Raw genomic sequence first — 230,686 nt, 5'->3', positions numbered from 1 at the left:
GCCATAAAAGCATTAAATGCAAGCACTGAGCCTGCTGGTACTTTTTGCATCACCACAGAGCCAATGAAACGTCCCACCATAGCGCCGCCCCAATAATAAGCGATGTAATGGGCGGCTTCTGCTTCTGGCATACCCGCTATATGGCTTTCACCTAAGAAGCTAACTAAAAAGCTACCGATAGACACTTCTGCGCCGACATACACGAAAATACCCACAGCACCGAGCACTAAGTGCTTGCTTTGTAAGGCACTGGTTTTACCTAGATGGGTCTGAACTTCACCTTGAACACTTTCATCATGCTCACGGATCACAGGTAAATCTAACTTCGCAAAAATCAGCGCTAAAATTGCCAAGGCGCCAGAAAGTAACAGGTATGGCAGTTTAACTACTTCTGCTTCAGCGCTCGCTTGGGCTAAATCGCCAGATACTGAACTGGCAACAGAAAGAATTAACATAGCACCAAAAAACGGCGCGACCGTTGTGCCTAAAGCGTTGAACGCTTGCGTTAAATTCAAACGACTCGACGCAGTTTCGCGACTGCCTAAGGCATTGACATAAGGATTGGCTGCCACTTGCAGGATTGTGATGCCTGATGCCAAAACAAATAATGCACCGAGGAACAAGTTGTAAGTAGCGAGGGCCGCCGCAGGATAAAACAGCGCACAACCAATACTTGCAATCACGAGACCAGAAACAATTCCCTTTTGATAACCCAGCTTTTTCACTAAGTTACCCGCAGGGATTGAGACTAGAAAATAAGCACCGAAGAAACAAAACTGGATCAACATGGCTTGAGTATAATTCAGTGAAAACACCGCTTTAAGATGCGGGATCAGAATATCGTTCAAGCAAGTGATGAAACCCCACATAAAAAACAGTGAAGTCAATGAGATCAAGGCAAAACGATAACTGCCCGACCCATTTTCGCCAGTGCTGCTCGTGTAGCTACCGGTATTAATTGATGACGCCATAGTTATTCTCTCTGTATGTTTTTATTATCAGGAACTAATTAAGGTTACATTCCCCATGGTGCCCGTGGGCGGGTTTATATCAAACTGTGGGCTTGGGATCCCGTATCTATAACACTTCAACCGAATAAAAATGAATCATTTTCACTTTAACACTGCATAAAAGCTGGTAAATGCCGAAAACTTCAGCTGATTGTGTTCTATTTGTGCGGTTTTAAGGCCGTGTCCCGTCAGCGACTCACTGATTTCAAATGCAGAGAAATCAAACTCGACCTCGGTATCACCTAAATTAAATCCCACGAGCACTTTTATATCGCCTAAGGTGCGAACAAAGGCCAAAATGGGCTCCTTTGTATCAACAAATTTAATATCACCTTCAACTAACACTGGGTGTAACTTACGCCAAGCCAGAAAACGTCGATAACCATTGAGCATAGAATCAGCATCAGATTCTTGTACATCCACAGCTAACGCTTGGTGCGCAGGTGGAATTGGCAGCCAAGGAGAAACATCACTAAAGCCACTAAAGTCAGCGCCTTGCTGCCACGGCATTGGCGTACGGCAACCATCACGCCCCTTAAACATAGGCCAAAATGTTTTGCCAAAAGGATCTTGCAGCTCATGGTATTCAATTGGCGCCTCAGTTAGACCGAGTTCTTCACCGTGATAACTACATATACTGCCGCGCAGCGAACTTAGCATGGCATTGAGCATTTTGACCATATCTGAATTCTGCTTACCTTGCCCCCAACGACTTGCTACGCGCTGCACATCATGATTGCCGATAGCCCAACATGGCCAGCCATCACCTATGCTCGCTTCCAAAGCCTCTACGGTTTGGCGAATATAAGCGGCGCTGTAATCATCAGTCAGCAGCTCAAAACTGTATGCCATATGCAGGCGATCTTCGCCCTTAGTGTAGGCAGCCATTACAGCCAAAGAATCTTCGGCAGAGACTTCGCCTAAGGTCACCGCTCCTGGATATCGATTGATGAGCTTTCGTAAATCTTCAATAAAAGCGATGGTTTGCGGACGGTCATTATTGTAGTAATGGTATTGATAAGCGTAAGGGTTATCTTCACTGAAACCACGGCCCTGACGTTTATCCTTAGGCTTTGCCGGATTATCCCTGAGCAGTTCATCGTGATAACAGAAGGTAATGGCATCTAAGCGGAAGCCATCTACCCCCTTTTTAAGCCAAAATTCAACGTTATCCAGCACAGCTTGGCGCACTTCGGGATGATGGAAATTAATATCGGGCTGACTACGCAGGAAGTTATGTAAATAGTATTGCTGTCTGCGTGGTTCCCACTCCCAAGCACAACCGCCAAAAATCGCGAGCCAGTTGTTAGGCGCTGTACCGTCTTCCTTAGGATCGGCCCACACATACCAATCCGCCTTGGGATTCGTACGGTTTTCGCGGCTCTCAATAAACCACGCATGTTGGTCCGAAGTATGACTTAATACTTGATCAATAATGACCTTAATACCTAAGCCGTGGGCTTTTTCAATCAATTCATCGAAATCATGCATAGTGCCAAAAAGAGGGTCAACTTCGCGGTAATCACTAATGTCATAGCCAAAATCTGCCATAGGAGATTTAAAGAAAGGTGAAATCCAGATGGCATCGACATTAAGACTCGCAATGTAATCCAGCTTTATGATAATGCCGCGTAAATCCCCGACGCCGTCACCATTGGTATCTAAAAGGCTACGCGGATAAATTTGGTAAATCACTGCACCACGCCACCACGTTAACTCACTCATTGTTGCCCCTTTATCATTATTCTACAGCGAACTTTCCCTAACACACTCAAGCAAACAGTTATCGTTTTGTTACTGCAGAGTAAAGTCATCGCGGCTTATTTTGTGTTACCGAGCATACGTGAAGAGGGAAATAAGGTTCAATACACCTGCATACGTATGCAGAAGATGCTGCCAATAGTCACATGGCATCACAATGAAATTTACTTTTTAGTAACAGTCACTTGATTACAAAATAAAATCATTTTATTCCCTGAGTTCACCCTCTATCACAGTCTATTCTTAACTCTGCTAGGTATTGAATACGTATGCACTCTGTTGTTCAGCTAAGAAACTCGGGAGTAGTATCTTCACCGTTGCATAACAATTTGGTCATAAACGCAGCACTTATGCAGTCAATTAAGCGCCCATATACCAAAAAAAGGCCGCAAAAATAACGCGGTGATAACGATAAAACGCTCTACAAAGCGATAAAGCGACTCCAAGGGGAAGAGAGATATGATGCGATTTAAACCCAGTTTGCTAACCTTAGCGCTCATCGCCGCAGGTGCCAGTATGCACTCCTATGCGGCAGATGAAGTGACCACAGATAAGGAAGCAAAAGCAAAAGAAGCTGCGATTGAGGTTATTGAAGTTAAAGGCTTTAGAACCAGTGTCATCAAATCACTAAATGATAAACGCTTTGGAGATACCGTCTCTGAATCGATTTCAGCAGATGATCTTGGCGCCCTTCCCGATCAGTCAATCGCTGATGCACTGACTCGCTTACCAGGCGTGACCGCAGTGCGCACTGGTGGACAAGCAAGCGGCCTCAATATTCGAGGTCTTGATGGTGATTTCGTCTTTGCAACGCTTAATGGACACGAACAAGTGACAACGGGCGGTAAACGCGCGATTGAGTTTGACCAATATCCATCCGAATTAATTAGTCAAGCCGCCGTCTATAAAACACCAAAAGCCTCGCTGATTGAAGGTGGCGTCGCCGGTACGGTAGAATTAAAAACCGCAGATCCCTTAAAAAGCGACAAAGACCAATCATTTAATATCAATGCTCGCGGCAGTTTTAATGACAGAGCGGATGAGATTTCCGATGCCGATCAATATGGCAACCGTCTTAGCTTTGCCTATCAAGGCAAATTCCTTGAAGATACACTCGGTGTGGCGCTAGGCTATGCCCATTTGTACCAACCTTATGTTGCCAGTCAATTCATTGGTTTACGTTTCAACGACGATAAAAAAGATGTCAATGGCGACGGTGTTGCCGAATCAATCAGTGAAGGTTTTGAGTTACAGCAAAAAGGCGGTGATGATACACGTGATGGTTATATGGCTGCTATCCACTGGCAACCAACAGACAATCTCAGTGTAAAAAGCGATTTATTCCATTCAAAATTCACTTCCGAAAACTTTGCCCGAGGCTTTCGCGTTAAGTCATTAAAAAACGGTACTATTAGTGATGCGGTTGTCGAAAATGGTTCTATGACAGGCGGAACGGTATCAACTGATGGTACTGATAACTTTGCCGTTTTTGTTATCAATGATAACGACTCAAAATATTCAGAACTGACATCAGGCTCAGTCAATATTGAGTGGAACAATGGCGGCGCATTAACTGTCGCAGGTGATGTGAGCTATTCAAAAGCCGATGGTGAGTTCGTCAACGGCGGCACTCGTGCCGTTTTATATGATGATATAGGTAATGAAGTACGCTCAGCCGAATCAATTAATTATCAACTACATGGTTTAAGCCCAGCCGATGTCAGCTTTTCAAACGACTATACCAATACCGCGACCTTGGGTTTAAAAGAAGTGGGTATGTGGCCATACGATCAACAAAATGATCTTGTCGCCTACAAGTTAGACTTTAACTATGTGCTGGACTCATCCTTCCTGAGTTCTGTCGATTTCGGCGCACGCTACTCAAAACGTGAATTCAACGCCCAGCGCTCTCAAGCAGGCTACGGCTTCGAATTTGACACTAACCCCGCCAACCAACCAGTGTTGGTGTTAAATGATGACATGACAAATGTAGTCAATTTCGGTGGTGAACTTTCAGGCTACCCCAGCTTCCTATCGATCGATTTCGACAAGGCTGTGGAGCTGGTCAACAATCAATTGGCAGCGACGGGTCAAGGCCCATTTAATCCGACGGCTAACTGGTCGGATAACTGGACCATGATCCAAAGCGGTGCCGTTAATGAAGATATACTGGCAGGATATGTACAGGGCAATCTAGAATTTGATCTGGGTGATGTCAAAGTAACAGGTAACCTAGGGCTGCGAGTGGTTCACACGGATCAGAACAGCACAGGTCTGCAACAAATCGGCTTCGGTTTGGGCGAGCCTATCGCGGACGAAAAGGGTGTTATCAGCACTGACTATATCCGCAATGAAATCGGTCAGACCTACACAGACTACTTACCATCACTCAACCTCAACTTCCACTTGACGTCAAATGATCAACTGCGTTTCGCCGCAGCCTCTGTGATGGCTCGTCCTCCGATCAATAAGCTGAAGTCAGGACGAGGTAACTGGTATTCCGACGAAAACAAAGGCTATAAGACATACAATGCCTGGGGTAACACCAGCCCTTTGCTTGATCCTTTCTATGCCGATCAATTCGATCTGTCTTACGAGCATTATTTCGAAGACAGTGAAGGCGCCGTGGTGATAGCTCTGTTCTATAAAGACATCAAGTCTTTCATCAACGATTTCACTATCACTGAATTTGATTTTGAATCTGAAGGTTTTATTGTCCCAGATACAGTAGTTGATAATGGCGTCACTTATCCTGTTAATAAAAATTTGGGTCAATATCAAACTGCAATCAACAACGACAATGGCGGCTACATTCGTGGTGTTGAGTTAGGTTATACCCAAATATTTGATTTCTTGCCCTCGCCACTCAGCGGTCTTGGCTTCACTGGCAGCTACTCGTATTCAGACAGTGAAGTGGAATTTACCACAGATTTAAGTGGTTCAAACTTAACCATTCCATTACCAGGTTTATCAGAAAGCGTACTCAACACCACCTTGTTCTATACTCTGGATGGTTTCGATACTCGCGTCAGCATGAGATATCGTAGCAGTTATGTTTCAGAACAAGTGGCAGTTGAATCACAACTTGCTTTCTTCGATGCCGAAACAATTGTGGATTATCAAGCTTCATACGCATTGGAAAATGGACTTAAGTTCTTATTCCAAATTAATAACTTAACTGATGAGCCGAACAAAACCTATTTTGGTGAAGAACATCAAACAGGAACAATTCAATACTTCGGTAGACAATACTTCCTAGGGTTAAGTTACTCTTTATAAGCTACCCAGAATAAAGCCTGCTTCAATTAAGAAGCAGGCTTTTGCTTATGCAGATTTCAGCATTTCTAACATTCATCATGCCAGCACGTTTTACTTATTTCTCTTTAAAAGGCTTACATTATGAACCGTCAAAAATGGCTAATAGCGTTTTATTTATCAGTAGTTTACTGTTCATTTAATCCTGTCCATGCGAACACTCTAAAGCCGAATATATCGACGGACGTTAAGCTTGAACCTGAGTTTTGGTGGGCGGAGATGCAAAATCCTGAGTTACAGCTGATGCTGTATAGCCGCGAACTTCCAAGCTTACCGCAGCAGATTAAGGTTGATATACAAGGAAAAGGCATCACACTTAAAAGCCTTGAGCACACTGATAACCCTCACTATTTGTTTATCAATTTAGATCTGAGCCAAGCTGCGCCGCAAACCTTTGAGCTAATAATTTCCAACACTGACTCGGCTTCAAAAGCCAATAAACCTCTTTATCGCCTGCCCTATACGTTGCAAGGGCGCGCTAAAGGTAGCCGTGAGCGCCAAGGATTTAGCAATAAAGATGTGATTTACCTTATCACGCCGGACCGATTCGCCAATGGAGACACAAGTAATGACAATCAAGCCGATATGTTAGAGCAAGTCGCGGCTAACTCTCCTAGCAATTCCAGCAACCCTTATTATCCCGATGATCGCCATGGCGGCGATATAGCAGGGATCAGCCAGCACTTAGATTATCTGGCAAAACTTGGCGTGACTCAGTTATGGATCAATCCACTGCTTGAGAATAATCAAGCCCAGTATTCATACCACGGTTACTCAATTACCAATTTATACCGCGTCGATCCCCGCTTTGGCAGCAACGAGGATTATAAAGCCTTAGTCGCTAAGGCTAACAAGCTTGGCCTAGGGGTGATTAAAGATGTTGTGGTGAATCATATCGGCTCTAACCATTGGTGGCTCAACGATTTACCTAGCCAAGACTGGCTGAACGATGCTACAAAAATGCAGCTACATAATCGCAAATCCAAGCCTAATTGGACTCAGTCTGCCGATACTAAATCCAGCGCTATCACATCCAGCGTTACCAGCCCCCGTTTCACCAGCCATAGGCGCACGACAGTGCAAGATCCCTACGCGGCAGCGCAAGATCATATTGATTTTGTCGACGGCTGGTTTACCGACACTATGCCAGATCTAAATCAAAGCAATCCAAAACTGGCAACCTATCTTATCCAAAACAGTATTTGGTGGGTCGAGTACGCCGGACTTTCGGGGATACGTGAAGATACTTACTCCTACGCCGACAAAGGGTTTCTCGCTAAATGGTCTAAGGCCGTAATGGCTGAGTACCCAAATTTTAATATTGTTGGCGAAGAATGGACCGCAAACCCCATCACAGTGTCCTATTGGCAAAAGGGCAAAATCAATGCCGATGGCTATACCTCAGATTTACCCAGTTTGATGGACTTCCCGCTATATGAAAAATTGATTGCCAGCCTTAATGAGCCAGAGGCGTGGGACACAGGCTTTATCACACTTTACGAGATGTTAGCCAACGATGTTGTGTATGCCTCACCCAGTCAGCTAGTGTTATTTGAAGGCAATCACGACACCAATCGGATTTTCAGTTTAGTGAAAGAAAATATAGACTTATACAAGATGGCCCTCACCTATGTGCTGACCGCCAAACGTATTCCGCAGCTGTTTTACGGCACTGAAGTCTTGATGACCAGCCCAACCGAAGGTCGTCACGATGGTGTTGTGCGCAGTGATTTCCCCGGCGGCTTTGCCAACAGTGCCATTAACGCCTTTACCGGCCAAGGACTGAGTGAACCTCAACAACAAGCGCAGCAATTTGTCAGTACGCTACTGAATTACCGTAAACAATCCCTTGCGCTGCAATCGGGCGATCTACAGCACTTTGTGCCGCAGGATGGCATCTATGTGCAATTTCGCTGCTTATTAAATGACCCATTATCAGCTGAACTAAATGCTAAAGAGCTTAAGTCACTAACTCAACACAATTCTCCAATCCAACACAATGCCTGCACTCAGCCCTCGGCCGATAAAGTCATGGTGATTTACAATAAAAATGACAAAGCAGTCACGCTAGATGTAAACCGCTTTGCCAGTGTACTTGGCGATAACCGCGCCGCTACAGATATCATCAGTGGCAACACAGTTTCACTCAATCAAGCGCTAGCATTGCCCCACGCAGGTGTCACTATCCTTGAGCTTAAAGCCAGACCGCAGCTAAATACTGGCTTACCTAGCCGTCAAACCTCTAATTACATGAGTTACTCAGCTAGCGATTTAACTCAGGCTCAAACAACTCACCCAATCAAAAACTCAACCCTAAAAGGAATTCAGTCTTGAGCTTTTTATCGCCTATCTATTCCCGAGTGACTCAGTGCCCTGAAGAGGCTAAATTTCCCATAGTGGCTTTACTTATAACCAAAGCGGCAAAAACCCAGCAGCGCCGACAGTCATCACTCAGCTTATGTTTAAACGCTCTATTCAGTGCCTCTTTATTAACTGCCTCGCTTTTTAGCGTCTCGACCAATGCAAATACATCGATGCAGGCGCTTGATAATGAGTTACTGCCAAAGTCTGAGAGTGAGGTTATGACGCTTAAACCTGTGGTGTATCAAATCTTTACTCGCCTTTATGGCAATAAAAATCCAACCAACAAACCTTGGGGCACGATTGCCGATAATGGCGTCGGCAAGTTTAATGATATCAATGATATTGCACTCAATAGCATCAAGGACCTAGGCGTTACCCATGTGTGGTACACAGGCGTACCCCACCATGCATTGATTGGTGATTACAGCGCGATTGGCGTAAGTACTGATGATCCCGATGTGGTAAAAGGCCGCGCAGGCTCGCCCTATGCAGTCAAAGATTACTATAACGTCAACCCAGATCTGGCGGTCAATCCCGCCAACCGTTTAGCCGAGTTCGAAGCGCTCATTGCTCGTACCCATCACCACGGCTTAAAGGTGATTATCGATATAGTGCCAAACCATGTGGCGCGCCATTACCAATCCGTCAGTAAACCCCAAGGCGTGCGCGATTTTGGCGAAGATGATGATACCAGTCTGGAATACGCCAAAAACAACAACTTCTATTACGTCGTTGATAAAGTTGATGTTAATAATGGCTCGGAGGGGGCAAAGGGAAAAGCGCATGCCTTTGAAGTGCCAAGCTTACCCGCAGGGCTTAAACCATTGGGCGGAGAAGCTCACCCCTTAAGTGACGGCAAATTCAACGAATTTCCCGCAAAATGGACTGGTAATGGCTCACGCTTAGCCAAGCCCGATGCCAATGATTGGTACGAGACCGTTAAAATCAATTACGGCGTACGCCCCGATGGCACCTATGACTTCCCTCGCCTGCCAGCCAATTTCGCCACTTTAACGCAGGCGCAGCATTACGCTTTTTGGCAACAACACTTAGCCGAGCTCCCAAGCTCTTGGATTAAATTCAATCAGATTACGCAGTACTGGCTAGCAAAAGGGGTCGATGGCTTTCGCTATGATATGGCCGAAATGGTACCAGTGGAGTTTTGGAGCTATCTCAACAGCCAGATAAAACACACAAATCCCGATGCCTTTATCTTGGCCGAGGTCTATAACCCCAAGCTGTATCGAGATTATATCCAACTTGGCAAAATGGATTATCTGTACGATAAGGTCGATCTTTACGACACCCTAAAAGCCGTGATGGCGGGTAAAACCAGCACAGCTAATATCGCGGCAGATCAGGAAAAAGTGCAGGATATTGAATCTCACATGCTGCACTTTTTAGAAAACCACGACGAGCAACGTATTGGTAATGCGGCATTTTTAGCATCGCTACACACAAATAAGCCCACTGCAACCCAAGCCGTGAATCCACACTATGCCCTACCCGCTATGGTGGTGTCGGCAACGATAGGTACTTCACCGACGTTAGTGTATTTTGGCCAAGAAGTGGGAGAAGCCGCCATCGACAACCCAGGATTTGGTCATGCATTACGCACTAGTATTTTTGACTATGTTGGCGTCCCTGCCCATCAGCGCTGGATGAACAATGGCAAGTTTGATGGTGGACAATCAACCGTAAAGGAAGCCACTTTGCGGGCTTATTATCAAAAATTACTGAACCTAAGCACAGGTAAAAATGTACCTGCGCTCTTAGGAGAATATTACTCGCTCGATGCCGCCAACCGCAGCGCACAAACCGCCACAATGGATACTCATAGCAATGCAACGGGTTATGATGACAGCACTTTTGCCTTTGTGCGCTTTGAGGAAAATACGACCAATAAAACGGGCCAAAAACTGATTATTGTGAATAACTTTAATCAAACTCAAGCAAAGCCATTATCCCTTAAGCTACCAAAGCCACTTATCGACCAATGGCAGTTAACGGATGGGACCTATCCACTTAAGGATTTGCTGGAAGACAACAAAGCGCAGTTGGTTGTCAAACAAGGTGAAGGACAAGTTCAGATGCAACTTGCACCGCTGTCTTCAGCCATATTCGAGCTGGAAGATTAAACGAGCAAAAAGCCTAGGTGAGCTAAAAAGTGAAATCGACCGATAGCGTCACGCTAAACTGTGACGCTATCTTTTTTTAACCGTTATACTCTCAAACCTTTCTATCTTATTTGATCACCCTTTAAAAATCACAAAGGAAAGCGATGTTACTCGGCATTCACCATGCAGCGATTATTTGCAGCGACTATCAAAAGTCCAAACACTTTTATGTAACCATTCTTGGCCTTACCGTGCTTGCAGAGCATTTCCGGGAAGCACGTAATTCCTATAAACTTGATTTGCAACTGGCCGATAAGAGTCAAATTGAGTTGTTTTCATTCGATAATCCACCCAAACGACCAAGCTATCCCGAAGCCTGTGGACTTAGGCATCTCGCCTTTCGCGTAGCATCGATTGAAACCGTCATCGAACATCTTCATAGCCATCACATTACCGTTGAACCCGTCCGCATTGACGAATACACAGGCAGAAAATTCACCTTCTTTAGCGATCCCGACGGCTTACCCTTAGAGTTATATGAGCTATAGCACGAGTAAAATAAGGCAACATCGCAGCAATAAGATGAATAAAGCTTAATTACGCTACGGGATAGTCAGCATTAGACTCAATAAAACGACGCAGCCGTTTAACCAATAGTTTAAGTAATCGATTGACCAGTTTGACGCTGTGATAAGGTCAAAGCCTACCTAGGCTAACCATTTAGGAACTCAAGATGTTTGATAATCCAGCATTATTACTATGGAGTTTAGTCTTTAGCCTCTTTGGTCTTGGCTTTTTCACCTATGGCAAACGCCAAGCGGCCCCCATCCCTTTAGCCGTTGGCCTCACCCTGATGATTTATCCCTATTTTGTCACCAATCTCGCGTTACTTATCGCCATCGGCATCGCCCTGATCGCACTGCCGTATTTTGTAAGGATATGATTTGGGGTTTATAGAAATGTGTACGGACAGAAGCTACAAAATAAATGGTGAGGCTAATACAACTTGTATACCTCTACACTCATACCACAATAGGTTGATACAAAATCTCAGGCACTCCACGCTTCTTAAGAAAATATTGCGCCGTCTTTGTTATTTTTTCAGTATGAGAGACTGTTTTCACCTGATAATAACCGCTTAAAATTCGCTTAGTCAGCATGACCGCGAAATCATAATGTTCCTGTTGATAAGGTTCTATTACCTCATTTGTTGGAATTAATTCATTTAACTCATTCATTTCTAACCAATCCATCGCTTCAGCAAGCCAAAATAGCTTTATGACAATGGCTAACTCGCATAATGGATGATCCGCAATTGCAATAGGAATCTCATTACCATCATCCCAATTATAATGGTCCAATAAGGCATACAATTCATGTGCTGACGAGATAGTTTTTACAAGGTTTACCGCCTCTTCAACATCCTCGATGTCATAAACAATTCTATCAATAATTTCTGTCATTATATTTAAGTCCTTAATGTTTCAACCAGCCCATTTAACATAGGATAAAGGAGTGATGAGAACTTAATACAAAGCCCGAAATAGAAATATCCAAAACATTGAAACTCCTTTTCATTCACCTCACCACTGATAAATGGGTTCAACTATTCTCGGCAGATGGTAAAACGGCGCACCGCAAAAATCCCCAATAGTGAAAGTATTAATAAAGATAAACTGCCACCGCCGCTGTAACCTTGTTTATGTTCAATGGTGGCGACGTGCTCTTCCTTAACCCGAGTTTTAAAACGGGCAAGCTCGTCATCTAAATTGACTATCATGTCGTTTACCGCAAGATCAAAGCCCTCGTAGGATTTTTCTCTTAAGGTTGTCGTCACGCCAACAGCGGTTGAACTTTCAGTTAACTGATTAATACCTGGCGCCCTAAATAACATCTTCTGGCTACGCATATCGAAAACGGCGGTATCAACAAAGGTTTGAATCGCATTTTCATTACCGGGGATTAAATACATGCCCACAATCGTCCAATAAAGAATGGCGGATTTGTTCTCGTGGCTTTGCATCAATTGATCGTAAGAAACCAATGCCATGACATCGACATCATGCAGGCGAGCAACCTGCTGCAGGGTTTCAAAACCTTTACCATTTTTAAGATAGGTACTTGGGATCACTTCGATACGATCGATATAGTCATATTTAACAAAGGATTTTTTAACCTTATCAAGTAATGCCACTTGAGTACGACTATCGATGGCATTGGCTTGCCAATGGGATGACGGCAAAAAAGCAATGCCAACAGTGATAGGTAAACGCAGCACAGGTAAAGCAGGCTGCTGAGCCTGACGACTCTTTTCATCGGGGTACAGATATTCCACTAAACTGCTGGATACTGCATTTTTCTCCGTAGTATTACCGTTAAAAAATGCACTACAACCACCCAGTGAAAGCATTGCGAATGAGGCTATACCACAGGCTATTACCTTAAGTTTCATTTGTTTCCCTACCGTATCCATACACTTGCTGTTAATGATGAAAACTGAACCCACAACTAATGCAGATTTTGGATTACCTTATCCACTCATCAGAGTAAAAACAAGCTGTTATGTTCACATATCACAGCATTAATCTTCTTTGATTAGATTTTAAATACAAAAAAGCCGCACTATAAATGCGGCTAGTCAATAGGTACAACCACCTTCTAAAATACAACTTAAGTCAAAAGTTAAGCGTATTTACGCACTTTTTTAAGGGCAATTTGTTGTTTTAGCATGGATAAATGTTCGATAAATACTTTGCCATGCAAATGGTCGATTTCGTGCTGCAACACTATGGCTAAAAACTCATCGGTCTCGATTTCGATAGCCTTGCCCGTTCTGTCTAAGGCGGTCACTTTGACCTTTTCAAAACGTGACACTTTAGCGCGATAACCTGGGATAGACAGACAACCTTCTTCACCGACGAACTCACCTGACTTTTCAACAATCTCAGGATTAATCAGCACTAAAGGCTGGTCGCGACCGTCAGATAAATCGATCACGATAATGGCATCTGTACTGCCGACTTGAGTTGCCGCTAAACCTATACCATCGTCCGTGTGATACATGGTTTCGATTAAATCATCGATAAATCCCTGAACAGCTTCAATATCTTTTACAGGTTGCGCTTTACGTTTAAGACGCTCATCGGGAATAGTTAGAATATCGAGTACAGCCATGCCAGTTATCTTCTCTCATCGAGTCAAAAAAATTGGCGCTATTATGGACTATTTGACCATTTACACAATATTTAAGCTAAAAACAGTTTAAATATTTTGTTAGTAATCGAGCTAGCCGATAAAAATATCGAGAAGTGCTTAATCCTTTAAATACCAAATACCCTCTCATCTTCCGCTAAGCCACGCTTTACCGTTACACTAGCGTGAACTCATCAAGCAAAAGTTTTTGAGCGTGATTCTTTGTGAGTGAATACCATTAAGCTGAGGGTTAACAATTCAATGGCATCGTTCCCTAAAGACAAATCACCACTTTATCAATACCTTGAACAAGATAAACAGAGTGTAGCGAGAAAACAGCCCCAAACGGTGGACTTGTCTCCTATGGCGAAAATCTGGCATATCGTCGCCATGATCCCGCAGGGTAAAGTCAGCAGTTATGGCAAAATTGCCGATTATGCAGGATTACCGGGACGAGCGCGTTATGTGTCAAAAGCGCTGAAAGCAGCTCCCGAACATTTGTCACTCCCTTGGCATAGGGTACTCAATAGTCAAGGCAAAATATCCTTCGAGAAAAATTCAACCTTCTTTCAAGAACAGATGGAATTATTAAGAATTGAAGGGATAACAGTGAACTGCGGCAAAATTAGTTTGTCTGAATACGAGTGGCGCCCGGATCTGGTGACTTTAGTCATGGCAATGCCATTTTAGTTTAATATATTGATCCATAAACTATTTACATCTCTATTTACAGAAACGTCGTCCTCGGCTATAACCTGCTTACAGTCGATCCGATAATTGATTTATGCTCAACTGATTAACCCAGAACAGTGTAAGTAAGCATGCTACTCGACACTTTTTTATCAACCACTACCGACCATTCTGTAGTGATACAAGGTGAAAACCTGCGACCCAAGGAGCATTCTTTGCGTACCATTCCCACATTATTAGTGAGTTTTACCGTCCTCACTCAAAGTATGTTTGCCATGGCAGCGCCAACGCCGCTAACACCGCAGACGGCCGAATACCAAGTCAACTATGGAGACATTGAATTAGGAAAAGCCAAATACACGCTACCCAATCCCGAAGATGGCGTGTTTAAGTATCGTTTTGATAGCGATCTCAGCCTGTTATTGTTAACCGATGTGCGTCACATCTTGAGTGAATTTACTCAAAATGATACGCAGCTCAGTCCTTTGCGTTACTTACAACAACGCCAAGGTGTCGGGCCTAATTACACGGAGCAAACCGCATTCGCCAAAGCTCAAGGCTTTATTCATACCCGTTACAAAGATGAAAAAGGCAAGTTTCCCTATGATGATAAAATCTTTGATCCTCTTATGGTGCAGTTGCAATTTAGGCTAGATATGATGGCGGGCAAAGAAGTGCTCGACTATAAGATGGTCAAGGACAACGAAGTCGATGAATACAAGTTTCATGTGATCGGTAAAGAACGAATGAACATCGACAGCGGCAGTTACGACACAGTCAAAATCGAAGTCGTGCGTGACAATAAAAAACGTCAAACCTTCTTCTGGATGGCGCCTGACTTAGCGTATTTGCCCGTGCGGTTAACTCACTTTGAAAAAGGCAGTAAGCAGCTCGATATTAAGTTACTTAAATATCACTTCGATGAAGTGCCGCACCAAGAAACCATACCTGCAGACATTGCAGAGAAACCGCTAGTGCCTAAACTGCTCGGCACGACTGAAGGTTAATCGGTAAGGCATTGAGTTAAGATGTATAAACTTAACCCAATGATACAAAGCCTTAGCTTCACAATACTGAACTAAAGCCAAACTCATATCGAATAAAGCCCAACCGAACTAATATCTAACCGAACTATATTTAACTGAACTATATCTAACTGAACTTAGGGCCTACCTCTAAGTTCAGTTAATGTTCATGGCTAATGGTTCATCACTGATTGCTAGAAGGTATGTTAGATACTGACTCGAACTTTTTAATAAAGTGACCTGAACAAAACAAAGTCAACCGTAAATCCGCTTGCCCTCATTATTTAGCTCAGTGGTATCACATCAGAGATCGATTAACAGCTCACCCAATCTGAACAGCTTCCAGTTACCCGGCTGCATAACGCGCCACTGTTCATTCTCGGTCAATGGGCGAGTCGCAATCACAGTCACCACATCATGGGCGGTAGTTTCCTTATCAAAATCAATCACCACATCGGTATCAATAAGTTTCGCTTTACCAAACGGCGCGCGGCGAGTGATGTAACATAAGTTATTACTGCAATAGCTCATCAAATACTCGCCATCGCTCAATATCATGTTGAACACACCTAAGGCACGGATTTGCTCGGCCAACGTTGCGACGTAATGGAAAACTGCCAACATATCTTCAGGTTTAGTACCGCCAAACTTCTGGGCGACTTGTTCCAAAATCCAGCAGAAAGCAAGTTCGCTATCGGTATCGCCTACGGGTTGATAGCGCGAGACATGAAACTTGGGCAGATAGTCCGTCAATTGACCATTATGGGCATAGGTCCAATAACGTCCCCATAATTCGCGGGTAAAAGGATGAGTATTCTCTAAAGACACACAGCCGCGATTCGCTTGGCGAATATGGCTTATCACCACTTCACTTTTAATCGGGTAGGATTTGATCAATTTTGCAATATGCGATTCGCTACTCGGGCAAGCATCTTTAAAAGTACGGCTACCTTTCCCCTCGTAAAAAGTAATACCCCAGCCGTCCACGTGGGGACCGGTTACACCACCACGTTGTGCTAATCCCGTAAAACTAAACACAATATCGGTCGGCACATTGGCGCTCATCGCCAGTAACTCGCACATATTTCTCGCCTATCATCAATCAAAAAACTACTTATTGGCATTGTAACTAGTTGATGACATTTGTGGAATGATCAAAGCTGACAAATAATTTAAACAATTGTTTGAAAAATACTTGTATTAAAATTCTCTTAGGTTTAACTTTTATGCGACACAGGTCTGACCACAAACTATAATTGTGATCGCAATCAATAAAACACTCTATGACCTGTGGTTGGCACTCGGTCATATTTAAGGAGAATTACAGTGACTACCCTACTTTGGATCATCGCCATGATCTTAGTGCTAGGAGCCCTAGCTTACCTTCGGGTATCTTTGCTCACTGCCACTATTACAGCCGCTGTTGTGATGACAGCTGGATGGACACTCGATGTTGTCGGCCCTATCTCTTGGATCGTTTTCCTCGTGATCGCGCTGCCGTTAAATATCAGTGCATTTAGACAAAATGTGATCAGTCGTCCACTGATGAAGGTATATCGCGGCATAATGCCCGAAATGTCTTCAACAGAGAAAGAAGCGATTGAAGCCGGCACCACTTGGTGGGAAGCGGATCTGTTTGCGGGTAACCCGAACTGGAAAAAACTCCATAACTACCCAGTTGCGCGTTTAAGTGCAGACGAACAGGCCTTCCTCGATGGCCCTGTTGAAGAAGTGTGCCGCATGGTGAATCAACACCAAGTGTCACATCAACTTGCCGATCTGCCTGCCGACGTATGGCAATATCTGAAAGATCACGGTTTCTTCGCCATGATCATTAAGAAAAAATACGGCGGTTTAGAATATTCAGCTTATGCCCAATCTCGCGTGTTACAAAAACTGGCGGGGTTAAGCAGTGAGTTGGCTTCAACTGTTGGCGTACCTAACTCTTTAGGCCCTGGAGAGCTGCTGCAACATTACGGCACGCCAGAGCAACAAAACCATTATTTACCGCGTTTAGCCAAAGGCTTAGAAGTCCCCTGTTTTGCACTAACCAGCCCAGAAGCCGGTAGCGATGCAGGCTCGATTCCTGACTTTGGTATTGTGTGTAAAGGCCAATGGGAAGGCGAAGAAGTTCTGGGGATGAAGCTGACCTGGAACAAACGTTACATCACTTTAGCCCCTGTCGCGACAGTATTAGGCTTAGCCTTTAAACTGCGCGATCCAGAGCATCTACTTGGCGATAAAGAAGAACTCGGCATCACCTGTGCTTTGATCCCTACCGATGTGGAAGGAGTAGAAACAGGTCGTCGTCACTTCCCGCTCAACTGCATGTTCCAAAACGGTCCGACTCGCGGCAACGAAGTATTCGTGCCATTAAGCTTCATTATTGGCGGCCCGAAAATGGCTGGTCAAGGTTGGCGCATGCTGGTGGAATGTTTATCAGTGGGTCGTGGTATCACTCTGCCATCAAACTCAGCTGGCGGCGTGAAAACCGCGGCACTAGCAACAGGGGCTTATGCTCGCATTCGTCGTCAGTTCAAATTGCCTATCGGCAAGCTTGAAGGTATCGAAGAGCCAATGGCACGCATCGGCGGTAACGCTTATCTGATGGATGCGGTCACTACTTTGACCACTACAGGTATCGACTTAGGTGAAAAACCGTCGGTTATCTCTGCGATTGTGAAATATCACCTGACAGACAGAATGCAGAAATGCGTTATCGATGCCATGGATATTCACGGCGGTAAAGGCGTGTGTCTTGGCCCCAATAACTATTTAGGCCGTGGCTACCAAGCTGCGCCTATCGCAATTACTGTTGAAGGTGCAAACATCCTTACCCGTTCTATGATCATCTACGGCCAAGGCGCGATTCGTTGCCATCCGTATGTACTCGCAGAAATGGAGTCAGCGTTTGATACTGAATCGGGTCAAGGTTTAGCTAACTTTGATGCGGCTATCTTTGGTCACATTGGTTTTGCGACCAGTAACTTCATCCGTAGCTTCTGGTTAGGTCTGACATCAAGCCGTTTCTCTAACGCGCCTTATTCAGATAAAACCAAACGTTATTATCAACAGATGAACCGTTTCAGTGCCAACCTTGCCCTGCTTTCTGACTTAGCCATGGCAACCTTGGGCGGCAACCTTAAACGTAAAGAACGTATCTCTGCCCGTTTAGGTGACTTACTGAGCCAACTGTATCTGGCATCCGCCACACTGAAACGCTATGAAGATGAAGGCCGTCAAACCGACGACTTACCATTAGTACAATGGGCAGTTGAAGATGCGCTGTACAAGCTGCAAGCTTCTTTAGACGATTTACTGGATAACTTCCCTATGGGCCTTGGCGGCGCATTACGTGTGGTGATGTTCCCATTCGGTCGTCCACTGAAACGCCCAAGCGATGTGTTAGATCATAAAGTCGCTAAGATCATGCAAACACCGTGTGAAAGCCGTAACCGTTTAGGTAAAGGCCAGTTCTGGACTAACTCTGAGCACAATGCTGTGGGTATCCAAGAACAAACACTACTCGACATCATCGCGTCTGAACCGCTGCACGACAAAGTCTGTAAAGCGAGCGGTAAACGTCTACCATTTATGTGGTTAGATAAAGTTGCCGCAGAAGGTAAAGCCTTAGGTGTGTTAAGCGATGCCGAAGTGCAATTACTGGAAAGAGCCGAAATTGGTCGTATGAAATCAATCAACGTTGATGACTTTGATCCAGCAGAACTGCGCCCAGAAGTGGTTTCAACCACTTCACAGGAACGTGCTGCGTAATCCACTCAGTAAGATTTAAACCACAAAAAGGAGGCTAATAAGCCTCCTTTTTTAATGCCTATAACCAATCCACGACTCAAGTCATTAAGCAGCTTTAAATGAGCAGCCTAGGTTAATTCTTTACTAAGGTCTCATCTACAGCTTGTAGTGGATCAGCGGTATTATCTTCAGTAGCCACCTCAGCTTGAGCCTTTTCAAGCTTTAATCGCTCGGCCTCCTCTTCCGCTTTTGCCTTTGCTAAAGCAGATTCTGCTGCTTTTTCTTGGGCTTCCCGCTCTGCAATCGCTTGCTGCACTTTGGCTTCTTCTAAAGCTTCAATTGGCAATAGACTGATAAGCTCAATGCCATTCGGAAATACGGTATCATTACCCGAAACAACGACGACCTTACCTTCTTTTGTCAGGTAAACCAGTGGTATTGCCGTCTCACCGTAACGCTTACGAAAATGTTCAAAGCTGAAGTTTTCGGTTAAATTCGTTACTTTCAGTTGAGCGCCTTTCGCCATTAGGCTGGCTATCTTGGCATAAGACACTGCATCACCAAACAAACATAAACGTTGCTTATAACTTTCAGAGAGCTGGTGGCGCGCACTGCCAACTTCGGTATTATTAAGACCAAAAACTTTTTTAGCACCAAAAAAGTCTTGGAAATGAAAGCTCACTAACGGGTTTAACTGTCGGTAAGGTGAAATAATCAACACGCGGCCAATTCCAGTTAAATCCATATAAGTTTCAGCATGTTCCGAAACAGGATTACCAAAATACACTGGAATATTATCCATACGCGCGAGCCTAATGTTGTCCCAGTTATTATCAGCCAGTAGCACTTTGACATCTTTGGCTTTTAAAATTTTCGCTAACTCTCTGGAAAATTTTGAGGCACCAAAGATCAATAAACCTTGGGCAGAATCGGCTTTAACTCCAAGAAATCGTGCCCAACGTCCCGCCGTTAAACTTTGGACCACCACAGTGCCGATAATAATTAAGAACACTAAGGGTACAATTGCATCGGCGCCCTGCACATTGTTGGCTTCTAACTTGATTGCAAATAACGAAGATACCGCCGCGGCCACAATACCTCGAGGGGCAATCCAGCATAAAAACCACTTATCCGCTTTCGACAGAGATGTGCCGATACCAGAAGCCCAAATACTCAGCGGTCGTGCCAATAACATGGTCACCGCTAAAACACCCAGTCCACCCCAACCTAAGCCGAGCATGGCATTAGAATCTAATCGCGCCGCCAGTAAAATAAACAGTGCAGAAATTAACAGTACGGTTAATGTTTCTTTAAATTCAAGGATTTCAGCAATATCCACACCACGCATATTCGCAAGCCAAATGCCCATAACCGTCACAGTCAATAAACCCGATTCTTCTTGTAATAGGTTCGAGCCGACAAAGATACCCAGCATTAAGGTCAAAACGGCGGTATTACGCAGATAGTGTGGCAATAGGTTGTGTCTTAAGATTTGTCCCGTTAGATAACCCGCCACTGCGCCAAGTCCTAATCCGAGGGACAACATAGAGCCTAAGGCATAGAGCACATGCGTCGTTTGATCGCTAGCAACGGTTATGTATTCAAAGACTAACACTGCGAGCAGCGCGCCTATTGGATCAATCACTATGCCTTCCCAACGCAAAATACTCGCCAGCTGGGATTTAGGACGCACACTTCTGAGCATTGGCACAATAACCGTAGGCCCAGTCACCACCACTAGCGCCCCAAAGAGCAATGCAATTTCCCAACTAAAATCCAGTAAATAAAAGGTGGCCGTACTGATACAGGCCCAAGTGATCACGGTACCGATAGTCACAAGATGCGTCACCATACGACCATGATCTTTGATTTCTTTGAAGTTAAGAGTCAAAGCCCCTTCAAATAAAATCACGGCGACCCCGAGGGAAATAATAGGAAAAAGCAAATCACCAAAAATCGCATCAGGATTGAGGAGTCCAAGCCCAGGGCCTAAAGTGAGCCCACATAGCAACAAGGGTAAAATCGCTGGTAACCGCAGTTTCCAGCCAAGCCATTGACAAAATAACGATAGCACTCCAATTAGCGCTAGCATGCCAGTAATGTGTTCAACCATATAAATCCTTTAGATAACTGAGCTAAATACTAATGAGCTTAGCTTTAATGACGCAGATGACAACAGCATGAACAGTAAGCTGAAATTATCTATTCGATATATCCACTGTTAAATATGACTCTTCCCTCATCACCTATGGAGAAAAAATCAAGAAAACGGAGCAATCTAGCGACATTAAGTAAAATAAGCTGTAGTACAAATCCGAAAACATCAGATTTACCTTAAATAAGGATTTAAACTTAAAATAGAAAAACAAAAAAGCCTTATCTTTCGACAAGGCTTTAATCATTTGATGAAGCGAAGACATTGATCAGCAATACACGCTGGTGACTTTCGATAATACGCTAGCTCAAACTTTTATCGTTATTAGGTGTCAACTATAACGATGAGCTAATGCCTAACAACTAAAATGCGTGTGGGCCCTACTCACTTGATAGACACAACCACATTTATACATATTTACCGAATCCAAATAATAACGCAGGGGATAAATCCCCTGCTTAACACCATTAATCCCTACGGCTACCGTAGTAATCGTGCAGTTCGTTTTCCCATTCAACATCTTTCATATTGGGCCAATGGCCTTTGTCAAAACCCGGCGCCGTTTTGAGTCGCTCTAATGATATGTCCATGACAAAACATTTTTGCTCATGATTAAGTGTCAGCATCTTCCAAGGCACTGCAAACAGCTTTTCTCCAAAACCGAAATAAGTACTGAACGACAGTACCGCATACCCGACGTGGCCCGTTTCCACTTCAAGCATAATTTCTTTGATATCCCCTAAGGTTTCACCAGAATTATTAACAACATTATTGCCGATCAGTGTTTCAGCGCCCATCAGATATGGGCCGGGTCCTTGTGCCAATGATGGAGAAGCGAACTGTGGATTGTTGTAAATGCCGTAAACATCGCGATCATGATAATTCATTTTGTTGACCTCTTTATTAGCGCAGCCCATGAAACTGGACAACGGAATAAGTGAAATACCAAACGTTGGTTTCGAATTGAACATGTCCGTCATTGGACATAAGTTAGAGTATGCATCTCTACAATCACTCGCTCTGTTCGGCATACCGCTTATCAGGTAATGGAATATAAACACATCGACTCGTCAGATCCCTGTAAGTGCGCCAGCGTACCGACATCCCATTTGCTACGGCACAGACTCATGTTACCCAGTGCAAAATTGCCCTGGTATCAGGAAGATTAGCCATGTCAATTGCGACTATTTTATTGATTATTTTAATTTTGTTATTTCTCGGCATGCTCCCCACTTGGCCCCATAGCCGAAACTGGGGTTATCGTCCTGGTGGACTTATAGGCATAGTGCTACTGGTGCTGATTATATTGCTGTTAACGGGACGCGTTAGCTAATGCGCCCCATTTTTACTCTTTATCAAAAAGGATAATCTGATGAGAACAATTAAAATGTTAAGTATCTTCCTGCTGGCTCTAGGCTTAGTCGCCGTGGCCAGTTGCAGTTCTGCATACAACAAAGAAGGTACTGGCGAGTATTTAGACGACAGTGTGGTCACCACCAAAGTGAAAGCTGCCATTTTAGGTGATAAAAACTTAAGTGTGGCCGAGATTAATGTTGAAACCTTTAAAGGCGTGGTCCAGCTCAGCGGGTTTGTTAAATCGCGTGAAGATATCAATACTGCGGTAAAACTAACAAGCAAAGTCCCCGGCGTCATTTCAGTCAAAAACGATATGCAACTAAAATCTGGCGCACCTTCACCGCAACTAAAAAACTAGTCATTTAATCTCCATCATTCCGCAGCCCCGTTCTGATGCTGCGGCCCTTCTTTTTTGCAGCAGATTTTCTGGTGCCAAGTCAATGCCACCACAGGTTGAACCGCTATGCCCACTCAACACCAAGACACATTAGCCCCACAAATTCAGAACCGATTAATCCGTCATCTGCCAGTGGTGGAACAAGCAGATTTATTATCGCAAGCTGAGTTAGTCCAACTTAACTTTGCCGACTTACTGTGCAAGCCAGGCGAGTCATATCAATATGTCTATTTTCCCTTAACGGCTTTTATTTCTTTGATTGCTAAACTTCCCAAACATCCTGCATTGGAAATGGGTTTGATTGGTTACGAAGGTATGCTTGGGGCGACAACCTTGTTGGGCACTCGGCAAGTGCCTTCAGAGGCGATCATCCAAGGTTCTGGTCAAGCTTGGCGGCTCCCCATTGAAACCTTTGAAGGCTTACTCGCTCAAAATACCAATCTGAAGCAAATAGTAGAGACTTATCTATACACTTTGTTATGCCAATTATCACAAAATGCAGTCTGTGCCCATTTTCACTCCATTGAGTCTCGGCTAGCACGTTGGTTGCTAATGAGTCACGACCGAATTCAGACTGATGAGCTATATCTAACCCATCAATTTTTAGCCGACATGCTGGGTGTTAGGCGAAGCAGTATTACCGAGGCCGCAGGCAATTTACAGACCCGAGGCAGCATTTCATATAATCGTGGACGATTACATATTCTTGATCGACAAGCTCTACTTGCCCGTTGCTGCAGTTGTTATCACTCAATGCGCACTTAAGTGCATATTTTCCACTCGACGATTCAAAAAACCTGCCATTATGTTCGCTACCGTACATAGCATAGGTGTTTCTCGCTGTAACCTGAGTTAGCGACATCACCAAACAAGGACACGCTATCATAATGGACACACTAAAACTGAAATCTGTATCAGAGCGACCGCCACCGGAAACTCACTTCCCGCCAGAATCCAATCGGTTGTTATGTGAATTGCCAGAGGAAGTCAAACAACGTATTTTCCCGCATCTGGAACTGGTTCCATTAGAACTCGGACAAGTAGTCTGTGAAGCAGGCTCAAAGCAGCGTTATGTGTATTTCCCGCTGGACTCGATTATTTCGCTGCTATATGTGATGGAAAATGGGGCATCCGCTGAAATTGCTGTCGTTGGCAATGATGGTATGGTCGGCGTTGCACTGTTTATGGGAGGAGAAAGCACCACGAGTCGCGCTGTGGTGCAAAGTGCTGGCGTTGCCTATCGCTTGTTTGGTCAGCGGCTTAAAGACGAATTTAACCGTCATGGCGCCCTGCTCCATCTGTTACTACGTTACAGTCAGGTGCTACTGACCCAAATGGCCCAGACCGCGGTTTGCAATCGACACCATAGTATTGAACAGCAACTGTGTCGTTGGTTACTGCTTTCGATAGATAGACTGCCCGATGATCGCGTGTTAATGACACAAGAATTGATTGCCAATATGCTCGGCGTACGCCGTGAAGGTGTCACCGATGCGGCAGGAAAACTGCAACGCATGGGGGTAATCAATTACAGTCGTGGGAATATTGAAGTGGTCGATCGCGCGTTACTAGAACAAACCTGTTGTGAATGTTACGCAGTCGTTAAGCAGGAATCAGAACGGCTGATGCCACCTCAACAAGCGCAGCAAACATAAACGTACTGTGGATAAAAATACACATAACGGATGGCTAGACCACTCGTACAACAGCCATTCTATCGTTATCCCATATGCCACTTCAGTACTACAACCACACTGGTACTGCAGAGCATAAACAAAACAGGCAGTCATCAACCCTACACGCCAACATGGCGCAAACTGATGCTGCCTAATATCCGACACATTACCTTTGTAATCAATGCATTATTATTGATTATATCGGCCCGCTCAGCAAACAAAAAACGTGCCGCGTGGCCAATATTGCCACTACAGATCCCATGCGCGCTAACGCACAGACGTTCAATAGTTAACAGGTCATGCTGAATGTACGGTTCATGCACTCTTGCACTACACCGGGTTACTTGAGGTTTATATGAAAAAAATCAAAGAACAACATAAATCCATCGATAACGATGCACAGAATTCCGACACCAACAAAGCCAATCCTCCCGTCGTAGCCCGCAACCGGCAGATGATCAAAACCACAGTTGCAGATAAAGCTAAACAAGACGTGGATACCAGTAAAAGCACACATAATAAGCGAGGTTGAAGAACTTAAATCAAACGACAAGGAAGGTAACTGGACTGAAAAAGAGCCAAATCATCACTCGTTAGCCTAGAACGTGACGAACAAACAGGGAAAAGTTTCATTGATTAAGTGCAAAAACTAAACCTTGCAGTAACACACTGCGTTTAGCTCAAGCCGATGCAACCCTTACTGTGTCGGCCCTCTTTAACCCAGAGGAGTAGATCATGAATTTCCGTGGCGTCAAATCACTCACTCATACTAACTGACTCAAAAATGGGGCTATTCACCAGTATATTTAACTGTGCATGGTGGAATAACAAACCTAAAGACCACACTCGGGGCACTGTTTCCGAGAAAGGAATTTCAAATGAACATCAATAAAAATCAACAACAGCAATATTCAATCGGCCTGCAGCGAGCCAAGCACTTCTTATTAGCAGGCTGTATTGCAACAGCGCTCGTGGGCTGCAGTTCAACGCCATTGACTAAGACCGCAGAAATGGAACGGGCTGAACACACCATTGCCCGCGCAGAGCAAGCAAGAGTCGGCCAATATGCCTCAAATGAACTGGCACAGGCCAGACTTAAACTTCAATCTGCAAGCAGCGCATTACTCAATATGGACACTGTCAGCGCCGATCGTTACGCCATAGAGGCGAGCCTTGAGGCCGAATTGGCACAAGCTCGCGCTGAGCTGGCACAAGCCAATAGCGTCAATAATGAAATGAAAAACAATATCAGCATACTGCAGCAAGAAATGTTGCGCCGTTCAGGAGGAATTCAGTAATGAAAAAACTTATCGCTTCGTCGGGTCTGCCTTTACGTTTTAGCCAAATACTGGCATATAGCCTACTCCTAACCACTGTAGCAGCTTGTAGCAGTACGCCCAAAATAGCTGAAGGCATCGGTGATATCCGTACAGAACTTAATAAACTGCAAGCGAATAATGAACTGGCAATTTTAGCCCCTGCTGCCATTAAACAAGCTGAAGAAGCCGTTCGCGCTGCTGAACAACCGGTAAAAGATGAGCAACAATCACAGCACCTAGTGTTTGTTGCTGATAAGAAAGTCAATATTGCCTTAGCTCAAGCGCAGAGCCGCTTTGCCGAAGATCAACACAAAGTCCTCGCCAAAAAACGCGATGACGCCAGATTGGATGCTCGCACCACAGAGGCCAATCAAGCCCATCAAGATGCGCGCCTAGCCCGTGCTGATGCTGCTGATGCGCGTCAGGAAACGACCGAACTGCAAGCCCAGCTCACATTGCTGAATGCCCGTCAGTCAGAACGTGGTTGGGTCGTAACCTTAGGTGATGTTTTATTTGACACTGCCAAAGCGGATCTTAAGTCATCGACCAGTCAACATCTAACCAACCTAGCGAACTTTCTGAACAAGTATCCCGCGCGTGGTGCCATGATTGAAGGGTATACAGATAGCGTAGGCAGTGAACAATACAATCTGGGTTTATCGCAGCAAAGAGCTGATAGTGTTAGCCATTTTTTACAAGGAAAAGGGATCCAATCCAATCGGCTCAGTAGCCTAGGTAAAGGTGAAAGCTCACCTGTTGCCAATAATGAGTCCGCCAGTGGCCGCCAGCAAAACCGTCGGGTTGAAGTCATCCTCACCGACACCGCACAGGCTCCACAGTAGCTATCACTTAATCATATTAAGATTTCAGCGTGATCCTTGCTGACATTTGAATCGAGTCTCATCGCTAATAAGATGAACAGCGCAGAAATTAAGGAGATCAGTAAAAAGCAAAAAGCCCCATCTTTCGATGGGGCTTTTTGCAATTTGGCGGAGCGGACGGGACTCGAACCCGCGACCCCCGGCGTGACAGGCCGTGCAGATATGGATTTTAACGCGTTACCTATTTTACCTAAATTGCTGTCAATTGATTTAATTAGCATTATTCACATGACCATCAGACTGTTAATTAATGACAATTAACGACAACTTGGTGGTCACGGTCACGAAAAACCGTCTTTTTACGGATCAATACTTGATCAATTTTGACAACTAAAAATAGTGTTAACTTCATGTTTAATGCAAATATGTACTCACACGAAATTACACTCTGTAGCCAAAATATTTTAAAGCAGCAAAAAAGATGAGTTTTCCATATCCTGCAGTGAAGAGTGTATTCGTGACCTTGTCTCCGAAATCGATAGAAATATAGAAATAAAGCTGTAGGAGTAGAACACCTCGATATAACCCATCAACTGCGCAAACAACCACTTCAGCGTCTGTGACACCTGATAAACTGAGTTCTGCAGCAATAATTTCATGGCTATGTGTATCTACGGCAATATACAGTTTACGCCACACTCGGCGCTTCCCATCTGTGCCATGTTTCTTCACTTTCCACTCACCTTCGCCATAGACCTTCAAGCCTGTCGAGTCGATAGCTAAGTGCTCAATGGCGCCGCGAGTCTTGGTTTTAAAAGCAATATTGACCGTTTTCGCGCGTTTACTGATGTAGGTGTAATGCGGGCAAGATAATGGGATGTCACCCAGTTTAAACACCGAATTGATAAAGCCTTGTAAGGCTCGCGGTGGCATAGAGAAAATACGCTTAACCATCAACACAGTGGTAATGGCTAAGTCGCTAAACACTTGAGGGCGACCTTTCTTGGGCTGCTCGACCTTGGCTTTCCACTTAGCAATTGCATCCTCATCAATCCAGAAGGTAAGTGAACCGCGGTTGATTAAGGCTTGGTTGTATTGCTTCCAGTTGGTTATTTTATAGCGAGGTTTTGACACGGTTGATGGGTAAATTGATAAGCGATGCCGATCAGATCAGCGGCTACGGTTTTAGTTCAACCTATTTAGGAAACAAAGCCCTTAAAGAAATGACACAGAAATTTGAACACTACCCCTGGCCCGGACGCTTACCTAATATTTAATTTCCACCTTGCTATCTCCGACAATGCGTTCGCCTTTGGCAACCATAGTCGTGAATTTATATTCACCTGATTTTTCCTGGTATGACATTATACTTGGAGGATGTTCTTGTTTCTGAAAATGCATGTCCCACACTGAAGTCTCATGATTGTAGGCCATAAAGGCAAAACCCGTAACATTTTCTATTGTTTTCCCATCTTTCTCGTTATATCCGTAATCTTTGTAGCTCATATAACCAAGCAGACCTAAACCATGGTCATCATTATCATTATATTGGACATTCTCCTTATTGCCCTCCACGTGGTAAATCCTAAGTTTTTCTCCTGCAAGCTCATCAGCCACAAACGAACAGCCACTAAAGCTTGGAGTAAGGATTATCTCAGGATCTATCCCTTGTCTTGGATGTTTCGGCACATCAATTGATTTTCCCTGTGGTACCCAATAAGCGGAAATCGAAGTCTCTTGTTTTGGCATGATGCCTGCGTAAGTATCAACAATACGTAAAGCACCAAAACTACCGAATTTGTGCTTCACTTCTAATCCAGTGAAGATTAGGTTACCGCCATTTATAACTTCATCTTGGGTCCTTGGAGACAAACTACGCAGCTGACTAGTAATCAAATCCCCCACAACAGCTTTCTTCTTAAAATATTCGCTAGAAAGCAAAGCCAAAGGTGAAACAGATTTTCCTGTACCAGATACTTTTTCTTTGCTTTCAAAAGCTAACTCAGATCCTTTAATATCCCTTTCTTGACCCGCTATAATTCTGTTGTTTTTTTTCGGCTCAATATCCACATAGCTTATCACTAATGCCGCAGAAATCGGTTGTATAGCCGGCGATAACGATTTAGTTTCAACTGAAGAACCTGATCCCACCAGATGACCAGGCCTACCATGAACGTCGTTTAAACTAAGAATATTTCGTATGCTTTTTATATTGGCAGCAAAATTATTCCCGTTTGCCCCTACTCCATCAGAAACTCGTTGAACAGGAGGTACAGTAGAAAATGTTATAGCAGATGGTAATATCATAAATCTCTAAAAATAATTGAATAACGTAATTCAGAACGACCTCCCCCCAACAAGGTTCTGTCGCAAATTGAGATCTTGCCGCTCCAAATAGCGGGGACAGTATCCCTCAGATACAACTAGGCAGTTAAAGAATAAATTTGTTCCCATGGAGTCATCATTTAAGCCTTGTCCATTTGCCTCAACTTAATCATGGACCAAAGCTCAACGCTAGCCAATGTCGACTCCGCCCCTTCCCAGGACTTCCAACCTAGGCATTGATGCATTTTCCCCTTCACTTTTCGGTGGCTTTACTCGACTATATTATTCAAATATTTAACGGTAAGCACCTCAATCATAAAGAGTAGATAGCCACAGAGTATCTAACGCTGCTGCATTAGCGCCACTTTTATCAATGACTACCTTCTCAGGTAAGCCATGTTGATTGATAGCTTTAGTGAAAAAAGCGTGCGCGGCAGGCTCATCACGGGTTTCACTTAAGTAAAAATCAATCACAGCACCGAATTTATCCACTTATCCACTGCACGATAATAGTAAACCCACTGACCCTTAATTATTATGTAGGTTTCATCCATTCGCCATGAGCCAAATACTCAACGCTTGCTCATTCTGAATTTAGCTTCAAGCTGTGGTGCATATTTGATAACCCAACGATTCAGTGTTGAGTGCGCTGTTGATTAAATCATTTCATAACTTAGATCTCAAGAATAACCGACACACTTTGGTATATCTGTTGCATATATGCTTCAGGTTCTCACACAATCCACCAAGGTACCCTATGGGTAACCAGTATAAGCAACTGACAATCAAAGAAAGATACCAGTGTCAACGCCAGTTTAGAATTGACCCACTTTTCGACATTATCGCCGAAATAAAATAGACTCTCCCATGTAATTATTTCTTACCGACAGTCAGCGTTTCTAATACCGTCGGGATAGTCCCTGCGGCCTTTTTCCTCTGAGTCGATAGCTCTCACCGCTAATCTGCACGATGTGCGAGTGATGCAGTAACCTATCCAGTAACGCCGCTGTTAATGTCGTATAGTCGGCGAACGCCCTTGACCACTGCGAGAACGGCAAATTACTGGTAACAATGATGCTACCTTGTTCGTAGCGCTTGGCGATGACGTTGAAGAACAGATTAGCCTCTTCTCTGCCGAACGGTAGGTATCCGGTTCTGTCGTAAAATCAGATCTAGCCGCGGCTTTGTTACCTAAATCGAGTCAGCGAACAAAACTCTCATCATTGTTCAAATATCAAGCTACACTGTGGGTTTCAGGCATACCTAGGGCCTTGTTTCCTAATAGTGAAATCCAATATTTTTCGGGTTGAAATCAAAATAATATTCTGATTACAGATAAACGGCTGACGATGAAACAAGGGTTTTAAGCGCCATGCTGGCGCTCAGGAAGCACTCTGTAGTTATTGGTGCTTTTAGGAAACAAAGCCCATACCTAGCCCAGTAAGCTTGTTCAAAGCCCTAATCATCGCGTAAGTTTCTCCCACCTGAGCGTTATAATTCCGCATGCTCAACGTGCCTCCTAGCAGTTGTTTTATCCTGTACATAGCGGCTTCTGAGATTGAACGGCGATGATAACCATACCGTTTTTTCCACTGCTTATTTGAGCCATGAAGCTATTGCCTACTGACGGCTAAGTTTCGTGGATGCCCTTATTCCCATAGCGCAGCACCTTCCCTAGGTGGAATGAGCACTAAAGCGCGTTTTCGACGAACGGCTTCATGACAGGCTTTCGTGTCGTAAGCACCATCACCCGAGATATTGCGGATTTTTCGATGGGTTTGCTTAAGTAAATTGGGCATCACTTCAGCGTCTGTGACACCTGATAAACTGAGTTCTGCGGCAATAATTTCATGGCTATGCGTATCTACGGCAATATGCCGTTTACTCCACACTCGGCGCTTTACATCTGTGCCATGTTTCTTCACTTTCCACTCACCTTCGCGATAGACCTTCAAGCCTGTTGAGTCGATAGCTAAGTGCTCAATGGCGCCGCGAGTCTTGGTTTTAAAAGCAATATTGACCGTTTTCGCGCGTTTACTGATGCAGGTGTAATGCGGGCAAGATAATGGGATGTCACCCAGTTTAAACACCGAATTGATAAAGCCCTGTAAGGCTTGCAGTGGCATAGAGAAAATACGCTTAACCATCAACACAGTGGTAATGGCTAAGTCGCTAAACACTCGAGGGCGACCTTTCTTTGGCTGCTCGACCTTGGCTTTCCACTTAGCAATTGCATCCTCATCAATCCAGAAGGTAAGTGAACCGCGGTTGATTAAGGCTTGGTTGTATTGCTTCCAGTTGGTTGTTTTATAGCGAGGTTTTGACACGGTTAATGGGTAAGTTGATAGGCTATGCCGATCAGATCTGCGGCTACAGTTTTAGTTCAACCTATTTAGGAAACAAAGCCCATCGGAGTGTGAGATACACCTTTTAACTCTATCAACTTGAGTGTGCCACTACACAAAGCAGAAGCCACCAACGAAAACACAATCAAATTAAACAAATAAAAATCAAAAAAACAATAGCCGCAACCAAAGAAAAACAAAACAGAAACAATGTAAACATAATAAAAAACAATATGGCCGCGAAATATATTTATTTATTATTGGATAGCAATAAATTTAAGTCATAAAAAGAATTAGCACTAAAGTATTATTTCAATTTGATACATTTGAAACTAATGTGCTTCGGATAACCAACAGGTAACACCATTGCAACTGCTAATTATTCAAGCCAAAATGATCCAATGTTAAAGGAAACTTATGTCAAATTTATTTCGTCAGCAGGTTGTAGACGAACAAAAGCAACGGCTTTATGGAGATATATCTTTAGCTCAACCTCTTTCTATATATACCGTATCCCTATCTATATTATTAATAGTTACTGCGATAATTTTATTTTTATATTTTTCACATTACGCTCGCAAGGAAACGGTTCACGGATATCTAGTCCCCGATAAAGGTGTGATAAAAACCCATGCTAATCGCAATGGTAATGTGGATATATTGCACGTAAAGGAAGGTAGTGATGTCAATGCTGGTGACCCATTAGTCACTGTCATAATAAGAAGCAGCATGATATCTGGTTTTGAGTTAAGCGAAACACTGATAAGTGAGTTAAAACAACAGCAAAGTATTTTAAATCAAGAATTAGATAACAACACAAAGCTGAATACAGCTGAGACTCTTAGACTCAAAAAAAGGTTATCTGACTTATCGGAGTCGATGAAAGTATTATCTAGACAAAAACAGTTGTTAGCAGAAAAATTGAACATACAAGTTGCACAGAAAAAACAACACGACAAGTTCTACAAAGATGGTTATTTATCAGAGCTTGATTATCAGCTTCAATTATCTAAATTAATTGAAGTAAAGCAAGAAATGGAAAACTTAGAGTCGAACAAGATATCGATTGACCGCGAGTTAAATCAAACTCACTCTGAATTAGCGAGCTTACCGTTCCAATTTAATTTAAAACAGTCAAATGTTCATAAGCGCCAATCTGATATTCAAAGACAATTAAATGAAGCGGAGAATAGTTACATATTTGTTATACGCGCTCAAGAATCAGGTACTGTGGCGGCAGTTAGTGTTGTTGAGGGTGAGTTAATTGACAGCAATCGTCCATTGATGAGCATTATCCCAAAAGGCTCTTCATTGGTTGCTGAGTTATTACTACCAACAAGAAATGCGGGGTTTGTTAAACAGGCTGATGAGGCTAGATTGCGCTTTGATGCATTTCCTTATCAACGGTTTGGTTTTCTGCGCAGTGAGGTATTGCGCATAGATAAAGCGCTACTTCTCGATGGTGAAGCCGATTTACCCGTTAAGTTATCAGAGCCTGTTTACCGCATAAGAACAATGCTCTAGTGCGGCCCACAAAGGTTTTTTGGCAGATTTAGCCAAGATTTTACCTTGTCATGTTACCCCAGTAATCGTGACTGACGAGGGTTCAAATTGCCTTGGTATAAGGAGGTTGAGGCCCATGGTTGGTTTTGGCTAATCCGTATTAGCGGTACGGTTCAATTTGCAGAGATTGGCGCAGAAAATTGGCGTTCAGTTCGCAGCATACATCACTTGGCAAGTGGTCGAGCGAAGAACCTTGGCTGTAAGACGTTGACCAAAACCAACCCTATTAATTGCCATCTCGCGTTTTATCGTGGCAAGCCTAAGGGGCGAAAAAATCAGCGTTCAATGAGGACTAACTGCCACCATCCATCCGCAAAAATGTACTCAACATCGGCTAGAGAAAATTGGGTGTTAGCCACCAACTTGCCACCAGAGTCTCGGACGCCAAAACAGCTTGTAAACCTGTATGCCAAGCGCATGCAAATTGGGGCAAAATTTCGAGATCTCAAAAGCCCTGCATACGGCCTTGGTTTACGCCAAAGTCGTACAAACAGTCCTGAGCGATTAGACATAATCCTGCTGATATCATTAATGGTTCAATGCCTGTTGTGGCTAGTTGGGTTACATGCACTGCAACTGGGCTGGGATAGGCATTTCCAGGCTAATACCGTTCGGCATCGTACGGTACTGTTAACGATTCGCTTGGGTTTGGAGGTACTGAGGCGGCCTAATTATGACGTGACGGAAAAAGAGTTACTTGCATCCTGGGTATCGTTCGCAAATCAGCTGCTCAAACATGGTTATGCCATGGCTGATTTATGAGGGGATCCCTGAGCATTATGCATTTAAATACACAATGAAAAGGAAAAGGAAAGCTATGCCTATTATTATACTAATATTATTGTCGGCCGTATTTTCGGTACAGGCTGCCAATTTAATTGACTATTCACAAATCGATCTATCAAAGGTGATCAACGCAAATAATACAAAAGGATTCTCGGCTTCTTCGCAACCACTGAGCTATCGTGATGCAAACTTAGTTAAAGTAGGGAAGGAAACACTCGTCCGTAAACAACAGCTCCATTATGGACTTCCTGTCTACGGTCATTTTGTGGTTACGGATGTTTCTAATCGTGGTTTTGCAAAGGCAATAGATGGCCAAGTCTTAACGGGGATTGAATCAGATATTGGTTCAACTTTACCGATGATTAATGTTGACCAAGCAATCGATGCAGCCAAAGGAAAGCTGCAAGGTATTGCTGCTACAAGTGTGCAGGATGCACAGACTGAATTGATGATTTGGTTAGATGATCAACAAACCGCTTATTTAGTCTATAAAGTTGACCTTCTCTCTCGAACAGGAATGACACCATCTCGCCCAATAACCTTAGTCGATGCTAAATCAGGCCAAATACTTGATGAGTGGGAAGGCCTGACTTTTATTGAAGCCGAGGGGCCAGGCGGTAATCAAAAAAGTGGCCGCTACTACTTTGGTGCTAATACAAAATACGGTGGTTTCCAAGTTAGCAAAGACTGTCGCATGGATAGTGCTAATGTTGTTACGCTCAATATGAATAATCAACAGTATGGTGGATTGGCCCATCAATTTGATTGTCACGTCAACAACCATCGGGCTATTAACGGAGCTTATGCTCCAATGAATGACGCTCACTACTTTGGCCAACGTGTTTTTGACATGTATATGGAATGGCTCAATACTCGACCTATTCAGCAGAAACTCACAATGCGTGTTCATTACGGTTATAACTACGCTAATGCATTCTGGGATGGCCGTCAGATGACCTTTGGTGATGGTAATCAATCAATGTATCCACTTGCGACACGGGATGTGATTGCACATGAAGTGAGTCATGGGTTTACTGAGCAAAATTCAGGTCTAGAGTATCGTGGAATGTCTGGCGGGATGAATGAATCCTTTTCTGATGTTGCAGCCGCAGCATTAAGTGAATATGTTCATGGTAGCTTTAGCTGGAAGATGGGTGAGCACGTGATGAAATATTCAGACGCGATGCGTTATTTCATTCGCCCAAGTCGAGACGGCAAGTCGATTGACCATATTAACCAGTATTATCAAGGTATAGACGTCCACCATAGCTCAGGGATTTTCAACAAAGCGTTTTACCATCTTGCAACCAGCCATGGCTGGAATATTAAGCAAGCCTTCATTACTTATGCAACGGCTAATCAACTGTATTGGCGACCAAATTCGAGCTTTCAGCAAGGTGCAGATGGCGTTTGCAAAGCAGCACATAAACTCGGTTATGAAACCTCTGCCGTAAGCAGTGCCTTTGCTCAAGTTGGGATCCAAGTACAAAACTGTGGTTCAGGCCAACCAGAACCTACTCCACAGCCAAAACCTAACATTGTTACATTATCGAGTAATAAACCAGTAATCATCGATGCTAATTATGGTAATGAACAACATTATGTTCTGAAAAATATTTCAACGGATGAAGCCTCAGTTTATACATACCTTGGTAATGGCAACGTTGATCTTTATGTAGCAATTAATAGACCTGCATCGATGAATGACTTTGATTGCGTTTCTCGTAACCAGACTAATGACGAATATTGTGGTTTTAGTGGTATAAAAGGAGCTGATATTTATATATTAATTACTAGCGCTGACCGTTCTGTAGATACTCACCTTGTTGTGATTGCAGAAGGTTCATTACCCGCTCCACCCGAACCTCAAGATTTATGTACTACTCTGAGCGAGTGGTCCCCTTCTTATTACTACCCTACGGGTATGCAAGTTCAATACAACGGACATCGTTTTACTGCAATTCAAGATAATTGGGGAGCAGATCCATTCGATAATTATTGGTATTGGAATTATCAAGGCAGTTGTAAGTAATTCAGTGGCTGTAAAGCTTATCTGAGCATATTTTTGGTATAAAAACAGTACCGAAAGGAAGCTAAGAAACATAAACTGGCCAAACTAAACTCGGTTTGGCCAGCGGTGATGGGCTTTGTTTCCGAAATCGAGTCAGCGAACAAAACTCTCATCATTGTTCAAATATCAAGCTACATAGTGGGTTTCAGGCATACCTAGTCCAGTAAGCTTGTTCAAAGCCCTAATCATCGCGTAAGTTTCTCCCACTTGAGCGTTATAATTCCGCATGCTCAACGTGCCTCCTAGCAGTTGTTTTATCCTGTACATGGCAGTTTCTGAGATTGAACGGCGATGATAACCATACCGTTTTTTCCACTGCTTATTTGAGCATGAAGCTATTGCCAACTGACGGCTAAGTTTAGTGGATGCCCTTGTTCCCATAGCGCAGCACCTTCCCTAGGGGAATGAGCACTAAAGCGCGTTTTCGACGAACGGCTTCGTGACAGGCTTTCGTGTCGTAAGCACCATCACCCGAGATATTGCGGATTTTTCGATGGGTTTGCTTAAGTAAATTGGGCATCACTTCAGCGTCTGTGACACCTGATAAACTGAGTTCTGCAGCAATAATTTCATGGCTATGTGTATCTACGGCAATATGCAGTTTACGCCACACTCGGCGCTTTCCATCTGTGCCATGTTTCTTCACTTTCCACTCACCTTCGCCATAGACCTTCAAGCCTGTCGAGTCGATAGCTAAGTGCTCAATGGCGCCGCGAGTCTTGGTTTTAAAAGCAATATTGACCGTTTCCGCGCGTTTACTGATACAGGTGTAATGCGGGCAAGATAATGGGATGTCACCCAGTTTAAACACCGAATAGATAAAGCCCTGTAAGGCTCGCAGTAGCATAGAGAAAATACGCTTAACCATCAACGCAGTGGTAATGGCTAAGCCACTAAACACTCGAGGGCGACCTTTCTTTTGACTGCTCGACCTTGGCTTTCCACTTAGCAATTGCATCCTCATCAATCCAGAAGGTAAGTGAACCTCGGTTGATTAAGGCTTGGTTGTATTGCTTCCAGTGGGTTGTTTTATAGCGAGGTTTTGACACGGTTGATGGGTAAGTTGATAGGCGATGACGATCAGATCTGCGGCTACGGTTTTAGTTCAACCTATTTAGGAAACAAAGCCCGGCAAGATCTCAATTTGCGACAGAACCCAAAAAGAAGTAGGTAAAGGTAGGTTTTTACCTGATATTTCATAATTAATCTCGTGAAATTAGTCATTTTTTGTGACGACAATACTACTTGTATGATTAAATTATTTTGGAGTTTTATTTAATGTTTAGTTCCGCACTTTCCAATAGAGCCTTGTTGAGTTTAAATGTATCAACTTGCGAATTACAAAAATTAGAAAAGCTGGATGTAAAGAAAATAAAGGCAGTTGATATAAGTCGACTACAGCAAACGATTTTAAGCACTAACAATATAGTTAAAAAACAACGGATACTAAAAACCTTAAATAAAATTGGTCAGCATAATGAAAGTGGAGTACATATTTTAAGTAAATATTCTCCAGAAAAAGTTCTCGATCTTACGCTGTGTAGTGGCCAACAGTATTTGACCACGGCTTTAAAAACTAAAAATACATAACATTGTAGATTTTAGCGTGTGAATCAATCTCACCTAGAGTGATTCACACGCTCACTTTTGCCTGATAGACGGCACCTGATGAACAGCTTGGAGTGCTCACTATACTCAGTAATTGCTTCTAGAGGAAGGTGACGTGAAAACTTGTCTATTCATATTAGTTTTTATAGGGCAATCACAGATAAATAAAGATCGAGGGAGTAATTACTCTAAGTATTTTTGGGGCAAAAGTTAGCCAATTCACAGCAACGCTCGCGTATACGGAAACAGCATACAACGTACACCATGATTAAGGCTTTAAACAAGCTTACAGGACTAGGAATGCCTGAAACTCATTGTGCAGTTTAATATTTAAACAATTTTAGGGGTTTGTTCATAAATTCGATTAAGGAAAAACCGATCACCATCACAAAAATCGATCTTTTTCGTGATCAATATTTGATCTGAATTGGGAGATGAAAAAGTGAGCGCTATATTAAAGGAAGGACGTAATCACACGAAATGGAATTCTGATGGCCCAAATGATTTTGAAGTTCCAAGATAAGCATGAGTTAATTTTACATCCCGCAGCGAGAAATGCATTCGATGTAATGCAATCATTCCCGGCACTCTGTAATAATCATGCCCTACCTGCAAGTATTAGGTCTGAATTTGCCTCCCAAACAATATATTGTTTGGGGCACATAGATTCGAGAGTAAAAAGCAATAAGGCAAAACATCGCGGCAGAACATTTCAGTTTTATAGTCCTATTTGGGCAGCAAGTTTTTGGGATAACGGACGCCCACCAGAAGGAACTTTGCTGATTTACGAAGCAAACATTCAAGACCAACTGACACCTGAAATGATTGAGAAAAAGGCGTGGTTGTCACTATTGCAACTGCTCTGTTTATCCATCAATTCTAAAAATGTTGCGTTTTTTATTGATGCCTGGCGCCATGGCCTGCCAGAGCAGTTTTCACGCGAACTCTTTGAGAGAAATACACTACCTGACCAGCTATTTTGTGATTTGTTATCTATCTCGAGAGGCACTCTGGTTCAGCAGCGGCAACGCCAGTCTCCTAAATGTCCAACATCTGATTCTGTCGATATTGTCTCCGAATTAACAATGCCATGGGAGCCCAAATAATGACTCCTCCGGCACGCAACATCAGCAAAAAATTAAAGGAATTATTAAACAAATGGCTTGTGCCAGAGCATTTAAATCCAGAGCTCAAGCAAACTCTGTTAATGCAACTCGCCTACAGTATTCAAGCATTTCCAGCAGGCTATTGGGAACAATTTGAACTGATGCATAGGTTAGTAAAGGTTCTGATAACAAAAACATCTTCAGGCTCAGTGAGCAACACTGAAATATTTGGAATTTTAAAGAAAAATAAGCATCTTACATCATATCCATTTGCTGCCACCATTTGTGCAGTGTTACCACCCAATGTAACACCACAATGGATAACAAAATACACGGCATACCAATCTATCGTTCTAATCGCTTGCTTCATTCGCTATACCCACAATCAACAAATCGCAGCCTCCGGAAATGAAAATGCATTACGAGAGTTACGTCTGGTCGCGATGGACCCTAGGCATCGAAAGCTATTGGATATATTGCCAGAATTGGATGAAACATCATCAATAGAACTACTGGTATCTGCACTTAAAGAACTACGTAAGCATAAGTATCCTGCCCTGCAAGAATACGGTATTGGTTACCTGGATTTAGTGCTTAGAGACGCACTATCTTGGACCGAAAGACGACGAAGAAGAATTAGAATTCCTCCTACTTCGGACTCTGACACCTTCATCGAACTCAATCCCATTGATGCATTTGAAGACACAGGTCTAGAGGTTAAAGAACTGTGTGTCATCTCCCCAAAAGCGACGACTGCACAAGAACGAGATGAGGCTATATCGATAAAAGCAGGCCGAACATTTCGTATTGAAGAGAGTACCTTGACACATAATCAAAAAACAAACCGTTCCCCATTATCAAGAGCAGTCCGTGCTATACAGCATCAATGTCTGACCGAAAAATTGAGCATTATGCAGTTATCGTTAAGCTGCAGTTACAATCAACTTACCGAATGGGATATACACCAGCTCATTCGCTTCACGACCGATGGAATTATGAATGGAGCAGACCCCGAAAGCTGTTCAGCCCTGCTTTTGAGTCTTCTATGTGGTCGAGATCCTATTTCACTAGCACAATCTTCAAATGCATTTTTTCTAAAACACTACAAAAATCACCCTTGCCTGTATCTAAGCTACTCTGTGCCAGCAAGTAAACAAGATGGAAGACTAGAAAAGTGCTTGAAAAATACAACAAATCGTTTGGTACTACCTCTCCCTAAAATATTACAAGGTCAGCTTACTCAAAACGTGGGCACGGAATACTTAAAGTCAGTCATTCATAACATTAACGAGCGACATCGATGCCGTTTAAGTCTTGGAAGAATTACCCGATTTATGGAGCACTGGTATCTCAATAATGGGCTAGATAGAGCCGAAGTTGGACTGATAAAAGGGCGAGCCCCCGAAACCAGCCTGCGCTGAGTTATTCAAATTTCGATGCAGATAAACTGATTGAAAACTACGGCGCTTACGTGATTTCAATATTCAACATGGCTGAGATCGACCCGCAACTCCCCATAGCTAAGCCCATCAAAAAGCAACTGGGCAGTGCATTACATCTCCCTCCCCAGACTTTGCACAATTTTTTCCGCATACTGAGAAGTCAAATTCCTCGCCCGCGAAAGCATTCTTTGGAAGAACTCACGACACTACATAATCACTATGTCTGCTACGTATGGGCTCTTCTGACTTTTGCAACCGGTCACCGCGATGTTAACGCACCAATGGGACAGCGTACCGATTTCAACAACCATAACAACTCTTGGTGGATAAGCGATAAAGAAAACCGTCATGGGATATCTGCTAGAACATTGATACTCCCAAAGACTGCAGTGAAGCAACTTGAACACTATCTACAACATCTTCAAGAGTTGAAAAAACGCAGTCAGCTCATCGCAGAAGATATTTTCAATCGTGCGGACGCGGCGATTACTGGCAGCGGAAATCTTCTATTTTTTATAAAACATCACGAACAGGACAACATCCCCAAAATTGCGCAAGAACTCACGCCTGCTAGAGTAAAAGCATTTCTTGGCGACCAGTTACCTTGGCCTGGCAACTGGGGGCGACATCACATGCGCAGCGAATTAAAGCGTCTCGGTGTTACTCCGGAAGAAATTGATGGTTGGATGGGACACGAAGATATCGGAGAAGAGTCAATGGGTCGTCATAGCATGCTATCAACTCAATACCTCAACCGCATCGCTCAGCATATCGAATCGCTACTGAACACTCATGAAATTACGGTGGTTGATGCATGGAAAACCCACTGATTCTCCCAACTGAAAAAAAATCCCTAGTATGGCTATTGGGGCATCAATCGAGAACCGCTGCTCGGCAAAAAAGTCATATAAAAATAATAAAACAAGCTCTGGCGGTGCTTGAACAACATCTACCTGAACTGTTTGAAACACAACCGAAATACGATCGATTTTCGGCAGTTTGGCCACAGGTTGACTCGGATCTGCGAAAGGTCCTCAAATCGGAAACAGCATACCGCCGAGGATATTCTTTTATCTGCAGACAATTAGAAACGGGTAACCGACAAGGACTTTGGCAGATCAATCCACCTTCAGACTATCTCACCCTTCGTAGGGTTCGACCGCTGAGAAGTTTGACCTGGTAGCAGAATACTTCTGATTTCGCTTCAAAAATTCACGGTTTGCTGAACAATCTTGATAAAACATCCGATCCCCAGCAATGTTTTGCCAGATTGCTGATGAGTTGTATTTGCTATGGAGGCCTGAACCGACCTGCGCTATGGCCTGCTCTGGCTAAAGCATTAACCGATGATAAACCATTAAATGGCAACAAGGACCTTTGCTGGCTAACCTTGAGGCCAAATCATGGGAAGGACTTTGCCAGTAACTTCTATACCGATCACGACGGTATGGGGCCCAATGAAGCTCAGGTGGAGGTTCAGTTCTTCCCCGACCCGATAAGCCTTGGTCTGATGAAGCTATTCCTAAGTTTCAGACCCAAAAATTGGCGTTACCCCAAATCAATTACAAAATGTTTAGAGATAATCAAGTCTGAACTCAAGCTTGATCTTCCAATAACACAACTTCGACAAGGCGGGGTTTGTTTTGCAGAGACTCAACTAAATGTCGATCTACCACAAGTGTTGGTAGAGTATTCGTTGGGACGTCAAAAAAGCGCATCTCTACCAAGTGGTTACTGGTTCAGATTGTTGAAAGGAACAACGGGATCCTGCAATGTAAGAAGCTTTGCTCAATTCAAGCAATGGTATGATCTAACGCAAACAAACAGTTCAGCAACACCGTCATCACGCAGTTCTATGCTAGGTAACCGATACCTACCGAATCAAATAAGAGAAATACTTAAGCAAAATAACGCAAAATCCCAAGGAAAGATTCATGTTGTCAGTAAGTTGCGGGATCTAACACAACCAAGCCTCCGCCTAAACGAAGAGATCCTTCTTCAATGGCTAATTCACCACCTGAATACTGAGAAAAATGCAGTATCAACAGCTAATAGGTACTTTGGAGCAATTGGAGGCCACTGGTTGGCTGCGACCGCAGGCGTTGACCTACACTGCTTGAGTAGTGACGACTTTATCTATATTTATCAAGAAATTATGAATCGCACATACAGTCAGCGGGAACAGCACTATAAGGCCGGTAGATTTGAGAACCTACACTCATTCGCACAACAGAAATTTGATCTCCCTCCTCTTAATCAGCCGCTAAGCGAAGGGAGCTATATTACTCCCCATGTGAGTGCCGCCATTGTTGATGAGGCACTGTTTTCAGCCCTGCTGCGTCAAATTGATTATTTAGAAGACTTAGACCATGCTGCCAAACGGATATTAAAGTGCTTTCTCATCATTGCTTATCGAACTGGTCTCAGACCAGGAGAAGTCGCCAAACTGCGTCTAAAAGACATCGAGCCCTCTTCTGTCGGCTGGCTATTTGTTCGTGAAAGTCGCCACGGACATAACAAAACCGACTCAGCCCTTCGAAAAGTGCCTTTATTGCCTTTACTGACTGACAATGAAAAGCTTTTGGTGGAAAGCCATCTTAGTGAACGTCTTTTGGCTTGCCATAACCACTATGCCGAATTGCTCATTCACGCAGATGGAAATCCCTTTGAAGTGTTAAACACTCGTCAAATATCCTTGATGATGAAAGAGATATTGTCTCAATTAACCGGCGGTATTTATTATCGACTGTATCATCTACGCCATACGGCATTGTCCAGACTTCAGCTTCTTGCCCATGATGACCTGATCGGCTTGCCAGAAGTATTGAAGGCTATGCTGCCGTACACCCCCTCGCAACGGAAGATAATACGTAAATTGATATTTGGTGAAGGACGGTTACGTGACAGATATTCTGCGCTGGCTGTGTTTGCAGGCCATAGCAGCCCAGACACAACATTCAGAAGCTACTTACATTTTACCGACATACTGCTGGGCAGCCATTTGGCGGTAAATGCCCAAGAAATACCTGCTGGCGCAGCGAAAGTGGTACTTGGAGTACGCCCTCATCGTTATAGAGTGATGCAAAAATCAGGAAACGTAACCCCTGTACGTTTACTGCCATTCTTTAGAAAACGGCTCTCACCTTTTATGAGACCAGTGAACAGCATTCGTCAGAGTACAGTCCTTCAGAACAACGAGGTTGAAAAAAGCAGTCACTACATTCAGGCCTTGGCTGTACTCAGGAGGATCGAGCTTGGTCATGACTATCAAGAAGTCGCACTTCATTATCGCCTCCCCCTAGAACAGGTCAAACGCTGGCTTGATGCTGCAACTGCACTTCGGATGTTAAAAACACCACAAGGCATTGACCGATTATTTTCAAAAAAACGTTGCTATGCACTGCTACCCGCAGAACCTACTGACATTGCAGATCGAAAGGATATTTATTCAGCGTTACAAGCATGTAGTAAGCTCAAGTCGAGCAAAGAAGGAAAAGTCGAATTACGATGGGCTATTCAGTATTGTCTAACGCATACAACCAGCAGCCACACGTGGTTATACTTTGATAAAGCGACAGAGTTTCAGCGATTCATGGCGTTGGTAAGCCAACTTTTTACCTGGAAGCGCTGGCATCTTAAACTGCGTTATCAATATGGCAAAACATATAATCAGTGGCGATGTCACCCCGATATCGAAATAACTCGCGACACGTTACAGAAAATAAACGAATATCCAGAAGGAGCTGGAAGATTATTTTTACGTCATACCAATGAACAAAAACACATCAAAAGCAGCGGTGGCAAAGCAATAAGCCAATATTCTTCCCCGGCATTGCAAACCGTATTCCACCGGCTGGCGATCATCCTATTCAAAGCGGAACAAATAAGGCAATGGGAGCAGAAATAATGCCCCCACGCCTCACCCAAGCCGCTTATACCATTGATCGTTCATGGCGGAATGTGCGTACCAATGATGGGGAGGCACGTCTGCAAAAGCGGTGCGCCAATGACATACTTCCATGGATAGATTGTCACATAGTCTCACCATAGAGGCTGGAAGATAAGCCTCTGAGCGGCGCCCTACCTTGACCGAAAAGCAACTACTCAACGCCTCAAAAACCTTGGGGGAACTACGATGCAATGCCTCCAATGGTCCAGCCAACACCATAAAATTGTAAGACTCGTGAGAACCCGCAATGCCATCCCGAGTATCTGCATTGTAAAAAAGGTGAATTTTACCTATGTCATGCAAAAGACCCCCAATGAAAGCCACACATACACTCAAGGGCCCTACATTATAACGCCAACAAAGCATAGCCGCTGTCACCGCCACCTCATGACTATGCTCCAGTAATCCACAAGAATGATTATGATGGTGACTACGACTCGCTCTGGCGGTAAAAAACTGCCCCATCAACTCATTGTTGAGTAACACTGCTAAGTAAAAACGTCTCAATGCCTCATCATGGATAAGCCCCAAAATCCCCCAGATATCGATAATGATCGACTCACAACCTGCTGGTACGAGTTTAAAATGATGATGCACAACAGCTTTATCAGTGACCTCAGGAATACTCAAAGTTATTTTTACCCGTTGCAAATCATCACAATGATTCCATTGAACCATCACTAGTTGCCCGTCAGGTTCTACACCTTCCATAACATTAGGGGATAGTTCAAGAGTATAACACTCTCTTAAGCAGCTAAATTGCCACAACTCTACCTGTTCTCTGCGCTCAATCAGATGAACCCAGGCCAAGTCATCTGCATTATTTGTTCGGGATCTGATATTCATTTTGACGACTCCCCTTTGGGTCCATTGCCAATCAACCGTTCAAATGCTGCACCGTCTTGCCCCAATAAATTAGGTACATAGCGCGAGTAAACCCTAAATAACATACCAGTATTGGCGTGCCCTAACTGTCGAGCAATCCATTCCGGACTCTCTCCAGCAGCGAGCCAAAGGGTTGCTGCTGTATGTCTTGTCTGATAAGGATTTCGCTTTTCGAGCCCCAAACTTTCCAGCAGTGGATACCAAACGCGTTTGGTGACATTGTGATGACTCAGTGCGTCACCACGCCGGTTACAAAAAACGAAGTTGCTCTGAGTCTCGGTTTGCTCACGTTGGGTCTGAAGTGCTTCATATACAGGCTGGTTCATTGCAATAGCTCGGCATGAACCAGACGTTTTAGTTGGGCCAAGGCTGCCACGAACCAGTGACTGGCGGATGTGGATCAGTCTGTTTGTAAAATCAATATGCTCCCAGGTCAGGCCATCGATTTCTCCTGTTCTCATCCCCGTGAAGAACCTAACGAGGTAGTAAGTACGGAAATCTGTTCTTACATTCTCTACAATTCTGTATACCTCGTTGAGAGAAAATGGCTGAATTTCACTTCTCGGCATAGGTAACGCCTTGATATTTCGCCACGGGCTCTGAAATTCAAAACGTTCAGCAGCCTCATTCAGGATCAATCGCAAATATGTCATGATATGGTTGATCCGAGAGGTTGATAAAATTTTTAAGGTGACCAGATCCGGTTCGCACAGCCTAGTGCGAAAGCCAAGAATGTCAGTCTTACTAATAGTGGCAATCATACTATCCCCCATTGCAGGTAACAGATGACACCTCAAGATACCTTCAACGGTCTCAATTTGACTGACTCGCCACTCAACTCTCTTTTCAACTAACCAAAGGTTGGCGAAAGTGCCAAACAGCATCCGTCCTCCCGAAGCTTTAAGTAGGCTAACTTTGGCGAGTTGTCTGAAATACTCAGCTTTAGGACTATCAGGGAAATGATGCCCATAATCAAAGCTACCCGCCTTCATTTGCTGTTCGAGTAGCGTTAGCAACCTATTTAGCTTCTGCCGATTAGTTGAATTATCAACAAGACTCGTCTGCTCTCGGCAGCGCACACCCTTATAGCGAAAATCCAAATAAAGTTTCCCATCACGGCTATTTACTGTTCCCATGGTAACCTCCTAGTTCATCTGATTAATCAGATCATGGGCAGAGGCTCCAAGCAGCATAGACTCCTCAACTCGTTCCCAGATGTAGAGAATTTTTCGTCCGCCAAAGGGCCGGATGTAATGTACACCTTCAAACAGCACAGCATCTTTTAGACACTGACGGATAGTCCGAACGTCGTACTTAATCCTTATAGATAACTCTTCTGTCGTAAGATAAGTATTCATACTTGCCACCATATAGACCCGAAATTGACTCATTCGTGATTCATTTGCATCTTTTGGGATTACAATACTGCACACAAGATTAAAGTCAAGCTTTATTTGCGTCATGTATGAGTCATTTGATATGATGGATGGTAAATAAGACTTACGGATAGAACATGATCAGGATCCTCCTCATCAAGCAGCTTGATGAAAAAGCGTTCAAGGAAAAGCGCCGCATAACGTTGTCAGAAGTGAGTGAGAAAACAGGGATTAGCCGAGCAACTTTGACTCGTATTGCCAACGTGCCGGGTAATATCACCAACACTGATACTATCAATTCTCTGTGCAAATATTTTGAATGTCAGCCTGGAGAACTATTGATGTATATCGAAGACGATACCAGTACAAATTAGTTTTTAGACATTTAAAGTAATAATAAGTAACTCTTCGGGTTTTGGTGTTGAAGGGAATATCGACAGTTTTAGCTCACTTACTCATGTAAGTGTAATGCGGGCAAGATAATGGGATGTGACCTATTTTTAAACACCGAATTGATAAAGCCCTGTAGGACTCGCAGTGGCATAGAGAAAATACGCTTAACCATCACTGTGATAATAGCTAAGTCGCTAAACAAACGTGGACGGCCTTTCTTGCAATACTCAGTTTTCTCTTTCCACATTGCGATAACCTCTTCATAAATCCAGAAGGTAAGCGAACCTCGGTTTATCAAGGCTTAGTTATAGTGTTTCCTGTGAGTGGTTTTGGCACGTTGATAGAGAAGAAAATGGATTATGCTGCTCAGATCAGCCACCTGTGTTTTAGTTCAATCAATTTAGAAAACAAAGCTGATTCTCACGAGTAACGATAATTTCAATGTTAATAAAGCGTTTACGTAAGATGTTAAGTATCAGGTACAAATTTATATACACTGATGAATAAACGGTCAACAGTATTTATTTTAAAGCCTGACTTGCTCAAGGCATTAAGTGTCGATGTAGTGATAAGGTAATAGATTTCGGATTTACATCATGGCACGGGTAAAAAAGCATATTTTAGACGCCAAATATATGGTACCTACTGAATGCTGCAAATATTAAAACGACTGCGACTGCCTGAACCTAACATTTTCACATTCTGTTTTTCTTTTAAACTCAGCCAAGCTGCACTATCTTCAGGCGTCAGACTGGCGGGTTGATAGTCCAAGTTTGAATGACGTGAAATGAGCACTTGCCTATTTATATCCTCCGATAAGGTATCCACGACGTTCGTTGTCATTTGACCATCTGAATACGCCATAACGAGTACAGTGTCTTGTCCCTCAAGCTCTTGTAAGAGCAAGGATTGGTTCTCAACACTAAACTGGACGTCTTTGTATCCATTTGAACTTTCAGCTTGCCCTGAAATTGCGCGATAGAGTCGACTTCGTTTTCTCTTCTTTAGGGTACCTATTGGTGTTTCGTTTTCCGAGCTATACGCATTTACCACTTTAATGTTGTTCTTTGCTGCGTAGTTTAAAATCGCACTTTGGTTGCCTAAACCACGTCTTGTCAGCGCAGGTGAATTCTGTAAACTCTGAGATAAATGTTGTTCTGTCGCATCAACAATCACAATCGCAGTCTTTTTACCCTCGCTCAAAGACTGGTTTAATGCCCTTCGTACTTCAACATGGGCTTGTTTTCCCTCAAGCGTGTCCCACTTTGGCGCTATTGAACCAGCAGCAGGTCTCACCTTTACCGTATAAGAATGATATCGATACTGTCCTGCAGGCCAATATGTATTTCTCTTATAGGCACCAAGATCATCTGCCAAGTGAAATTCACTCACTACCTTTTCGTTTTTCAGATATGCCTTTGGTTTATTCTGTCCGCGCGCCTTCCAACGGAAATACATTTCTTCACGCCTCGCAATGGCGTCGCTACGAAGCACACTTATCGATGTCTCAGCATCTCTTCCATTTTCCACATTTTTGTAATGTGATATCCCTGTTGTTTGATATTCTGCATTTTCAATTGAGTATTCCGTTATTTGCCCGGTCTGAGGATGACGATGCTTCAATAACACACTACCAGAAGGCATCGCTCCTGAAGCGTAGTCCCGGGCATGGATTAACTCGTGCCCCAAAGCGACAGCCTGATCAAAAGGCTGGTTAGTTCCAGGTATATTGACCACTTCCTTCGTAGAAAAGAAAATGGTATTCGACACTCCTTTGCCATCAAATTGTCTTTGCAAGACTAATGATGCTTTTTTTTCATCAGGAAAAGTAGAAGGTACAGTCTCAAATAAGCACCCTGCACTTTCTGGCTCTCTTATCACGGTAACAATATTCACCTTTGTAATATCCACACCTTGAATATGCTCAATAAGAGGCTCAACTGCGTCTTCCGGTCCGTTTACTGGTGTATATGTGGCGATTTGGCGTAATACCTCTCGTCCAGTTGTTGACAGGTTAAGCTTTTGAATCAGTGACTTAATATCTTCGAGATAGGCATCATCTTTTGTTTGAACATAAAGATTCGTTGAAACTCGATACAAATTGCCGAGCTGCTGAGAGTTGTAGCCATGAATGATTTTTACACCATCTGGAACGGAATAAAACTGCCCCATCTCAGCACTACCACTGGCAAAAGCGATCCCAATCAATGTCGAGAACACAAGGATAACGAGCAACACTTTTCTTAGTATTTTCATCTCATTAGCCCTCAATCATAATGTGGAGTTCGATAAGCTCTTCTAGTTCTTGGATTAGAGCCTCCTTAATGTGCGGAAGCATAGCCATGTCGTTTGCTTTAATGACATAACCAAGCTGCGCAATAGCTGAATCTAAGTTGCCTTGAGAGAGAGCTCTCCCGACAACGGATAAGTCTCGCCACATGGTATGTTGCTCTAGGACTGCAATTTGTTGAAAAAGAGACTGCCGATGCGTGGCGTTTAGATAATGCCTATGCATAGGCGATAAAGTACTATTAAATAATTGAGGTGCGCTGCCACTTGCAGGTAGTACATTCACTTCTGATTGTTGGTGCTGAGCAATTTGAGCGAACAATGCCAGATCACCAAGCAAATAATGCAGTTCGTTGGCGGTATTGACCTCTTGCACTTTTTTCATGATTTGGTCCACTGCAAGTTCTAAGTTTGCTTGCATAGTGCTCGCGGTTGATGTCTCGATGACCAGCTCAAAAGTATCCGCCATGATTGGTGAGTAAAAACGAAGATTCTTCGCCGAATAAACACTTGGATAAGGAATTGAGTAAGTAATATCACGAAGATAAGCTGTGGCAATAGCTTGCTCAAAAACAGGCTGTATAAATGCACTGAAGATTTCACTCTGCTTAATATTACTAAGAAAGTCTCCAGAAGGTTTCTGTGTTTTAAGCAACTCATACCAACGACTTAACTGATACCAGTTTGTCCTTTGTTCTGAATCGGAAGCATCAACCCCCTTACTATTTAAATACTGTGTTAAGGTTATTTGGTACGGAAGTACTGATATCGTTGATAACTGTGACATCAACATTTCAAACTTTTTATTTGCTATTTGACCAAATACATACGCGTGAGCAACATTACGTAACCTCGAACGAAGTAACCCTGGCTCCCACCCTTGGTTAATTCTCTGAGCGACATAGGAATCTACGTCGAAGCTTAAGTCTTTGTTAATGACCGCCACAAGCTCTTTATCCTTAGAGACATGATAGATGTCATAAAGTGGCCCAGAGTCTTTACAAGCATCTATAGAAGCTTGGATTCCGCCAGAATAAACCGATGGAACCCCCCAACATTGCCGAGTAGGTTTAACCTCAAATGTAACCGTATCCAACTGCTCTTCAGACAAATAGTCAACATTCCAATTCGCTTTTGCATACTCCCGTAATCCACTCATGCGCGCTTTTTCTTCCAATAAACGACGATTCATACTTGTATATTTATATATGAGAGGAATGTGGTGTTTGGCACGTTCCATTACCGCATTGACAAACAAACTCCGATGCCTTTGCAAATTATTCGTTGCAGTTTGAACTAATGATTCTTTAGCTTCATGTATCTTTAGACTCAACTGGCTTAGCTCTACAGAGGAAAGTTGCTGTATGATCGACTGAATTCGCTCTTGCCCCTGTGATTTTACACAGTTCAGCAAATTTGCAGACTCTTGAAGCTCGTCAAAGCAAAGTGGTAGATTTAGATTTGATTGCTCAGAGATATGACCATAAACTTTGAGATACTCAAGGTCTATCCTTGCCATTTGCCTAGCAAGCTGACGATCGTAAGCCGATGCAATACGACGATATTCAGTATCCGCTGCAAGCAATAGATGGTCGATGTACATAGATATAGCCAACCTCACATACTTATCGTATTTATTAATCAGCGTAATCGCATCCTCTTTTTTATGATGAAATCGGTCGAAGTCTGCATAGTGATTATTGAAGACGTAATGGGTTTGAGATTCAAACTCAGCTATTTTCTCTTTCGCGGCGAAATATTTTATATCATTAGACAGCATATTAAGTTCGTCGCCGATCAATGGAACAATCGAAAAGACAGAAGCGGCCTTGTCTAATGTTGAGGAAGATTCTTGAGAGAAAGTGGACGCCATGTTTTCAGCCCACGCACCCACAGCAAAAGCATCACCAACAGGGCCAATCACCTCTAATGTTGAACTACCGGCTTGACCCAAACGATTTAATAAAGCCGGACCACTTAAAGTACTTTCAGCCGTCACAGGGACTGCTTTTAGCGCCTCTTCTGTAGATGGCCATGCCTCAGAAAATAACCGTTGATGAAATGAATGTTCTAATTCTCCAAGTGTGGAGCCAAACTGGGGTTCTGAAAAAAATTGTTGATGATACTGTGCCTCTAGACGCACATCATTCAAGTCGTTCAAACTTTGAGTATCTGACGTTCCGTCGATAAAACATAATGATGACGCAACGGGACTGAATATAAACAGGCACATAAAGCTTGGTATTAATTTAACATTCATTAGGTTAAATACTCCCTAAGTTAGTGAGAAATTGAACAACATGGTCAGACACATAAGCAAATTCTTTAAGTGATTAATCCAGCTTATGCAGCGTATCTCTACTTGCCAAAGTCAACTTCATCAGGCGTGAGGTCATTGAGTCCTTGATGGCCACGCTCAACATTATAAAACACCATGTAGTTGTTATAATCGCGGAATACTCGTCCCCCCTGAGAAAGAACAATACATTACGTTAGATGGAACCCATGAATAACTAAATGCTTAAAACTCACTATGATACATCAATGGAAATCAAAACTTTGACACTGATAGTTAGAGGGAAAGTACACTCATAGTACTAAACAGGGCTTTATGGATCTCAATGCAACTCAAACCGTTGCGCTTGTTGCTAGCAGACCCCAGTATAAAAATGATTATAATGGGGCACAAAAACGGACGCTAAATTTGGTTGTGTCTTTTTGTGGAGATAGCCTACTCATACTTATAATGCTAAAAGCTTTTAAACGGTTACATTACCCAGTCGATATCATTGCGCAATGTGTCCGCTTATACCTTGAGCCTGCGTAATCTCGAACAGATAAGGCGAGCGCGAGGTTATCGTTGACCATTGACACTTCCCCGCAGGGTTATCCGCCTCGAATAAGGCTTTCATCAGCATAAGACACTGTTGGATGTCGGTGGCATATAGACGAAACGTACATAAAAATCAAAGAATAGCGAAAATATCTGTATCGAACTGTAGATACGGCAGGACAAAACAATCGATATTTTTTGCTAACTGCCAAACAGCACACAACAGCCGCATTACTCTTTTTTCACTAGGCCATTCGTTATCACGGGGAGCCTGAGACGGTACTATCGATAAAAGTGCCACCAAAACAGCTGCCTTGACCACACTCAATGCCAACAAACCAGAATGAAGAAAGTATGACGGTCAAGCAGAGCAAATACCTGAACAATTATCAAACGACAAATATCGCCGATGCTGGGATTCAGCTTATTGAGGCGAGCGCAGAAATTATTATAAGGAGTTGAGTCAGTGAGCATGATATGCAAAGGCCAACTTGACCATCTCGCTGGTGACGTATTGACACCTGCAAGAAAATTTTATTTTTTGCCCGAACAAAAAACAGTCAGACTACATTTTTTCGTTCTATTTCCGTTAATACGACAGAGCAGATTTTAACGTGCAATGCTATTCTCTTATAAAATATAAAAACTTGACATATTAACACACCAATAATAGCGAAGAACTATCCTACACAATTATATAAGTTTCCAATGAATGTTTCAACGTATTGAGGCGTCCAACACAACAGTACAAAGCCAATCCCTGCGTTCAAATTATCTAGAAACCTTGTTAATAGAAAACCAAACCGATTAAGCTCCAACTCAATTCACATCAGAAAATTTCATTATTTTCATGGTGCTTATTTACCTGAAAAGCATGATAGTTAAACAGACAATAAAATAACCCATAGGAAATATCCAGATGCCATTTCGTATAGTTCAGGGCACAATACTCGTACCATTCAACGCTAACATCCAAAAACTCAACCCAACAATAGAAATAAAACAGGTTCAACAGTTATCAACATTATCTCGTCACCTAAACCAGTTACAAAATTATAATCTCCAACCTAATAGTACCCCGCTTGCTTCTATATCGGTACAGGATGTAACCGATGGGCAAATGCAACCGGTAACATTACTCAAGCTCCCCTTGTTTGAGGTTGCATCACATCACCACAAAGAACGCCGTCAAATGTTAGAAACTAAAGCAACGAGGCATACACAAGCATCACTGGCTCATATTAAACGTCTTGTCGTAATCGGAGATAGTCTATCAGATTCAGAAGGTCGAATGAAATCGAAAACATTCGGCATAATGCTTTCCTCCAAACAATATCACAATGGCCGCTTTACCAATGGTTTTGTATGGCCAGACTTTATCTCTTCATCGGCTTATTTAAATAAAGATCTAGTGAACTATGCAGAAGGTGGCGCCGTTGCGGCTAAATATTCAAAGTTAAACCCGATCTTTTGGTTTATTTCTAATATGGAACGTCAAATTAAAAAACATGATTTTAAATCCGATGATTTAGTGATACTCGCACTGGGTTGCAATGACTACATGACATTCGATAAAAAAGATACTCAAAAAGTGGTCCACTGTTACGAGAAACAAATTACTAAATTAGTAGAAGATAAAAAAATTAAAAACATCCTTGTGACTGGCATACCGGACTTGTCAAAAACAGCCTATGCCAAAAAACAAGACAAAGCCTATCGTACAATTAAAAGTGAACTCACTAATGAGCATAACACTAGCCTAAGTCATAAAATATTGGAACTAGCAAAAAAATATAAGGACGGAGGAGTGAACATACAATTTTTCGATTTCAATAAACAATTCATCGAAACTCTGGGTAAAGCTCATGAGATAGGCTATGACACTAGTGCAGCAAATAATGTGGGTTATGTGGATATATTCGGTTCAAGTAAACCCTTTGACCCCGCACATCGGCATGTGTTCCACGATGATGTACACCCGAGCCAAGAGGTGCATCAAATATTAGCATCTAGAATGAGTGACTATATTACCGATAAATACTCTAGAGTTCCCAACACCAAAATTGTTGTCAATGAATAAAGTTGAGCGGATTATTTATAGCATCACTAGGCATTAAAAATTAAAATGCACCAGTAATTTTAAAATTACTGGTGCCATTTACAATCACAGAATCACTCCCATATAATTAATTAAAATTATTCACATGTTCGATAGAAACGTAAAACTGTTCATCCACTTTAATCAAGGTTCCGGTCGCTATCAGTTCGTTGCCACTTTTTAATAGCACTTCGGATTGGATAAAGTCATTTATTGGTTTAATCTGACTCGTTTTCAAACGATTAAGCTCATCCAACGTCATAGTGCAATTGGCAATAACAACATCAATTGATATAAGCATCGTTTAACGGACCTGAGACATCGAAGTAATAGTACGACGAACATCTCGAATTTCTTCTTGAGCCGAAGTCACTTCTGTCATAATATTCTTAAATTTCTGCTGTTCGGTATCTAAATCAACTTGTATGCTATCACAATACGCCGTCATAGTTGCGTTCATCGATTGCAATCGTTCATATGTAGCGTTTCTAGAATCACCGATTATTTCTTTAACACCGTTAGGATTACCAAGTGTTTCCTTAATAATTTTGTCAATTTTATCTATGTTCTCTATATCTAATGAGGTCCACACATCTTGGCCAGGCTTAGTGTTTGGCAGCAATTCTGACATAACTAACCCCCAAAGGCGGTTAATTTCAGCAATAGCCTCTGCCTTTAACGAAATGTCATTAGCCTTGGCCTCTGCCAGTTTAGTTTGCTCAGTGATATATTTTGTCAACAGCTGATCAATTAAGCTAAGAGGATCACGAGAATTTTTTGAAAACAAACCGCCTGAAAACAAACGATCTGAATACGTACCAGTGTCAGGTGACTTAAAAATATTAGCCGCGATGGGATACTGACTCAAAGTCAATTCGAGCGCCTTAGCCTCAGATTCTGGTGCAGAAAAGGCACTAGTCGTAGATTTAGCTTGGATATCTAGCATTTGAGTTTTCCTATTATTGTTGAATAAAATAAACGCGTGTTTGTTCACTGTCTTTAAAAACAACCCTGTCAGCTGAAATAGATTGAATGACTCCTAAATGTGGCACATTGCTGCCCACCCAATAGCGATACTTATCGTCATATAAATAGCCTCTCGATGTTGACGAATAGAAGATCGAATAAGGGAAATTAGCATTGTCTATCAATTGAGTTCTTTCGTTTTGTGCTGCTATAAATGGAACCATATCCTGCAAACCGTTAGCCCGTAGCACTATAATCGCTTTAGCACTGTCACTGACAAACCAAGTCCCCTTAACATTATTAAATGCCAATCCATACTCACCTAACACAGCCATGACCCGATTATCCGCCTCAAAGGTTTCAACTTGTATTTGATCACGATCTGTATTTTCTATGATCTTATTAGTGACAGTCTTTTTCGAATAACTCGACACCACCTCCACCACTGGCTGAGAAAGCTGCTGAAAATCAGTCCCCTTCACTATCTCCGCATTGGCTTGCCAAGCCAGAGGCAAAGCGGCAAACGCAGAAGCATTGGGTACCTTAAGCTTACCATTCTTGATATAGCTACCATTAAGTTGGGTAAACTGTTCCGCCATATAAGTCTCTTGATTAGCTTGATATGCCATCAAGCTCCCCGCAGCTAATGCAATATTCAATAGCAAGATCAATATAATAACTGCGCGGTATTTTCGGGCACAATAGCTCATCCATTGTGGTTCACGCTCGCCCTGTCGATAGACAAAAAAGGCAACTCCCTTCATGCGATAGACATACCCAGCCCGCAGCTTTTTCGACTCGTCGCCTTTTTTTAAGCCTCTAATGAATACACTTTTGCCATCATTTGAAAATACCCAACGAATGCCAGCGGATAGAACTTCTGGGACATAAAGTGTGTCTGAATCAAGATCTTCATTCGATCCAGTTATGACCAGCTTAGGATCAATGGGCAGAGTGACGCCATGTAAGTGCCCTTCAACAAATTCAAATAACCACATGCAAGTTCAACTCTTGTCTCAATGTATTAGCGATGATCACAGTATCACTCAAGATTTTTAACAAGCCTTGTGGGTGATCCGGCAAAGGCATACCCCGCACGTAGAAATAGTCATCCGACTTAAATTTGGCTATGTAACCACCCGCTGTCAGTGACAAATTGGCATTTATCCTCAGAGCGGCCTCAGAGGGGAAACACTCAATATCGAGCGCAATCATGATCAAAATAGTATTTGTGAGGCCGACACGAACGCCATCCTCAATGCGGCATTTCAGCTCACCAAAACGGCACAATAACGCTTGATGTTCATCTAGTGATAGGGACGAACCTTTCACTAAGTGAGTAAACTCCATCATCAATAAGGTAAATTTCTTATTTTTCATCGTAATTAAACTTCATCTCAATCATAAAACGCCGCTGGCTAATACGCTGTTCGGCTGTAGGCAGGCCATTTTCAACACTGCCTCGTAATAAAATGGGCGTATCTCCCAAACCTTCAGTTTGTAAAAAGTATTTTACGCTATTAGCTCGAGCATCTGCCAAACGTCGATTAGCCACATAGGATCCCGATGAATCGGCAATACCATAAACCAATATACTTTCCACTGGCTTTCCACGCAGATTTTCAATCATGCGTAGTAACATATTCTTTCCCTGTGGCGTGAGCACAGACTCATTTACTAGAAATAGCTCCTGAAACACTAAACGCAAATGTTTCGACTGGGTAACACAAAGATCGAATCTATTATCTAATGCACTAGATACACTATTGCCTAATATCCACGACTCTCCATCTTCCGATATCCAAGACTCCCCATAACCAGAATTAAAATTGTCTACTACGTTAGATTGTCGACTATCTTCTATAATAGCCCCCCCCTGTCCCACCAAGGTAGGTCCTACTGCTACTCCAACAAGATTTGAATAGCGCCAATAATCCGCTTCACAGTTCTTTACCTGGCTTAAAAAATAAGTATGCAGATTGACTAAATAATGTCGACTCAGTTGAGAAGGTAAAGATACTTCAATGCACGCAGTCTGATGCGGTGAACCATCAATATACTCAGGTGCTCTCTTGACCCAATAACGCATGTGGTTAACATCATCAATCTCAGCAAACAATAAGTTATAAATATCTTGCTTCCATTCGTGATCCCATATTATTGAATCATCTCGGACATTATGAACACATGCAACGAGTCCTGTGATTATAAAAATAAAAATCGAACATCTAAATATTTTTTTCATTACTTTCTTCTGCCTGCTTATTTAACTCTAAAAGAATTAAAGCTATATGACGGTAAAATAGTTTTGGAATATAGTCATTACCCGTACGCATTTTTCTATAAAATGCCCTCGCCAGCCCTCTATGCTCTATTATCGGAATGTTAAGCGCCTCTAAGCGTCGACGTTCCTCCAATGCAAATGATTCAGTGGTTATACTCAGCACCACAGGAACTTTATCTATTCCCCTTTCATAGCAAATAGGCACTAAAATATGCGTCGGATTTGCGATTGCAAAGGTCGGTGTACGACCTTTAGTCATGGGCGCATCCATGACTTCTCGCATTCGTTGTCTACGCTCAGACTTTATTTCAGGCGACCCTTCAGTTTCTTTCATCTCATTTTTCATTTCGGTAAAAGTCATACGGTTTTTTTTATTAAAATGATAACACTCGACCATAAAATCCACACAACCTAAACTCACACCGTACACAATAAAAAATAATGATACCAAACCCACATATAACATTAAGTTATAAATAAAGTAAGTGATGTTATTCGTTTGCGCCAGTGCAGTTAACTCGCCACCACCGACATCTACGACATATTTCAATAAAAACAATAAAAAAACCAATTCGAAAATCTTACGCAATGAACGAGATAAAGCCTCAATACCAAATATATTCTTAGCACCTGTCACCGGGCTAATCTTTTCCATTTTAAGTCCCAATGACTCTGTACTAATAACATTCTTATTAAGAAGAACCCAACTTATAGTCGCCATGACAAGTTTAATCATTAATAAAAACAATACACCCCAAGTAATAACAATATAGACAATATCTAAACCCGTCGATATATCGGCGTACAGCATCACCTCGAACCATTCATTAGCTGACTCAAATATAAAATAAATGCTACTAATAAATATCACAGCAAATACCACTAGTTCCATAGTTGGTTCTGCTAGTTCTGTTTTGGGGAATTGGCCTTTCTGCCTTAAATCCCTGAGCTTCTTCTCCGTAGGTGGATATTTTTTGGGTTCTGTAGATTCGTCTGACATCAGATTACATCACAACTTGCAGCGGCTCGGAACTCACTACACAACTTGGGTCCGCAATATCACCATGACTACACACTGAAATAGTAGACACTACCTGTTGAAAAAAAGATTTTACCGAATTAATTTCACTATCATTTACGACTAAAGTTGGCTTACTGCCATAGAGTGAAGTCATGCGTAGAATTTCCTGGCGTAATGCCGACTGGAGTTCTATTAAGCTATCCAGATCTTCATTCTCTCCCATGACAAATGTTTCAATACACTCAGTCAGTTCCGAGCTCAACAGAGCAACATAAACTTTCCCCTCTGCATTCATTAAACGCGAGGTGATCTCGTACCTAGCTTGATTTCGGATCCGATTTAACCAATTCTTTGGCTCATTATCGATACGCGACCAATAGATTAACGCCTCAAAAAAGGTCACCCTATCGAGATAAAACTCCTGTGCACGGATCATCTCTTTAATCACATCGTGAACACGGTTCAAGCCAAGTGCCGAATCAATTTCATTTTTGATGACTTCACTCTGGCTAGCAAGCCCTTGGATAATATTGCTGGTATATTGGAGGTTGTATTTTTCAACCAAACACTTATGTAAAAAATATTTCACTATAATGGAGACATTTTGGCTGACGGTATCGTTCACAAACACTTCGTCGCCCAGCACTTCTATTAAGCCGACAGACTCGTCATGTGAGAAAGAATATATGCGAATACCAGAAATATGGACCTCAATGTCTGCTGTCAGTTGCTCGTCTACTGTGACAATAGGCGCCCCGAGATTTTGGCCCCACAGTGTTTTCTCAAGCCGCTCTAGGCTCATGTCCACCAGCACGCTATGCTGGGGTTCACGTAACACAAAAGTGAGCGACTCATATAATCCACTGCCTGCGATAGCTGTGCTTGTTACGGTTCTTGGCATACCTTGCACTCGCCACAATAAAAAGGCAGTAAAAGAACAGAACACAAATAGCGTCATGCATACATAAAATAAACTTGGGCTCAGTAAACCTAGCACTAAGATCAAAGCGCCAATAACCAATAGGCTTTTCCAAAAACGACTCACCTGCTTTGCCATCTGCCCCATAAATGAGCTAGAGTCTTCGTCTCCCTTAATACGAGTGAGATAAACACCACATGCAATAGAAAGCAATAAACTGGGGATCTGCGATACTAGACCGTCACCAATAGTTAATACCGAAAATCGACTCACACTGTCAGATAATGAGAGGTCAAATTGATTTACCCCCACATAGATACCACCAAACAGATTAACTAAGCTTATGAGGATACCGGCGATAGCATCGCCCTTAACGAATTTCATAGCCCCATCTAGCGAGCCAAACAGTCTATTCTCAGTACTTAAGTCAGCGCGTAACTTTTGTGCTTGCTCGCCAGTGATCAAACCACCTTTAAGATCACCGTCAATAGTCATCTGTCTACCAGGTAAAGCATCGAGGGAAAACCGAGCGCCCACTTCAGCCACTCGCTCTCCACCTTTTGTGACGACTAAAAACTGCACTATGGTAATGATGATAAAGATGAGTAGCCCAGAGATAAGGTTCCCCCCCATCACAAACTCACCCACAGTTTCAATGACATTACCCACATCTTCATTCGCAATAATATTGCGGGTGGTAGCAATAGATAGCAGTAATCGAAATGTCGTCAGTAATAACACTACCGTAGGTAAAAATGTCACCATTAATGGCTGGTCATTCTCTAACATAATGACGAGCAGCAGCACCGAACTGATGAAACCAATTAAGATAAATACATCAATCACCACTCCTGGGAGTGTGAACAAAATAATGGTTGGCAAAGTAAATGCGATGATTACGCTGCTGGGGTTAAACATCATCGGATAACGACGAAGATACTTAATCATATGGTATCCAAACTATCACTGAGTGCTTCTATAATGGATTGCGTTTCTATGCTAATCACTTTGTCCTCGTTTTCAATTGTCAGGACGGCAAATCCATTAACATAGGAATGCACTACTGACAGATTTTTAGCCTCATCATCTATTTCGGCATGGAGCAATTCTACAAGGTGACTAATCAGAGACTCATTAAGACTAAGTTGGGTTAGACGTAATTTGACGTTTTCTGTAATACGATTTTTCAGTTCATCTTTTAACAGGCTCAGGCTTTGGTATTGCTCTTCCACAAGATCAACGAGACCTTGATTGGCTTTGTCAAACCAATGCTGCTGATTAGTTTGTAATTCTTCGGCTATCTCGTTATACAAATCATTCACGTGCAGATTAAGCGCCTGCTCTTTATCCACAATAAGTTGCACCACTTGCTCTTCAAGCATTTGCTGGTATTGCTCGACTCTTTCCTCCAAAGCGGAAAGTAACACCTTAGCCTCACTATAGAAAAGAAGATCAGACTTCTTTATCACATTTGATGAGTTGCGATCTTTCTTAAATGTAATCTGTGGAAGCAATCGATGCGACGAATTGATTTCTATATACAAAACATACCTCACTAATTTAAGATTTAAACTCTACCAAACCTAAACACCTCACTACAAAAGAAAAAAAAAGACTAAATCTGAACAATTATGACTTAGTCCTTCCAATGGAGGAACAATCTGAAACAGAGCGATTAATTCAAGCTGCAGAAACCAAATTGCTAAGAATAACAGAAGGTGTAACTAGTAATTTTCCACTTGCGGTTGCAAGTAAATGTGACCTATCCCTTGAGACAAAATCTAATCCGGAGATTTGTAAATTATCGGCTCTATTCATTCGTTTAAAAGGCTTTAACGACGATTCAATCTCAGTTCGCTCCTTCACATTATTCCATTTCCCGGCAAAATAATTTTGCCCGCGCATACTGACGGATCCTTGAGTCAACAGTACTTTAGTATTCAAGCTTTTCTTATATAGCTCTATATCGGATTTCCGCCACACAGCAAATTCTGTTGAATCTTCTTTTCCACGCAGATATTCTGGTATCGGCCGCCAAGATCCCATAAATATGCCGGCCTCAGGCACCTTATACTGTATATGCCCCCCCGCTCGACCCACGATGCGAGATTCGATCTTATCTAGGTTAAGTGAAGACTTGGCTGCACTTTCCTGAAGCTCAGTAGTGAAGTTAGGCTTAAGAACAGTATCAACTGGCACCGCTTCAACAGCCGCTTTGTTGATCTGAATTGGCTTTCTGACGAGGCGTATCTCAGCTTCACTTCGCTCGACATTCGATAAAACCTGGGTACCAATAATGTCGCTATCTTTGTAGACCGCCGTGGGGACTCGCTGAGAACCTAAATCTGAAACAAGATCAGAGCTTAAGTTACGTCTTGGCCCCTGAGTAAAATTACTGCCAGTTTGGGCACCTTGAGTCAGGCTCACAGGTGTCGGTATATTCACCTCCCATTTACGGCCGGTGTAACTTTGTGCGGCATTCGCCTCAGCCACTGTTGCAGGCATATCGTCCGTAGATATGTCATCAACCTGTGGCGTTGTTGCGGTTTGATGCGTGTTGGTGGTCTGCCCCGTGACAGACGGACGATCTGGTGTTCCTACACTCGCCGTCGTACCCGCGATTGCTGCAGGGACATCAATTTGATCCCCATCATTACCCACATCCGCAACGGATGGCGCGGCATCTGCTACTGTTCCAAGATTACGTCTTGGCCCCTGAGTAAAATTACTGCCAGTTTGGGCACCTTGAGTCAGGCTCACAGGTGTCGGTATATTCACCTCCCATTTACGGCCGGTGTAACTTTGTGCGGCATTCGCCTCAGCCACTGTTGCAGGCATATCGTCCGTAGATATGTCATCAACCTGTGGCATTGTTGCGGTTTGATGCGTGTTGGTGGTCTGCCCCGTGACAGACGGACGATCTGGTGTTCCTACACTCGCCGTCATACCCGCGATTGCTGCAGGGACATCAATTTGATCCCCATCATTACCCACATCCGCAACGGATGGCGCGGCATCTGCTACTGTTCCAAGATTACGTCTTGGCCCCTGAGTAAAATTACTGCCAGTTTGGGCACCTTGAGTCAGGCTCACAGGTGTCGGTATATTCACCTCCCATTTACGGCCGGTGTAACTTTGTGCGGCATTCGCCTCAGCCACTGTTGCAGGCATATCGTCCGTAGATATGTCATCAACCTGTGGCGTTGTTGCGGTTTGATGCGTGTTGGTGGTCTGCCCCGTGACAGACGGACGATCTGGTGTTCCTACACTCGCCGTCGTACCCGCGATTGCTGCAGGGACATCAATTTGATCCCCATCATTACCCACATCCGCAACGGATGGCGCGGCATCTGCTACTGTTCCAAGATTACGTCTTGGCCCCTGAGTAAAATTACTGCCAGTTTGGGCACCTTGAGTCAGGCTCACAGGTGTCGGTATATTCACCTCCCATTTACGGCCGGTGTAACTTTGTGCGGCATTCGCCTCAGCCACTGTTGCAGGCATATCGTCCGTAGATATGTCATCAACCTGTGGCATTGTTGCGGTTTGATGCGTGTTGGTGGTCTGCCCCGTGACAGACGGACGATCTGGTGTTCCTACACTCGCCGTCATACCCGCGATTGCTGCAGGGACATCAATTTGATCCCCATCATTACCCACATCCGCAACGGATGGCGCGGCATCTGCTACTGTTCCAAGATTACGTCTTGGCCCCTGAGTAAAATTACTGCCAGTTTGGGCACCTTGAGTCAGGCTCACAGGTGTCGGTATATTCACCTCCCATTTACGGCCGGTGTAACTTTGTGCGGCATTCGCCTCAGCCACTGTTGCAGGCATATCGTCCGTAGATATGTCATCAACCTGTGGCGTTGTTGCGGTTTGATGCGTGTTGGTGGTCTGCCCCGTGACAGACGGACGATCTGGTGTTCCTACACTCGCCGTCGTACCCGCGATTGCTGCAGGGACATCAATTTGATCCCCATCATTACCCACATCCGCAACGGATGGCGCGGCATCTGCTACTGTTCCAAGATTACGTCTTGGCCCCTGAGTAAAATTACTGCCAGTTTGGGCACCTTGAGTCAGGCTCACAGGTGTCGGTATATTCACCTCCCATTTACGGCCGGTGTAACTTTGTGCGGCATTCGCCTCAGCCACTGTTGCAGGCATATCGTCCGTAGATATGTCATCAACCTGTGGCATTGTTGCGGTTTGATGCGTGTTGGTGGTCTGCCCCGTGACAGACGGACGATCTGGTGTTCCTACACTCGCCGTCATACCCGCGATTGCTGCAGGGACATCAATTTGATCCCCATCATTACCCACATCCGCAACGGATGGCGCGGCATCTGCTACTGTTCCAAGATTACGTCTTGGCCCCTGAGTAAAATTACTGCCAGTTTGGGCACCTTGAGTCAGGCTCACAGGTGTCGGTATATTCACCTCCCATTTACGGCCGGTGTAACTTTGTGCGGCATTCGCCTCAGCCACTGTTGCAGGCATATCGTCCGTAGATATGTCATCAACCTGTGGCGTTGTTGCGGTTTGATGCGTGTTGGTGGTCTGCCCCGTGACAGACGGACGATCTGGTGTTCCTACACTCGCCGTCGTACCCGCGATTGCTGCAGGGACATCAATTTGATCCCCATCATTACCCACATCCGCAACGGATGGCGCGGCATCTGCTACTGTTCCAAGATTACGTCTTGGCCCCTGAGTAAAATTACTGCCAGTTTGGGCACCTTGAGTCAGGCTCACAGGTGTCGGTATATTCACCTCCCATTTACGGCCGGTGTAACTTTGTGCGGCATTCGCCTCAGCCACTGTTGCAGGCATATCGTCCGTAGATATGTCATCAACCTGTGGCATTGTTGCGGTTTGATGCGTGTTGGTGGTCTGCCCCGTGACAGACGGACGATCTGGTGTTCCTACACTCGCCGTCATACCCGCGATTGCTGCAGGGACATCAATTTGATCCCCATCATTACCCACATCCGCAACGGATGGCGCGGCATCTGCTACTGTTCCAAGATTACGTCTTGGCCCCTGAGTAAAATTACTGCCAGTTTGGGCACCTTGAGTCAGGCTCACAGGTGTCGGTATATTCACCTCCCATTTACGGCCGGTGTAACTTTGTGCGGCATTCGCCTCAGCCACTGTTGCAGGCATATCGTCCGTAGATATGTCATCAACCTGTGGCGTTGTTGCGGTTTGATGCGTGTTGGTGGTCTGCCCCGTGACAGACGGACGATCTGGTGTTCCTACACTCGCCGTCGTACCCGCGATTGCTGCAGGGACATCAATTTGATCCCCATCATTACCCACATCCGCAACGGATGGCGCGGCATCTGCTACTGTTCCAAGATTACGTCTTGGCCCCTGAGTAAAATTACTGCCAGTTTGGGCACCTTGAGTCAGGCTCACAGGTGTCGGTATATTCACCTCCCATTTACGGCCGGTGTAACTTTGTGCGGCATTCGCCTCAGCCACTGTTGCAGGCATATCGTCCGTAGATATGTCATCAACCTGTGGCATTGTTGCGGTTTGATGCGTGTTGGTGGTCTGCCCCGTGACAGACGGACGATCTGGTGTTCCTACACTCGCCGTCATACCCGCGATTGCTGCAGGGACATCAATTTGATCCCCATCATTACCCACATCCGCAACGGATGGCGCGGCATCTGCTACTGTTCCAAGATTACGTCTTGGCCCCTGAGTAAAATTACTGCCAGTTTGGGCACCTTGAGTCAGGCTCACAGGTGTCGGTATATTCACCTCCCATTTACGGCCGGTGTAACCTTGTGCGGCATTCGCCTCAGCCACTGTTGCAGGCATATCGTCCGTAGATATGTCATCAACCTGTGGCGTTGTTGCGGTTTGATGCGTGTTGGTGGTCTGCCCCGTGACAGACGGACGATCTGGTGTTCCTACACTCGCCGTCGTACCCGCGATTGCTGCAGGGACATCAATTTGATCCCCATCATTACCCACATCCGCAACGGATGGCGCGGCATCTGCTACTGTTCCAAGATTACGTCTTGGCCCCTGAGTAAAATTACTGCCAGTTTGGGCACCTTGAGTCAGGCTCACAGGTGTCGGTATATTCACCTCCCATTTACGGCCGGTGTAACCTTGTGCGGCATTCGCCTCAGCCACTGTTGCAGGCATATCGTCCGTAGATATGTCATCAGCCTGTGGCGTTGTTGCGGTTTGATGCGTGTTGGTGGTCTGCCCCGCGACAGACGGACGATCTGGTGTTCCTACACTCGCCGTCATACCCGCGATTGCTGCAGGGACATCAATTTGATCCCCATTATTACCCACATCCGCAACGGATGGCGCGGCATCTGCTGCTGTTCCAAGATTACGTCTTGGCCCCTGAGTAAAATTACTGCCAGTTTGGGCACCTTGAGTCAGGCTCACAGGTGTCGGTATATTCACCTCCCATTTGCGGCCGGTGTAACCTTGTGTAGTTACAGTCTTAGCCGTCAGCATCTCGACTGTATTAGGCGTTTGCTCGCCTTGAGGGATAATGGCATAGGCAGTAGCCCCATCCTTCCCAGTTATTTCGACCATTTGGGCACAAGTAGCCTCATCCTCAATGAGTAAGTTAAATAAGCTTGTTAACCTAGGATCAGCCGATTCACCGTATCCAGAAATCAAGAGTTTCAGACGCTCTTGACGCTCATGTATTGGAATTTCGATAACGGTAACCTTGGCCGCATCAGCAAAAGCTTGGGTAGCACTATCTATTGAAGACTCCTGAGCGGATTGCGTGCCCATATGATTGTCATTTGGCTCAGATGGTAGATTGGCCTCCCCTTGTGGTTCTACGTTCCCTACCTGACCACTCGGAGCGTTAATAAAGACATACCAACTATTATTAAAGGTGTCTCCCCTGCCGGCTTCTTTATCATCATCGACTTCATCCTTGGGATGAGGTAACTCAGCTAGAGGGATCTGAAAATGAGGCCTAGTAGGCAACTCTTCTTTATCTAAGGACTTAGCGGGTTCCAACGGGTCTTTTTTCTTATCTTGATCACCAACTACAAATCTTGATTGCCCATAAACAGACAGCATCGCTGCATTACCATACGCCACTACAAATACTGTTGGTAATAGGCTTAATCCTAGGGTGAATGGAGCTAGCGCAGCACCAATGGTCACGACACCAGTGAGGGTAGCCAAATGCAACATGGCCTTCTTCTCAGTACTGAATCGATTTGATGTTTTAGTGCTTTGTTTACGTTTTTGGGGTTTAGATTTAAGCTTGACTCTAGGGTTAACCTCAGACTCTCCCGCCTCTGTAATCAGCATGCTAGGAGCAGAAGTTAACTCATCAGGAAGTTGAGGTTCCGCGGCTCCTAATATTGGTGTCGTCACCTCCAATAAAGAAGCTGAACACGCTAAATTTCTAGGGAGAACCTCGTTGCTTAAGCGTGGTAGCTCAGGCAAAGAATTACTTCGAATCAATATTGGAGTAAGTGCCATATTAAAATCTCATATTTTCAATTAAATTGATGCTTAAACGTCTCACATTCTCTGCAGAATAATCTTGTTCGGCGATAGTGAGAGTGAGGAATCCATCGACGCGAATAAACACGCCCTTTACCACTAGTTCAAATTGTAAAATAAGCTCTATAACAGCTTCTAAATTAATAACATGTACCAACTGAAAAAAAGGTAAAATTGGCAACAATAAATGATTTGGGTATTTCCCCAAAATAACCACTTCATTTTTCTCTAGATGTTGCAAAAAATGTATAACATAATCTGGTGATGACGATTTCATTTACTTTGGATATACCAATACAAGTTCATCAACACTTAGTGAGCGTATTTCATTAACACTGAGTTTGGTTTCAAAAAGCGTACTAGATACCTTCAATGGTAAATCTTTTGGCAGAGAGATAAGACTTTCCTGCAAATAATCTTTTTCGATAACCAGTGTATCAATACCCAATAACACAGCAATATTCATCTCACCAATAATAAGTTGGCAAGCCATCAACAAAGGTAGGGCTTGCTCGTTCACCCCAAGAAATGATTTAAATCCAATTCCATACTGACTTAATTCTTGAACGATGACATAGGATATATAATCATGCTCGAGATATTTTAACTCTAAGCCAAGTAATCGTTCCCCCTCGCCTAAAGAAACATATAATTCGGCCTCTATACCCAAATGCATTAAGCTAAGTAATATATAATCTTGCGGTTGACCTACTCTGTACACAGCACCCATTTCAATAACAATAGATTTATTGTTAAAACATTTCCCAGCCAATTGATTAATCATTTGGCACTTCACTGTGTCTATTTCATATCTAGGGATAAAATTAACGTTCTCTTTTTTCATGACTATCTCATCGATTCCTAGATAAAAGCGCTAATACATCTCGACTCATTTTAAAATCTAATTCATCGATCCAACTACGTATTCCTGCAGGTGTTTGGCATACAAACTCATAAAGTAACTGATAAGTATCCCTTGAGGTCATATCCTCAAAATCCACATTTTTTACTAGTGTTAAAATATAAGTGATCTTATGGAACTGACTGTCCAATATACCCTCTACCACTATCGCTTTGACTGTCGATTCAGAATAATCACGCAGCATAGAAAACCAGTGAACTATCGCTTTTTTATCTGCATATAACTCAACATCCGATAATTTATTCCAACTAATACGTTCCGACTTTGCCTTTAATAATTGATAAGGATCGAGTAACTTCCCCTGCAAATGGCAATGCGCAATACGACGACTATAGTTATTTGAGGACATATTCACTGGACTCTTGGGTATCATAACGCCTGCATAACACTAATAAAGATAGTAACCCATCTAAATTATGTTCGTAAGCAACAAGTTGTTGCACTGTTTGGCAATTTGCATCCATATCTTCTTCAGAAAACTTAAAGTCAGCAATATATTTTTTAAGTAGCTTCCTTAATGACATCGGATATAAGTGCTCACAATGTTCTGCCGCATGTAATATCCAACGTTGAGCATCACTTAACGAGTGAACATCGCGCACACTATCGGAAAAACCTTGCCAGTCACGTAATGCCTTGAGCTGATAGCTATTGAGTTGTCGTGCAAATTGCCTCTGTTGCTCAAACGTAAACGGTTTACGTTTAACCCGAAACAACCGGGGATACTTTTTGGTTCGCTTTTCAGCTTGTTTTATGTCTTTTACTCGACGTGGCTCATATTTATCACTTGTTTGCTTTGTTCGAGTCACATCCGAAATTTTTTCGGTACGTTGTGGCGTTGCAATAAAAACGGGTCTTAGCATAGTCAATCAGAGCGAGCTTTGCTCGCTCTGCTCCCTATTAACGATTTGTGACTAAACTCGCTTTTGCCAAGGCATCAAGGATCTCATTGAGCTTCACATGCTCAGATGTCAGATTTTGAACAAATTGATCAAGTTGACCATCGAACTTTTCCTTCAATTCTTTAGCTGCTTGTATCTCATTTTGCCCCTTAACCTGCTCAGCATCGCGCATACTGTTAGCACTATCGACCAGATTACTCGCCAACTGACTTGCAGTAATCACTCCGTTATACTTAGTGGTTCGGCCCTGCTGTATGTTGGCAGTGAATTTATTAATATCTTGTGGTGTTAGGTCAGATACTTTGGGTGACTTATCTAAGTGAGTCACTTTACCAGACTCGAGGTCAGTTGATTTTAATAACTTTACTCCTCCTGTATTTGCGATACCTTTATCTGTAGGTCGTGATAAATGCTTATCTTGTAACACCTTAGTTTGACCTATACGGATACTTGCTCCAGCTGTCATCGCCATTGAAACCGCACCAGACGCTAACTTAATACCGAATTGCAACTGTGCATCGCTACATTTATCTTTGGCTAGCATTGTAGCAATCTTCGATGTGGCCACAGCCTCACCAATGCGATTTTTCATCACTTCAGAGCGGAGTTTTTGAGATGCCTCTATAATCTGAGAAAACAATGCCAGTAAGTCAGCCATGGTTACCGAGCCGTTAAGCGCTTTTTCAGCTGCGCTCTTATAACTATTCCATTTTTGTTCATCTATTGGCTTTAGATTATTTGTGGAAGTCGGCACTTCGGTCATTAACTGTTGCGCGAACTGTGTATTCATTGATATTTGAGTCATATTTAACACCCTATTACATATTAATTGAAATAATCTTGTCGTGGTAATCACGCTGATCACTATTCACTTTAAAGAGTGACTCGAAAGCATGACTTACGGCACGCAAAGCTTGCTCAAGCAGTATTAGAATCTGCTGGATACGCGTTTCAAACTCCTCTTGATTTGCTTTGGCAATATCAAGATCCTTAGTAATATCGGCTGTTTTAATCGAGTAGCCAGTACTCACGACAGAAGATAAACTTGAACTAATCGTAGTTGCCTGCCCCATTTTAGCGGTCAAGTTTTCTGCTCCACCTGCGAAAGTCTTAATTTTCTCAAGTAACGGCTCTAGTAACTTCATGACTTTATTGACCGTATTTTGAATTTTAGTCGACAAGGTACTGAATGACTTTATGGTATTGAGTGCGTCTACTGCTTTATCAACCATAGAAGCAACTTTCGCAGCACCGCTAGCGACGGCTTTAGTTGCACTCGCTAAAAAATTCGCTGGATTAAAACTCACTACCATACCGATAATACCGATAGCGATTTCTAAACCCATTGATACATAGCCTCGAATTTCTTCTGAAACTCCAGCCGCTTCCAACACTTTATCAACAATTTTTGGTATTACGATTGCAGCAATCATAACGCCTATCATTACTGCAGCCATCACAGGATTAAAAGGCGCCATAATAATCGCGGCCAAAAAACCAAGTGCCATACCAATTTTACCCCAAATACCTTGACTCTTTTGGGATTGCTTCTGTTCTTCTAGTTGCGCCATACGCTCATTCAGCGCTTCAATTTGAGTATTTTTTTGAAGCTGGATCAGCGATTTTTTGGCTTCCGAGTTTTCCTTACCTGTACCAGAAAAAGCCTCTGCCGCCAACTTCATGCTGTCTTGAACTATACGCCAGAGTTGACTATCCGACACACCGTTAGCATTACCTGGCAAAGGTTGATTCGGCTTAGTCGATTCTATCGTTTCGGTGCTTTGACGCTGAACACTTTGGCACTGTTCCTCGACTGTACCAATTAGACTTGGTGCAGCGATACTGATCATCAATGTACTCATGTTTACTTCCTTTCATGTGACTATACTGGGCATTGTTGTTCGCTAACAATTAATGTTACCTCGATAGTTAGCGCAACCAACTTCTCGCAATGCGAGCGGCATGTCCCCAGCGTTACCATGCCCTTTTATTTGTTACTTGCATCGCCATTTATATATTACGAACGGCGGCCAAATATTCATCACGACAAATTTGAATCCAATACTTTAACGTCTCCTGCAGCATCTTGACTTGATCACCGATGCGATTAATTTCTTTTATATCCTCGTCGGTCAATGCTCGACCGGGAAAATTAGAATAAAGGGTAGTAAGGTCATTAATGTTAATGCCATCACCTACCCAATCAATTTGACTTGTGCCATTAGGATAGTTATAACCATCTTGCCATTGCCATTGGGTTGAGTCCAAAAACCACGACAGTGTGTCCTGACCAAAGGTTTTATTTATGTAACTATTGATGTCGTCAACAGAGCCACTCAGAATCATCTCAACCTCTTCCTGAGTCATAGCCGAATGTGCTTTAAGAGATTCACTGAGTATAAAAAGGCGAAGCATAGGGCTTAAATCAGTATTAGAACCATTGGTCCACCAACCATAAGAATCATAGTAATGATTTTCAATTTGATTACTAAGAGCATTCGCGCCACCTGCGGCGGCTAAAGTCCCCATTACTTGAGCGAGTAATGAACCTTGAGGAATATTACCTTGCGACAAGATTCCCTCAAATAATTTATGAGTTATATCTGCTAACTCTTTTGGAGTATCATAAGCCCCTTCATGCAAGCCATGACTACCACTGCCTGTACTCTCCAGAATATGGCTAATATCTGCCTTATTTTGGTTATACCAGTCCGTAAGACCATATTTTTCAGGATTCACCATTATCTCTAGCAAAGCTGTCTGAAATAGATCCTCTAGTTCTTCAGGCTGCACTCCCCCTTCCTCAATTTTTGCTAGCATTAGAGCTAATGCTGACTCAAACATAGCGGCACCACCATCAGTCCACCCTTGGAGAAGTTCTAGTTGCTTGGCTAAACTTTCAATACTCCCCGCCAATAATTGTGCAATGGCAGTTTCTGGATTCTGACTCAGCATACCGAGTACTATCTGCTTTTGAGCTGCCATAATCGTCGCCAACATCTGTACAGTAGCGGCATCACGCGTTGTTAATAGCAGAGAGCGATCAAGTTTTTCTTCCAGTTGAACAGCCGACTTAATTAACCGATCCATGTTATGAATATCAGCTTTAATCACTTCAGGCGTAGGTGAGCTACCTTTATCTGTACTAATCGCCCCTCTCAACGCCCATGTATTTATTGTTATCATTAAAAAAGCCTCTTAATTTATGAATCTTATATCTGTTCAATTCACTGCTAATGACAAGTACCTAGCAATATGCATGAAATATAAAATGAAGTTTATATAAACAATAAAAAGACAGTTGAAAGTACAACTTTTAAATTATCAAAAATGGTAAAACCACCAACACTAAGATAAATATGGGTGAAGTTGTAATTTAAGGTAATGATATCTTTTTTGGCAGAAATCATTAAACATTCTTATTTCACGACAATAAATGCAACACTGGTCTCGTTATATTCATTAAATTTACAATGGCATAAAAAATATTAAGGATAGTTTCATCTAAATCATTGGTCTGAAAGGTCTTTAATATATTCAAAACTACCAACGTTTTTTAAAATACCTTTCTGCAACAGAATCGCAGCTAAACAACTAAGGCCTAAGTGATCATAGGATTAAAGCCAATATTAAGCAGAATAATAATTTCAGCTTCTTTGTACTGGAATCAATATAAAGCTTCACCCCAAACTGATAAATAGATTTTAACTGAGTTATTGTGATTTTATGCGACTTACGCATAGAAGTGATACCTTTCTCAATCACGAAACCGCTAAGCAGTTCAAAAAAACATCACAGTTTCATCCAAGTCGTCACGCATTTTTTTTCACCTTTTCCCATCCAAATTTAAACCATTATTTATGCCACGTTGAGTTCGATACCGCATCCTTGGCTACTTGGCAATAAATACCTCAAGCCTTACCAATGAACGTACATCACCAGCTTTTGCATCAAATGTATCAAGCGCCCGATCGGTTCTGGCCAGCATAGGTAACAACTTATTAGAGAACACGTCCTCAGTCGATGCTAAAGGTTTGGTTTCAGTCTCTAAAGGCGCTTGCCATCATTGCTTAACACTCGAAACATTAAAACTCATAGAAACACCTTTACTCATTAGTTATAATTAAATGTTACGAACGGCGGCCAAATATTCATCACGACAAATTTGAATCCAGTACTTTAGCGTCTCCTGCAGCATCTTAACTTGATCACCGATGCGATTGATTTCCTTAATGTCTTCATCGGTAAGTTGCCTAGGTGAGAAATTTTGATAAAGATCCTTTAAATATTGAGCCCCGATCATTCCATCGTAATCGAAGGCCTGAGTCACCCCTGGTGGTAACGGCTTATGCGTGTCCGACGAATTATGCCAACCTGGGCACTTATCACTGAACAAATACGCCATCGCATCCATACCCGTTGATTTAGAAAGTAGTGCATCAACTTCTGCTTTACTGCCTGTAAGAATCGTCTCGACTTCGGCTGCAGATACCGTTTGATTGCCGTTTAACGCACTCAGTAAAACTAATCGTGCCATAGGGCTAATATCGTTAAGACCACCAATGATCCAACCGCCTTCATTGGTATTGTTATACACAGCAGAGGTAAAACGGCCCGATAAATCCGCAGGCGGTGTCGATGAAATAGTGCCACCGCCCATAGCTAACATGGCTTGGTAAGCAAGACTGTCCGTTGGGATTTTTCCGCTTTGAATGGCGTTATTTATTTTATTCCAAACACTGTTAACCTTGGCCCCCAGTTGCTCGGGGGTGAAATCCCAATTGTTATGACTGCCGCTGCCGGTTTTTTCCAGCAAGATACCTAACTCCTTTAAAAAAGCAGTATCTTCTAAACCGTACTCTTTGCTATTACCCAACACATCGAGTAAGAGCAGCTGCAACATGTTCTCGTACTCTATTCCACTGAGTCCGCCCTCTTTCATCGATGCCAACATCTGTTCAATAGCCGCCTCAAATGCAGGTTTTCCGCCATCGGTCCACTTATTAACAATGTCAAGTTGACGTCCATAGCCTTCAATACTTGCAGCGAGAGCGGAAGCAATGGCTCCCTCGCCGTTTTGCTGAGACAACATTGCCAAAACGACCTGCTGTTGCTGAGCCGCGAGCATCAGCAAAGTAACATCACCAGCTTTTGCATCAAATGTATCAAGCGCCCGATCGGTTCTGGCCAGCATAGGTAACAACTTATTAGAGAACACATCCTCAGTCGATACTAAAGGTTTGGTTTCAGTATCTAAAGGCGCTTGCCATAATTGCTTAACACTCGAAATATTAAAACTCATGAAAACTCCAATGCTTAAAAGTTGTAATTAAATATTACGTACGGCAGCCAAATATTCATCACGACAAATTTGAATCCAATACTTTAACGTCTCCTGCAGCATCTTGACTTGATCACCTATGCGATTTACTTCTTTAATATCTTCATCGGTCAACGCGCGTGCCGGGAAATTGGTATACATATTTTCAAAATATGTGGCGTCCAATCCAACCCCATACCAATCTATGACTTCATGGCCCTGCTGGTGGACTGTATTCCAACCACTAGACGATCCAGAACCATCACTGTTATAGAGGAAATCCATTGCCGAGCCATATGATTCACCAGGAGTGTTGCTGCTAATAAAAGCATTCAACTCTCCCACTGGCGCAGTTAGAAACATCTCAATCGTTTCTTGCGACACTGTGGGATACTTGGCTAAATAGGCTGCCATAAGTGCCATGCGTAACATGGGAGAAGCACCAGCGTCATCCGGATAACTGGAGTCATTAATAAATCCCCCGCTTTCTGTAAAATGATTTTTATACTGATTAACTAGTGAGTTTGGGGCATTTAGTTCAGAGCTCATCTTGTGTAGTATTTCACTACACAAACTACCATTTGGTGCATTATTGAGCATAAAATCAAAAATCGACGCACAATTTGCCGCAAATTTTTCACCACTCCAACCTTCATGGAATCCATGCGAACCAGAGCCGGTACTCTCTAAATAATGCATTATCATGTCTTTCATGCCTGATGGAAGGGCTGGGTAATCTGCCGTGTGCGAGATGAAATCCATCATGGCTAATTGGAATAAATCCTCAAGCTCGCTACCCGTGACGCCGTCCTTTAGAAGACCCTCATAAATCGCTTGCAAAGCACTGTCAAACATTGGCTGGCCACCCTCAGTCCACCCTTTGAGAAGTTCTAGTTGCTTAGCTAAATTTTCGATACTCCCCGCCAATAATTGTGCAATGGCAGCTTCTGGATTCTGACTCAGCATACCGAGTACTATCTGCTTTTGAGCTGCCATAATCGTCGCCAACATCTGTACAGTCGCGGCATCACGTGTTGTTAATTGCATAGAGCGATCAAGTTTGTCTTCCAGTTGAACAGCCGATTTAATTAACCGGTCCATGTGATGAATATCAGCTTTAATCACTTCAGCCGTAGGTGAGCTACTTTTATCGGTATTAATCGCCTCCGTTAACGCCCATGTATTTATTGTTATCATTAATAAATCCTCTTAATGTATGAATATTATATCCATTCAGTTCACTGCGAGTGACAGTTGCTTATCAACATGTATGAAATATAAAATAAAGTTTATATAAAAATAGACAATTTAAAAGCATGTTTTTTATAATTTATCAAAGACAGTAAAGCTACCCAACATTAATATAAATAAGGGTGAAGTTGTGACTTAAGGTAATGATATCGTTTTTGGTAGAAATCATTTAAATGCTCTTCTTTCACGATAATAAATGCAACACTGGCCTCGTTATATTCATTCAATTTATAATGGCACAAAGAAATATTAAGGATAGTTTCATCTAAATCATTGGTCGGAAAGGTCTTTAATATATTCAGAACTTCCAACGCTTTTTTGAACTGCCCTTTCTCCAACAGAATCGCAGCTAAACAACCAGGGCCTCGGTGATCATATGGATTCAAGCCAATATAAGCAGAAAAAATAATTTCAGCTTCTTTAAACTGGAAATCAGTATAAAACTTCACCCCCAACTCATAAATAGATTTTAACTGAGTTATTGTGATTTTCTGCGATTTACGCATAGAGGCAATATCTTGCTCAATCACGATGCCGCTAAGCAGTTCAAAAAAATCATCACAGGTTTCACCAAGTCGTAACGCATTTTTTTTCATCTTTTTTCCATTCCAATTTAAACCATTATTTACGCCACATTGAGTTCGATACCTGCATCCTTGGCTACTTGGGCAATAAATACCTCAAGCCTTACCAATGAACCTACAACTAATACCGAACTAGGCACAGACACGCCCAGTCTCATCGCCCAAATGATGGCATGACGGGGATTATGTTCTGCCAATAGTGCGAGTCCCAATGTTTGGACGCAGACACTTGTAGCACTTTCTGGAACTAACTCAATGGCTAACGTGTCAGCCCAGAGATATTGCCTTTGATTAAGGTACTGCTTGTTCAGAAGCCAAGAGTGATCGCTAGCATAATGCTTTCGAGCTTGATAAATAATAGCTCTTCCTAATAACGTCATTAACTTAGTTATTTTTGACCGTCTTGGCGTAAACCATATTTGTATCTCACGCTCGGTTAGCGATGTGATTACACTGTATTCATCAACACCGAGTCGCCGATTAACCAGTAAATAGTGCAAGTACTTTTGATGTAGCTTCTTATACTTTTCCATTAGCCGTATTCTGAAAAAAATAACTGACAGTTAACGTATCTAACTCTGAAACTAAACCTTTTAAAAAACGCTCAATATTCAATTTATTTTCAACATCGATTTCATCAAAACTAAAAATAATCACTGAAACACGTTTATTTTTCTCCCCCGTAACCACAACACTCGTGCGTAACACATCAGGAATAACACTAATCTTGTTATATATTTCCCGGCTCTCAAGCAAATTTCCTTTTACTGTCTCTAACTTACTCAAACTAGCAAATTTTGACTCTAACAAATCGTTAAGATCTTCTCGCTCGAAATAGAAGTTAAATTTTGTTAACACTTCCCTCGTCTGGGCTAAGTTTTCTTTATCCACATAGACGAGATGTTGGTCCTTATTAATCGATAAGGAGGCATCGATCTGATATCGAGCGAGCAGAACCACAACCTTATTTGCTGCGTCAGCAGAATCGAAATTGGCCACTTCGACTCTGCCCTGCTCATTACATCCAAAAAGTACAAGAAACACGATCCAGTATAAATTTTTCATCACTGAGCCTTCATCACATCATTAATCGCAGTTGCAGATTTAGAGGCAATTTTTGTTACTGTCTCCTGATAAAAACTGTAATGAAATAAAGACTGTTGCAACGCTAATGTTTCCGATACCGATGCCCCATCACTTATTTTTTTTAAATCATCCATAATCTCTTGAAAACCTTCACCTATATTATTAAAGGTGTCTTCAAAAACGGATGGTTGGATTGCTTCTAAATTTAAATTATCTATCATGTTTTAAATAGCTCAAATCAGTACAGTTATATAATAATTGCTTAGAGTTAATCACCATCATAGTTAACGAGCAAATGAACAAACTGGAATTATAATGAAAAATCACGAACATAAATCTTATTCTATTTTTCAATGGCTTGCACAAAAACACGCAATGACAACATCCACTCATGAAGCTAAAACTCTGTTCTGACGGCACTTGATTTTATCCATTGAGATATAGAGCCTTTCTTTTTGTCAAAATCGGCTTCTAAACATCGAGCTTGTGAAATATAATCGCTGCCACGACTAACACCTAAGCCATGATATCCAAATACACGCGCTGCAGTAAAAAGCTTATCTACTTCTGTTTTTGCACTCTTCGCTAAAGGTTCAATCCCCTTTCTTCTCTGTGAATTATCATGTGTTTTGTCAAATGAGACTAATGTCTCTCTGTCGGCACTTTCACAGGCGGTCATTTTTATTTTAATACCGACTTTTACCTTAAACCTTAAAAGACTATTAATATCACTGATCACATCTGCTATCGACTGACTCCCACTATTACACTTAGCCGTTTCGTACAAATGTGGTCGGCCAGCTTCACCATGACCGATGACATAAATACTCTCAATACTCTTATCAGTTATGGTTTTAGGATCAACTACCTCAAGTCGATTTATGGAACGGTACTCTCCGAGTCTTTTAGTTTCTAATGGGAACGCGTCATGAACATTTTTAACACCGAGGGATTCAATATAGGGACTAATTTTTTTCTCATAGAAAGCACCATCTTTCAGCCGCCCCTGTAATTCTTTATCTTTAAACTCATTTATTGCAGACTTCAGCATACCTCTGTTGAATATTGAGCAGACTATGGGTAATGGTTCTTTCCCCTTAAGCATCCGAGTAGTGTTAATTCCCATAGCCTGTATGACCATATCTTTATTGCTAAATGGGCTATAAATAACGCAATTAGAAACATGGTGAACACGTGCTAGATTGGATTTAAGATCATTCCCAATTTCTTCAGCACCTTGTAGTACCTGCTGAGTCGATGATAATGAAGTAATCCGCAGAGATGATGATAATGGCATAAATACCTTGTTATAGTTGAATTAAATTAACTAAAAACTGTATTATCCATCTTGAGTAATCAACTGCAGCAATACTATTCCTGAAACATTGTGTAAATAACTGAATATCCTGAAACATTGTGTAAATAACTGAATAGAACTTTTTAAAAGGTAATTCACCCCAAACAGTACTCATTAAAAAAGCCACTTTAAAAAGTGGCTTTTAACTGGACGTTTAACACATTATCACCTTCAATATCATAGACCTCTTATTCTCTATGATAAGTCGTCGCCATCTGGTTTGAGATTCTTTGATCAGCCTCGGAGATAACATTCCTTAAGCTCCCGTATATCTCATTACTATCCATAATGTTTGAATGCGGACTCAATATTCCCTTGTTAATTAGCATTTTGCCTATATAAGCGCCTTGTATAACTTCAGGTAAACTGTGATGTACAGGCTGCTTAACGCTATCACCAACCAGATGTTCTAAGCACACATTAAGAACCTGTTCAAAATTAAATTCTTTATTTGTGGCTAGGCAGTGTTTGGCTGTTTGTATAGTGTAGTGCAGAGCATTGCCTGAGACACCAGCCGTAAAACCTTCCATATCCGCACGGCTATGGTTATCTAAATTCAGGTTCACAGCTAAATCGAGTATATCTTGCCCAAGTACAGCGAGATTATTTTGATACATAGTCTCGTTTGGCCTAAAATCAAAATGCAGTCCACCAGAAGCGAGTAATTCCTCATTAAAGTAACCCTTAAAGTCACTCTGTTCAAATTTACCAGGATCAACTGGGGTACGCATAATCCCTTGCAATCCCCCGCCAAAAAGCTGGCCAAGAGTTACCGACTCTCCTTTCTCATTGGTAAATACTTTTATTGCATAAGTCTCATGCTGGTTAGCACTAGGCCTATCCAAAAGGTTACGAGGAAAACCTAATTGTTCAACTAATATTTTATTATTCTTCGCTTCAGTATCTGTCTTGACTACAGCAGCGTCTCCTGGAAATTCGAGCACAAAATTCTCAGGCTTAAGTAGTTTGTTTGTATAAAGATTATTGCCTTTCGCATCAGCTAAAGCATCTTTAGCCAACCTTTCAAACAGTCTTTGTTCTTCACTTCCATTTAGTTTTTCATTATTAGATAGCTTACTTCTAATAGAGTTTAAATCTTTACCTAGTTCATTAGGCATACTTGTCATAAATCCATCAAAGCAAATGGATAAACGTGAATAAATTTCTGCTTGGTGGATAGGACTAAATTGAGCAGATGTCACCTTAATAGCTTCATTTTGATCACACTGCAGAAAATTTTTCACGAACATCTTTTTTCCGTTTAGATCAACATCCGCTGCGGTATTAAGAACACGACTTAACCCAGAAGCTATCGCATCAAGTGCACGCTCAGAAGCAGAACTCTTACTACTACTCAAATTATTATCAATTAAAAATGAGAAAATTTCTTTTCCGCTTTTAAGATGTGGCACTTCTTTAGAATAAGGCTTTGGAGTAAAAAGTTTTGGATTTGGAGTCGATGTATTTATATTTTGACTCAAAATAGGCTCATGTTGAGTATGAGTAACGCGATTGATATCAAGATGACAATCATTTTTATCAATTTTGATTTTCGAATCAAATGGTGTACTTATTGTTGTTAGTTTCACAAAACTATCTATAGCCATAATTATTTTCCTGTACTTAAATGTAAATATGAACAGCCAAACTATTCTCTTGCACCGTAATATTCACGAGATTAATCCTGTAAAATTCTGTAAAAAAATTCTGTAAATTATTAAATCCGAGCTTTAGCAACGGTCAATGCTAGCTATATGCTTCATCCGAAAAAAAATACTACTTCAAGACAGCAAATATCTAATCTAAATTTAGCTACAAATTTATTTACCACCAGTATGTTGGCAGTGACTCTTTCGGTTTAAATATAATATGATTCATAAAATATATTTATATAAATATTATAAAACCAGAAGTGCACATTCAAAATTACACTTAAAATTTTATTTAAAAGTTTTTATTCTATAACTTTTAAGCCTCGAACATAAACAACCATATTTTTAATAAAAAGCAGTATGGAATCTTATGCCAATAACCGACTAAAATTTGACATATGCGATAACATTATTGAAGAGCATAAATTTACCCGCTAAAATTCGATCTACATCAATTATATCAGCGGAAAACTCAGTCACTAAAATCAATTTATCTTTTTTTATATTTAAGAATATTTCGTCATCAGACATCAGGCTCTCTATAATTTTAGGTGCTTTACTTTTCAAAACTCGTTGATCACGTAATGGTATCTCGATGAATGTTTGTAATGTCCTATCCTTAAGATAAACAAAAATTTCCTCTCCCCCTTTTAACTCAATTGCAATAGGCTCATCACCTTCAATGCGCGATAACAGATTAGGCGAAATTTTAAAATTATCGACTAGTGTCTTATATACAATTTCTCTCAGTTTTTTCATAATAGCTTCCGTTTAAAGGCCAATGATAGATAATACGTAATACAACATTTTTAATGTTAAAGCTGACCAAAAAGAAGATGGAATTGATCGTAAATCCCACCACCTACTTGTGTCAGTAAGACGACGAACACGACAAGTTTTGCAGCCATTGGTAAGCCAGGGTCTTGCACGCTAAAAACAGTTTGAAGTAGACCAACAATGACTCCAGTGACAACAAAGCTGAGGGAGTAAATAATAATTGCATTTTTGACTATCTCTAGACATGCAGCAGTGACATCAATAACGGTCATAATAGTCCTCAAGGAAGTTAGTTACTTTCTGATCTTCGAATCGGAATAGGTAATACTTATTACGAAAAAAAACTCGATAGGTATTCACTTGTGCATATTGAGTAAAATACTCAGGAGCTATTTGATAATGCAACATGTACGAAGACAATACTGGTTGGACACTCGTGAGCATATGTCCCGCTCCAAGCGCGGCAAGTTTGGTTCCTAAGCCAAATAATTCAATATGAGTCATTATTGCTGGCGATGTGTCTTGACTTAGCACCACGTTTGCCTGCGTATTATTCTGCCTAGCTTCCGAATTTGTATGAACTAACGCCGATGTTTTTCCAAAATAAGTATTATCATTCATCTCAGTGGCAATGGTCTTTTTTGTACTGAATTCAGCCTTCATTTGGATGATGGACTCACTCAAGGACTGTGCCAACAATTGACTCTCTGCCAACGTTGCCTCTTTCGGTGCAAGCAATTGAGACATCAGCACTTGAGCGTTATTCACCAGTTCTTGCCGCACGGCTGCAATAGGCTGAGCTGGCGTCAAAGCCACCCCGACAACAGTGTCCTTGTCCGCGCTCGGTTCAGTCAGTACTTGAACCTCAGGCCTACTCATTGATGGGCTGCCAAGCTTGCTCATAACAGCCCTTGACTCTTTTGATTGAGTCAATTTGGGTACAAGTTCTTTCTGCGCAGGCACTTGAGCGTTATTCACCAGTTCTTGCCGCACGGCTGCAATAGGCTGAGCTGGCGTCAAAGCCACCCCGACAACAGTGTCCTTGTCCGCGCTCGGTTCAGTCAGTACTTGAACCTCAGGCCTACTCATTGATGGGCTGCCAAGCTTGCTCATAACAGCCCTTGACTCTTTTGATTGAGTCAATTTGGGTACAAGTTCTTTCTGCGCAGGCACTTGAGCGTTATTCACCAGTTCTTGCCGCACGGCTGCAATAGGCTGAGCTGGCGTCAAAGCCACCCCGACAACAGTGTCCTTGTCCGCGCTCGGTTCAGTCAGTACTTGAACCTCAGGCCTACTCATTGATGGGCTGCCAAGCTTGCTCATAACAGCCCTTGACTCTTTTGATTGAGTCAATTTGGGTACAAGTTCTTTCTGCGCAGGCACTTGAGCATTATTCATCAGTTCACGCCCCACGGCTGCAATAGACTGAGGATGAGCCAAAAAAGGTTGAATTTTAACCGCCTCAGCTGTTCCGGATTTGTTCGAATTTAGTTCTGACTGTACTTGCATCACGGGCTTGCTCGCCGAGGCGGACTCCTTCAATACAGATAATTCCGATATAAGTACTTTCTGCACAGAAACAGGCCCTTTCGACACAACCACTTGGGCATTTGCTAGGGGATCGCGGTCTATGGGAGTACTCGGTTGATGTGGCAGAGACAGGGCCAAACTCGAAAGACCTTTCGACGTTCCAATGGAAGTAATCCCATCTATATTTGCTTTTAATTGAATATTGCCACGAGTAGATACTGACACTGTAGTGCTTGAAACCTTTATGCTAGAAGGCTTCTGACTCAAAACTTGAATATCTGGGTCTTGAGTACGGGAAGGCAGAGCATTAACGACTTGTGAGGCAGAATTTTGAGCACTTGACACTCGAGTATTTGCAACTTGAGCATTAAGAGGCTGAGTACTTAAAGAATCAGTATTAAGAATCATAGTGCTTTGCACTAGTCCCACATTCGAAGTGGACACTTGTTCACTATGCATTGGGGCCAGTAGGCTTGTCACACTTGGATTTATGTCACTGATATCTGACTTACTACAGCGGCTATTCACTGCCGTAGAAGAATTGATACTGGCTAGTCTATGAGTAAATTGATAAGGTGCTGCACGAGCAATAAGTGGTACAACATAATGATGGTCCCAAGAAAACACCTCCTCAGATCCCGCGTCATTACTTTCAATAGTCTCTTCTTCACCATCAAACATAGAAGCATCATTTGAAGATACCTGATGTTCAGACGGATTCAAAAGCTGTTCGAACTCACTTTCAACAATGCTCAATTGATGCACATAAGCCACTAAGCCAGGTTTGTCAATTTTTATCATCTTATCACTCATCACTTAACTGCTCTTGGATCTCACCTAATGCATCTTTTCTTTTTTCTAGCCTGCGTTTCTCAAAGCTAACCTGGACAATCTCAGCGGCCAGTGTATTAGCATTTTGCTGGGCTACCGATACATCAAAAAACAAAGACTCTATATACGATTTCACACTCTCTCTGCGTAAAAACAATCGAGAAAGCCTATTAAACTCATCCTGAACGACCAAACTTTTCAGCTTTTGTTGCTCTTTAGCGATTAATACCCATTTTTCATCTATCGAAGCCAGCAAGTCTTGATGCCTCACATTCAGCTTTGCTAATTTACGTTGTTGTTTACCTATCCTAATATCAACAACATCAATAAGCTGACCAAATTCCTTCCATTGCTTGGAGGGTTTCTTCATATTCAACCCCTTCGTAACCTTGCTTCAAAAACTCCATAATATACGGATAGCGATCTATGGCTTCATCGGTCGCAAGATCATTGCCTTTCTCGTACTCACCAACGCGAATTAGCAGTTCGACATTAAAGTAGCGATAGACCATATCTTTGAGTTTTTCAGAAAGACTAACGTAATAAGGATCCTGAACTTTGTTTTGTAGGCGACTCTTACTCTTGAGGATATCTATGGCAGGATAACGTCCGGTAGATGCTATCGTCGTTGAATAGACTAAATGCCCATCTATAAGTGACTTAACTTCATGAGCAATCGGATCTTCATCGATTTCCTTTTCTATTAGTACGGTAAAAATACCCGTGACTGAACCATGAATAGAGTTACCACAATTCTCAACTAGCCGTGACAACGCGAGTGAAACCCCAATAGGAATACCGCCATCGATTGGTGTGCCATCTAACATAGCCTGAGCACGCGCAAAACGGGTCAATGAGTCGAAATAAAGCACCACTTTCTTACCTTGGGCCATATAGTGCCGAGCCAGAGAAACGGCCACTAAACCCGACCTCACTTTCTCCAATGGATTGGCCTCTGAAGTAGAAACTATAGTGATCGATTTCTGGATCACTTCGGGACCAATTTCCCCCTCTAGAAACTCAACAACCTCCCGAGCGCGCTCGCCAATCATGGCAAAGATCACCACATCAGCTTCCATGTTATTCGCCATAATTGAAACCGTTGTGGTCTTCCCTGCTCCCGCTGGGGCAAATAAACCGAGACGCTGGCCGACACCAATAGTAAATAAACCATCGATAACTTTAAGTTTAGTCGGAAAAACGGTATCAATCGGAGCACGAATATTAAGCGGGATGGGTTTCTCTATAATAGGTAAATCATAGTAATCGCCCTCGCCGTCTAGATATTTATCACCGTACAATGATTCACCATAACAATTAATGACCTTACCGATAAGCGCAGTCTCATTAAGTGGAAAACAAAATCGCTTTGGGGTAATTTCAACTTTACTGCCCCGTTGAATAGATCCTGGCTGTAATAGCTTAATCTCCACTCTTTCACCGGTAATTTTCATCACTTCACCGCGAATACTCTCATTGGACACTGTGTGAACATAACATTCCTGCCCAACAAAAGTATTCATATTGACATGACAAATAACTGTATCTTGATAAGATTCTTTAACCTTAAAAAAATGTTTAAGCACGACTAAATAACCTTAAATGATACTGAAACGTAGCGTTTGTATTTACGCTTAGTTTCCTTCTTACTCTTAAATAATTCACCCAACCAAGGGATGCTCGACAAAATAGGCACGCCACTCTCAACGCTGTCAGTCACCGTATTATCAAAACCGCCTAGAATAACAGTCTGCCCCGGTTCAATATAGACTTCAGACGTTAAAGATTGAGAATTAACCCTAGGTGCTTGAGTCGTACCTGCTTGAGTACTACTTTCATCATTATCTTCATCAAGTGCTTCTTCTATATATTTGAATTGTGCCTGAACCTTACCTGATGGTAATAAACGTCCTGTAACATAGAGACTATTTTCAGCTTCAATTTTTTGGGTTGAAGCTTGCTTATCCGAAATAAGTACTATAGTTGCAGTTTCTTTCTTTCCAAAGTGGCCTTGTTGATTCTCCAAAACTAACAAGTTGGTCTCATAAACACCCCTAGCCATGTTATTGCTATATAAAGCTTGAAAATTTTTGAAAAAATCGACCGTATCAGTGAACGGAGGGACAATAATATCATACAGACCACGACTCCCATTCAACCATGAACTATTAACACCGAGTGCTTCGGTACGTTCCACAGAAACGTCATAAACTCGGAGAAAAAACAACAACTGCTGACGCTGTATATCAATCAGTGTCGCAATGCGCTTTGCCAATTGAATTTCCTCTGGAGTACCTCTAACCAACAGTGCATTACTCCCAGGCAACACTTGTACTTTAGAAGTAAATTCATCTTCATCGAGCTGTTGCTTATCATTTTGATTAAGCTTTACCTTATAGGCACGTTTAACCATTTCACCATCACTAATATTTTCAAACTGACCGATCTTTTCAATTGCCGAGGATATTAATGATTGCGCACCAGGAAAGTTGATATTCCCATCGAAAGAATCAATCTGCCGGTCAACTACAGATAAATAATGAAACTCGATCCTAACCAATTCCAAATTATTACCATTCTCTAAAAATTGGTTCTTATCTATCATATTCGCGTAAATAACAACATCATTTACAAATTTACGAGTCCCAGAAATAAAAATAGAATTACCGCCGCCAACGAGTTCCATTTTAGTCGTATGATGGGTGGTAAATGTTTTTCTCAATTCTTCAAGAAGGTTGAGTGCCGAAATATTTTTTGGTTTAAAGGCATGATTTATATAATCTTGCCCCGAATGCACCGTAAGAGTACCGCCATAAACATACCAATCGAAGTCATAGACATCTGATAACTGAGCTAACAAATCAAGGCCATCACCAGCAATATCTTGGGTAATAGGCTGTTTAGCAATTTGTTCTTCAACCTCATCAACTAACTTAATTTGCATATCTTTGGCTATCGCTGTCAAAGCTCCTTTCAAATCAATATCTGATTGTTTGATAAATACTTTAGCCTGACAAGTAAAGGCAGTAAATAAACAGACGATCACTAATAAACTAAACTTCATCGAGGATCTCCTGCATAAGTTCGTGATTCTTTTTCATATCTGCACATATCGTTTGCACCATCTTATACTGTAATACCATTTGGACAGCCTCATCCCCTGTTAACGAATCTTCTTCAAGTTCATGGCTAGAAAGATCCTTGACTTGGACTTCACTAGCTTTATTAATCTGTGGTAACTCAGCAGCAATAGCTTCAAGTGCGTACTCAAATTCTTGAGCATCTCTTTCAGACATCGTTTTAACTTGCTGACTATTCAATGTGACATTCATAACATTAACCCTATTCATATCCTGCTCTTTTCATTATTTCCTTGAACACATAAAACTGATCTTGTAGCAGCCACAGATTAATAATAACAATTACGCTGATAGCTTTAATATCTGCTGTTGTACTCATAGATAAAGACGCTTTTTTAAAAAAAAGATCAACATAACCACAACAAATTGTAATAGATATCATTATGATAATATATTTACCTGTAACCATAGCCATCATAGTCAGGCTGTCAGTAATATAAAAATATAAAGTATCAAAACCGACATTAGCACCTTGCTCTATATTTTCAGTAATCACAGCCAACAGAGGTCTGAATACTACGCCAGAATCTAAGGCGTACATCAAAAACATCAAAGAGCTTATTTTAGATAATGCCTCTGATTCCTCGGTAAAACGCTTATCTTGCACTGACTGTTCATTTAGTAATAACAACTGCTGTATGACGCTACCAACCATACCACTCAGCCAATAAGGTACGGATGCAAACATAGCAAAAATTATAACACTGACGATCCAGAAAGGTGTCGGCACGACACCTAAGTCACTCGTCTCGATCAATATGGCCAGACCGATTGAAATCGCCAGTGTCGATGAGTTATCTAGATATAAACGTGTTGGATTATAAATTTTCAAGAACAAAAAAAGTCCTGCAAATAATAACCAGTTAGGAAACAGAAGTGTTTCCATATCACGGGAGCGCTCTAAATAAAATAGTCCAACTATCAGAGAAATAAAACACTGCAAGTTTAACGGGTGTTGAAATTACCGTCGGTGATAACATCGTCATACCAACACCACTTAAAATAACCGCAATTAAAAAATCGATACTGACAAAAATCATGTATAGTTTTAGGCCAAACTCAAACCCTTGATATAAATCTAAAATCAAGTTTCCTAGAAAATACTTTAATATACCATTACCAGAGTCAAAATTCAGCGGTATATCTATAATCCCTTTTAATTCATTTGTTTTACGCTCTGCCCTAGCTAAAATTTCAGGAAAAAACTCGAACACATTACTAATCAGATAATACATAGTCATCTGTTCGGGCTTATTCTCTTCCAATACAGATTGTAATTGTAAAGGATCGGGATCTGCACTAGCATTGATCTGCTCAACAAAATAGGGTTTCACCCTTTCTAGGCCGGGCTTAACATCTGGCCAAATACTATTAAGTGCCATTAACGCAGCAAGTAAATTAACGACTATTGAAGGCGGTATTTGCTGGGTACCTACAGCATTTTTAATAATATTAAGCACTATATTATACTTAACATAACCAGAAAAACAGATAAAGAAAACGGTGGACAACATAACAACAGTCAGGAGCAAAACTAAATTTGCCCCTGCAAATGCGTTATCTGGATTCAATAATTGCACCATAGATAACACTCTCTACAAACTATCAAATAAAAACTGATTAGATATTAGATATTTCTAGCCGAAGCCATAACAGAGTCCTTGATCGATTTTAATGTCGACGTCCCTGTTTGCGATGCAATAGCTTGTGAAGCCATCAACGACTGTAATTCGAGTGTTTCGGAAGAACTTAAGCTTAATGTCCCATCAGTTGTATGAGCGGCCATAAAAGCCTCCACTTTTGCGTCAGCCGCATCGATTAATGTACCCATCGTTGTATTAACAACACCCGTTGATAATCCAGCCATTATAACTTCCCCTATGTATATTACTTCATTAATTGTGGTGTTTAATAAATCATTTATAAACACTAGAATACTCTCTCAAATTCAAACAACAACCAGAGTTCCAATCCGCTTTAAAAAATTAACTTTTTTATAGAAGAATTAGAAAATGCACTAATAGTTAATAGTTAATAGTTAATGCTGTTTGACCGACTCATAGTTTATAAGGAAAGCCCTACCGTTATCGAGTGAAATAAACCGATAAATCATGAATTGCTGTGAAAAACTAGACCTGCCAGTCAGTAAACATAGCTAGCGTTGTTGATTAAATCATTATGTGAAACGCAGTAACCTCAGAGAGCTAAATAGCGGCTCCGAATACGACTACGTTTTAGCTGTGCCGGTTACCAGGAATTGGGATTCAGTAGCCATAAAACGCCATACCTTGCTAAGGAGTTCCCGCATGTTCCTTCACCGTGATTGGGGTTACTGTTTAGAGCATTGCGACCCATAAGTCTTCTATCTTGTTGACCCATGGCGAGTATACCGGCTGAAAGAGTAAACTAAACTTCAGGTTGCACTTGAGCCTAGATTTTACGACTCTAGTGAATGATATAGCTGCGCATGAACAACCATCTCAAGTTGCTCACGTCTCCAGCGGCTACACAGGTAAGCCAATTCATATGGACAAAGACAGGTAAAAGCAGCAACGGGTCAATGGGCAGAATAGTTGGCCACCTCGCTGCTAAGATTTCAGTCAATCAAGGCTGCATTGTGTAAAGTTGAGGAACGGTCAGATCCGGTCATGTGATAAACCTCGGTAATCAAATACCCTTAATGCAACATCAGCATCGTCATAAGGCATCGTTATCGATGGTTTTTTGAATCAATTTATGTATGCGTTTACGCTCTGCGCGACAAAGTGGTTCTTTAGATGCCCATACTCAGTCCTTGTGCGAGTGGTGGGCTTGTTTGGCGATAGATCATAACGCTCAAACAGGACTGACTCCCTTCCTGAGATCTATTATTTGGAACAGCTCTTTAAATAAAACGCATTTATTTTCTAAGTTATACAACATCCAGCTTCACACAAATCTATAAATCTCAACACTTGAGTTTAATAAAGTCATAAATAGAGCTATTTGGCTTCTGTGGTAAACATATAAAGGTCTTTTGCGCAGTTGTAAACTTGTGTAATATCTGTAAAAACCTCAAAAAACATGGTAAATAGAGAGATTTGAGCAAATGATTGCATGAATTACCTCTCCTTAGGGGGGGCAGACACTAGTGATAGCATTTGACTGACAACTCGCGCAGCTTGATGGAAAGACGTTTTTTTAACAGCCGCTACGTTTGCTTCCCATTTAGGATTTATGGGTACATGAAAGCCGTAATCTTTAGCATGTTGAATGAATTCTTTTAGTTTATCCGCGTTATCAATAATATGTATACTATCGTACCCGGAAAAGCCCTTAGGCATAAATACAGTTATTGGGTAATTGGTATTTGGGTCTGTTGCTGGGCTGCCTGAATCTGCGTTATGGTGAACAACGGGGAACCCATCTCCGACTAATGCTTGATTGATAACATCAATCATCTTAGCGATTCTTGGCGTAGCATTACCTATTTCTTCGCCATAACTACCTTTTGTTTCCTCCTCTTTTTTGAAAAATTCTTTTGGGGTAAAATCTTTGCTTGTATGACGAGCATAATTTTTTTTGTATACTTCGGACACAGAGTCAAAATGAATCATTTTAACTGGCAATTTATCTGCATTTTCAAGCTCAAGTTTCTCTGTTTCAGGTGCAATAAACATGAGGTCATAATCAGCAGTTAATGGAATTTCACTTTTAGGGTCGGCAAGTACATTGAGTGGTTCACCCTTAAAATTAATATCATAACTACCGTTTTCATTTTTTATCGCAACGTACTCTAAACCATTAGATGAAATGATAAAGCTGCTTGAAACTGAAGGATATGAGATTATTCCTTGTTGCTTTAAAAAATCAAGCCTTTGCTCAGATACAGAAAGCTTGACAACTTTTGCAGCCCCACTCTTAACACATTCAATGACACTTTTATTATATTTATTTACTTGTGCATAAAATTCGCTAACGTTTGAAAGCTTGATATTGTGTAGTTTACTTAGCTCCTGATTAAAGCATATATTCCCAGCTTGGGGACCATGATTGGCAGACTTCCCCTTAATTAGAAATCCTTTAGTTGGATGACCACTTTCAATTAAACCAGTAGACATACCATCTACATGTCTAAACGCAATGATCTGTTGCGTATCAGCGGCTACCTTCTGTAAAGGTAATAAATGAGCTTTTACTATGCCTGTTTTACATCCTATAGCATTAATAAAATCAGGTGTTAATGTGTTTACAGTCCTGTTTCCCGCTTCAAGTCCTAATTTGCTTATGGGATTTTGAGTCTGGCAAAGCGTTTTTATATTATAATCTCTAGCTTGTCCAAAGGAAGGTATAGGACTTTTTGAAGTGTGTCGAACACTCTTAATATCAAGAAATTTTTTGGCAGATGATGCCGAATCATTTGTTTGTGAAATGGAAATTACATCCGCTTTAAAATTTTTAGTTTTCATCATGACCAACAAACCTACCAAATAATAGAAAATAAAATAAAAGTTTTTTATCGACTAGAATAACTATTAAGTCGACATATCAATCTACACATGAGATATCCTGAAAATTTAAATAGATTTATTCAAGAACAAATAATGCCATTTACCCAATGATAAAAAAAGCGATTATTCGGGAAAAATTACGTAATCACATCTATGCTACACTAAGTAGTAGCCTTGGTGAAACGCGCTAACATCATAAGCACTATCCGCTTAACTCCTCATCCTAAGTAACCACAAGCATTACAATATTCGCGGCATTGCAGAAATGCCCCCCACTACGACATCACTGACTTCTAAGCGATTGGCGGCGACATAAAATGTAACTTAAGCCATATTCGCTCTTTCGCCCCCTTCCTTACAAAATATTCAAACACATCCACAGAGCGCGCTTGTAATGTTGCCTCATCGCAAACACGCGCTGCTATCCTTCGCGAATATTGCAACGGTGAGAGCATTTGCTGCCTGATATCATTAACTCCGAAGTAAAAGAAAACAATTAAGCATTAAAATCAGTAACTTATAAAAATAAAGTAGATACCTTAAGGATAAGAATATAGTCAGCTACTAAAAAAACACTAATCAGTAAAAAAAATTGAATATCAGGATAAACTTAATGCATTATACTTAATATCACCTTGGTGTTAAATTTTAGTAAGAATTGGGTTGCGCCTTAAATATTAGCAAAATATATCAAGCTTAATTTCAATTTCAGATAATTTCAGATAATTTCAGATAACTTTCCAGAATCAACTAGATGATGAAGTGATAAGCCATAATCTTAAATTAAATAAATTCTTCACAAAAAATGCTTATTCGAGGGTAAAGGGAGAATATTTTGCTGCCTTTACTTATAGCTTTACTTATTTATAAAGGTAATATTTATGTATAAATACTTAAGAAAAAACCAACACGTAATAAGTGCACCGCTAGCTCTAACTCTAGCTGTTAGCATGTATAGCTTTAGTGTATTTTCTAACGAATATGATGTGACTAAAGATAGTCGTGGTCTAAGTGGTGACGTTAGGACTAAAACTTGTGTAGTCGTCAACGGCACACTACCTAAGCTTGAAGCAGAACTATATACTGCTATTGATGATTATCGAACAGGAGAGAAGTTAACAGGCTCTAAGAAAATTGAAATTCCGGCAGGCTCTTATAGTAGAACTTCTTTCTGTTCCGAACCTGAATATTTAGGAGATATATATAATGAGGGGAATGTTATTTATGGTTGGGAGATAACTGATTCTGACACAGGTAAAGTTTATTCTAACTTCGAAACCATTTCGACCTTCGATGGTGCAGGGACCACTAATGATTGGGATCTAAATGAAAAGGGGCAATGTGGAGTACAAGGAGATTATGGTGTATGGATGGGATTTAAAGGAGTAAGCACCTGTGGAAAACTAGAAAATATAGATGATGAAGAATATGTAACCGTATATTACGCACCAGATCTCTCAAATGTAAAGCCTGAGTCTTCCGATACAAATACTTACAGAGTGAATTTCGGCATGCTAATGGCTAGTTTTGATGGACTAAGATACACCGATGGTATTGCAGGACTTGGAGACCTATTTACTCGGCCAATTGGAGAAATAATCAGGAAAGCCGATCAGATTGGTCAACAAAGTGAGCTCGTTGGTAAAATTTCAGTTCATCTTCCAGATGGTACAGAAAAAGTGTTATTAGACACTCATGGAGAAGTTTTACCGGTTAATTTTCTGGAAACAAATTTACAATCATTCACTTTTTCACTTCCAAAATCGGCTTCTACACCTCAAGTGATCTCAATTGAATGCAATGTATATGAGCAGGATGAAACCAGAACAGCAGATGATGCAATTTGTAGTGGTACTAAAGACTATATACTGAGCAATGTTAACTCACTCAAAATTCCGCCGAAATCAGGAGATGTGGGCGATACTGTAGCCGAGTTACTTAACGGGCTTGGATATGAAAAATTTACCGGCATTCAAGGTTGGGGTTCACTCAAGGAAGTTGTTAATAATTTATTAAAATATCCGCCTGAGACTTGGTCACTTGGTTATTTCATTGTACATCCTGTAGAATTAAATAATATTTTAAAAGGAATATCCGGCATATATATGATAGATGCCAATATTGAAAAGCTTGATAATTACAGTAGTGAGATCACATCAACTAATGTCAGTTGGGACTTTTATAATTCTGGAACTAAAAGTCCAGGAACAGAAGCATATGGGCAATTTTATTACATGCCAAATGCTTTTGCTTCTGATGTAAATGGTTTAGTGGGATTGGCGATAGATGGTATGACTCTTAGCGGTCTATTAGACATATTTGGTATAGAGGTTGATGAGCAGACAATTGAAAAAATATCTGCATTTCCGATTCCATTTTATCGGGGCCAAGCTATTCCACTATTCAATCTTAATAGAAAAGATGCATTGAAATCAGATTACCAAGCTGCTGAGTATAGTAAATTCGATCTTGTTGCCAGTCATATAAAGAGTAATAGTTTCAGCACAGAAGATAACGCTCGTGGAGCATATTTCATCAATTTTTGGGAGAGAGATGGTGAGAGTGCTATCGAAGTCGATGATTGTCTAGCAAAAGGCAATGCTTTTGGGTTACAAAACACTCTTAGTGGCGAGATAAAATTTGATGACTGCAATTATACCAGTGAAGATGTTGATGATCACTATGTGAATGCTAACCTTAATGCTACTGACACAATAAATGAAATTGACAATGAGTTTATTATCGAAGGTGAACTCACATTTTCGACCAGTGATGGCGCTGGAGGGAGTTTTGAATCTTTCGGACACGTAACACTAAATAATGATAAAAAGGAGTTTTTTAGTTCGAGTTGGGACGCAGATACAACTGCGGTGAAGGATGGGGAGTTACAGCATATTCCTTTTAGCAGCACATTCAAATCGAATGGTAACCCTATGATAAATCTTTTTGTTGAAATATCAGAGTCAGATACAGGAGAAGATGACGAGATTGCAAAATTAAATCAAACCATTGTCTATGAATTTGGTATTGAAAAAACAGTTGTTCTAGGTAATGTAACCTTGACTTATAAAGTATCCAAAGCAGCACAGTCTAAAAATTAAGTAGAAACTAAATATTTAAATAGCTACACCAAGTTCGTTTGTGTAGCTATTTATACCATAAAATGCCGGAATGCAGATTATTATTTAACTTTTATAATTTAACATTTAGTCTTGTTACTAAAAATGTTTATCAAGCCAGGGGACAGATATGACAAAAGAATATACATTAGGAAATCGAATTAGTTTTAACTTGCTTAAAAGACAGCTTCATAAAGATGGACATGTGGTGAATATCGGTGGGCGAGAAGCAAGGATAATGAAGTTACTGTGTGACAATATAAATTGTGTCGTGAGTAAAGGATATATTCAAGATGAAGTTTGGAGTAACGTGCATGTCGGGGAAACATCATTAACAAAAGCCATATCAAACTTAAGGAAATCACTTTATCAATTTAATGATTTGGCATGCGAAATTAAAACCATTTCTGGAGAGGGATATATGTTAATCCAAGATGAAAGTCTTCTTATTAGTAAAGAAAAGTCATTTACACTTGAGGATGAAATGATCACACAATTTAATAATGAACACTCTGACGGACCAATAACAAAGCCTTTTAGAGAGGAAACATTAGAATCAATACAAGAAGAGTTCTTCATAAATAAAAAGTACTTATTACTTGTGTTATTTATTCCATCTATAATAGCGACCATATTGTCTACTGGTATTATCACTCTTCTTAGCATAGTAAATTAGGTTAACCCCTTCTAGCATTATACACTCTACTTTAGTTCCAACAACTAACTATCGACATCTATACGTTTAAGTGGTGTGACAGAACGCATTTCCCTTGAATATGCTGACAGAAGCACCCACTTATTATATATTAAGATAACTTTACGACTCTAACACTTATTACACTGACTTTTTAATCAACAGACACATTCTAAATATTGTCAATAAATTTATAATGTGATGACATTAAATATTTTCCGATTTAATACCCTGCACTCATACAGCACTCATTTACATATCACTACATACTGATATTCACTTAAAATTTCTCCTTAACTTTGGTTAACTCCAATATTATCGACGCATCAAAATAGAGCCAAAATGGCCCCTTTACCAAGGAAAACATTAATGTACTTTATAAAAAATATATACTACATATACCTGATTTTCGATGATTAGTCCCAAATTCTACTCCGAGGTGCGACACTCGCTAATTAAGCCGCTAGTTAGTTAGTTAGTTAGTTAGTTAGTTAGTTAGTTAGTTAGTTAGTTAGTTAGTTAGTTAGTTAGTTAGTTAGTTAGTTAGTTAGTTAGTTAAATACTACCGCTAGCGGCTTAAAAATCAAACATTTCTTAGACCGCTTGCTAATCCTGCTCTGAGCAAATTCGATTAGTTCATGACTCTCCTGCCTTAAATAAACCCTTTTTTTAATATATTGCCTCAAGGAGGCGCAAAATACACCTTAGTATCCAGTGCGTTTGCTATCTCTTAATGATTCGCAAACTCTCGGCCATTATCCGCGGTTATCGTTAACACATGCGCCTTGTAACCATCAACAGCTCGATTGTGGCTCTCGTCACCTTTTCCGCTTACGTTGAGTTTACTTTCTTTATCAAATAAAATCGTGTCTTACGCTCTAATATTGTCACCATGGCCCCCTGTTCCATGCCGACCCAATACCGAATCAATTGCCCAATCACCAAACCGTTCTCGGCTATCGAAAATCGTGAGTCTTTTATCAATGGATACCGCATTTGTTATCGTTGGCGCTTGCGCTGCTTTTCCGCCACGTTACCGCTTATATCATTGATATAAATGATGATAAAGTTTGCCACCATTACGTTTATAACACGCTATATAGCGATAAACCCACTCATGGTTAACAGGCTCTTTACAAGAATCAATACATACGAAATCTGCTCTGGACTCCAATCGAGTTGCAGCAATAGCAGCACGGTCTCTATTTGGCCGATTGACACCTAATTGTATGCAAGATTATTTTTTAGTGATAATGACTAAATATTAAATGGAATTTAATGTTTTATAAGGTATCGGGTTATATGTTTAAAATTATTTTTTGGGCTCTAACGCTCTAATTTTTAATAATGTCTCATAAAGATAGACTTTATCATGCGACTCGAGTTGAGCGTGGTTAAGTTCTGTCAGTAAATTCTCCATTTTTTTATTGTCTAATTGACCTTCTTTCATTATATCGATAGCGATGTTATTAATGATGCGATTGCTTATGTCCATGATTTCAACTCTGACGCTAGCTAATGGGAGAGCCCGAAATTGAGGTTCTGGATTTGTTAGCCAATCTGCTAAATAGCGATATTGGATTGCTTTTGATACATCCATCTGTGCTTTTATAAATGGCGTTATTGATGAAGCATCTAAGCCTATCGTACGAGCTAGATCTTGTGTATGTAATAAGATTTTTTCTTCTTGTTCTAGATCTTCTATTTCTATGTGATGCGCAGCTTTATATGCCGCAACATCTTTCATATAAGAAAATCGTTGATTAATAAGAAAAGAAAGTGATTCATCTGATGCATTACTTGAAATGGGTGAGATGAACGATAATAAAAATAATATCTTCGATTTCATTTTTACTCCTTTTGATTTGAAATTTTATTTTATCAAGTTTTATCGCAAGATTAAAAGCTATTTTTTTAGACTTTTTTATTTTTTACTTATTGAATACAATCGTTACCTTTATATGTTTTTTTGCATGATGTTTTATGCTTCGTTTGTAGCAATTATGTTTATTTCCATATAGGGTTAAAAATGTTAAATTATAATCAGATAAATAAATTAATTCGTTAAGGTAGTGCTTATACCCAATTTTTAAGTGACATATATTAATGAATTCTCCATTTTATTCTGTATAAAATCACTGCATCATTTTCATTGTGGAAGTCTATATCAATTTTTTAAGTGAAATTGAATAGTATGTTCAAATCAATCCTCATTGATATGCCAGAGAGATATGCCTGAATTGCTACTTTATCTGTCCATTTATGCCCTACTAAATCGTTTCACAAACAAAATGTATAGTATTGACTTTATTCTTCAGTTTTAATTTCCATCCTAATTAGGGATTCTATCCCGCAGACCTTAGCTAGGCGTTGTTGATTAAATCATGTCATAAAAGGTAATCATTCCAAGGCTTCTGGCCGATTAAGCAACTTGCTGGCGAACGGGCATACCCTGTCTAATGGCTTTGTTCATCGCCTTCTCACCGGCCCATGGCGGTCTCTGCTAGAGAGCGCTGGTGATAGCCGTTATCGATTTTTCATTGCTTCAGCTGACCCGCTTTCAGTGCTTCTACCGCTTAATTGTGTGGAGGCCCTTCCCATAACCCCGCATTTGAGCAGAATGGGATGGTAGCTTTGCAGCCTTTATGTCGCAGTAATTGATAACAACCCTTTGTATCATAAGCCCCATCTGTCGATACCTGCGCTATCTTTCGCCGTAAAGGATTGAGCAAGGTCGGCAGTACTTCATTATCGCCTACTCACACAAGACTGACTTCAGCGGCAACGACTTCGTGAGTGTTTGTATCGATGGATAAGTGCAACTTGCGCCATGCTTGCGCGTTTTCCATTCGCCTTCACCAAACAATTTTAGCCCTGTAGCATCGACAACAACATGCGTTATGGGTCCGCGACTGGGGTTGCGGTACTGAACATTGACTGTCTTAGCGCGTTTACTGATAGAAGTGTAATCAGGTGATTTAAGTAGCACACTCATCAACGTAAACAAAGAGTTGAGAAAGCCTTCTAGCGCACGCAACGACAAATTAAAGATGCCTTTGACCATCAACGCTGTTTCAATCGCCACATCACTATAGCTAAACCCGCGTCCACGCCCGCCATGATGCTCATGGCAGTACCACGCTTTTACTGCGGCTTCATCCACCCAGAAGGTGAGCGAGCCACGGCTCACTAATGCTTGGTTGTATTGCTTCCAATTAACGATTTTACGTATTGATTTGCCCATGTTGCCGTCCTGAAGGTGAGTTAGGAGATCTAATAATGGCAAAGCCAATTAGTTCAAAGATTTGTTCAACAACGCCGTTAAAAAGCTTCTCTCAGATAGAATACTCCAAACACCGCAGGCTCAATATAATGACTACGATCGCCTATCAATTGAAAGAGAATAAGCCACAACTTAACATCACTAACACGGAGTTTAATGTTATTGCAGTTATGGCTTGTTCATAGAGCTCAGGTTAATTTATAAGTTAAATTTATCAGACCATCCAAACTGTTGAAAAATATGCTTTGCTTTATCACCCTTTAGGTAATTAGCAAATTGCTGACTGTCCTTACTCGCATTACGTTTTAACACTATATTAATGTCTCGATAAACGACTAAGTTTTTTTCGATGGTGACGACATCTCCAAAGTCAGGATTACTTTTAGCCCAATCTAACCAAGTGACCCAAGCATCAACCTTGGGATCCTCCAAAAAAGCTTTTCGAGCCCCGCCACTATTTGGAGTAAACAGCACTATATTTTTTCTGAAATTAGTGACTAGATTGATATCGCCTGTACGACCCATCATATCTTCCCAGATCCCGGTGCCAGAGGTATTGCTAACACCAGCACCATCTGGGATAACAATCCCTATTCCGGGTTTTGTTAAATCTGTTAATCTTCTAATTTGTTTAGGATTTCCTTTTTTCACTAAAATGATAGCTGGGCGCAAGTACAGAGGAGTTATACTCTGAATATCAAAATTGTCAGCATGACCCGTTGTAATCGCAAGAGCAGACTGTTCTGAAGCCCCAAACAGAATATCGGCATTTTCTTTTGCTTTGTCATTCCAAGTTGCCTGAGGTCCAAAGTAGACGTTTACTTTAATACCTGTTTCAATTTGAAATGCTTGACCGACTTTAATCAGTGCAGTATGAGGTCCACCTGGTCCATACAAGTTAACATCAGCCAAAACGGAAAAGCTTGGCAGAATGACAAACAAGCCTGCGGCCAGTATATTTACAGTAGTTTTCATTTATCTTCCTTATAATATTAATGATTGATTAATCAAGACCTCCTTTACGTTGAATTGATTTCAGGAAAATACACTTTATTTGCAAATCTTTATTCGAGGATAAACCCGATAACATCAGAGCTTTTATTGCTGAAATGTGCCTTTATCGGGTCTTTACACACGAACAGTTAGCACTTGTCATAAATTAATTGTATTCTAGCGGCAACCGTCTAGAACCACGGTGAACAACTCCTTGAGCTGCACCACCAGTCTTGGACACCGAGTTAAGTGAGTACAATCACTAACGAGATAAGCCATGACAAGTCAGAAGAAAACTATTCTCCATTTATCCTGAATTTAAAAAAGTCAAAGATCTCAGCAAAAAATAGACAATGCCGATTTAAAACTATATCGGTATTGAATCGTTTTGTTATGGAGTTCGAGAAATACATCGAGAAACAATTACATTAACAAGCATCTACACAGAATCTGTTACCCCCTCCAGATAGAATACAATATTACTTAAATGAATTAACGTAACTCTTTATTTTATCTTGATTCTTCATTGTTATACTTCCGGTCCATGTGAATTCTCTAAAAAGAGTCAATCCTGGATTTACTTTTAACAACTTATCGATTAACTCATTGTTTTCATTATACTTTAATTCATTGTTTTCTTTATTATTACCAAGCATTTGATGACAATATATTCCGCAAACTTTTACTTTTTCGGTACCATCATAACCTTCATAAGTCCTGATGTCTGGCTTTCCTACTACCAGTATTTCGTTATGTGTACCTGTAAAAGTATTATTGATAATATCACTGGGTGTTTCAATTTTGGCATATGTCCCACCTTCAACAGTGTAGCCGTGCATACCCTGGCCTTTGAAGTAACTTTCTGTAAGCGCATAGGTATTTTGGGGCTTCCCGGGTTCATTTCCTGCGTGATTTTGAAAACGCACATCGTGTCGGGAGGTTGAAATTATATTTTGAGGTTCTGCAGCAAGTATCAAACCTACATCAGCCCATTGTGATCTTGAGTATTCTCCCGTTTTAACAACAGAAGTACTGATAATATCCCATGAGGATAATAGCGTTTGAGCATTCTGGGTTAATAATGGTGATTCATTTTCAAAATCACGAACGGTATGCACTAAAAATTGTTTAGGGGCTATCTTGGCAGTGTTAATTGAAACACGGCCACTTTTATTAAAAGGATCTATATTTTTCTTACAACTATTTACAGTTTTAAGCGTTTCTTTTTTAAGTTTGTTCCATTGAGGTAAAGCCGATGTATGACTTTTATCACTCTTTGAGAAAATACTGGAGTTAATTGTTTTTCCAAAAATACGCATTATTATCACCATATTTAAAGTTTAAATAAAAAATAGCCAGGCATTCATTGTGTAAAGCTTAGCGCTCACTAAAGATTTAATCCAAAAAAACATTTCGTATATTTTATGCTTGGAAAAGTGCCGAATGTGTCTCCCAGTCTTATGATAAATGTATAAATGAACCTAAACCCAACAAAGCTGATTTATTTTCTACTCTTTCAACATGTAACGCTTAATGAATTTTTCTGAAATAAATTGCCTCCCCGCCCACCCCAAAAAAAGGCTGGATGCTGTTGTACAGTCTAGCGTTGGCTAAACTGATACTAAGAGTTACAATCACTTTGTTGTTAATATTATTAGCTAGCGGATGGTCAACAAATACTTTTAGTCAAAATAAGATTTTGACTAAATAGATTTCAAAAATGCATTTTGATACTGCCAATATAAATACATTGCTTACAAATAAAACCTATCAGATTAAATTTATAATAGTCACCGTTAATATAGCTGCTAACAGCGCTGAAAAAAAACACAACAAGATGAAAAAAAGATTTTTCATCTTGAATTCTGTTCGTACGTAAACCATTTTTTTCATGAAATAGGATAAAATTGAAAAATTATTGAAGTATATGCTATCACGATTCATAATGTTTTTCACCTCAAGTATTGACAACTCTTTGGTAATAAATAAATCCGTAGTATCTTCATCAAGGATCAACATATATCCCTCTTTAGAAACTGTTTTTATTTCACATGCCAAACTTTCAAATTGAACTAGTGATTTACGTAAATTTGAAATAGCCTTAGTTAAAGATGTTTCACTAACAAATACTCTACCCCAAACTATCTCTTGTATTTTTTCTTTACTTAGTACTCTATTAACATTGTCACACAGTAGTTTAAGGATTACTGCTTCACGTCCACCTAGACTTACTACATGCTCATCAGTACTAATCTCCCTTCTTAGTACATCGAAAACCATTTGATTTCCTAATAAATAATTTCTTGTCATGTTTTTCTCCCAAATTCATTAGTTAATGATAGAAAGTGACTCAAGACTATTGAGTGTTATACATTATGATATTTTTCCCAGAAAAAAGTAATACAAAAATCAAAAAATTTATGTCTTTACTAGAGAAAAAAAATGAGAACACAATAGCTCACTTATACTTAATATTATATAACAAAAAAAACACAGATAAACCATAATGTACAAAATGTTACCTACCGACTGGGAGTATACATTTAAAAAACTCAACACTGTATAATCTACTTCATACATAAAGTGCACGTTTAATAATGTTTTCCCATTGGGAATTTTAAGCTTGAAAAGCATCATTACTTGTTCATACCTATATAAATTACGCCTCCTGAATACCTTTATAATGAAGTTACGCCGTTCATTTTACATTACCATTTAGCTTAACCCTATTATAAATAGCAAAAAATCACAAATCACAAATCACAAATCACAAGAAATTAACGCCATATTAATTATAAATAAAAGATAGACAAAAAATTGATTATCAATTCTGGTTGATTAGTTAGATTTTTTCTAGAGATTACGGATACAACATAGCTCATTAGGCTGTAGCGGATTGCATAGAAGTAGTGCGAGCATTCTCGAAGAAAATGAGAGTATTAATTGAAATCCGATCTGACAGAAATCGCTTGCAATAGTTAACTGTCAAATCGGATTTTAGTGAATGTATTTAGCTATTTAATGACGTCAGTTTTAATTGCAGTTCATTAATTAAAGCTGCCTGTTTTTTGACTAATGCTTCCTGTCCCAGGAAACTAAAATCTGCAAATCCCGTTTTCATATGGGGTGCTAAAAATATCGAAATATCTGCTTTAAGACTTTCAGTACTGTGGATACTTGCAATAAATTGCTTTTCCAACTTCATGAGCGCATCTTTACCATTCTTTACAGCAAAATCTTCCATGAATGGCATTTCAGTGAGCACGTTAAGTGCCGCTTGGTGGTAATTTTTATCCAATAAATTCAACTTCTCTTCACCTGTCATCCGTTGATTGGCGATACGACGAGCGCCCTCTTGAATCGCCTCTCCTTTTTTCATCTCATTAGCACCTCGGGTATTATCCGATCGGAAAAGACGATTTTGACCCGAATTAAGTCGATTCATCGCTTCAGCTATGACACCTTTACGCTTAGTAACAAAAGGAAGATCAGACACTACATCGGCTTGTTTCCATAAGTCAGGAAAACGCTTCACTTCAGCCCAATAGCTTGAAATCGATTCAGTCTGGCCCTTCATTGCAGTCTCTAACGTGTCAATATCTTCATACATTCCATATTGTTCTAGTAGAATCCCCTCCCAATCAACTTCCATGGCACTGACGATATAGTCGCTAATTTGTTGGCAGAGTACCTCTCTGCTATTCGCATCCATACAAGGCGCAGTTTTAAGTAGTTCATCGGAGTAAATTTCATCTATAAGCTCTTCTTTAGCTGATGTAGGCAAAATATCAGCCGCTATTCTCTTTTTAAGCTTGCTTATATCGAACGTACTAATAGCTGCAAACAAGGCATCCTTACCTCCGGTTGATTGAGCAGAGCTTACCTTTGGCGCAGGAGTAAACGGCAAAATGGGCGCAGGTGGCGGTGGCGGTGGCGGTGGCGGTGGCGGCACATTATCCGACATATTTGATATTACAGGAAATGTCTTATCTAATCCCACAGTCTTTTCAGGCCTTTGAGTTAATAAGCAATCTTTACTATCTTGTACTTTTTTAAGTACTGGATGAAGTCTTATAGCTTCCAATAATGGTGATTGAGAATAAACCGCTGCCGATCCTCTTCTTTCATTATATGGTACCTTTTTTAATTCAACGCCATTTTGAATGTCGAGCTTTAATTGTTGGCTAAGATTCGTGTTTTGCTGATTTCCTTTAACATTAACCCGTACAACAGTAGAAGTCGCGACAGGCTCTACGGATTGAGCAAGTGTCTTCACCGAGCCAGCGCGTTTGTCACTCGGTTTATGCCTAATTGTATTAAATAGCGATGAGAAAATATTCTTTAGACTCGATAGACTTCTAACCCGCTTAACCTCAATTTTTTTCGCTGATGATTTACCTCCATCAGCGTTACTGGTGCTCGGATTGTTGATATTCGATGATTGTAGTTTGGTGCTTAATTTAGAAAATGGCATCTGGTACTCCTCAGCTCGTGTATCTACTAGTGTTAGTGCTTTGTGAATAACTTCGTGAATAAGTTAATGTTTATTTTTATTATGTCATACAGTACATGCAGTAAGCAGGGATGGCACGATACTTTGTTGGAAATATCCTGATAAAGATGGTTTTTTTTCGTTAACGATGCTTATCGTAAAAAATATTAATTCATAAATAATCATGAATCTTGGTTTTGAGATTTCACCAACTTTTATTTATTCATTATTAACCATTAATCATACCTATTTATTTAATTTAGAATTAACCTCATCAACATCATTAAATATTGAGATATAACTATGCCTATTCATGCTAATATACATTCTAATTTCAGCGACTATAAAAGCTACAACCAATTCGCTGCTATACCTAACAAGCTCAATATCGTTAAGCTTTCCCAATACAAAGCAAGTAAGCTAAAAGTTGCAAAAAATATCACTTTACTCACGGATGTTGCAACTGTGAGTAAATACTCCAATTTAGCTAAGTTCGAAGCAGCTGAACTAATACAAAAAAGTTATCGCTCTTATCAACAAAAAAAATCTAATGCAGAGATCAACAAAGTAGGAATTAAATCACTCACAAATGCTAAGGCGGGGCGTAGTTACTTTTATAATTCTGAAGGTGATTTTGTCGCCAGAACACCGACTAAATTTCAACTTGCAGGGGAAGGAAATTTCAAGCAGTTAGTACGTAAAGACAATCAATTTGTTCAGCTTCATATTTACAATGACATGCTTGATGTAGATAAGACTCAGTACAACCAGTTGATGATGAATGAACTTAAACATCACCCTTCAATTTGCCCCTCCATTTATGTTAACGATTCGACTATGATTGCCCGTAACGGGGGTATGGAAGTCGCAAAATTAATTGAAAAAGGGAACAAAATATCCTTAATTCACTTTAAATCACTCTTAACGGATTTGCACTCCTTACATCTTAAAAAAATATTTCTTCACGATATTAAACCTAACAATCTGACGTATAACGGCACAAATGTGCGGCATATTGATGTAGAAAATTTGGTGGCCCCTGATTATAACGATGGTGAAAATGGCATTGTCTGTACGGATGAATATACGACCATCCATTTGACTAATGCTATTTTAAACGGTGATACTCTCGCAGATCAAAACCACGATAACTATTCCACTTTACTCAGTATTATTGAAGCCACAAGTGGTAATTTTTTCAAAAATGCCCCAACAGAGAATCCAAAACGTACTTTTGGTCTCCAAGGTGATGACCTAATAAGAGCTCGAGGCTGGATACTTGATCATATAAAGCCTGAGTTTCAAGCTAGGGTAGAGGCATTACTTAAACTTCCCGGATGTAATCACGACTCAACTCCCTTGGTCGAAATGATCAACTGGAAATAAAGTGTCTTAAGCCTCTTGATTGAGAGCAAGCTTATCGTGAACTAAACCTGTTTATGTGTTATTCCTGCCGATATTATCTCAGGTTACGTTAGTTCATTGAGGCGGCAATTACATAGTCTAGTTGTATTAGGTTCAATAATTCAATACCGTATGGCGCAGCTCTAGGCGCCAACTTTACAACATATCACAAACGATTCTTGTCCGTTATGCACGTTTTCAACTAGGTGTAAAAATGTTGTTATGGCTCAGGATAACGGGCAACTGTGTATCATTCTTTAACAATATACTGTGGCCAGTATGGAATTTATGGTTTCGAAGTTGAATCAAATTTTATTGCGGAAAACTAAAGTGAAACATTATTTTTTCCCTAACAATAAATTAATAAAAATTGTAGTAGTCAACTAAATTTGGCCACAGCTTTAGAATCTTCCCAAAATCGTCGCTCTGATTCATTTGGGCTCAATCCTGCATTGTAATGATGTGGCCTGATTTCACAGTAATAACCAATGATGTAATCGGTCACATCTTGTTTAGCTTAGCTTAAACTCTTGTAGCCTTGTGTCGGGAGCCATTCCGTTTTTAAACTGCTGAAAAACCGTTCCATTGGCGCATTATCCCAGCAGTTACCGCGACGGCTCATGCTCTGGGTGATTTGATATTTCCACAGCCGCTGACGGTATTTCAGGCTGGTATAATGCCAGCCTTGATCTGAATGAAATATCAGGTTTTTAGGCTTCCCACGAGATTCAAAAGCCATATCTAAGGCCTTCACCGTTAACTCTGTATCCGGTGAAAATGACATCGCCCAACCAATCGATTTTCTCGAAAATAAGACCAGCACAACCGCTAAATAACACCAACGATTACCCGCCCAGATATACGTCACATCACCAAACGGTGTTAGGTTCGACAACTGCAAATTGTCGTTTGAGTGCATTAGGGATGGTCACATGCTCATTTTTAGCCTTCTTTTAGCGGTGTTTGGGTTGTTGGCAACTCACTAATCCAAGAATCCAAGCTTTTTCATTAACCGAGTTGCCCTATAACGACTTAACGCAAAGCCACGTTCAGAGGCGATGGTTGCGATACTTCTCGCACCAGCAAATTTTTTGCTTTCAGCGTGTATCGCTTTGATTTCACATTCTAAAAGCCGCGGCTCAGGTGTCACTACAAGTTCACGGCTCATCCAATAACGGTAGCTACTCCGGTTCATGTTAAATACATGGCATAACACTGAAATAGGGTATTTGTTGCTCTGATTGAGTTTCTCGATTATCGAGAAGTCTTCAGCGAGTCCGACATCAATAGAGCGGTAGCCTTTTTTAAGATTTCTTTCTCGAGATTAATCCGCTCAATTTCGCGTTTAAGTGCCCTGTTCTGGTGTCATTTGGTGAGGCTTTCGGAGCATGCCCTTGGCGCTCAACCTGAAGCTGTGTTACCCACTTACTGACCGTCGATTTATCCACGTTCATGGCTTTTGCCGCCGATTCTTGTGTGTAGCCTTGTTCAAAGGCTAATTGAGCGGTTTCAAGCTAATGGTTGCGCTATATCGAGCAGGTTTACTTTTATTCATGTTGTCACCTAAATGGGTTATGAGGGGATCATAACATTTCTTATAGGAGGCCACATTCAGTGTGCGACTAGATGTGCAGATATAGATGAACCTAAATGCACTATCCGACTATGCTTATATCCTTTTTTGTCTATTTGTTTGTATGCTTGAGAACCATCACTACAAATTGTGCTAACAGGTTCTATTACATCTTGAATGAATTGATGGATATGTTCTTTAGTTGCACTTTCTACTAGCCTTAAACGTATTCGTCCAAATCCAGAGGGTGATAGCAGCTCAACAGCCACTAAAACTACAGTTTACGCTTACCCTGTTGATTTTTAATAAATGATTTTGGAATGACACCACCTATTAATGTTTCGTCAACCTCTACGATGCCGGACAGTTTATCTCTTTCAGGATCAACCATGGCATATCTTAACTTGTGCATTAAAGACCAAGCAGTTTGATAACTCGCAAGACCTAATAGCCTTTGAACCCTAAGAGCGCTGACCCATTCTTTTGATTTGTAATAAACTAGACAGCTGCAAACCAACTTTTCATGGGGGTTCTTGTTTTGTCAAAAAGTGTACTTGATGTTACTGAACGTTGAGAACGGCAAGCATGACATTTTAACTTGCCATTACTTAACTGATAAGGTGATTGATGGCTCGAACAGCTTGGGCAAATGAATCCGTTTGGCCAACGAAGTGCGTAAAGGTAGCTAGTACAAGATTGTTCATCATGAAACCAATCAACAAATTCGTCCCAATTTGTAGGGAAATCGACGCCAGCTTTTAATAAATACGATGAAGTTTTCATTACTACATATTGACACTGGTGGCGCAAAATGGATGGCCCTTATATAAACACACTGAATCGAGTTCCATTTTAGTCTAAAAAACCAGCACACCTTCAATTCATTTAGTCTATTCACACACCACCAAACTGGCTGCGATAGCGATATGGACTGTTTTGAAGCATTAATGTGTAGTCAATTTTTGCGATATTATCTAATCACGCTACTCACCTGAAGGGGGCTTAGAAAACGATATCAATTTGTGAAATTACCTGATACAGAATGATGAAGAGCGTTGTAAATTAATACAAAAAGCCACTTTTTACAGTGGCTATACTAACTTAGAACTCTACGTTTTTATAAACATAGCGTTAGGAATAGATTTATTATGCAATATATTCCTTAATTAAGAGTTGCCGTCACCTAAGTAACTCTTCTCTACACGACCGGATATGTTAGAGTTAGAGTTAGAGATTAAGTTGGAGTATACTTTCAAGCTAGCCGATTTAGAAATACTATCGTTCATGCTGTTATAAGCCTTTTCCATGTTTTTGAATCTTTTTGACGCCTTTATCTTATCAGAGTGCTTTTCGTCTAATTGTGTTATTCCTTTTTCCACTTTTGCATATTTAGCTTGAACTTTTTCAATTGCATCTCCTAAAACAAAAGATTTAACTTTAGCTCTTGAACCACCGCTTAGGCTTTGCGTTATGTTTGTGACGTCTAAGTTAAGTTTTTGAATATCTTTTTTTATTGGATTGGTTTTATCATGATGTGAGCATTTAGTAATACCTAAAAAATTCATTATATTCATTTAATTTTATCCTAGTTGGTTGTATGGATTAGTTCCAATGTGTACATGTGAAGCGATATAACGGTTTTATCATTAATATAATCCCAAAAAACGAGCACTTTACAGAGTGTTAATATGCGAAATAATATGAAAATCTATTAATACGCTGTGTTATTGACTATATTGATGAACTTTTATGGCAAAATAAAGATATTTTTATCAATTTTATCAAATAGTTAGCTCCTCTGTCAGCGAATAATCAAATACTGAACCGTACCTGCTCGTTTAAACATCTTGATAACTTAGTAAGGCGTTGTTGATTAGATCATTCTGTTGGAAGCAATAACCGCTAGGTGTCTGGCGATTAGACAACACTGGATGCCAAGGTTTATTTTGCACACCTTTATCGTTTTCGTGAAACGGGGGCGAATGAAAATACCAATAGATTACTCCGGCAGTATGTCAAAAATACTATTATTTTGAGGCTAGTGAATGATGAATTAATCGATTTTTCTCAGAATATTATTAACTATCGGCCAAATAAGTATTTAAAGCTTAAGCAGCTAACGATGGTTTTTCACCAATTAGCGGCTTAATTGTCGAGTGTCGCACTATAGAGTTAAATTCTAGCATAACCCTCTAATTTTTTTAAAAGTCAGATGATAAACGTCATAATTTCATAAACCTCCTGAAACCTTGTGTAACAATTACTTCAAGGTAGCTATGGACTTTTAGCTGGAATAACCCTAAATATGCTTTTTTTAACCATGCCATATATTTAGCCTTTCGATGCTATTTGATACCGCATGCTTTTCATCTATATCTTTTAAAATAGCTAACTGGTTTGCTTCTTCTATAGTAGATTCCGTTAAATCTCCTTTGTTATTTAGTATTTGCCAAGCAGTCACTAGAGTCCCAGTTCTTCCTGCACCATAACCACAGTACACATAAGTATTCTTCCCTTTCATGGCGATAACTGATTGTAGTAATTTAGATTTGTCTGGAGATGAAAAGTCATCAGTTTTTATATGAATATAATTTATGCCGGACTTTGTTAATGAGTTTTTTTCTGATTGACTGAGCTCAACAGAATTAAGGCTAATGACTTGATTAAAACCTTCGTTTTTTAAAAAAATAATCGCGTGGTTAGACATTCTTTGAGAGCTATCATCATTGGTATAATGAGGAGCAGAACCTCTAGCTAATACCCCTAGCTCGACAGATGCAAAGTTTTTAAAAATAGTCTGACCATCTATAATAACATCCCCCTTAAACCCTTTTATACTTGTCACTGTTGGTAGACTCAATAATCCAGGTTGCTTAGACTTTATCGTCTCTAGAGTTGATGGTAACTCTCTCATCCATGTAGCTACTGCTCTCCCTTTTGACTTAGAGAGTACCCCAACCTTATCTACCGGAGTAAGATGCGCTATATGGTTATCGTTATCAGGGTATGGCTAAGCACGTTAATCTCTTTTAATAGAAGAGTTGTCAATTTTACTCTAGCTTGAGTTTCTTTAATATTTTTTACGATATCAAGACTCGATTTTAGAGCATTGAACTTTTCATGTTGATCGGTCAGATTAGATATTTTTTTCGCCATTTTACTAATGGTTTTATCAGATACCGTCTTATTATTTAACTTGAGAGAAACAGCTTCATTAATCGTGTGGTGATGCGCTATTCTATTGAAAATACTCATTTAGTTATCATCCATTTCCTTCCATTGCAACAAAGAAATTAATCTTCACTCTCCCCTTTCCAAGAAGAATGATTAAAAAATGTATCACATCCAAAGCTTCGTCGTCACAAGACTATTTATGATATTTCCTGACAGTAACTTATCATGGAAGACCTATAGGCGTAGGTTATGACACTGGTGTATTGGGTTAGCAACGCAACACCTTGGATGGCAGCGATATTTTCAAGCCAATACAGTGAAAAAGTGTGCGGTTCTATCAATTGTTAAACTTGGAAAGGAAGTCCGTAAAAAAGACAAATATCAGGTAAAGGAGGCTTTGTTTCCTAAATCGAGTCAGCGAACAAAACTCTCATCATTGTTCAAATATCAAGCTACATAGTGGGTTTCAGGCATACCTAGCCCAGCAAGCTTGTTCAAAGCCCTAATCATCGCGTAAGTTTCTCCCACCTGAGCGTTATAATTCCGCATGCTCAACGTGCCTCCTAGCAGTTGTTTTATCCTGTACATGGCAGTTTCTGAGATTGAACGGCGATGATAACCATACCGTTTTTTCCACTGCTTATTTGAGCCATGAAGCTGTTGCCAACTGACGGCTAAGTTTCGTGGATGCCCTTGTTCGCATAGCGCAGAGCACTAAAGCGCGTTTTCGACGAACACCCGAGAAATTTCGGATTTTTCGATAGGTTTACTTAAGTAAATTGGGCATCACTTCAGCGTCTGTGACATCTGATAAACTGAGTTCTGCGGCAATAATTTCATGGCTATGTGTATCTACGGCAATCTGCAGTTTACGCCACACTCGGCGCTTTACATCTGTGCCATGTTTCTTCACTTTCCACTCACCTTCGCCATAGACCTTCAAGCCTGTCGAGTCGATAGCTAAGTGCTCAATGGCGCCGCGAGTCTTGGTTTTAAAAGCAATATTGACCGTTTTCGCGCGTTTACTGATGCAGGTGTAATGCGGGCAAGATAATGGGATGCCACCCAGTTTAAACACCGAATTGATAAAGCCCTGTAAGGCTCTCTGTGGCATAGAGAAAATACGCTTAACCATCAACGCAGTGGTAATGGCTAAGTCGCTAAACACACGAGGACGACCTTTCTTGGGCTGCTCGACCTTGGCTTTCCACTTAGCAATTGCATCCTCATCAATCCAGAAGGTAAGCGAACCGCGATTGATTAAGGCTTGGTTGTATTGCTTCCAGTGGGTTGTTTTATAATATTACAACTTGGAGCTGCTTCATTCTGCTAATGATGATCTGTCACCTGTAGAGTTTGAAAACTCTCAACTTAAAGTGTCCAATTTGGGTTGACCAGTACAGTGGCGTCTGGCCTTCTGGTTAAGCACCACGGAAACGATTAGATCAACAAGGCAGATTCACTGCGAAGCCCGTTTGAACAGGGCAATAATGCAAACATTTCTTGAACAAAATTAGAAGATTTAACGAGCTGCAGGAGTTCGTTAAATCTTCATCGCTAGGATGTTTCCTTGTTCTTTGTGGCAGGTCAAACGTAGAGTTCAAAAAGTAAGTACTCATGCGGTTACCCTGCCTCCCTGCTGACTAGCAATACCATAAGTGAAGCGCTGATGTAGCTTACGCTTCCACTCTTTCATGGAGATTAAGTGATTTTTTAATTTTAGTTCCCAAGCTTAACCCTGAATTGGCTGTTTGTACGAAAGGTAAATCAGTCGTATAACTCATAAGTTCTTCCCTCCATGGGAGTGTTTGTTTCTCGAGATACTCATTAAAATACACTTTTGCGATATTGAATTTATCTATACTAGTAGGGTCCGCGCTATAATTACTCATTGCTTGATTAAAGTCATGAAGTAAAGATTCAGCCTTGGCTTTATTAGGTTCGTCAGGTGCTCTTGCGATCAACTCACGTAAAAAGTGCTGTGCTTCCTTATGGATTTTATGTGTTTGTTCTCCAAGGTGGCGGAACATTTTTTTATACTCAATTTCATTTTTACGTTCAAATTCCTGCCACTCATTATTGGCTGGATTTTGCTCTGAATTCTCAAAGAAGCGGTTGTAACGTACCATACTATAAGTGAGATCTTCTATACCTATTTTCTCACTGGACATTGTGGATTTACTGTAATTAACACCGATATTTCCTCCAACACTTACCCCAGGTGTAACCATTGCAGAAGCACCTAATTTCCCACCCGCCGAAACAGAATTTATATGACGAATAAACTGCCATCGATAACCTGTATCTCCTTTAAAATCAGAATCTTTAGCATAGTTAGGTTTAAAGAAGCGAATCAATACAGACCCAGACTTTTCGCCACTTAGATCTGGGGAGAAATCAAATTCCTGCGGTAATGTTATTCCCTCCTTTTCCGCCGCTTCGTTAATTTTTGCTGTAATGCTGACCTTATCAAGAGCTCCTTGTAAGGAGCCTGAGATAGTCCATGTTAGAGTAAGATCAACATAACTGCCTGCGCGAACTCTGCTAGGATGAATACGTTCGCGTTTTAATATATCTAACTGAGCTGAAAAGGGACCGGTCGATATATGGATCGCTGTTTTACTGTCAGTGACCTTTAAATAAGTTTGCTGCATAAATGTCGCTATTTTATCTAAACGTGTCTTGGAATACTCTATGGGTGGGGACTTAATTTTTATTGCAACATTCTCTATTAAGTCCATTTTACATGCTTGTTGTTCACTCGTTAATACCTTTGCCCCAGGAACTACTGTCATTGCTTTATGCGCTAAATAAGCATGAGAGGCATTGGCAAATTGTAAAAACTGATGGCGTCCAATGGCTCCCCAGCGATCTTCAATGGTGTGCTTGGCTATTCTATGTAGCTTAAGTTCGTCTTGAGCTGGATTTTTTCCAGATTTTACATCATCATATTGTTGTACTATTTTATAATAACTATCAATATCTTGTGATAAAAGCTTCAAACATTTAGTGGCGCCGTTTGAGTTTGAAGAATAATCTGCGATTTCCTTTGCATGCCGAATCAGATTCGCTGGTAATTCTACCAATTTATCTGCATTGTTTTTAATGACATTAAAAAACTGGCTTGGCACAAATCCATAAATATTAGTCACTGATTCTTGATAACTTACCGCGGCCCCCGCGGCTAATTTCAATCCTACTTCCCCAACATTTACCGTTGCCCCTGCATTAGCTTCTAATTTAACCTCTCCGGCCCAGGTATTATAATGTCCAAATGCTGGCTTACTTCGATCAGGAGCAGTGGCGGTAACTGTGGTTTTTATATCTAACACCGTCTCAAGTAAATGATTTAGGCGATGTTGACTATTTGCAGCTTGTTGGCACTCGTGTTTTAACTTTTTCAATTCTGAACCTAACTTAAAAGGAAGGTGGCTTTTAATAAAATGTGTTACCTTATTTTTTTTCGAACTATTCACATACTCACTGCGATTAGCCCAATTGAGCTTATGCCCTTTTTTATCAACGTATTGTTGGACATTATCATATGCTTTAAATTTAACCTTAGTGTGGTTAAATTGAGCATTAGCACCCAATTTGGCACCTATTTGGTCAGTGAGCTTTACTTGCGCCCCAGCGTCAACACTGACTTTACAATTAGTTATTGAATTTACAAAAAAACTCGTCTCATCATCAGCCGATAAACTCCTTGCTTGTTGAACCCCAACAGATAAGCCTGCGTAAGGCCCTACAGAGCCCGGCCCGCAGAAACAGGAAGCATACTTATCCCTGTGCTTATGCCAACTGAAATGCTATGGTTTTCCGATGCTCCGGGACTAGCCAAAGGGGCTAATTGTTGTTTTTTTTCTTCGTTTAGTTCTTGATTCTTTTGCATTATCCAGCCACTTTTCATGTTTTGACCGAGTAAGCTGAAAATGTCTTTTATGTTACCTTTAGGTAAAGTCTTTGCCAATTTCTCAAATTGATAAGACAGCTTTGCAGTGTCATCTATAGATAGAATACCTGTCTGTTGTGAGGATTGATTTATGGTGCTTAATATTGATGAGAGTAGACCGATCCTCTTTGGATCCAAAAGGTTAGAGCCAGTTATGCGATCATGTAATTTATCAACAATGCTAGAGAGCCTTTCGGTAATGACTCTGCCATCTGAGTGTAAACTACTATTGGATGTTAATGAGGTTATTATCTGAGTTCGGGACTCGCCTAAAAGCTGATTACCCATCTCACTTTGCTCTCGTATTGAACGACAAGACGGCATCGATGGAAGCGAAGTTACCCTTAAGATTTCCAGTGTACTGGGTGGTAATGCATCATTAGCTCTTGTGGGGCCGGCTTCTTGCAAATTATATGTTCTTATTATTGGCATAATAATTCTCTCTATTAGATATTAAAACTTGCATAGAAGTAAAACTATGTAAGTTTAGGTGCTGTTCATCAGGTGATGAATATAGACCTCTTAATTTATTGACCATACTGTCTCAAAATTAAGTGTCCGATTGGATTAGACCAGAACAAGGAACCGCTCGATAACCTTGTGGATAATGTCGCACCGAGCCCTTGAGTATCATGCCGGGGATGCTGCTGGTAATGTCTAAATATCATCAAAATATGAATATACTTCACCAGCATTGCGACAGAACCCTTGCTATGTACATTTACCCTATATCGTCGGATGAAAAAGGGGCTAGTCAAATTTTGTGATTAAAAGTGAATCCACTTAGCGCCTAAAAAAACAGAAATGACAGTGTTAATAATGACATTATCAATTTTAAAAACAGATTGCTGGGTCAAATATGGCCCAGCATGCAATTTAAAAAACGAAACGCTGATAATAAAAATCCGAAACGCTGATAAACAGGTATATGCGATGGTGGTGTGATTTTTGCTTTAACTTTGCTATTACGTAGGGTTAATTCCTCATTTCTCCAGCACCACCAGAACAGGAAGCCTCGCTGTATGCCGATGCGTTTAGCCTATATGGATTAATTAATACAGCATGATGCGGTATTAATAGAATCTGATTTAGCCAATTTGAGTGAGCGTGATTGGCAGTCCATTACGCCTGCATCTGAGTAGTCACCTTGGAAGCGCGTCGCTGGGTTGCTTTGAGTCGAAGGCAGTGCATAATTTTACGAACGAGATAGCGACCAACTTAGTAGCCTTCATTGCGCAATGTCTTCACCATTTCACGACTCTCTAAGCTGCCTCGACTTTGCTTAAATAGCGGTCGAACAAGGCGATAAAGCTTCAGTTTTTCAAGGCTTATCACGTTTGCAGGGCGCTTATGCCAATCGTAATAGCCTGATTTACTTACACTCATTACTCGACATTACAGTGCTATGGGAAACAGGTGAGATTGCAGTTTGATGAAACGAAATCTTACTTCATTTCTCTCGCAAAGAAGGCGCTTGCCTCAGCGTGCCCCTTGGGTATTTTTAATATTTATTTCTCCATGCGTAATTCTTTGTTTTCTATACGCAATCGCTTTAGCTCATCACGCTCAGACTCTTCTAAGATGATACCTTGTTGCAGGGCTTGGTGTTTTTCATTCCAGTTGTAAAGCAGGCTCGTGCTAACTCCAAGAGACTTTGCCGAATCGGCAACGCTATAACTTTGATCCAGCACCATCAAGACGGCTTTATCTTTAAATGCCTGCGGATAACTTTTATGTGATTTTTTCAGACTCATATAGACCTTTTAATTCATTGACCATACTGTCTCAAAATTAGGTGTCCGAAGGGATTAGACCAGAATAGTTTGCGACAGAACCCATTTCCTGGCCATGCCGGAACGAGGATATTCAAGGGTGTTCTCCAGACAGCCTGCGAGTTAAAAACGTTTCCAGCTCATGAATACATGTTTTGACGATGGCAGGAACATGGTTTGCAAAAGGGGTCAGGGTATAAACAGTATTGAGCGGCAAGCAGTGATCTGGCATCAAATTCGTCAAAGGGGGGTGCATTTCAGCCAAATAAAAATCAGGGATAATCCCTATACCAGCGCCGGAGCGGATCAAAGATAAGCAACTCTGAAACGAATTCGCCATGCAGTTGGTCTCCTTGGTATAAAGGAGTGTCTCTCCCTCAAGGTTGCTAAAATGATGAACAATTTGTTCTGATTGCCAAATATTGGCAATATATGGCAGCTCATTGATGTTAATGGGTTTCTTTGTCAGGCCACAGAGCACATCTCTAAACTCACCAATACGCTTTTGCTTAAGATTACTATCATGAGAAGCACCAACCCGGATGGCGATATCAATATCGTGCGCCATTAAATCCAGATGTTGATCATCACAAATTAATTTAGGTTTCAGTTTAGGATATTTCTTCATCAATGCTGCAATAACCGGAATGACTAAACTTTCCATTAGTGCATTTGGTGCTGTTATCCGAAAGCGCCCTTGGGGCTCAAGTTGATAATCGGTAATCATATCCCAAGCTGAATCAGCAATGGTATTCAACTCTTTGCATTTCAGATAAAAGCGTTCCCCAACATCTGTTAATATTTGTCGTCTGGTAGTCCTTTTCATCAGGGTCATCCCCAGCTCTTTTTCCAATATTTTTAAATGCTGGCTTACCACTGACTTTGAAATATTGAGTTTATCGGCTGCGGCAGATACGGAGCCTGCGTCGACAATATGAGCGAAAATGGACATCTGTCTTAATCTATTCATGATGATTGTTCTATTTAAGTAAACAGTGCTTTCTATTATTGCTGTTTTTCAACGCTATCGGTAGGTGTAACCTTAAAATGAATATACAGACGAGCATAAAACAATTCGTTGCTCGTAAATTATACAAAGATGGCTCGGTTTCGTTGATATTTGCTGTTTGATGAAACTAAGTATGTTTTGCGCAGCGCTGGCTTGGCAACGTTAATCTTCATGATCATCGGTCATGGCTGGACGTTGGCAGCAGGCCAAACAAGTTACAGTGACTTATAGGTATAAAACGATGGTAGACAACTCGGTATTGGCGGCTTGCAAACAAGCCATTGAAGCTTGGCAAATCGCATTCAACCAGCAAGATGCCAAAGGTTGTGCAAAGCAATACGGTGCAACGACAGTCATGCATGCTCGCCCCTTTGGTACCTTTGAAGGTCAAGGCGCTATTGAGGCTTTTTGGCAAGGGATTATTGATCAAGGATTTAAAGATGTTGTTTATACCAATGTTCATTGGGAGCCGATAGGTGAGAATGGATACGTTCTGACCGCCACCTGGCAAATGAATAAAGCATTTGGCATTATACATAAAGAGCATTGGGTGATGGAAGAGGATGGCAAGGCGCGATTAGCCAGCGATGATTTTGAGGTGTTGGGCGAACTCTAAATCATATTTTTCTAGAACAGTGGGTAATGTTCTGGGCTAATCCCATCGGACACTTAATTTTGAGACAGTATGGTCAATAAATTAAGAGGTCTATGTTACTATAGTCCTAAATTAACATTTATAGCTACTGTTGCAGTAATAATTTATGCGCTTGTAAGGTGGGCTTTCTATAGACCATTTAGGCAGAATGCAGAAGAAAACATTACATCTTCAGCTAAAGAAAATACATTTTTCTTAGAAGGAATACGTCATATTCAAGCTATTCGTTTACAAGGCCATGAGGATAAGCGTAAAAATGAATGGTTATCTTTATACTCTGACGTTATTAACTTAGGGATTAAAGGTTCATTATGGTCTTTAGGATTTTCATCCATTAATACAATTATCTTTGCTATTGAAAACATGCTTGTTATTTATTTTTCCGCAAACCTTGTAATGGATGGGCTTTTTTCTATAGGTATGATGATGGCCTTTATGTCTTATAAAGGGCAATTTTCCACTAGAGTTAATAGCCTCATCGATAGTTTTGTTTCATTTAAAATGCTAGACATTCACTTGTCTAGGCTATCCGATATAGCCTTAGAACCAGAAGAAGAAAATCGAAATGATTTAGGCTTATCAGGAAAAATCATTGGCCGCATTCAACTTGAAAACATTAGTTTTAGATATGGATTAAAACCTAATTTTTTGTTTGAGAACGTTAATCTTACACTAGAGTTTGGCGACAACATCGCAATAACGGGTTTATCCGGCTGCGGCAAAACAACACTACTAAAGATAATATTAGGATTGCTAGAACCTACCACTGGAAGAGTTCTTTTCGATGGCATTGATATAAGAAAGATAGGTCTTGTCCGGTATAGGAAATTAATTGGCAGCGTAATGCAGAACGATTCATTACTATCAGGAACTTTAACCGAAAACATCTCATTTTTCGATGAAATTTATAATCAATCAAAAGTTGAGTATTCATGTAGATTAGCATCAATAAATGATGATATAGAAAATTTGCCTATGGGATATCAAACTTTAATTGGTGATATGGGGATTCAATTGTCGGGTGGACAAGTACAAAGGATTTTACTAGCAAGGGCCTTATACTTACAACCAAGAATATTAGTATTGGATGAAGCAACCAGTAATTTAGATATTAATAATGAACAACGAGTTAACTCAGGTATTAATAGCCTTCCAGTGACAAGGATTCTTGTTACTCATAGGGAGTCAACTCTTAGTTATATTGATAAGGTTTATAATTTAACAAGCCAAGGGCTTGAGCATGTTTCGTTAAAAGTTACATAATATTTATCATTCTGAATGAACTTTTGCTTTTCTACGAATAATACAGGCTATACACACGCATTAATTTTTAAAAACAACAATAACTATTTGACTTAATCATTAATTTGGCAATTAAATTAGATTAAATCACTTGAGTTATAGGGTAACCGCATGAACGTTTTTCGCTCAATGCAAGATTGTATTTAAAGCAGCAACGGTTCAATATTTAGCCGTATCGAGATTCGTAGTTGAAGAACGAGTTGCTCCAATTGCTTAGAAAGTTGCACATACGTGCGGTCGCCCTGACTTGAGTTATATGTTGCGCAACTCATTGTATTTAATACATACAGTACGCATTTTACATACTAAAATAATCTCACAGCTCCGTGTTGATTTACTATTACTAGCAATAAGGGAAATTCAATACTCTACGCGGCCGTTCTTCACTGGTTAAATACAGTCTTTCACCATCTGGACTAAACAGACGCATTTCAGGGGCAATATCGAGGTTTTGCATGGGTTTGAATCAGTTCTCTAGAGATTTGATTCATATTAAGGGAAAAAACCGCCCCAGAATAGCCGCAAACAGGGCAATAGGACTTGGTTTAGCGGTTAGCGTGAATCAGTCTGGTGTAGAGTGATTCACTAGCTCATTTTTGGACAGAAATCACTGAGAGTCATTACCTAATTTAGCGAAAGACAAATAACTTTATGTATTGAAAACTGTTTAACTCAGTGTCCAAAATTTAAGGTGAGGATCATAATCGAACAAGACGTTGATGTTGACGCAACATATGGTGTGTTCTCTGGGCGTTTAAGGGATAGCTATTTTGTTGTTGTGAAAACGCAGAAGGTTACATTGGCACATTTTACAAAACGCCATAGTGTAACCTCGTGCATTTTAGTACTTTCCAAGCAAGTGAACAACTTACAGGCACTGCAATCACTTGATCACTAACCAATATATCAGGAGCCTAAAAGCTGGCTTAGTGCTTTGACCTCCTGACTAAAGTGAATATTTTGAGGCGGGTAAACCGCATTGTCTCTCACACCACCCCTCACTATATCAAGCTGCACTCGCTCTCCAGTATTCCTTGGCGGAAGGATTCTCACACCACTTTCGTGAACCTTCATTTGGCCAGGGAAGCTCCCATACTTGAGAACTTGACTTGAACCTGGTTGAGCCACACCTCGCGTTTCTTCCATAAGAAGATGGTTGGTATTGCTTAGCTGAGCAAAGCTTCCATACGGAAGTCGGCCTTGTCCCAGTAAGTTTCCTGAAGCGTCATATCCTCTAACCTCAGAAAAGCGAACCGTATCTCGCAGCTGTGGGACGATATTGGCAACACCATTAGAAGACACTCGGGCTAATTGCTGAGCTGATAAACGCTGCGACAACGTGCTGCCCACTTCAGTACCAATTGCTCTGGTTGCATCTTGAGCAATAGATCGAGTGTGATTAAAGCTAAGACGATTGTCGGACAAGCCTCTTTCAACACCGCTTCTGTGGTTTACACTCTGTGCACTGGTAATCGCATTTTGCTGCAGAGCCTTTTTCTGCGCTTGCCTAAACTCATATTGTTGAACTATTTCGCGTGAACGCTGTGCTTGCGTCTCTTCAAGCTCACGAAGGCGAGTTTGCGTGGCTATCGCTTGGCGTTGCTCTTGTTCTGCAATTATTATTGAGGCTTGACGCTCAGTCTCTGCATACTGCGCTTTTCGCCTATATGAATATTCAAGCTCCTGTTGCCTGACACGTGCATCTAGAGCAGCTTTTTGCTCTTGCTCTTTAACATGGCTTTTCACGGCATTGCGCAAAGCTTCGGTTTGCGCATCCGCTGCTAATCCACTTATACCGTTTACCACCCGTTCTGCCTTAGATGAAGATAGCCCGTGACTTTTCAGTGCTTCAATTTGAACCTTTCTCGTATTTTCTTTACGTGCCTTTTCTTCACGCCAAACCGTCAACCTTTTATCTTCTTTTTGCATGATGTTTTCCACCATGTTTTTAGTAAGACCATAGGGTTTTGGAGAAGAGACTGGCTTTGTCGTCTTTGGAAGCTTTCTTGCTAAATCACCCTCAATTTTTTTATTCAAACCCGCGCCTTCGCCAAGCAAGCGACTCATTAATGATGGGCTGCCGATTGACTGTAAAAGCTGCTTTTTATCCTGAGTTGGTACCAAGAGTATTAGCGAGTTAGAGACTCGACTTGGATAGTGTCGATAGATTGTCGCTAGTGCACCGTGTTTGGCTTTTCCGTTGGTGCCAAGAAGGTTTAATTTAGGATGACCATTAGAACCCTGTTGTACTATATCCTTCATAAGAGCGGACATTGTACTTATATCTCTGTCGCCATAGTCGGAGTACATCCTATCCAATAGAGCCTCGAACCGAGAGTCATTCCCATCAGGATAGAGTCGGCCATTTAATAATGAAATAACTTCGCTTCTATAACCCTTATCCAAAGCTTGGCAGAGAAGACTCAGTCCACTATTTCTTATTTCTTTTACCGCAGGTGTTTCTTTACTATGGTTATACTCACTTTTATCAGGCAAAAACAATGCATGTTGTGCAGTGCTTATCATAGCGCGGTTTTCTTCAGGAGAGAGTAGACTCTCTGATGCAAGTTTTTCCTCAAAATACTGCAAGTTGTGCAGTGTATTGGGTATTAGTTCACCTTTAAGGGCATCTTTGTCATGGAAGAGAACTTCACCATGTTTTTGCTCTTTATTAGTCGTCGAGCGCTCCCCCCCCTCGGCTTTCGAACTTCCCTCATTAGAAGCTTGAGAACCTCCTGCCGCCGAGGCAGTCTGATTGGACAGTGCCGTAGCGCCCCCTATATTTGCACCAGCATTACCCTCATCATCTTTATCATCTTTATCATCTTTTTTATGATTTTCTTTAACCTCAACTTGTGGATTTTTAGCATCATCCATCTCTTCTTCATGAAAAGGATCAAATTTATCTAGAGGCAATAAATTTTCTACTGGGCCAATACGGTTTTTTATAGCGTGTTCGTTTGTGGGTTTGAAATGACCACTGTCATTACTCCATGAAAGTAAACTCCCTCCCCCCTTTAAAGGATTATCTATTTTTGGGAAACACATAGTCCCTGCTAGTAAAACCGGTTTTGTACAACGAGCCGCCTTCTCCTCAATAGACAGGCTAGAATCACGGAGTATATCTCCCGAGTTATTTAGGTAAGCAAGTGAAGAATGACCAAAATTAATAGGACCACAGGCTCTATCTGCTAGCTCTTTTCTTGAGTATATTTGATACTTTTCAAAGCATAAAACAGTTAATGGATCTTCCTCTAGAATAGCGAATACAACTTCCCCTGTTGGTATTTTAGGATCACTGCCGTCAATAGGGTTTATTAGATATGCATCATTATGTACCTTAGATAAAGTACATATAACATCATCTGGTATTGATAACTGTGGAAACATTGTGTTTCTTGCACAGGACACCATATTTTGTGATGCTGAATGTTTCTTCTTTAAAACTTCATCAATAGACAGTTGGGGTGATTTTGCTACATTTCTTATGCGACTACAGGAGAGCCTCGGAGTTGTGCTATCAGCATGTTGAGTAGTTTTTGGACCTGTAACTCCAAGAGGATTGGCCTTAATCATTTTTACCACCATATAAATGAATTTATTAACAATAAGGTGTTAACCCTAGCATAGGGTATCAGCCAATTAGCGGTGTAAATTTCTGAATTTATATGTTAAAAAAACCTTTTTTCAAGTAACACATTGTCTCACAAAGAAATGAATTTCTTTTTCCTGCTCTTACGAACAGTGGTGATGACCCTCCGTTACCTGAAGCTCAACACTTGTTATAAACTAAGCGGCTATAAAAAATGTTCTAAAACATCAATCACGCCTGTTCTAAGTCGGCCTAGCATGGCGATGGGTTTGCTGTTTTCGGCAGTGATGGCGATAATTTGGCTAGACATTAGTTTTTATAGGGTAAGTGCCTATTAGAAGACTATTCTTGGGTCTTTGAGTTAAATCACTTTGGGGCAAAAATTGGTTAGCCAGAAGTTCATTAAAAATGATCGTGTGCAGGGCGTGAATCAGACTAGGCAAGTCTGATTCACTGTAATCGTTTTTTAATCCCTCATGGTCAAGCCTTACGTTTTAGTATCCATTACTTTTTTGTATCTCAAATTATCAAACAACAAAGTACTGTTATTCGAACCGTGGCAAGCTGTGAGGCAAAAGTTATCTGCCAATAAAAGTAGCGTCTACAGCAAATCAAATTGAAAACTAACTAAATCAACAGTTTCACAACCCCTTTAATGAACTAGCCGACTATTAGACAAAGTAACAATTTGAGTAAAAGGCCAGCGATGGTAACCATAGCTAGCCTTAGATAACAAACACAGTCTTCCTTACGTTATAGCTTGCATTCTAGTTTATCCGCGAGGTAGTCAGCTAATTCAAAAAGAGGGATGTGTGTCATAACACCGTCTTTGCGGCACTTAACTGACACACACTTCTCGGCCTCTTCTTTATCCCCAACCGTTAAGATGTAAGGCACTTTTTGCTTGTGAAAGCGTTTCATTTTGCGGGCAACTGAGTGTTGACTGATATCAACCAACACTCGCATGTCTCGTGCTAAACATAGTGCGGCTAACTGACGGACAAATTGGCTGTTTGACTCATTCACTGAAGCGATAGCAACAGGCACGGGATGCAACCAATCCGGCAGGTTACCCTGTGAGACTTCCAAGAGAATTCCCAACCAACGCTCGATAGAGCCATACATAGCTTGGTGCATAATCACTGGCCGTTCGAATTCACCTTGCTCATTTGTGTACTGAACATCGAATCTTTCAGGCAAATTGAAATCAAACTGGATAGTGCCACACTGCCAGCGTCTTCCCATAGAATCTGTCAGTGACAATTCAATTTTTGGACCATAAAAAGCCCCTTCGCCAGCTTGATACTCGGCATCAAAGCCCTCAATCTGGCAGGCTGAATCCAATAGCTTTTGTGCTCGGCACCATTGCTCATCGCTGCCTAATGCCTTCTCAGGTTTAGTCGATATTTTTACGTCTAAATTATGGTAGCCGTAATCACCATAAACCTGCTTTGCACGCTGGAGAAAACCACGTATCTCCTCCTCTGCCTGAGACCAACAGCAAAAAACATGGGCATCATCCTGAGTGAACTGGCGTGCGCGCAGGCAACCATTTAACGAGCCTGAGGATTCATTACGGTGCACCAAGCCAAACTCAAATAGTCGCAGTGGCAAATCTCTATGGCTATGTACCCCGCGCTTAAACAGCAAAATATGGGCAGGACAAGACATAGGTTTTAAAACATATTCATCCATGTTTTCCTTTCCGCCACCGAAAAACATGTTCTCTGCAAACATGTCCATATGCCCAGACGTTTGCCATAAATCCTTCTTCATAAAAACAGGCGTGTTCACTTCCTCAAAACCATTTCGGCGATACACGCGCCTCATGTGCTCTTGAATATCTCGGAATAACGCCCAGCCATTCGGGTGCCAAAAAATCATACCCGGCGCCTGTGGTTCAGAGTGAAATAGGTCAAGTTGTTCTGCAATTTCGCGATGTGTTTTCATCATTCTCTCCTGAGTAAAATCTGAGCGAAATACAAAACCAAGGTATAAAAAAACCCTCTGGCGATTTCGCTCAGAGGGTTTTTTAAAGACGCAAAAAACTACCCCCCGAGAATTCTCGTGGTGGTAGTGGTGGTGTTAATTGCGCTTACGTATATTTTGTTCATGCGCCAGCAATAACAAATCATCCATATTGCGGCAAGCATTTTGTTTAGAAATGCCACAGTATCGCGTTAGCTTCTATTCACAGCCTGTTTCACATAAAACATAGAGGCATAGCACATCAAGCCATTTTGCTAAGTCATCAGGTATTGGGACCGTTGGATCACTTTTTGAGATCAATGTATTGAGTTTCGAGTTCGTCATGTCGAGTCGCAGATAAATTGAAAAGGGCATAATTTCGATTTAGAAATGGCAGCGTAAGTATGCGATCGCTGCCATTTTAGTATGAGACTTTAGTGCTCTCCCACAAGTTACAGCTGAACAATTCACCGATAGTGAGTCATTAAAGGCTGCTAAGAGGAAAGGGTTTAAGAAGATAGGTCGCTAGTAACGAATGCTGGATACTCAGTTAAGCAACTTTTCAATACCCATGTTGATTCACTGGCGGCTAAATTAGCAATGCAACCAATACTGTTTAGGCCAATTGTCAGTTTGCAAAGGTTTAATAGTCATTTGTAGTAAAGTTACATTTTTCACTTGAGTTATTTTTTGGCTGTTCTTATTTGTCAGACTATGGGTACATTTTATGTCGATGTGTAGTGGTCAAATAAAATTGGCCACGGTTTTAGAGTCATTCCAATATAAACGTTCTGACTCATTTGGCGTTAACCCACCATTATATTGATGGGGTCTTGTCTCACTGTAATATCCAGTGATGTAATTTGTGATCTCTTTATCTGCTTCTGTTAAATTCCCATAACCACTGGCGGGTATCCACTCAGATTTCAAACTTCTAAAGAAACGCTCCATTGGTGCGTTATCCCAACAATTCCCGCGACGACTCATACTTTGCTCAATCTGAAGGCGCCATATTAATTGTCTGAATTTCAAGCTCGTGTAATGCGAACCTTGATCGCTGTGATATATCACATTCTCAGGCTTACCCCTTAACTCAAATGCCATTTTCAAAGCTTTACAGGTCAGCGCACTATCTGGTGATAATGACAAGGCCCATCCAACAGGTTTGCGGGAAAATAAGTCAAGAACAACGGCTAGATAGGCCCAGCGATTACCGACCCAAACATATGTCACGTCGCCACACCACACTTGATCTGGTTGAGTTACTGCAAACTGTCGATTAAGCGTATTGGGGATTGCAACATGCTCTTGTGTCGCTTTTCTATAAGAATGTTTAGGCTGCTGGCAGCTTAATAACCCAAGCTTTTTCATTAGATTACGGGCTCGATAACGACTGAGACCAATCCCTTTGTTAGTCACTAATTGCGCTATCGTTCGCGCACCGGCAGAGCCATGAATAATACGATGTGCGGCCTTCACTTCACTGCATAAAATAGTAAAGTCTGCATCAATATGTTCTTTTCTTTTTAGCCAATACTTATAGCTACTTCGATGCACTTTGAATGCATTACAAATTGTGAGAATAGAGTGGCTCTGCTTGAGTGCGCTGATTAGCGTAAATTGTTCATCGAGTCTGACATCAAGAGAGCGGTAGCCTTTTTTAGGATAAGATTGTGCTCCTCAAGACGAGCTATTTGCTTCTTCAGCTCACGGATTTCAATTTGTTCTGGGGTAATCGGAGATGCTTTTGGTGTGCCACCCTGGCGTTCTAGTTTTAACTGTCTCACCCATTTATCCATAGTGGACTTACCTACGTTCATCGCCTTTGCAGCTTCGATGATGCTATGGTTTTTATCGAGGACTAATTGGGCAGCTTCAAGTTTGAATTCAGCACTAAATGTTTTTCTGGTTGTTGCTCTCATGTATTCACCTAAAGTCATCTACGAGGCAATAATATCACCTCTATTTAGGTGGCCAAAATTAGTGTGCCACTACAATGTATGGTTACATTATTTAGCTAAGTAATTGTTTCTTAGTATACAGCTATGTCATAGTTTGGTTTCAGCGACACGAGCAATGGAAGGTTCTAAAAAGTAAATTGGTAAAAGCCAATATTCATATTGTTGTCGTTGACCAGCCAATGACACATGGGATCTTAAGTGGCACAGAAGAACATACCATGATCGCAAAGGTACTGACTGAGTTCATGATTGATTTAGCCGCGGCAATGGCCAGAGATGATTACGAGACAAGAAGAAAGCGACAAGCGCAAGGCATCGAAAAGTCCAAAACCTTAGGCAAATACCATGGACGTCAGCCTGACCATGGATTAAGGCAAAATATTCGGTTACTACTCGATGAAGGGAAAAGCTGGTCACAAGTACAGAGTCTGCTTAAATGCAGTCGTTCTACCATTGCCAAAGCAGCTAAGTTGAATGAGCTAAAAACCGATGAGTCAATTCTCTAAAGATTTGATTCACTCTAAGGCAAAAAAGCCACGTTGGAAGGAAGATACGGGGCGAAATGGGTCTGTTTTAAGGCTCGCGTGAATCAGTCTGGTGTAGAGTGATTCACGCTATGCTTTAGAGCTTATGACTCTTCCGGTTTAAAACGGATTTGACTAGGATCAACAGTAACAACTCTACCATTGTCGAGCTCTACGATAGCTTTTTCAGCGGTATAGGGATGATTTCCCTCATCCATATACGCAATAGCTGCATATTTTATGAAAGTACCGCTATATGTCCCACCATAATCAACGACGCAGCTTTTACAACACTTTTGAATGATTGGTTCACTACCTCTAAATAGGCTTTTTACCCGCGCCATGATGTAAATCCGAAACCTATTACCTTATCACTACATCGGCATTTAATGCCTTGGTCAAGTCAGGCTCTAATAGGTACGGTTGACCGTTTTCATCAGTGCATGTAAACTATTAGGTGATACTTAACGTCTTACGCAAATGCTTTATTAACGTCGAAATTATCGTTATTCGTGAGGATTCTCCATCCTATACGCGCTATTTTATTGGCCAGTGCGACAACGGCTTTGTGTCTACCTTGCCTTAACGCAAGCGCATTAAACCATCGCCCCAGTCTATCATCACGTTTGCTCGCAAGTCGGCCAACAGCTCTAGCACCATGAATGAGTAAAACACGTAGCTCTGAGCTGCCATTTTTCGTTATCGATCCTAGTCGAACTTTCCCACCTGAACTCGATTGTGATGGCACTAAGCCACACCATGCAGAGAATTGTCGACCGTTTTTAAATTGATGACCCGAACCTAATTCACTCATAAAGCTTGCCGTGACTAATGGCCCAAAGCCAGGGATCGACAGCAAGGCATTTTAGCGAGGTTGGATTTGACATAGCGCTTTAATGTCGTGCCCGATTTGATTAATTCTCTCATTTAAAACACTTAAATCTTCATACAAAAATTTTAACAAGTGATGAAGCGTATGAGACAGTTCATGTTCATTGTCTGCTAAAACGCGACTAAGTGACGCTTGTAGTTGCAATCTGCCGACAGAGAAGAGTACCCTAGCATCTGGACAAAGGGTAGAGCAGGGAAAAAACTTAAAACAAGATCCGCTGAAATCCATTGATACTAATGCCATCCCTGCTTGGGGAACTCCTGAGCACGTTCGTTATGGTTATGCATCTAAGCTCTCTGACTTGCATCTTGAAAACAAAAATGAGACTCCAATTAGTTTATTTTGGTTGGGGGAACATCTGTAATCGTCAACCGCTAGCGGCTTGCTGTTGTATCAAAGCCACCCAGTCTTGATGTGAACGTTTAGCGATATTAACTTCCTGAGGTAATAATCAATCGTAAAGATAAAGGCTTAATCAAGATAGCGGAAGGCGTACTTGCCCGGACGCTGACGATTTATCTGAATTAGTAGAGGTTCTAAGGTACTATTTCTGTCTCTGAGTATTTCTAACTCAAAGTTACCAGAAGGGTGTTTTATAATCTTAGCTGTTTTGCCATTTTTACAATTAGGCATAGGGTCATGTGTCATTCCAGTTTTATATATTTTACTGAAATGACACAGAATTATTAACACTACCCTTATGGTCGATATCGCAATCTCAATGCTAAACTAAGTAATTTAACAGCATTATTAAACGCCATGTCCAATTCTTCTGGTAGGCTATTAGGATTCTCTCTCACCGATTTTAAGCTCTGTACACTAGCCCATAGTTCACCTGCAGTTTCTGTGTCAAATTCAGAACGATATTCTTGGAATATTTCTGATCTACCATCTGCCATCTGCTCAAAGAGCGGATTCAGAGCTGAGCAATTGCTTTGTACCCAGTTACCCCATTGCCGAGAACGATTTTTTTCATTAAAAATTTGTTGTAACTGTTTGAAGTTAAGATTGCTGTTATCTGTTGTCGTTCCACTCTGCGAAGAAGGCGATATAATTGCTTGCGGATCTTCAAGAGCTTCATTATTTTTATCAACTGCTTCTAGATTATTATCGTCAAATATCAAAGACTGCAACTCAAGCGTTTCAACTGTTATTTCATAAAGGCCTTCTCCCCAGTGAGCATGCCTAACAATTCTAATAAAGGAAGATGGTTCAGCCCCCCAGTAGCCTGAAACTTCGTCATATTGCTGAAGTTCACCGCCATTCATCTGCTTCACAATATCCTCTATACTCTCACTGGCGCCAGAAGGGTGTAACAGAACATCTGTCGTAAAGACGCTATTACCTTGTGCGCTATTTTCCCATACAGCATGCTTAGCTTCCCAAGATGATTTGGCGAAAGCTGCCACATAAAGTTTCTTACTTGGCACCCTTCCCTGTGCTTTTATCAGAACCGAACCATCTGTTGCCGTTACCACTTTAGGTTCAAGACCTGAGGCGGACGAATGAAGCTCTAGCACATCGGCCGTGGGCATCTTTGTGGATAAATCCGATGGCCCATGTCTACCCAGCATTGGATTTGGATCATAAAAGCGACCACGCATCATGTCACTTCTTCTGAAGTTTACGACTGACTTCTTATTGCCACTAAAACCGAAAAATTCGGCACGCTTATTTAGTAGGGATGCAGAGACAAGTTTCCCTTTTTCTATTTTTCCCATTACCGTTTCGGTCTTTGCCCATGTGATATTTCCTAGGTAGCCATAAACCTTCCCAGGCGTTCTTCCTGGCGATAAAGTTATTAACTGGTTTTCTAGATCACCCGCAAACGAAGCCTCAAAAGAGCCCATCCTACTTGGGTCGGTCGCATAAGCATAAGCCTGTTCGGGGTCTAAAGACTCCGGCACCCTGATAAATTCAGGGTTTCCAACTGCACTATTACAAGTTGAGACTTTGACCGTTGTTTCATTTGGAAGCTTCATGCCATACAGATCATTTGCAACAAAATAAGTATCTGAAGAGAACAGTTGCCCGTCTATCTCTTTGCTACCTGGCTGACCATGACCACTCACATACAAGGTACTTGTGTCATCTAAATCACTTAGATCCGTTTTATCTACAGTGTATAAATAGCGCAGTTCCGGCTCCAACGTTGAATAATCAGCTTGACCATATTTTTTATTCAGAACTTCCTTAAACTCAGTAACTTGAGTTTGATCCCTGAATACAGGTGTTATTGCAGGCTTCCCTTTCGCCCTTAAATCTCGAAGCAAAGGAATAAGCCTTCCCGATACTCGTTCATGATCCAAAACAGGGAAGTAGATATATTTCTCTCCTCCAGGTCGATCATAGGGCACAAAACCCCTATTACTTGCCCCTAAATTATCATGACCAGCACCAGATGTCCCTTTAGCTCCTGGACCGTCGAAGGGTATATAGCCTTCTGCCGCGAGCTCCCTCATTTCACTCATTCCAGTACTATTTTGCTTGGATACAACGTCTGCGAGTATTTCTTCTCCATTCAACTTCAGATTGGTAATATCATTGCCTTCAAACTTTAGCTGTACAACATTTACATTGCCTTGGAAAGATGGATACCCAAACTTCTCAGACGTGACATGTCCTTTAATGAAGTCTTTCATCTTGTCAAATCGAGTAAATGAGACAACACCAAAGTTGGGATCAAAGAAATAATACTTCGAACCAGATTTAGTCATCGACATTGAATGACCCGGTATGTCTATTCGCACCGAATGACATTCTAGTGAGAAAACATCACGTTCTTCGAGTTTGCTTAAATTGAATCTTACCCCAGCATCCAGATTATTAGGCTGCATATTTTTTATCAATTCATTGAATTGTTTAGCCTGTGGAGTATCACCACCATGAATTTCTGTTAGTAGTTTGTACAGGGAAGAATCTTCTGTTCCTATGCTCTTTAACCTCAATGCAAAGTTATGTACATTCCCAGTTTCTATAGCATACGCCATCAGCATTGATGTCGGCCGGCATTCTCCCTCTGAAAGTTTTAGATACTCCCCTTGAGGTACAATCTCAACGACTTCGCTACCTGATTTCTCGGCAGTTTTAGCCCAATTCACCGCTTTAGTTAAGTGTCTTTCTGCAATAACATTGCCTAACTCTAATGTAGCCTTTCGATGCAAGGCCCCGAAAGTTTTTGTATCTATATCTCGACCGCCTGGGAACTTTCTAGATTTAAGCATTTCATGTTTTTGTTTAAGGGAGTAATCATTCAGCAAACGATAATCTTTGCTCATTGCATCACGTTCACCCTGATGAAACGACTTTTTGTTATCCGATAATCTCGAAGGTTCTGATGGAACTTCTCGCATTGTGTTTTCAATTATTTCCAATTTGTCTTTTAACGATCGTAATCCTTCAAGATTTAAGTTTTCACTATTGCTCCTTCTGCTAAATAACCCATCAGTCTCAAATTCTGACACAAGTTCGTCGCCAGCAGATGACCTACCAGCATTACGGGCACTACTCTGAGGTCCATTATCCTTATACCAGCTAGCTGAAGACACAACAACACCATCATTTTGATAATCTAAAGCCGTAAGGCCGAAGCGTTTAGGGCTAAAGGGAGAACCATCAAAAGACCCTGTAAACTCCATAGCCTTAATCAAGGTTCTGGGTTTTTCCTTCAATGCTTCGCGCCACATACCAAACCATTTTTCTTTTGTCGTAACAATAGGACCTTGTAGACCATATTTATTGAAGAATTGTCCTGCGGTTAAGTCAATTACTATATCTACGCCTTGAATATTTGCTACAACCACGTAATGATTATTCGGACTACTATTTGGAGTAATCCACAACCCAAGTTCCAGATTCCTGATATTAGTGTATCCGAGATCCCTTAACGTTGTTCTAACATCTGCAGCTGCTGCTTGGCATAACTCGGCGTTGTCTGATCCCGTATATTCATCATATTTTTTCCCCAAGTTTGTTTTAAGCTGGTCTTCGAGTACATTTACGATGCGCTGCTCATGCTCACTCAACGTATCACGCGTCTTTACCAAAGGTTCTCTAATGTCAGGATGATAATTAACTTGTTGATCTCCATTACCATAATAAGGCCGGTAAACTGGTCTTTGTCCTTTGTTTTGAGCATGCTCCCTTCGAAATAGATTCTCTGTAAGATAATGCCCCCCCTCAGGTAGGTGCGATTCAACAAACTCCGGTGAACTAAAGTCATAGGTATTCCCATTGGGGTCCTTGAAGGTGACTCCTACTATCCGGCTTTCTTCTACAAGTGAACTAGCACCGCCGACTGTTAGGTATCCCCCCTCAGCTTTAGGTAACCTTAGAGAGTAGATATTGTTATATATGTGCAGCAATTCATAAAAAAGTCCTACCGATGAGTCACGTTCTAAATAGGGAGAAACTTGAATCGCCGAGGCATCGCCGCCCAAAATTCTATTTTCAGGATCGAAAGAGACCGTTGTCCCTGCTGCAGTATTTTTTGCATAAACCTGCCCATCGCTACCCACACGATTGACATCCCCCATTGAGGGAACTTGTACTTTAACACCCCTATTTGCCAGCCCCTGAAGTAACCGTTGTCCTGAATCCGTTCTACTGATTTCATTCAATGCAGTGTTCGTCAGGCCAATTGATCTTTGGGTTCCAATAACTTCAATGGTACCAACGATGTCGCCATTAGCGTTTGTCACCCGATAGTGTTGCGTTATAGCAGCCTCATCCCCATATCTGCTCAGCCTTGTAGTCGGCAATTCGTCTAGTGCATTTTTGACCTTCTGCAAAACAGGGTTATCAGATACGTCAAGTTTCCTGAGCAAGCGGTTGAAATCTTGTCTTATTGCCGTAATTTTCTCCGGCATCATTGTAAGATCGTTCCGCAGAGGTACATCTATTTTTTCCAACCACTGCGCTTGTATATCGCCGTGACTCATGGTTCCAATAGTGTTTCCTGAGAGGTTGTTTTCCCTTCCTATAAACTTATTGAAATAAACATCAAGAAGTCTTTTCAATCTCTTGACTTCTGAAAGTAGAGGAGGATTACTCATTCTGTTACTGAAGGATACAATCTCTCCCAACACTTTTTGAGGTTGATTATTTTCTATGGCCAGATAGGCACTATCCTCTAGGCTTTTGAGACGCGTATTTCTGACTTCAAAGAGCCCATCAGTCTCACCTAAATTATCAAAATCACTAGGTATTTTAACCGACAGCTCGTTTATATCTTCCGAAGGTTGTGACGCGTTATCAGAAATAAATCTAGGCTTAGTCCCCCCTGAAACATCATCCATGGCCCCGCCAGTCTGTCGGGTCAACTTCAGCACCTTTAACGCCTTGATGGCATCTGTTGCACTGGAGGTAAGTCCAAGAGCATCAAGAGGAGCTAAAGCTAGGGGGATCAATCCACTGGCTCTATCTTCAGCCGAGTCTCCCTCAACCAAAAGATAAACCCCTTCGGCGATCCCAACACCTAGGCTAGCAGCATCAACAACCATTGCCGCTCCAGCAACACCCGCTATCACTGTCGGTGCAACCGCCCCCCCACTTACTATAATTGCAGCAACACTCAATGCAAACGCTGGCACCGCTAGCACACCACCTACAACCTCAAATGCTTTTGTTGTGTTCCACTCAGCATGAGAAGTAAGAAGAGCGTCAGCATCTTGTCTGAGCCTTTCCAAGTTTCTTCTCCCAATGGTATCGAATATATTATCGCTATCATTGAGAGGTATGTGATTTAGGTCGAGATTGTTAGCAACCTCTTTTTTATTCACAGCATAACTAACACTTGTAAATTCAGTGCCGAAATAACGATTTGAGTGCGTCGCGAAGTCGTTTAATGTCCTATCGGGAGTATCTCCACCTGGTAGAACAGGCTGTTTATCATATTCACTCATGTGCGAAAGTATGAAGTTACTATTCGCCGGGTTACTGAAAAAACGATAAAGTGATTGTTTGCTACCAAATTCGATAAGGGCACCATCAGAATGCAGACTAACAAGGATATGGCGCTCTCCTTTCTTTATCAGCAACATGCCCTCCAAAGGGAAATAATCATCTCTCTTCCCCGTCAGTCCGGGTAAGGATACTTCGACCTCATGTGAGCCATTTTGCATATCTTTAATCAATGCTTGTCCGTCAGAACTCAAACGTCCGTCGCGCTCCGCTGAAGCGACCAGCCGGTTAAATGTGGCTTTGAGATGATACGAATAATCTTGGAAATGTTTTGCTTCAAACTCATTGATTTTACCCTCAACAAGTCTCTGCATATCAGTTTCAGCTTGGGGATCATAAAGCTTATTAAACAATGCTTCCCCTTCCAAATCTTTATATTGTTCTGGTAACTCATAATCACCAGTTATTTCAACGGTATGCTGCCCAGCAATGCCTTTCCAATAACTCTCACCAAGCGCTTGGGTTAAATCCGTCTTGGCAATATAACCGCCTCGACTATCGCCGATTGATGATACCGCCAAACTATGAAATATTCCCAGACCGTTCATTCTATTGTGGACTGTCTTTTTTGAGGAGTAAGGAAAAATTTCTTTCTCCGCAACAGTTAATTTACGTCCATTCATAGTCACATAACTGTTAGCGGCAACATCTTCAAGGATAGACTCCATACCTCTATCTGTACTACCGTCCATTTGGTTAGCTAAACTAGCATGTGAGAGAAGAAATTCATGATTATTTTTATTGCGGACAAATGCATCAATTTGTTCAGACGAATTAAAAATTTGAACTTTCCCAGGCGGCATTAAGCTGATCATTGTATGCTTATCGCCATCTTGGATTAGCAACATGTTCTCCAGCGGGTAAGGACCTATTTTCGGCTTAATAAAGAAGGGTAAAGCCTCTGATGAAGTCGTAAATGTTGGAGGATTCGACGCGCTTTTCAGTGTTTTCCTCACATACTCTCGATCATCCTTATTCGGCATAGAATCAATCAAGGATGTAGCGCGCTTTTCTAAAATTTTACTGTACTTTTCTGGGGCCCAATTGACATCATCACTCCCAAGTTCAGCACTATTAACTGAATGTAAGTAATGTTTACCCATTTTCTGCTCTATCAACCTAAAATAGCTAACATCCCAAGTTACCTTTTCTAGCTTTTCTACTTTAACTTTACGACTGTCACCTTCACCGGGCATAGTGTAGATATTCGCGGCTGGCAGTTCAGGGTATCGATATACGTATTTAACGTTTTCAGGCTGTAATATGCCACGTTGTTCCCAATATTCCTTGGCTATTGTGGGGTGATTTATATCCCCTAAAAACCCAGCCATTTTATGACTTCTTATAACTGACCTTTCATAGTTAAGCAGGCCACCATGAATCTTAATATCTTCTATTTGTTGCGCTCTGGAATAAACCTTACCATTTGGTAAAGTTTTATCTTGTAAAGAGTCTAAATAGCGTTTTTCCACTTGTTCCTCATTTGAATGTAAGGTTTCAAGCTCTCCTTTTCGATATTGAAGAATATTAGAAAGCAAAGTGTCTGTATCTAGCTCTGGATTACTCTTTACATATAGATTTTCACTTGGCAGCAAAGACATCTTAAATTCATCAAAGCTTTGGCGTTTACGTATTTCTGTTGTTATATTTTTTATTCGAATACCGTGCTTAGCAGCTTCAAGTTCTGATTTAAAAGCATGCTCTGACAAAGAATGTATAATCTTATCAAAAGGCCTTTTGCTAGCTTCTTTTCTCGCTCTTACCTCAGTAATTATTCTCTCATAGTCCTTAAGTGAAATATTATTTTCATTTATTCTAAGATCGCCTTTAATGGCATTCATCTGCGTGATGACACTATTTTCGAGGAGTTTATCTCGATAGGACTTGTCACTCATATTTCTAATTATTGAGCGTTTTTGATGGCGAAATTCATCGTCTAAGGTCATGCTCGAGAGATTTTTTGGCTGTCTCGCTTTGAAATCCTCATTCTCAATTAATTCACTAAACTCTTCTTCACTAAGTTCCAGTGAACATCTCATTAAAAACTTATGGTAATCAACCACAGGTCGGACCAGCGGATGCCTGAGATAACCTGAGCTAGACACGTTATCGAGGATCTCTGCATCAACCTCTGTCAATTGAGGACAGAATACTCGCAAAACGCCACTGGAATCATTGGAGTTACGGGCTTGTTTCAATAATGAAATGACCTCAGTAAAAAATGCCGACTGCTCATCACCTTTGGCTTGCTCCGCCATACCCTCAATACTTTTCAGTTTTTTCCCAAGAAATTCTAATCGGCCATCAGTGTTATTTACGCTTCTAATCTGCTCATAAAATTTCACCTTTACACGTTTTACATCACCATTAAAGCGCGTGTAAAATTTGTTCGCAGCCGCTCTACGCCTTGCACGAATATCAAGCATTACTTCTTTAGGTGCTGCATGACGAGCAAACTGAGCCAACTTAACGTCTTCATCAGTCACCTCATCTTCATCACTCCTGATATTCAAACCACTCCAATAGGCTTCTCTTAGGACTGGTTCCTCATTCCTATAGTCATAGAACGCACGCCGGTAATCATTTTCGGTTATGAACCCTTGCGTTTCTGAGGCTCTTGAAACATGTTGTTCAACCCATTCTGGGTTAGAAAAGTAATAGGTATCTTCTAAAGCGTCGGTGTAATCCACCCCACTAACAAGGTGCTCGTTCATCAGATCGCCATCCCCCCTGAGGACAAAGACCTCGCCATGAGCATCGATTATTGCTGGATCGTTGTGAAGACTGATGTGCTGCACTTCATGAAACAAAGATATTGCAGGATTACGCTTGAGCCAAGGTCTATCTGCAAGTTCATTTGTGCTTGACGCGGACAAAGTATTCCAAGGATCGAAATAAATGGTTTTTGTCAAAGGACTGGCAAAATTAGCATAGTACTTCTGGCCATTGTCACCAGTATGCAAAGGGTCTCCTACTAGACGAGGTCGAATAGTGACCCCTAGTTCATTCATCACTTTCAAGGTATTTCTACCGATTTCGGTCTGTTGGAGGGTTTTTAGGTGTGCTCTAACCTCTGCACGGTATTCTTTGCTTCCAACTAGTTTTATCCCCTCGTAATTTGGGCCAGCGGCCTCGGTATCTACATTACCCGTATCACTATCAAGACTGCCGCATTTAACACTTCCATTACTTGCTTCATCTGTAAATAAAGGCTCCCACTCTTTAACAAGCCCCTGATTTTGCCAGTTTTGCATCGTTTCCTCAAAACTTGCTGACATTTTTTGCCTAAACTTAGCCTGCATTTCGATCAAGTCTTCTGTGAAAGCCATCTCTTGAGTTGCAATTATCTCATTGACAACTTCTTCAGGCAGTTTTCCTTTCATGTCTGCCCTGAACTGTATCTTCATAGCCACAAATTGCTTTCTGAGCCCATCTGAGTATTCGTCGTAAGCCTGAACGAGTTTTTCCTTGTACTCTGGTATTTGAGTTTTGTTCAAGTAATCTTTTAGATCGATCCCAGCCTTTACTTTCTTCAACTCCGTCACTGCTGCACTTGCAACCTTGGACACTGGAATGATGGCTCCCGTTACCCCCGTTTCTATCGCTAGAGTCTTTAACCAAGAGTCCATTTTGATTTTGTCTTTTGGATCGACGATTGTATTATGAGCATAGGCTCCCATTACTATCGCCCCGCCTACACCAGTTTTGATTGGACGGGGGACAAACGACATTGCGACCTTAAAGCCAAGCTGCTTAAGCCTATTGTTTACAACATCTTGCACAACTTTATAGGGGTAATCTTCTCCTGGCATCATGCCATCTATAATCTGACGTACCTTATACGGAATTGTAAACGAAGCAATGGTAGCCTTAACTCCGACGGTTACAGCTGCTTTCACTAAAGTCACAGTTACCCCCGTCGCGAGGTCAACACCACCTTCGATCACTGCATAAACGGCGCCCCGGCCAACCTGCTTTTGCCCCCATTTAGTCACAAATTCGACCAAGCTTTTTTCTCCCGCGAGATGCTCCTCAGGAGTCTTCGGCAGAATAGTTCTTTCCTTCCGTGCGTACTCCCACTCCTGACACATCCGCGTAGTAAACAAAATTCCATGAGGATCATCTTCTGAGATCACCACTTCCAACAAGCCATTATCTTTAAGCATTTGACGCAAAGACTCAATCTCGGGAATATCAGCCTCCGGCATTATTTCTTGTGCTATTATTCCCCAATCCTTCGCTACTTTGGCACGTCTGGAAAAAGGATCTAGGCGCTTACCCGTCAAATACGATACTTTAAGATCTAGGTTATCCAATTCATTTTTTGCTGAGAAGCTAGCAATGCGAGTAAGTTGAATAATCTCGCCTAATTCTTCCTCTGTGAATTTTGATTTTTCATTCACAACGTGTTTAAGGTTACCTACCAAATCGGTAAGGCTCTTATAAGACTCAGGCACATTAATTCTTTTTAACTCTTGATCTAATTGCTCCTTTCCCCAGCTAGAAAGAGCATTAGACTGTGATTTTATTAGCTTATGTATCAAATGAGGTAGAATCTCAACTTGTTTAAGGATGTCATCTGATACTTTAATAGCTTTGTCACAACTTTCACTAAATGCGCTCTTTCTGGCTTCGTCATCCTGATCGCGGTCTTCTTTTGCTTGAGTTTGCCTATTCGCATTTCCCGGTACCATGTCATCGACAAACTCGAGTTCTGTATCTTGCATAACCTCTTTAGCAAACTCTGCCTCCAACGGCTTATCTTTTTTCAGATTAGTGGCCGCCGCTTGTAATGGATTATAGTCATACTGCATGCGAAATGCTGGCTGCTGCATTAACCAGTATATGCTGCGAACAATGGACTTAACCGTCTGCTCATCGTTTGAGTATTTTGAGGGAGCGCTAATCGTACCAGGACTAAGGGCAAGTATCTTTTTGTAGGTTACGTCTCTAAAGTGGTCCACGACATAAGAAGCAATCAATGCCTGCTGGGGCAGCTCCTTTAAGGTATTGAATAACTCCGATGGCAATTTCTGAACTTTGTTGCCCACCGTTTGACTGACTTGACTTAAGGAGTGTTTAAAAGTGGTTAGTGTGTCTGCAAAAGAAGTAGACTTATTGGTAACGTTAACAAATTGATTTCTCCATGTCTTTGCGTTGGTTCTAACATGGTTTTGGATGTCAGCAATAATCTCTTTAGGCATAGAGAAGTGGTTAGAATTTAGTACCTGCTTATCATACTTATCCATCTTTTCCCATAAGCTACACAGTCGATTATTACTCTTGGTAAGCTCATTAATGAGCTCCATTCTACGCAATGTCAGATAATCGGTGATTTGTATTTGTCCCTCAATGATACTGGGTTGCTTCATAGTCCCGTTGTTGTCATATTCATTGGTACTGCTCGAGGACCATTGTGATAGATTACCTACGCGTCCATTCATCTGGCCTAGTTTTAACGCCTCATCTACGGCTTTAATACTGGTTTCGATATGGCGTGCCATTTGATAAGCTAAGCCCCTATCCTTAGGCTTAGCTTCAAGGCTGCCAGAGCTGTTAACCTTATGAATAAACTTTTCAATCTTCTTCAGTGTATTTTCATCAGGCCCCAGATAAGGGTATCGCTTGTCTTGCTGTTCTCGCTCTTTTCTTACCTCTTCAATCCTCTCCTGTAACAACGGCAGAATGTCTTTTTTAATCTCTATAATCAGCTCGTTAAAACCTTTCTCTATAAACTCCTTGGCCTGTGCTCTTCTATCATTTAAAGCTTCGAGTACAAGTTGTATAGGTAAGTTGCCTTCAGCATGGCTACGCCATAGTGAAAATGGCACCTCTGCTTCATTGTCATCAGGCTTTACTTGCCATTTAGCTCCCAGTTTCAATACCGTCTTATCGCTGCGATTTAAATCACTTGATGCAAGTTCTTTGAGCTCTTTATTAGAAAAGCTCTGCACTCGACGACTCAACTCAAGGTCTACAGACGCCTGCTTCCTAAATATTTCAAGTGGTTGATTCAGTTTGACATGGTCGCTAGCAGAATTTTTACTCGGAGAACGAAATGGAATTTCTTTTCTTTTTATAGATGTTACGTTAATTATCTCCAATTTCTCATCACTTGCTGGAGATGTCTCTCTCGAGCCTTTTGTAGCTCGCTGTGAAGAATGAGAAGAAGTAACTCGAACAGATTGAATTGGCATTGGTTGTATCCACGAAGTTAGGATTGATTAATTAGGTTGGCGGTATCGAACTTGGAAAGTCGCAATATTTTTCACAAGTTTACCTATTCACGGATTACTTCATTTTTAAAGTTTAGTGGCAGCAATCCTATAGGTAGAGGAAGTTTTTTTTATGCTGATTTTTCAAAAATTTACTCTTATTGGTGATACTATCGCAACATATCAAGACAAGTTGAAATGGCCATTTATGAATCGTTATGAATCGCTATGAATCGTTATGAATCGCTATGAATCGTTATGAATCGCTATGATGTTCTGGTCTAATCCCATCGGACACTTAATTTTGAGACAGTATGGTCAATAAATTAAGAGGTCTATATGAGTCTGAAAAAATCACATAAGAGTTATCCGCAGGCATTTAAAGATGAAGCCGTCTTGATGGTGCTGGAGCAAGGTTATAGCGTTGCCGATGCGGCAAAGTCTCTTGGAGTTAGCACGAGCCTGCTTTACAACTGGAAGGAAAAACACGAAGCCCTGCAACAAGGCATCACCTTAGCAGAGTCTGAGCGTGATGAGTTGAAGCGATTGCGTAGAGAAACAAAGAATTACGCATGGAGAAAGAAATTCTAAAAATACCCAAGGGGGCACGCCGAGGCAAGCGCCTTCTTTGCGAGAGAAATGAAGTAAGATTTCGTTTCATCAAACTGCAATCTCACCTTTTTCCCATAGTACTGTTATGTCGAGTAATGAGTGTAAGTAAATCAGGCTATTACGATTGGCATAAGCGCCCTGCAAACGTGATAAGCCTTGAAACACTGAAGCTTTATCGCCTTGTTCGACAGCTATTTAAGCAAAGTCGAGGCAGCTTAGGGAATCGTGAAATGGTAAAGAAATTGCGCAAGGAAGGCTACCAGGTTGGTCGCTATCTCGTTCGTAAAATTATGCACCGCCTTCGACTCAAAGCTACCCAGCGACACGCTTACAAGGTGACGACACAGCGAAAACACTCAGATGCAGTGGCTGATAACCTATTAAACATGAACTTTAATCCAATATCGGCTAATCAGGTCTGGGCGGGTGACGTGACCTATTTAAAGACGGGTGAAGGCTGGATGTATTTGGCAGTGGTGATGGATTTATATTCACGCCGGATTGTGGGATGGCACATAGACAAACGCATGACCACGGATTTGATATCTAAGGCATTAATGAAAGCCTACAACCTGCGCCAACCAGCGCGAGGGCTGGTATTCCACAGTGACCGAGGCTCGCAATATACCAGTAAGCAATTCAGTAGGCTGCTATCGAACTATGGTGTCCAAGCCAGCATGGGTGATGTGGGTGCGTGTTGGGATAATGGCGTTGTTGATTAAATCATTTCATAGAACGTAATTATTCCAAGGCTTCTGGCCGATTAAGTAACTTGCTGGCGAACGGGCATACCCAGACTAATGACTTTGTTCATCGCCTTCACACCAGCCAAGGCCTCTGCGACTTGCCCATTGTAATCACGTAAACTCAGCATTGGACGATTCAACTGTTTATATCGGCCCATGGCGGTCTCTGCTAGAGAGCGCTGGTGATAGCCGTTATCAATTTTCCATTGTTTCAGCTGACCCGCTTTCAGTGCTTCTACCGCTTCATTGCGTGGATGCCCCTTTTCCCATAACCCAGCATTTGAGCGCGGGGATGGTAGCTTTGCAGCCTTTACGTCGCAGTAATTGATAACAACCCTTTGTATCATAAGCCCCATCTGTCGATACCTGCGCTATCTTTCGCCGTAAAGGATTGAGTAAGGTCGGCAGTACTTCATTATCGCCTACTCACACAAGACTGACTTCAGCGGCAACGACTTCGTGAGTGCTTGTATTGATGGATAAGTGCAACTTGCGCCATGCTTGCGCGTTTTCCATTCGCCTTCACCAAACACTTTTAGCCCTGTAGCATCGGCAACAATATGCGTTATGGGTCCGCGACTGGGGTTGCGGTACTGAACATTGACTGTCTTAGCGCGTTTACTGATAGAAGTGTAATCGGGTGATTTAAGTAGCACACTCATCAACGTAAACAAAGAGTTGAGAAAGCCTTCTAGCCCACGCAACGACAAATTAAAGATGCCTTTGACCATCAACGCTGTTTCAATCGCCACATCACTATAGCTAAACCCGCGACCACGCCCGCCATGATGCTCATGGCAGTACCACGCTTTTACTGCTGCTTCATCCACCCAGAAGGTGAGCGAACAACGGTTCACTAACGCCCTCTAAAACCCTCATATGTAGTGAAGCACTGCGCGTCACCGCCCCCGCAGTCAAGCCAGCCGGAAGGACCCGTGATGATAATGAGTAGCATCTATAGCGGGTCGATATCGATTTTCACCCTCTTAAGGTGTAGCATTCGGTTTCATTCAAACCTTGGATATCGGCGAGGTCCAATATCCGCCCGTCTGAAAGTCTAAATTCATCATAATTGCACATGATCATAGCTCCACCTCGATACATTAGGAGCGACTAATGCAGGTCAAGAGAGCGAGCCTGGCACTCGGTTAAAATGAGCCTAGTCCTAGACAGAAGCAATTCACCTAAAACCGTCAAAAACCGTTTAAAACCTTAGCTTTCACCCGATTCACCGACCGCCTCAACTTAACACTAAGCAACAAATTCACGCCATTGCATCCTCAACTAGGGTTGATGCAACGACTTGCCTGTAGCCCTACTGCTGCATGGGCTAGAGTGCTCCCAACTTTTTGAGGCTATCTAGGCCGCATCGAAGCATTGCTGAGCCATAATGGGGCAAACCCTCTAGGGGCTTACAACAAACCAGTAACAACCAAGGCAAAGGAAACGTGCGGTATTTTCACTCGCCATCGTTGCACAACACGCCTATATCTGCCCGATCAATGCCGACTTCACCCACAAACATCAGCAAATGCCTGAGCGACGCTGAATTCGCGGTTATATTACTTATACCCCAGCAGCCATGACCTATTGTTTTAATTCGCAACCTTAACACCAGTCTGAACCCTGCTGGCGTGATAATACGCGCAGCACAGTTGCAGCGCTGCCAATTATTGCGAATGCTACTCGTGCTATAAAGGTGCCTCATAACTCTGCACTTGATGCAGGTACACCATTTCATCCAAGGTTTGCAACAGATGCCGATGATGATCCACTGTTCTCAATCACCTTTTGCAGCCATCACTGTGTGCATAAAAAACCATGCTTAGCACTATATCAAGTTATTCACCAGATTCTCTGAATACACCCGTCAGTAAAAAAATTTACATGCTGATGAAGTCTACATCCATTAACTATTGCCCTTATTGAATCATTAAGTCACTAATTTAAAACAAAAACACTTATTTTTATGCTGAAAACAACTCTTTATCTGATTAAATGCTGCGATAATTTTTTAATCACTTTCGTTATTTCATCAAGATTAAGGGCGCCAAAGCCAAAGCGAATGTGCGTTGCTGTCTTTTGATCACCAGCAAAATAAGTGCTTAGTATTGAGTCGCTATTCTGCAAGCCAGAGAGGTCGCTACCTTCAACTAGTTGAGAGATATCAACCCAAATAGCTAAACCACCGGTAGGTAAGGCGAACGATACGTTATTGCCGAAGAACCGGATAAATTCTTGTGCGGCATGGTTTCTTCGGTCTTTATATTCTCGCCGGACTTTTCTGATATGACGCTTTATTTCCCCCGACTCCATTAAGTCAGCGATGACATGTTCCGTTATGGTATTCCCTTGCCTATCTATCAGGACTATTTCTTGTGCGGCTCTTTCAATAAACTGAGTTCCTGAAACTAGGTAACCTAGCCTAATGCCTGGGGCCAATACCTTCGACATAGAGCCAATATGAATGACATTTTCGGAATTCGGTAGGCTGGCTAATGGTGGTATTGGATGGGTTTCATAATGAAATTCATGGTCATAATCATCTTCAATAATGGAAAACTGATAAGATTTAGATAAATCTAATAAAGCTAACCGTCGGTGCATGGGTAAACAGACAGTGGTAGGGTATTGATGATGCGGTGTGACATAAACACCCGATACCTCATGAGAGGCGAGTATTTCTCGTAAGTAGGTGATATCGAGACCTTGTTCATCTAATCGACATTTTATGACGGTAAACCCATTGGCTTCGAACGCGGCTTGCGCAGGTAAGTAGCATAACTCTTCCATGATAATGGCGCCTTTTTTCGGATCTATTATTCTAGACGCTAAATAAATCCCCATTTGACTGCCGCGAACTACACATATTTCTTGTACAGAGCAATGCATAAACCGGTCGCTAGCCAACATTTTTTGGATTGAGCTTCGCAGTTCAATGGCACCACGTGGATCGCCGTAACCAAGTTTAGCGTGCCGACTTAAATTTACGCAGACGCGTCGGTAGGTTCGAGCTAATAAATCGTACGGAATGAGCCGCACATCAGGGGTACCGTCATTGGTTATTGCAATACAATCGGCCAAAGCCAGCGCATCTGAGTATAAATTTTTCACCAATTTAGACGATGGTTTTGTTTTTTGGACCAGGTTAATCAAAGAAGCATCTGCCGCAGACAAGTTTTGCTCTGGCAATATTTCAGATACAAAGGTTCCGCTTCTAAGTTTACTTTTCAACCAACCTTGTACTTCAAGTTCTTCATATACTTGCTGCACAGTTTTGCGGTTTATTCCTAGTTGCTCAGCTAACGAACGTGAACCGGGTAACAAACAACCTGGTGTTAATCGTCCATTTTGTATGTCTGTGGTGATACGGTTCAATAACTTCGCATGCAGTGTCTTACCAACACTGTCTGCAAGTAAAAACTGAATGTCCCAAGCTTTTAACATAGATAATCACGCACTTCTGGACCCCTAAAGTTTACATTTCTGGCTCTTATTTTTAATCCAGACTATCGCTATCGTATTGCCATTGTCAAAGCAAATAGCAGAAGAGAGCTCAGATGAAGACATCCAATACGACAAAAGAAACACTGATGCAAAATGCACAGCAAGATATGCACATGCTGATTCAAGACAGCCTGTTATCCGAGCGTGAAAAACTAGCGTTAACCTGCCGAATCTTATTCGATAAAGGCCACGACGCTGGATTGGCTGGGCAAATTACCAGCCGGACAGCCGCCAAAAACACCTTTTTAACCCAAAGGTTTGGTTTAGGGTTTGATGAAGTGACTGCTGAAAACTTAATTGAGGTTGATCAAGACCTTAAACCTTTGGCGGGTGTTGGTATGGCCAACCCGGCTAACCGTTTTCATACTTGGATCTATCAAGAACATCCAGATGTAAACTGCATCATTCATACCCATCCCACCCATATTGCTGCGTTATCAATGCTAGCCGTGCCTTTGATTATCTCGCAAATGGATACCTGTGGTTTATACAACGATTGCTCTTTTGTGCCTGATTGGCCTGGGGTACCCGTGGGTAACGAAGAAGGCATACTCATTTCAAAAGCGCTAGGTAACAATCGGGCGGTATTTCTCGCCCATCACGGGCAGCTGGTGGTAGGCAAAAATATTGAAGAAGCCTGTAATCTAGCGATCTTGATTGAGCGCGCCGCAAAATTGCAATTATTAGCGATGGCGGCTGGCGAGATTAAACCGCTGCCACAGCACTTAGCCCAAGAAGCACATGACTGGGTTTCAACTGATAAACGAAATAAAGTCAATTTTGCCTACTACGCAAGACAGGCTTTAAAACATCACACCAACTGTATTTAAGGAGCATAAAAATGAAGTTAGCAGGAATTATAGGTTATCCAATTACCCCTTTTCACCATGACAACCAAACGATTGACTTTACCAAGTTAGGGATCGTTATCGATACATTGCTTAATGCTCAGGTTGATGCCATTGCGGCTTTAGGCAGTGCTGGGGAAGCTGCCTATTTGAGCAAAGAGGAATGGGAAAATGTAGCCAGTTTTACGGTTAAACATGTCGCCGCTCGAGTGCCTGTGGTGATAGGTATTGCCGAACTCACAACTGAGCAAGCAGTGCAACGCGCCAAGCACGCTTATGCTATTGGCGCCGATGTCATTATGCTTTCACCATTTTCGTATTATAAATTAAGCGAAGACGAGGTTTTTTTACATTATCAAAGTGTGTCCGATGCAACCCCGCTACCAATCATGATCTATAACAATCCAGCGACCTGTGGTGTTGATATGTCACCCCAATTTATGCTGAAAATGATCGATAAGATCAAAAATGCAACCATGATTAAAGAAAGCACCGGTGATATACAGCGGATGCATAAAATTTATCAACTCTCAGCCGGCTCTGTGCCATTTTTTAACGGCTGTAATCACATGGCTCTGGAAGCTCTTAACGCTGGAGCTATCGGCTGGTGTACCGCCGCGCCCTGTTTAATTGGCGATAAACCCAAACAATTACTTGAGGCAGTGAGAAGTGGCAATAACGAAAAAGCCAAAGCACTGTTTTATCAACAGTATGATTTTTTAGAATTCATCGTTAAATCTGGCTTGGCTGCCGCAGTTAAATCGGGTTTTGCGCTGCAAGGGAGAGACGTTGGTGGCCCACGTAAGCCATTACTGCCTTTAGCTAACGCAGCACAAGAGCAACTTAAAAAGATGTTATTAGAGTTAGACCACCTTTCTTAATCCAAAATTTCGCTGGGTATTTTGGGTCTATAACATGGCGCTAAATAAATTTAGCGCCATAGCTTTTTTCGTAAATAATAAATGTAATAAATGGGGTCAGAACAAAATTAAAAATAAATGAAAATAGTTTGAGCTATTAGTGGATGTTACTGGTTCTGTCGCAAACAGAGTGCTTGCAGCTATAATTTGAGAGCGTAAGAGCCCTCAGATACGACTATGCCGCTAAAGAATAAAATTGGTCCCATGGCGTCATCATTTCAGCCGTGTCCATTTGTCCCAACTTAATCATGGACCAAAGCTTAACACCCTACAAGGTCGATTCGGTCCTTCTCATGACTTCCTGTCTAGACATTGATGCATTTTTCTTTTCACTTTTAGGTGACTTTGCCCGACAATAATATTTAAATATTCAACGGCAATCACGGCAACGCCAAATAGTTCACGGATTTATTCAACAACGCCTACCGAATTGCTTACTAGTATATTGCGAGCCTCGGTCACTGTGAAATACCAACCCTCTGGCCGGTTGGCGCAGGTTGTAGGGGTTTCATTAATGCCTTAGGTATCAAATCCGTGGTCATGCGTTTGTCTATGTGCCATCCCACAATCCGGCGTGAATATAAATCCATCACCACTGCCAAATACATCCAGCCTTCACCCGTCTTTAAATAGGTCACGTCACCCGCCCAGACCTGATTAGCCGATATTGGATTAAAGTTCATGTTTAATAGGTTATCAGCCACTACATCTGAGTGTTTTCGCTGTGTCGTCGCCTTGTAAGCGCATCGCTGGGTTGCTTTGAGTCGAAGGCGGTGCATAATTTTACGTACGAGATAGCGACCAACTTAGTAGCCTTCATTGCGCAATGTCTTCACCATTTCACGATTCCCTAAGCTGCCTCAACTTTGCTTAAATAGCTGTCGAAAAAGGCGATAAAGCTTCAGTGTTTCAAGGCTGATCACGTTTGTAGGGCGTTTATGTCAATCGTAATAGCCCGACTTACTGACACTCATTACTCGGCATAACAGTGCTACGGGAAACAGGTTGGATTGCTGTTTGATGAAACTAAATTTTACTTCATTTCTCTCGCAAAGAAGGCGCTTGTCTCGGCGTGCCTCTTGGGTATTTTTAGAATTCCTTTCTCCATGCGTAATCCTTTGTTTTATCTACGTAATCGCTTCAACTCATCACATTCAGACTCTGCTAATGTGATGCCTTGCTGCAAGGCTTCGTGATTTCCCCTCCAGTTGTAAAGCAGGCTCGTGCTAACTCGAAGAGACTTTGCTGCATCAGCAACACTATAACCTTGCTCTAGCACCATCAAGACGGCTTCATCTTTAAATGCCTGCGGATAACTCTTATGTGATTTTTCAGACTCATATAGACTTCTTAATTTATTGACCATACTGTCTCAAAATTAAGCGTCCGATGGGATTAGACCAGAGCAGTACTTGATAACCAAGTGCTTGAAATTTTCTTTCCCAGAATGCGCTATTCCACAGGCCTCCATAACAATAAGGCTACCTTCGGGGAGTTGTCTAATTTTATCGAGCAGCTTTTTTCTGTTAACCATTTTGTTACTCATGATTGAGTTATCCATAAGACAAACACAAACTTGAAAAATATTTTTGGCTAAATCGATACCAATAACTTTAATATCCATGATGAAAACCTCCTGAACTATTTGTCAGCTTCAAGCTTGGCATAATACTGTAAGCTGAGGTGCTGAGGTGCTAAGGTGCTAAGGTGTCAATTACATCACGACAGTAACTAGACCGTAGTAAAATACATAAAAACTTACATTCTCCTGGTTTTAACGCATAGGCAATAGTTGTGACTCAGTTCTCTTTCCCAACACATTTAAGTAAAGCAAAGCATTTAATAAAATAGCTATCCCTTAAATGAAGTTTAAAGTTAAAGGAATAGCTCTAGTCAGCTTTTAATTATAAATAATATTATCTATATTGGTTGTTATAAATTGTAATATTTCCATTGTTACCCTTAAATTGTACTTTAGCATAGCCATAGCTTTGTTAAGTTAGATTTAATTTAAACTAGACGATGTTGTCGCCTCATTCGCTAAAAAAATAGCTGCAAAGAAACCCATTTTTTAGAAATCTGTATGCACGTTTTGGTTGAAACAGCGATTTAGCTCCGCTATTTGATCATTGTTCTTCGAAATGTTCAGAATGCTCTAGCCATAAACCATTAATAATACCAAAGGCACAAGCCAATAATACTCCAAGAACCCAACAGAAATACCACATGAATTATCTCCTTTAATACAGCAATGAGCTGTTGTTTCGAATATAGTTTTCATCTAAACGACCGAACATTTTGTAGTAACACCAAATAGTGTAACTGAGGATCACGGGTAGCATAATGATGGTAACAATCGCAATGATATTAAGTGTTTTTTGGCTTGATGTAGCATCCCAGATGGTTAAGCTCTGCGAGGGGACTAAACTTGAAGGCATAATCATCGGGAATAAGGCAACACCTGCCGTCAAAATAATGCATGCTATCGCAGTACTAGAAAATAAGAATGCTTTACCAGAAGCGTATCTTTTGCTTGCCCAAATTGATGCTAATAAGCAAGTAATACCTGCACATGGGATAAGCCACAATAAAGGGTGTTCAAAATAGTTATGCAATAAACGGTGCGCTACACTGATCACTTCCTTATTTAATGGATTTGAAGCTGCATTGGTCAGTATTGGGCTAACAATAAGATAACCAGCTGTTTGAGCTGCGAAAATACCACCAACTAAGAATAATAATAATGTGATTATGCCACTAATGATAGCAACTTTATGGGCGCGTAGACGTAGGTCATCGGCAGTTTTAAGTTGCAAAAACACAGCACCTTGGGTGACAACCATCGCAAGACTCACTAAACCACAAATCAGTGGAAAAGGTGTCAACAGCTCCCAAAAACTCCCTTGGTAATCGAGCATGAGAAGATTATTAAGCTTAAACGGCACTCCAACCAATAAATTACCAAAACCAATCCCAAAGATTAGTGGAGGCACTATACCACTCAAGACAAGTGCACTATCACAAGCCTTACGCCAAGATGGATTATCAATTTTTGCTCGATAATCCATGCCAATGGGACGCAGCCATAATGCAGTAAGCAGTAGTATCATCGCCAGATAAAAGCTTGAAAATGCCGTGGCGTAGACGAGTGGCCAAATAGCGAAAATTGCGCCTCCTGCCGTAATCAGCCACACTTGGTTACCATCCCAATGAGGAGCAATACTGTTGATCATAACTCGCCGCTCGACATCTTTACGCCCTAAAATAGGCAGTAACGCAGCCACGCCCATATCAAACCCATCAGTAATGGTAAAACCAATCAACAAAATGCCTATGATTGCCCAAGTGAGCAGTCGTGCGGTTTCGTAATCAAACATCATATTTTCCTTCGTGTTGCGCTTTGAGTAACGTTGAATGAAAATTTTGTACTTCAAAGTGATAACGTCCTGTATGAAGTGCACTTGGGCCACGTCGTGCAAACTTCACCATTAGGTACATTTCAGCCCCTAAGAATAGGGTGTAAAATAGATATACAGAACCAAGTGAGATCCAAAGATCGCTCAGTGATAAGTTAGAAACAGCCATATTAACGGGAAGAACTTCACCAATTGCCCAAGGTTGACGACCAAATTCAGCCACAAACCAGCCTGCTTCACTGGCTATCCAAGGTAGTGGAATCGCAAATAGAACGACGCGTAACAGCCAAGGTTGTGTGCCTATTCTTCGTCTACACACTTGAAGGAAGCAAAAACCGATCACTGCAAACATGGTAATGCCACACACCACCATAATTCTAAAACTCCAAAACAACGGAGCTACTTGTGGGATGGTGTCTTTCGCCGCTTGTTTAATCTGGCTTTCAGTCGCGTTAGTAACGTTATCGGTATATTTTTTCAGTAACAAGCCGTAACCTAAATCACGTTTGATGAAATTAAACTCGGCAATGTTTTGTGTCGAATCATTACCACTGCGTAACTCTTCCAGTAATCCATACGCTTTCATACCATTTCTAATACGCCGTTCGCTGCGCGCCATTAGCTCCTTCAACCCCACTACTGGCTCATCAAGTGACCGTGTCGCGATAATACCCATCAAATAAGGAATCTTAATCGCATAGTCGGTATGCATGGTTTCTTGATTCGGTACCCCAAATAGAGTGAAGGAAGCGGGCGCTTGCTCGGTATCCCATTCTGCTTCGATAGCCGCAAGTTTGACTTGCTGCACTTCCCCAAGTGTGTAGCCAGATTCATCACCCAACAACAAAGTCGCTGTGATGGAAGCCATACCAAAGGCACAAGCAACCGCAAATGAGCGGCGAGCAAATGGCAAATCACGATTCTTCAAGATGTAGTAAGCGCTGATGCCCATAATAAACAACGCACCAGTGGTGTAACCGGCAGCAACTGTATGTACAAACTTAACCTGAGTTACTGGATTGAAGATAACTTCTGCAAAGTTTGTCATTTCCATACGCATGGTTTGATAGTTGAATTCAGCTCCAACTGGATTTTGCATCCAGCCATTTGCCATCAAAATCCATAACCCAGAGAAATTTGATCCCAGAGCAGTAAGCCAAGTGACACTCAAGTGTTGTCTTTTAGAAAGTCGATCCCAACCAAAGAAAAACATCCCAACTAGCGTTGACTCAAGAAAAAATGCAATCAACGCTTCTATAGCAAGTGGAGCCCCGAAAATATCACCTACATAATGGGAGTAGTACGCCCAATTGGTACCAAACTGGAACTCCATCGTGAGCCCTGTTGCGACACCAACAGCAAAATTAATACCAAATAATTTCCCCCAAAATCTCGTCATGTCTTTATAAACGGTTTTACCGGTCATGACGTAGAGTGATTCCATGATCGCAAGTAAAAATGATAAACCAATAGTTAAAGGGACAAAAATAAAGTGGTAAAGGGCTGTACTAGCGAATTGGAACCGTGATAATTCCACTACATCTGTAAACATAAAGTCCCCTCTCGCCACCAAGGTGGCAAGTAAGATAATTAAGTATGAGTGTACTTAGTTAGGTATTAAGCTTTTTGAGGCGTACGAGTGAAAGGTTTTTTTAACCAATAATCCACGCTAACGTAGCGGCCACCACCGTAGATGAAAAGCACCATAAGCATTACAAAGTAAGTGGCCGCAAATTCCATTCCGTTATTAAGCATCACAGGATCACCCAGTTCGGTAATGTAGTTATATCGACCAGGAAAATTCACTGCTAACCATTCAATAAATCCATTCAGTCGCAGTGTAGCCTCCATACTGCTAGTGGCAATAGCATCCCAACCATGTTTCCAGTGAACCATTGCACTGGCGACACTCATGAGTAAAATCATCGGAATCGCCATGATACGTGTAAACAAGCCTAGCGCGATACAAAAACAGCCTATTACTTCTGTTGCGGCCGCTAAGAAAGCGAGCAACTCAGGAAAAGGCAAGTTCAAACCGCCATCAGCGGTAGAAGCACCAAACCAGGCAACAGAACCAGCAAACCCTAAAACCTTAGATTGAGCGCCGACGAAAATAACAGGAACAAGAAAGAGCCGAATGGCAAGTAGTACTATAAAATCAAATCTCTTACATTTTTCGACTATAGCATCGTACCAATTAACAAATACGTTAATCATATTGTTTCTCCTGATATATAAAGGCCTATGAGTCCATTTTGATAAAACTCTTGAACCCAGGTCAAAACGTGAAATGTAGACAGATGTTGAGTAATCTGTTGTTGAAGTTGAATAAAGGTCAGTCTAGGGCTATGTTGGATCATCTGAATAATTGCAATATCAACTTCTCTCAGCTTTTGTGAAACAACTTGATGCAATGCATTTCGAAATACTCCATAACATGCAGTTTGATGTTTATTCGTCATAAAAGTGACCGAATCGGAATTAATTAAAAAAGGAACTTTGACTAACTTTAATGTTGAATTAAGTAGTATGTAGAATTTATCTGGTCGAGCGTCTACCTCATCCCACAATACGTTGGGTATTACTAACTCAGATACATCAATTTCAGTACTAAAAATGATCCATTCATATTCGATTATCGATATCAGTTCTGCTGTTAAATGACAGCCCCGATTATCAAGGACTCGCTGATGAATAAATTTGACAAATTCAGTCGCGATATGGTGAAACTCTGGCTCTGTCGCTCCATGCATGAATAACCATTCATCAACTAACGTATATACCGTTGACTCTGTCAGCTGCGAGCAAAACAGCGGAAAAGAGTGAGTGATAACTGAGTACAAATTACTACGGATGAACTCTTGATAACGGCACGGTAACTCCCTTTGCAAGGAGGGAGTGCGAATTGACTTTGTTAACGCTTGCATCTGTAGGCTCATTTTCACCGGCGGTTTAAGCATGCGCTGCGATCTCCAAATGGGCAATTGGCTTAGGGTTAACGATATCTAGATGGATAGATCTTAACTCCTCAGACAATATCGACAGCGGAGGAACATTGTGGTCACGCTCTAACAGTAATGGGCGATTACCGTGAAGAGTGTAGGTATAACGAGCCAGATCGATAACTTCCTTTTGCACCGGTTTACCATGAGTATCAAGCAGAAAATCTTCCCGTTCCTTTAAGTGGCCTGCAATATGGTAATAACAAATAGCCTCACTGGGTAATGTAGCTAGCATGTCAAACGGACAGTTTTGATGATTCCGACTATTGACATAAACGTTATTAATATCAATTAATAACTGACAGCCACTACGAGCGGCAATCTCTGCAATAAATTCTCCTTCAGGGATCTCATTACCGTAATCGTGATAGTAAGAAATATTTTCCAAGATAAGAGGACGTTGTAAAATATCTTGAACTTGTTGAATACGTTCAACTAAATATGCAATATTCTCTTGATAACGGGGGATAGGCAACAGTTCATACAAATAACCCTTAACATCACGAGAGAAACTCAGGTGTTCACTATAAATATCAATATTAAACTCGTTGAGAAAGGTTGCAATTTTTTGTACAAACACTTTATTTATCGGCTGGCAATCACCAATTGATAAGCTAAGTCCATGAGCCACTAAGGGAAATCTTTTAGCTATTTCCTGTAGTTGTTCACGTTTGAGACCTCCGATATTCATCCAATTCTCAGGAGCCAATTCCAGAAAATCAATATCAGGATAACTTTGACATTGGCATAAATGCTCTAGATGTTCACTACGGAGGCCAATGCCTTTTGCAGTGCTCGCTATTGTCCGCATACACCACCAGTAATCTTGCTGTTAACAAGAATAATGGACTCAGTTGATGGCGTTATACCTTCTGCGGTTAAGCCACACTTTCCATCTCGAGCACGCACCAAACGATCTTGAGGATCAGTTTTCAAATCCTGTTTTTCGAAGCGTTTTTCGGTACCACATTTACCCGCAGCACATTTTCCACCATTTTGAGAGGTAGCCTGTACACTAACCGGAACATCACATTTAGGGTTTGCCCATGTCATTCCAGAGTGAAGGACTATGGCTGATGTTATAGCAATAGAGAGAGTCATTTTACAATTCATTGGTTATCTCCTTAACGGAATTTACTGGATAGCTTGCGAGATCACGGCTTGCGATAACTTTACCGTGATATAATTCTTGTATTATCTTCATCGACTCTGATTGGTGCTTGAGACTCACCCCCATCCAATGGTTGAGAACAAGCAATTTAGGATTAACTTGCGCTGCAATTTGTCCAATAATTGATGGTTTCCCGTGCATAAAAGCTGATACTTCATCTGCACTTTCGTGGACAGCCATCGGCATCATCAATATGTCAGCACTTTTTGCAAAATCGATAAACGCTGGATTGCTGCCATTTTGGTCAGCCGAAATCACAATGACTCCCTTTTCACTTTCAATTCTATATGCAAGACAAGGTACATCACCGTGCGGAATACCTAGTGCATATATAGTTAAACCATCTTGCTGGTATACCTTAGTGCGCACAGTAGTTTGATAAGGCACATCTGTTATCGTGACAGGAAACAAACCATCGCTCCCATCATATAAGCCATTGAGATAGGCATATGCACCGTCTTTGCTATTAAATAGTGCGTCCATATAGCCAGAGAGACTAGGGAAAGCAGAGCCAGCTTCAGGGCCAGCAATATCGAGTGGATCGATACGATTAAAAAAGTAACCACCTTTAAGCAATGCGGGAAGGTCTGCAACGTGATCAGTATGAAAATGTGTAATACCAAGAAAATCCAAATCTTCCAATTTTGCAGTAGATTGTCCAAAACGAAGATAAGCGCCACCTCCAGCATCAATCATTATCTTAGATCTTCCTTTCCACCAGATAACTTCAGCAGAAGATGATCGTAGATCATCAGAGATTGGTCCTCCTGAGCCTAGAATTTGTAATGTAAACTCTTTATCAAGCGGCTCTAATGAAATTGCGTAACTGCTCGCTGCAGTACACGATAGGCCAAATGCAATAACTAAAGCTTTGAGTGGTTGTTTCATGCTGACTACCTTTCAATTTTATTTGTCATGGTGTTTTATAAACCGAAAACGAAAAATAAATTTGCAAAGAAAGTGCAAAGTTTTTGATTCAGGTCAATATACTGGTAGACGATATGCCTTAAGGCACTGGAGGGCAATCTTGATATTCTTATCTTATGATTCAATAAATTTGAACAAAAAGACAAGTATCGAGCATTAACTCAGCAAGGAGGATGATTGCTCAGTTTGAAGAAAGGATATATCGGGCTATCGAACTATAACTCGTTGATTCTAAAAATTAAATAGTTCGATCCATAAAGAAATTAAGCAAGTTCTAACAAGAAAAACTATCAGACTTTTATCTTAACCGCATTTATTGAGCTATTAATTTCTTGTAGTTAAAACTATCTCGTTTGTGAATATCACACGCTTTAGCCTCAAATTGCCTCCTAGTTCAACAGGACCCAGGTAAATTAACCTGAGACCAACTTTCATTAGGAAAAGCACCTTGAGTCTTCGTTCACCTCTTAAATTAGCAGTACACTACTTGCCCAATGGGCAAGGATATTATCATTTACCAATGAAACTATTACCCTTTGAAAGCTTTTCAAAGTTAAGAGATTGAGTCATATGTCATCCCTGATTTTATATTTTTACTGAGATGACAAAAATGATGAACACTAGCTATTGGCTTAATACAAACTCGGCTAAAGCCTTTGCTTCAGTTTCACTCAAACCTGTCATCGGCGGCATAGGTATTGCACCCCACCTTCCACTCCCACCGTTCTTAATATTCTCAGCAACAATTTTTTTAGCATCTAGCACAGATTTATACTTTGCTGCGACCTCATTATAACCAGGCCCCACCACTTTATGGTCCAGACCGTGACAAGAAAGACAAGAGTTGTCCTTTAATAAAGCTTGCACATTTACTGGACCACTGCTCTTTACCTCCTCCACTTCTTTAGACGCTTCAATGATATTCTCATCAGTCACTTTCGCTGAACCATAAGCAACTGATAAATACGCACCTAAACTATTAATTTGTTGCTCATTTATTGGAGCGCCATAGTTTTGATGCATCTTATGCATTTCAGCCGTCCATTGCGTTTGATTCATGCCAGGAGGCTGATAACTAATATAGTTCGACGAGTGACAAATATTGCACTTCTGTTCAGCAATGATGTAACCAGGTAATGTCGAAAACTTTAAAGTCGAGGTATCTGCTGGTAACTTAATCATTACTGGCTCTGCAATTGAAGCACTATTGAACACTACAGAAACAAAACCTAATATAATTAATACATTATTACTCATTATATTCTCCTTAAGCGATACGCACATGCGTATGTTCAATAGCATTACGCAGATAACCATTAGGGTCCCAAGTCGCTTTTATTGGTTGAGTTTCACCTTTATGACTAACCGCCCGAACCATCAACTGAATTCGTCCCTTTTTCTCAAAGGTTACTGCAATCATCCAACCTCGAAAAGAGAATCGTCCTAGGTCATCACTTAATATTGTCTGCAGCCAATGCTCACCACCATCAATAGAGACTTCTACGCTTTTGATGCCAGAACCTCCATCAAAAGCAATACCTTTAAGTTCTGTCTTCTTACCAACCATCAATGTGTCACCAGATTTGACATTAGTAATAAAACTGCGTACTGAAAGTTGAGTTATAGAACGGGTCTTTTCCGGAACACTATTTAGCTCAACGCATCCACAATCATTATCAGGAATACGATAGGCATGTGTCATAAAATACGCATTAAAGCCATTAAAAATATGATCAATCACTTCAATCTCGGAGAGATGTTTAACCCAATAGGTAGCATAATAGCCTGGTACAATTAATTTTATTGGATAGCCATTTAAGAACGGTAACGGCTCCCCGTTCATCTCCCAAACAATCATAGGCTCACCAGTCATAACGTGATCATAGTCCAGTGCCTTACGAAAGTCAGGAGTAGTATCAAGTACTGGTTTATCTAAACCATTAAAAGTGACTTGCTTAGCCCCATTTTTAACTCCAGCTAACTCAAGTACTTTTTTAAGAGGAATACCTTTAAATTTGGCATTACCCATAGCACCGTTACCAAGCTGGGCACCAAATACGCGTGGCGATGAGTAACCTCGACTATTACCAGCACATTGCTGCACTGCAACAATTTCTATAACTCCATCCATTTCCTTCAGCTCAGCAAGTGTAAGAGCTAACTGTTTATTCACCAACCCTTTGATATTAATTGTATATGTATCAGGATCAATAGAAGTAGGGATATCAGCAAGATGATAACGAACAAAGAAATTTTCATTCGGAGTGATTAGCCCGTTATCAAAAACTTTCATTTGAGTTTCAAGATGTGGGGGACGCGAATGCACCAAAATCATATCGTCCTTACCGGGAAAATCATTCACGATTGGGCGCGAACCATCAGCAAATGTTACTCCATCACCATCAGCGAATTTAATAACTGATTCCGCCAATGCAGCTATCGGGGTCGCGGCTATTGTTGCAACACTGGCGTTGCGCAAAAATTGACGGCGAGACTTTGATACTATTCTATTTATATTACTCATTAATAAATTTCCTTAGAAATAATTAGCAACACACTTATTAAGCCATTGTGATTAGCTTTTTCTTGATACGATATGTACAGTTCTCGTGGGATTATTAAAAATATTTCCCCCTTTAATACCTTTCATCGTCCCAATTGCTGCAATAAACCAAGCACAAATTAAGCCGAAAAATAGAAAAATAGCAGCCCATTCGAATACAGTAGATCCTGTATGTCTAGCAAGCTGTGTTGTGCCTGTAACACATGTACCTACAGGGAAAGTAAATGCCCACCATGTCATTGCAAAAGGCATTTTTTTGCGTAGCGCTCTCAATGTAAGTAGACTTGCTAAGATTGACCAAAATAGTGCAAAACCCCAGATTGGGACACCATAAATAATAGCCATATTATTTAAGCTTGAAGCTATTGGTTCATCAACCACAAATAATGCAACAGATCCAAGAGCCCCAACAGCGGTTATCGACTGCCCAAGTGGCCCTAAAACGATCCATAAAGTTGGCACCCGAGCACCACCAGAACTTCCTGAATGAGCTAAACGACTCCAGATCATGGTGATAATAATTAATGCACAAAACAGGCTAATGCCAAACATTGCATAACAGCCATATAATAGCGTTTGTTGCAGAGTAATACTTTCCACATAAGGAATTAACATAGCACCAATAGCAGCCGAGACCATAGGTGGGACAATAGGCATAAGCCAACCGCCAAAAGCAGCATCACCACGTACTTCATACTGAGTAAAATGGCGATAAGGAATGATAATTGCTGTTAACAAACCGCTAATAGTACCTAGTACCCAGAGTATCCAAGCAATCGTTTTCGCAGTATCTTGTGCAAAAATATGCTGCCCCAGTAAGATAGTCCCTCCAGCTATTGTTAATAATGCCATCGGGAGAGCACCAAAGAATTGTGCCATAACAGGATCATTAAATTGGCGTTTTATTATCTGTGGTTTAATGATGGTCTGAATAATCTTAATGGCTAACAAAATCAATAGCATAGATGATGCTAACAGCCATATAACCAACGCTATGTTGGTTAATTGTGTGCCATACAATGGCAAACCTACAGCTGCATTAGCAATAATACCCGTACCCATTACTGAGGCAAACCAATTTGGACCGATCTCCTTGCTAAATTCGACTTGAGTGTCTATTGACATTTATTTTACCTATAGCGAAATATTCAAATTTATTTTACTCTAATTCAGAGCCGTTACAATTTAGTCCAGCTCAGTAACTTAAACAATTATAAAAATAGTTTTATTTAATGGTAATTACGTAAATAATGTAAAAAAAATTTGAAGTCATAGTCATGCTAGGTATTGCTCTATTGCTTAAATCACTCTCAGGCGAACCCATCTCCACCTTATGTTACTGTGCTAATTGACCCTCTGACGGATAGGCATACCTAGCCTTATGACTTTGTTCATCATCTTTACACTTGCCAATGCCTCGCCACCCGAAACAATCTGAAGCCGCACAAGATGCTTTTAAAAACTTCCGGATGGCAACAATCCTTATACGCTTGGGCATGTTGCACTCGATCGCATCGATGTTTGGTTTCAAGATGAAGCCCGATTTGGCCAACAGAATACAACCACCCGTATTTTGGCCAAAAAACGCACTCGTTCACGGGCTGTCCCTATTTATATCCGCCAACAGGCGCTACACAAGCCATTATTGCCCCACATGCCAATCGCGAATATGTTAACGAACATTTAAAGCTGATCTCAACCGCGACGACATTCGGACGCCACGCATTGTTCATCATGGACGAGCTGGCTGGCCTCAACAAGATTTGACCGAAGACTTTAATAATATCACGCTTCTCCAGTTGCCCCATTATTTACCGTAGTTGAATCCGATAGAGCGGTATGGTTTTTGAACGGCAGGTTTAAATAACTGCGTCAAAATATGCTGGCCAATCGTTTGTTTTAGTGGCTATGACGACATCGTCGAGCTGTGTTCAATCGCGTGGAATACTTTCATTGAGAAGAAAGTAAAAGTGATAGAATTGTGTATTAGACAATGGGCAATTATGACCAGTTAATTAATCTGAACTCGATGTATGGACTCCACCAACCTACAGTCGTAAGTTGGTGTCGACCAAAACAAAAGGAGTCCATACATGAGTAAGCCTACAATAATATCTCTCGACCTTGCAAAAAAAGTCATTCAAGTTTGTAAAGTGAATCCATATGGTGAGTTGTTATTCAATAAAGCCATGTCACCACAAAAAACGAAAAAACTTCTTGCCAACTATCCTCCTTGTGTCGTTGCTATGGAAGGCTGTGCTAGCTTTCACTACTGGGCTCGAGTCGCACAATCATTTGGACATGAAGTCAGAGGGATGGCACCTAAAAAAGTAAAACCCTATATCAGCAATCAAAAAACAGACGCTAATGATGCTATCGGCATTGCCATCGCATCAACACAGTTAGGAATGACTTTCTGCCAGGTTAAAGACCTATCACAACAGAACATTCAAGCGATTCAAATCAGCAGAAAATGGTTCGACCGAACAATCACATCACTGGGTAACCACATACGAGCGTTGTGTTTTGAATATGGAGCTATCATCACGTTAGGTAAAAAGTCATTAAGGCAAGCCATCCTCACTTTATTTCGCCAGAATCAACAGACTTACCTGAGCAAATCAAACCATTGCTCATGATTTTATGGCAACAATATCAAACAACAGAAGAGCACTACAAAGCGGTAAAGTTACAGTTAAAGCAGTGGGTCACTCAATCAGAACCTTGTAAACGCTTGATGAAACTCGAAGGCGTTAGTCATATTGGTGCAGCCGGTTTACTGGCTTGCTTAGGTGACGGTCAAAGTTTTAAGAATGGCCGGCATGCGGCTGTCTTCGTTGGTGTTACCCCTAAAGGTTGTTATGATTGGAATAAATAAGCATGGTGGCGATAAATACCTGCGTTCAATCCTCTATCAAGGCGCACTCTCTGTTATATCAAGGCTGCCAGTAGAGGGAAAAACCTATAAACAGCAATGGCTTATCAATTTAGTCAGGCGAGTGGGTATAAAACGTGCTTGTGTCGCGTTAATCAATAAAACCGTTCGCACCGCATGGGCATTGCTCAATTACAGAACCGAATATAACAGTCAGACCATATAGAGTATTGTTTTAGAAAGAGTTTTATAAAAAGTTCAGCAAAATGCATTAACAAATAGGTAAGACCAACCTTCTGAAAACCTGTTTATCCCGACAGCGTTAATAACGCTACAATCTCGATAAGGACAGAGGGTGCGAATAGATCATTGGTTAGAAGATAGCTTCTTCAATAAAAAACCGTATATACGTGCGCATCTAATCTTTTTGTCAAAGCAATGACTAAACAGGTGGAGTCCATATACGGGATAAGAAATGTTGAACTAATAGCCCTGCAAGTGATCGGATCTTTCGACCAAGAGAAACCCCATCACACCGGAGGGCCTATGCATAAATTAGTGGAAGTGTTTTGCGATGCCGATGATTTTTCGCTGTTTTCATTCCAGAATGGGAAAAAACGCTGTTAACCGATAGTGCACGCAAGCGTCAACGCGCTGGCCGTATGACGATGAGCGAAGTGATGACCATCATCATACTTTTTCAGATGTCCCACCACCGTGATTTCAAGAACTTCTACATCGGCTATCTGGCTCATTTCTACAAATCTGCTTTTCCTAATTTACTCAGCTATACCCGCTTTCTTGAGGTGATGCCCACTGCTTTAGTGCCGCTTTGCCAGCCTCAAGAGTGACCCACTGGCATCGAATTTGTCGATTCAACCAGCATCAAAGTGTGTCATAACCTACATATTCATCGCCATAAAACCTTGGCGGGGGTGGCGTGCAGAGGTAAAGGCACTATGGGGTGGTTCTATGGCTTTAAACTGCATTTGATTGTGAATCATCAAGGCGGAATAGTGGCGGCCAAAATGACCCCAGCGAATGTACATGACACAAAACCGGTGAATGAGATGGTGCACAGTGACATGAATAAACTCTATGCAGATAAAGGGTATATCAGTAAAGCGCTGTCCAGTTAATTGCTGGAGGAAGGCGTAAAGTTGGTGACGAACGTGCGTAAGAATATGAAAGCGAAGGCGATGTCGTTGTGGGATAGAGTGATGCTGTCGAGACGTTTCATCATAGAAACCATCAACGACCCGTTAAAAAATATCCCTCAAATAGAGCACTCAAGACATCGCAGTGTGCATGGTTTTATGCTCAATATGATTGCGGGACTCATCGCCTATCAATTGAAAGACAATAAGCCACAACTGAACCTCACTAACGGGGAGTTTAATGCTATTGCAGTTATGGCTCGTTAAACCGATCTCAGGTTGATTAGTCTAATTGGTATTATTCAAGATTAAAATTTTACTGTCGAAAGGATCGAAAAGAAAGGCAATGACCTCCGGTCAAAAGAGAGTTTGGGTCACCAAGTGGTCACTTGTTGGTCACGGTCACGAAGTGAGAAATAGGAATATTGGATGGATAAAATCAAAAAGCCCATGCAGTTTAATAGCATGGGCTTCATTAATGTTGGCGGAGCGGACGGGACTCGAACCCGCGACCCCCGGCGTGACAGGCCGGTATTCTAACCAACTGAACTACCGCTCCAAATTCTTCCATATCCAAATATTTGACGGGTATCTAACCCACTAACCCCAGCGTGACAGGCCGCTGATGTTAAAACGATAGTCTAACCAACTGAACTACCGCTCCAAATTTTTCCATATCCAAATATCTAACGAGTATCTAACCCACTAAACACAACATGACAGGCCGATGATATTAAAACAGAACGATAATTCAACACACTTATCAAGGCTCTGCTTAAGATGCGAAGAATAATACGGTTGAGCCCTGCAGGCGTCAACCGTTTTTTTACTTCGATTTATCATTTGATTAAAAAAAAGCCAAATCAATTGCAGACCTTGATTTATATCCCAAATATCGCTGCAACGTTCCAGTTCAAAGTCATAAATCAAACACATTAAGCAACGCTTGGCTAACGGTCTTTATCTGCCTCATCTGGCATAGTGAGATCGATTTCATCTAATGAAGGTGCTGCGGGTGGATTTGCAGATGCTTCATTCAATAAACGTAACTCCGCGGCAGCTAAGGCCTGCGCCAAACTTTGGCGCTTACGCCACACAATTAATCCCACCACGCCTAAGACTAATAAGATAGCGTTGACTGTAATGATCCAGAACATTGCATCTTTCTTCGCAAGCTCTTCTTCCTCTGCCGCTTTTTGTGCAGCAACAGCAGCCAACTCTTCGGCACTTGGTGGTGGTTCTGGTGGTTCAATTAAGTTAAAGAAAAGCTCAGGTAAATCCAGCACGATTTCACGACCAGTGACAGTCGTCGTAGCCACAAAACCTTTAATTCGATAACTACCAAACTCTGTCACTGTGGGTAAATCTAATTCAGAGTCAGGCTCAGTGAGACTATTAACAACCAAAGGCAGTTGCAAGCCAGCAGGGCCGACTAACTCAAAGGAAAAATGCGTCTCAGCCAGCTGCAACACTGTCTTATCCACGTGTAACATGACTTTCCATTGCCCTGTTAGCGGATCGTCAGGGGTAATAACTTCTAGATTAATTGGCCGAGGTGACAATTTAAACGGGAATGAAACCTGCCGTTCAAACACATTATTACGTGCCTGCACGACAAACTCATAATCACCCCAAGGCTGCTTTATATTGATATTGCTGGTAAATACACCATCGTCGGGTTTTTCATCGTAATCTTCACCATTGTCTTTATAAGAACCAACAATAATGTCACCCGCGGCAAAGTTTTCATCGCCCGCCTTATGTTTACTCACAAAATGTGCAGTCCATTCGACTAAATAATCTAACCCAGGCATACGCACACGCTGCTCGTCACCCATTAACTGCGCGACAATTTTAACTTGTTCACCTTGGAAGATTGGCTGTGGTAAAGGCTGGACTTCGATTTCGAGTTTAGAGAGCTTCTTAAGGGTTGAACCTGAGACGACCTTGCCCACCAACTGCCAAGGGCCGGGCTGTGGTGACTCAATGTAAATAATATCGCCCGTTATACCATCAACCCACTTAACGGTTGCTGGATGACGATTGGCGTACCATTTACTGCCATCGGGTAACACTATGACCACAGGCGCAGAGCCATATTCACGCTCCACTAATAAGGTCATGTTATCGACCATATGATCAATACGAAAACGGTTTTTAAGCTCGGAAGCCGTCTCCAATCCTACAATCGGCGTAGCCTTAGGTGGCTTGACGACTTTTTTGGCGGGATCTAGGTCAGCGGCCAATACACTCGCCACACTTAATAACAGCGTAGTGGCAAGCAGGCAAAAAGCTAAAATGGGTTTATGGCGCGACATCGGCATAGTAATTCTTCTATCCTCTCCAGAGGCATTTACCTGATTTTGCGACTAAATCAAGGCGTTGTTCATGCATTGTCAGTTCATCGGCCGATGCGCCAATCACTTTAAGATTAAGTGATTGTGGATCAAAACGTTGAATCCCCCCCGCTTCCTGCCCCGCTTCTTCGTTAGACAAATTAAACTTTGTCTGCCCGCCGGTCATGATCAGATAAACATCGGCGAGGATCTCGGCATCGAGTAAAGCGCCGTGGTACTCGCGGCGAGACGTATCCACGCCATAACGCTTACAGAGGGCATCAAGGTTGTTTTTCTGGCCGGGATGTAAAAACTTAGCAATCTCTAAGGTATCGAGGATCTGACAAATATCAGCGGTTTTCGGCCCACGTGGCTGCAACAATGAAAACTCATGATCCATGAAGCTCACGTCGAAGTTTGCGTTATGGGCGACGATTTCAGCGCCGTCGATAAAGTTGATAAACTCTTGAGCAATGTGATGGAAACGCGGCTCTTTGGAAACGCGCTCATCGGTAATACCGTGAACGGCGATGGCTTCGGGATCGATTGCTTGACCTGGATTGATATATTGGTGGTAATAACGCCCCGTCAAACGGCGGTTTACTACTTCTACACAACCTATCTCGATGATCCTATGGCCTAAATAGATGGCGCCACTGCCCTGGTTCATACCTGTGGTTTCGGTATCCAAAATAACCTGACGGCTAGCGTTAGAGATAATATTCATGTTTTTATGCGCTTCTTATGACAATTTTTAGTTATACTCGGCCGAAATTCCCGGCTATGGTAACAATTTGATGACTGAACTAAAACTGATCCACATCTTCACCGACGGCTCTTGCTTAGGCAATCCCGGTCCTGGCGGCTATGGCATTGTAATGAATTATAAAGGCCATACAAAGGAGATGTCCGACGGTTTTGCGCTCACGACCAATAATCGCATGGAATTGTTAGCCCCAATCATAGCGTTAGAAAGCTTGAAAGAGCCTTGCCAAGTCGTGCTCACCAGCGACAGCCAATATATGCGCCAAGGCATAATGACATGGATCCATGGCTGGAAGAAAAAAGGTTGGATGACATCAAACCGTACCCCAGTCAAAAACGTTGACCTATGGAAACGATTAGATAAAGCCTCACAGATGCACACTATCGACTGGCAATGGGTTAAAGGTCACGCAGGACACGCCGAAAACGAACGTTGCGATGTATTAGCTCGCACCGCGGCAGAATCTAAACCGACCCAACCCGATTTAGGCTACCAGCCTTAACTCTGTGCCACTCAGTGTAAACTCGCTAAGTGCGAAAAAGTAAGTTCAATGCAATCACGCCTAAGTTAAGCACTTGGGCGTGACGATTTATTTCACTATTCATCTCAGTGCCAGCCCACCGTTAACATTTATGCTCACTATTTATGAGCCATTGCTATCAAACGGTTTATTTCAGTTCCACACCTGCAATATTAAAAAAATTCTCACAAAACAGCACAAAAGCTTGACCTAGGGATGTCGCCTGACGGCTCTTATGGGTGATGCGATAAAACTGCCGCTCCAGCACTAATCCCTCAATCGTGACTAACGCCAACTCTTTACGACTGATTTCTTTCTCCAGCGCCAACTCAGATAACACCCCAAGCCCAGCACCTTGTTTCACTGCCAATTTAATCGCATCCGGCGTAGTAAAGCAGAATTTAGCCTCTGGCTGCATATCCAACTCATTGGCGGCATTTACAAAATATTCACGAGTGCCCGATCCTTCCTCACGTAGCACCCAAGACAGGCCTTTAACCGCCGCAGGTTTAACCACTTTCCCCGCCAGAGGATGCGCCGGATGACAAAACACCAGCAGCCTATCCTTATGCCATGCCTCGACACTCAAACGATTGTCAGTGCAATGGCCTTCAATAAAACCCATTTCAGAGCGGAACTGAGCAACCGCTTGGATCACATCTTGAGTATTTGTGATCGCCACATCCACATGGGTTTGAGTGTGCTGCTGACAAAATGCCACTGCGGCTTTCGCCATCAGATAGTTACCTATGGTCGAACTGGCACTGATACTTAAGCGCCCAACCAAATCGCCACCATGGTAGGTAAATGCCTGCTCAATTTGCTCAACACGGTGCAATAAATCCGTCGCCAGTGGCAACAGTAAATTGCCCTGCGAGTTCAGCTGTAATCGATTACCAATGCGCTCGAATAGGCGGGCATTGAGCTGTTTTTCTAACTCAGCCAAAGCCATAGAAGTGGCAGGTGGTGATAAATTAACCTGCTCCGCCGCCTTTGCGACTTGGCCGCTACGTGCCACAGCTTCAAATACCGCCAATTGTCTTAAGGTGATCCGCATATTAAAACCTGTACTTAAAAAGGAAATGGCTTATCAGTTTTCCGAATGCTCTGATAAATGCCCTGAACGTCCCGCGGTCGGTGCCGTGGTCCAATTCGTTTGCCGCACCTTACGTTTATCGCGAATAGGCGTGAGTGGCGACTCGAGTTTACGCGCCACAATCAAATACAAACTGCCCGCGCTAGGAAGCCATGACGCTAAACTCTGTTGAAAAAATCTACCTTGGGTAAACTCGCCCATTAATGGGTGATAGACCAAACGCTCATCGCCCACCACTTGATAACCTAATAAACCTAACCAATCTCGCACCCTTGATGGCATAAAAAAGCGGCCATTCCATGGGAGACAATCCTGATACTTAGGCCATAACTTACCCAAAAATACTGGACTCAAGGGATTAAATCCGACGATAAAAAGATAGCCTCCGGCGATGAGTACCCGATCGGTTTCACGAAGAATACGGTAAGGATCGGGTTCAAATTCGAGCAATAGACTCATCACCACCGCATCTATCGCCGCATTCTGCAGGGGTAAATGACAAAAATCGCCTTCAATCGAGGCGCCTTTGGATGGCGAGAGTGAAAAATGATGGGCGACTGGCGATGCCATGCTCGACAATTCGGCACTCAAAGGCCCTAACTTTAATAAATGATAACCAAAGACTCTTGGCCACCAATCTTCAAGCTGTTTAGCGACGGCTTGCTGTAGTGCCTCACCATTGGGTAGGTCACTCCATTGTTCGGGCTTGAGCTCAGTACTAAAATGCGACACAGAGTTCCTCCGTTAGTTGGGTAGACAAGTATCCAATTGGGTCAAAGATGACCAACATTCTGCCACAGGGCAAAAGCGGCAAAGGTCGCCAAGGGCCATTCACTCATGGATAATACCTTTATCTTCAAATTGAAATACAGACATAGGCGGTTCTATGCTCACTATAACAGCGATCAAAGCCTTTAATGACAATTATATCTGGGTGTTACAGCAACAACCCCATACTCAGGTTTATGTTGTCGATCCCGGCGATGCAAGTGTGGTCATTGACTACCTGCAAGCCAATCAACTCACGCTAGCGGGTATTTTACTGACCCACCACCACAATGACCATACGGGTGGCGTAGCAGCGCTTCAAGCCTATAGTCATAATAGACTCAGGGTTTATGGCCCAGATAATGAGAAGATCGAAGGCATCACACATCCACTGCACGCAAAATCCAAGCCCAAATTCACGCTGGAGTATCTCAGCGCTGATCTGCAAGTCTTAGATGTACCAGGCCACACAGCAGGACATATAGCCTACGTTGTTGAAGATGCCTTATTTTGCGGTGACACCCTGTTTAGCGGCGGCTGCGGACGCTTATTTGAAGGTACGCCAGCGCAAATGCTCAACTCACTACAGCAACTTGCCCAGCTTCCCGCGGACACTCGGGTTTATTGTGCACATGAATACACACTTTCAAACCTCAAATTTGCCCTCGCGGTCAATCCCAACAATCGCGAGCTCCAAGACTATAACGAACGCGCGATGCAGTTACGTCGCCAAGACAAAGCGACTGTTCCCTCCACCATCGCTTTAGAGCGTGCCATCAATCCTTTTTTACGCCCTAGCGACACTGAAATTGTCGATAACATAAAACAGCATTTTAGCGGTCTAAATCACGCAAATTTAGACGAACTCAGCGGTTTTACCTTACTCAGACAGTGGAAAGATAATTTTTGATCACAAAAGCAATATTATAGATTGAAATTCAAACAGTTTTTCTCATTTTTGATGATGTAAGTCAAAAATAGCCTTACATTATGTACGATAATTAAGGGACAAGATCGAAAAGATCCCATAGAATGGCTCGTTTTGCGTGAAAACTTTGCGCGCTGCGTCGTCTTTATCTTCATATAAAACATACTGTTACTATAAAGAAAAGCGATGCACTAACAGAGGACTACCGTTTTCAATGAGAGTATCACTTTATGTTGTTGTAGGGGGATTTGCCCTACTCACAGGCTGTCAAACATTAGACAACCATGGCGTTAACCAAACAGAAGTTGAAGCCGTCACAACCGAAAATACAGTCCCAGAATATTACCTCGCAACCGAGGCTCCATCGGCGCAAATTACCGATGTGTGGGAGCGAATTCGTCAAGGCATGCAGTTACCGGTTCCAGATCAAAAATTGGTGAATCAATACCGTGATTGGTACATCAAAAATCCGCAGCATCTGGCGATCATCTCGGAACGCGCTGCACCTTATATGTACATGATTGTAGAAGAACTTGAAAAGCGTCATCTTCCTATTGAGATAGCTTTGTTACCCATAATTGAAAGTGCCTTTGATCCTTCCGCATCATCGACTGGCGCGGCATCGGGTCTGTGGCAATTTACCACACCTATGGCCAGTCATTTCGGTTTAGAAATGAACTGGTGGTATGACGGTCGCCGTGATGTCCCCGCATCAACGACTGCGGCGCTCGATATGCTGGAATACCTCTACGATAAAACCAATAACAATTGGCTTTATGCTATTGCTGCCTATAACTCGGGTGAATCACGGGTACTCAATGCAATCAAACGTAACGAGAAAAAAGGCTTAAAAACGGATTTTTGGTCATTGGATTTGCCCAGAGAGACGGAGCGCTATGTGCCGCAACTGCTCGCACTGGCAGAAGTCATTAAACACGCTGATGAATATGGTATTTCTTTAGCGCCAATCGACAACAATCCCACTATTGAAGTGGTTGATATTGATAGCCAAATTGATTTAGCCATGGCGGCAGGTTTTGCCAATATGACCACGCTTGAGTTACAAAAACTCAACCCAGGTTATAACCGCTGGGCTACATCGCCACTTGGTCCGCACACCTTAGTGCTACCAATTGATAAATCGGAAGAATTTAAAAAGGCGCTCGCTGAAACAGAAACCGAAGATAGGATCAGCTGGTTACGTTACACGATCAAATCTGGCGATAGCATTGGCAAGATTGCTACGCAGCACCATACGACCGTTGCCGCTATTCGCGCCGCCAACGGCATGAAAAGCAACACGATCGTCGCAGGCAAGCATTTGATTATTCCTGTCGATGCGCAAGACAAGCAACTTTATGCCCTGTCAACTAAGCAGCAATTGCCGAAAAAATCACATGCTGCAGTTGAATCAACAAAAATTGCTTATCAGGTTAAGTCAGGAGACACACTCTCAGAAATAGCCCAAGCCCATAAAGTGACGGTGAAACAACTCAGCACTTGGAACAAATTGGCTAAGAATAGCAAGCTACAAAACGGTCAGAAGTTAGTGATCTTAGCACCAAAGGAGCTTGAGCAAACCGCACAAATTCGTACTGTCAGCTACAAGGTAAAATCCGGTGATTCACTTGCCCGTATCGCCAATAAATTTAACGTAACTGTTGCCGAGCTACTCGAGTGGAATAGCCTAGCGCAATCACAGTATTTACAACCAGGCCAAGTGATCAAATTAGTGGTTGATGAAACTAAGTTGAGTGCGTAAGGACTACACTGGCACATAGTTCGAACGGATTAGTGCTATAAATCCTAAGCAAAATTGAGCCATAGATAGTAAAGAATCCGCCTTCTTAGAAGGCGGCTTTGACTTGCCCCTGGAAGGGGCTATTCCAAAAACTACATCATCTGCAACGACAATTGAGCCTCATGTTCCTGATCTTGTTTATCTTGATGGCGCACATATCGTCTAATGATTTCTTCATTAACACCTACTGTATCTACAAAATAACCTCTGGCCCAAAAGCTATTGCCCCATAGCTTTTTACGTACATGAGGGAATTTATTGAATAGCCTTATCGCACTTCTTCCTTTCAATACTCCCATCAGCGTTGATACTGACAGCTTCGGCGGGATTATGACTACCAAGTGAACGTGGTCTATCTGAACGTTTAATTCTAAAACCTCACAACCCTTCATATTGCAAAGGATATAAATTGACCTGTATAACTCCTTACCAAGGTTTCCTTTTAAAATTTTAAAACGGTACTTCGGAGTCCAAACAATATGATATTTGCAACGCCAATAAACATGTGATGAACTTCTATAATCGCCCATGCTTTTCGTTTCCTCTTACTTGTGGTGAATAAGAAGTCTCTTTTAGCATGGGCGTAATTCAGGCTATAGCCTCAAGGAACAATCACCACCGCCAGAGGCGGTGGTTTTGGGATGACAACAAAAAGGCAGCAACCCTATCGGATTGCTGCCTTTTTCTATTACGGGCTTTCTCTATTATGAGAGGCGGCGTTATTCCATCGTCAGTAATAAGACAACGGGCGCCATAACAACGGCATCAGACTCTAATGCTTTAGCGGCAAAATGCGCTTCTAAGCGAGCACCATCTGCAGGTATTCCTGCAAATGCTTTGGGCGGAATACTAAATGAAGTCGTGATCACTTTCCCTGCCGCCAATTGGCTATCACGTAATGCTTGGGTAAACATCATATCATCCGACCAAGCCCACAGACGTTTGCCCTCCTGCGTTATCAACCACAAATCCGCCGTCATCCCAGAGTTATAACGTAGGCCGACAGCATAGGTTTGTGGATTTGTCACTGTCAATGTCGCCTTAACCGGCTGCTTAAAATCAATAAAAGGTTCTAAAGTTAATTCGCCACGAAGCAAGCCTTGTGCCTTTTCTGCCATCACAGGTTCAGCCTTTAATGTCGGAGTGCTTTTAAGCCCAGAAACATCGAGCGCCAGATCGGCAGCGCGAATAATCTCAGGCTGAACGGCCGCGGCTGTTGTAGTCTCACCCTTGGTTGACTGACTCGTGTCAGCGGCTTCAGGCGCCGAGCACCCAACAAGTTGCCCGCCGACAAAAGCACTCGCGCAAACAAGTAATGCGTAACGCGTAGAAACAACCATTAGAAACCGCCTAGTTTTTTCAATAAGGAGTCTTTTAATTTTTCCTTAGCTTTGTCGGTTTCTTCCTTAAGCTGATTATTCAGTAAGGCTTTAGTATCCAAAGCATATTCAGGTTTTTGGAAAGTGCCTGTAATCGCCAACGGAATATCAACTCCTGCCAGCGCATCTTTGTCGCTACCACCCTGACCCTTCAATGAATTCACTAAGCTAGCGGTTAGTCTGTAGTCCAAGGCTTCAGTCAATAAATTCGCAGTGCCTTTACCATCCAAACGCAGTAAAGGCGAAGACAAGGCAAGATCTGGATTCGTGGCAACGCCATTATCCAACGAAAAACTGCCCGTCAGACTCGAAAAGTCAGTTTTGCGCTCCGCCTTCGTTTCTGGCGATAAGTCGCCCTTTAACTTAGCTTGGGCGCTACGGATCATCTGTGGAATATTTACCCCGTACAGAGCACCGTCATTAATATCAAAATGACCATTCGCTAACAGGTTTTTCTTTAACTGCTCAGGGATCAAACTCTTACCTTTCCCCTTCACATCAAAGTTGGCTGTACCCGCCAGTAAATCCACATCCGCCGCATCTTTGAGCAAAGGACGAATTTGTACGCCCGTCACTTTTTTATCAAATTGATAACTCGCCACCGCTTGACGAGCATCAACCTGAGCGCTCACCAGCAACTGACCTTGATATAAATCCGCATTCAGTTTCGTCAAATCTAACACGCCATTTTTAATGCCCACATCCATTAACCAATTTTGAGTCGACAGATTCGCGACCTTAATAGACTTAACAGTCAACTTGAGTTTTACATCAAGCTGCTTAAGGGCTGAGAGATCAGGCTCAACTGCCTGAGTGTTTGCTGCTGGCGCTTGTTCAGCGGTGGCCGCAGCCTCTGTTTTTGGTAGCAGTGTATCTAAATCAATATCACCAACTTGAAAATCAGCATTAATTTGTGGGATTTTCGTACCATAATTAACACCCACTTTACCCGCAGCGGTAATGCTCGCCGCGGTAAGCTGCGCAATATCGACGGACAATTGCTGTTTATCAAGGGCGATTTGAGTTGCTAAGCTGACAGATGTTTCGAGTTTCTTGTTCGGAATACTCTCACCTTCCACCACAGTATCAATTTTCAGCCCATTGATAACGAGTTGTTTAAAGTCTCGACTGAGTTTTAGTTCACCTTTAGCTTCGCTACTTATCGTCATATCCGGCATAGTTGCACTGAATTCAAAGGCGATAGGCGCAAATTTATCTAAAGAGAACTCACCTAGGGTGAAGCTACTTAAGGTAAAGACTTGAGTCTGCTTATTAGCTTCGTCAATCATATTAATTTGGGTATTGGTGATAGAAATGCCACCAATATTAATGTCGTTAAGTTTGGCATTCGATGAAGATTCGGCGGCAGCTGGAGACGCAGTTTTTGGGCGATTATCGCCACTCAACCCATCGAAACTGCTAGTGCCATTTTTACGGGTGACTAAATTGATCGTTGCGCCATCGAGACTCAATTCTGCAATTTCAATTTTCTGACTAAACAACGGCATGAGCGCCACTTCAGCAACGGCTTTTTTGACTTCTAACATAGCCTTAGGCGTAAAACCTTCAGGGTTAGATAAAGACACCCCTCCTAAATTAATACCTATGACAGGGAAAAATGTCCAAGATAAATCGTCAGTAATGACTAATTCACGACCCGTTTGTTTTTTTACGGCATCGACTATTTCAGGTTTAAAATCATTAGGGTCGAAAAAGACGGTGAGATAAACGGTGACTAAAAGAATGAGCGTCACCATTAAGGCTAAGAGCCACTTAATGAATTTCATATAAATATCCTTATCAAAAAAAACTTGAATTTATAGCAACTAATGCATTTAGAAATGTTAATTTAAAAATGCAAAGTTCAACATTTCATCACTTACTGCAATACCATTTTCATCGGCATAGAGCATCATACCGGGCTTAACCGTCACGCCCCCCATATCGACAGCCACATTAATTTGGCCTTGACCTAACTTTTCGGTTTTTATCGGCATAGCCCCTAAAGCAAAGACACCTAAGCTGAAAGTATTTAATCTCGCCACATCGCGAACACAACCATTAATCACTATCCCTTGCCAACCATTATCTAAGGCGCTCTGCGCTATGAGGTCACCTAACAATGCGCGGCGCAGAGAACCGCCGCCATCGACAACGAGCACTTTTCCATGCCCATCCTGTGAAAGTATCTCTTTTACCTTTGAATTATCCTCAAAGCACTTTACTGTGACTATCTCGCCCCAGCAGAGCCGTTTACCACCAAAGGGTTTAAATGCAAGGGGAAGTAACTGTAATTTAGACGGATAGTGGTCGAATAAATCTGGTAGTAGATCAAGCATTTGAATCTCCATGATAGTCTATAACTTTAGACTACTCATAATTGTAGACCCCGACAAGGTCAAAGCAAAAATCAGCGGAATTTTTTATTTCATTTTAACGTGCAAAGGCTTGGTGTATATTGGCATAAGCATTATAATCTGCGATAGTTAACGTCCTATGACACTCTTTAAAGTTTCATAAATTTGTTCCCACACCTCTTTGTTATAAAGCGAAAACCAAATGACAACTGATCTTGATTTACAGAGCGCAATCGCAGCTCTTGATGAGTATGGATATGATAAGAAAGTCTCAACGGATCTTGAGCAAGCACGTAACAAGCAACAAATGGGTAAATATATTAAATCTCTCGACTATAGTTTACGTCGATTATTGATATTACAAGAAACCGTTAATGAGTTAGTTGAAGAAAAGAAACATCAATTAGCTCAGCAAGAGAATATTCAAACCTACAAAACAAAAATCATTAACTTGTCGAGAGAATTTAACATTTCTTACAATGAAGTATTAGCGCTGATGGCATCATCTAAATCTAAGAAGTAAATTTATCGCCATTGTGCTCTATCACCTCGCAGTTAAATTGTTTGATTAACATCTGCATATGCCATATAACGAAATATATACTTTTTCGGTTATATGGCAGAATTTTCGGCTTTTCATTATTCGCACAGTGTTAACGATTTCATTTCATAAGTAACAATGCCAACTTATGTTAAGCTCACACTATACCTGTCTAGCGATTTGGCATAAAAAAGCAGAGCCTAAGCTCTGCTGATTTATATCAATATGCGAACTTATTTGCTCTGCATTAATTGGCGAATATATTTCACTGGTGCACTACCATAACTCAAGAATGTTTCGTGGAAAGTTTTAAGGTCAAAATCTTTACCTTGCGATTTTTTGTATTCTTCACGGAAATCATAGATTTCTCGATAACCTGAATAGTAACTCGTCAGTTGCACTTGACTAAGTGTCGCACGGCGCCACTTGCCTTCGGCTTCAGCTTGCTGTTGGAAGGCTTCATTCATCATCAGGGCAATAGCTTGGTCTTCGGTCATGCCTTTCACATGAATGCTGTAATCCAAAATCGTGTTACAGATAACACGTAAATTCCACTTGTAGTACATCAACCACATTTCAGGCTCAAAATTGCCATAGCCTTCTTCTAACATCATACGCTCGGTATAAACCGCCCAACCTTCAACCATAGCGCCATTGCCAAATAAACTTTTCACTAAACTCGGAGATTGATTAGAATAAACGAGTTGAGTGTAGTGCCCTGGGATGGCTTCATGAATATTGAGGATTTGCAGGATCCAGTGATTATATTCACGTAAGTAACTCTCGGCAGACTCATCACTCATGCCATCGAGCGGCGTCACGTTATAATAAGTATTGCCTGACTTCTCATAGGGTCCAGGTGCACTAATTGATGCACCGGCATAACCACGCATATATTCGGGCGTTTCACGGACAACGAGTGGTTTTTTAGGATCTAATGTGACTAGTTTTTTCTTATTTACAAATTCAATCAGCTCTGGAATTTGCTTACGCACTTCATTCACGAATTCATCACGCTGAACATGCTGAGTCGATAATTTATCGATTAATTGGCGAATGGCGAGCTTACTGTCAGCAGGCTTTGGCGTAGTAAAATATTTAGGCCATAACTTATCGGTAATTTTGGCCATTTCTCCTTGAACACGATCTTTATCGGCTACGGCTTTTTGATATAGCTGTTTCGCCGTCATCCCCGCTTGGATATCAAAGGCAAATTTTTGCTCATATAACGCCTCGCCAATTCTAAAACTACGTGCTCCATCTTTTTTAAGTTGAACCACTAATTTGTCTAACCAAGCGATATGGCCGTTAATCGCGGCAGTTGCTGCATCGAAACGCGTTTTAAATAACGCTTTTTCCGCATCAGTCAGACCAGAGTCGGCGACCTGTTTTAATAAGTCATCGGAAAAAACTGAAAATGCACCTTGATTCTGCAGCACAGCTAACTCAGTGTGCTCCAATGTTGGTTTGCTAATGTTCGCCTGCGCGGCAGCATAATAAGCTGGCACATTTTCTAAACGCGCTAATACCGAACGTAATCTGTCATCTAATGGAGCGAAATTTTCATTGATGATTTGGGCAAAACCGCCCGATACGTTGTAGCTTGAAGGATCCCACTGCCAGGATTTAAAACTGTCAATTTCCCATGCCATGCTACCGAGTAAATTGTCGATCAGATGGTAATCAATCAGTTCATTCGGCGTTAGCGACTTTTGCTCGAACTGAGTCAATTGCGCTTGTTGAGCTTTCACAAACGCTAAGGTCTTTGCGCGACCTGCTGCATCGGGGATTTCAAGGTAACCATCGTTAACATGCTTGCCACTGTATAAGGCCCAAGTCGGTGACAATTCCCACAATGAATCAATAAAGGAAGCTGAAAATTGCTCAAATGAGTGGGCTTTAACTTCAGGTGCAACCACGGGCGCGGTTTGACTCGTATGGGATTGACAACCAGCAAGGCTGGCCAGCGATAGCACTATCGCAAGGGAAATAGCGTTTTTTTTCATTATTATGGGTCCTTTGTTGAGATTTATCAGGCATACAAAAATTACCTCAGTTAATCATATTGTCCCAATAATTGCAGCTATGTTAGCCATGAATACATGCGCGGTTACAAAATTGTAAGTTCTCAATATTTTGCCGCCTATCATTCGCCTATTCGACGTATAAGCCCCTCTTTACCAAACACACACAAATAATGATAATCGCCTATTCTGTTTCACCTCCTGCTATAATATCGCCCTGCTCTACTGTTCATGCTTTAGCGTAACAGTTTGCTTATACATTATTGACCTGACCCTTTACCTGAGACATTCAATGCCATTTTCCAAACTTGGATTAAGCGATCCGATTTTAAGAGCCATCACTGAGCTCGGCTATTCACAACCTACTCCGATCCAAGAAAAAGCCATTCCGGTGATCTTGAAAGGCAAAAACCTGCTTGCTGGCGCGCAAACAGGTACAGGTAAAACCGCCAGTTTTGTGTTGCCAATACTGCAAATGTTCGCCGAGATGCCGAAAATCCGTGCTAAACGCGTTCGTGCATTAATCTTAACGCCAACCCGCGAATTGGCCGTTCAGGTAGAAGACAATATTGCCAAGTACGCAAAATACCTGCCGCTGACGTCTATGGCCATGTATGGTGGCGTGGATTCCGCACCGCAGAAACAACGTCTTATTGAAGGCGTCGATATTCTGGTGGCAACACCCGGTAGATTGCTCGATATGTACACCCAAAGAGCGATTCATTTCGATGAAATCTCGGTATTAGTCCTAGATGAAGCCGATAGAATGCTCGATATGGGATTTATCGAAGACATCAATAAGATCATCGAACGTCTGCCAACAGAACGCCAAAATCTGTTGTTTTCGGCAACCTTATCTAAGCAAGTGCGCTTTTTAGCGAAAACAGCGGTTGAAAACCCAGTCGAAATTGAAATTGCCCGCGACAGCGCAAACGCACCGCAAATCGACCAATGGTTGATCACTGTCGATAAAGATAAAAAGTCGGCCCTGTTAAGCAAACTCATCACTGAGCAAGCGTGGGAACAGGCACTGATCTTTATCCAGACGAAACAAGGCGCCGCCAAACTGGTTAGCCAACTCGAAAAACGTGGCATTGCCGCCGAAGCCATTCACAGCGGTCGCAGCCAAGCGGTACGCGAGCAATTATTAGTGGATTTCAAATCTGGCAAACTACGCTTTTTAGTCGCGACTGGCGTTGCTTCCCGCGGTATCGATATCGACGCCCTCACCCGTGTGGTCAATTATGATTTGCCCGATGAAGCCGATGATTATATTCACCGTATTGGCCGAACCGGTCGTGCTGGCGCCTGCGGCGAAGCCATCTCCTTTGTTTCTAAAGATGATTTTAGGAATCTATGTGCTATCGAGCGGCGTCTAGGTCACCTCATAGTGCGTAAAGAAATTGAAGGCTTTGTGCCGAACAAAGAAGTACCAGTGTCTATTCTCGATTTTGTGCCCAAAAATACTACGCCAAAAACCTTTAAAGCCCGGGCACCTGAGGCCAGATCCTCGCGCCCCGCGAAAGAAGGCTCCTTTGAAACCGCCCATGCGAAAAAGCATCGCAGCGCGAAATCAAAGCCAGAGGTTAAAGCCAATGTAACACGGCCGCAATCTATTCAGACTGACAACGGTAACGAGACAACGGGTCGCAGCGCGCCCTTTAATCCGTGGAATAGCGGCCCTAAAACTAAGTAATGACTCAGTACAAGTCGTGACTTATTAGATATAAAAACTCACTAAGATAGAAGATATTAGCATGATTACATTTAGCACAAATCTAGGCGACATCACTATAGAACTCGATTTTGAACATGCGCCTGTCAGTTCAAAAAACTTTGTTCGCTATTGTGAAGAAGGCTTCTTTGAACACACTATTTTTCACCGAGTAATCAAAGGCTTTATGATCCAAGGCGGCGGGTTTACCGCAAAAATGAAGGAAAAACCGACCCACGAGCCTATCGTTAACGAAGCCAACAAAGGCCTAAGTAACACCATAGGCACAATCGCTATGGCTCGCACCGATGCGCCTCACTCGGCCACCGCGCAATTCTTCATCAACACAGCCAATAATGACTTTTTAGACCATACCGCCACCACCAATAACGGTTGGGGCTACGCGGTATTTGGTAAGGTTACGGCGGGAATGGACATTATTCAGCAGATTGAGAAAGTCAAAACCACCACGGTCGCTGGCCACGAAGACGTGCCCCGTGAACCTATCGTCATAGAGAAAGTAACGATTAATATCCAAAGTTAATTTTTAAAACAATAATATTTTTTCGTTAATATGATTAATCGCTCAGTTTTAGTTGAGCGATTAATCATTTCCCCAAAGTTATTTAATTAACTTTTCTGTACTATTCAGCGAAAATTCATTTTATCTAAACCTTAAAATACTAAATCCCCAATACAAAATCACTTAGTGTAAAATCAACTGATAGATTATTTAATCGTTCCCATTATTTTACTTAAGACTACTACATATAAAATTAACCTCACAATATAGACCTCTTTCAAACAATGTTATTCATCATAAAAGCTGAAAAACAGCAGCACATCCATGACATCTATATCTTAGACTAGCCGCACAAGTTGATAATATTAAAAACAATATGTTAGCCATATTCCTTATGGTAAAAGAGACTTAATTTTCCATCTGATATAGATAAAAAAACCATATCTGTATCTATTATCATTTCTTACCAATGCTTATTATCCCTATTTATTTTTAAGCCAGAATCATTACTACCTTAAGCAGCGAATCCTATTCAGATAAGCAGAGAAAGCTTGCTATAGTGATCAGAAAATGATGTTTCTATTGGATTCTAATAAGCTATATCGTAACTTCTGTGCCTTTGTTGATGAAACCAGAACTCTCATGACAAAACTTTTTGACTAGAGATAGCGTCTAAGCATTTAGGGAATTTATTTTGAATAATAGAAAAGGTAGTCTGTTTATGGTTGCTGCGATGGCAGCATTTTCTATTGAAGACATGCTGATCAAATCCGCAGCAGAAACCACCTCTATCGGCCTCATTTTAGCGCTATTTGGCCTAGGTGGAATGTTGATTTTTATACTGTTAACCTGGCGAAAGGGTGAAACGGTGCTTCATCCTGCAGTCTTGTCTACCCCCATATTAGTACGTGCACTATGTGAAATCGTCGGCCGATTCTGTTTTGCTTTAGCCATCACGTTAACGCCACTCTCAAGTGCATCCGCTATTTTGCAAGCCACACCTTTAATCGCCATGCTTGGCGCGGCATTGTTGTTCGGTGAACAAGTGGGTCATAAGAGATGGCTTGCAGTATTGATTGGTTTTATGGGCGTGCTGATGATCATTCGTCCAGGACTAGATGGTTTTGAGGCCACATCTTTATTCGCCGTTATCGCTACCTTAGGTTTTGCAGGACGCGATTTAGCAACACGCGCAGCCTCTCCCGTGTTATCTAATATGCAGCTTGGAGTGTATGGTTTTTTTGTGTTGATTCCTACTGGCTTAGCGATACTGATGTACCAAAATGAAGCAATACAGTTTAGTGCTGCCGCTGCAATACAGATAATTGGAGCAATCGTCTTTGGTGTAATGGCTTATAATGCGCTGACAATCGCTATGCGCACTGGAGATGTATCGGTAGTAAGCCCCTTTCGTTATACACGTTTACTCTTTGCCTTAGCTTTAGGAATATTTATATTTGGAGAATCCCCAGATTTGCTGACTATTCTAGGAAGCCTACTTATAGTATTAAGTGGCGGCTATACCTTAGTTCAAGCGCGTAAAAGAATGACGACGAATAACATACCTAATGCGGCAAAAACCTAAGGACTCGCAAAAAATAGCTAATCGAGTGTCAGAAATGCTTGGTTTCACCAAGGACACAGAAGGAGAATAAAACGGCAATTTTGCCCAGCTTTTGCCCCAAAGCAACAAAGGGAACCAGTAAGATACTGATTCCCTTTGTTTTAATTTGGCGGTGAGAGAGGGAGTCGAACCCTCGATTCACAATTCATTCTAACAAACCCTATAAAATCATAGTGTTATGCACCTTGATTTTTCAGATTGTACCAGCGTTTTGTACCACTTAAAACACTTAAGGAGACAACCTATCAGGTCGACTCCTTTAAAATTCTAATACTATTTTGCCAAAACAAAAATAATAATAACGAAAGCAATCAGTATCCAGCCACAACCACTTCCACTGGCAGTGGTGCTTTGAGCAATATTTTTATTTGTTTGCTGAGATCTCACACTACCTTGTTGAATTGGTCCCAATTTACTAACTGAAGTGTTAACAGATGGAGTTGTAGGGCTCCTAGCTTTTAGCTGGTCTAAAATGGCCCTATTTGCACTAGTCGAGCTGGTAGGTTGCCACTGCTGTTGCGGAGTGGTAGGAATAACCGTCCGTTTGATGACATCTGAACTATTTTTTTCACCAAGTATGCCTTCCAAAATTTGTCCATTCGACGTTCCAGTTCCAGCTCTTGGCTTATCTCCTGTATTGACTCCCTTAATCCTCCCTAATCGCCAAAGAGCATCTTCATGTGTGAGAGTATTAAGCTGCCCAACACTTGTTACTGTGATACTAAGATGCGAATAGTTAAATTTCGGATTTCTATATGGAGGCTCCATCAAGCCGATAGCACTTACCCATTTATTTACCCATGACCCATCAGGAATAACTTTTAACTTAGCTAGCCCCTCACTCCAGATAGCAACCTTGAAGATATTTCCTCGCCAGTCACCAAAATTTATAAAAATGTAGGGCTTCCCATATCGGTTTTTACCAGATTTAACATCAAGGATTTTTCCTATAACCTCAACTTTATTTCCGACATTTGATAGACATTGTTCGTAGGACGATGCATTCAGAACAGCATAAGCACCAACATAACCGCTCAGAATTGGGAATTTACCAACTTCAGGTCTTAATACTTGAGGAATGTTTTTTCCATCAAGAAAGTCCCTCAAAGAAGGAACTTTCTCTAAACTCGCAAGACATACTGCTTCAAAATTTCGTACAAAATTTGAAAGCCCTAAAGTTTTTGCTACAAGTGAAAATGTAGATGATGAATTTGGAGCAGTAAAATCATTTGCTCTAAATAAGACTGCATCCAAATCGCAATTAGTCTTTTTGTATAAAGAAGAATCTATGCTTAAAGCATGGATAGCTAAGTACATTGAAATCAAAGAAAACCGATCGAGTTTATCGTAAAATGGATTCTTCAATTTCCTTTCTGGATGCTGAAAGTTAACGTGGCCCAGCTCAGCACTACCGAGACTGGCAATCTGATTGACATACATGCCGTCATAATCAATGAGCTGAAGCGAAGCTCCGTCAGCACTGACCATTATATTACCAGTCTGGAGGTCTCCATGTGCAATCCCATTTGACTCTAAAAAAAGTGACAGAGACAAAATCGCATTTTTCAAGTTATTCATAAGGTTAGACTTATGAAAATTTGAATCCAAAAATTCACCCAATGTTTCGCCTTGAGCCCACGCCATTTTTATAATTGGGTAGGATTTTCCATCAACATAAATGCCGCTAGGTTGAAACTCAAAGTGGAGAAAATAGGGGGACTTTAACAGGGCTATCTTCTGAGATATTGCACTGTATCTTCTCTCAAGCCCCTTTGCCTCTCGATGAAAGCATCTGACTGCGTATTTTTTATGACTAGCAGTAGTCAAGGTATAAGTTAGAGCGAATCCACCACTGATAGCGAGCGGAATACCCATACCAGTCATAGCTAATTTACCAGCCTTAAGTTCTACATCTGACAAAAGTCGGCTATGATTCTGAAAGGCAAGGTTATATTGTTCTAAAGATGGATAACCCATAAATTTACCCCTTCAGAGCAAACCTAATCATCGTACTATCATCGATTTTCATCGTACCAGCAGCTCTTTCTGTAACAACTAAATGCTCGAATGCTTCCAAAGTTTCAATTTCATGTAAAGCTAACGCCTTTTCATTATTTGTGACTAGCATCCTTAAAGCCCATTCTCCTATGGCATCAGTCAAACAGATTAGAGTTGGTGTAGATAAATCACTTATCCGAACTGTTTTGCTATTGTTCTTGATGCAATCTTTCGACTTGATAAAATCATTAAGTGAAATTCTTGTGGATAGTAATGTTGGCCTACCCAAAAATTGTTCTGGCTCAGTAAATGGCCAACTTGCAACAAGTTTCCCCTCATCGAAAAGTAAAGCTACAGAGTCACCAATTGCAGTGATCTTTAGATTGGTACTTTTAGGCTTATAATCCACTCCAAGCAATGTACTAAAACTCCCTCTTTCATATGCTGCTTGCTGAGACCATGACATGGCATTGAAGTCATAACACTTAGAATAATCGAGAGAAAGAGCTTGAATCCAAGGGAAGTCCAATCGCTTGATTTTTATAAAGCTTTCCGCAATCATTCGTGACCATAACTTTGAGCTATATGACTCACTTGCACCATCACAAAGTGCGATCCTGTTACCACAAGCAGATGTGGCCCAATAATCTTCATTTTCCTCTGGGAAATTAAGATCTTTGGGAATACTTCCTGAGAACGTTACTTTCATAATTATCTCAGTTGTGAGGCTCTAGTTCCGATATCAAAGAAGTCAACGACTTCAATAGCTTCAGCATTGAACATAAAGCCTCGGGACTCTGAGTTAACTTGATGTCCCTTACCCTGAGCAAACTGAACAAGATGATGAGGAAGAAGACTAGACATTCTAAATAACATTTTTGCGTAACTATCAGGTAATGTTGTATCACTTGATGGAAACCTAACAGCGTCCACGCCTAACGTACTTACATGGATGTTCATAACTAAAACTTCTCCATCCTGCGTGCTAATCTGTTTTAGAGCACTTGCGATATCTTCAGGATCACCATCTGTAGACTCTCCATCGGTCACATGAAGCACAGTTGGTGGATAACACTCAGGATGTGAATCACACCAATTAACAAGCACTTCAGCGGCAGTTGTCAGAGCCTCTCTCATTGGTGTACCGCCATAAGAAACAGAATCAAACCATATGGGGAACTTAACAGAAGTTTCAATGATGCCACCAGCACCATCGTCCATTTTTCTGCGACGGTCTTCAACTCTAGTAGGATTTTTTTCTAGTTCAGAAATTGGATTTAGAAAGTTGTTTGATAGAGCTCCATTAAATCCATTTGAAACACCGTGACCACTGTATCCAATAACCCCAATATCAAAATAATCCCTTACACCCTCAGACTTACTACATCTTGTAATTAAGTTCATTAGAGTTCTATTAAGTGCATCTGCGACAAATTCCGCTTTAGTTTTACCTGAAGACATTTTGTCTGACATCGATCCTGATTGATCTACTACGAATAAAAATGCGGTTGGGTTATTTCTACTGATTTGAGCTTCATAAGCCATGAAATTATCTCCATAATGAACGTTCTAGAACGTTAGATAGAGCAACTTAGCCATACCATATTAAAATTGTCAACTCATTGTTTAATCAATGTTTCCTAATTCACATACCCTTTGTTTCGAGTCCACCATTTTCACCAACAAAGTTTTACGGCACAACGCTCATGGACTGAATATGCTATAGGTCAGTGAACCAACTAAGCATTAGCGAGATTTTGATGCATCAAGAACATGCTCACTCGCGTCATCAAATGCAGGGTCTGAAACCATTATTCTTACTGCACGATCTTTGTCCGATGCATCACAAGGCATGCTTCCAACAAATCCTCTTGCCAGTACCTCACCGTTTGACTTTAGAGAGTCAAAAACGGGACTAATCTGTGGCTCCGTTCGACCAACTGAGCGTAATACTGCACCGATATTACTCTCCCATAATGTAGTCTCAACATAGACAGTAATTTCAATTAAAGCCCATTCTTGCTTGAGTTCCGTTGGTGCCTTAGTTTTACATACAGAAGCAATTTTTTCCCACATATAGAGTGTTTGCAGATTGCTTGCCATATCTTCAATTCCTGCCCTTACAGGAAATGTAAACGCTGTTCCAATAAGGAGCATAAAGATAACGACATCTCTTGGTTTACGCATATTTTCTCCAAAAAAAAGCCACCAGTAATTTCTGATGGCTTTACTCTTATTTTTCAATTTCTATGTTGTCTGATGAATACGAACTTTCTGAAGCTTTAGATGAACTGCTTTGAAGTAATTCCAGTTTCTGTTTGCTTTGAAAGTAACCCCATTTCCCTATAATGACAGCAGCAAGTATTTCCCACCCCATAGCTTCGCTGAATAAGACTTCAAGCAAATCTCCAATATTTAATAGGCTCATATGGAAAATCGATATCAGGCTGATAATTCCATATATGCCAATGGCTGAATACGCCTTCATACTTGTCTGTAACTTAAGGATTTTGTTTCTTAGCTCGACCTGATTGTTGCTTTCATTCTCTGGCCACTTCTGTCTAACTGAAATGTGCCACATACCGATAGGAGCAAAAATAGCTATTAGCATCAAACCTGCTTCTAGAATGTAATTCCAAGAGCATACGATAAGTTTTGTTATAGGATAAGAACGAAAAGGCCCATCAGTTGTGCTGAATGAAATGATTAATACCACAGCGATCAAAGTCGTCACCACAGAAGCGGTTGCAAGTAGAGCAAAGTAAACTTTCAGTTTTTCCTTTGTTTCTTGACTCATAATTAATCCTTACCAGATAATTTCTTTGCTATCCGTTGGACGCTTGATAAGCTGATATTTAGCCTCTTTGCGACTTCCGGTTTAGATATGCCCTCTGCAAGCATTGGGGCGGCTTCTTTGGCCTTAGTGATTGCCGTGGGTTTACGTCCTTTATATTTCCCTCGCAGTTTTGCGAGAGCTATTCCTTCAGCCTGTCTTTCCAACATCAACTCTCTTTCAAAGGTTGCGATGGCTCCAACCATAGTCAGCATAAGTTTGCCTGTAGGGGTTGCTGTATTAATCCCGAGGTTTTGAATTTGCAGTGAAACCTTTTTGCGTTCCAAAAACTCAGCTATTTCAAGCAAGTGACGAGTGTTTCTTGCGAGTCTATCCAGCTTGGTGACGATAACGATGTCACCTTCCCTCACAAACTCCAGCATGAGTTGCAGATGCGGACGGTCATCCTTTGCACCACTTACCTTTTCTTGAAACACTTTGTCGCAGTTTGCTAATGCCTTCAGTTGGGCATCGAGACTTTGTCCCGTGGTCGATACACGGGCATATCCGATTTCTGCCATGAACGACTCCTGTTCAATAGGGCAAGGTATACTGACCAAGCCCTTCAAAAGGTCCAAAACAACCCATGTGACACGATTATTGATGTGTTTACGACCGTGTCACATGGCCTTGGTTTATTGGTTATGAAAACAATGTGTTATTCAGATTCTTGATCTTCATCAACATCAATGTTTGCCCAAGGTTCTTCATCTGAAAGATAACGCTCAGCGAAGGCTTGAATGAGGATCGGCACTATGGTCAGCAGTGCAGCTTTAGCGACCTTTTTTAGTAACTCGTTAATGATGTTTCTCCTTCCTGATTGTCGTTCAGGCAGCCGAATGCCCACCACATGAACCCATGTAGTGAAACGCTGGCTGTCTTAATGGTGTTTGCGGGTTAATCCCAGTTGATGGTTATTTGGTAGAGATCATCTACCAGATAGCTTCTGAAGTTGGCTTCCCATAGCCGGTATAGGCCGCTGAAGTGGCTTAACGGATGATGACCAACATAAGCCTGATACCCTGAAGCCTCTGCAAAGTTGAAGTCGATGTCCTTCTCTAATTCTGGGTAGTAACGTCCCTGATAGGCAAAGTCAGTGATATAGCAGAATTGCCACATGCTGGTGGTTGATGAATATTCCAAACGGATTTCGACCGGATGAAAGCCACCAGACTCAGCAGAATAGCTAGGATCACGGAAGTTAATCGTAACGGCTTTACTATTGATTGGTTTGTTAGCATCCACCAGCAATCGTTTGAGGATCTGGGCCAAACTAAGCGTGATAGGTAGTAGTTTCCTTCCTGACTGAAGGTCAATCTGAATAGGCTGTTCAGTTGCCGTTGGCGTATTCATAACCATCCCCTTTCAGCAAACGAAACGACATCTTGATGACCAACAACAAAATGGTCTAACGCTGATACATCAATAGTTGCCAAGGCTGTCTTTAAACGCTCTGTAATGCGTTTATCGGCCTCTGAGGGTTCAGGCATGCCTGAGGGATGGTTGTGGGCGAATATCACGGCAGCGGCGTTTCTATGCAGAACTATTTTTACCACCTCACGAGGATATACTGAGGCGGCATCTATCGTGCCGAAAAAGAGTTCTTCACAACTAATCAAACGGTGCTGACTATCCAGTAGCAATACTGCAAATACCTCCCGCTCGTATCCAGCCATTTTCAGTCGAAGATAGTCTTTTACCAGTTGTGGAGAGGTGAATGCCTGCGGATAAGCTTGCAGGGTGTAGCGACTCTCCAAGATAGCAATGGCTTCCCTGATAACTGAGTCTGAAGAGTCGAGTTGATTACGGTGGGTTAATGTTGAAATAAGCATATATGTTTCCTGTATAGTTGATTTACATCAGGTTTCTTATGCCTTAGTTCATGGTAAAAAATGACGGTATAAGTCAGTTGGCACCATCACCCACCGATTAAAATAGAAATATGGGGGGTGACAAATACTGCCCCATTGAAACTTCAATCGGAGAAAAATCATGCACGACGAATTAGTCTTAACCTACCCCCTTTTGCTTGTTGAAGGCAGATTTACGCCAGAAACAAGAGATCATCAAATTAACGAAGCCATCAAAAACCACAGTCCCTTCTTTACAGTCGAGATTGTCCCAGATAAACGAGGTACAGATCAGAAGATGATGCACCTTCAAGGAGAGGTGGCAATGGGTGCAGGGAGCTTTAGAGATCAAGATGCTATTAAAGCATTTCTCATTGAGAAAGGTTTTACCCCTGAGACTATCTCAATCACAAGGGATGGTAATCTATACGCGACTCATCCTAGAGAACATCTACCATATATGCACTGGATAGTCAGGCAGCTAGTCCATTTTCAGGCTTTTGGGGAATGGCTTGCGGTTAACTATTGGTATAGAGATTATCCAGACAAATAGTCATTATTGGTCGTTGCTAGACTCATCTATCAAGTGGCTAAGGTGAGTCTAGGCTCAGAATCTATGTTAACGTTCTCCGTGATCCCAACCAATCGTTATCACGAACCTATTTAGTGATCCTGCTGCTGAGCAAGCCAGTTAAGACCTTGCTCTGCAAAGACAAACAATTTATCGCTATAGCCCTGAGCTATCACGCTGCGAATAATCTCAGGATCAATATTAAGGTAATCGTGAACCAGTGCATTACGAAGACCTATCACCTTACGCCAACCGCTAAGTTCCTCAACAGGTTGTGCTCCACGCTGACAGAGGATCTCAAAAGCTTGATAAGCATCCTGCGGGCTATGTCCTGCCAATGCTTTAGCCCAATGCTTAGCAATACCGATACAGGCTTCAATCGAAACCTGCAAGGTTCGTTCAGCAGCACGATATTCAAGATTCGATAGCGAACGCTGGCTGAGTATAAGCTTTAGTTCAACCAGCTCAGCCTGATAACGGTTGAGGCTAAGGCGTAGAGACGTTATATAGGCATTATCAGACATCAGTTAGTTGTTCCTCTGCTCATTGGCGACGTTGCATAATCGAGTTCCATCGACGACATAATACGGGCCTCTTCCTGCATCCTTCGGCCTTCATCACGACTGTATAGAACCTTGTTAGCATCAATAATACCGAATGCTAGTGGAATAGGAGCCAGATTAATGTCGACGACTGAGAGCTTTCCTTCCGGCAAACCCAGTGCACGCTGCCAGTCCATCGCTAATAACTCTGCTCTTAGACGATTATCGAGCACGTTATCAGTCTTAACAGGGTCAAATGCGACCGCCAAATCCCAATCACTCTGTTCTGTAGCATTACCTTTGGCCTGAGAACCATAAAGCCATAGTGCGGCGACTTCAGGTTGGCTTGCCGCCAATGATTGTAATTGCTTAGGGTCAATGGACATGTGTGCATCCTTATCGATTAAATCATAAGCTATTGTTATAAAATATCTTCTGCCTCAGTACCTGCGATATTTCTTCATGATACTAGTCAGCAATATTACAGCTTTGCGATCAGAATATTAGTAGCATCAAGTTTCAGCTAGTCAGGGTGAGAGCCGTAATCAACTCTTTAAAAACAATAACTAATAATCCCGAAGTGTACCAACCCTCAATCAGGCTGAACAGTTGTTATTTCAAAGTTTGCTGCTAACGACCAGCTTGGACAACACCTTTTCTCCCTGCCGATTTCGCTGCTGATTTCTGCCAACTCACTCTCCATCAAATGCAAGTAACATTGCCCTATTTGACAGTTTTATTGTTTTTACTTGCTGATTTTTAATTGATTTTCTAAAAATAGCTATAGAAAAAGTTAATAGAAATACTTTAGTCAGTCTGCTGAATTTTCGGCTGAGGTTGGTGTAAAGCGGTTTAGGCTTATTGGGAGTGAGAGTGAAGACGAGTGAACAAGTGACTATCTGCCTTTAGATGTGGGAACCTTCATACTGAACACTCCACCAGCACACTAGAGTTCACTTCATCCGAGTTACTATCGTGAACTCTAGCATCACCAGTCTAAGACAGTTGATGCCATCTTTTATCTTCTTTTGTGATTTCCACTAAGTAAACCAGCAATAAAAACCTTATAAATTAGTATCATTCCATTTATTCATAACTAACGTTAGCTGAATGAAAAAATGTCATACCAAAACCTTTTAGGCAACAATTCGCCTCTTTAACCGATTTGGTTGAAATCTCATCAATTTACTGCGTTCAACTCTAACTCCAATCGATTAAAACATTATGTGAGAGGCATGACATGAATGACCCCACCGGAGATTGAGATGATAAACCATGACCTAAACCACAGCCCTATAGCAACAGCAAGCAACGCAGTTAGCTCTAGCGTGTTCAAGCTACCTTTTGAGCTATTCCAAGATCAATTAGGCCGAACACTCTACGAGATAAGCCGGATGCCTGTGTGTAATGGCGTGCTGTTGGGTGGTAGGGAGAGTCTAGCTAATACCTTGATGAAGCGTTGCGGTTATTCATTAAGAACGGCTAAACGCCATATCGGTCGGCTGGTGGCTTCGGGACTTCTGGAATGCTCTCAAACAACTAATGCCACAGGGATGCAGGCAACAAACCTTTATCGTCGTATGTTCGATTAATAGAGGAAAGAATGCCCCTGTTTAGGTTGAAGGACGACTTAAACAGGGGAAGAGCTAAAACCAGCTCGAAGGCCAAACTACAGATAAACTATTTCCATATATATTTTAGTCTGTTGGCCTCTGTTTTAGAGGATATGTCACATGACAACTCAATTCTTAGTCGCAAATAACAGATTTAACCATGAAACATTGAATGAAATCGGCTTAGAGGGCGTTAAAGCACTTTATGACTTGCCAGAGCTGATCGCTAAGCTCGTCGGTAGTGAGATTAAGCCAACATCAAGCGACTATTGCCAGTTAGAGGATGATGTTTGTCCCTTCTGTGGGCATGCAGGCTGTTTCAAAATTTATCATGCTGATCCAACGGACCAAAACTATCACTGCTACTCATGTGAGGAACACGGTGATATTTATAGTTTTCTGACCTGTTATGACCTTGCAAACAATCCCTATGATGCGGCCAACAAGTTACTTGCTGGCGAGATTGAAGGGATAACCATCAATACTCAACCCAAAGCTAAGAAAGTTAAGCCAGAGAAGCTAGAACTGACCGAAGAGCAATTCCTTCGTCGGCAAGAGCTTATGAATGCAGCATGTGAATACTACTTTGAACCTATGATTGCTGATAAAAGTAAACCTCTTGCTGCTCTTATGGAAAAGCGAGAACTCAGTCAAGAAGTACTGTTTGATAGCGACATAGGGTATTCCCAAGGTCAACTTTGGTGTGCCTTAGAAGCTCAAGGCTTCAGTCGTAATGAGATGTACGCATCAGGATTGGTTAAAGAAGGCCAATCCAATCCTTCGGACTTTTTCCCAAGGGATGTCTATATCTTTCCTCATTATGATGAAGATGGACATCTTTGCCGCTTCACGTTTAAAGATCCCAAGAAAGAGAAACAATATCAAATGCCTAAGCAATTTTGGTTAAATGACATTCAGTTTTATGGACAACATTTAATTAATACCACAGGGGCAGTCGCTATCGTTGAAGGTGAACACGACTTGTTAGCCTTACTAAATCACAACTGGGAGGGACCTGTTCTGGCAACCAATGGGCAACTGGGTCAAGAACAGCTGGCATGGGTAAAGCAGAACTTGCAAGAACGTGATGTGATCACCTTCTTTGATAGTGATGCTGCGGGTGATAAGTATCGCGAGAAGTTGGCAGAATTAGGGTTATCCTCACTCACTCAAGTGGGTCTGCCTGAAGGTCAAGGCAAGGACATTGACGACTATTTAAGGCGTGAAGATGCCTTATCACTCGAGGAGCTGGTTAATCAATACGGTGTAAGCCAGCAGTCTGTTGAAGTGATCTGTGAACCTGCTGTAAACCACGACAACACCTCGACAGGCCCTGTGCCTGTGCCAGATGAAACTATCCCCGCGATCTGGACTAACTTCAACGAAGACACACTGAATGATGTGGGTAATGCTGACCGATTAAAAGCGATCACCAACGACAGCATGAAGTATGTACCAGAACTTAACAACATAGTTAACTTTAATGGCAAACATTGGGCTCCATCAAGCGGAAAGGAGCTTGAATATACCCGCTGTGTTGGAGAACGTCTTATCAATCAAGGTTGTAGTTTGCTAGAAGAAGCAATACAAACCAAAAATAAGACTAAGTTAGCCGAAGCAGAGCAATTACAAAAATTTGGCCGAATGACGCTTAATCGTAAAAAAATGATGGATATGCTAGAAATCTTCAAGTCAGGCAATCAGATATCTACGAACTGCTTCGATGCTAATCCTATGCTGCTTGGAGTAAACAATGGCGTATTAGACTTAGCTAACGGAAAACTATTACCTGCACAGAAAGAAATGTACATCAGCCGCTGTGGGGATGTTCATTTCGATAGCTCAGCTGGTTGCCCTCGTTGGTTACAGTTCATTGATGAAATCACCTGTGGCGACAAAGAATACGCTAAGTTTTTACAACGCATAGTTGGTTACATGCTAACCGGACGAACAGACGAACAGGTACTGTTCTTCCTCCACGGTCATGGCTGTAATGGTAAGAGCACCTTTATGAACGTGATACAGCGATTAATGGGAAGTTATTATCATCAGATCGATAGTAGTGTTTTGCTGCAAACCAATAACGGTAATACAGGCCCTAACCCATCCTTAGTTAAGCTGGCTGGTAGTCGTGTTGTTGTGGCTAATGAATTACCTGAAGGCTCTAGGATGAATGAAAACCTAGTGAAATCTATGACTGGTGATGATGTGATTGTCACTCGTCAACTCTATGCCAAGGTAGAATTAGAATACCGTCCGAAGTTTAAACTCATCATGATAGGTAACCACAAGCCCGTGATTCGTGATACGAGCCTCGGCATGTGGCGAAGAATGATCATGCTTCCATTCAATGCGAGTTTCAGTCAGGAACAGATGGACCCACGATTAATGGATAAGCTATATGCTGAACTCTCAGGTATCCTCAATTGGGCTCTAGAAGGCGTTCAGATGTGGCTAAAGGATGGTATTAAAGCATCGATTCCCAATTCGATAAAGTCAGAAATCGCAGAGTATCGCCATGAGTCAGACTTACTCGCTATATTCCTTGAGGAATGTACCTGTAAGGGGGATTTTACCTATACAGAGACGCTATATGATGCCTTTAGAAAGTGGGCTGAGCGTGATGGTGACTGGAAGATGACCCGTAATATCATGACCAAACGGCTGGTGGAGAAAGGCTTTGAGAAAGGCCGACACAACAGTAAAGCCATGATTAAGGGGATTAACTTGAAGTCACTATTTGATGATATCCCTGCGACAGAGAATGTTTATCAGATTAGGATGAAACAACCCGCTACCACAAATATAAACCCAGATAACTACATCGTTTAGTTGTTTCACAATTGGTAGCAACCAAGAGAGGCTCTAAGCCTCTCTTTTTATTACTGAATAATTTATAATGACACTTCAACCTATCAATAGAAACATGCCGAAACCAATATAGTTGCATTTACGTGTTGCAATATAATTCGCAAAGAGTATATTTACGTAAACACACACATTTACGTAAAGGTTGATTATGGAATTCAGACACCCCACCGCTGTAGCGGAAACAAATACTCGTGCTTTAAACTACTTAACTGAAAATTTAAACAACCCCAAAGCAGGCTGTGAAACATTTCAACAGATACTCACTGAGTTGGGTAACTCCATTGAAGTATACCCTAAATGGCATCCTATTTTGACGATCCCCTTATGCCAGTCAGGTAGTAATGAGGCATTGTTATCTAACTTATATAAAGGGATCGATCACACCATACTATTTGTTAAAGGTTTCATAACATGTCCCTACTCTGAAACCGCTGCTATCGAACTTGTCAATACCACGAATCAACTTACAGGACTTCGTGCCTATTGCTTAAAGTCCCCACTATATAGCGACGATGCATATCCTGTGGTGATTATTGCAACTGATGTCGAACTAGAAGCTGATGGCACAATCCGTAGTCGTGATGCTCTAGCGTGGTGTTTGCAATACTTAACTGAATACGCTCGTAACGCTCAGGTAGCTGAAACATGGTGGAATATGAGGCATTACATTCTTGGAGAACCACACGGTTCACGTTCATCGTTGTTGGTTAACCAATATACTGGTGGACACATGAGGAAAATTTTAGAAGTTCTTAACGATAGTGGCGTATATGGACCAATCAAAGAGTGGTCACTAGAAATGTTCTCACCGAAAAAGAGAAAAACTATTAGTGAAACCCTTATTAAGGCAGCTCTAGACTGCGGAGAAAAAGCTACTTCATTCGAGTTTGAACTTCGTGGTGAAATCTGTAAAGCTACTGTTCGTGATACTTGGAATGATGGCTCTGAATTTTCAGTTCAAGTTATGATTGGAGACTTCGATTTAAGTGTAAGTGGTTTCTATTATCCTGAAAAAAATCTCATTCAATCAAGTGACCCGAATGGCAAGCGTGCATTAGCTAAAAAATTTCTGTAACTGTCTGTAAGTAACTGCTCAGTATCTATCTGAACTTCAGTTAGATACTGAACTATTACTAAAAACATAAAAAAAACAGGTGCTTATAGGGTCCATTTCGGGATTGCTATCACTGACATCTTATCTATCGCCTGATGGAGTTCTGAGTAGATGCCATAGTTTCGCCCCGTATTTCCCGCATTAGAGTGCCCTGTTATCGCATTTTGAATATCCTCACGCATCACCTTCCTTGCCTCTGTAATGAAGCGATGGCGGAACGCATGTAGCGGTTTGAGTGTATCAAAATGTTCGATATTGAGCGTCATAAACGCCTCTTTGAGGTGCCTTGCAACCGCTAGATGATACTTAGCCTTATTGTTTGCTTTGAGCACCGGAAACAAGCGGCCATCAACGGGTAAAGAGTGGAGGTAATCGAGTAATCCCAACTCGATGAGAGATCGACATACTGGCACTTTCCTTGATTCACCCGTCTTAACGGATTGGTCGTCCCTCACCTCTTGGATATGGAAAAACCATAGCTGTGGGTCGTCCTTATCCTGCTTAATGTCTTTCACATAAAGTTGAGCAATCTCTTCAGCCCTAGCACCTGTATAGGCTAGGATAACGGGTAACCAGTAAGGTGCCTCACCATACCTCGCTTTCTGAGCATCTGTTCGAGCCTGAAAAAGTGGTAAGGAAAAAATCTGTGATAGCTCAGTGTTTGAATAGCCCGGATCTCTCACTGTCCTGACAGCTTCTTTACCCGGAGAGACTTGGTGACACGGGTTTTTCGGCAAGATATCCAATTTCACCGCTTGTTGGAAATAGCCTGAGATAAGCTTAAGTTCCTTATCAGCTGTATTGATGCTAACCCGAGTCAACCCTTGCTTATTTGCTATCTCAATTTGCTTCTTAAAGGAGAGGTCTCTGACATCATGCGTTGGCTTACTGGGACATTGAATGATCCAATTAAAGAAATTACGCATATCAATCTTCTGGATTTGACCTATTGGCTTACTACCGAAAAACTCGATGAGTCTGTTGCATGGTCGATTGCGGTCTGCTTGCCATGACTTAAAGGCCGTCTCACCTAAGATGAGACTTTTTTGAGTATTAACCCATTCAACCAAATGAGAAACGGTAGATGATGTTGAGAGATCCCCTCGGGTAGTCACATCATCAGGAACGACTTCTAGTCCTGATTCAGCTAGTGCAGCATGACTTTTCTCAGCAAAATCCTGCACATTCCCTGAGTCACTTCGTGGCATGAACAGTGGCTCGAAGCCTCTATTTCGCTCCCGTCGTGTATATACTTCTAGGTCAAATGCAGAATTACACAGCCTAATAATCGCTTCAGCTAATTTGACGGAGAGATACAGCCTAGCGGCATGGGAAAAGAGTTGGCACTGAGACAGAGTGAGAGCTTCATCAACGAAATCGTTCATGTGACTCATGAAGCGTTGTTCTGCTGATTGCTGGTGGATAGTCCCTTCAGCGTCATTTAACGCCTCTAACGGCTCGCTAAACCACTCTGCCATCGCCTCAAGGCCATCGGATGTCTCTAGGGTATATCGAGCGAGGATATCTGGCTGGCTTAATCGTTGACGTTCATTAACGAACCAATGACTCACGATAGCATCTAATTGGGCAGGGTTAACTTGCTGCTCTCGTTCTTGATTATTGTAACGCAACTGGGCATTAGCCGTGATAGCTTCAAACTCTGCAACAATGACTGATGCCCGAGATTTTGCTTCTGCTGCATCCTTAGTTTCAAGACTTCTTTTAAGCTCTGTTTTACCGTCTAAGAAAGGCCGTAAATGTGCAGGAATACCCTTGCGGATTTTCCACATTCCAGACTTCGGATCTCTGCGAGGTTGGATCATAAATGCCATCGTTTTGTACCACCCTTTTGTACCACCTTAAGGTGCCAAAGGTTGGTTAGCCATTGGATTAAGCAACTATAATTCAATAAGTTTTTGATAGAAATGAAAAAACCCGACCATGTGATCGGGTTCTTAGAATTTGGCGGTGAGAGAGGGAGTCGAACCCTCGATACGTTACCGTATACACACTTTCCAGGCGTGCTCCTTCGGCCACTCGGACACCTCACCATATATCGATTTATGTTAGCGTGGTTAATCTTTCACGTTCAAGAATCACTAACGATTTCGTATAGCCTTGCCGAGAGGCTTTCATCGTTAACGGAGCGGTACTGTACGCAAAAGCCTAAAGGGGGTCAAGTAAAAAAGACTCAGTTTCAGGCGGTTGCACAATTGCTAAACAAACCGACGTGATTTCTTGAATCTTTTCACCGTTTTATACCGTTAATTGACGGTAAATTTGTGCACTTCTTTTGACATTGAATTCGCATCAAACGTCAGGGCTTTGGTCAGCTCCCTAAGCTCATCGGAGATCCTTTGAGTATTAAGGTAAATCTCACTGATCTTCAGTGCATTACGATTTACGTCTTCGGATACCGCCGATTGCTCATGGGTTGCTGTGGCAATTTGCTCGTTCATGCGGTCAATAATGTCTACTTGCTCCACAATACGTTTCAATTCGATGCCTGCCTGTTCAGCTTCATGGACACTGCTATTCGCCTGAGCTAACCCTCTGTCCATGGCTTTTACTGCAATGCTCGCTCCCGCTTTCAATCTATCTGTCATATTTTTAATGTCAGAGGTCGAGGTTTGTGAGCGCTGCGCTAAACTTCGGACTTCGTCTGCAACTACAGCAAAACCGCGACCCATTTCCCCTGCGCGAGCAGCTTCAATGGCGGCATTAAGCGCGAGTAAATTAGTTTGCTCAGCAATACTGCTGATCACTTCAAGCACTACCACTATGCCGTGAATTTCACGGTCTAAATCGTTAATGGCTTTAGAAGCTCCACTAATATCGTCGGCTAACGCTTTGATCGCTTTGCTGGTTCGGCCGACTTCGAGGTTGCCTTCTTTAGCCTCTATATTGGCGGCGGAAGACGCTTCGGATGCCTGCACTGCATTGCTGGCAATCTCGGCCACTGTTGCACTCATTTCTGTCATAGCGGAGGCCACTTGTTCTGCCTCACTGTGGCCCGCCATCACATCTTGCTCCATGGCATGGGTACAGAGATCCATTTGCGCCACAGCTTGTTGCAATTTAGCGCCACTGGAACGTACATGTAGGATCACTTTTTCAAAATCACTCATCATGTCGTTAAAGGCGATGGCGAGTTCACCGAATTCATCCGAGCTAGAGTGAGTCAGACGCACACTTAAGTCGTAATGTTTACGGGCTTGCGTGATGGTCGAATATAAGTGATGCACACTGTCATGCAAATAACGGATAACAGAAAGACTCAATATCAAGACTATCGCCAATACTGAGATTAAGGTCGCGAGCACTAAGAACATTTTCTCATTCGCTAATGTTAATCTTTCATGGGTGGTATTAAGTAAATCTGCCGAGACTTGCTGTTCAAACTCACGTAATAGCTCAATCCGCGCGGTCGATTTACTGAACCACTCTTCGGGACTTTGTTGCAGGATTTTTTGATTATCTTGCTCGAATGCGATTTGACGTAACAGCTCAACGTCATGCATTGCAGCTGAACTCTGTAAACGGTTAAACGAGGATAATAAATCAGAATTTGCTAGCGCTAAAAAACGCTCTTGATAGGTATTTTGCTCCGAAACCAAAGTGATAAATTTGGCATAAACCTTAGGCTTAAATCCAGCTTGGCCAAAGGTTGAGCTGAGTACCGCCCTTTCAATCCCCGCCCTTTCCTTTAATTGCAAAAAAGCACTAAAAGCCGTCGCTTTAATGGCGATTTCTTGATTAGCACCCGTTTTTGCGGTTTCATCGACTATCGTCAGTAATAACTTATTTAACTCAGTGTAATAGGCAACTTCATCGGCGACACTGATACTTAAACTATCCACCTGCGAGCGGATTGCATTTAAACGCCCGAGTTGAGCGTTTAGCTCTCTAAGTTTTGGGGCAAATATCTCCGGCAGATGATTCTCAGTAATAAAACGCTGATAGAGGCCGAGCTGCGTATCCGTTAATTGTCTTTGACCAGGTATTTTACCCGCAAACGCTTTTCCTGCTGAGCCAATAAATCCAGCACTCATGCCGCGCTCTTTTTGTAACTCATGCACTAAATTACTGTTGGTGACGGCTAGCTCGCTTAATTGCACGACTAAGGTTAAATCTTTTCTATATTCATATTTTTCAATGAGGTAAAGCGTGCCACATAAAAAACAGGCTAACAGTGGAGGCAAGACAACCATTAATAATTTTTGTTTTAGACTGAGATTACCAATCCATTGCCATTTCATAGAAATATCCTTTTAAACTTAGTTTTAGATCCAAATACCGAACACTAGATATAGCATAATATCAACCGTAGGACGACTAAGGTTTATTGAAATTGCACAAGCTAATATCCTGATAAACGAGGATTTACCCCATATTCCATCAATAGTTTAGATTTTGCTAATCGCAGAGCAAACTTAAGAAACGTCAAACAAGGATCAGATAGAAATAAAAAACGCATTGAAAATTCCAATGCGTTTTTCTAGAGAAAGGAACACTTAATCTGTGACTGAAGATGACTCTAGCTGAAAAGCTGTGGGAATAATCCCTTCACACCAGCCGCAATGACTTCGATACCAATGGATAACATCAAGAGTCCCATGAGACGGGTAATCACGTTAATACCCGTTTTGCCGAGGATCTTATAAATGATAGATGCCATTCTAAACAGGCCAAAACTCACTAAACCAAACACTATCACAGTAATGAACATCGCAATAATGTTCGACAATGAATTATGCTCAGCGGCAAAGACAATCACCGAACTGATAGCGCCTGGTCCCGCCATCAGTGGCAAAGCCAAAGGCACAACCGCCACAGATTCCATCGCCGAGGATTCGCGGTCTTCCTCTTGGTTACGCTTCACTTCGCCTAACTTACCTTGCAACATTGACATCGCAATAATGGCAATCAGGCTGCCACCAGCAATTCTAAAGGCAGATAACGAAATGCTGAACATATTCAGAATGTGCTGCCCCGCCACAATCGTGACTAAGAGGATCACCACAACCGCAAAGTTCGCTACTTTACCCGTGTGATTCCGTTCAGCCTCAGTTTGATGGCTGGTTAAGCTCACAAACACAGGCAACAAGCCAACCGGATTAATGATGGCAACGAGGCCAAGAAAAAATTTAACGTAAAGAGTTAACTCCAAGGGACTATCCTTATGTGCGTGTCACGCCGTCTTCATCAAAATAAGCTTGAGGGCAAGTATAGTATCTCAAGCGCTATTGACTGAAAAATGAGATTTTTGAGGTTAAATCACAACTTCGAATAATATTTAGTTATCGAAGCCGATGCATTTTCAGCGCAATTTTAAACAAACAAGTTACCCTAAGTGTAGTTTTATTACATAAAAGCACGATATTGTCGTTGATATCACACTTTCAACGCGGCTTTAGGTGTAATTTTCTATCATAAAAAGGATTTAGTGAATGCCTTGATTCACTAAATCTTTTTAGGAGTATTAATCATGACAGTGACCAATGCACAAGAACTGGATCTCATGGTCGAGCGAGTGGCGAAAGCACAAGCCGAGTATGCGACATTCAGCCAAGCGCAAGTCGATAAAATTTTCCGTGCAGCGGCCCTCGCCGCTGCCGATGCGCGTATCTCGCTGGCCAAAATGGCCGCCGCAGAAACCCGCATGGGTGTCGTTGAAGACAAAGTAATTAAAAACCACTTTGCCTCTGAGTACATTTATAACAAATATAAAGATGAAAAAACCTGCGGGATTTTATCTGAAGACGTCACCTTCGGTACTATTACCATTGCTGAACCCGTAGGCATCATCTGTGGCATAGTCCCCACCACTAACCCCACATCAACTGCAATATTTAAAGCCTTAATCAGCCTTAAAACCCGTAACGCGATTATCTTCTCGCCCCATCCTAGGGCCAAAATATCGACCACAACCGCAGCAAAATTAGTGCTGGATGCTGCCATAACTGCGGGTGCGCCCAAAGACATTATTGGCTGGATTGATGAGCCCAGTGTCGCACTGTCGAATCAATTGATGACTCACCCTAAGGTCAATTTAATCCTCGCAACGGGAGGCCCTGGCATGGTGAAAGCCGCCTACTCTTCCGGTAAACCTGCTATTGGCGTAGGTGCGGGTAACACGCCTATTGTTATCGATGAAACCGCCGACATCAAGCGCGCAGTCAGTTCGATTCTCATGTCAAAAACCTTCGATAACGGTGTGGTTTGTGCGTCAGAGCAAGCGGTAATTGTGGTCGACAGTATTTATGAGCAGGTTAAAGAGCGTTTCACAACCCACGGTGGCTATATGCTATCGAAGGATGAAACCGCTGCGATGCAACACGTCATTTTGAAAAATGGCGGTTTAAATGCTGATATCGTTGGCCAAAGTGCTGCCAGTATCGCGAAAATGGCAGGCTTTGAAGTGCCGCACTGGACAAAAGTGTTGATTGGTGAAGTCACCGACATTTGCGACAGCGAAGCCTTCGCCCATGAAAAATTATCGCCATTACTTGGCATGTACCGCGCCATCGACTTTAACGATGCCATGGATAAAGCCGAAGCCTTAGTCGCGCTCGGCGGCATTGGCCACACATCAGGGCTTTATACCGACCAAGATACCCAAACAGGACGTGTTCATGCCTTTGGTTTTAGAATGAAAACAGCACGTATTTTGATCAACACCCCAGCCTCACAGGGCGGCATTGGCGATCTGTACAACTTCAAACTGGCGCCTTCGTTAACGTTAGGCTGTGGTTCTTGGGGCGGCAACTCGATTTCAGAAAACGTTGGCCCGAGTCATCTGATCAACAAAAAAACCGTCGCTAAGAGGGCCGAAAACATGTTGTGGCATAAGCTTCCTGCATCTATCTATTTCCGCCGCGGCAGTTTGCCCATCGCGCTCGAAGAACTGAGCGATAAAAAACGCGCCTTAATCATCACAGACAGATTTTTGTTCAACCACGGTTATTGCGATGAAACCATGCGGATTTTAAAAGCCCAAGGCCTTGAAACCGAAATTTTTTACGATGTTGAAGCCGACCCCACCTTAGCCATAGTCCGTCAAGGCGCTAAGGTCGCTCAAAGCTTTAAACCCGATGTGATAATTGCGCTCGGCGGCGGCTCACCAATGGATGCGGCTAAGATTATTTGGGTGATGTACGAGCATCCAGATGTGGATTTTGCCGATTTGGCGCTGCGTTTTATGGACATTCGTAAACGTATCTACAAATTCCCCAAAATGGGCACCAAAGCCATGATGGTGGCAATTCCGACGACTTCAGGCACTGGCTCAGAAGTCACACCTTTTGCGGTAGTGACAGACGAAATTACCGGTAAAAAATACCCGATTGCCGACTATCAACTCACGCCCAATATGGCGATTGTTGATCCAAATCTTGTGATGGACATGCCTAAATCCCTCACCGCCTTTGGTGGCATAGATGCGGTGACCCATGCATTAGAAGCCTATGTTAGCGTGATGGCGAACGAGTACAGCGACGGCCAAGCGCTGCAAGCCCTCGATTTACTGTGCAAATATTTACCCGATGCCTACAACTTGGGTTCACAGTCACCCGTCGCCCGTGAAAAGGTCCACAATGGCGCCACTATTGCCGGTATCGCCTTTGCTAACGCTTTCCTTGGGATTTGCCACTCAATGGCACACAAACTGGGCGCCGAGTTCCATCTCGCCCATGGCCTAGCCAATGCGCTGCTGATCAACAACGTAATACGCTTTAACGCAACGGATCTGCCCACTAAGCAAGCGGCCTTTAGCCAATACGACAGGCCAAAAGCCCTGTGCCGTTATGCTGCCATCGCAGATCACTTGAAACTAGGCGGAAAGACGGATGAAGAAAAAGTCGAAAAATTGCTTGAGAAAATCACACACCTCAAGAAGACGATTGGCATTCCTGCTTCTATCCAAGAAGCCGGTGTCAACGAAGCCGACTTCCTCGCCAAGTTAGATGAATTAGCCGAAGATGCGTTCGATGATCAATGTACCGGTGCCAATCCACGTTACCCATTGATTAACGAGCTGAAACAACTGTTCCTCGATAGCTATTATGGCCGTGACTATAGCGACAACAACTAGGTTATCGCCTGCCAATGCTAGGCTCGTGCTTAATAAAAGCCGCGCGACATAAATGAAGAAGCCCTCGAATGAGGGCTTTTTATTGCGTGATGTTCCGTGAATGACCTAATTAAGGAGTCGATGCGTTAATCGATCGCACGCAAAATGACTTCACTAGCAGCTAACTCAACTGGGCATCACTCACTTACGATCACTAAGCTAAACATCACAACAAACTGTGACTAACGCTGTGCCAGTACATAATCAATGGCGCTGGTGATGGCTGCAACCTGCGCCAGATTACATTCGGCAGGCGTGGCCGTTGGGCTATCTGGGTACACTTCTGTCGTTGTGTTATAGATACACCCCGTGACACTGCTGCAAAGCCCTAATGACTTAAGCGGATAGTTAATCACCCCGTGCTGCACCACAGTCGAGCCAATGATCTCGCCTTTCTCATCGGCAGGAGCAATGTGCGTCACTTTACTCACACCATCAATAATGGCTTTCTGAAAGGCATCCATTGAGTTTTCGGTATCACCCACAGCATAAAAACCATCTGGGATAGTTCCTTTGACGTACTCTTTTCCATCACGGGCGCAAAGTGCTGGACGAAATTCTAATTCATCGGAATCCGTGGTTTCATGTAAGTCCACATGCACATCAAAACCTTGCTCAACTGAAGCAACTAGAGCCATCAAGGCCGCCGATTCTTCTGCAGGGCTGTTGGCATAAAATGAACGATTAGGATCGATAGCCTTAGGGTTCCAACGGTTGATAGTTTCGTAACCCCAAGGACTCACGCACACGGCGATCACAAGATTGACGCGATCAACATAATGAGCCACCTTATCCGCTAAAAATGCCAAGGCACCATGAACACCGCTGGTTTCGTAACCATGCACTCCACCAGTCACGAGCACGGTTGGCTTTTGTGGATCAAACTGCTGGCTTTTTACCGCAAATAATGGGTAACGCTCCGCATTTATCGACAAGGCGCCATATTGCACAACGGTAAACCCAAGTGCTAAGAGTGCTGCTTCCATCGCCTTGAGTGGCGTCACGACATCGTCCTGATACGAACGCTTGATTTTGGCGCTTGCAAGCCATGCAGCTTTTTCAGCCTCGCCCCATTTTTCGCCTACGGTGCCGATGGGATAAAATGTTAAATTTGCCATAATTCCTCTATTTTTAGTTCTATTCGGTAAAGTTCTTTTTATTCAAGTTCTTTGCACTCTAGCGCTTTCGTTCAAACTCTTTTCGCTCAAGCTTTTTCGTTGAATTACTATTCAGTCGAATGATAGTGCTCGTGTTTGGATGATAAATGAGTACAGTCAACCTAAAGCACTAGCTGCATGGGAATATCACGGATCCCGCCGCGTTCTCGCTCGGGTCCAAGGGGCACAAAGCCAAAGCCTAAGTACACAGCCTGCGCATTCAGCGCCGAGTTCACGGTAAATATGCCCGAATTGCCTTGGGCTAAACATTGAGCTTTGGCATGTTCCCACAACATTCGCGCCACGCCTTGCCCCTGCGCATGGGAGGCGACAAAAAGATGGTACAAGTGGCTATTCGCCTTCATCCCCACTACGCCTGCGAGTTGGCCTGAGTCCGTTATGGCGACATGGTACTGATAACCCATAGCAAAGTAGCTACCAATCGCCTCTATCGACATGGCATTGACTAAGATTGCAGCGCCCTCAGCAGTGCAAGTTGGGGCGATAAATTCTTGGGTTAATTGAGTGAGTAATACGCTTATTTCAGGGATGTCAGTTAAGGTTGCGGCTCGAATTTTCATCTTAACTCCTTGATTAAAAACATTTAATGACATAGTAAAGAATCCGCCTTCTTAGAAGGCGGCTTTGACTTGCCCCTGGAAGGGGCTATTCCAAAAACTACATCATCTGCAACGACAATTGAGCCTCATGTTCCTGATCTTGTTTATCTTGATGGCGCACATATCGTCTAATGATTTCTTCATTAACACCTACTGTATCTACAAAATAACCTCTGGCCCAAAAGCTATTGCCCCATAGCTTTTTACGTACATGAGGGAATTTATTGAATAGCCTTATCGCACTTCTTCCTTTCAATACTCCCATCAGCGTTGATACTGACAGCTTCGGCGGGATTATGACTACCAAGTGAACGTGGTCTATCTGAACGTTTAATTCTAAAACCTCACAACCCTTCATATTGCAAAGGATATAAATTGACCTGTATAACTCCTTACCAAGGTTTCCTTTTAATATTTTAAAACGGTACTTCGGAGTCCAAACAATATGATATTTGCAACGCCAATAAACATGTGATGAACTTCTATAATCGCCCATGCTTTTCGTTTCCTCTTACTTGTGGTGAATAAGAAGTCTCTTTTAGCATGGGCGTAATTCAGGCTATAGCCTCAAGGAACAATCACCACCGCCAGAGGCGGTGGTTTTGGGATGACAATAAAAAGCCAGAACAGAGTTCTGGCTTTGTTAAAACGCTGAACAAAGTGCACTTAATTGAAAACGCTTAGCTTATTTAAAGCGCTCCGCTTAAAACACTCTAATAGTCAACTCGCCGATGATAACCCTATCGGGCGAGCCTTGCTTCTATGGGCTTTCGTCGGTGCAAAGCCCATAAACGCACGGGTCGTTATTGCTTAGTCCAGCGGTCCATCCAACCGAAGACATTAGCATACCATTGCTCTAAGTTTTCAGGTTTTAAGATCCAATGGTTTTCATCAGGGAAAATCAATAACTCTGATGGGATCCCTTTACGCTGCATAAAACTGAATGCCGCTAAACCTTGACCATAAGGGACGCGGAAGTCCTTCTCACCGTGGATAACCAGCATGGGTGTTTTCCAGTTTTCAACATAATTCACGGGGTTAAACTTCTCATATAACGCTTTGTTATCTGAATAAGTGCCGCCAAACTCATGCTCTGCGAACCACACTTCTTCGGTCACGTAATACATAGAACGCATATCGAACAGACCCGCGTGGTTAACTAAGCACTTGAAACCGTCGTTCCAGTTACCTTGGATCCAGTTCATCATGTAGCCGCCGTAAGAACCGCCGAGCGCACAGGTGTTTTGCGGATCGAGCCATTTTTGTTGCTGGCTCACCGCCACTAGACCTTTTTGTAGATCTTCTAATGGCTTACCACCCCAATCTTGGCTGATTGAATCCGTAAAGGCTTGGCCGTAACCAGTAGAGCCGTGGAAATCCACCATGACGACGCCATAACCCGCACCCGCCCATAATTGGGCATTCCAACGACCACTGAAGGCATTACCAAATGAACCTTGCGGCCCACCGTGAACGAGATAGGCTATTGGGTATTTTTTCCCTTCTTGGAAGTTCGCCGGTTTGATCCAGTAACCGTAAACGTCTTCGTTATTCCAACCTTTAAAGCTGAACTGTTCAAACTTACCAAACTTGATCTCGGCCAATTTGTCTTTATTCACTTCGGTCAGACGTTTAAGCCCTTCACCTTCGGTCGTAATGCTATAGAGATCGCCCGGTTCAACTAAGGTTTTGCTATCGAAAATCAGTTGTTCGTTAGTGACCGCAATTAAACTGTTCGTGCCATCACTGTAGACAGAACGCACATCGCCAAATTGGGTATTCACTTGGAAAATAGAGACTTGACCTAGGTCTTGTGCCGTCACATACAAAGTACGATTGTCAGGAGCAAACATCAGTGAGCTTGGGCTGCGATCCCATAATGGCGCCACTTCTTTGGTTTGGCCTGTGCTAGTATCGCGCAACATAATGCCGTAGCGATCTGCTTCAAAACCCGGTTTTTTCATTGCTAAATAGGCCATGTAACGACCATCGCTCGAAAATGTTGGCTGCGCATCCCATGCAAGATTGTCTTTGGTTAAGTTGGTTGCGGTGCCGCCTGTCACTGGCACTTGCCACAAATCATAGTTAGTGGTCCAAGCTTGATCTTTGCTGGGAGCTTTCGCGCTATAAACCACAAACTTACCGTCTGGGGTGAAGGTCACTTCTTCCATACCCGAGAAAGGTTTTGGCGGCGTTTCAGTGTCTAAACCTTGAGTCACATCAACCACTTTAGTCAGTTTCTCACCGTTTACCGCACCCACAAATAAATGATTACGGGCGTGGTCTTCCCACGTATCCCAATGGCGAACCATTAACTGCTTGTATTCACGGCCAGTCGATTTACGCTCAGCTTCGGCGGTAAATTTATCCTTTGAGCAGGCTAAATCCTTACACTCGGGGAATACACGCATGCTAAGTACAACTTGTTTACCGTCATTTGATAATTTGTAGCCATCAATATCCAAAGGTAAATCAGAAACTTGTACCGCTTCACCGCCCGTTAATGGCAGTTGAAATAACTGGCTTGAACCACTGCGACTAGCAAGGAAATAAATCGACTTGTCGTCATTGGCGAAGCTCACATCGTGCTCTGTGCCCGTGGCAGAGGTCAATTGCAGTGGTTTCGCCTTCGTGTCTATCAAATCTAATAGATACAGATCCGAGCTGGCCTCTCCCTTATCGTTTACCGTTTTAAGACCATAAACTAATTTAGTGCCATCGTGGGACACAGTCGCAGAGTGCATCTTATTGAGTTTAATGAGTTGTTGCACAGTAAAAGGCGTTGGATCGGCCGCTTGGGCTGATAACGCCAGTCCTGCAGCGCCGAGCGCCAATAGGAGAGGAGCTATTTTCATTGTTATGTCCGTCTTTGGTTAAACTGGTTCGATAGTTGCGCCAATCATTGCAAGAGTTCTATTGAAATTGCAATAGTTCTACTGAGTTGCAACCGCACGAATGTTAAAAACGATCTGAGATCGTATCTTTCGAAGATAAGCTTGCCACACTATCGAAACAAAAACGCTCAGGCAAGCCAAATGGCGAACCTGAGCGTATTTTTTTGTGACAAAATGTCAGTGGCGCAACGTTTTACCTAAAGAACAGATATCAGAACTCAAACTTAAGCTATTTTGCTTAAAAAGCCATCAAGTTCAATCCGCTGCATCCCAACCTTTACGCTTTCGCGTTAGCAATATTCACTTTCCAAATTGCAGGGCCAGTTTCATGGGCGTTCACACCGTTTGAATCCACAGCCACAGTCACTGGCATATCTTGCACATCAAACTCGTAAATCGCTTCCATGCCCAAATCAGCAAAGGCCACGACGCGAGAATGTTTAATCGCTTTAGACACTAAATACGCAGCGCCGCCAACGGCCATCAGATATACCGCTTTGTGTTTTTTGATTGATTCAACTGTCGCAGGGCCGCGCTCAGCTTTACCTATCATGCCCATCAAGCCAGTTTTCTCTAACATTAAGTCAGTGAATTTATCCATACGAGTTGCTGTGGTTGGGCCCGCAGGGCCGACAACTTCAGTACCCACTGGATCAACTGGGCCAACGTAGTAAATAAACTTACCGGTAAAGTCCACGCCTTCTGGCAGACCTTCACCGCTTTCAATCAGGCTTTGAATGCGCTTATGGGCAGCATCGCGACCTGTGAGCATTTTACCGCTCAGCAGAATGGTTTCACCGCTCTGCCACTGCTCGATATCCGCTTGAGTCACAGTATCTAAGTTAACGCGGCGCACATCATCACCCACTTCACAGGTGATTTCTGGCCAATCGGCCAATGATGGCGGCGTTAATTCCGCAGGACCTGAACCGTCTAAATGGAAATGTACGTGGCGTGTAGCCGCGCAGTTCGGGATCATCACCACTGGCTTTGACGCCGCGTGGGTGGGCGCCGATTTGATTTTAACGTCTAACACTGTGGTTAAACCGCCAAGACCTTGTGCACCTATGCCTAAGTTATTCGCACGCTCAAAAATGTCTAAACGCAGCTTTTCTTCGGTCGTTTGCGCGCCACGGGCCATCAACTCATGGATATCCACGCTTTCCATCAGCGCTTCTTTGGCTAATACGGCCGCTTTTTCCGCCGTGCCGCCGATGCCTATACCCAGCATACCCGGTGGACACCAGCCCGCGCCCATAGTCGGTAGCGTTTTTTCTACCCATGCAGCGATATCATCTGATGGGTTTAACATCACCATCTTAGCTTTGTTTTCACTGCCGCCACCTTTGGCTGCAATCGCCACTTCGATATGGTTGCCTGGCACCATGTCGATATGCACCACAGATGGCGTGTTATCTTTGGTATTTTTACGGCTGCCCGCAGGATCTGACACTATTGATGCGCGCAGTGGGTTATCAGGATTGGTATAGGCACGACGAACACCTTCGTCGACCATTTCCTGAATCGTCATATCGGTTTTGTCCCATTGGACACCCATACCCACTTTCACGAAAGTGGTCACAATCCCAGTGTCTTGACACAGAGGACGCTTACCTTCGGCCGACATACGCGAGTTAATTAAGATCTGGGCAATTGCATCCTTCGCCGCCGCACTTTGTTCACGCTCATAAGCTTGGCTCATGGCATCAACAAAATCCTTCGGGTGGTAATAAGAAATGTATTGCAAAGCATCCGCCACACTTTCAATAAAGTCGGCTTGTTTAATCACAGAAGTTTCAGACATTTTATGGTGAGATGACATAGTAGGAGCGCTCCAGCAGCCTTTGCGGCCTAACTTGTTTTTGTTTAATTCTTTCTGGGCCAATATGATACTCTTTCACATCTTTTTGGGCTACATCACATTTTGAATAGGGTTAATCGATGGCAATTAGGGCGTCAAAACAGCTTGCATCACGCCAACTTGACTGGACATTAAGTACCGCAGCACTGTTCGAACACTTTGCAAATGACACTTGGGCAATTCTGTTAGATTCGGCGAACGCGCCGCATCAAGACGCCAGATTCGACATCATTTGCGCCAATCCTATCGCAACGTTAGTGACTCAGGGCGAGCGTAGCGATATAAAGCTCATCGATACGAGCTTGAGCTTACCCGAGGCAATAGACTCAAACCGTGATCCCTTCGAGTTACTCAACACTTTATTAACCCATTGGTATTCAAAATCTTTTGATTGCGTTCTGCCCTTTAGTGGTGGCGCAATGGGCAGTTTTAGCTACGATTTAGGCCGCAGAATTGAATCCCTGCCGATAACGGCCAAGCAAGATATACAACTGCCAGAGATGAACATCGGCTTTTACGACTGGGCGTTAGTTTTTGATTACCAAGCACAGTGTTGGCATTTACTGCATTATTTAGGTGAAGCAGCCCTCGACATTGAGTTGAATAGAATTCAAGATAAAATCACCAAAAAGCCAAATTCTGCCACATTTGTGCTTACTAGCCCATGGACAGCACAGATAGACAAAGCCCAATACACGGCAAAATTTGCAGCAGTTCAAGCCTATTTACACAGCGGTGATTGCTATCAAATAAATTTAACCCAAAGATTCGAAGCCCATTATCAAGGCGATGAGTGGTCGGCCTATAGCCAACTGCGCAATGCCAATAAAGCGCCCTTCTCGGCCTTTATGCGTCTGCCGCAAAACACGATTTTGTCGATTTCACCCGAGCGCTTTATTCAGCTTCGCGGTGACGATATTCAAACCAAACCCATCAAAGGCACACTGCCGCGTCATACCGATCCCGCACTGGATGTGAAAGCCGCCAATACACTGGCAAACTCACCAAAAGATCGCGCCGAAAATGTCATGATTGTCGATTTACTGCGTAATGATATCGGCAAAGTGGCGGCGGCAGGCTCAGTACGTGTACCGCATCTGTTTGAGATTGAAAGCTTTCCTGCCGTGCATCACTTAGTCAGTACGGTGACGGCCAAGCTTGATAGCCGATTCACGGCGAGTGATTTACTGCGCGCGGCGTTCCCCGGCGGCTCGATTACCGGCGCACCGAAAATTCGTGCCATGGAAATTATCGAAGAGCTCGAACCTTCACGGCGCAGCCTTTATTGTGGTTCTATGGGTTATATCAGCCAAGACGGCCAAATGGATACCAGCATCACCATTCGCACTATTGTGGCCGAACAGGGCAAACTCTATTGCTGGGCTGGCGGCGGCATAGTGGCGGATTCTGAAGTGGATGCCGAGTACCAAGAAACCTTTGATAAGATCAGCCGTATTTTACCTTTGCTTGGCGCTACGTCACAAAAGCCGTAAGCTTTAATACTAAACAGTCACGAGAACGTCGATGGATCAAGCGGAATTTAGACTCAGATTTAATCTGCACCCGTTAGCGCGGCAAGATCCGGCGGCCTTCCCTCACCTTGGATTACGCAAAGCCGCAGTGTTAATCCCACTGCTGGAGATGAACGGTGAGCTGAATCTAATTTTGACCCAAAGACCTATGCATCTGCGCGCCCATCCGGGGCAGATCAGTTTCCCCGGCGGTAAAATTGAGCCCTATGATATTGATGCGATTGCGGCAGCGTTAAGGGAAGCAGAAGAGGAAATTGGACTCTCAAGGCATAACGTCGAGGTGGTGGGCACGTTTCCAGCCCACAATACCTTCACAGGGTTTGAAATCACCCCTGTGATAGGCATTATCAAGCAGGCATTTGATTTAAAACTCGATCCCGGTGAGGTCGCCGATTGCTTTACCGTGCCATTAAGTTTTTTTATTGAACCGAATAATCGCCACCAAAAACGCTTTTTACGCCAAGGGCGCTATTACAGCGTGCATTTTATTCCCTATCAACAACGGTTTATCTGGGGTGCGACTGCCGCGATTATCGACCATCTGTGCCGCCAGTTAAGCATTCCTGCCGATATCCTCTAACTTCACTTGCCATTGCTAAACCGTTAAAAGCCAACTGGCTAGCTTAGACCACCAAGTGGATATACAAACCAGCGACAATCGAAGTTAACAGCAACATGGGAATATTAAACCAATATCCCATTCGGCTATGGTGGGCGACATAATAGTTAAACGCTAAACTGACCAAACTAATACCGCCACAAACCCAAATCAAATACTGCAATAGTTGGGTTTCATGTGGATCCCAATGGACTCTAAATGTCGCGCCACGGGAAAATAACGCGCCAATTTCGCGTTCAGGCCTTGCATCACTGAATACTGATAACGCATAAACAGCCAGTACCCAGCCTAAAATGGATAAGGTCGCAAGGATAATTTGAAATATTCTAGTCTTGCTCATACCGCCTCCCGCCGTTTAACTCACTATATCGCTCAATATCGATATTATTAACCTCAGGATACCTTTTTCAGCTTGAGAAAAGCCACCAGCAAGGTAATATAAACCTCCAAAATTTTCATATAAAACGTTTCGTTGGAGAATTAAGCAACAATGAGCATTGCATCTGTCGCATCTGTATTTAAAGGTGAGCACGCCGTCGGTTCTAAAGTCACAGTGCGTGGCTGGGTCAGAACCCGTCGTGACTCTAAAGCCGGCATCTCTTTTTTAGCTGTTTACGACGGCTCTTGCTTTAATCCTATCCAAGGTGTCGTGCCCAATAGCTTAGATAATTACGACAACGAAGTGTTAAAGCTGACTGCGGGTTGCTCTGTTGTAATGACAGGCGACGTGGTGGAATCTCCTGGTGCAGGCCAAGCATTTGAGCTGCAAGTGACTGAACTTGAAGTCGCTGGCTGGGTTGATGATCCAGACACTTACCCAATGGCCGCTAAGCGTCACTCAATTGAACATTTACGCGAATTAGCGCACTTACGCCCACGCACTAACATTATTGGTGCCGTTGCTCGCGTACGTAACTGTCTATCTCAAGCGATTCACCGCTTCTACCACGAAGAAGGCTTTATTTGGGTATCGACCCCACTTATCACAGCATCAGATTGCGAAGGCGCCGGTGAGATGTTCCGCGTATCGACCTTAGATATGGAAAACCTGCCGCGTACTGAAGCAGGTAAAGTCGATTACGATAAAGATTTCTTCGGTAAAGAAGCTTTCCTGACCGTATCTGGCCAATTGAATGCTGAAACCTACGCCTGTGCACTGTCAAAAGTGTATACCTTTGGCCCGACTTTCCGTGCTGAAAACTCAAACACCAGCCGCCACTTAGCGGAATTCTGGATGGTTGAGCCTGAAGTCGCCTTCGCTAACTTAAACGACATCGCAGGCCTTGCCGAAGCTATGTTGAAATACGCGTTCAATGCCGTATTGACTGAGCGTATGGACGATTTAACCTTCTTCGCCCAACACGTTGATAAGACTGTGATCGACCGTCTGCAATCTTTCGTTTCAAGCGATTTTGCTCAAGTGGATTACACGGATGCGGTTGAAATTCTGCAAAACTGTGGCAGAACCTTCGAGTTCCCTGTGTCTTGGGGTATCGATTTATCTTCTGAGCATGAGCGTTACTTAGCCGAAGAACACTTCAAAGCCCCCGTGGTAGTGAAGAACTATCCAAAAGATATCAAAGCCTTCTACATGCGCTTAAACGATGACGGTAAAACTGTTGCCGCGATGGACGTGTTAGCCCCAGGTATCGGTGAGATCATCGGTGGCTCTCAACGTGAAGAGCGTTTAGACGTGCTAGATATGCGTCTAGCCGAAATGGATCTGAACCAGGAAGATTACTGGTGGTACCGTGATATGCGCCGTTATGGCACAGTGCCACATGCAGGTTTTGGTCTAGGGTTTGAGCGTTTAGTGTCTTACGTGACGGGCGTGAACAACATTCGTGATGTTATCCCTTTCCCACGTGCACCGCGCACTGCGAACTTCTAATCTCCCTTAACTTGGGACTGCATAGCTAAGACATCTCTATTAAGCCTTAGCAAAACAAAAGGAGCTGAATATTCAGCTCCTTTTGTTCGTCCGTTTTAGTCACATCATGCGGCTAAACAACCATTAATCCGCCAGACTCAACGCCTGCGCAATATATTCCGCGACTCGCTTGGCAGCAATATCATCGATTGACACCAACTTAATATGGCGGCGAAACTTGCCACTGCCTTCAAGTACCTGATGTGGATCGCTAAGATTCGCGCCTAAGCTAAACTCCAATGAAACATGCTGTTTATAGGCAAACACACCACAAAAACTGGCTTTGGTGCTAAAGAGTATACCGCCGTACTTAACGGCTTCAGTCATGGCCCGCGACGATGTGGTAGCGGCGGTTTTGACCTCCTGTCGCACCCCCTGCACTATTTCAAACAGACTCGGGCTGGTACATAAAATATCTTCTAACAGTTTTTCAAGTTGCGGCTGATCTTCCATCATGATCTCTTTACCTCTCATACAAGTAAGACTATCCCAGCCCGATTGTAGCGCGCTAATCGGACTGAATAACACCCTATTGAAGCATCCCCAAGAAATTGAATAGTGACGTGCAAATAAAAAGGCCAAGCGTGGAGTACGCTTGACCTTTTGCTGGAGTTGTCCAACTTAGCAAGGCTAAGTCACACGGATAAACACTGCGCCCTAGATTAAAACCCCTTCACACCGGCCATATCAGGGAGATGATGAGCAATCCCCTTGTGGCAGTCGATACAGGTCTTTTCGCCGCTTGCCAGTGATGTTGAGTGCATCTGCGCCGCTCTGGGTGATTGGCGAGTAAAGTCCATGTAAGTGAAGTTATGGCAGTTACGACACTCGAGCGAATCATTGGCCTTTAACCTTGCCCACTCATGTTCTGCCAGTTCACGGCGCTTATCTTCAAACTTCTCACGGGTATTAATCGTCCCAAAAACCTTACCCCACACTTCCTTAGATGCCTGCATCTTACGGGCAATTTTATCGGTCCAGTTATGCGGTACGTGGCAATCAGGACACGTCGCCCGCACACCACTGCGGTTAGTGAAATGAATCGTCGTCTGTAACTCTTGATAGACGTTATTTTCCATCTCATGGCAACCAATACAGAAAGCTTCTTGGTTGGTCACTTCTAGGGCAGTGTTAAATCCGCCCCAGAAAATCACGCCAGCCACAAAACCACCTAAGGTCAAAAAACCTAAACTGTAATGCACACTCGGACGATTGAGTACCTGCCAGATTTTTTTCAGTTTATCTAACATGCTAACTCCTAGTGTTTTTTCTGCTCAGTGTTGGCTTTGATCAGATGTTCCATATCCACAAAGTCGTTTTCGACCAGTAACTTGGCATCTAACTGCGGCACATGACACTGAGTGCAGAAATAGCGGCGCGGCGATAACTCGGCTAAGAAGTTATTGTCCCTGTCCATAAAATGCGTGACGCTGACCATAGGCGCTTGCGAATCACCAATGCGGTTACGAGCATGGCAAGCCATACACTTGTTCACTTTAAGATCAAGCTGATAGCCGTCGATCTTGTGTGGGATCACTGGTGGTTGCATGGGATAGCTGCGCACTTCCTTCACATCGGTATTACGCACACTTTGCATCGCAGGTGGCGTAGGCTCGACATTGATAGGCGCTTGGCGCAGGGTATCAATTTTATCTTCTGGAATACTGGCGGCAGACACACTGGTCATGATGAATGAGCCAAATACCAATAAACCGATCGCTGAGACTAATTTTAGGGTTTTCATCGTGTTCTCCTTAAACCTTGACGATCTTCACCGCACACTTTTTAAAGTCAGTTTGTTTTGACAAGGGATCTGTCGCATCTAAAGTGACTTTATTAATGAGCTGGCTAGCATCAAACCAAGGCACGAACACTAAACCCACGGGCGGTTTATTGCGGCCACGGGTTTCAACTCGGGTCTTAATTTCACCGCGACGGGACACCACGCGAATTTCATCGCCACGGCGCAGACCGCGTTTTTTCGCATCTTCAGGGTGCATAAAACATACGGCATCGGGGAAGGCACGATATAGCTCAGGCACACGTTGGGTCATAGAACCCGAATGCCAGTGTTCCAGCACTCGCCCCGTCGACAACCAGATATCATATTCTTCATCGGGTGCTTCTGCGGCAGGTTCATAGGGCAGCGCGAAAATCACCGCGCGACCATCGGGATGACCGTAAAACTCAAAGCCCTTACCCGCTTTAACATAAGGATCTGTGCCTTCACGGAAGCGCCACTTAGTTTCTTTACCATCGACCACAGGCCAACGCAGACCATGAGCCTCATGGTAAACATCAAATGGGGCGAGATCGTGGCCATGGCCGCGGCCAAAAGTCGCATATTCCTCGAATAAGCCTTTTTGGACATAGAAGCCAAAATGTTTAGCCTCATCGTTCAAATACTTAGGATCGGCATCCGCAAGCGGGAATTTATCAACATTACCGTTCTGATACAGGACTTCGAATAGGGTTTTCCCTTTAAACTCAGGGTTCGCCGCTAATACATCCTTAGGCCAGACTTCGTCTGTAGTGAAACGCTTCGCAAACTCCATCAATTGCCACAGATCCGAATGGGACTCACCCGGTGCCTGCACCATTTGATGCCAAAACTGAGTGCGGCGCTCGGCGTTACCGTAGGCGCCCTCTTTTTCCACCCACATAGCGGTGGGCAAAATCAAATCGGCAGCTTGAGTCGTAACCGTCGGATAGGCATCGGACACCACGATAAAGTTGGCTGGGTTACGGTAACCCGGTAAACCTTCTTCATTGATGTTTGGGCCCGCCTGCATATTGTTGTTCACTTGCACCCAGTAACAATTTAAGTCGCCATCTTTTAGACGACGGTTTTGCTCGACGGCGTGATAACCGGGTTTAGGTGGAATAATGCCGCTTGGGATCTTCCAAATATCTTCGGCATGCTTTCTGTGTTCAGGATTGGTCACGACCATATCAGCAGGTAAACGATGGGAAAACGTCCCCACTTCACGGGCCGTGCCGCAGGCTGATGGTTGACCCGTCAAAGAGAATGGACTGTTACCTGGCGTTGAAATTTTACCCATCAAGAGATGAATGTTATAAATCAGGTTGTTACACCACACACCTCGGGTATGTTGGTTAAAACCCATGGTCCAAAATGAGGTCACTTTGATGTCGGGATCAGCATACAGCTTGGCCAGCGCAATCAGTTTATCCTCGGGCACGCCCGACAACTTACTGACTTTTTCGACGCTATAATCCGCCACGAAGGCTTTAAAGGTCTCAAAATCAATTGGGGTTGAATCCCCCGCCGTTTTAACATTTTTCGCTTTTTTCTCAAGGGGATGTGCCGGACGTAAACCATAACCAATATCTGTTGTGCCCTGACGGAAGTTAACGTGTTTCTTCACGAAGTCCCAGTTCACTTTATCATTCTGAATGATGTAGTTAGCTATGTAGTTCAAAATGGCTAAATCGGTTTGCGGGGTGAACACGATCGGCAAGTCGGCCAAATCGAAGGATCTGTGTTCAAAAGTCGACAACACGGCCACTTTTACATGGCTGGCACTGAGACGTCTGTCTGTCACTCGACTCCAGAGGATCGGGTGCATCTCCGCCATATTCGAGCCCCAAAGGACAAAGGCATCGGCGGCTTCCATATCGTCGTAGCAACCCATAGGTTCGTCGATACCGAAGGTGCGCATAAACCCGACCACGGCTGACGCCATGCAGTGACGCGCATTCGGATCGATATTATTCGTTCCAAAACCCGCTTTCATCAACTTAACGGCAGCATAACCTTCCCACACAGTCCATTGGCCCGAGCCAAACATGCCCACAGCAGTTGGCCCTTTGGCTTTAATGGTTTCTTTCCATTTTTGCGCCATGATGTCGAAGGCACTGTCCCAACTGATGGGCGAAAACTCACCGTGCTTGTCGTATTTGCCATCTGTCATCCGCAGCATAGGCGTGGTTAAGCGATCGCTGCCATACATGATTTTCGACAGGAAATAGCCCTTGATACAGTTGAGCCCACGGTTCACTTCACTGTTGGCATCGCCATGGGTCGCAACCACTTTACCGTCGCGAGTTGCGACAATCACGGAGCAACCCGTGCCGCAAAAACGGCAAGGGGCTTTATTCCACTCTAATTTGGTTTGTTCTGAGCTGGTAATTAAGTTGCTTGCGCCAGCGGGCAAGGCTAAACCAGCGGCGCCTGCAGCGGCAATCACCGCATTGGCCTTGATAAAGTCACGTCTGTTCATATTCATTCTTCACCCTCTTCGAGCACTTCACTCTGGTGGTAAACCATAGTGGCTGATAACACGCCCGGAATGGCATTGATCGCTTCGATACTGTCCATCAAGGCGCGTTGCGTCTCGCCTTCGATCACGACGACCAATTTCACTTCGTTGTTGACGGAAAGTTCGGCATTTTCAATGGTCATTATCTGTTGTCTAACATCTGCCATTTTCTGCGGTAAGACCTGCACCACTAAACTGGTGATATGGAGTTCTTTGCTCATCCGACATTCCACTCTTATTTTTAACTATTTGATGATGTTACGTTTAACCAGCGCCCGGTGGACCCGTCAAAATTTGGCTGAACCAAATAGCAAAGCCCAGACCACTGACCAGTAGTACGGACAATAACGGTGCGAGAAACACGGTTAAAAAGATAAAGATTTTCAGTTCTAAGGATTTTTCTTCTGCGGTGCTAGCACTCATGCATCCTCCAAGAGGTGTGTTCCTGCCACTTTGAATGCGCTGCAAAAAATCGCCAGCGGCAGGTTTTATGTATATCTATTGCATCTTTGGATCACGAAGCGATCATACCTTTTAGTTGTTAACAAAATGTATACCTCCAAATTGGTAAAGCGGATGATGCTTGATCCAGATCATCAATTTGATGTGAGTATTCGTCAGATCTCAGTTTTTAAACGTTTTTTGCAATTACAAGTTAGGTGTTTGAATTGATTTTATGATTAATAAGCGACTAAAATGGATAAATCACTGCAAGAAAACAACAGAAAACCCGCAAAAAAAACCTGAGTATTCATAAAGGAGTAGGCAATAGAAAGGTGTTAAAACATGCGAGATAACGACTTGATCCCAAAAGAAAGATATTCGGCATAAAAGCATCGCTGCCACCCAGAAAAAGCGCTCATTTCATGGCGCATCACTGGAGGTATATCGCGTGAGCAGAGTAAGCATAGGGAAAATAAAAAACCGAGAAAATGGTTAGTTTTCTCGGTTTGTTTAGTCATTTCTTGATCGCGTTATTGTTACATCAATCGGACAAAGGCGCTCAGCTCGACCTTTAAATCAGTCTATTAAACCTGTTGAATATGATTCAAAATGCGCTTTTCAGATATCGGATACGCCGTGCCTAACACCTGCGCAAAACAAGAGACACGGTACTCTTCAATCATCCAGCGCGCCTCGATTAACGCAGGTGGTGTCGGCATAGAACGCGGTACTTTAGCCAGTTGTGCGATTAAAGCTTCTTGAACCTTGTTGATGCTCTGCATATGCAAACGGTCACGGGTCGGATCAACGGGCAACTTCTCGACACGGATTTCAATCGCTTTTAAGTAACGCGCCACATCAGCTAAACGATTCCAACCACAGGATTCGACAAACCCTTTAAACACTAATTTGTCTAATTGGCTTTGAATATCACTCATAGCAAAGGCAATATCTAAGCTAATTTTACCCTTAAGACGCTTTTTAATGCTCTGATACAAGGTCAAAATCTGCTCAACCTTCAATGCAATTTGCTCGGCGGTCGGGTTGAGTTCTTGGCGAACCCAGTCCTTTGCCTGCTCAAATTGGGCTTGATTACGCACATCGAGGGCTTTTTCATCCAATAATTGCTGCACAGCGGCGGCAATTATGTCATCAATCAAGATTTGTACTTGACCGAAGGGATTGAAATACATCGCCAATTTCGCCTTATTCGGCAAAGCTTGCTGTAAGTGTTTCACTGGTGATGGAATGTTTAACAGCAATAACCGTCGCAAACCTTGGCGATGGGCATCTAAGGCCTCAAATTCATCATCAAATAATTTGATCGCAACACTGTCTTTTTTATCGATCAGCGCCGGAAACGCCCGCACTTGGTAATTGCCTTTTTGCTGCTGATATTGCTGCGGCAAATCGCCAAAGGACCACTCAGTTAACGCTTCTTGCTCTATACCTTTATCCGCCACCTGACGAATGGCCTTAGCCACAACGCCTTGTAACTCGGCTTTTAAGGTATCGAGCACCCGACCTTCAGCCACTAAGTTGTTTTTATCGTCTTCGATTTTAAAGTTCATCTGCAAATGCGCGGGCAGTTGCGTTAAATCAAAATCTTCCGGCGATATACGCGTGCCACTCATGCGCAATAATTGCTTGCACATGGCCTCAAGCAAACTGGCACTAAAAGGCACCATGGCCTGCACACAAGCGCGGGCATAGTCAGGCGCGGGCACAAAGTTACGTCGTAAACTCTTAGGCAAAGATTTGATCAGCGCGATGCACTTTTCTTCCCTTAGCCCTGCCACTAGCCAATCAAAATCGCTATCGTCGATTTGATTAAGCAGCGCCACCGGTATGTGAACCGACACACCATCATCCGCCGCCGCAGGTTCAAAGTGATAACTCAGCTGCAGGCGCAAATTGCCCTTGTGCCACGTATCGGGGAAATCCAAGGTCGAAATATGGTCGGCATTGCGCTGCATTAACAGTGCTTTGCTGAAATCGAGTAAATCCGGTTGCTCGCGCTTTGCCTTCTTCCACCAGCCAAAAAACAGCTGGGCGTTGTAAATCCCTTCCGGGATCCGCGGCTCGTAAAAGTCCACCAACACTTGCTCGTCCACCAAAATATCGCGGCGACGGGATTTATGCTCGAGGGATTCAATGTCTTCGAGCAGCTTTTGGTTAGCGACAAAAAACGCTTCTTGGGTCTGTAACTGCCCTTCAGCCAAAGCGCTGCGGATAAAAATCTCACGCGCTTCAACGGGATCGATGGGGCCGTATTGCACTTTGCGGCGGTGCACAACCGTCAAGCCGTAGAGCACTTGATTCTCAAGGGCGATAACGCTGCCAGGTTTTGCCTCAAAATGGGGCTCAACATAGCTTTTCTTGATCAAATGCGCCGCTAAGGGCTCTAGCCATTCGGGTTCGATTTTGGCGCAGCAGCGAGCAAATAAGCGTGAGGTTTCGGTAAGCTCAGCCGCCATGATCCACTTAGGGCCTTTTTTGGCCAGTGGCGAACCTGGGAATACAAAGAATTTACGATTACGCGCACCTAAGTACTCGTTATTGTTATCTTTAAAACCCACATGGCTCAATAAGCCCGATAAGAGCGCACGGTGCAAGCTGTCGTAATTGGCTGGTGTATCGTTTAGGCGCCACTTTAAATCGTGTACGGCTTGCTTAAGCTGGGCGTATAAATCCTGCCACTCGCGAACGCGCAAATAGGCTAAATATTCATCGCGGCACTTTTTACGGAACTGACTAGCAGATAACTCTTTTTGTTGATCTTTTAAATGCTGCCACAGGTTTATCCAGCTGACGAAATCGGAACTGGGATCAGCAAAACGGCGATGGGCTTCATCACTGGCTTGCTTCTTCTCCATCGGACGTTCGCGGGGATCTTGAATCGATAAGCCCGCGGCAATCACTAGCACTTCGTTCAAACAACCTAACTGCTGACTCTCGACCACCATACGCGCCAAACGCGGGTCCACAGGAATTTGCGCCAAATTACGCCCAAGTGGCGTCAATACTAGCTTGCCGTGTTTACTCTCAACCGCTTGTAATTCTTCGAGCAACAGGAAACCATCGCGGATATGGCGTGGATCCGGTGGCTCGATAAAGGGGAAACCGGCGATATCACCTAGGCCGATGGCGAGCATCTGCAAAATGACCGAAGCCAAGTTAGTGCGCAAGATTTCAGGATCGGTAAACGCCGGACGATTATTAAAATCCGCCTCATCGTACAAACGAATACAAATACCCGGCCCTACACGTCCACAACGGCCTTGACGTTGATTGGCGCTCGCCTGCGAGATAGGTTCAATCGGTAAGCGTTGCACCTTAGTCCGATAGCTATAGCGGCTAATGCGCGCCGTACCTGGATCAATAACGTAGCGAATGCCCGGCACAGTCAGCGAGGTTTCCGCCACGTTGGTCGCTAATACAATCCGCCGACCTCTGTGACTACTGAAAACTTTAGACTGCTCACCGTAAGATAAACGCGCGTACAACGGCAAAATTTCGGTATCGCGGTAATTACGCCGACTCAATTGCTCGGCCGTATCGCGAATTTCCCGCTCGCCGTTCATAAAGATCAGAATGTCGCCCAGCCCTTCGGCCACCAGCTCATCGACCGCGGCAAAAATGCCTTCGATTTGATCTAAATCGGCATCGCTATCTTGCACCAATGGACGATAACGGGTTTCGACCGGAAAGGTACGGCCCGACACTTCGATAATAGGTGCATTGTTGAAATGCTGAGAAAAACGCTCAACATCTATGGTCGCCGACGTGATGATGACTTTGAGATCGGGGCGTCTTTTAAGGATCTGTTTAAGGTAGCCCAGAATAAAATCGATATTGAGGCTGCGCTCGTGGGCCTCATCTATGATGATGGTATCGTATTGATCGAGATTGCGATCGGAGGTCAATTCCGCCAGTAAAATACCGTCGGTCATCAACTTGATATAAGAGTCACTCTTAAGCGCATCGGCAAAACGCACTTTAAAGCCAACCACTTCACCGAGCGGACTTTGTAATTCTTCTGCGACTCGGCTCGCCACACTGCGGGCTGCTAAACGTCGTGGCTGGGTGTGGCCTATCATGCCACGGCAACCTAGGCCTAATTCCAAACAGATTTTAGGTAACTGGGTTGTTTTGCCCGAGCCCGTTTCACCGGCGATGATCACCACTTGATTGCCCGCAATCGCGCGTGCAATATCATCGCGCATCAAGGAAACAGGCAGGTTTTCAGGATAGTGGATTTTAGGGCGAGCGTTACGGCGCTGCTCAACCTTCTCAAACGCCGCCTGCGCTTGCTCGCTCAGCTGAGCTAAGACTTGGGTCTTTTTATCTGAGTCGGCTTCTTTATTGAGCTTAAATAAACGACGACGGATCCGCGACGCGTCGCTCTGATAACAAAGATTAAGAAAGGCGTTCGATAGCGGATGTTTGTCTGAGTTCAAATCCAAATTCCATTGCTAGCATCAAAAACGGCGATCCTAGCAAGGAAAGTGGCGTAATGGTATTGCTAATTTACTCTGCACTCAGTATATGGCGTGTCAGTTTCGCACTGGCTCGACTTAGATTAAACCGGTGACAGATAACATTGTTGCATATAGATATTCATGGCTTTGAGCACATTGGTGCGATTAATCGTGCCAATTACTTTGCCATGTTCAACCACTGGATACACTTTAGGTTTAGGCCCTAGCATTTGTTCGGCGAGCTGCAAAATACTGTCATCTGGCCCAACGAACAGCACTTCAGTGCGCATGCAATCCTTCACCACTGAGGTCATATCACAGTGATAGCTACTTTTAATCATCACAGCCAAACAATCCTGCTGGGATAAAAAGCCCACCAAATCGCCCGTATCATCAACCACTGCTGCGCCCATTTTATTATTATCTAACAACTTTTCGACCGCAGTCGCGAGCGACATATTAGCGCGCAGCAACACGGGCTGACGATCCATATGGTCGCGGATTTTAATTAAGTCCATAGTCTTTCCCTCGAATTAACCCTACGTTTGTAGTCTAGTCAAAATATCGGCAAGAATGTGCGATTTATATCGATTGGGCTTATCTAGTGCATAAACCCTATGTCAACAAGAGCTAACAGGACAAAAATAGCGTCAACAAAGGCAGCCAGAAAGAGCGACTTAGAGTTAACTGAAGCGAACGCTACAAACTGAAATCAGGCAAGTATCCGATTGAGCTTCAATGATGGCAGGTAATGCCATCCGTCTTCGGTGATCATTTTACTTGTCATTCCAACGCGTTTTAATTCGCTATTGATACAAGTTATAAGTCGATATAAAAGCGATAGCCTACACCGGGCTCAGTCCGCACATACTGAGGTTCACTCGGGGAGTCGCCTAATTTTTGCCTTAAGTGACTGACCACAATTCGTAGATAATGTGTGTCTTCTGTATGAGCGGGTCCCCAAATTTCTTTGAGCAACTGAGTCTGAGTGACAACGCAGTTAGGTGACGACGCCAATTTAGACAATACTGCGTATTCCTTGGGTGTGAGTTCGACAATTTGATGATCAACTTTAACCAGCCTGCGACTTAAATCAATCTGTAACTTGCCGTCATCTAATATGGGTAATTTTTCAGGTTTGATATGGTCCCTTAAAATCGCCCGCACCCTTGCCAGTAACTCTTCCACACTAAAGGGTTTGGTCACATAATCCTGCGCGCCAGCATCTAATGCTGCGACTTTTTCTTTATCTTGATTGCGAACCGACAATACAATCACAGCAACATCGGACCATCCCCGTAACTCCTGTAGCACTTGATGGCCTTCCATATCCGGCAAGCCTAAATCCAAAATGACTAATTCAGGTTGCTGTCGAGCAACAGCTGCGAGCCCTTGCTGACCATTTTCAGCTTCGGTAACGTCATAGCCCTCACTGGTGAGTGCAATCCGCAGCATGCGGCGTATTTGGGTCTCATCATCGATAACCACGATTTTTATTGCCACGTCTCTAGTCCATTCTGTGGTTTATTAAGGATATTTTGGCTAAAAATGATTAGCCAGGAACGGGATAGTCTAACGGCAATTCAACTTCAAAACGAGTGCCTTGCCCCTGTAGGCAATCGGTAACGCGAACACTACCGCCGTGTGCAGCTATCATGCCTTTACAAATAGCCAGCCCCATACCTGTATTCTGTTTTTTCTGATCGCCATCGGCAACCACATAAAACATATCGAAAATTTGATCCCTATGACTGGCGGGAATCCCCGGCCCTCTGTCTTCAATGGCAATACAGCAACGGTGATTAGAAATGGTTAATTCAATACAAATAGGCTCTTCTGGTGGTGAAAATCGAACGGCATTCTCTAGAATGTTAAATAATCCTTGTTCAATCAGCGCCGCATGCACAAAGAGGAGTGGGGGTTCTTTTTCTCTGTGATATTCAACGATTGCATTAGGGAAATAGCGTTTAAGCCTGCCAAGTACGCTGCCAATAATGTCATCTGCCGAAACCCAATCACGCTCTATGCTCAAAGTGCCATGACCCAGGCGTGTCATATCGAGTAGATTTTGGATATAGCTGTCCAAGCGACGGCTTTCTTGCAAAATAGTATCAAGTAGCTCGTTGCGGTCAGCCTCTAGCAATTGTTTATTCAATAATTTTAAGCTCTCCGCCGCCCCCATCATGGCTGAGAGTGGTGATTTTAGATCGTGAGATACTGATGATAATAATGCCGAACGTAACTGCTCAATTTCTGTTTTCACCCGTGCCGATTCAAGATCTGACACTAACTGAATACGCCGCCATGTATTAGCGCCTTGCTGTAACATGGCCAAAATAAGCTCTCTATCAAACGGACTGAGTTCATTGACCGTAGGTTGCCAATCTAAAATCGCCGCGCCAATCGTCGTACCTTCTAGTTCAATGGGGAACACACTCACACCCGATGCGCTCAAGGTATCGCTCAAACGCCCCGCCGCTTGCCCATGGCGCAAGGTCCAATCGATTGCGGCTAAATCAAGGTCGTTAAATGGCGTATTCAGCAGCGGTAAATAGGATCGCTGACCATCTTTACGCTGCAAAACAATATAACAATCGGCATTCACTGAACCAGCAATCTTGCGCCCTATCGTTTGCCAAAGGGCTTTTTCATCATCGGCGACCGATAATTCTTGGGCAACATCTTTTAAGGTTTCAGCATAACGATTTGACTCACGCAGTAAAATAAACTGATTTCTGATCCGAGATGCCGCAGGGCCACTGATAAGCCCTATACACATCAAAAAAATTAAAGTGGCAATATCATCCTGACTATTTACATTCATAGTAAATTTGGGATCAGTAAGAAAAAAATTAAAGCTGAAAAAAGACCACACCGCAGTTGCCATGGCAGGCCTAGCGCCATAGGTTAAACCAATGCTGACAATCAAGAAAACATATAACAACACCAGATTGCCATTACTGAGCCAAGTATCTAAAAATGCCACCAGCGGAAAAATAACCACCACGCCAATCAGCCCAAGAATATGGCCTCGAAGATCACCAAAACTGGCTTTAGGCGTAATAGGATCTCGTACTTGCATTTGGTTTTCGGGTGCGTGATAGACACTCACCTCAACAGGTAAACCAGACTCAATCAAGCGTTGATACAGTCTTTTACGCCACCAAGGATAGGTGCGTTTCACACCCGCGCCGACTAATACTGTGTTAATTCGATGCAGGGCTATGTAAGGTAAAATGGCCTGATAACTGCTCGTGTCGCGTAATACTTCGGTCTGCGCGCCAAGTTCCTTCGCTAAGGCAAAGGCCTCATTTAGCCTTTTCCGCTGATAAAGGCCCAGCGCTTTGCCGGTATCGACCCAAAGCACTAACCAAGGAATTTGCCGCCGCTCGGCAATCTGTCGGCCTATGCGGATCAAGTATTGATGATCACTGCTGTTGCTCACTAAAACCAACAATCTGTCTTTGAGTACAAACTCTGTGCCGAGAGCCTTAGCATCTAGCTCGCAAATCAGCTTGGCATCGACTCGCTCTATGACTTTTTTCATTGCTAATTCGCGCAGTGCAGTCAAATTCGAGACCGAAAAAAAAGCATCTAAAGCCGAGCGAGCATACTCTGGCAGATAAACTTTGCCTTGCTGTAAGCGTTCGATGAGTGTTGATGGCGGTAAATCGACAAATATAATTTCATGGGCTTCATCAAGGAAGCGATCGGGGACTGTTTCCCGTACCCGCACTTGAGTAATTTGCAACACCAGATCATTCAAACTGACCAAATGTTGGATATTGACTGTGGTATAGACATCAATGCCCGCAGCCAATAATTCTGCGACGTCTTGATAGCGCCGTTTATGGCGACTACCGGGGACATTCGTGTGGGCCAACTCATCGACTAAGATAAGCTTAGGCCGACGAAGCAGCGCCGCATCCAAATCGAATTCCGTTAAACGATTATGATGATAATCAATGGGTTTACGTGCCAATACCTCAAAACCCGCTACCATAGCCTCGGTATCGGCACGCCCATGGGTTTCCACCAGTCCAACCAGCAAATCGACACCTTGCTGGGCCATTTCCCTTGCCGCACTGAGCATTGCATAGGTCTTGCCCACGCCTGGTGCCGCCCCAAGAAAAACCGTCAGTTTACCTTTATCATTTTGCTGTATCTGACTTAAGAGCGCATTGGCTTGCTGTGTTTGACTGATTGGTACCACGATTAGAAACTCCTTGAAAGACTCACTATCCAGCGCGCATCACACAGGGACTGGCACTGACTCTGCGATAAATCCGTATCGACATAACCGACACTCAACACATCCTGCTCAGTCATATTGAGGTTCAGCCCAACTCGCCAATCTAAATAGTGGCTATTGCTTGCGGCCATAGAACCTAAAAACAGTGCCATATCTTGCTGAGAAGCAAAAAAATTGCTCCCAAGATGCAGTACTAGACTTACATTAGAGAACAGCTGCGGCTCATAACTGGCATAAACATACTGAAAATCGTCCACATTCTCGCCAAAATAATCAGGAGAATAAACCAGCCCTAACTTAGCATCGGCGTAGCTTACCACAGCATAAATTTCGTTATAACTCAGGTCGGTATCGTCCTGCGAGTATTGGTAACGTATCACGCCTAGGTCCGTTGTTAAGCCATTATCCCAATCTTTAGCCCAGCCAGCGGACAAGTCGAGTTCTAAACTTCCATCCCCAAATTCGATGTTACTGCCCCAAAGCGAGCCATACCAGCCAGAATCATGGCTTAAGCTATACCCTGCTTGAACTGCAGGTCCTTCATCAGTTTGAGAAATACCGCGAAACGCATAATCACTTATGAGCATCACACTCCCTTGACTCTGCCAAGAGGCATTGCCCCCATGAGTCTCAGTGCTGGCAAGCGCGCCCATAGAGAGTGAAGATAATGCCATGATCACACTCGCACAGAGGCGCGAACAAGGAGCTGACTTAATCGGTAACATAAAAATTTATCCTTAAATTCAGTAGAATATTGTTTTATTGAGCGTGTTTAGCAATCTGGTCGAGAGCGAGGTTAAGCTTGAGCACATTGACGCGCGCTTGCCCAAAAATGCCCCACTGCGGTGGTTCGATAAATTGCGCCACTAAGGTCAACACTTGTGGTTCGGCTAACTGTCGAGCCTGAGCCACACGCGCGACTTGCAGTTTGGCTGCTGCGGGTGAAATATGAGGATCCAGTCCCGCCCCCGATGTGGCGAGTAAATCCACAGGAATATCAGCGGCCTGAACGGATTCTCTGGCTTGGATTTCTTGGCTCGTTGCCATCACACGTTCACGTAACGCCGGGTTACTCGGCGCAAGGTTACTACCACCTGTCGCCATAGGATCGTAACCGACAGCGCTCGGCCGACTAAAAAAATAGGCCGGATTAACAAAGGGCTGAGCGATGAACTCAGAACCCATAGCAACATTATCCCTGTTGATCACACTGCCCTTAGCTTGTACGGGAAATAAAGCGCCACCGAGCTGAGTCACTGTGCCGGTATAGACAACGCCACACACAAATAACAGGGCGAGACTGGCTCTCAATCCCATAACGGCATGCTGGGTTTTAGTGGTATATACGATTGAATTCATTACAGTCTCCTAGAGCATAAGGGCAATGATTGAGTCGAGTGTTTTAATGCCGACAAAGGGTAAAATCACCCCACCTAAGCCATAAATCAGCATGTTATTTCGCAGTAATTTTTCTGCACTTATGGGTCTGAGCTTGATGCCTTTTAATGCCAATGGAATTAAGGCGGGAATGATAAGAGCGTTAAATACGAGCGCTGCGAGTACGGCTGAGGTTGGGCTGTGAAGCTGCATCAGATCCAGTGCACCAATCGCAGGCAAAGCCCCCGCAAATACCGCTGGAATAATGGCAAAATACTTAGCCACATCATTAGAGAGAGAAAATGTAGTCAAGGCGCCGCGGGTGATCAGCAATTGTTTTCCGACTTCAACGATAGCCAGTAATTTAGTGGGGTCAGAATCCAAATCCACCATATTGCCAGCTTCTTTAGCGGCTTGGGTACCTGAGTTCATCGCAAGACCTACATCGGCCTGCGCTAATGCCGGCGCATCGTTAGTGCCATCCCCCACCATAGCCACTAATCGACCTTTGGCCTGCTCTGCGCGAATAAGGGCAAGTTTATCCTCAGGTTTAGCTTCAGCGACAAAATCATCGACCCCTGCTTCGGCGGCAATCACGCCAGCCGTTAGCGGATTATCCCCTGTCACCATGATGGTCCGCACACCGAGCGCTCTTAAACGGGCAAACCGCTCCGCAACGCCTGGCTTAATCACGTCACTTAAGGCTATAACCCCTAAAATGTGCGTGCCACTGGCGGCGACTAAAGGAGTCCCCCCCTGCAAAGCCACTTTGCGGATAAGCGCGTTAACTGATTCAGGCCAGTGAATTTGATGCTGCTGCGCCCAAAACTGCATCGCATCGCCAGCGCCTTTAATGCCTTGAATACCATCGGTTAAAATCACCCCAGAAACCCGAGTCTCCGGCGTAAAAGGGATAAAAGTCGCATCCGTAGGTTTGACGGGCAACACCGCGCCCAAATCTATGGCCAATTTGAGTACAGATTTCCCTTCAGGGGTGGGGTCATCGAGGGAAGACAGCACCGCCGCATCACGCAACATCTCAGCTGCAATGCCTTTCACGGGTAAAAATGCGGTCGCTTGACGATCACCGAAAGTGATAGTGCCAGTTTTATCCAGCAGTAACGTATCGATATCCCCCGCAACTTCCACGGCTTTACCCGATTTAGCGACCACATTGGCGGCTAAGGCGCGGTTCATGCCTGCAATACCAATGGCAGGTAACAGGCCACCAATCGTCGTTGGGATCAAACACACTAACAGCGCAATTAACATAGTGTAATCAAGGCTTGCACCGACGAAACCCGCCATGGGTGGCAAAGTCACCACCACGATGAGGAAAACCGCAGTCAATGATGCAAGTAGCACAGTCAACGCCGTTTCGTTCGGTGTTTTCTGACGCTTCGCCCCTTCGACCAGCCCTATCATACGATCTAAAAAGCTATTCCCAGGATCGTTGGCAACCAGCACGGTAATTTCACCCGTAAGTACCTTAGTGCCGCCAATCACACCGGAATGATCTGTGCCCGCTTCACGCAGCACAGCCGCAGATTCACCGGTAATCGCCGATTCGTTGATAGTGGCTATCCCTTCGATGATTTCACCATCGGCAGGAATATAATCACCCTGTAAAACCCTCACCTTATCGCCTTTGACAAGCAAAGTTGCGGATACTGATTCCAACTCACCGTGGCGTATGCGCCGAGCCTGCAAGGCCTCTTTCGCCGACTTTAAGCTGGCCGCTTGTCCACGACCCCTTGCCTCTGCCACGGATTCCGCAAAGTTAGAAAACCACACGGTAAGCAAAAGAATAAGGGTCGTGGCTAACTCAAAACCAACAGTCTCGCCATTGAAGAACTTTTGTCCAGTGATCAAAGCGGCAAGTAAAGCGCCGACCATCACCACGAACATCACAGGGTTACCAGCCATACTCACTAAGGACATTTTCTTTACAGCACCAAAGGCAGCTTGCTTCACGCCAGCGCTATCTAATATTTGAGCAGGTTTATGCATGACTATTTCTCCAGACTCATAGTGGCAAGTTCTAAAGCTTCGCCAATAGGGCCTAATACCGCCGCAGGTAAGAAAGACAAGAAGTTAATGATTAAAATCACAGCAATAAGGGTGAAACAAAAGGTGGGACTCTCGAGCTTCAAGCTCGCGTTACTGTCGGGGCTCACTCTTTTAGTCGACATCATCCCCGCAATCGCCAGCGGTAAAAACAGCGGCAGATATCGACCAAGCAGTAAGGCGATAACGCAGCTGATATTCCACCAAGGCGTGTTATCACCTAAACCTTCAAAACCCGAACCGTTATTAGCAAAAGCGGAGGTATATTCGTAAAAGACTTGCGAAATTCCATGAAAGCCGGGGTTGCTGTTGCCCGTAATACTCGGGATAGCCACAGTGATCGCCGTCAAACCTAAGACGCACAAGGTAGGTAAAACTAATAGACTTCCCAAAAGGGTGATTTCACGGGTTTCGAGCTTACGACCAAATATCTCTGGCGTACGGCCAATCATCAATCCCGATAAGAAAACAGCAATCCACACATAAACGATAAAGTTAACAAAACCGCAGCCAATACCGCCCCATATCGCATTAAGTAACATGCCTGATCGCGTCATCAATCCCCCGATTGGATTGAATGAATCGTGCATGGCATTGACCGAACCGTTAGAGGTTTGTGTGGTAAAAGAAGCCCATAGCGCCGAAAGCTCAGGTCCAAAGCGAACTTCTTTACCCTCCATATTAGGCCCTTGGGCGCTTAATCCCGCAAAGGCGGCGTTGGGTTGCAACTCGCTGTACACAGTTGCCCCAAGAAAACTGACGCTCAATAAACCCATAGCAACCAGAGCCATCAAGGTAAATTTTTTGCGTCTTAGCATTCCGCCAGCCATAAAGACGACGGCCATAGGGATCAGCACTAAGGCAATGGTCTCGATTGCATTACTGACTGGCGTTGGGTTTTCAAGAGGGTTACTACTGTTGGGGCCATACCAGCCCCCGCCATTAGTGCCTAACTGCTTGATGGCCACCATAGAAGCAACGGGCCGATCGGAACGACCTGCTCAGTGATAGGTGATGCAGAATCTAAGGTGTTTACTTTTTGCGCACCGTCAAAACTACTCGGTACGCCTTGCCAAGTCAGTAACAGCGCCACAATAGCCGCTAATGGCAGCATAAGTCTGAGCACACCGCGCACTAAGTCAACATAATAGTTACCCAGATTTCGAGCCTCGCCCTCTTTGGCGCTGTCATTATTCAATCCGCCTAACATTCCCCGCAAAATCGCCACACAAACCGCCAGCGCCATGGCTGGAGTAACAAATTGCAGCGTGACAATGACAAATCCTTGGGATAAATAACTGAGCTGAGCCTGCCCGGAATAGTGCTGTTGATTGGTATTGGTGAGGAATGACACCGCAGTGTGCAAAGCCAGATCCCAAGATAATGGTCCTATACCATCGGGGTTAAGTGGTAGCACATGTTGGAATTTAAGGATAAGAAACGCCAAAATGCCAAGTACCAAGTTGCTGATAAGAAACGCCGCACCATAGGATTTCCATGTCATCCCCGAATGGGCATTTACGCCTATAGCCCGATAAATCCACTTTTCAATGGGATTAAATAAACGATCTGAAAAATGGGACTGACCAGAGAAAACCCCTGTCATATAGGATCCCAACAGCCATGCGAGCCCAAGCGCAGTAGTAAAAATAAGGGTAATTTCAAACATAACGACTCCTAAAACTTATTAGGGGCAAACATTGCCACTGCTAAGTAGATGAAAAGTGCTATGGAAAGTATTAGAAATATCCAGTCCATATAATTTGTCCTTAAGAAAGTGAGTAACAGGACAAATATATGAATTAACCGCGTAAAGTCTCTAGAGTTCAAATGACTAATCCCGTAAAGAATACGTAAAAGTCATCATAATCAGTGGTAAATAAGGCCACAATAAACCATGGCATTAGCTAAAAATGTAAAATAAAAATGCCAGCTAGAAATACTAACTGGCATTAACACATGACCAAGCGATGATATTGTAGATTAATTAAGCTCTATATTTTTCATTTTATTATAGCTATCAGTCTTAATCTCTTTAAGTACACCTTTATTGTCATCAATAAATAATGCTTTTATATCATTCTGATTAGCGACGACTAATCCTTCTTGACTTCCTAAACATAATAGCGCTGTAGACCAAGCATCAGCTCTAGCCGGATCCGTTGCCAATACAGTTACAGATACTGTGTTATGGGTTACGGGTTTACCGGTTCGCGCATCAAGAATATGTGAATAACGCTGCCCTAAATGATCAAAATAATGACGATATGTACCCGATGTCATGATCGCTTGAGGGTAATCAATAAGCAGAATCTTTTGCATTGTTCGCTGTTCGGGCAGCGGTTTTTCAATCGCGATTCTCCAAGCAGAACCATCGAGCTTACTGCCGTGTACGACCATTTCGCCGCCAATCTCTACCAAAT

171 protein-coding genes, 3 tRNA genes and 28 pseudogenes (2 of these 202 cut by a window edge) are annotated in these 230,686 nt (G+C 42.4%); 59 read left to right on the top strand and 143 right to left on the bottom strand.

Features of this window, described 5'->3' with window-relative positions:
- Together CKQ84_RS19325 and CKQ84_RS19320 are read right to left on the bottom strand one after the other, a co-directional pair.
- On the bottom strand, positions 1-971 hold the 5' portion of the coding sequence (locus tag CKQ84_RS19325; RefSeq protein ID WP_105252429.1) for a sugar MFS transporter. The gene continues 301 nt to the left of window position 1, outside the view; the window shows 971 of its 1,272 coding nt (coding positions 1-971); the start codon lies at positions 969-971; the stop codon falls past the left edge of the window.
- Positions 972-1,112: 141 nt separating this feature from the next.
- Positions 1,113-2,735 (bottom strand): alpha-glucosidase family protein, encoded by a 1,623-nt coding sequence (locus CKQ84_RS19320; protein ID WP_105252428.1) that lies wholly within the window; start codon positions 2,733-2,735, stop codon positions 1,113-1,115.
- 495 nt (positions 2,736-3,230) lie between these two features.
- Between CKQ84_RS19320 and CKQ84_RS19315 the strand changes: the two genes are divergently transcribed.
- The 5 genes from CKQ84_RS19315 to CKQ84_RS19295 all read left to right on the top strand — a co-directional run bounded on the left by CKQ84_RS19315 (position 3,231) and on the right by CKQ84_RS19295 (position 11,510).
- A complete protein-coding gene (locus tag CKQ84_RS19315) occupies positions 3,231-6,050 on the top strand; it encodes a TonB-dependent receptor (RefSeq protein ID WP_105252427.1) in 2,820 nt (939 codons plus the stop codon).
- Between the two features lie 120 nt (positions 6,051-6,170).
- The gene (locus CKQ84_RS19310; RefSeq protein ID WP_254053138.1) at positions 6,171-8,420 is read left to right on the top strand and encodes a glycoside hydrolase family 13 protein; all 2,250 of its coding nucleotides are present in this window, start codon (positions 6,171-6,173) and stop codon (positions 8,418-8,420) included.
- Positions 8,417-10,588 (top strand): alpha-amylase family protein, encoded by a 2,172-nt coding sequence (locus CKQ84_RS19305; protein WP_105252426.1) that lies wholly within the window; start codon positions 8,417-8,419, stop codon positions 10,586-10,588. The genes CKQ84_RS19310 and CKQ84_RS19305 overlap by 4 nt, the downstream gene beginning before the upstream one ends.
- 143 nt (positions 10,589-10,731) lie before the next feature.
- Positions 10,732-11,115: a VOC family protein gene (locus CKQ84_RS19300; protein WP_105252425.1), complete on the top strand. Its 384-nt coding sequence runs from the start codon at positions 10,732-10,734 to the stop codon at positions 11,113-11,115.
- Between the two features lie 185 nt (positions 11,116-11,300).
- The gene (locus CKQ84_RS19295) at positions 11,301-11,510 is read left to right on the top strand and encodes a hypothetical protein (RefSeq protein WP_105252424.1); all 210 of its coding nucleotides are present in this window, start codon (positions 11,301-11,303) and stop codon (positions 11,508-11,510) included.
- Between the two features lie 79 nt (positions 11,511-11,589).
- Here the strand turns inward: CKQ84_RS19295 and CKQ84_RS19290 are convergent, their stop codons facing one another.
- The 3 genes from CKQ84_RS19290 to def form a co-directional block, all read right to left on the bottom strand.
- A complete protein-coding gene (locus tag CKQ84_RS19290) occupies positions 11,590-12,030 on the bottom strand; it encodes a DUF4274 domain-containing protein (RefSeq protein ID WP_105252423.1) in 441 nt (146 codons plus the stop codon).
- Positions 12,031-12,173: 143 nt separating this feature from the next.
- Positions 12,174-13,019 carry a rhombotarget lipoprotein gene (gene rhlP / locus CKQ84_RS19285; RefSeq protein WP_105252422.1) on the bottom strand — a complete coding sequence of 282 codons (846 nt, stop codon included), beginning with the start codon at positions 13,017-13,019 and terminating at the stop codon, positions 12,174-12,176.
- A 230-nt stretch (positions 13,020-13,249) separates the two neighbouring features.
- On the bottom strand, positions 13,250-13,741 hold the full coding sequence (def, locus tag CKQ84_RS19280) for a peptide deformylase (RefSeq protein ID WP_011789520.1): 492 nt from the start codon (positions 13,739-13,741) through the stop codon (positions 13,250-13,252).
- 279 nt (positions 13,742-14,020) lie between these two features.
- Between def and CKQ84_RS19275 the strand changes: the two genes are divergently transcribed.
- Both CKQ84_RS19275 and CKQ84_RS19270 read left to right on the top strand, forming a co-directional pair.
- A complete protein-coding gene (locus tag CKQ84_RS19275; RefSeq protein ID WP_105252421.1) occupies positions 14,021-14,449 on the top strand; it encodes an MGMT family protein in 429 nt (142 codons plus the stop codon).
- A gap of 215 nt (positions 14,450-14,664) precedes the next feature.
- Complete coding sequence (locus CKQ84_RS19270) at positions 14,665-15,456, top strand: DUF3108 domain-containing protein (protein ID WP_105252420.1); 792 nt, start codon at positions 14,665-14,667, stop codon at positions 15,454-15,456.
- 321 nt (positions 15,457-15,777) lie between these two features.
- Here the strand turns inward: CKQ84_RS19270 and CKQ84_RS19265 are convergent, their stop codons facing one another.
- The gene (locus CKQ84_RS19265; RefSeq protein WP_105252419.1) at positions 15,778-16,557 is read right to left on the bottom strand and encodes a class II glutamine amidotransferase; all 780 of its coding nucleotides are present in this window, start codon (positions 16,555-16,557) and stop codon (positions 15,778-15,780) included.
- A gap of 243 nt (positions 16,558-16,800) precedes the next feature.
- Here CKQ84_RS19265 and fadE point away from each other — a divergent pair, with 243 nt between their 5' ends.
- Complete coding sequence (gene fadE / locus CKQ84_RS19260) at positions 16,801-19,248, top strand: acyl-CoA dehydrogenase FadE (protein WP_028760048.1); 2,448 nt, start codon at positions 16,801-16,803, stop codon at positions 19,246-19,248.
- 112 nt (positions 19,249-19,360) lie between these two features.
- On the opposite strand, the gene CKQ84_RS19255 is transcribed toward fadE, so the two are convergent.
- The gene (locus CKQ84_RS19255; RefSeq protein WP_173913199.1) at positions 19,361-21,340 is read right to left on the bottom strand and encodes a sodium:proton antiporter; all 1,980 of its coding nucleotides are present in this window, start codon (positions 21,338-21,340) and stop codon (positions 19,361-19,363) included.
- A gap of 509 nt (positions 21,341-21,849) precedes the next feature.
- The gene (locus CKQ84_RS19250; RefSeq protein WP_028760076.1) at positions 21,850-22,269 is read right to left on the bottom strand and encodes a PRC-barrel domain-containing protein; all 420 of its coding nucleotides are present in this window, start codon (positions 22,267-22,269) and stop codon (positions 21,850-21,852) included.
- A 290-nt stretch (positions 22,270-22,559) separates the two neighbouring features.
- Here CKQ84_RS19250 and CKQ84_RS19245 point away from each other — a divergent pair, with 290 nt between their 5' ends.
- The 8 genes from CKQ84_RS19245 (at position 22,560) to CKQ84_RS19210 (ending at position 27,272) form a co-directional block, all read left to right on the top strand.
- Positions 22,560-22,715: a DUF3309 family protein gene (locus CKQ84_RS19245; protein WP_197018079.1), complete on the top strand. Its 156-nt coding sequence runs from the start codon at positions 22,560-22,562 to the stop codon at positions 22,713-22,715.
- A gap of 39 nt (positions 22,716-22,754) precedes the next feature.
- Positions 22,755-23,096 (top strand): BON domain-containing protein, encoded by a 342-nt coding sequence (locus CKQ84_RS19240; RefSeq protein WP_028760077.1) that lies wholly within the window; start codon positions 22,755-22,757, stop codon positions 23,094-23,096.
- A 105-nt stretch (positions 23,097-23,201) separates the two neighbouring features.
- Positions 23,202-23,900, top strand: coding sequence for a Crp/Fnr family transcriptional regulator (locus CKQ84_RS19235; protein WP_105252418.1), 699 nt, complete (start codon positions 23,202-23,204; stop codon positions 23,898-23,900).
- A 122-nt stretch (positions 23,901-24,022) separates the two neighbouring features.
- Entirely contained in the window at positions 24,023-24,790 is a 768-nt protein-coding gene (locus tag CKQ84_RS19230) for a Crp/Fnr family transcriptional regulator (protein ID WP_028760079.1), read from the top strand.
- Between the two features lie 376 nt (positions 24,791-25,166).
- Entirely contained in the window at positions 25,167-25,343 is a 177-nt protein-coding gene (locus tag CKQ84_RS19225; protein ID WP_254053137.1) for a hypothetical protein, read from the top strand.
- Between the two features lie 346 nt (positions 25,344-25,689).
- On the top strand, positions 25,690-26,109 hold the full coding sequence (locus CKQ84_RS19220; RefSeq protein WP_105252417.1) for a DUF4398 domain-containing protein: 420 nt from the start codon (positions 25,690-25,692) through the stop codon (positions 26,107-26,109).
- A complete protein-coding gene (locus CKQ84_RS19215; RefSeq protein ID WP_028760081.1) occupies positions 26,109-26,972 on the top strand; it encodes an OmpA family protein in 864 nt (287 codons plus the stop codon). The genes CKQ84_RS19220 and CKQ84_RS19215 overlap by 1 nt, the downstream gene beginning before the upstream one ends.
- A 36-nt stretch (positions 26,973-27,008) precedes the next feature.
- Positions 27,009-27,272 carry a hypothetical protein gene (locus CKQ84_RS19210; protein ID WP_105252416.1) on the top strand — a complete coding sequence of 88 codons (264 nt, stop codon included), beginning with the start codon at positions 27,009-27,011 and terminating at the stop codon, positions 27,270-27,272.
- A gap of 282 nt (positions 27,273-27,554) precedes the next feature.
- Here the strand turns inward: CKQ84_RS19210 and CKQ84_RS19205 are convergent.
- From CKQ84_RS19205 to CKQ84_RS19185, 5 genes and pseudogenes are all read right to left on the bottom strand, one after another.
- Positions 27,555-28,085, bottom strand: a pseudogene (locus CKQ84_RS19205) (IS5 family transposase); the annotation flags it as partial.
- Between the two features lie 132 nt (positions 28,086-28,217).
- A complete protein-coding gene (locus CKQ84_RS19200) occupies positions 28,218-29,258 on the bottom strand; it encodes a cytotoxin (RefSeq protein ID WP_105252415.1) in 1,041 nt (346 codons plus the stop codon).
- A 247-nt stretch (positions 29,259-29,505) separates the two neighbouring features.
- Positions 29,506-29,923: pseudogene (locus CKQ84_RS19195) on the bottom strand (IS6 family transposase); the annotation flags it as partial.
- A 252-nt stretch (positions 29,924-30,175) separates the two neighbouring features.
- Positions 30,176-30,427 (bottom strand): annotated as a pseudogene (locus CKQ84_RS19190) (ATP-binding protein); the annotation flags it as partial.
- Positions 30,428-30,688: 261 nt separating this feature from the next.
- Positions 30,689-31,603: pseudogene (locus CKQ84_RS19185) on the bottom strand (IS5 family transposase).
- Positions 31,604-32,038: 435 nt separating this feature from the next.
- On the opposite strand from CKQ84_RS19185, the gene CKQ84_RS19175 reads away from it, so the two are divergent.
- The 3 genes and pseudogenes from CKQ84_RS19175 to CKQ84_RS19165 all read left to right on the top strand — a co-directional run bounded on the left by CKQ84_RS19175 (position 32,039) and on the right by CKQ84_RS19165 (position 36,002).
- The gene (locus CKQ84_RS19175) at positions 32,039-33,145 is read left to right on the top strand and encodes an HlyD family secretion protein (RefSeq protein ID WP_254053136.1); all 1,107 of its coding nucleotides are present in this window, start codon (positions 32,039-32,041) and stop codon (positions 33,143-33,145) included.
- Positions 33,132-33,946, top strand: a pseudogene (locus tag CKQ84_RS19170) (IS4 family transposase); the annotation flags it as partial. The gene CKQ84_RS19175 and the pseudogene CKQ84_RS19170, both read left to right, overlap by 14 nt.
- Before the next feature lie 55 nt (positions 33,947-34,001).
- Positions 34,002-36,002 (top strand): M4 family metallopeptidase, encoded by a 2,001-nt coding sequence (locus CKQ84_RS19165; protein ID WP_105252413.1) that lies wholly within the window; start codon positions 34,002-34,004, stop codon positions 36,000-36,002.
- 165 nt (positions 36,003-36,167) lie between these two features.
- Here the strand turns inward: CKQ84_RS19165 and CKQ84_RS19160 are convergent.
- Positions 36,168-37,090 (bottom strand): annotated as a pseudogene (locus CKQ84_RS19160) (IS5 family transposase).
- Between the two features lie 229 nt (positions 37,091-37,319).
- Here CKQ84_RS19160 and CKQ84_RS19155 point away from each other — a divergent pair.
- The 5 genes from CKQ84_RS19155 (at position 37,320) to CKQ84_RS19140 (ending at position 44,104) form a co-directional block, all read left to right on the top strand.
- Positions 37,320-37,631: a hypothetical protein gene (locus CKQ84_RS19155; RefSeq protein WP_105252412.1), complete on the top strand. Its 312-nt coding sequence runs from the start codon at positions 37,320-37,322 to the stop codon at positions 37,629-37,631.
- A gap of 509 nt (positions 37,632-38,140) precedes the next feature.
- Complete coding sequence (locus tag CKQ84_RS19150; protein ID WP_105252411.1) at positions 38,141-38,755, top strand: hypothetical protein; 615 nt, start codon at positions 38,141-38,143, stop codon at positions 38,753-38,755.
- A complete protein-coding gene (locus CKQ84_RS24080) occupies positions 38,755-40,176 on the top strand; it encodes a hypothetical protein (RefSeq protein ID WP_254053135.1) in 1,422 nt (473 codons plus the stop codon). Before CKQ84_RS19150 ends, CKQ84_RS24080 begins: the two co-directional genes overlap by 1 nt.
- A 50-nt stretch (positions 40,177-40,226) precedes the next feature.
- Positions 40,227-41,027, top strand: coding sequence for a hypothetical protein (locus CKQ84_RS24075; RefSeq protein ID WP_254053134.1), 801 nt, complete (start codon positions 40,227-40,229; stop codon positions 41,025-41,027).
- 389 nt (positions 41,028-41,416) lie between these two features.
- On the top strand, positions 41,417-44,104 hold the full coding sequence (locus CKQ84_RS19140; RefSeq protein WP_254053133.1) for a site-specific integrase: 2,688 nt from the start codon (positions 41,417-41,419) through the stop codon (positions 44,102-44,104).
- Between the two features lie 12 nt (positions 44,105-44,116).
- Here the strand turns inward: CKQ84_RS19140 and CKQ84_RS19135 are convergent, their stop codons facing one another.
- From CKQ84_RS19135 to CKQ84_RS24070, 3 genes are read right to left on the bottom strand one after another with little or no spacing between them, the layout of a single operon-like run.
- A complete protein-coding gene (locus CKQ84_RS19135; protein WP_105252410.1) occupies positions 44,117-44,992 on the bottom strand; it encodes an HD domain-containing protein in 876 nt (291 codons plus the stop codon).
- On the bottom strand, positions 44,989-46,167 hold the full coding sequence (locus tag CKQ84_RS19130; RefSeq protein ID WP_105252409.1) for a tyrosine-type recombinase/integrase: 1,179 nt from the start codon (positions 46,165-46,167) through the stop codon (positions 44,989-44,991). Before CKQ84_RS19130 ends, CKQ84_RS19135 begins: the two co-directional genes overlap by 4 nt.
- A gap of 9 nt (positions 46,168-46,176) precedes the next feature.
- Entirely contained in the window at positions 46,177-46,389 is a 213-nt protein-coding gene (locus CKQ84_RS24070) for a hypothetical protein (RefSeq protein WP_254053132.1), read from the bottom strand.
- A gap of 155 nt (positions 46,390-46,544) precedes the next feature.
- On the opposite strand from CKQ84_RS24070, the gene CKQ84_RS19120 reads away from it, so the two are divergent.
- The gene (locus CKQ84_RS19120) at positions 46,545-46,781 is read left to right on the top strand and encodes a helix-turn-helix transcriptional regulator (protein WP_105252408.1); all 237 of its coding nucleotides are present in this window, start codon (positions 46,545-46,547) and stop codon (positions 46,779-46,781) included.
- A 76-nt stretch (positions 46,782-46,857) separates the two neighbouring features.
- On the opposite strand, the pseudogene CKQ84_RS19115 reads toward CKQ84_RS19120, so the two are convergent.
- The 3 genes and pseudogenes from CKQ84_RS19115 to CKQ84_RS19105 form a co-directional block, all read right to left on the bottom strand.
- Positions 46,858-47,098, bottom strand: a pseudogene (locus CKQ84_RS19115) (transposase); the annotation flags it as partial.
- Positions 47,099-47,442: 344 nt separating this feature from the next.
- On the bottom strand, positions 47,443-49,056 hold the full coding sequence (locus CKQ84_RS19110; protein WP_105252407.1) for a M91 family zinc metallopeptidase: 1,614 nt from the start codon (positions 49,054-49,056) through the stop codon (positions 47,443-47,445).
- 4 nt (positions 49,057-49,060) lie between these two features.
- A complete protein-coding gene (locus tag CKQ84_RS19105; protein ID WP_105252406.1) occupies positions 49,061-51,349 on the bottom strand; it encodes a hypothetical protein in 2,289 nt (762 codons plus the stop codon).
- A 477-nt stretch (positions 51,350-51,826) separates the two neighbouring features.
- Between CKQ84_RS19105 and CKQ84_RS19100 the strand changes: the two are divergent.
- Positions 51,827-52,466, top strand: a pseudogene (locus tag CKQ84_RS19100) (transposase); the annotation flags it as partial.
- Between the two features lie 375 nt (positions 52,467-52,841).
- Complete coding sequence (locus CKQ84_RS19095) at positions 52,842-54,002, top strand: SGNH/GDSL hydrolase family protein (protein WP_105252405.1); 1,161 nt, start codon at positions 52,842-52,844, stop codon at positions 54,000-54,002.
- A 106-nt stretch (positions 54,003-54,108) separates the two neighbouring features.
- Here CKQ84_RS19095 and CKQ84_RS19090 read toward each other — a convergent pair whose 3' ends face one another.
- From CKQ84_RS19090 to CKQ84_RS18910, 36 genes and pseudogenes are all read right to left on the bottom strand, one after another.
- Complete coding sequence (locus CKQ84_RS19090; protein ID WP_105252404.1) at positions 54,109-54,321, bottom strand: FliM/FliN family flagellar motor C-terminal domain-containing protein; 213 nt, start codon at positions 54,319-54,321, stop codon at positions 54,109-54,111.
- 3 nt (positions 54,322-54,324) lie between these two features.
- On the bottom strand, positions 54,325-54,966 hold the full coding sequence (locus CKQ84_RS19085) for a hypothetical protein (protein ID WP_105252403.1): 642 nt from the start codon (positions 54,964-54,966) through the stop codon (positions 54,325-54,327).
- Between the two features lie 13 nt (positions 54,967-54,979).
- The gene (locus CKQ84_RS19080) at positions 54,980-55,984 is read right to left on the bottom strand and encodes a hypothetical protein (RefSeq protein ID WP_105252402.1); all 1,005 of its coding nucleotides are present in this window, start codon (positions 55,982-55,984) and stop codon (positions 54,980-54,982) included.
- Positions 55,971-56,366, bottom strand: coding sequence for a hypothetical protein (locus tag CKQ84_RS19075; RefSeq protein WP_254053131.1), 396 nt, complete (start codon positions 56,364-56,366; stop codon positions 55,971-55,973). Before CKQ84_RS19075 ends, CKQ84_RS19080 begins: the two co-directional genes overlap by 14 nt.
- A complete protein-coding gene (locus CKQ84_RS19070) occupies positions 56,356-57,231 on the bottom strand; it encodes an OmpA family protein (RefSeq protein ID WP_254053130.1) in 876 nt (291 codons plus the stop codon). Before CKQ84_RS19070 ends, CKQ84_RS19075 begins: the two co-directional genes overlap by 11 nt.
- Positions 57,215-58,270: a flagellar biosynthesis protein FlhB gene (locus CKQ84_RS19065; protein ID WP_105252401.1), complete on the bottom strand. Its 1,056-nt coding sequence runs from the start codon at positions 58,268-58,270 to the stop codon at positions 57,215-57,217. Before CKQ84_RS19065 ends, CKQ84_RS19070 begins: the two co-directional genes overlap by 17 nt.
- Before the next feature lie 4 nt (positions 58,271-58,274).
- Entirely contained in the window at positions 58,275-60,158 is a 1,884-nt protein-coding gene (locus tag CKQ84_RS19060; protein ID WP_105252400.1) for an FHIPEP family type III secretion protein, read from the bottom strand.
- Positions 60,155-60,637 (bottom strand): hypothetical protein, encoded by a 483-nt coding sequence (locus CKQ84_RS19055; RefSeq protein WP_254053129.1) that lies wholly within the window; start codon positions 60,635-60,637, stop codon positions 60,155-60,157. Before CKQ84_RS19055 ends, CKQ84_RS19060 begins: the two co-directional genes overlap by 4 nt.
- A 253-nt stretch (positions 60,638-60,890) precedes the next feature.
- Entirely contained in the window at positions 60,891-66,527 is a 5,637-nt protein-coding gene (locus CKQ84_RS19050) for a hypothetical protein (protein WP_158683075.1), read from the bottom strand.
- Positions 66,528-66,702: 175 nt separating this feature from the next.
- Positions 66,703-67,002, bottom strand: coding sequence for a hypothetical protein (locus tag CKQ84_RS19045; RefSeq protein WP_105252397.1), 300 nt, complete (start codon positions 67,000-67,002; stop codon positions 66,703-66,705).
- Positions 67,003-67,569, bottom strand: coding sequence for a hypothetical protein (locus CKQ84_RS19040; protein WP_105252396.1), 567 nt, complete (start codon positions 67,567-67,569; stop codon positions 67,003-67,005). It abuts the gene before it with no gap.
- A 7-nt stretch (positions 67,570-67,576) separates the two neighbouring features.
- Positions 67,577-68,020 carry a hypothetical protein gene (locus CKQ84_RS19035; protein ID WP_254053128.1) on the bottom strand — a complete coding sequence of 148 codons (444 nt, stop codon included), beginning with the start codon at positions 68,018-68,020 and terminating at the stop codon, positions 67,577-67,579.
- Complete coding sequence (locus tag CKQ84_RS19030) at positions 67,983-68,510, bottom strand: hypothetical protein (RefSeq protein WP_105252394.1); 528 nt, start codon at positions 68,508-68,510, stop codon at positions 67,983-67,985. The genes CKQ84_RS19035 and CKQ84_RS19030 overlap by 38 nt, the downstream gene beginning before the upstream one ends.
- 37 nt (positions 68,511-68,547) lie before the next feature.
- A complete protein-coding gene (locus tag CKQ84_RS19025) occupies positions 68,548-69,354 on the bottom strand; it encodes a type III secretion system protein (RefSeq protein WP_105252393.1) in 807 nt (268 codons plus the stop codon).
- A gap of 13 nt (positions 69,355-69,367) precedes the next feature.
- A complete protein-coding gene (locus CKQ84_RS19020) occupies positions 69,368-70,411 on the bottom strand; it encodes a VspD (protein WP_105252392.1) in 1,044 nt (347 codons plus the stop codon).
- 148 nt (positions 70,412-70,559) lie between these two features.
- Positions 70,560-71,735: a hypothetical protein gene (locus tag CKQ84_RS19015; RefSeq protein ID WP_105252391.1), complete on the bottom strand. Its 1,176-nt coding sequence runs from the start codon at positions 71,733-71,735 to the stop codon at positions 70,560-70,562.
- A 937-nt stretch (positions 71,736-72,672) separates the two neighbouring features.
- Positions 72,673-73,851, bottom strand: a complete 1,179-nt coding sequence (locus CKQ84_RS19005; RefSeq protein WP_105252390.1) for a hypothetical protein — start codon at positions 73,849-73,851, stop codon at positions 72,673-72,675.
- Between the two features lie 27 nt (positions 73,852-73,878).
- Positions 73,879-75,066 carry a hypothetical protein gene (locus CKQ84_RS19000; protein WP_105252389.1) on the bottom strand — a complete coding sequence of 396 codons (1,188 nt, stop codon included), beginning with the start codon at positions 75,064-75,066 and terminating at the stop codon, positions 73,879-73,881.
- 161 nt (positions 75,067-75,227) lie between these two features.
- Positions 75,228-75,716, bottom strand: a complete 489-nt coding sequence (locus CKQ84_RS18995) for a M48 family metallopeptidase (protein WP_105252388.1) — start codon at positions 75,714-75,716, stop codon at positions 75,228-75,230.
- Between the two features lie 29 nt (positions 75,717-75,745).
- Positions 75,746-76,237: a regulator gene (locus CKQ84_RS18990; protein WP_105252387.1), complete on the bottom strand. Its 492-nt coding sequence runs from the start codon at positions 76,235-76,237 to the stop codon at positions 75,746-75,748.
- The gene (locus CKQ84_RS18985; protein WP_105252386.1) at positions 76,224-76,769 is read right to left on the bottom strand and encodes a type III secretion protein; all 546 of its coding nucleotides are present in this window, start codon (positions 76,767-76,769) and stop codon (positions 76,224-76,226) included. Before CKQ84_RS18985 ends, CKQ84_RS18990 begins: the two co-directional genes overlap by 14 nt.
- Positions 76,769-77,011 (bottom strand): EscI/YscI/HrpB family type III secretion system inner rod protein, encoded by a 243-nt coding sequence (locus CKQ84_RS18980; RefSeq protein ID WP_105252385.1) that lies wholly within the window; start codon positions 77,009-77,011, stop codon positions 76,769-76,771. Before CKQ84_RS18980 ends, CKQ84_RS18985 begins: the two co-directional genes overlap by 1 nt.
- A 176-nt stretch (positions 77,012-77,187) precedes the next feature.
- The gene (locus CKQ84_RS18975; RefSeq protein WP_105252384.1) at positions 77,188-78,087 is read right to left on the bottom strand and encodes a hypothetical protein; all 900 of its coding nucleotides are present in this window, start codon (positions 78,085-78,087) and stop codon (positions 77,188-77,190) included.
- 248 nt (positions 78,088-78,335) lie between these two features.
- Entirely contained in the window at positions 78,336-79,754 is a 1,419-nt protein-coding gene (locus CKQ84_RS18970; RefSeq protein WP_105252383.1) for a hypothetical protein, read from the bottom strand.
- A 429-nt stretch (positions 79,755-80,183) separates the two neighbouring features.
- A complete protein-coding gene (locus CKQ84_RS18965) occupies positions 80,184-80,558 on the bottom strand; it encodes a hypothetical protein (RefSeq protein ID WP_105252382.1) in 375 nt (124 codons plus the stop codon).
- Between the two features lie 56 nt (positions 80,559-80,614).
- On the bottom strand, positions 80,615-80,848 hold the full coding sequence (locus CKQ84_RS18960; RefSeq protein ID WP_105252381.1) for a flagellar biosynthetic protein FliQ: 234 nt from the start codon (positions 80,846-80,848) through the stop codon (positions 80,615-80,617).
- Positions 80,835-82,919: a hypothetical protein gene (locus CKQ84_RS18955; RefSeq protein ID WP_105252380.1), complete on the bottom strand. Its 2,085-nt coding sequence runs from the start codon at positions 82,917-82,919 to the stop codon at positions 80,835-80,837. Before CKQ84_RS18955 ends, CKQ84_RS18960 begins: the two co-directional genes overlap by 14 nt.
- Entirely contained in the window at positions 82,912-83,307 is a 396-nt protein-coding gene (locus tag CKQ84_RS18950) for a hypothetical protein (protein WP_105252379.1), read from the bottom strand. Before CKQ84_RS18950 ends, CKQ84_RS18955 begins: the two co-directional genes overlap by 8 nt.
- Positions 83,261-84,523, bottom strand: coding sequence for a type III secretion system ATPase VscN2 (vscN2, locus tag CKQ84_RS18945; protein ID WP_105252378.1), 1,263 nt, complete (start codon positions 84,521-84,523; stop codon positions 83,261-83,263). The genes CKQ84_RS18950 and vscN2 overlap by 47 nt, the downstream gene beginning before the upstream one ends.
- A 2-nt stretch (positions 84,524-84,525) precedes the next feature.
- Positions 84,526-86,001 carry a secretin N-terminal domain-containing protein gene (locus tag CKQ84_RS18940; protein ID WP_105252377.1) on the bottom strand — a complete coding sequence of 492 codons (1,476 nt, stop codon included), beginning with the start codon at positions 85,999-86,001 and terminating at the stop codon, positions 84,526-84,528.
- Positions 85,991-86,269, bottom strand: a complete 279-nt coding sequence (locus tag CKQ84_RS18935) for a hypothetical protein (RefSeq protein WP_158683073.1) — start codon at positions 86,267-86,269, stop codon at positions 85,991-85,993. The genes CKQ84_RS18940 and CKQ84_RS18935 overlap by 11 nt, the downstream gene beginning before the upstream one ends.
- 10 nt (positions 86,270-86,279) lie before the next feature.
- Complete coding sequence (locus CKQ84_RS18930) at positions 86,280-86,963, bottom strand: type III secretion system apparatus protein VscT2 (RefSeq protein WP_105252375.1); 684 nt, start codon at positions 86,961-86,963, stop codon at positions 86,280-86,282.
- A 1-nt stretch (position 86,964) separates the two neighbouring features.
- Positions 86,965-87,660: an EscR/YscR/HrcR family type III secretion system export apparatus protein gene (locus CKQ84_RS18925; RefSeq protein ID WP_105252374.1), complete on the bottom strand. Its 696-nt coding sequence runs from the start codon at positions 87,658-87,660 to the stop codon at positions 86,965-86,967.
- Between the two features lie 44 nt (positions 87,661-87,704).
- Positions 87,705-87,944 carry a hypothetical protein gene (locus CKQ84_RS18920; protein WP_105253115.1) on the bottom strand — a complete coding sequence of 80 codons (240 nt, stop codon included), beginning with the start codon at positions 87,942-87,944 and terminating at the stop codon, positions 87,705-87,707.
- Between the two features lie 360 nt (positions 87,945-88,304).
- Positions 88,305-88,819 (bottom strand): annotated as a pseudogene (locus CKQ84_RS23895) (hypothetical protein).
- Positions 88,820-89,178: 359 nt separating this feature from the next.
- Complete coding sequence (locus CKQ84_RS18910; protein ID WP_105252373.1) at positions 89,179-90,528, bottom strand: anthrax toxin-like adenylyl cyclase domain-containing protein; 1,350 nt, start codon at positions 90,526-90,528, stop codon at positions 89,179-89,181.
- 920 nt (positions 90,529-91,448) lie between these two features.
- On the opposite strand from CKQ84_RS18910, the gene CKQ84_RS18905 reads away from it, so the two are divergent.
- Positions 91,449-93,668 carry a hypothetical protein gene (locus tag CKQ84_RS18905; protein WP_105252372.1) on the top strand — a complete coding sequence of 740 codons (2,220 nt, stop codon included), beginning with the start codon at positions 91,449-91,451 and terminating at the stop codon, positions 93,666-93,668.
- A 148-nt stretch (positions 93,669-93,816) separates the two neighbouring features.
- A complete protein-coding gene (locus CKQ84_RS18900; RefSeq protein ID WP_105252371.1) occupies positions 93,817-94,362 on the top strand; it encodes a winged helix-turn-helix domain-containing protein in 546 nt (181 codons plus the stop codon).
- A 569-nt stretch (positions 94,363-94,931) separates the two neighbouring features.
- On the opposite strand, the pseudogene CKQ84_RS18895 reads toward CKQ84_RS18900, so the two are convergent.
- The 3 genes and pseudogenes from CKQ84_RS18895 to CKQ84_RS18885 form a co-directional block, all read right to left on the bottom strand.
- A pseudogene (locus CKQ84_RS18895) lies at positions 94,932-95,589 on the bottom strand (IS30 family transposase); the annotation flags it as partial.
- Between the two features lie 103 nt (positions 95,590-95,692).
- The gene (locus CKQ84_RS18890) at positions 95,693-96,229 is read right to left on the bottom strand and encodes a chorismate mutase (protein ID WP_105252370.1); all 537 of its coding nucleotides are present in this window, start codon (positions 96,227-96,229) and stop codon (positions 95,693-95,695) included.
- A gap of 573 nt (positions 96,230-96,802) precedes the next feature.
- Positions 96,803-97,624, bottom strand: a pseudogene (locus CKQ84_RS18885) (IS5 family transposase).
- Positions 97,625-97,701: 77 nt separating this feature from the next.
- Here CKQ84_RS18885 and CKQ84_RS23890 point away from each other — a divergent pair.
- Positions 97,702-97,848: pseudogene (locus CKQ84_RS23890) on the top strand (IS982 family transposase); the annotation flags it as partial.
- Between the two features lie 13 nt (positions 97,849-97,861).
- On the opposite strand, the gene CKQ84_RS18875 reads toward CKQ84_RS23890, so the two are convergent.
- From CKQ84_RS18875 to CKQ84_RS18860, 4 genes are all read right to left on the bottom strand, one after another.
- On the bottom strand, positions 97,862-98,638 hold the full coding sequence (locus CKQ84_RS18875) for a substrate-binding domain-containing protein (protein WP_105252369.1): 777 nt from the start codon (positions 98,636-98,638) through the stop codon (positions 97,862-97,864).
- A 497-nt stretch (positions 98,639-99,135) separates the two neighbouring features.
- Positions 99,136-99,975, bottom strand: a complete 840-nt coding sequence (locus CKQ84_RS18870) for a hypothetical protein (RefSeq protein ID WP_105252368.1) — start codon at positions 99,973-99,975, stop codon at positions 99,136-99,138.
- A gap of 451 nt (positions 99,976-100,426) precedes the next feature.
- Positions 100,427-100,966 carry a winged helix-turn-helix domain-containing protein gene (locus CKQ84_RS18865; RefSeq protein ID WP_105252367.1) on the bottom strand — a complete coding sequence of 180 codons (540 nt, stop codon included), beginning with the start codon at positions 100,964-100,966 and terminating at the stop codon, positions 100,427-100,429.
- A gap of 700 nt (positions 100,967-101,666) precedes the next feature.
- Complete coding sequence (locus CKQ84_RS18860; RefSeq protein ID WP_105252366.1) at positions 101,667-103,130, bottom strand: actin-binding protein; 1,464 nt, start codon at positions 103,128-103,130, stop codon at positions 101,667-101,669.
- A gap of 321 nt (positions 103,131-103,451) precedes the next feature.
- On the opposite strand from CKQ84_RS18860, the gene CKQ84_RS18855 reads away from it, so the two are divergent.
- Positions 103,452-104,534 carry a hypothetical protein gene (locus CKQ84_RS18855; RefSeq protein WP_105252365.1) on the top strand — a complete coding sequence of 361 codons (1,083 nt, stop codon included), beginning with the start codon at positions 103,452-103,454 and terminating at the stop codon, positions 104,532-104,534.
- A gap of 397 nt (positions 104,535-104,931) precedes the next feature.
- Here CKQ84_RS18855 and CKQ84_RS18850 read toward each other — a convergent pair.
- From CKQ84_RS18850 to CKQ84_RS18840, 3 genes and pseudogenes are all read right to left on the bottom strand, one after another.
- A pseudogene (locus tag CKQ84_RS18850) lies at positions 104,932-106,107 on the bottom strand (IS3 family transposase).
- A 71-nt stretch (positions 106,108-106,178) separates the two neighbouring features.
- Positions 106,179-106,908: pseudogene (locus CKQ84_RS18845) on the bottom strand (IS1595 family transposase); the annotation flags it as partial.
- A gap of 383 nt (positions 106,909-107,291) precedes the next feature.
- Complete coding sequence (locus CKQ84_RS18840) at positions 107,292-107,699, bottom strand: hypothetical protein (protein WP_105252364.1); 408 nt, start codon at positions 107,697-107,699, stop codon at positions 107,292-107,294.
- Positions 107,700-108,052: 353 nt separating this feature from the next.
- Here CKQ84_RS18840 and CKQ84_RS24065 point away from each other — a divergent pair.
- A pseudogene (locus CKQ84_RS24065) lies at positions 108,053-108,274 on the top strand (IS30 family transposase); the annotation flags it as partial.
- Positions 108,275-108,439: 165 nt separating this feature from the next.
- On the opposite strand, the gene CKQ84_RS18835 reads toward CKQ84_RS24065, so the two are convergent.
- Complete coding sequence (locus CKQ84_RS18835; RefSeq protein WP_105252363.1) at positions 108,440-109,039, bottom strand: dual specificity protein phosphatase family protein; 600 nt, start codon at positions 109,037-109,039, stop codon at positions 108,440-108,442.
- A gap of 68 nt (positions 109,040-109,107) precedes the next feature.
- A complete protein-coding gene (locus CKQ84_RS18830) occupies positions 109,108-109,380 on the bottom strand; it encodes a hypothetical protein (RefSeq protein WP_105252362.1) in 273 nt (90 codons plus the stop codon).
- Between the two features lie 175 nt (positions 109,381-109,555).
- Between CKQ84_RS18830 and CKQ84_RS18825 the strand changes: the two are divergent.
- Positions 109,556-109,759: pseudogene (locus CKQ84_RS18825) on the top strand (hypothetical protein); the annotation flags it as partial.
- Here CKQ84_RS18825 and CKQ84_RS18820 read toward each other — a convergent pair.
- From CKQ84_RS18820 to CKQ84_RS18800, 5 genes and pseudogenes are all read right to left on the bottom strand, one after another.
- Positions 109,747-110,560: pseudogene (locus CKQ84_RS18820) on the bottom strand (IS5 family transposase). The pseudogenes CKQ84_RS18825 and CKQ84_RS18820 sit on opposite strands and share 13 nt — an antisense overlap.
- 415 nt (positions 110,561-110,975) lie before the next feature.
- A complete protein-coding gene (locus tag CKQ84_RS18815) occupies positions 110,976-112,892 on the bottom strand; it encodes a hypothetical protein (protein WP_105252361.1) in 1,917 nt (638 codons plus the stop codon).
- A gap of 152 nt (positions 112,893-113,044) precedes the next feature.
- Complete coding sequence (locus CKQ84_RS18810) at positions 113,045-113,683, bottom strand: hypothetical protein (protein WP_105252360.1); 639 nt, start codon at positions 113,681-113,683, stop codon at positions 113,045-113,047.
- Between the two features lie 696 nt (positions 113,684-114,379).
- Positions 114,380-115,005: pseudogene (locus tag CKQ84_RS18805) on the bottom strand (transposase); the annotation flags it as partial.
- A gap of 112 nt (positions 115,006-115,117) precedes the next feature.
- A complete protein-coding gene (locus CKQ84_RS18800; protein ID WP_105252359.1) occupies positions 115,118-115,993 on the bottom strand; it encodes a LysR family transcriptional regulator in 876 nt (291 codons plus the stop codon).
- Between the two features lie 280 nt (positions 115,994-116,273).
- Here CKQ84_RS18800 and CKQ84_RS18795 point away from each other — a divergent pair, with 280 nt between their 5' ends.
- Both CKQ84_RS18795 and CKQ84_RS18790 read left to right on the top strand, forming a co-directional pair.
- On the top strand, positions 116,274-116,648 hold the full coding sequence (locus CKQ84_RS18795; protein ID WP_105253114.1) for a nuclear transport factor 2 family protein: 375 nt from the start codon (positions 116,274-116,276) through the stop codon (positions 116,646-116,648).
- 69 nt (positions 116,649-116,717) lie between these two features.
- Entirely contained in the window at positions 116,718-117,950 is a 1,233-nt protein-coding gene (locus CKQ84_RS18790; protein ID WP_254053127.1) for a peptidase domain-containing ABC transporter, read from the top strand.
- 945 nt (positions 117,951-118,895) lie between these two features.
- Here the strand turns inward: CKQ84_RS18790 and CKQ84_RS18780 are convergent.
- From CKQ84_RS18780 to CKQ84_RS18765, 3 genes are all read right to left on the bottom strand, one after another.
- Positions 118,896-121,565: a hypothetical protein gene (locus tag CKQ84_RS18780; protein ID WP_105252358.1), complete on the bottom strand. Its 2,670-nt coding sequence runs from the start codon at positions 121,563-121,565 to the stop codon at positions 118,896-118,898.
- A gap of 769 nt (positions 121,566-122,334) precedes the next feature.
- Entirely contained in the window at positions 122,335-123,531 is a 1,197-nt protein-coding gene (gene thrS, locus CKQ84_RS18775) for a threonine--tRNA ligase (RefSeq protein ID WP_105252357.1), read from the bottom strand.
- Between the two features lie 762 nt (positions 123,532-124,293).
- A protein-coding gene (locus CKQ84_RS18765) for an IS3-like element ISSba5 family transposase (RefSeq protein WP_105252356.1) occupies positions 124,294-125,471 on the bottom strand; the annotation gives its coding sequence in 2 pieces (ribosomal slippage) (positions 124,294-125,213 and positions 125,213-125,471; 1,179 coding nt in all).
- A 149-nt stretch (positions 125,472-125,620) separates the two neighbouring features.
- Here CKQ84_RS18765 and CKQ84_RS18760 point away from each other — a divergent pair.
- A pseudogene (locus CKQ84_RS18760) lies at positions 125,621-126,016 on the top strand (resolvase); the annotation flags it as partial.
- Positions 126,017-126,138: 122 nt separating this feature from the next.
- Here CKQ84_RS18760 and CKQ84_RS18755 read toward each other — a convergent pair.
- The 3 genes and pseudogenes from CKQ84_RS18755 to CKQ84_RS18745 form a co-directional block, all read right to left on the bottom strand.
- Entirely contained in the window at positions 126,139-126,378 is a 240-nt protein-coding gene (locus CKQ84_RS18755; protein ID WP_105252355.1) for a hypothetical protein, read from the bottom strand.
- Between the two features lie 128 nt (positions 126,379-126,506).
- Positions 126,507-127,100 (bottom strand): annotated as a pseudogene (locus tag CKQ84_RS18750) (IS110 family transposase); the annotation flags it as partial.
- A 524-nt stretch (positions 127,101-127,624) separates the two neighbouring features.
- The gene (locus CKQ84_RS18745; protein ID WP_105252354.1) at positions 127,625-139,084 is read right to left on the bottom strand and encodes a YopT-type cysteine protease domain-containing protein; all 11,460 of its coding nucleotides are present in this window, start codon (positions 139,082-139,084) and stop codon (positions 127,625-127,627) included.
- Positions 139,085-139,441: 357 nt separating this feature from the next.
- Here CKQ84_RS18745 and CKQ84_RS18740 point away from each other — a divergent pair.
- A pseudogene (locus tag CKQ84_RS18740) lies at positions 139,442-140,433 on the top strand (IS3 family transposase); the annotation flags it as partial.
- 44 nt (positions 140,434-140,477) lie between these two features.
- On the opposite strand, the pseudogene CKQ84_RS18735 reads toward CKQ84_RS18740, so the two are convergent.
- Positions 140,478-141,317: pseudogene (locus CKQ84_RS18735) on the bottom strand (IS5 family transposase).
- A gap of 1,129 nt (positions 141,318-142,446) precedes the next feature.
- Positions 142,447-143,907 carry a PLP-dependent aminotransferase family protein gene (locus CKQ84_RS18730; RefSeq protein ID WP_105252353.1) on the bottom strand — a complete coding sequence of 487 codons (1,461 nt, stop codon included), beginning with the start codon at positions 143,905-143,907 and terminating at the stop codon, positions 142,447-142,449.
- 113 nt (positions 143,908-144,020) lie between these two features.
- On the opposite strand from CKQ84_RS18730, the gene CKQ84_RS18725 reads away from it, so the two are divergent.
- Together CKQ84_RS18725 and CKQ84_RS18720 are read left to right on the top strand one after the other, a co-directional pair.
- Entirely contained in the window at positions 144,021-144,797 is a 777-nt protein-coding gene (locus tag CKQ84_RS18725; protein WP_105252352.1) for an aldolase, read from the top strand.
- Positions 144,798-144,808: 11 nt separating this feature from the next.
- Positions 144,809-145,696 (top strand): dihydrodipicolinate synthase family protein, encoded by an 888-nt coding sequence (locus tag CKQ84_RS18720; RefSeq protein ID WP_105252351.1) that lies wholly within the window; start codon positions 144,809-144,811, stop codon positions 145,694-145,696.
- Between the two features lie 214 nt (positions 145,697-145,910).
- On the opposite strand, the pseudogene CKQ84_RS24060 reads toward CKQ84_RS18720, so the two are convergent.
- The 14 genes and pseudogenes from CKQ84_RS24060 to CKQ84_RS18650 all read right to left on the bottom strand — a co-directional run.
- A pseudogene (locus CKQ84_RS24060) lies at positions 145,911-146,134 on the bottom strand (IS6 family transposase); the annotation flags it as partial.
- Between the two features lie 22 nt (positions 146,135-146,156).
- Positions 146,157-147,101, bottom strand: a pseudogene (locus CKQ84_RS18710) (IS3 family transposase); the annotation flags it as partial.
- A 21-nt stretch (positions 147,102-147,122) separates the two neighbouring features.
- Positions 147,123-147,359 (bottom strand): annotated as a pseudogene (locus tag CKQ84_RS18705) (IS110 family transposase); the annotation flags it as partial.
- A 502-nt stretch (positions 147,360-147,861) separates the two neighbouring features.
- Positions 147,862-147,963 carry a cytochrome bd-I oxidase subunit CydX gene (gene cydX / locus CKQ84_RS18700; RefSeq protein ID WP_105252350.1) on the bottom strand — a complete coding sequence of 34 codons (102 nt, stop codon included), beginning with the start codon at positions 147,961-147,963 and terminating at the stop codon, positions 147,862-147,864.
- A 12-nt stretch (positions 147,964-147,975) separates the two neighbouring features.
- Positions 147,976-149,112: a cytochrome d ubiquinol oxidase subunit II gene (cydB, locus tag CKQ84_RS18695; RefSeq protein ID WP_105252349.1), complete on the bottom strand. Its 1,137-nt coding sequence runs from the start codon at positions 149,110-149,112 to the stop codon at positions 147,976-147,978.
- A complete protein-coding gene (locus CKQ84_RS18690) occupies positions 149,105-150,703 on the bottom strand; it encodes a cytochrome ubiquinol oxidase subunit I (RefSeq protein ID WP_105252348.1) in 1,599 nt (532 codons plus the stop codon). The genes cydB and CKQ84_RS18690 overlap by 8 nt, the downstream gene beginning before the upstream one ends.
- A 65-nt stretch (positions 150,704-150,768) precedes the next feature.
- Positions 150,769-151,368, bottom strand: coding sequence for a DoxX family protein (locus CKQ84_RS18685; RefSeq protein ID WP_105252347.1), 600 nt, complete (start codon positions 151,366-151,368; stop codon positions 150,769-150,771).
- Complete coding sequence (locus CKQ84_RS18680; RefSeq protein WP_216822564.1) at positions 151,365-152,078, bottom strand: putative DNA-binding domain-containing protein; 714 nt, start codon at positions 152,076-152,078, stop codon at positions 151,365-151,367. The genes CKQ84_RS18685 and CKQ84_RS18680 overlap by 4 nt, the downstream gene beginning before the upstream one ends.
- A gap of 25 nt (positions 152,079-152,103) precedes the next feature.
- Positions 152,104-152,964 carry a DUF692 domain-containing protein gene (locus tag CKQ84_RS18675; protein WP_105252345.1) on the bottom strand — a complete coding sequence of 287 codons (861 nt, stop codon included), beginning with the start codon at positions 152,962-152,964 and terminating at the stop codon, positions 152,104-152,106.
- Positions 152,952-153,266 (bottom strand): hypothetical protein, encoded by a 315-nt coding sequence (locus CKQ84_RS18670; protein ID WP_105252344.1) that lies wholly within the window; start codon positions 153,264-153,266, stop codon positions 152,952-152,954. Before CKQ84_RS18670 ends, CKQ84_RS18675 begins: the two co-directional genes overlap by 13 nt.
- Positions 153,256-154,212, bottom strand: coding sequence for an MBL fold metallo-hydrolase (locus CKQ84_RS18665; protein ID WP_105252343.1), 957 nt, complete (start codon positions 154,210-154,212; stop codon positions 153,256-153,258). Before CKQ84_RS18665 ends, CKQ84_RS18670 begins: the two co-directional genes overlap by 11 nt.
- A gap of 663 nt (positions 154,213-154,875) precedes the next feature.
- Positions 154,876-155,508, bottom strand: coding sequence for a c-type cytochrome (locus CKQ84_RS18660; RefSeq protein ID WP_105252342.1), 633 nt, complete (start codon positions 155,506-155,508; stop codon positions 154,876-154,878).
- Positions 155,509-155,518: 10 nt separating this feature from the next.
- The gene (locus tag CKQ84_RS18655) at positions 155,519-156,775 is read right to left on the bottom strand and encodes a molybdopterin-dependent oxidoreductase (RefSeq protein WP_105252341.1); all 1,257 of its coding nucleotides are present in this window, start codon (positions 156,773-156,775) and stop codon (positions 155,519-155,521) included.
- Positions 156,776-156,826: 51 nt separating this feature from the next.
- Positions 156,827-157,939 (bottom strand): TDT family transporter, encoded by a 1,113-nt coding sequence (locus CKQ84_RS18650; protein ID WP_105252340.1) that lies wholly within the window; start codon positions 157,937-157,939, stop codon positions 156,827-156,829.
- A 293-nt stretch (positions 157,940-158,232) separates the two neighbouring features.
- On the opposite strand from CKQ84_RS18650, the pseudogene CKQ84_RS18645 reads away from it, so the two are divergent.
- From CKQ84_RS18645 to CKQ84_RS18635, 5 genes and pseudogenes are all read left to right on the top strand, one after another.
- A pseudogene (locus CKQ84_RS18645) lies at positions 158,233-158,829 on the top strand (IS630 family transposase); the annotation flags it as partial.
- A gap of 78 nt (positions 158,830-158,907) precedes the next feature.
- A complete protein-coding gene (locus tag CKQ84_RS23940) occupies positions 158,908-159,453 on the top strand; it encodes a transposase (protein WP_216822563.1) in 546 nt (181 codons plus the stop codon).
- Complete coding sequence (locus CKQ84_RS23935; RefSeq protein WP_216822562.1) at positions 159,450-159,692, top strand: transposase; 243 nt, start codon at positions 159,450-159,452, stop codon at positions 159,690-159,692. The genes CKQ84_RS23940 and CKQ84_RS23935 overlap by 4 nt, the downstream gene beginning before the upstream one ends.
- Entirely contained in the window at positions 159,676-159,915 is a 240-nt protein-coding gene (locus CKQ84_RS23930) for a hypothetical protein (protein ID WP_216822561.1), read from the top strand. Before CKQ84_RS23935 ends, CKQ84_RS23930 begins: the two co-directional genes overlap by 17 nt.
- A 320-nt stretch (positions 159,916-160,235) precedes the next feature.
- Positions 160,236-161,113, top strand: a pseudogene (locus CKQ84_RS18635) (IS982 family transposase).
- A 215-nt stretch (positions 161,114-161,328) separates the two neighbouring features.
- On the opposite strand, the gene CKQ84_RS18630 reads toward CKQ84_RS18635, so the two are convergent.
- The 3 genes from CKQ84_RS18630 to dnaQ all read right to left on the bottom strand — a co-directional run bounded on the left by CKQ84_RS18630 (position 161,329) and on the right by dnaQ (position 163,909).
- Positions 161,329-161,405: transfer RNA gene (locus CKQ84_RS18630), tRNA-Asp, on the bottom strand.
- A gap of 391 nt (positions 161,406-161,796) precedes the next feature.
- Positions 161,797-163,170 carry a TIGR03503 family protein gene (locus CKQ84_RS18625; RefSeq protein ID WP_105252339.1) on the bottom strand — a complete coding sequence of 458 codons (1,374 nt, stop codon included), beginning with the start codon at positions 163,168-163,170 and terminating at the stop codon, positions 161,797-161,799.
- Between the two features lie 10 nt (positions 163,171-163,180).
- Complete coding sequence (gene dnaQ / locus CKQ84_RS18620) at positions 163,181-163,909, bottom strand: DNA polymerase III subunit epsilon (protein ID WP_105252338.1); 729 nt, start codon at positions 163,907-163,909, stop codon at positions 163,181-163,183.
- A gap of 70 nt (positions 163,910-163,979) precedes the next feature.
- On the opposite strand from dnaQ, the gene rnhA reads away from it, so the two are divergent.
- Positions 163,980-164,450 (top strand): ribonuclease HI, encoded by a 471-nt coding sequence (gene rnhA, locus CKQ84_RS18615; RefSeq protein ID WP_006081489.1) that lies wholly within the window; start codon positions 163,980-163,982, stop codon positions 164,448-164,450.
- A 166-nt stretch (positions 164,451-164,616) separates the two neighbouring features.
- On the opposite strand, the gene CKQ84_RS18610 is transcribed toward rnhA, so the two are convergent.
- Both CKQ84_RS18610 and CKQ84_RS18605 read right to left on the bottom strand, forming a co-directional pair.
- Positions 164,617-165,525 carry a LysR substrate-binding domain-containing protein gene (locus tag CKQ84_RS18610; RefSeq protein WP_105252337.1) on the bottom strand — a complete coding sequence of 303 codons (909 nt, stop codon included), beginning with the start codon at positions 165,523-165,525 and terminating at the stop codon, positions 164,617-164,619.
- A gap of 33 nt (positions 165,526-165,558) precedes the next feature.
- Positions 165,559-166,296 (bottom strand): class I SAM-dependent methyltransferase, encoded by a 738-nt coding sequence (locus tag CKQ84_RS18605; protein ID WP_105252336.1) that lies wholly within the window; start codon positions 166,294-166,296, stop codon positions 165,559-165,561.
- 154 nt (positions 166,297-166,450) lie between these two features.
- Between CKQ84_RS18605 and gloB the strand changes: the two genes are divergently transcribed.
- Both gloB and CKQ84_RS18595 read left to right on the top strand, forming a co-directional pair.
- Positions 166,451-167,242: a hydroxyacylglutathione hydrolase gene (gene gloB, locus CKQ84_RS18600; protein WP_105252335.1), complete on the top strand. Its 792-nt coding sequence runs from the start codon at positions 166,451-166,453 to the stop codon at positions 167,240-167,242.
- 232 nt (positions 167,243-167,474) lie between these two features.
- A complete protein-coding gene (locus tag CKQ84_RS18595; RefSeq protein WP_028760089.1) occupies positions 167,475-169,022 on the top strand; it encodes a LysM peptidoglycan-binding domain-containing protein in 1,548 nt (515 codons plus the stop codon).
- Between the two features lie 131 nt (positions 169,023-169,153).
- On the opposite strand, the gene tnpA (CKQ84_RS18590) is transcribed toward CKQ84_RS18595, so the two are convergent.
- From tnpA (CKQ84_RS18590) to CKQ84_RS18575, 4 genes are all read right to left on the bottom strand, one after another.
- The gene (gene tnpA / locus CKQ84_RS18590) at positions 169,154-169,591 is read right to left on the bottom strand and encodes an IS200/IS605-like element ISSod23 family transposase (protein WP_012088248.1); all 438 of its coding nucleotides are present in this window, start codon (positions 169,589-169,591) and stop codon (positions 169,154-169,156) included.
- A gap of 189 nt (positions 169,592-169,780) precedes the next feature.
- The gene (locus CKQ84_RS18585) at positions 169,781-170,401 is read right to left on the bottom strand and encodes a BsuPI-related putative proteinase inhibitor (RefSeq protein ID WP_105252334.1); all 621 of its coding nucleotides are present in this window, start codon (positions 170,399-170,401) and stop codon (positions 169,781-169,783) included.
- On the bottom strand, positions 170,401-172,227 hold the full coding sequence (locus tag CKQ84_RS18580; protein ID WP_105252333.1) for an AsmA family protein: 1,827 nt from the start codon (positions 172,225-172,227) through the stop codon (positions 170,401-170,403). The genes CKQ84_RS18585 and CKQ84_RS18580 overlap by 1 nt, the downstream gene beginning before the upstream one ends.
- Positions 172,228-172,284: 57 nt before the next feature.
- The gene (locus tag CKQ84_RS18575) at positions 172,285-172,779 is read right to left on the bottom strand and encodes a putative 4-hydroxy-4-methyl-2-oxoglutarate aldolase (protein ID WP_105252332.1); all 495 of its coding nucleotides are present in this window, start codon (positions 172,777-172,779) and stop codon (positions 172,285-172,287) included.
- A 220-nt stretch (positions 172,780-172,999) separates the two neighbouring features.
- On the opposite strand from CKQ84_RS18575, the gene CKQ84_RS18570 reads away from it, so the two are divergent.
- Positions 173,000-173,320 carry a hypothetical protein gene (locus CKQ84_RS18570; RefSeq protein WP_105252331.1) on the top strand — a complete coding sequence of 107 codons (321 nt, stop codon included), beginning with the start codon at positions 173,000-173,002 and terminating at the stop codon, positions 173,318-173,320.
- A gap of 251 nt (positions 173,321-173,571) precedes the next feature.
- Here the strand turns inward: CKQ84_RS18570 and CKQ84_RS18565 are convergent, their stop codons facing one another.
- The gene (locus CKQ84_RS18565) at positions 173,572-175,344 is read right to left on the bottom strand and encodes a DUF885 domain-containing protein (protein ID WP_105252330.1); all 1,773 of its coding nucleotides are present in this window, start codon (positions 175,342-175,344) and stop codon (positions 173,572-173,574) included.
- A gap of 310 nt (positions 175,345-175,654) precedes the next feature.
- Here CKQ84_RS18565 and CKQ84_RS18560 point away from each other — a divergent pair, with 310 nt between their 5' ends.
- The 3 genes from CKQ84_RS18560 to CKQ84_RS18550 all read left to right on the top strand — a co-directional run bounded on the left by CKQ84_RS18560 (position 175,655) and on the right by CKQ84_RS18550 (position 179,184).
- Positions 175,655-177,058 carry a DEAD/DEAH box helicase gene (locus tag CKQ84_RS18560; RefSeq protein ID WP_105252329.1) on the top strand — a complete coding sequence of 468 codons (1,404 nt, stop codon included), beginning with the start codon at positions 175,655-175,657 and terminating at the stop codon, positions 177,056-177,058.
- Between the two features lie 61 nt (positions 177,059-177,119).
- On the top strand, positions 177,120-177,620 hold the full coding sequence (locus tag CKQ84_RS18555) for a peptidylprolyl isomerase (RefSeq protein WP_105252328.1): 501 nt from the start codon (positions 177,120-177,122) through the stop codon (positions 177,618-177,620).
- Between the two features lie 700 nt (positions 177,621-178,320).
- Positions 178,321-179,184 (top strand): DMT family transporter, encoded by an 864-nt coding sequence (locus tag CKQ84_RS18550; protein ID WP_105252327.1) that lies wholly within the window; start codon positions 178,321-178,323, stop codon positions 179,182-179,184.
- Between the two features lie 146 nt (positions 179,185-179,330).
- Here CKQ84_RS18550 and CKQ84_RS23795 read toward each other — a convergent pair.
- The 10 genes from CKQ84_RS23795 to radC form a co-directional block, all read right to left on the bottom strand.
- Positions 179,331-179,452 (bottom strand) — tRNA-OTHER (locus tag CKQ84_RS23795).
- Between the two features lie 44 nt (positions 179,453-179,496).
- A complete protein-coding gene (locus tag CKQ84_RS18545; protein WP_105252326.1) occupies positions 179,497-181,200 on the bottom strand; it encodes a protein kinase family protein in 1,704 nt (567 codons plus the stop codon).
- Positions 181,201-181,204: 4 nt separating this feature from the next.
- Complete coding sequence (locus tag CKQ84_RS18540) at positions 181,205-181,930, bottom strand: hypothetical protein (protein WP_105252325.1); 726 nt, start codon at positions 181,928-181,930, stop codon at positions 181,205-181,207.
- 2 nt (positions 181,931-181,932) lie between these two features.
- Entirely contained in the window at positions 181,933-182,766 is an 834-nt protein-coding gene (locus CKQ84_RS18535) for a hypothetical protein (RefSeq protein ID WP_105252324.1), read from the bottom strand.
- Positions 182,767-182,967: 201 nt separating this feature from the next.
- Positions 182,968-183,408, bottom strand: coding sequence for a hypothetical protein (locus CKQ84_RS18530; protein WP_105252323.1), 441 nt, complete (start codon positions 183,406-183,408; stop codon positions 182,968-182,970).
- A gap of 46 nt (positions 183,409-183,454) precedes the next feature.
- Positions 183,455-184,018: a hypothetical protein gene (locus CKQ84_RS18525; protein ID WP_105252322.1), complete on the bottom strand. Its 564-nt coding sequence runs from the start codon at positions 184,016-184,018 to the stop codon at positions 183,455-183,457.
- Between the two features lie 2 nt (positions 184,019-184,020).
- Positions 184,021-184,575, bottom strand: a complete 555-nt coding sequence (locus tag CKQ84_RS18520) for a recombinase family protein (RefSeq protein WP_105252321.1) — start codon at positions 184,573-184,575, stop codon at positions 184,021-184,023.
- Between the two features lie 137 nt (positions 184,576-184,712).
- Complete coding sequence (locus CKQ84_RS18515) at positions 184,713-184,901, bottom strand: hypothetical protein (protein WP_105252320.1); 189 nt, start codon at positions 184,899-184,901, stop codon at positions 184,713-184,715.
- A 50-nt stretch (positions 184,902-184,951) separates the two neighbouring features.
- Positions 184,952-185,407 carry a DUF2787 domain-containing protein gene (locus tag CKQ84_RS18510; RefSeq protein WP_105252319.1) on the bottom strand — a complete coding sequence of 152 codons (456 nt, stop codon included), beginning with the start codon at positions 185,405-185,407 and terminating at the stop codon, positions 184,952-184,954.
- Entirely contained in the window at positions 185,404-185,886 is a 483-nt protein-coding gene (gene radC, locus CKQ84_RS18505) for a DNA repair protein RadC (protein WP_105252318.1), read from the bottom strand. The genes CKQ84_RS18510 and radC overlap by 4 nt, the downstream gene beginning before the upstream one ends.
- 160 nt (positions 185,887-186,046) lie before the next feature.
- Here radC and CKQ84_RS18500 point away from each other — a divergent pair, with 160 nt between their 5' ends.
- The gene (locus CKQ84_RS18500; RefSeq protein ID WP_105252317.1) at positions 186,047-186,457 is read left to right on the top strand and encodes a hypothetical protein; all 411 of its coding nucleotides are present in this window, start codon (positions 186,047-186,049) and stop codon (positions 186,455-186,457) included.
- 110 nt (positions 186,458-186,567) lie between these two features.
- On the opposite strand, the gene CKQ84_RS18495 is transcribed toward CKQ84_RS18500, so the two are convergent.
- Positions 186,568-186,999, bottom strand: a complete 432-nt coding sequence (locus tag CKQ84_RS18495) for a DUF86 domain-containing protein (RefSeq protein WP_041408499.1) — start codon at positions 186,997-186,999, stop codon at positions 186,568-186,570.
- Positions 186,999-187,403, bottom strand: a complete 405-nt coding sequence (locus CKQ84_RS18490) for a nucleotidyltransferase domain-containing protein (RefSeq protein ID WP_041408500.1) — start codon at positions 187,401-187,403, stop codon at positions 186,999-187,001. Before CKQ84_RS18490 ends, CKQ84_RS18495 begins: the two co-directional genes overlap by 1 nt.
- 879 nt (positions 187,404-188,282) lie before the next feature.
- Here CKQ84_RS18490 and CKQ84_RS18485 point away from each other — a divergent pair.
- The 3 genes from CKQ84_RS18485 (at position 188,283) to CKQ84_RS18475 (ending at position 192,576) form a co-directional block, all read left to right on the top strand.
- A complete protein-coding gene (locus CKQ84_RS18485; RefSeq protein ID WP_254053124.1) occupies positions 188,283-188,609 on the top strand; it encodes a helix-turn-helix domain-containing protein in 327 nt (108 codons plus the stop codon).
- A 141-nt stretch (positions 188,610-188,750) separates the two neighbouring features.
- Positions 188,751-191,462 carry a phage/plasmid primase, P4 family gene (locus tag CKQ84_RS18480; protein WP_105252315.1) on the top strand — a complete coding sequence of 904 codons (2,712 nt, stop codon included), beginning with the start codon at positions 188,751-188,753 and terminating at the stop codon, positions 191,460-191,462.
- A gap of 187 nt (positions 191,463-191,649) precedes the next feature.
- Entirely contained in the window at positions 191,650-192,576 is a 927-nt protein-coding gene (locus tag CKQ84_RS18475; protein WP_105252314.1) for a hypothetical protein, read from the top strand.
- An 83-nt stretch (positions 192,577-192,659) separates the two neighbouring features.
- Here CKQ84_RS18475 and CKQ84_RS18470 read toward each other — a convergent pair whose 3' ends face one another.
- The 4 genes from CKQ84_RS18470 to CKQ84_RS18455 form a co-directional block, all read right to left on the bottom strand.
- Positions 192,660-194,447 (bottom strand): DUF6538 domain-containing protein, encoded by a 1,788-nt coding sequence (locus CKQ84_RS18470; protein ID WP_105252313.1) that lies wholly within the window; start codon positions 194,445-194,447, stop codon positions 192,660-192,662.
- Positions 194,448-194,578: 131 nt separating this feature from the next.
- Positions 194,579-194,666 (bottom strand) — tRNA-Ser (locus CKQ84_RS18465).
- Between the two features lie 213 nt (positions 194,667-194,879).
- Positions 194,880-196,874 carry a methyl-accepting chemotaxis protein gene (locus CKQ84_RS18460; RefSeq protein WP_105252312.1) on the bottom strand — a complete coding sequence of 665 codons (1,995 nt, stop codon included), beginning with the start codon at positions 196,872-196,874 and terminating at the stop codon, positions 194,880-194,882.
- Between the two features lie 278 nt (positions 196,875-197,152).
- Positions 197,153-197,785: a YchE family NAAT transporter gene (locus CKQ84_RS18455; protein WP_006081420.1), complete on the bottom strand. Its 633-nt coding sequence runs from the start codon at positions 197,783-197,785 to the stop codon at positions 197,153-197,155.
- Between the two features lie 318 nt (positions 197,786-198,103).
- Between CKQ84_RS18455 and adhE the strand changes: the two genes are divergently transcribed.
- On the top strand, positions 198,104-200,707 hold the full coding sequence (adhE, locus tag CKQ84_RS18450) for a bifunctional acetaldehyde-CoA/alcohol dehydrogenase (protein ID WP_105252311.1): 2,604 nt from the start codon (positions 198,104-198,106) through the stop codon (positions 200,705-200,707).
- 221 nt (positions 200,708-200,928) lie between these two features.
- Here the strand turns inward: adhE and CKQ84_RS18445 are convergent, their stop codons facing one another.
- The 5 genes from CKQ84_RS18445 to CKQ84_RS18425 all read right to left on the bottom strand — a co-directional run bounded on the left by CKQ84_RS18445 (position 200,929) and on the right by CKQ84_RS18425 (position 207,239).
- Complete coding sequence (locus CKQ84_RS18445; protein ID WP_105252310.1) at positions 200,929-201,864, bottom strand: M14 family metallocarboxypeptidase; 936 nt, start codon at positions 201,862-201,864, stop codon at positions 200,929-200,931.
- A 161-nt stretch (positions 201,865-202,025) separates the two neighbouring features.
- Positions 202,026-202,484, bottom strand: a complete 459-nt coding sequence (locus CKQ84_RS18440) for a GNAT family N-acetyltransferase (RefSeq protein WP_105252309.1) — start codon at positions 202,482-202,484, stop codon at positions 202,026-202,028.
- Between the two features lie 97 nt (positions 202,485-202,581).
- The gene (gene tnpA / locus CKQ84_RS18435; RefSeq protein WP_012088248.1) at positions 202,582-203,019 is read right to left on the bottom strand and encodes an IS200/IS605-like element ISSod23 family transposase; all 438 of its coding nucleotides are present in this window, start codon (positions 203,017-203,019) and stop codon (positions 202,582-202,584) included.
- A gap of 307 nt (positions 203,020-203,326) precedes the next feature.
- Entirely contained in the window at positions 203,327-205,378 is a 2,052-nt protein-coding gene (locus tag CKQ84_RS18430) for a S9 family peptidase (protein ID WP_105252308.1), read from the bottom strand.
- Positions 205,379-205,694: 316 nt separating this feature from the next.
- Positions 205,695-207,239: a fumarate hydratase gene (locus CKQ84_RS18425; RefSeq protein ID WP_105253113.1), complete on the bottom strand. Its 1,545-nt coding sequence runs from the start codon at positions 207,237-207,239 to the stop codon at positions 205,695-205,697.
- A gap of 119 nt (positions 207,240-207,358) precedes the next feature.
- Between CKQ84_RS18425 and pabB the strand changes: the two genes are divergently transcribed.
- On the top strand, positions 207,359-208,771 hold the full coding sequence (gene pabB, locus CKQ84_RS18420; protein ID WP_105252307.1) for an aminodeoxychorismate synthase component I: 1,413 nt from the start codon (positions 207,359-207,361) through the stop codon (positions 208,769-208,771).
- A 31-nt stretch (positions 208,772-208,802) separates the two neighbouring features.
- The gene (locus tag CKQ84_RS18415; protein WP_028760139.1) at positions 208,803-209,390 is read left to right on the top strand and encodes a CoA pyrophosphatase; all 588 of its coding nucleotides are present in this window, start codon (positions 208,803-208,805) and stop codon (positions 209,388-209,390) included.
- Between the two features lie 43 nt (positions 209,391-209,433).
- On the opposite strand, the gene CKQ84_RS18410 is transcribed toward CKQ84_RS18415, so the two are convergent.
- Positions 209,434-209,769, bottom strand: a complete 336-nt coding sequence (locus tag CKQ84_RS18410) for a hypothetical protein (RefSeq protein ID WP_105252306.1) — start codon at positions 209,767-209,769, stop codon at positions 209,434-209,436.
- 150 nt (positions 209,770-209,919) lie between these two features.
- On the opposite strand from CKQ84_RS18410, the gene asnS reads away from it, so the two are divergent.
- A complete protein-coding gene (gene asnS, locus CKQ84_RS18405; RefSeq protein ID WP_105252305.1) occupies positions 209,920-211,320 on the top strand; it encodes an asparagine--tRNA ligase in 1,401 nt (466 codons plus the stop codon).
- Between the two features lie 123 nt (positions 211,321-211,443).
- Here the strand turns inward: asnS and CKQ84_RS18400 are convergent, their stop codons facing one another.
- The 16 genes and pseudogenes from CKQ84_RS18400 to CKQ84_RS18325 all read right to left on the bottom strand — a co-directional run.
- Entirely contained in the window at positions 211,444-211,833 is a 390-nt protein-coding gene (locus CKQ84_RS18400; protein WP_173913198.1) for a DUF1801 domain-containing protein, read from the bottom strand.
- Positions 211,834-212,021: 188 nt separating this feature from the next.
- Positions 212,022-212,609 carry a cytochrome c3 family protein gene (locus CKQ84_RS18395; protein WP_028760143.1) on the bottom strand — a complete coding sequence of 196 codons (588 nt, stop codon included), beginning with the start codon at positions 212,607-212,609 and terminating at the stop codon, positions 212,022-212,024.
- A gap of 8 nt (positions 212,610-212,617) precedes the next feature.
- Positions 212,618-213,103: a nitrate reductase cytochrome c-type subunit gene (locus CKQ84_RS18390; protein WP_105252303.1), complete on the bottom strand. Its 486-nt coding sequence runs from the start codon at positions 213,101-213,103 to the stop codon at positions 212,618-212,620.
- A 10-nt stretch (positions 213,104-213,113) separates the two neighbouring features.
- A complete protein-coding gene (gene napA, locus CKQ84_RS18385; protein WP_105253112.1) occupies positions 213,114-215,603 on the bottom strand; it encodes a nitrate reductase catalytic subunit NapA in 2,490 nt (829 codons plus the stop codon).
- Positions 215,604-215,605: 2 nt separating this feature from the next.
- Positions 215,606-215,863, bottom strand: coding sequence for a chaperone NapD (locus CKQ84_RS18380; protein ID WP_028760146.1), 258 nt, complete (start codon positions 215,861-215,863; stop codon positions 215,606-215,608).
- Positions 215,864-215,906: 43 nt separating this feature from the next.
- Positions 215,907-216,065, bottom strand: coding sequence for a nitrate reductase (locus tag CKQ84_RS18375; protein WP_028760147.1), 159 nt, complete (start codon positions 216,063-216,065; stop codon positions 215,907-215,909).
- A gap of 605 nt (positions 216,066-216,670) precedes the next feature.
- Positions 216,671-220,552 carry an ATP-dependent RNA helicase HrpA gene (gene hrpA, locus CKQ84_RS18370; RefSeq protein WP_105252302.1) on the bottom strand — a complete coding sequence of 1,294 codons (3,882 nt, stop codon included), beginning with the start codon at positions 220,550-220,552 and terminating at the stop codon, positions 216,671-216,673.
- 116 nt (positions 220,553-220,668) lie between these two features.
- Positions 220,669-221,085 carry a CBS domain-containing protein gene (locus CKQ84_RS18365; protein WP_028760149.1) on the bottom strand — a complete coding sequence of 139 codons (417 nt, stop codon included), beginning with the start codon at positions 221,083-221,085 and terminating at the stop codon, positions 220,669-220,671.
- A 301-nt stretch (positions 221,086-221,386) separates the two neighbouring features.
- Positions 221,387-222,070, bottom strand: a complete 684-nt coding sequence (locus CKQ84_RS18360; RefSeq protein ID WP_028760150.1) for a response regulator — start codon at positions 222,068-222,070, stop codon at positions 221,387-221,389.
- Between the two features lie 49 nt (positions 222,071-222,119).
- A complete protein-coding gene (locus tag CKQ84_RS18355; protein ID WP_105252301.1) occupies positions 222,120-224,780 on the bottom strand; it encodes a sensor histidine kinase KdpD in 2,661 nt (886 codons plus the stop codon).
- A gap of 2 nt (positions 224,781-224,782) precedes the next feature.
- Positions 224,783-225,544 carry a TorF family putative porin gene (locus CKQ84_RS18350; protein ID WP_105252300.1) on the bottom strand — a complete coding sequence of 254 codons (762 nt, stop codon included), beginning with the start codon at positions 225,542-225,544 and terminating at the stop codon, positions 224,783-224,785.
- A gap of 34 nt (positions 225,545-225,578) precedes the next feature.
- On the bottom strand, positions 225,579-226,178 hold the full coding sequence (kdpC, locus tag CKQ84_RS18345) for a potassium-transporting ATPase subunit KdpC (protein ID WP_105252299.1): 600 nt from the start codon (positions 226,176-226,178) through the stop codon (positions 225,579-225,581).
- 9 nt (positions 226,179-226,187) lie between these two features.
- Entirely contained in the window at positions 226,188-228,206 is a 2,019-nt protein-coding gene (gene kdpB, locus CKQ84_RS18340) for a potassium-transporting ATPase subunit KdpB (RefSeq protein WP_105252298.1), read from the bottom strand.
- A 2-nt stretch (positions 228,207-228,208) separates the two neighbouring features.
- Positions 228,209-229,869, bottom strand: a pseudogene (gene kdpA / locus CKQ84_RS18335) (potassium-transporting ATPase subunit KdpA).
- A 71-nt stretch (positions 229,870-229,940) separates the two neighbouring features.
- Positions 229,941-230,021: a potassium-transporting ATPase subunit F gene (locus tag CKQ84_RS24210; RefSeq protein ID WP_105252297.1), complete on the bottom strand. Its 81-nt coding sequence runs from the start codon at positions 230,019-230,021 to the stop codon at positions 229,941-229,943.
- Between the two features lie 225 nt (positions 230,022-230,246).
- On the bottom strand, positions 230,247-230,686 hold the 3' end of the coding sequence (locus tag CKQ84_RS18325) for an FAD:protein FMN transferase (protein ID WP_105252296.1). It continues 559 nt past the right edge of the window; 440 of the gene's 999 nt are visible here — the last part of the coding sequence; its start codon lies beyond the right edge, outside the window; it ends in the stop codon at positions 230,247-230,249.

Source organism: Shewanella sp. WE21 (assembly GCF_002966515.1).
In the GTDB taxonomy this organism is placed as follows: Bacteria; Pseudomonadota; Gammaproteobacteria; order Enterobacterales; family Shewanellaceae; genus Shewanella; species Shewanella oncorhynchi.
This window is presented reverse-complemented; position numbering and strand designations above follow the sequence as displayed.

What these genes read in the sequence shown, in the direction of transcription:
- CKQ84_RS19020 (WP_105252392.1), bottom strand. Translation starts at nt 70,411, where the DNA reads ATGAGTACATTGATGATCAGTATCGCTGCACCAAGTCTAATTGGTACA.
- CKQ84_RS18495 (WP_041408499.1), bottom strand. Translation starts at nt 186,999, where the DNA reads ATGTCTGATAATGCCTATATAACGTCTCTACGCCTTAGCCTCAACCGT.
- kdpB (WP_105252298.1), bottom strand. Translation starts at nt 228,206, where the DNA reads ATGCATAAACCTGCTCAAATATTAGATAGCGCTGGCGTGAAGCAAGCT.
- CKQ84_RS19240 (WP_028760077.1), top strand. Translation starts at nt 22,755, where the DNA reads ATGAGAACAATTAAAATGTTAAGTATCTTCCTGCTGGCTCTAGGCTTA.
- CKQ84_RS18905 (WP_105252372.1), top strand. Translation starts at nt 91,449, where the DNA reads ATGTATAAATACTTAAGAAAAAACCAACACGTAATAAGTGCACCGCTA.
- CKQ84_RS19065 (WP_105252401.1), bottom strand. Translation starts at nt 58,270, where the DNA reads ATGTCAGACGAATCTACAGAACCCAAAAAATATCCACCTACGGAGAAG.
- CKQ84_RS18870 (WP_105252368.1), bottom strand. Translation starts at nt 99,975, where the DNA reads ATGCGTATTTTTGGAAAAACAATTAACTCCAGTATTTTCTCAAAGAGT.
- CKQ84_RS18365 (WP_028760149.1), bottom strand. Translation starts at nt 221,085, where the DNA reads ATGGACTTAATTAAAATCCGCGACCATATGGATCGTCAGCCCGTGTTG.
- CKQ84_RS19050 (WP_158683075.1), bottom strand. Translation starts at nt 66,527, where the DNA reads ATGCTGATTACAGAGGCGGGAGAGTCTGAGGTTAACCCTAGAGTCAAG.
- CKQ84_RS24210 (WP_105252297.1), bottom strand. Translation starts at nt 230,021, where the DNA reads ATGGACTGGATATTTCTAATACTTTCCATAGCACTTTTCATCTACTTA.
- CKQ84_RS19265 (WP_105252419.1), bottom strand. Translation starts at nt 16,557, where the DNA reads ATGTGCGAGTTACTGGCGATGAGCGCCAATGTGCCGACCGATATTGTG.
- CKQ84_RS19105 (WP_105252406.1), bottom strand. Translation starts at nt 51,349, where the DNA reads ATGAATGTTAAATTAATACCAAGCTTTATGTGCCTGTTTATATTCAGT.
- CKQ84_RS18890 (WP_105252370.1), bottom strand. Translation starts at nt 96,229, where the DNA reads ATGAAATCGAAGATATTATTTTTATTATCGTTCATCTCACCCATTTCA.
- CKQ84_RS19275 (WP_105252421.1), top strand. Translation starts at nt 14,021, where the DNA reads ATGGCATCGTTCCCTAAAGACAAATCACCACTTTATCAATACCTTGAA.
- CKQ84_RS18860 (WP_105252366.1), bottom strand. Translation starts at nt 103,130, where the DNA reads ATGCCATTTTCTAAATTAAGCACCAAACTACAATCATCGAATATCAAC.
- CKQ84_RS18940 (WP_105252377.1), bottom strand. Translation starts at nt 86,001, where the DNA reads ATGAAGTTTAGTTTATTAGTGATCGTCTGTTTATTTACTGCCTTTACT.
- CKQ84_RS18415 (WP_028760139.1), top strand. Translation starts at nt 208,803, where the DNA reads ATGGATCAAGCGGAATTTAGACTCAGATTTAATCTGCACCCGTTAGCG.
- CKQ84_RS18810 (WP_105252360.1), bottom strand. Translation starts at nt 113,683, where the DNA reads ATGCCAATAATAAGAACATATAATTTGCAAGAAGCCGGCCCCACAAGA.
- CKQ84_RS18410 (WP_105252306.1), bottom strand. Translation starts at nt 209,769, where the DNA reads ATGAGCAAGACTAGAATATTTCAAATTATCCTTGCGACCTTATCCATT.
- CKQ84_RS23930 (WP_216822561.1), top strand. Translation starts at nt 159,676, where the DNA reads ATGATTGGAATAAATAAGCATGGTGGCGATAAATACCTGCGTTCAATC.
- CKQ84_RS18865 (WP_105252367.1), bottom strand. Translation starts at nt 100,966, where the DNA reads ATGACAAGAAATTATTTATTAGGAAATCAAATGGTTTTCGATGTACTA.
- CKQ84_RS19130 (WP_105252409.1), bottom strand. Translation starts at nt 46,167, where the DNA reads ATGGGAACAGTAAATAGCCGTGATGGGAAACTTTATTTGGATTTTCGC.
- CKQ84_RS18440 (WP_105252309.1), bottom strand. Translation starts at nt 202,484, where the DNA reads ATGAAAATTCGAGCCGCAACCTTAACTGACATCCCTGAAATAAGCGTA.
- CKQ84_RS19070 (WP_254053130.1), bottom strand. Translation starts at nt 57,231, where the DNA reads ATGAAAAAAATATTTAGATGTTCGATTTTTATTTTTATAATCACAGGA.
- CKQ84_RS18855 (WP_105252365.1), top strand. Translation starts at nt 103,452, where the DNA reads ATGCCTATTCATGCTAATATACATTCTAATTTCAGCGACTATAAAAGC.
- CKQ84_RS19295 (WP_105252424.1), top strand. Translation starts at nt 11,301, where the DNA reads ATGTTTGATAATCCAGCATTATTACTATGGAGTTTAGTCTTTAGCCTC.
- kdpC (WP_105252299.1), bottom strand. Translation starts at nt 226,178, where the DNA reads ATGAATTCAATCGTATATACCACTAAAACCCAGCATGCCGTTATGGGA.
- CKQ84_RS18445 (WP_105252310.1), bottom strand. Translation starts at nt 201,864, where the DNA reads ATGGCAAATTTAACATTTTATCCCATCGGCACCGTAGGCGAAAAATGG.
- cydX (WP_105252350.1), bottom strand. Translation starts at nt 147,963, where the DNA reads ATGTGGTATTTCTGTTGGGTTCTTGGAGTATTATTGGCTTGTGCCTTT.
- CKQ84_RS18685 (WP_105252347.1), bottom strand. Translation starts at nt 151,368, where the DNA reads ATGATTAACGTATTTGTTAATTGGTACGATGCTATAGTCGAAAAATGT.
- CKQ84_RS18570 (WP_105252331.1), top strand. Translation starts at nt 173,000, where the DNA reads ATGACAACTGATCTTGATTTACAGAGCGCAATCGCAGCTCTTGATGAG.
- CKQ84_RS18375 (WP_028760147.1), bottom strand. Translation starts at nt 216,065, where the DNA reads ATGAGTGCTAGCACCGCAGAAGAAAAATCCTTAGAACTGAAAATCTTT.
- CKQ84_RS18675 (WP_105252345.1), bottom strand. Translation starts at nt 152,964, where the DNA reads ATGCGGACAATAGCGAGCACTGCAAAAGGCATTGGCCTCCGTAGTGAA.
- CKQ84_RS18875 (WP_105252369.1), bottom strand. Translation starts at nt 98,638, where the DNA reads ATGAAAACTACTGTAAATATACTGGCCGCAGGCTTGTTTGTCATTCTG.
- CKQ84_RS19025 (WP_105252393.1), bottom strand. Translation starts at nt 69,354, where the DNA reads ATGACTCAAATATCAATGAATACACAGTTCGCGCAACAGTTAATGACC.
- CKQ84_RS18565 (WP_105252330.1), bottom strand. Translation starts at nt 175,344, where the DNA reads ATGAAAAAAAACGCTATTTCCCTTGCGATAGTGCTATCGCTGGCCAGC.
- CKQ84_RS19120 (WP_105252408.1), top strand. Translation starts at nt 46,545, where the DNA reads ATGATCAGGATCCTCCTCATCAAGCAGCTTGATGAAAAAGCGTTCAAG.
- CKQ84_RS19035 (WP_254053128.1), bottom strand. Translation starts at nt 68,020, where the DNA reads ATGATACCCAAGAGTCCAGTGAATATGTCCTCAAATAACTATAGTCGT.
- CKQ84_RS18790 (WP_254053127.1), top strand. Translation starts at nt 116,718, where the DNA reads ATGGTCAATAAATTAAGAGGTCTATGTTACTATAGTCCTAAATTAACA.
- CKQ84_RS18925 (WP_105252374.1), bottom strand. Translation starts at nt 87,660, where the DNA reads ATGGTGCAATTATTGAATCCAGATAACGCATTTGCAGGGGCAAATTTA.
- CKQ84_RS18490 (WP_041408500.1), bottom strand. Translation starts at nt 187,403, where the DNA reads ATGTCCATTGACCCTAAGCAATTACAATCATTGGCGGCAAGCCAACCT.
- CKQ84_RS18755 (WP_105252355.1), bottom strand. Translation starts at nt 126,378, where the DNA reads ATGGCGCGGGTAAAAAGCCTATTTAGAGGTAGTGAACCAATCATTCAA.
- pabB (WP_105252307.1), top strand. Translation starts at nt 207,359, where the DNA reads ATGGCAATTAGGGCGTCAAAACAGCTTGCATCACGCCAACTTGACTGG.
- CKQ84_RS18610 (WP_105252337.1), bottom strand. Translation starts at nt 165,525, where the DNA reads ATGCGGATCACCTTAAGACAATTGGCGGTATTTGAAGCTGTGGCACGT.
- CKQ84_RS23940 (WP_216822563.1), top strand. Translation starts at nt 158,908, where the DNA reads ATGAGTAAGCCTACAATAATATCTCTCGACCTTGCAAAAAAAGTCATT.
- CKQ84_RS18555 (WP_105252328.1), top strand. Translation starts at nt 177,120, where the DNA reads ATGATTACATTTAGCACAAATCTAGGCGACATCACTATAGAACTCGAT.
- CKQ84_RS19150 (WP_105252411.1), top strand. Translation starts at nt 38,141, where the DNA reads ATGGCCCAAATGATTTTGAAGTTCCAAGATAAGCATGAGTTAATTTTA.
- CKQ84_RS19225 (WP_254053137.1), top strand. Translation starts at nt 25,167, where the DNA reads ATGAAAAAAATCAAAGAACAACATAAATCCATCGATAACGATGCACAG.
- CKQ84_RS19005 (WP_105252390.1), bottom strand. Translation starts at nt 73,851, where the DNA reads ATGAGTTTTAATATTTCGAGTGTTAAGCAATTATGGCAAGCGCCTTTA.
- CKQ84_RS23935 (WP_216822562.1), top strand. Translation starts at nt 159,450, where the DNA reads ATGATTTTATGGCAACAATATCAAACAACAGAAGAGCACTACAAAGCG.
- CKQ84_RS19075 (WP_254053131.1), bottom strand. Translation starts at nt 56,366, where the DNA reads ATGAAAAATAAGAAATTTACCTTATTGATGATGGAGTTTACTCACTTA.
- rhlP (WP_105252422.1), bottom strand. Translation starts at nt 13,019, where the DNA reads ATGAAACTTAAGGTAATAGCCTGTGGTATAGCCTCATTCGCAATGCTT.
- CKQ84_RS24070 (WP_254053132.1), bottom strand. Translation starts at nt 46,389, where the DNA reads ATGAATACTTATCTTACGACAGAAGAGTTATCTATAAGGATTAAGTAC.
- CKQ84_RS19110 (WP_105252407.1), bottom strand. Translation starts at nt 49,056, where the DNA reads ATGAAAATACTAAGAAAAGTGTTGCTCGTTATCCTTGTGTTCTCGACA.
- CKQ84_RS18480 (WP_105252315.1), top strand. Translation starts at nt 188,751, where the DNA reads ATGACAACTCAATTCTTAGTCGCAAATAACAGATTTAACCATGAAACA.
- CKQ84_RS19235 (WP_105252418.1), top strand. Translation starts at nt 23,202, where the DNA reads ATGCCCACTCAACACCAAGACACATTAGCCCCACAAATTCAGAACCGA.
- dnaQ (WP_105252338.1), bottom strand. Translation starts at nt 163,909, where the DNA reads ATGAATATTATCTCTAACGCTAGCCGTCAGGTTATTTTGGATACCGAA.
- CKQ84_RS18725 (WP_105252352.1), top strand. Translation starts at nt 144,021, where the DNA reads ATGAAGACATCCAATACGACAAAAGAAACACTGATGCAAAATGCACAG.
- CKQ84_RS18510 (WP_105252319.1), bottom strand. Translation starts at nt 185,407, where the DNA reads ATGAATACGCCAACGGCAACTGAACAGCCTATTCAGATTGACCTTCAG.
- CKQ84_RS18995 (WP_105252388.1), bottom strand. Translation starts at nt 75,716, where the DNA reads ATGAAAAAAAATGCGTTACGACTTGGTGAAACCTGTGATGATTTTTTT.
- CKQ84_RS18545 (WP_105252326.1), bottom strand. Translation starts at nt 181,200, where the DNA reads ATGGGTTATCCATCTTTAGAACAATATAACCTTGCCTTTCAGAATCAT.
- CKQ84_RS18470 (WP_105252313.1), bottom strand. Translation starts at nt 194,447, where the DNA reads ATGGCATTTATGATCCAACCTCGCAGAGATCCGAAGTCTGGAATGTGG.
- CKQ84_RS18575 (WP_105252332.1), bottom strand. Translation starts at nt 172,779, where the DNA reads ATGCTTGATCTACTACCAGATTTATTCGACCACTATCCGTCTAAATTA.
- CKQ84_RS18665 (WP_105252343.1), bottom strand. Translation starts at nt 154,212, where the DNA reads ATGAAACAACCACTCAAAGCTTTAGTTATTGCATTTGGCCTATCGTGT.
- CKQ84_RS18745 (WP_105252354.1), bottom strand. Translation starts at nt 139,084, where the DNA reads ATGCCAATTCAATCTGTTCGAGTTACTTCTTCTCATTCTTCACAGCGA.
- CKQ84_RS19040 (WP_105252396.1), bottom strand. Translation starts at nt 67,569, where the DNA reads ATGAAAAAAGAGAACGTTAATTTTATCCCTAGATATGAAATAGACACA.
- CKQ84_RS18920 (WP_105253115.1), bottom strand. Translation starts at nt 87,944, where the DNA reads ATGGCTGGATTATCAACGGGTGTTGTTAATACAACGATGGGTACATTA.
- CKQ84_RS19175 (WP_254053136.1), top strand. Translation starts at nt 32,039, where the DNA reads ATGTCAAATTTATTTCGTCAGCAGGTTGTAGACGAACAAAAGCAACGG.
- CKQ84_RS18520 (WP_105252321.1), bottom strand. Translation starts at nt 184,575, where the DNA reads ATGGCAGAAATCGGATATGCCCGTGTATCGACCACGGGACAAAGTCTC.
- adhE (WP_105252311.1), top strand. Translation starts at nt 198,104, where the DNA reads ATGACAGTGACCAATGCACAAGAACTGGATCTCATGGTCGAGCGAGTG.
- CKQ84_RS18380 (WP_028760146.1), bottom strand. Translation starts at nt 215,863, where the DNA reads ATGAGCAAAGAACTCCATATCACCAGTTTAGTGGTGCAGGTCTTACCG.
- CKQ84_RS18965 (WP_105252382.1), bottom strand. Translation starts at nt 80,558, where the DNA reads ATGAAAAAACTGAGAGAAATTGTATATAAGACACTAGTCGATAATTTT.
- CKQ84_RS19220 (WP_105252417.1), top strand. Translation starts at nt 25,690, where the DNA reads ATGAACATCAATAAAAATCAACAACAGCAATATTCAATCGGCCTGCAG.
- CKQ84_RS18930 (WP_105252375.1), bottom strand. Translation starts at nt 86,963, where the DNA reads ATGGAAACACTTCTGTTTCCTAACTGGTTATTATTTGCAGGACTTTTT.
- CKQ84_RS18485 (WP_254053124.1), top strand. Translation starts at nt 188,283, where the DNA reads ATGATAAACCATGACCTAAACCACAGCCCTATAGCAACAGCAAGCAAC.
- CKQ84_RS19135 (WP_105252410.1), bottom strand. Translation starts at nt 44,992, where the DNA reads ATGAATATCAGATCCCGAACAAATAATGCAGATGACTTGGCCTGGGTT.
- CKQ84_RS18580 (WP_105252333.1), bottom strand. Translation starts at nt 172,227, where the DNA reads ATGAAATTCATTAAGTGGCTCTTAGCCTTAATGGTGACGCTCATTCTT.
- CKQ84_RS19165 (WP_105252413.1), top strand. Translation starts at nt 34,002, where the DNA reads ATGCCTATTATTATACTAATATTATTGTCGGCCGTATTTTCGGTACAG.
- CKQ84_RS18910 (WP_105252373.1), bottom strand. Translation starts at nt 90,528, where the DNA reads ATGATGAAAACTAAAAATTTTAAAGCGGATGTAATTTCCATTTCACAA.
- CKQ84_RS24080 (WP_254053135.1), top strand. Translation starts at nt 38,755, where the DNA reads ATGACTCCTCCGGCACGCAACATCAGCAAAAAATTAAAGGAATTATTA.
- CKQ84_RS19000 (WP_105252389.1), bottom strand. Translation starts at nt 75,066, where the DNA reads ATGATAACAATAAATACATGGGCGTTAACGGAGGCGATTAATACCGAT.
- CKQ84_RS18690 (WP_105252348.1), bottom strand. Translation starts at nt 150,703, where the DNA reads ATGTTTACAGATGTAGTGGAATTATCACGGTTCCAATTCGCTAGTACA.
- CKQ84_RS18990 (WP_105252387.1), bottom strand. Translation starts at nt 76,237, where the DNA reads ATGGAAAAGTATAAGAAGCTACATCAAAAGTACTTGCACTATTTACTG.
- rnhA (WP_006081489.1), top strand. Translation starts at nt 163,980, where the DNA reads ATGACTGAACTAAAACTGATCCACATCTTCACCGACGGCTCTTGCTTA.
- CKQ84_RS18625 (WP_105252339.1), bottom strand. Translation starts at nt 163,170, where the DNA reads ATGCCGATGTCGCGCCATAAACCCATTTTAGCTTTTTGCCTGCTTGCC.
- CKQ84_RS18535 (WP_105252324.1), bottom strand. Translation starts at nt 182,766, where the DNA reads ATGGCTTATGAAGCTCAAATCAGTAGAAATAACCCAACCGCATTTTTA.
- CKQ84_RS18720 (WP_105252351.1), top strand. Translation starts at nt 144,809, where the DNA reads ATGAAGTTAGCAGGAATTATAGGTTATCCAATTACCCCTTTTCACCAT.
- CKQ84_RS19230 (WP_028760079.1), top strand. Translation starts at nt 24,023, where the DNA reads ATGGACACACTAAAACTGAAATCTGTATCAGAGCGACCGCCACCGGAA.
- def (WP_011789520.1), bottom strand. Translation starts at nt 13,741, where the DNA reads ATGGCTGTACTCGATATTCTAACTATTCCCGATGAGCGTCTTAAACGT.
- gloB (WP_105252335.1), top strand. Translation starts at nt 166,451, where the DNA reads ATGCTCACTATAACAGCGATCAAAGCCTTTAATGACAATTATATCTGG.
- CKQ84_RS18395 (WP_028760143.1), bottom strand. Translation starts at nt 212,609, where the DNA reads ATGTTAGATAAACTGAAAAAAATCTGGCAGGTACTCAATCGTCCGAGT.
- CKQ84_RS18475 (WP_105252314.1), top strand. Translation starts at nt 191,650, where the DNA reads ATGGAATTCAGACACCCCACCGCTGTAGCGGAAACAAATACTCGTGCT.
- CKQ84_RS18960 (WP_105252381.1), bottom strand. Translation starts at nt 80,848, where the DNA reads ATGACCGTTATTGATGTCACTGCTGCATGTCTAGAGATAGTCAAAAAT.
- CKQ84_RS18830 (WP_105252362.1), bottom strand. Translation starts at nt 109,380, where the DNA reads ATGAGTATTTTCAATAGAATAGCGCATCACCACACGATTAATGAAGCT.
- tnpA (WP_012088248.1), bottom strand. Translation starts at nt 169,591, where the DNA reads ATGGGCGATTATAGAAGTTCATCACATGTTTATTGGCGTTGCAAATAT.
- tnpA (WP_012088248.1), bottom strand. Translation starts at nt 203,019, where the DNA reads ATGGGCGATTATAGAAGTTCATCACATGTTTATTGGCGTTGCAAATAT.
- CKQ84_RS19090 (WP_105252404.1), bottom strand. Translation starts at nt 54,321, where the DNA reads ATGCTTATATCAATTGATGTTGTTATTGCCAATTGCACTATGACGTTG.
- thrS (WP_105252357.1), bottom strand. Translation starts at nt 123,531, where the DNA reads ATGAAAACACATCGCGAAATTGCAGAACAACTTGACCTATTTCACTCT.
- CKQ84_RS19030 (WP_105252394.1), bottom strand. Translation starts at nt 68,510, where the DNA reads ATGCTAAGACCCGTTTTTATTGCAACGCCACAACGTACCGAAAAAATT.
- CKQ84_RS18430 (WP_105252308.1), bottom strand. Translation starts at nt 205,378, where the DNA reads ATGAAAATAGCTCCTCTCCTATTGGCGCTCGGCGCTGCAGGACTGGCG.
- CKQ84_RS19320 (WP_105252428.1), bottom strand. Translation starts at nt 2,735, where the DNA reads ATGAGTGAGTTAACGTGGTGGCGTGGTGCAGTGATTTACCAAATTTAT.
- CKQ84_RS18780 (WP_105252358.1), bottom strand. Translation starts at nt 121,565, where the DNA reads ATGATTAAGGCCAATCCTCTTGGAGTTACAGGTCCAAAAACTACTCAA.
- asnS (WP_105252305.1), top strand. Translation starts at nt 209,920, where the DNA reads ATGAGCATTGCATCTGTCGCATCTGTATTTAAAGGTGAGCACGCCGTC.
- CKQ84_RS18800 (WP_105252359.1), bottom strand. Translation starts at nt 115,993, where the DNA reads ATGAATAGATTAAGACAGATGTCCATTTTCGCTCATATTGTCGACGCA.
- CKQ84_RS19080 (WP_105252402.1), bottom strand. Translation starts at nt 55,984, where the DNA reads ATGTGGTTATTTGAATTTGTTGAAGGGCACTTACATGGCGTCACTCTG.
- CKQ84_RS18540 (WP_105252325.1), bottom strand. Translation starts at nt 181,930, where the DNA reads ATGAAAGTAACGTTCTCAGGAAGTATTCCCAAAGATCTTAATTTCCCA.
- CKQ84_RS18840 (WP_105252364.1), bottom strand. Translation starts at nt 107,699, where the DNA reads ATGAATATAATGAATTTTTTAGGTATTACTAAATGCTCACATCATGAT.
- cydB (WP_105252349.1), bottom strand. Translation starts at nt 149,112, where the DNA reads ATGTTTGATTACGAAACCGCACGACTGCTCACTTGGGCAATCATAGGC.
- CKQ84_RS18950 (WP_105252379.1), bottom strand. Translation starts at nt 83,307, where the DNA reads ATGAAGAAACCCTCCAAGCAATGGAAGGAATTTGGTCAGCTTATTGAT.
- CKQ84_RS18525 (WP_105252322.1), bottom strand. Translation starts at nt 184,018, where the DNA reads ATGAGTCAAGAAACAAAGGAAAAACTGAAAGTTTACTTTGCTCTACTT.
- CKQ84_RS18955 (WP_105252380.1), bottom strand. Translation starts at nt 82,919, where the DNA reads ATGAGTGATAAGATGATAAAAATTGACAAACCTGGCTTAGTGGCTTAT.
- CKQ84_RS19200 (WP_105252415.1), bottom strand. Translation starts at nt 29,258, where the DNA reads ATGATATTACCATCTGCTATAACATTTTCTACTGTACCTCCTGTTCAA.
- CKQ84_RS18425 (WP_105253113.1), bottom strand. Translation starts at nt 207,239, where the DNA reads ATGTCATCTCACCATAAAATGTCTGAAACTTCTGTGATTAAACAAGCC.
- CKQ84_RS19315 (WP_105252427.1), top strand. Translation starts at nt 3,231, where the DNA reads ATGATGCGATTTAAACCCAGTTTGCTAACCTTAGCGCTCATCGCCGCA.
- CKQ84_RS19095 (WP_105252405.1), top strand. Translation starts at nt 52,842, where the DNA reads ATGCCATTTCGTATAGTTCAGGGCACAATACTCGTACCATTCAACGCT.
- CKQ84_RS19085 (WP_105252403.1), bottom strand. Translation starts at nt 54,966, where the DNA reads ATGCTAGATATCCAAGCTAAATCTACGACTAGTGCCTTTTCTGCACCA.
- CKQ84_RS18560 (WP_105252329.1), top strand. Translation starts at nt 175,655, where the DNA reads ATGCCATTTTCCAAACTTGGATTAAGCGATCCGATTTTAAGAGCCATC.
- radC (WP_105252318.1), bottom strand. Translation starts at nt 185,886, where the DNA reads ATGCTTATTTCAACATTAACCCACCGTAATCAACTCGACTCTTCAGAC.
- CKQ84_RS18795 (WP_105253114.1), top strand. Translation starts at nt 116,274, where the DNA reads ATGGTAGACAACTCGGTATTGGCGGCTTGCAAACAAGCCATTGAAGCT.
- CKQ84_RS18650 (WP_105252340.1), bottom strand. Translation starts at nt 157,939, where the DNA reads ATGTCAATAGACACTCAAGTCGAATTTAGCAAGGAGATCGGTCCAAAT.
- CKQ84_RS19300 (WP_105252425.1), top strand. Translation starts at nt 10,732, where the DNA reads ATGTTACTCGGCATTCACCATGCAGCGATTATTTGCAGCGACTATCAA.
- CKQ84_RS19290 (WP_105252423.1), bottom strand. Translation starts at nt 12,030, where the DNA reads ATGACAGAAATTATTGATAGAATTGTTTATGACATCGAGGATGTTGAA.
- CKQ84_RS19310 (WP_254053138.1), top strand. Translation starts at nt 6,171, where the DNA reads ATGAACCGTCAAAAATGGCTAATAGCGTTTTATTTATCAGTAGTTTAC.
- CKQ84_RS18530 (WP_105252323.1), bottom strand. Translation starts at nt 183,408, where the DNA reads ATGCGTAAACCAAGAGATGTCGTTATCTTTATGCTCCTTATTGGAACA.
- CKQ84_RS18980 (WP_105252385.1), bottom strand. Translation starts at nt 77,011, where the DNA reads ATGATAGATAATTTAAATTTAGAAGCAATCCAACCATCCGTTTTTGAA.
- CKQ84_RS18670 (WP_105252344.1), bottom strand. Translation starts at nt 153,266, where the DNA reads ATGAATTGTAAAATGACTCTCTCTATTGCTATAACATCAGCCATAGTC.
- CKQ84_RS18595 (WP_028760089.1), top strand. Translation starts at nt 167,475, where the DNA reads ATGAGAGTATCACTTTATGTTGTTGTAGGGGGATTTGCCCTACTCACA.
- CKQ84_RS18500 (WP_105252317.1), top strand. Translation starts at nt 186,047, where the DNA reads ATGCACGACGAATTAGTCTTAACCTACCCCCTTTTGCTTGTTGAAGGC.
- CKQ84_RS18900 (WP_105252371.1), top strand. Translation starts at nt 93,817, where the DNA reads ATGACAAAAGAATATACATTAGGAAATCGAATTAGTTTTAACTTGCTT.
- CKQ84_RS18730 (WP_105252353.1), bottom strand. Translation starts at nt 143,907, where the DNA reads ATGTTAAAAGCTTGGGACATTCAGTTTTTACTTGCAGACAGTGTTGGT.
- CKQ84_RS18460 (WP_105252312.1), bottom strand. Translation starts at nt 196,874, where the DNA reads ATGAAATGGCAATGGATTGGTAATCTCAGTCTAAAACAAAAATTATTA.
- CKQ84_RS18935 (WP_158683073.1), bottom strand. Translation starts at nt 86,269, where the DNA reads ATGAATGTCACATTGAATAGTCAGCAAGTTAAAACGATGTCTGAAAGA.
- CKQ84_RS18655 (WP_105252341.1), bottom strand. Translation starts at nt 156,775, where the DNA reads ATGAGTAATATAAATAGAATAGTATCAAAGTCTCGCCGTCAATTTTTG.
- CKQ84_RS19255 (WP_173913199.1), bottom strand. Translation starts at nt 21,340, where the DNA reads ATGGTTGAACACATTACTGGCATGCTAGCGCTAATTGGAGTGCTATCG.
- napA (WP_105253112.1), bottom strand. Translation starts at nt 215,603, where the DNA reads ATGAACAGACGTGACTTTATCAAGGCCAATGCGGTGATTGCCGCTGCA.
- CKQ84_RS19015 (WP_105252391.1), bottom strand. Translation starts at nt 71,735, where the DNA reads ATGATAACAATAAATACATGGGCGTTGAGAGGGGCGATTAGTACAGAT.
- CKQ84_RS19155 (WP_105252412.1), top strand. Translation starts at nt 37,320, where the DNA reads ATGTTTAGTTCCGCACTTTCCAATAGAGCCTTGTTGAGTTTAAATGTA.
- CKQ84_RS18985 (WP_105252386.1), bottom strand. Translation starts at nt 76,769, where the DNA reads ATGAAAAATTTATACTGGATCGTGTTTCTTGTACTTTTTGGATGTAAT.
- CKQ84_RS19060 (WP_105252400.1), bottom strand. Translation starts at nt 60,158, where the DNA reads ATGATTAAGTATCTTCGTCGTTATCCGATGATGTTTAACCCCAGCAGC.
- CKQ84_RS18350 (WP_105252300.1), bottom strand. Translation starts at nt 225,544, where the DNA reads ATGTTACCGATTAAGTCAGCTCCTTGTTCGCGCCTCTGTGCGAGTGTG.
- CKQ84_RS18660 (WP_105252342.1), bottom strand. Translation starts at nt 155,508, where the DNA reads ATGAGTAATAATGTATTAATTATATTAGGTTTTGTTTCTGTAGTGTTC.
- CKQ84_RS18835 (WP_105252363.1), bottom strand. Translation starts at nt 109,039, where the DNA reads ATGAGAGAGTTACCATCAACTCTAGAGACGATAAAGTCTAAGCAACCT.
- CKQ84_RS19045 (WP_105252397.1), bottom strand. Translation starts at nt 67,002, where the DNA reads ATGAAATCGTCATCACCAGATTATGTTATACATTTTTTGCAACATCTA.
- CKQ84_RS18390 (WP_105252303.1), bottom strand. Translation starts at nt 213,103, where the DNA reads ATGAAAACCCTAAAATTAGTCTCAGCGATCGGTTTATTGGTATTTGGC.
- CKQ84_RS18680 (WP_216822564.1), bottom strand. Translation starts at nt 152,078, where the DNA reads ATGCAAGCGTTAACAAAGTCAATTCGCACTCCCTCCTTGCAAAGGGAG.
- CKQ84_RS19250 (WP_028760076.1), bottom strand. Translation starts at nt 22,269, where the DNA reads ATGAATTATCATGATCGCGATGTTTACGGCATTTACAACAATCCACAG.
- CKQ84_RS19215 (WP_028760081.1), top strand. Translation starts at nt 26,109, where the DNA reads ATGAAAAAACTTATCGCTTCGTCGGGTCTGCCTTTACGTTTTAGCCAA.
- CKQ84_RS18970 (WP_105252383.1), bottom strand. Translation starts at nt 79,754, where the DNA reads ATGGCTATAGATAGTTTTGTGAAACTAACAACAATAAGTACACCATTT.
- CKQ84_RS18585 (WP_105252334.1), bottom strand. Translation starts at nt 170,401, where the DNA reads ATGGTTGTTTCTACGCGTTACGCATTACTTGTTTGCGCGAGTGCTTTT.
- CKQ84_RS18975 (WP_105252384.1), bottom strand. Translation starts at nt 78,087, where the DNA reads ATGCCATTATCATCATCTCTGCGGATTACTTCATTATCATCGACTCAG.
- CKQ84_RS18550 (WP_105252327.1), top strand. Translation starts at nt 178,321, where the DNA reads ATGGTTGCTGCGATGGCAGCATTTTCTATTGAAGACATGCTGATCAAA.
- CKQ84_RS18400 (WP_173913198.1), bottom strand. Translation starts at nt 211,833, where the DNA reads ATGAGAGGTAAAGAGATCATGATGGAAGATCAGCCGCAACTTGAAAAA.